Genomic DNA, 230,686 nt, shown 5'->3' with positions numbered 1-230,686 from the left:
AGGGGGTATCACTCTTAGTTTCATCCTCGCCATCGTTTGCAATGTAATAGAGTTGACTTGCGTAATAACGGTAATCTTCAATTTCATATTCAAGCTGTTTAGTGATGTTACTGAGCGCATTTTGACTATTATTGATCCAATTATGAAAGTAATTGTAGGCAAAGAGAAATAACAATAACTCAAGCGAGCTGATAAACATTATAAAAAAGCGAGTTAGCGATGAAAGTTGTAAAGTTAGTTGTTTATAATCCATTGGTAGAAGAGGCGCCTTTTTATTAAACATGAAGAAAAAATTAGTGTGTTGATTACTATTTAAACAATTTCGTCTTATTATTTTAACAGGTAATTTCGGATAGTATAATTTTTAATGCTCAAACTTTGAGCAAATGATGAAAAAAATAGTATTTTTTATATTAAGCTCTAGACAAGGTCATCACATTTCGCCATAATTCCGCGCGATGGAAGGATGGCCAAGCGGTCGAAGGCAGCGGTCTTGAAAACCGCCGATGGGAAAACATCCTAGAGTTCGAATCTCTATCTTTCTTTACGCCAAATTCGCCGGCTTAGCCCAGTTGGTAGAGCAACTGACTTGTAATCAGTAGGTCACCAGTTCGACTCGGGTAGCCGGCACCAATTAAGTCAAAGGCTACTCAGTTTATCCCATAGCGCCTTTTAGGTAAGTGGGATATTTCTGGGGTGCTTTTATAGCATAAGTTCCTATTTATTACCGCTGCTCTATTGAGTAAACCAGTATATCTTTGAAATATTTGGTTTAATTTCAATATAATCCACATTAGTAAAAATAGTGTTTGCTGCCTAAAATAGCTGCTCAATCGCTTAAAATCTTGTAAATGAAATTTTTTAATATTTTAATTTGATTTTAGAAAGCATATTAAACAATTCTTATTTTTAACCTTATCGTAAAAGAAGAAGCGGTATAAACAAAAGTGATGTAAGTAATATTGTTATGATCATTTGTGGTAATTTCACTGTTTGTTTTGGTGCGTAGCTTTGATATTTATATCCCCGTAATCGACAAGACTATTTTCATCAAAGCATAATTTTTCTTCAATTTTGTCATCATAATGACATACCGTAACCAGGCCATTTTGGTTATAAATATATTCATCCGCGACTTTATCATTAGTGGTCACACTAGCAAAAGAATATAATTGAATAAGAGAGAAATAATGGATAACATTTTCACGCAATTTTTCCTTTTTTTTCCTTTTTTTTTAACCTAACAATAAACAAAATATCTCTATCAACAATAAATTATGCATATCGATTAATTTTAGATTATTTTATTGCTCTTATATATAAGATAGTTTACGTTGATTATTTGCTTGTAATTTAAATATTTGACAGAGTCAGATTAATCAAGTTTTATATTTAATGTAGTTGATATTGTCAGCGTAAATATTATTAAATAAATTCATGGTAATATACGGTATAGCATTAGAAGTGGTAGCTTAATTTAGAAATTTAATGTGGATTTTTATCGATAAAGGTAAAAGATTAACATAATTAAATAATTGTATATTTCTAATTGGATTGATTTAAATAAAATAATTTCTTATGTTTGTTAATAACAAAATAGCTATAAAATATATTTTAGCTTATTCAAAATAATTTAATTTTTTAGAAAAATTTTTAAAAAATGAATTTATTTTTCTAATGCTGATAGTTTATAGTATCACTAGGCTAATTTTTTTATAATATTACAATTTATGATGCTGGTCTTTACTATAAAGATCAGCTATTCATACGATGTTTTATATTTTTGCTATTCATTTTATAATTAATTTAATAATCTGCTTACCCGACAAAATAGACACTATCAAGCCTAATATTTTAATTAGTTTTGCTGTTTCTTTTTTTTCTTTTGCTGCCGAATTATTGACACTATTATAGAGTTTAAAATCAAACCAAGAGATATGAGATATTTCGTCAGTAGAAACAAGAATATTTAAATCTTTTATCTTGTTAGGATATACATTTGTAAATTCTAATAACATCGTATTCTTGTCTCGATAACCGGACATAAGGGGAAAGAAAGAGATATATTTATTTGGTTCTTCTTTTTCGCTTGGATCGGATAATCCGCTGATAATGCCAATATAAACTTTTTTTGAAGAGAGGTTTATTAATACTGGACGCTTAGGTGTTGACTCAAGAGCATCAAGTAACATTGTAGTCAATAGTATCATTCGATAATGTTTTTCTCAGTACTCTCGCATTTTTAGCTTGGCATATATTATTGTAAGTCGCTAAATGTTTTTTTACTGTAAAAATAGCCAAGTATATAGTTTTTTACCCAAACAAAAAAATGTATATCCATGAAAATAAAATTTATGTGACTGATAATAATGTTAACAATGCATAGATATGATCATTTTTTTATCACCAGTAAGGGTAAAATTTTTTACAATCAAATCTATCAGATGAAAGTTTAGCAAGAAGAATTTAATTAATACGCCAATTATCGTAGTGCAAAAAAGCAAAAAGTACCATAAGTAGCTACTTTTAAGTATAAAAGCTGTCCATCTTGCCTATGTAATCTAAAGTAGTGGTAGGGATTTAGCGCTATCATAATATAGCCGCTAACTAAAATGGGAATAAGTAGTAATGCTAACAAGCTATTTCCTTGTACTGGTTTTTTTCTGTTTTACAATCAAGCTAGCCATTTTTTGGATTTCTTTTACTTCGGGTAATGCGGCAATTTCATTAGAGGGGATATAAGCGGCACCGCTTTTGTCAACTCGTACAAATGCGGAAATTTTATCATTTTGTCTTTTACTCATTTTTTGATGATCACTCGGAAAGTATCTGGTAATCCAATTCCGTAATGTTGACCTAATAATCACCTATGAACACAGACTGTTTATCAGTTAATTGATTACTTGTTTGATGGTTTAAGCATTAAACAGTATTATATACTTTTTGCCGTTAATTTGTATACCGTCCAGTCATGACAATTAAATTTATAGCAACTTATTAACTTCTGCCGTATTAATAATGATTTGGTATATTAAATAAAATACTGCAAACAACATATATAATTTTATTGCTGATTGCATAGTAGGATAGGATACAGCTAGTAGTAATTGAGTAAAATACGTTGGATTGTTTTGCTTATTAAAATAGGTTGTTAAAACTATCAGATTTGGCAGGGCGCTGTTATAAAGCTTTTTCAGCCATAATTTTTCATTTAGCTATTAGTAGGGCGATGATGTTTTTAGTAGTTAATTTATTGCCTTAGCGTTGTTTAATCTTGAAATGAGAGTTTGGTTGGCTAAATGGTTAAATGAATAATTTGCTTATGTCATTAGCTAAATGTTTTGGTCCTGTAAGTTACTGAAAAGGCCAGAAAATTATTTTCTATATCCATTTTTCATTTGTTATTTATTATTTGTTATTAGATCAGATCAATTACATTTTTGTAATTTAGAGTATTAAGCCTGTGATGGATATCATATTAATTAGTTTTCAGATCAATATTTAAGCAAATTTGTGTTATGTTTCGTTTCCCGCAGCAATTGATTGACGTTATATTTTATATATTTGTCTTACATCATTATTTTTTCCTGTGTATTTTGGCCAGCTTAGCTGGTTTTTTTTCTTTCTGTCCTGCAATGGTGGTAAGTTCATTTATGGCAATGAAATAAAATAGACAATAAATTAAAACGATTATTCAGCTGGTTATTGACCACTCAGCAGGATTGTCTGAATCAAAATTATTGGTCATTCATTAGCAAGTGAATTTTGTGTCAATTTTATCCTAATTTTACCCTACGTAAATTTTAGGCACAAAAAAACTAATCATAACTGATAGGTTTTCTTGGTAAATCCTGGTCGGCATGAGAGGATTTAAACCTCCGAATAAATCCTCCACACAGGTTATATACCATGCTTGTTTAAAATTATTTTTATAGAAATTAAGGTCTGCTAGCGTGTATTATACATTCAGTAAGTTTTTGAGGATTACTGAATAATACTTCATGGCTTCCTGGTAATTCAGTAAAACGATAAATATTTAGATGATTGCTAAATTTAGGGTGCCAGCCATATTCACCAACAGGAAGAGCATTATCTGTTGACGCATATATTATGCTGCGAGGAATTGATAGTAATTCAAATGTTTTTAGCGGTACTTTATCGTAATGACTTGCAGCCTAACATGGGGACCAAAAATTATCATAAACTTCCTTTGTTTTTTCTAATTCAACATCACCAATAAATAACTCTCTAAAAATATCAAAAGGGAGCATTATTTTATTATCAATGGTTATTTTTTCCCATATTTCGTAAAAAATAGGTGGGTACATGTCATAAAGTGATTCTCCATCACGTAAAACAAATGCATTATGAAAGATCAAACGCTTTATACGAGATGATTCTATTTCTGCTAGTCGTTGTACAATAGTTCCACCAAAATTGTGTCCTAAGAGACAACTAAATTTTTTAAATTGTGCCGTCTTACATATTCAACAATAGAATGGACACAATCAGCATGGCTTGCTCTATAATTAGCGTGTGGTCCATGTCCTGCTATGGTTGGAGTATGAACATCTAAACCTTGATTACGTAATATTTTTGCAATATCATTCCACGCACGCCCATCATGCCAAGAACCGTGTATTAAAAGATAAGTATATTGCATAATTCATTACTCCTACGACTTAAAGTCGAATGTGATTAATAATTTTAAATTCAAAATAGAAAATTAACTAACAAACAGCATCTTTATTTCTGTGCATTACTCCACACGGTTATTAGTGCCTGCTTTTAGCCACATTAGGTGAGGTGGTTCTTTAGTTACCACTGCTAAATGAAAAGGATTTATCAATGACTGATAAAAAAGTTGTGACAGAAAGTGTTTCAGAGCAAAAGTATATGTCTGCAAAGGTTGTTAGGCCAACAGAACAAAATGAATTGTCCACATCAAAAAACTCAGAGAGTGATAATAAAAGTAAGGATTAATAGCGATGAAGCGAGGAGAAATTACAGATAGAATTCCTTATAGTAATTTTCGGTTCAGCCATTGTGATAGAATGTAATCTTTTCTTCTTTGGTGTATTGGTAACTGTTCTTTCCGCTATTCAGGTTCAGTGTCTAAATTGTTTTTCCATACATGAAAGTCAGATACTACTAATGAACAACAGGGAGCAACAATTTAATTGAACACTGAAGAGAAATAGGTAACTTGGACATAACTAGTTGTCCCGTTAGCTTTGGTAATTCCCCTTATATCAGTTTTTAATTAGCTGAATAAGAAAACAAAGAAGCCACCATAAGGAAAATGTTATCTTTTTCATTTTATTCTCAAATTAAGCGGTATTAATTTAAACGCTATTTTAATTAATTAAAAATTTTGAGAATTGATTTATATGAAGTCTTTGATGCGATCGACTCATGAAAAAGCAGAAAATCACGAATAATTATCGGTCATTTTACCACTGATAAATTTCAGGGACAAAAAAACGGATCATAACTCATTGGTTTTCTTAGTAAATATTGGTAGGCATGAGAGGATTTGAACCTCCGACACCCCATGACGGTGCGCTACCAGGTTGCGCGCTACATGCCGATATAGGCTCCGACTATACTACCGTTTTTTTGGTTAAAATCAATAGCAAGTACTACGACCGCTTGATTTTTAAGCATTAATTAGTATTAAAACGGGTAGATTCGGCAAAAGCTCTTAGCAGTTGAGTTAAATCAGGTTTTTCATCTGTTATTTTATTGCCTTTATCATCAAAAATATAAACCTCCCCATTTTGATTAAGGTAAAGCGTTTTATCAGTAAAGTTAATAATCAGTACTTGTTCATCACCTGATAGAACCCAGGGTTGGTTGCGTTTAGGGGTAAAAAGATCTTCGCCTTGAGAATAGTCTTCTGGTGAATTATCAACATAAAGTAAACGCTGCATTAAGGTGGTCATAATATCTTGATGACTGGTTAGCTTATTAATTTGCTGTGGCGGGGTATTAGGCCAATATACCCATAAAGGCACCTTCATTTGTTTAAGATTAAATTTACCGTTAGTGAGCCATTTTGTTGTTTCATGAGTTTCTGTATTGCTACTATGATTTGCCATAATGACGACAACGGTATTGTTTAACATATTTTTTTGTTTTAGCGCATCAAGTATGCGTTTAATCTCATGATCTAATTGTAACTTATTGTCACTTTGCGATTTATGATTATCAAAACCATTAAGATTAAGAAAAGAAAACCACCGATTCTGGTTTTCTATGCTATCTAGCCATTTTAGCCATTCATTGGTAGTTTGATAATCATTACCGGCAGTATTTTCGGGTAACGAATAATCTGCCAGAATTGCATGACGGAATAATGGTGAGCTAAAACCATTCGATGAAAACAGACCAAATTGGTAGTTTTGATATTTTAATGCTCCAATTAGGGCGGAAGGTTTTCTGCTATTAAGTATACTATCCAAATAACTAGGCGATAAACCGTAGAATAGGCTAAATAGCGCGCGTTGATTTTGGATACCGGTACTGATATGTTGATTAAATTGCGTACTGATTGATTTTACAGTATTCAAGGCTGGCATACCTTCAGTGGTATCTTGATAGTTAAGATTATTAACGACCAGTAGTAATAAATTATACTTTGGTGCTTGTTTTTGATAGCTAAGTGGTTTGAGTGGATATTCAATAGAGAGTGCTGAAGGGTTGCCTTCTTGTTGTATCTTGCGTTGATATTCCACTTGATCAAGATAACCATAGCGTTCAAGAAATTTTCTCGCTGTCATTGGATGAGATAGGGGATAATTAGCTCGTTGCATAGTTATTGGGCGATAAAAATTTGCATCAGCCCAAATATACATTAAATGTGAAGCAACAAATGCTGTGATGAAGATACCTGCCAAGGGTTTAGTGAATCGTTGACGGTTTAGGCTGCGTAATTTTTGCCAACTCCAGGTAGCAAATAACATCTCAATTAAAAAAATGAGTGGCACACAAATAAACATCAACTGCCATTCTCGTGCCATTTCGCCGTTTTTAGGATTTATTAATAATTCCCACAGTAGTGGTGTTAAGTGGAGGTTATAGCGCGAAAAAAACGCAATATCAAAAATGAGAAGAGTCAGTATGGTTGTGGTAAGGATGGTGTATAGAAATCTTAGTAGTCGCTGTGAACCAATAATGAAAGTAATAGGAAAGATGATTAGAAGATAACAGGCAAAAATAACAAAGCTAAAATGCCCAAGCCAGCTAACAATAGCATAAATACGGCCGAATAGCGTAGCCGGCCAATCAAAAACAAACAGATATCGGCTACTTAATACTAAATTGAGTACTATATTGAATAACGTAAACCAGTGTCCCCAGCTTATCATTTGGGAGACTTTTTCACGATAGTTTCGAGAGTTGGTCACCATGTAATATTTTATCTGCTAAATTAGTGAATTTTTTCTTCATTAACAGAAGCAAGTAACGCTTGAGCTAAAGATTCTGCAATAGTTTTATGTTGAGTCAGTGTAACAGTTGTATTAATTAAGTTTGCCACCATATTACCTAATACTATCAATGATAGATCAGTTGGAGCTTTATATTTTTCTAATACCTTGACTAATTCTAGGAGTAGATGTTCAATTTGCTCATCACTATAACGGGATGATTGTGGCATAATAAAAATCCTGAATGAATAAAGCTTTATATTTTAGCGTATTATTGTGTTTTTTGCTGTAGCTGTTTTGTATAATTTAACTGGATAATTTCATTTAGTAACATTTTAAATTGACCGGTTTCCATAAGTTACAAATCTTATTATATGCCCATAATACAAAAATGTTATATCAATAGATATCAATTTAGCCGCCGGAAAAAGTTATCGATGTTTGAATACAATTGATCTTTATGCCATAAAGAAAATAAGGAGTAAATGATGAGTCTGGATATTTGCCAGATTGCTTTACATCAGTTGATCAAACGTGATGAACAAACACTAGAAGTTATGCTGCGTGATTCTTTATTAGGCACAGATAATATAGTGCAAGAAATGATGGCAGAATTGCATCGAATTTATGGCGCTAAAAATAAAGCTTTTGCCACTTTTAATCAAGCGAGTGAATTAGCTGAATCATTAGTGGCTTTGAGAAAAGGAGATGAAAACTTTTTGGGATTTAGCCGTGCGGCTACTATTCATTTGCGGGATGAATTGGCAAAATATCCGTTTGCATGAAGGTGGGGTGGTACTGTTTTGTCAATATCGTTATTTGGCGGTAGAATTACTTATTGATAGCTGTATTAAATAGCTGTAATAGTATGTTTGTTAATGATAATCTGGAATTGAATACTATTCATTATCTTGATATTCCGCATGTTGATATTGTTGCTCGCATAGACTTGACAGAATGGGAAAGAAATCCTGCTTCTGAACGTTATTTAACTTTTTTAAAGGGCCGCGTCGGGCGTAAAGTATCTGATTTTTTTTATGGATTTCCTGTCAGCTAGCGAAGGCATGAATGCTAAAATACAGAATAAAGGATTGCTGCAAGCCGTGAATGATTATTGTGATTCGTCTGAGTTAAACCAGGCAGCCACACAAGAATATCGCTAGCAAGTTTATCGCTATTGTAATGAGCAGCAACAGGCCGGAGAAGAAATTGAATTAAAGTGTTTATAAAAGAGTTACCTGCTTTAGGAGAGCAGAATTTTGCTGAATTTACGCAACAAAATGGTTATCAATTGGCAGAAAGTTTTCCACCAGATCGTACGACTCTCAAACAATTAACCAAATATTCAGGTAGTGGTGGTGGCTTGACCATTAACTTTCATGCTTTGTTACTTGATGAGCGTATTTTTGGGGATCCGGCAACAGATACGTTAACAATTAAAGGTACACCACCAAACTAGAGCGTGGCAAGAAAAGCCGTTGATGATGGTAAAACAAATAACGCCGCATAAGCGGCGTTATTGATAATTGGCTTGGTAAAAAAGTGCAATTTTGCGTAATTAAACCCGCAAGAAATCGATATGGGTTAGTTTAGGCTTAAACGGATGACGTTGAACCGCTTGTACTTTAACTTTGGTTTTTTCCCCACCAACCACCAGTGTTAATACTTCATAAAACTCTGGCTTGCTTTCTTGGTTGATAATTTCATCATGGCTGAGTTCAATAGAAACGGGTTCCTGATGACCACCATAGACGATAGCCGGTAATTTGTTATCTTTACGTAGGCGGCGGCTCGCACCCTTACCCTGCTCTTTACGGATTTCTGCATTAATCGTTAGCATGATTTGTTCTCATAATATAAAAAGATTCTGCGACAGGCGACCCAGTGGCAGATCCGATAATAAAAACTTGTTAGTGATTGCTAATCAAGCGGGTAGCATTTTAGCGAAAAAAATGCTCTACAGCAATGAAAAAGATGTCCTAATTTTAGGGCATTGATATTCATTTCAGTAAAAACAGCGATATAGTAAATACAAATGGAAATCATGTTGTTAATAGAGGTCGTCAGCCAGACGATACTTTCCTTGGTAGTCAAAAATTTTTTCTCTTATTTGCCAAAACTGGCTTTTTTACGTGCGATAACAAAGTTAGGATGACGTAATGATCTCTTTTGACTAGAATATCGGCTGCAGTTTGCCATTGGAAAGGAAGGCCTGGAGCTCGCTGGTGTAGCAATAGAAAACGTTGTTCAAATACTTTGCGCTGAGCTGGGGTTGTTAATCGAAACAGTTTTGAGACGCTGCTACCATCTTCATCATAGTAAGCGGCTTTTAACCATTCTCCTTTCTTATAACATCCGGTAGTCAGTTGCATGCCACCGCAACGAAGGATCAGGGAATTTTTCAATTTTAACGCCGCTTTTAACATATCATCTGGATCAACTAAAATTGCCTGACATTGATGATAACGTCATGCTGCAATGTAATTTTCAGCATTGCAGTTGGGACATTGTTTAAAACGAAAGCGAAATTCACACTGTTTTTTTGCCCATTATGCTTTTCTTCCCAGCCTTGGCATCGACGGCCGTAATGTTCAATGATTTGACCGTCTGGATCGCTTTTCCCCCAAAATAGATTAGCAAAATGACAAAGTGGGCAAAAAACCTGAACTGGTATGTTTTGTGGATCACTTTTAGGGCTGCCAACTTCTGGCATATAAAGATCATGGGGATTTCCTGCATAATCAAGAATCGTACACTGGCTTTTGTTAGGAAATAATATTAATCCGCGACCAATTATTTGTTGATAGAGACCAACTGAGTCAGTTGGGAGTAAAATCGCAATCAGATCGACATGAGGAGCGTCAAAACCTGTGGTTAAGACAGAAACATTAACTAAATAGCGAATTTTTTGCGCTTTAAAGGCATCAATAGTTTTTTCACGGACCATTGTCGTCGTTTCTGCGCATATTAATGCAGCATCATCATTAGGTAATAATGTCAAAATTTCTTTGGCATGTTCAACGGTAGCGGCGAAGATCATACAGCCCTGACAGGAATGTGCATATTTGATAATTTGCTGAATAATCAGGGGAGTGACTCTATGCTTACGTTTAATTGTCTGATCCAAATCAGCGTGATTAAAAATACCCGTTTGGCTTATCTGCAATTGACTAAAATCGTATTGAATAACCGGCATATCTAGACGTTTAGGTGGTACAAGATAATGGTTTTTTATCATATACCTTAACGGTAGTTCATAAATACAATCACGAAAAAAACAGTTATCCATCACCTTTTATCATACCATGGTAGTGATACTGATATATCCAGTCTTCAGACAGACGATAAGGTGTTGATGTTAATCCCAAAACACATAAATTAGGATTATTGTGTTGTAATTTTTGAATGATTTGTTGATCTTGACCATCGTTATTTAAACTGATACGATAACATTCATCGATAATTAACAGTGAAAAAGAAGTATTAAAATCAGCTAAATTTTTTGCCACAGATTGTACGCTAGCAAAAATAACTTTATTTTCATTTTGTTTTTTATTAAGTCCGGCGGCATAAATGTCGGCGGTTAACCCGTGTGCTTGATATTTATTATGGTTCTGTTCAACTAATTCTTTTACATGGGCTAATCGGGCTAATTCAGCAATAACTAGACTTTTTCCTGCGCCAGTAGGTAACACAATAACCGCAGGTTGTTTATGGCGACGAAAATAATTTATCGCTGCATTAACGACCTTTTGTTGATATGGTCTTAGAGTAACTATCATGATTATTAACTTAAATATTAAAAATAAATAACAAATAGAGTGGTAATTTTTGTTAATTTATATTGAAGTAATCTATATTAAAAATAAAATCTACTGTATCAAGCTATATCTTCTCTAACAAGTTGTTGGTATAATTAATTGCGTTATAGTTATCTGCGTTATTTATTATCTGCGTTATTTATTATCTGCGTTATTTATTATCTGCGTTATTTATTATCTGCGTTATTTATTATCTGCGTTATTTATTATCTGCGTTATTTATTATCTGCGTTATTTATTATCTAGATTATTCTAAAAGCAATTATTGTAATTATCCAATGATTTAACATAGTAATACATATGCATTCTAACCCTTTCATATACATTTAAAAATCATGATATGACTTGATAAGTTTTTATCTCAACAACTAACAATTAGCCGTGACTTGGTTATACGAGAATTACGGGCAGGAAAAGTTATGGTTAATAATGAAGTAATAAGAACAGGTTCTCATCAAATTACGCCTGAAATGGTAGTTAGTTATGAAGATATAGTATTACAACATATTATTGGCCCACGTTATTTTATGTTGAATAAACCGCAAGGTTATGTTTGTTCGACGGCAGATAATGTTAACCCAACAATTTTATCTTTTATTGATGAGCCAGTTATAACAAAATTACATATTGCCGGGAGATTAGACATAGATACAACCGGCTTAGTAATTATAACTGATGATGGTAAATGGACATATAAAATTATCTCGCCAAAGCATCATTGTGAGAAAACTTATCTTGTCACATTGACACAACCGATTTCGACTGAGGTAGCAGATAAGTTTTTAGCAGGTATATGGCTTAAAGGTGAAAAATTACCCACAAAGCCAGCCAAATTAGCGATAGTTTCATCAATGCAGGTGCGTTTGACAATTAGCGAAGGCCGGTATCACTAAGTCATAAGAATGTTTGCCGCGGTGGGTAATCACGTTTGCTCGCCTCACCATGAGCGTGTTGGTGGTATTTATCTTGATCCGGCATTAGGGGCTGGTGAATATCGTTCTTTAACGAAAGAAGAAATAAAAACTATTTAAATTATATTTTTACTTGCTCGATTTGGGAGTATGTTAGTATGCAACTTCAGGGTTCATCTTATTTCAGCCTAATTCTGATTTTAGGCCTTATATCCATGTTGATGCCATTAGCCATTGACATGGATTTGCCTAGTCTGCCATCGATTGCAAAAAGTTTTAATGTTGATACCGGCCAAGTTCAGATGACCTTAAATAGTTATATTTTTGGCTTTGCAATAGGTCAACTGTTTTATGGCCCAATGGCTGATAGTATAGGTCGTAAGCCAGTGATATTAGGCGGCGTAATTATTTTTGCGATTACTTCAGCAATTTGTGCTTTAGCCAATAATATTGAGCAATTTATTTTTGTTCGTTTTTTACAAGGATTATCGGCAGTGGCAGCCAGTGTTGTCATCACTGCTTTGATGAGAGGTATGTTTAGTAGCGATGAATTTTCACGAAGCATGTCTTTTGTTTTGCTAGTTATGACGATCGTGCCATTATTAGCGCCGATCTTAGGTGGTATGTCGATGATTTGGTTTTCCTGGCACGCCATCTTTTGGATTATTTCCATAGCTGCAATCATAGGGGTAGGGGCGTTATTAGTTACTTTTTTATTCAAGAAACGTTGTCTAAGGAAAAAAGAAAAAAATTTCATTTACGTAATACGATAAAACAACTTTTTACCTTTTTTCGTGCTAGACAAGTCTTCTGTTATATGCTCGCTAGTGGATTTTCCTTTGCTGGGTTGTTTTCATTTTTAAATACCTGGCCGTCGTTTGTCTATATTGAATTAAATGGGGTTTCGCCGCAGCATTTTGGCTATTATTTTGGTTTAAATATTGTTTTTTATTTTTACTGACCACTTCTTAATAGCCGTTATGTACGCCATTTTGGCGCATTAAAAATGTTACATATGGGCTTAACATTGCAATTCATTATGGGAATGTGGCTGATCCTCAGTACTATATTGGACTTAGGTTTTATTCCTATGATATTTGGTGTTGCTGTTTATGTTGGTAGTATTGCTATGATCTCTTCTAATACAATGTCTGTCATTTTAGATAATTATCCTCATATTGCTTGCGGGCACAGTTTCATCTTTAGTTGACACAATACGTTTTGGTATCGGTGCATTTTTTGGTTATTTGCTTTCTTGTTTTAAAACAACCACAGCGTGGTCGATGGTAGGATTTATGGGGTTATGTGTTTGTCTTGCAATGGGGGGTTTGTGTTGCTGGCTAATTACAGTAAAGACTAATGTGATTAGGATTATTTATCTATTTAATAAAGAAATAAATTTCATTAGTGTTTTATCGTTATTTAAATACTTTATTAATATGAAATCAATGTAATTTCTTATCTTTTACTTCGATAACAATCACAATTTAGATAGGCTCAATTCATGAGCCAATCAATTTATTAATTATTTTATTTTATCTTTCATTACTGCTTAATTTTAGCTAATTATCTGATATATGGCTTTTTTATAAAGAATTAAATAAAATAATACAGTTTTACTATTGAAAGATAATATGCTTTATTGATTTTTAACAGATTTTATTTTGTTTAAGCTAAATTTTTATATTAGAATAACAAAAATATATAATATTTATATGATGTAAAATACCAGGGCAAGTATAAAATAGCTTGATAAGTTAGTATGTTAAGTTATTTTTACTTAAATAGAAAAATAATATAATTAATTACAATATAGGTTTTTTAGTGGGTAATTTAAAGTTATCTGTCATTCATCGTTTGCCACAAAATTATCGATGGTTAACAGGGCATACAGGTGAAAAAATCGAGGTAATGTCTGATAATATATCCAGCCCCGAGTCTAATATATTAATTGGCTTTAAGGTACTTTGCTATGATATTAGCGATAATTTGGCGGTATTAAAGTATTTAAGTTCAGCTTTAGATGAAATACAAATTGCTAATGATTTGCTTGAATGGCAAGGTCAAGTTTGCCTTTTTATTCGTTATGAAGATGAAAGTTTAGCGATTTGTCATTTTAAAACAGTGGGTGTGTTGCTATTGCGGAATCAATAACGCTACCATCTCGTTATTATTCTTATTAAATATTAATACGTATCAATGATTCGACGAGCTGCATAATAACGTTTACTCCAGTAATCATAATTTATTGCAGAAAGTGTTACACCGCTACTTGTTGGGACATGGACAAATTTATCATTACCAATATAAATACCGACATGCGGCTTAGTTGGGCCAGTTCTAAAAAAACCAGATCGCCTGGGCGTAAATTTTGTTGCCTGACCCAGTGGCCGGTATATTGTTGTTCATCTGTTGAGCGAGGTAAATCAACACAAAACTGCTCACTAAACATACGTTGAGTAAAGGCTGAACAGTCAATACCTTTTGTTGTACCATTAAAACGGTAAGCGACACCTCTCCAGTTTGCATACTACTCTAATATTTTTGTTTTAATTTCCACATTGCGTACTAATTGTTCAAACTCGGCTTGTGATACCTGATAAAGTGAGTTAGATTGTGTTTTATATAGCGGTGATTTTGGTGAATTACAAGCGGATAGTAATAAAGTAATGATTAGTGCCGGAGTAGGCTTCATACAGTATCTCAGTAACGGTTGAAGTTTGACCATTATTGATTTATCGCTTGTTATCTTTATGTGGATATTCGATATAATGTAAATTTGACGATATTTTATTTTGTTAGCTAAAGGTTAAAATATCATCACTCTTGTTCGTTATATAAATGTATATGACTGAGTACCTATTTCAAATACATTGATATGTTAAATATAAATAAGTTTATACAAAGAAATAAAAAATGGCCAGTTTTCTTGTATTAATTTACAAAAAATCAAAATTTTTTGATTAAATAACTAGTGTCGATGTAAATAAGCTTATTGAATGAAAGGTTTAATATTTTGGTTAAATATACTATTTAAAAAATCAGTGTATCGATGATTAGCAATTAAAATTAGCTAATTAATAAAAAATTAAGCTAAATTTGTTAGCAATATTTTATTAATTAATTGTTGGCTTTTCGTTAAATTTTAATAAAATTTAGTCTGTTTTTCAGTAGCAGAAAATTATTCAATTTTGTATAAATATAGGAACTGTTATTTTAAAATTTTGCTCCAATACGTTGTTTTACTTTACTAAATTATTTTTGACTTTATCAGTTAGATATTTGTGATATTTATTATAATAAAGTTATATTAAAGAAATAATCGTGATGAGGATAGCGCCATAAATTTAAATAGCGGTTAAATTAAAATATTAGTAAATGACAAAATATTTTAATAAAGATGAGTAATGAGTTGTTATATTTAAACGATAAAATAGAAACTATCTTATGTGGAATTTTGCGGTTAGCTATATTTCATGATTCAACAAGATATTGAGTTATAGTAGTAAATGTTATTTTAATAAATCATTAGCAATTTCGCACTAATTATTTAATAAAAATATTTAATAGTAATTTTATTTATTGACTAGGATTAAACTTTTTATGATTTTATATAAAAAATATCGCAATGCCCAGCCTAAGATACCCTATTATTTAAATAAGAATTTTTTTATGTCTCTACTGGCATTAACTTTATCATCTCAAGTTTATAGTGAATTAGATACTGGTAGTGTAATTCATTTTTATGATGCTATAATTGTATCTGCCTGTCAAAATATTGTAAATGATAATATGCTAGAAACGAATTGTTGGGATAATGTTGGAAAAGTAGCAACCCAGAAGATAAGTATGAATTTATTAACCAATCAGCAATAAAAATCACTAATTAAATAGGGTAAAACCCGTTTTTTGTGGATCAATAAAACCGAAAAGCAGAGCATGTTGGAAATTAGCTATCATTGATTTTATTTTTAAGTTAGTCACTTTTATTTTTTTAATATAACTGCTCTATAAGTAAGAGCAGCTATTGTTTAATTTATGTCGATTTTAGTCACAACGGCCCATATAACGGCGTTCTGCAATGTGAATGCGAATTTTTTCGCCAATTGATAAGTATTCTGGAACTTGTATTATTAGCCCAGTTGCCATCATAGCTGGTTTTGTTCTTGCATTGGTTGATGCTCCTTTGAGATTTGCTGCTGTCTCTACAATTACCATATCTACAGTTTGCGGAAGTTCTAACGCGATAGCCTGGTTATTAATTACTAAAATTTGTAGGCCAGGTGTTCCTGAGGTAGTAAAGAATAAAAGCTCTTCTTCTATATCTGTTTTTTTGAAACTATAGGGAGTATAATCTTCATTATCCATGAATACATATTCATCAGCCTCAACATAAGAAAAACTTACCACCCGATGAGTTAAATGGATTGTTTCTAGATTGTCATCGCCCTTAAAATGCTCTTCAACTTTTTGTCCGGTTCTAATATCAGTAAAACGCATTTTGTAGAGTGCGCTAGCGCTTCGCGCACTTGGTGTCTGAATATCAATATCTTTTATAATAGCAACTTACCATTTAAGCTTACCGCATAGCCTCGTTTTATTTCATTGGCTCTAGCCATATGAGTTCCTTTCATTAAGTAATTATAATCCCAATTTTATAATAAAATTACCGGCAATTAGAATACAAAGTGATGCTTACTAAGAATTTGCCTCATGACAACTATCGGCACGAAGTATGAGGCATTGAAATTAATCTTGGCAATCGAAAGGCTACTTATAAACAGGCAAAATATTGAATAGCGCTAATATATGGATAACTGCATTAATCAAGCCAAAAAATATAACAAAATAAATTAATAGATTACCGCCAGGTGCATGATAAACTGCATGGGGAAATTTTTTCCGACTAGCTTTAGCCATCATTGCCGGCACAATTACTGCCCATATAGTTGCCGCTAGGCCAGCAAAACCAATAGCATGAATAAAACCATCAGGGTAGTATAAAGCTAAAAGGGTAGGGGAAATGAAGGTTATCAAAGCGGATTTTAAACGGCCTAAATTATTATCTTTAAATTTGAAAAAATCGGCAATGAAATCAAACAGCCCAAGTGTCACACCTAAAAATGAACTAGCAAGTGCCATATAAGAAAACAGATTTAAACACTGTTTTATAATATTGTTATTAGTGCTGTGATCCATTTGTTTTAATAGCGAATCAATATTACCACCTTCAGTAATGATTTGTTTAAAGGCAGTGCGAGGTATATTACCTTGAATAGCATATTGCCATAAGATATAAATGATTAAAGCAATAAAAGTACCATATAACAAACTAAGAACAATTGCTTTACTTTCCTTATGATAATATTTTACTAAGCCAGGCACATTACCATGATAGCCAAAAGAGGTCAGTAAATAAGGTAGAGCAATAAATGCATAAGGTAAATAATCTGTATCCAGACTATTTTTGTTGAATAAGATGGTGGATGAAGCACTATTAAACATGCGACTGACAGACATGATAAAAGTAATAACCATTCCGCCAATCAAAATTGTACTTAGACGATCAACTGCTTTAGTCGATAGCCAAACAACAAAAGCGATTAATAAGCTAAATAATAAACCGGCCATAGGGTGATTTATGGGGATGATCTTATTAAGATTATGTGTAATGATCGATCCACTAGCTGAAATATAAGCATAAGTTAAGATATAAAGAACAAATGCAATTGAAATGCTATTTAGCAAATTCCAGCGTGTGCCAAGTAAATCTTTAACCATGGTATGAAAGCTTGCACCGGAAGGGTAATTCATATTGGCTTCTAAGATCATTAAACCAGAAGAAAACATACATGCCCAAGTATAAACTAATAAAATGATTGAACCGGTAAACCAGACGCCAGAAGTGACAATAGGAATGGATAACATACCGGCACCGACGGCAGTGCCAGCGATGATCATAGCACCACCAAATATGGAAGGGCGTTTAAGATTTTGTATTACTTCGTTAGCCATTACTATAACTGCCTCTTTTATTATTGATTTTGTGTACTAGCTTGATGATACATTAGGTATGATATTTAAGTAAATTAATATTTTTGCCAATTAGTTAAAATTGGTTTTAACCCTATTGTTTGGATGCTGTATTTGATCGAGGGTTGATTTTGATAAATTAACAAAAAAGTGTCTGCTAATTTATTGATCTAATTTTGTTTTCAGCTTTATAAATAATTGCCTAGTGAGATGACAATTAAATAGACAATAATGCAATATTGATCTATTTTATTACATCATAAAATAACAATAATAGTTATATATTACAGCTATTTACCAATAAAAATAGTCGTACTAGATCAATTTTCATCTATTGTAAGAACGATAAATTTGCTGAAGATTGGTTATTGTTGCGACTTTAACCAAGCGATTTCTTGAGACCAGAGCTCAGGATTTATGGTTTCTAGGATCAAAGGTATATTATCGAAGCGGTTATCTTTCATAATATAGCTGAAAGCTGTGTAACCAATATTACCTGTTCCTAGGCTTTGGTGGCGATCAACATGGCTAGCAAATTGGCTTTTGGCATCATTTAAATGCATTGCTCGTAGGTATTGAAAACCGATAATTTTATTAAATTGGGCAAAAGTATTATCGCAAGCTTCTTTTGTTCGTAAGTCGTAACCCGCAGCAAAAGCATGACAAGTATCCAAACAAACACCAACTCGCTGTTTATCTTCGATATCTTCAATTATCGCTGCCAAATGCTCAAATTTAAATCCTAAATTAGAGCCTTGACCGGCAGTATTTTCAATCACAGCAATAACATTTTTAGTTTGCGCTAAAGTAGTATTGATTGACTCAGCAATACGGGCGAGGCATACATCAAGGCTAATTTTATTCAGATGACTACCTGGGTGAAAATTGAGCAAAGTAATACCTAATTGCTCACAGCGTTGCATTTCATCCAGAAAAGCGGCGCGTGATTTTTTCAGTGCCTCAGTTTCAGGGTGGCCTAAATTAATAAGGTAGCTGTCATGTGGCAGAATTTGCTGTTGGTCAAAACCATATTTTTGACAATTTAGTTTGAATTGTTCAACTGTTTCCGGTTTTAGTGGCGGAGCTCGCCATTGACGCTGATTTTTTGTGAAAAGAGCAAAGGCTGTGGCATTGATTTCGTGGGCACGGAGTATGGCTTGATCAACACCACCAGCAGCGCTGACGTGGGCTCCAACAAATTTCATTTTTTTCTCCTAATTTTATTTTAATTATGACACTATTGGCTTAAAAAATGAAATGTATAGCTTAAATCACATTTAGGCATTAATAATGTCTGTTTGCTAACGACAGGACAGGGGAGATAAAAACAAAATTTTATAGGATGTTATTGAAAAATAGATTGCATCGATGAATTTATAAATAACCCACTAGTAGTTAGCCAGCCAAAAAGACACATGGCCATCACCAGTGGTTTGATCCCGGCTTGTCGAATTGCACTTATATGTGTAGTTAATCCAAGTGCAGCCATCGCCATAGATAATAGAATAGTATCAAGGGTAATAATGGATTGAACTAAAATTTGTGGCAATAAATGAAAAGAGTTTATGTATGCAATGATAATAAAAATTATTGCAAACCAAGGGATCACAATAGTGGGCTTTGATTGCGATAAATTGCTAGTTATCATTTTGCGATTTAGATAACCTGATAATATCAATAAAAATGGTGCTAACATCATAACGCGGATCATTTTACTGATCACCCCACTGTTTTCTGCCTTAGGGCTGATCGCATGGCCAACAGCAACCACTTGAGCAACTTCATGGACGCTAGAACCAACAAAAATACCAAACTGAGCTGGATCAAGTGAAAACCAGTGATGTATTTGATCTAGATGATAAAACCACGGATAGAGAAAAATAGCTAAGGTACCAAAAATAACGACGGTTGCTACCGCAATGGCAAATTTATCTGCCGATGTTTTGATGACAGACTCTGTTGCTAAAATCGTAGCTGCTCCGCAAATGCTACTACTGGCTCCAATCCAAAATGGTAGTTTGATTGACTATCCAACTTCAAAAAATATTTGCCTATTAACAGCGCAATTAAGAATGTAGAAATTAGCATAATTAAATCGGTCATACTACCAATCGTGCCTACATCCATAATTTGTTGAAATGTCAAACGAAAACCGTACAAAATAATCCCTGTTCTTAATAAATAATGTTTAGCGAATTTGATCCCTTCATCACAAATGGGTTTTACGGCAAAATAAACGGTGTTTCTAATCACAATGCCCAATAAAATCGCCAGGCTTAGAGCACTTAGTCCAATATTGGCAAACCATTTGTTATTGCCAAGATAAACGGCAATAGTAGTTACAAAACCCGTTAACAATAAGCAAGGTATAAATTTAAAAGTTTTATGCTTATAGGTGTTACCATAACTGCTTTAACCATAGGTTTATGCAATATGTATTATCTCATTGTGTGATAAGCATATATCATTAGTATCTATCTTGAAAATGGATTATTTTTATATTATCTATTAATAAAAGTGGTAGGTTGATGGTTGGCTAGATTATTATGATAGCTTGATTTATATGATTAATTAATAAAGTGAGCATTGATATGTGAATAACTCTTAGACAACTTGAAGTTTTTATTGAAATTTTACAATGTGGCTCAACAACACAGGCCGCTGAATCATTGGCATTATCACAATCAGCTGTAAGTGCTGCTTTAACAGATTTGGAGTCCCAACTTGAGGTGCAGTTATTTGATAGAGTTGCTAAACGTTTAGTTACTAATGAATATGGTAGGCTATTATATCCAAAAGTATTCGCGTTACTTGAACAGGTAACAGAAGTTGAACAGATTTCAAAAAAAGGCTTAGGCGCCGTAAAATTAGCAGCAAGTACGAAAATTGGTAACTATATGTTGCCAGGGAAATTGATACATTATCGTCGTGATAATCCGACTATTCCTTTTGAATTATTAATAAATAATACTACGGAAGTGATTAAAACGGTACAAGAATTCAGGGTTGACTTAGGATTAATTGAAGGCGGCTGTTATGAATCAGAATTGATCACTATACCATGGAAAAAAATCAGCTGGTGGTATTTTGTGCGCCAAATAACCCACTGGCGGCAGGTCGTCAATTAAAGCAACATGAGCTAGAAAATGTGGGCTAGATTTTGCTTGAAAGCGGTTCAGGAACCCGCAATATTGTTGATCAACTGTTATTAAGTAAACTAACTCAGTGCAATATTTTAATTGAATTTAATAATTCTGAAGCCATCAAGCATGCTGTTATGAATAGCATGGGAATAAGTTGTTTATCTTCACTCACGATTGAAGAGCAATTAAAAAATGGCTCATTGGTTGCATTAAATATCGATGAACTCGAACTTTCGTGTACATTATATTTAATTCATCATCAAAATAAGCATTTATCTAAGGCGTTATTACTTTTGTTGGAATATTGTCAGTGAAATTTTAATATCAAGATCCTGCGCAACGCTAATAATTTTTAGTCAATTATGAAGGTATCTTATAACTGAGAATAAGATGCTTATTTATAGTAACACTGTCTGTTACAATCACTGGCGTTAAAATCCACGTTGAATAAAAGGTCATTAATGTCAGAACAATCAACACATACATCACAGGGCGCTACAACAAAATTGCGTCGAGAACTAAAAGCTCGTCATTTGATGATGATAGCTATTGGCGGCTCTATTGGTACCGGATTATTTATTGCTTCCGGCGCAACGGTAGCGCAAGCGGGGCCAGGTGGTGCTTTATTATCTTATATTATTATTGGTTTAATGGTTTATTTTTTGATGACCAGTTTAGGCGAGCTTGCGGCTTATTTACCCGTTTCTGGCTCGTTTTCTACTTATGGTTCTCGATACGTTGATGAAGGCTTTGGTTTCGCTCTTGGCTGGAATTATTGGTATAACTGGGCGGTCACCATCGCTGTTGACTTAGTTGCCGCGCAGTTAGTTATGGGATATTGGTTTCCTGAGATTGATGGCTGGATTTGGAGTGCGATTTTTCTGTTCATCATTTTTATGCTTAATTATACTTCTGTCAAAGGATTTGGTGAGGCAGAGTATTGGTTTTCTTTAATTAAAGTCATTACCGTCATTATTTTTATTGTGGTTGGCGGATTAATGATTATTGGCATTTTTCGTGGAGCAGAAAATGCTGGCTGGTATAACTGGCAAATTGGTGAAGCGCCTTTTGTAGGAGGCTTTTCGGCAATGATTGGGGTTGCTATGATCGTCGGTTTTTCTTTTCAGGGTACGGAATTAATTGGTATTGCTGCTGGTGAATCTAAAGATCCAGGTAAAAATATTCCTAAAGCGGTGCGCCAAGTATTTTGGCGGATTTTGTTATTTTATGTTTTTGCTATCTTGGTGATCAGTTTAATTATCCCATATACGGATCCACGTTTGCTGCGTAATGAGGTAGTTGATATTAGTGTTAGTCCTTTTACCTTGGTTTTTGAAAACGCCGGATTATTATCCGCGGCTGCCGTCATGAACGCGGTTATTTTAACGGCAGTATTATCCGCTGGTAATTCAGGGATGTATGCTTCTACCCGAATGCTATTTACCTTGGCTAAAGAAGGAAAAGCACCAAAAATATTTTCACGCTTATCACCGGGTGGGGTTCCTCGCTATGCCTTGATTGCAACTACTTTTGTGGCAGCACTCTGTTTTTTAAGTTCAATGTTTGGCAACCAGGTTGTTTACTTATGGTTACTGAATACTTCAGGTATGACCGGATTTATTGCCTGGTTAGGGATTGCTATTAGCCATTATCGTTTTCGTAAAGGTTATATGTTGCAAGGCTATGATTTAAATAAGTTACCCTATCGCTCAGGCTTTTTTCCTATTGGCCCTATTTTTGCTTTTGTTATCTGTTTAGTCATTACATTAGGCCAAAATTATCAGGCATTTTTAGCGGACAAGATTGACTGGTATGGTGTTATTGCCACCTATATTGGTATCCCTTTATTCCTGATTATATGGTTTGGTTATAAACTCGTCAAGAAAACCCATTTTGTTCATTATCGGCAGATGGATTTTCCTGAATATGATGAAAATCTAAACAGATAATTGTCAAAAATCCTATTAATTTTTTGTTCAGGCACACGCATTTTATGGGCGTGCCGAGCGTTATTTTTTTACTTAGCTCAAAGAATAAATAAAAAAAGTAACGTTAGCAATAATCGTATTGATAATAATTGTTATTTACTTTATTGTTACGTGCAAATCGGATCAGTTGAATGGAGAGGAAATCAAGTGAAGTTTGCGTGTAGTTTTATTACCAAGGGCCGTTAATGGTTGTTTATTAAAGGACGCTTATTTCATACGATTGCTTTACTGGAAGGAAATAAACCTTTAGCGCGCATTGTTGGCTGGCAAGGTGATTTTCGTAAACTTGATCCACAATCATATGCGGTTTACAAAGCTAAGTTTCCAGAAATTGACAAAATTCCTTTAATTGCTAATACCAGAGCTGAAAGTGTTAGTGTGGAAAAAGTAGTAACCTTAAATCCTGATATTGCTATTTTTGGCCTATCCGGGCACACGGCCCAGGCAAAAATAGTGAATTGGTCATGCAACTCGAAAAGGCCGGTGTGCCAGTTATTTTTGTTGATTTTCGTAGTGAGCCACTAAAGAATACTTTACCGAGTATTCGCTTATTAGGTCAGGCTGTGCATCGGGAGCAACAGGCTGAAAAATACGCCAATTTCTATGAAAAAAAATCTTAAGTTAGTAACGGATATTACCAATAAAATTGCTAACGATAAAAAACCCACTGTTTTTATTGAATTAAGAGCGGGCTCGTCCGAAGACTGCTATGGTACGGCAGGAAACGGTAATATAGGCAATTTTATTGATTTAGCCGATCGGATCAATATTGCCAAAAATGCGTTATCAGGGCCATTAGGAATGATGAACCTTGAGAAGGTCATTACTGATGATCCTGTAATTTATATTGCCAGTGGAGCTAAGATGCCTGGCAGCAAAGAGCTATGAGTACAATTAGGTGCTTTATCGTCAGAGCAAGCAGCCATAACCAGTGTAAGCAAAATAACCGAGCGTAAAGGTATTAATACTCTTACAGCCGTTAAAGATGGTCGCAATTATGCTATTTGGCACAATTATTATAATTCACCCTATAACGTTGTCGTGACACAAGTTTTTGCTAAATGGTTCTATCCAGATAAATTTGCCCGATCTGGATCCGCAAACTACGATGAAAGAGTTATATCGTCAATTTTTAGCGATAGAGCCAACGGGTATCTACTGGGTTAGGCAAGACTTATTAAAAAGCAGGTAATTATTTTCAATGAGTATGACAACTGAACCCATGTCAGCTATTAGGCAGAAAGCCAGTCATGATGGCATAAATATTAAGGCTCATTATCAATATATATTGAAACGCCGTATTATATTGATGATGGCAATTATTATGTTAATTGTATTGTCATTAGTGATTGATTTTACCTTAAGGCCATCAGGTCTTTCATTAGCCAAGTTATGGCAAACATTGATCTCACCAGCGAGTGTTGATATTGGTACTCAGGTGATTGTTTGGGATATTCGCTTACCCTATGCATTAATGGCTGTCATTGTTGGTATGTCACTCGGACTGGCAGGTGCTGAAATCCAGACTATCTTAAATAATCCGCTAGCCAGTCCTTTCACATTAGGTATTTCTAGTGCCGCGTCTTTTGGCACCGCATTAGCGATCGTTTCTGGCATTGGCCATTGCCGGGATCCCTGAACAATGGTTTATTTCGGTTAATGCTTTTATTTTTGCTTTACTAGCGGTCTTAATGCTAGATGCGATCACCGGTTGGACCCGTATTGCAACTTTCGGCTTGGTACTATTTGGTATTGCATTAGTATTTATCTTTAATGCATTAGTTTCAATGATGCAATTTATTGCCACGGAAGATACCTTACAGGGACTAGTCTTCTGGACAATGGGCAATTTGGCGAAGGCAAGCTGGACTAAGCTGGCAATGATGGCCGCCATTTTTGCGGTCATTTTTCCCATTTCCATCATGAGTGCCTGGAAGTTAACTGCACTACGTTTAGGCGAAGATCGAGCAATCAGTTTTGGTATCGATGTCCGTCGGTTGCGTTTGGCGACATTATTAAGAATTAGTATGTTGGCAGCTTTATCCGTTGCTTTTGTCGGCCCTATTGCTTTTACTGGTTTAGTTGCCCCCACATTGCTCGCATGATGTTTGTCGAAGATCATCGACTTTATTTACCGGCCAGTGCCTTAATTGGTGCTTTAGTGTTATCGCTAGCTTCGATTGCATCAAAGAACATTATTCTAGGCTTCATTATACCTGTTGGTATTGTCACTTCTTTGGTTGGTGTTCCCTTTTTCTTAAGTATGATCTTGTGACATAGAGGTAATATTTAATGATAAAAGGATTACGAATAAATCAATTTAATGCAGGTTATCCTAAATGTCCGGTGATCCAAAATTTATTCGCCGATATTTTACCAACTGGAAAAATTACCGTTTTACTTGGGCCAAATGGTAGTGGTAAATCTACGCTATTACGTTCTTTAGCTGGATTAAATAGCGCTGCTGGCCAGTTATGGTTGAATGGGCAGGATCTAATGGCGATGAATTTTGCCCAACGTGCTGCCGGCGGAAATTGCGATCAAATTTGCCAACTAGAGGTTATGAAACTACTACGGCAATTAGGCATAGAGCATCTGGCCTGTGTTATTTAGATCAGCTATCGGGTGGACAAAAGCAGTTAGTGGGTTTAGCACAATCACTTATTCGGCAACCGAAGCTATTGTTACTCGATGAACCATTAAGTGCGCTGGATTTAAATTATCAATTTCATGTTATGGATTTAATAGGTAAAGAAACTAAGCGCAGAGATATTATTACTATCGTTGTTGTGCACGATAGTAATATTGCCTTAAGACACGGTGAACACATATTAATGTTAAAATAAGGTCGTTTGGTTGCAGAAGGTGCGGCTCGAGAGGTTATTATACCTGAAATTCTGGCTGATGTTTATGGTGTAGTTGGACGTCTTGAGCACTGTTCGCAAGGGGTTCCTCAAGTATTAATCGATGGATTAGTCGCTAATTTATCCTAATTAAAAATATTAAATTAATTAGGCTGTGCTTTTCGAGTGAAATAAAAAATTAATAAAAAGACAGGGGAAATTAATTTCACTGGGATTTGAGTGTATGTCGATTATCTGAATAATAAATAATCCTGGTATTTCTTGGAGAATACGGAATGAATTTTTTAATAAAAATAAATTAACGTTAATTATTATTATCACGTTTATTTCTGCTGCCGGTTATGCTACTGAAGATAGTAATACCATTATTGTCACTACCGCAGCTGGTTTTCAGCAAAAAATTGAAGATGCGCCTGCATCTATTTCAGTCATAGAAAGAAAACAATTAGAAGATAAGGCTTATCGTGATGTGACCTATGGATTAAAGGATCTGCGTGGTGTTCATGTGATAGGGGGTGCAAGTAGCACTGATATAAGTATTCGAGGTATGCCAGCAAAATACACCATGATTTTAGTTGATAGCAAACGGGTGAACACACGCAATACCCGACCCAATAGTGATGGCTCTGGCATAGAACAAGGTTGGTTGCCGCCCTTGGTTGTGATTGAACGTATCGAAGTTGTACGAGGTTTGATGTCTTCACTTTATGGCTCAGATGCTATGGGGGAGTGATCAACATCATTACTCGCAAAGTAGGTAAAACCTGGCACGGTAGTTTGCGAGCGGATACAACTATCGCTGAACGTAGTAATTTGGGTAATGCAGGTCAGGGTAGTTTTTATCTGGCCGGCCCATTAATTGACGGTGTGTTGGGGGTGAAAGCGAATGGTCTTTATTCCCATCGTAATGAAGATAAATTTGTTGGTGGTTATAAGAAACAGTCAATGGGTAATGCTGGGGTAACATTCTCATTTATTCCCGATGAGCAGAATAATTTTGATTTGGATTTAAAGTACGATGAACAGCAACGTGACTTGACGATTGGTAAAACCGTGCTTGCACTAAATGGTCATGTGAAGATGATAATACCACTTATCGACGTAACAACTATGTATTGACGCATAACGGTCATTATCAATGTGGTTCAATGGATTCATTTATTCAACGTGATGAATCAGAGAACCCAAGTAGAAAGATGAAATATAATGATACCTTGCTTAAAAACCAGACAGTATTTGACTTAGATTTGCATAAGCTCAGTATTGGTGTTCAGTATCGTTATGAAGATTTACATGATCAAGACAATCAATTACCGACTGCGGCCAATGTTAATAAATTAACTCGTTGGAGCTGGGCATTATTTACCGAAGATGAATGGACGATCACCAATGATTTCAGTTTAACTGCTGGTATTAGAATAGATAAAGATGAGAATTTTGGCGCACATTGGACGCCTCGCTTATATGGTGTTTGGCATATCAATGATCAATTGATACTTAAAGACGGCGTTTCGACTAGATATCGTTCACCTGATTTACGCCAAGTGGCACCTAACTGGAGACAAATAACTGGCGGCCAAACAAGTAAATGGATCATTCTCGGTAATCCAAATTTAAAATCGAAAAAAAGTATTGGTCAGGAAATTGGTTTATTGTGGAATAATCAGGATGACCTGAATATCGGTGTAACAGTTTTTAATACCGATTTTAAAGATAAAATTATGGAATATCGTCTCTGTGGCGATAAATTAGCCGCTTGTAGTAATGTGATTATTCCCAATGGCAGTCAATATGATTTTATAAGTACACGTGATAATGTTGATAAGGCAAACTTGCGTGGTATTGAGGCGACATTTGATTGGCAAATCATGGATAATCTATCAATGGCAGCCAATTACACCTACTCAGATTCTGAGCAACTAAGCGGCAATTTTAAGGGCCAAGCCTTTAGTCAAACACCTAAGCATATGACGAATGCATCGTTAAGCTGGCAGGCAACCAAAGAATTAGAAGCTTGAACACGGGTAAATTTCCGTGGTAGAACCAATCAATATCTTTCTCGCTCATCGATGGCGAATGAATTACCCTCTTATACCTTTGTTGATCTGGGAATAAATTACGCGCTGAGCAAAAATCTTTTTTATTCACAGGGGTTTATAATATTTTAGATAGGCGTTTAGTGGATAATGATAATAAAGCCTTATTAGATGGCCGCCGTTACAATTTAGGATTAAGTTATAACTTTTAAAATCATTTTGAATTAAAAAGTTAGCTAGCTATACTCATGGTAACAGCTAGCTAATTTTTTATTAAAAATTAAAAAAATATTGCTATTTCATAGGATGAAGTGCAGAATGCGCCATCAGAAATAACTGATGCTCATTAATTGCATCAGTTATTTTTTTATTTGTAAGCTAACTTGTTTAATTTTATATGAAGCCGTAAACCTGGCCGGAGTTGATACAACTGTTAGAAAAAACGTGTAGTCAAACCAAAGCAGACTACCGTAGTGAGGAATGCTATTATGGCGCAATTATCTATTTTTTCACCTGTGCCAATTGGTCATGGTTGCTGTATTATTGATGACTACGGAGCGTTCAGCTTCGAAGATAACTTATTCTCTCATTTCTCTTTTTTCTCAGCATATAGGCGTGAGCGAAGTCTTCCTTATAACTATCGATGTAGGCAAAATAGCCAGGCGAAATCCGAAGTTGTAGGAGGTTTTGGCCATGTTTTATAATATCCAATTAGCTTTCAGTAAAGAATCTACCGAGATAAATAATCGTGCGCAACTGGTTAAGACATTAACTTTAATCCAAGTTGTTATGATGGGGCTGGCTTATTTGCAGCCAATGACGGTTTTTGACACTTTTGGTTTAGTGTCATTAAAAACTGATGGGCATGTTCCTTCTTCTTATATCATTGCTTTGATTGCTATTTTTTTTACTGCATTGAGTTATGGTAAATTGGTAAAACGATTTCCTTCGGCGGGATCGGCTTATACCTATGCACAAAAATCGATGAGCCCACATATAGGTTTCATGGTGGGATGGTCATCTTTGCTTGATTATTTATTCATGCCGATGATTAATATATTGTTAGCGAAAATTTATCTGGAAGCTATTTTTCCGACTGTTGCGCCCTGGATTTTTGTGGTCGGATTAGTGATTTTGATGACTATTTTTAATTTACGCGGTATTAATTTAGTCGCTAACTTAAATACCATTATTGTGATTATTCAAATCGCTGTTATGCTAGTTTTTTTAGCTGTTTTGATCCATGGATTATCTAAAGGCGAAGGTTCTGGCCAGATTTGGTCATGGCGATCTTTTACCTCTGAACAGGTGCATTTAATTCCGATGATCACCGGGTCGACGATTTTATGTTTTTCGTTTCTCGGCTTTGATGGCATAAGTTCATTATCGGAAGAAACACCAAATGCAGGAAAAGTAATACCAAATGCGATTTTCTTGACGGCCTTGATTGGTGGTTTGATTTTTATTGGTGTTTCTTATTTTTGACAGCAGTATTTTCCTGATGTTTCGCATTTTAAAAAACCTGATGAATCGCAACCTGAAATTATGCTATATGTTACTGGTGCTCTTTTTCAGTCTATTATTTTGGTTTTTTCTTGTGCAACTGTATTAGCCTCAGGTATGGCTGCGCATGTAGGAGTTTCTCGTCTCATGTATGTGATGGGAAGAGATGGTGTGTTTCCTGAGCGTTTTTTTGGTTATGTTCATCCAACATGGCGAACCCCAGCTTTTAATGTCATTTTAGTTAGCATGCTGGCGTTAACGGCAATTTGGTTTGATATGGAAATTGCCACAGCATTGATTAATTTTGGTGCATTAATTGCTTTTACCTTTGTTAATCTTTCGGTTATTTCGCAATTTTATTTTAGAGAGCGTCGCTGTCATACTTGGCGAGATAAATTTAATTACTTAATTCTACCTATTATGGGCGCTTTAACCGTATCAGTGCTTTGGATCAATTTAGAGAAAACTTCCATGCTATTAGGGATGGTATGGGCAGCGGTTGGGATTTTTTATATGGCAATTATCACCCGCCGTTTTCATCGGCCATTACCACAAATGAATGACGCTTAGTGATCGCAAATTTTAACACTATCGAAGGTTTCACCACAGCAAAGGCCAATTATTTGGCCTTTTGTTATATTAGCTAACCCGTTTTGTATAGTATGGCGAAACCCAATTAACTGGCTATCTGATTGGCATAATCTACCAGTGCTTTTAGTTGCAGACACTTCTCTTTATCTTCTTGATGTTCAATAAATAATTGCTCGATAGTTTGCAGATATTCGGTTATTTTCTCGCTGGTCAATCTATCCCGTCGGTGATGTAACCAGGCAAGCTGTTCTTGTTCTGTCAGTGTGGCCGGATAGTTCCTTGCACGGTAGCGAAAAAATAGTTGCTTCATGCGCGGATCGTCAAATTTGAGATCCAATGCAGGTAAATTTTGCGGTAAAATTTGACGGATAATGGCCATTGTTGAACGATCATGATCACCAAAAAAACCGGCATAAAGCTTAGTATCTACATCAGTTGCTTCAGGAAAGGGTTGCAGATCGGTAAAAAGCTGAATAACTTTATCACACACTTCACTATGTTGTCGCAATATGGCTAAATTATTCAGACAGACATCGAGATTTAGTGCTATGCGTTGTGCATCTGCTGCCCGCAGTGTGTTGGCCGGAGCCAGAATTGGACATTTATTAATATGTATCAGTTTAATAGGAATGGCTAATTCACCGGCTAACTCTGCTTTGGGTGTGTATAAACGTTGCCTTAGAGTATCACTATCTAATGTTAACAGTGGGCTAATGTCTGTCGCCAGATCACAGGCAATAATGGCATTACGGTTTTCGGGATGCCAGGCCAGTGGTGCAATTAGACTGGTATTGGCTCGTATTGCGCCCAACATGCCGGAAACATGCACTAACGGGGTCATGGCAATAATATCAATCAATTGGCGAATTTCATTTTTATTTCTTAATTGAAAAAAGTAATCGAACATCCTGGGCTGTGCTTGCTTAACTAATTTTGCCATTTTGATAGTAGCAAAAACGTCGGCCATTGCATCATGAGCATTTGCATGCTCAATACCGTTTGCAGTGGTCAGATGTTCTAATTTGAAACTAGATAGTCCTTCATCATTGTTAGGCCAGTTAATGCCATCAGGTCGTAGCGCATAGCAAGCGCGTAACACATCAAGTAAATCCCAACGTGAATTACCTTGCTGCCAGCTATAAGCATAAGGATCATAAAAATTACGGTAGAAAATATGACGAGTGACTTCATCATCAAATCGAATATTGTTATAACCTACAATACAACTATTAGCTATGCTAAATATTCCATGAATACGTTTAGCAAATTCAGCTTCATTTATGCCATGAGTTATTGCATATTGGGGCGTAATACCCGTAATCATTACGGCTTGAGGTTGAGGGAGATAGTCATCGGCAGGGGTACAGTAAAAAATTTGTGGCTCTTCGATAATATTAAAATTTGAGTCGGTTCTGATGCTGGCAAATTGTGCGGGTCGATCGAGAGCAGGATGCTGCCCAAATGTTTCATAATCGTGAAACAGAAATGAGGGTTTTTGCTTATTGGCCAAAATATTTTCCCAATTTTTATGTAGTGCAATATGTTGTTTAATAATATTAAAATATTCTAATCTGACAATGAATGTTTTTTTACTCTCTGTGTTAACTTATTTTTAATGACTGATTGATGAGTCCAGCATAAATGAATTTTGTATTTTAAATTATCCGCAATCTCAATAATACGCCGTTAATGGATATTTAAGCTGAATATGATTATTATGTAATGAATTATCATAGTATTAGTGCTAACTTTGAAAGTTTCACTTATTTATCATTTTTTGTTTAACTAAATTTCGGTTATTAATAACACAAAATTAATAAAGATAGACCAAAAGCATCATTATCAGTGCAAAGATAATAAAACAGAGTAGAAATCTTAGAAATTGGCTTGTGTCATTAAGTTAATCTCCGTATTCGTGTAGTTTATTATTCATAATGCATATGTTTTATTGAAAGGTATAGAAATGACAAGTAAAAATAAGCAGTCATTCCAAAATGTACTGGAGTTTGTACGTATGTTTCGTCGTAAAAATAAGATCAAACGTGAATTAGCGGATAATGAAAAAAATTCGTGATAATCAGAAACGAGTTTTGCTGTTGGATAACTTAAGTGAATATATTAAAGAAGGCATGACTATTGAAGAGATCAGAACAATAATTGCTAATATGCGTAGTGATTATGAAGATCGGATCGATAATTATAATATCAAGAACGTAGAATTATCAAAAGAACGTCGGGAGTTTATCACAAAAATTGAAAACCACGGCTGATACTAACAGCTAATAGAATTTGCTTAGACTTATAAATTCCCTGTAACATTTTTTTATTACAGGGATTTTATTAATCGTTACTTCATATTAAAACTCAAATTTGGATCTATTACCGTATAGGTTTGTTGGTAAGTTAGCTTATTTTCAGTAATATTTGATAGCTCTATGGTAATATCTTGCCGAATAACTAATCCTATTTGAGGGAGTTGAATACGTTGGTGATTGCCGGTAGCAGGTAAATTAAGTAGTCCACCAGGCTGAAGGATAGTGTAATCTAATGAACTGGTTTTTAGGCAGCACTCAACCATTGATTTATGGCGAATTGACATACCAAATAGCGCCTTAGCTTTAGATGAGAGATATTTCCAACTATCACCGCAGCCAACAGAGGTCACCAATAATAAGCGTCGCATATTTAACGTTTCGGCCGATTTAATAATATTAAGATTACCAGTTAGATCAGCGCTCTTACCGCCTATAGTATTAAATGTAATGCTGTTATTAGAAATATCAGCTAATGTATTTTTTATGTCGTTATATTGGTAAGCATCTCCTTCAATAACTTGCGCGCCTATTTTGTGTTAGTCGCGTTTTATATTTTGCATTACGAATAAAAGCGATGACTTGATGACCTTGCCGAAGACCATATTGTACAAGATGATAACCAATTCCTTTACCTGCGCCAAAAACAATCCGTTGAGACATATTTATTCCTAATTTAATAATAAAGAATACATATTTTACTAAAAGTATTCTGATATTAAACGCCAATAAGTAAGTTTTAGTTAAAATTAAGAATAAAAAAATGCCCTAATTTGGGCATTTTTTTATTGATTATTATTTGGGTTTAAACATATTGGATGTAGCTATATTTGTGGCAATATGACCACCTGCACCATTTTTACCATGGAAAGTTATCGCAGGTCGTACGTAAGCTTTAATTTCCAAACCGCTTTCAATAATTTCTGGCGCCGGTGCTTTTGTGGTTGGCGCATGGGAATAGCCTATTTTTTTTACTAATTTTATCGCAGCAGTTTCTTTTTTTCGATGACTTGCCTTTTTTACAATGACATCGGTCACAGAAGATATATTTGGCTGAACATGGCTATAATTTTCATCCGATGAGTCTGATGTTTTTTCCTGACTGATTTCATCGCCTGAATATTCATCCTTTTTAATCTCATTGGCTATGAAAAGTTCATCATTAACCGGTTGCCCATTTTGTAGCTGATCGGTTGCTCCACTATCTATTAGCGTTTCTACAACCACATTATTGTTGTTTTCTGGCATTACTTTCGCTTCAATAAGTGGTTGACAAGCTTTTTCGTTTTGTTCAGTACCTTGAGACTTTATGGGAATAAGCAATACTTCTGCAGAGGGCAGTAAGCTTTTTTCCATCGTTGATTGAGCCGCTTCACTAATTGGTACTGTTTTTTCTTCTGCTTCAACTTTATCAATGATGTCATTACAGTCAATTGGATTGGCAGAAGATGCTATTTTTTCATTAAATGTCATCATATTTTTACTATTTGATGATATTTCATTCAATTCATTTAACTTAATCGGGTATTGAATCCAGACTTTACCTGAAGATAATTCAGGCGAAGCAACGGCCATTTTTAATGGTACTAATGATTTGCTTTGATTTTCATCACGATAACGACGACGGCGTTGCCCGCTAACGCGTAGGTGGCGAGGCGATCGTCTTGATCGCCGAGGAATGATCGTTTCTTGTCGTTCATTAGCATAATTAGTAGCTGCTTCTTGAGATTCAAACTGTTCGGTGACATGCGGCATATAGGTTTTTTGCTCCGCTAGCAGAATCGGTTCGGCAGTTAACAAACCAGGCTCATCATCTGCACTATTGGCAATAGGCAACTTAATATCCTGATATTCTTTATCAATAGATAGTTTTTGCTGCTCAGTTGCACTATTTACAACCCGTATAGATTGAACTAGTTGAAGCTGTTGACGGCGAGGAGAGGTAACGACCGTTCTTTCCGTTTCGGCCTCTTTCTTGTCAAGTGGTTGTGTTTTAGTTTCAAGTTGCAGCTGGAGTTTTTCTTCTTGACGACGACATTCAGCTCGCTGCTCGCGACGCTGCTGTTGAGTTTCACGTGCTGCGCTCTCTTGAGTATCATTAAAATGACTTTTCTGATTACGACTCTTACGTGATTGTTGCTCATCGGTATGCCCACGATTTTGACGGTTATCGATATTGTCATTCTGTTCACGGTGTTGAGTTGGCCGCCGATTATTACGTCGCTCACTATTACGTCGCTTATCATTACCACTTTTCGATTTTTTTTCTGCTTTTTCGATTGGTTGCGGTGATTCGGTAAATAATTTTTTCAAGAATGAGGTAATTTTATTAAACAGACTTGTCGAAGTTTGCTTGTTGGTTAATTTACTCTGTTTACTTGATTTGCCCTTAGCAACCCCGGCATTTTTTGTATCTGCTTGAGATTGAAGAGCAAAAGTAGAAATAGCCGGTTGTTCAGGTAACTTTTTCTCACTGGCGCCATCATCTATTAGATTATTGGTTTCAGCTTCGTGATACTGAGCGAGATAGTAACTTAATGCTGAAACTTCTTCACCCTTACGAATGCGGATCACATTAAAATGCGGTGATTGCATCTGATCGTTAGGAGCAATAATGACACGTATATTGTGTTGCCGACGTTCAATTTCATTGACAGATTGGCGTTTTTCATTCAATAGATAAGAAGCAATTGGTACCGGTACAATAGCATGTACTTCATGGGTATTTTCTTTTAATGCTTCTTCTTCGATCAAACGTAAAATAGAGAGTGAAAGTGATTCATTATCACGGATTGTTCCTGTGCCGCTACAACGAGGGCAAACGTGATGACTGGATTCACCGAGTGACGGACTCAAACGTTGGCGTGACATTTCTAGTAGACCAAATCGTGATATCCGAGCGATTTGGATACGTGCTCTGTCTTGGCGTACGGCTTCACGCAGACGATTTTCAACTTCACGCTGATGGCGGACGGGTATCATATCAATAAAATCGATAACAATCAGTCCACCTAAATCCCGTAACCGTAATTGACGGGCAATTTCATCAGCAGCTTCTAAATTGGTGTTGAATGCGGTTTCTTCAATATCGCCACCACGGGTTGAACGTGATGAATTAATATCGATAGCAGTTAATGCCTCAGTGGCATCGATAACCAGTGCACCACCCGACGGTAAACGAACCTCACGTTGAAAAGCCGACTCGATCTGTGATTCGATGTGATAGTGGCTAAAGAGTGGAACATCTCTACTGTAATATTTGATTTTACTTGCAAAATCACCACGACCAATCGCTTCAATATGATGACGAGCCATTTCGACAATTTTCGCATTATCAATCAGGATTTCACCAATATCAGGGCGCAGGTAATCACGAAACGCCCGCACAATGACGTTACTTTCTTGATGAATAAGGAAAGGCGCTGATCGATTTTCTGCGGCTTTTTTTATGGCTTGCCAATGTTTAAGACGATATTGTAGATCTCGCTGTAGCGCTTCCGCTGATTTACCTACACCAGCAGTACGGACAATTAATCCCATACCATCGGGTATTTCTAATGAGGGCAATGCCTCTTTCAGTTCTGTGCGATCTTCACCCTCAATACGTCGTGATATTCCACCTGCGCGAGGGTTATTTGGCATTAAAACAAGATAGCTACCAGCTAAACTAATAAAAGTCGTTAGCGCCGCCCCTTTATTTCCTCGCTCTTCTTTATCAACTTGGATAATAACTTCCTGGCCTTCTTTTAAAACATCCTTTATGTTTGGCCTACCGTGGGGTTGATAATGGCTAGGGAAGTATTCACGAGCAATTTCTTTAATCGGGAGAAAGCCGTGCCTTTCTGATCCATAGTCAACAAATACTGCTTCTAGACTAGGTTCTATACGGGTAATTTTGCCTTTGTAAATATTTGCTTTTTTTTGTTCGTGTCCGGGATTTTCAATATCTAGGTCATAAAGACGTTGCCCATCTACAAGAGCAACGCGCAACTCTTCTTGTTGAGTTGCGTTAATTAACATTCTTTTCATTATAAATACTCATGATTCTACTAAGTCAAAAAAGTTGCGACTAAAAATGGTTACTGTTGACCGATGGTTTCGTGACTTTTACAAAATCGTCAACCTCGAGGTTGACGGTTGTATTGAAACGCAATTTTTCGGCGAAGCTACGTTTAAATAAAATGCTGCATTCTTAAAGTTAGTACTGTTGCTGAATTTATCCGTTCAATGTACAGTTTAGCTAATCCAGTAAACCTTTGTTCACATTCAATAATTTATTTTGATTTTACACACCGTCTTACACCATTGCTGCGTTTATGTGTTATCAAAATAGATCGATCTCAAATTACGCCAACGCTTGTTTTTAATAAACATTATGGCAACTGTCAATTATTCCATTGCTTATGGGTAGATATCAAGATAACTTTTGCTCTTTATTGCGTTTTTATAGGGAAAAATGTGAAAAAAATGCATTTGACAACGGAATTGACAAAGTTTAAGAAAAAAAGGCTAAAACAAGGTATCATAATATTCGGTCGCAATATTTAACAAGTTTAAATGTTAACAAAATGTTATAATTAGATAATGAAAATACAGAATAAGGTCCAATTTGTTACTATCGATAATGATAAAGCAGGTCAACGTATTGATAATTTTTTATTGACACGTTTAAAAGGTGTTCCTAAGAGTATGATTTACCGTATTATTCGCAAGGGTGAAGTAAGAATAAATAGCGGTAGAATCAAACCTGAATATAAAATTCAAGCAGGCGATTTAATCAGGATCCCACCCGTTCGGCTGGCAGAAAAGCCACAGAATGTTATTTCGGCTAAATTGGATAAGGTAGCCGTACTCACTGACTATATACTTTACGAAGATGAGCATCTGCTGGTTTTGAATAAACCTTCTGGTATGGCTGTTCATGGTGGCAGTGGGGTAAATTTTGGTGTTATTGAAGCTTTACGCGCATTACGTCCTGAAGCACGTTTTTTGGAACTTGTTCATAGGTTAGATCGCGAAACATCGGGTGTTTTACTAATAGCGAAAAAACGTTCGGCTCTTAGGCTATTACACCAACAGTTACGTCTGAAAAAAATGCAAAAACAGTATATTGCGTTAGTGAAGGGGCAATGGCCGCTGCATATTAAAGTTATTCAGGCACCTTTATTAAAAAATATTTTACAAAGCGGCGAACAGATAGTGAAAGTCAGCGCTGATGGTAAACATTCAGAAACCCATTTTAAAATTGAAGAGCGTTTTTCTAATGCTACGTTAGTCAATGCTAGTCCAATAACAGGGCGAACACATCAGATCAGGGTACATGCACAATATGCAAAGCATCCTATAGCATTTGATAACCGTTATGGTGATCGCGATTTTGATCAACAGTTAACGATTACTGGTTTGAAACGACTTTTTTTACATGCAACTTTATTAATGTTTATCCATCCGGCAAGTGGGGAAAAATTAACTTTCAACGCCCCTTTAGATCAACAACTTAAGAACTGTTTAGCAAGATTACGTAAGCAATAATGCATCGCTAATCAAATTAGCAAACCAGTTTGCGTTATAAACTGGTTTGCTTTTTGTATGTTGTGAGATAGTTAATTGAGAGGATTGATGCCATTAGCGCGTAACATATTGATTAAACTAATTAAAGGTAAGCCGATTAAAGTATTAGGATCCCGTCCAACAAGTTTTTCAAATAATGTGATGCCTAATCCTTCTGACATAAAAGCCCCGGCGCATTGATAAGGCTGTTCTTTTGTAAGATAGTTTTCAATTTCTGTATCTGTTAAATGGCGAAAATAAACAGTGAAAAGTTCACATCTAGCATTGTATTTTCTGGTTTCACTATCAAATAAACAGAGTCCGGTATAAAAGATAATTTTTTTGCCAGAGGCTTGCTTCAGTTGCTTGGTTGCTTTGCTATGAGTTAGTGGTTTTCCTATTATTTGATTTTCTTAGGATACAGACTTGATCCGCACCTATTATTAAATGTGTAGGGTATTTAGTTACTAGTGATTTTGCTTTTTCAATGGCTAAGCGAGTGACGAGAAAAGTTGCCGATTCATTGATTAATGGGGTTTCACCTATATTAGGTGCATCTGTAATACAATAAAAGGTAGGCCTAACTTTTGTAGTAGCTGATAGTGTGAAGATGACATTGACGCCAATACAGTTGATTTCATAAAACATCTAAAATTAATAGCCAAATGAGGTGAGACATTTTAAACTAAATAGAGCTTAAATAGCGAATATTTGGTGGAAAAATAAGCAAAAGCAGCCTTTTCGTTTGACTATGTCTCATTACAAAGATAATATGCGCGCCTTATGCAAAAGGTAAAATTACCCTTAACGATTGATGCGCATCGCGCAGCACAAAAAACTCGATTATTCAGGATTATTATTCACCTGAACAGGTTTTGCGTGTCGTAGAATCAGTAGTAAGTATAGATAGCGATGTAACTAGTGAGCTATCGTTTCCAATAGATAATCAACATTTAGTTGTCACAAAAGGCGATTCTAATGTTAATGTTACGTTAAAATGTGAGCGTTGTGGTAAAAATTTCAACCACCCCATGTTCATGTAACTTATTGTTTTAGTCCTGTCATTGATGATGAGAGGATTGTGTTATTACCAGAAGAGTATGAGCCAATACATTATTGATCAATTTGGTGAAATAGATTTGCTAGCAATGATTTAAGATGAAATAATTCTCTCTTTGCCGGTGATCCCGGTTCATAACTCTGAACGCTGTGAAGTGTCCGACGCGGATATGCTTTTTGGTAAGTTGCCTGATGAGGCAGAGAAACCAAATCCCTTTACCGTATTAGCTAGTTTAAAAAAGTACTTAAGGAGTAAAGTCAATGGTCGTACAACAAAATAAACCCACTCGTTCTAAACGTGGTATGCGTCGCTCACATGATGTATTGACAACTGCCGAAGTGTCGGTAGATAAAACTTCTGGTGAAACTCATTTGCGTCATCATGTGACTGCTGATGGTTATTACCGTGGTCGCAAGGTTATTAATAAATAGTTTTTGTGTTAATTATTAAACGATTAATGCCTTGGCTAATTTAACCTTAGTATTAGATGCGATGTGTGGGGATAATGGTCCTCGCATTATTGTGCCAGCTGCATTGCAGGCACTCGTTTCTAATCCACAGTTAAGATTATTACTGGTCGGTATTCCCGAAATTTTAAACCCATTGCTTCCAGATCAGCGCGCTGATCTGCGTGATCGGTTGCAAATTATTCCTGCTGAATATGCTATTGCTAATGATATTAAGCCATTACAAGCAATTAGGCAAAGTAAAGGCTCGTCAATGCGGATTGCTCTAGAATTAGTGAAGTCTGGTCAGGCGCAAGCGTGTATTAGTGCTGGAAATACTGGTGTACTTATGGGGTTAGCAAAACTCATATTAAAAACAATAAATGGTATTGAAAGGCCAGCGTTGACAACGATTTTGCCAAATCAAGAACATGGTAAAACCGTTATTACTTGATTTAGGCGCTAATGTTAACTGCGATAGTCAAATGCTAGTACAATTTGCCGTGATGGGAGCAGTAATGGCTGAAGAGGTTGCTAATATAAGCAATCCACGAGTAGCATTATTAAATATTGGTGAAGAAGAAAATAAGGGTTTAGATAATATCCGCGAAGCCGCCTCAATATTAAAAGCAACACCTTCTATTAATTATATTGGTTATCTAGAAGGTAATGAGTTATTGACGGGTAAAACTGATGTATTCGTTTGTGACGGCTTCGCAGGTAATGTAACGTTGAAAACAATGGAAGGTGTGATACGCGTTATTTTATCTTTAGTAAAATCTTCAACTACAGAAAATAAGATCTCATCTTGGCTGATGAAGTTGATTAAACCGTGGTTACAGAAACGTATCTCAAAACGTTTTGGTCACCTGGATCCTGATCAATATAATGGCGCTTCACTTTTAGGATTACACGGCATTGTAATTAAAAGTCATGGAGCGGCAAACCAAAAAGCATTTAAAGCTGCAATTGAACAGGCGATTCAGGCGGTAGAAAAGCAAATTCCTGATAGAATTGCGACTCGCTTGAATACTTTACTACCCAATAGTGATTAAAGCAAAATGTATACAAAAATCTTAGGTACAGGCAGTTATTTGCCCGTACAGATTCGTACGAATGCTGATTTAGAAAAAATGGTAGATACTTCTGATGAATGGATAACTACCCGAACAGGAATTAAAGAACGTCGCATCGCAACAGCAGAAGATAATGTATCTACAATGGGTGCTAATGCTGCGCAAAAAGCGTTAGAAATGGCTGGCATCGCAGCTAATGAAATTGATTTAATCATTGTAGCAACGACTTCTTCGACCCATGCTTTTCCAAGTGCGGCATGCCAAATCCAACAAATATTAGGCATTAAAGATTGTGCTGCATTTGATGTTGCTGCTGCATGTGCTGGCTTCACTTATGCACTGAGTATTAGTGATCAGTTCATTAGAACAGGGATGGCGAAGAAGGCATTAGTTATTGGTTCTGATGTATTATCTAGAGTATTAGATTCGAATGATCGTAGTACACTTATTTTATTTGGTGATGCAGCAGGTGCAATCGTTGTCGGCGGTTCACCAGAGCCAGGGATTTTGTCAACCCATTTACATGCCGATGGTAATTATGGTGATTTATTAACTTTACGCCATCAAGAGCATAGTAAATGCTTAGAGCCAACTTACGTCACAATGGCGGGTAATGAGGTTTTTAAGATCGCGGTGAGTGAGTTAGCTAATGTAGTGGGTGAAACATTAGAAAAAAATGCACTGGATAAATCAAAATTGGATTGGTTAGTCCCGCATCAAGCTAATTTACGGATTATTCAAGCAACAGCAAAAAAGCTGGCTATGCCAATGGATAAAATCGTTATTACGCTGGATAGACACGGTAATACTTCAGCAGCATCAGTACCGACAGCGTTTGATGAAGCAATCAGAGATGGCCGCATACAGCGAGGGCAAATGGTATTACTTGAAGCATTTGGTGGTGGTTTTACTTGGGGCTCAGCGCTGATCCGTTTTTAAATTATACAGGAAAATAAAAAATGTCTAATTTTGCAATGATCTTTCCTGGCCAAGGTTCTCAACCCCTTGGCATGTTAGCTGATCTAGCAAAAGAGTTTGCAGTAGTAGAGGAAACGTTTGCTGAGTCTTCTAATGTATTAGGATATGATTTATGGGATTTGGTCCAAAGTGGCTTAGAAGAAGAATTAAATAAAACTTGGAAAACACAGCCAGCACTTTTATCTGCATCTGTGGCAATTTTTCGAGTATGGCAGGAAAAAAAAGGCAAAATGCCTACACTAATGGCAGGCCATAGTTTAGGTGAATATTCTGCATTGGTCTGTGCCGATGTCATCGATTTTAAATCCGCCGTCAAATTGGTAGAATTACGCGGGCAATTGATGCAAGAGTCTGTGCCGGCAGGGATGGGAGCTATGTATGCAATTATTGGTTTGGATAATGAATCAGTATTAGCATCGTGTCAGCAAGCTGAACAAGGCCAAGTGGTTTCTGCAGTTAATTTTAATTCGCCAGGTCAGGTTGTTATTGCCGGTGAGAAAAGCGCTGTTGAGAGAGCGGCTGCCTTATGTAAAGCTGCTGGTGCAAAACGTACTTTACCGTTGGCTGTCAGTGTACCTTCACATTGTGCATTGATGCAGCTTGCTGCAAAAAAATTAGCGCAAGCATTAGAAGAAGTTGTATTTAATAAACCTAATATCGCTGTTGTAAATAATGTCGATGTCAAAATCGAAAATTCGGTAGAGGGTATTCGACAGGCTTTAGTCAGGCAGCTGTATAATCCTGTACGCTGGGTTGAAACCATCGAATTCATGGCTGAGCAAGGAATCGTGCAACTATTAGAAATGGGGCCAGGTAAAGTATTGACTGGTTTAACTAAGCGCATTGTGAGTACGATTAATTCGGTAGCGATTAATGATACGGCATCATTAATCGCTGCGTTGATAAATAATTGAGGAAAACATGATTTTTGATGGAAAAATAGCCTTGGTAACTGGGGCAAGTCGTGGTATCGGGCGATCAATAGCTGAACTGCTAGCTGAACGTGGTGCGAAAGTAGTTGGTACTGCTACAAGCAAAGAAGGTGCCGAGGCGATTAGTAGCTATCTTGGTGATAAAGGTAAAGGTTATGTCTTGAATGTGACAGACACTGAATCTATTGATAGTACTCTATCCAAAATTCGTGCAGAATTTGGTGAAATTGATATTTTAGTTAATAATGCAGGTATTACCAGTGATAATCTATTGCTGCGAATGAAAAAAGAAGAGTGGGACAGAGTTATTGATACAAACTTAACTTCGATCTTTAGTCTAGCCAAAGCTATAATGCGTTCAATGATGAAAAAACGTTATGGTCGCATTATCTCTGTTGGCTCAGTGATTGGCACATTAGGTAATGTTGGACAGGCAAACTATGCAGCGGCTAAAGCAGGTGTTATCGCTTTTAGTAAATCATTAGCACGTGAAGTAGCTACCCGCGGTATTACGGTGAATGTTGTTTCACCTGGTTTCATAGAAACCGATATGACTCGAGCATTGACAGATGAACAGCAAGTAGGCATTTTAGCTAATGTTCCTGTGGGGCGGCTCGGTGATGCAAAAGAAATTGCCAGTGCTGTAGCATTTTTAGCTTCTGATGAAGCAGCTTACATTACGGGTGAAACATTACATGTCAATGGTGGCATGTGTATGATTTAAAAACCAATGAATCATTTGCATGGTTAACGCTAAAATAGCATATAATAATGCGAAATCAGGTTCGAATAGCCAGGATTGGGTTGTGCCTTTCCTGTATCTAAACTACGAAAACCATCGTGAAAGCGAGTTTTAATAGGAATTTAAATAGTATGAGCATTAAAGACCAACGTGTTGACAACGACAATGATATTGAAAAGCGTGTTAAAAAAATAATTGCTGAACAGTTAGGTGTTAAAGAAGATGAAGTTGCAAATAATTCTTCATTTGTTGAGGATTTAGGTGCGGATTCTCTTGACACTGTTGAATTAGTCATGGCATTAGAAGAAGAGTTTGATACCGAAATTCCTGATGAAGAAGCGGAAAAAATCACGACAGTGCAAGCAGCTATTGATTATATTAATAGCCATAGCTCATAAGCCGTAAATTTAATTATAGAGAGCTTTTATGCACATATATAGGCGGTCGATCGACCGCCTATATTTTCACCAAAACTTATTCCTTTTTCTGGAGGGATATACGTGTCTAAACGTCGAGTAGTTGTGACTGGACTCGGCATGTTATCTCCCTGTCGGCAACACAGTTGAGTCATCTTGGAATGCTGTATGTGCTGGACAGAGTGGCATCAGCCTTATCGAGCATTTTAACACTGAAAACCATACAACCAAGTTCGCCGGTCTAGTTAAAAATTTTAATCATGACGATTATGGTATTTCGGCTAAAGATGCGCGCAAGATTGATCTTTTTATTCAATATGGGCTTGCTGCGGGTAAACAAGCTATTGAAGATGCAGGTATAGAAATCACAGAAAAAAAATGCGCATCGTATTGGCGTAGCAATTGGTTCTGGTATTGGCGGATTAGGACTAATCCAGGAAAACTGTGATGTTTTACTGACTAATGGTCCACGCAAAGTAAGTCCTTTTTTTGTTCCTTCAACTATTATCAATATGGTGGCTGGACACTTAAGTATTATTTATGGTTTTAAAGGCCCAACTATCTCTAGTGCTACCGCTTGTACTTCGGGGGTGCATAACATTGGTCATGCAGCGCATATTATTGCTTATGGTGACGCGGATATCATGCTGGCAGGTGGCGCAGAAAAAGCAAGTACTTCTTTAGGTATTGCTGGATTTGGCCGCCCTCAAAGCCCTATCAAGACGTAATGATGAACCTGAGCGAGCAAGCCGCCCTTGGGATTAGGAGCGGTATGGCTTTGTATTAGGCGATGGAGCGGGTATTTTGGTGCTGGAAGAGTATGAACATACTAAAGCTCGAGGCGCTAAAATTTATGCTGAATTTGCGGGTTTCGGTATGAGTAGTGATGCCTATCATATGACGTCACCACCAGAGAATGGTGAAGGTGCGGCACTGGCCATGAAAAATGCGTTACATGATGCAGGGATAAACACAGAAGAAATAGGTTACATTAATGCTCATGGTACATCAACGCCGGCAGGAGATATTGCTGAGGCGCGGGCAGTTGCATCGATTTACTCACAGCAGAGTAAAATATTAATTAGCTCGACTAAATCGATGACCGGTCATTTATTAGGTGCAGCAGGTGCAATTGAATCTATTTTTACGATTCTGTCGTTAAGAGATCAACTTATTCCTCCAACAATTAACCTTGAAAATCTCGATAGTGAATTAGACGAATTAGTGAAGACAGGGCGGCTAGATTTTATACCAGATAAGAAGCGTAAAGTTGAAGATATGCAGTATGCATTATGCAATTCTTTTGGTTTTGGCGGTACAAATGGTTCGATTATTTTTCGTAAAGTTAATTAATTGATATTTTTTTATAAAGAGGTCTCAATCTAAATTAAGTTGAGGCTTTTTTATTGATATAAATGATGGATTTACAGTAAACTGTAGCGATAAATAGCAGGTATTTAGTTTGATTAAGAAGTTAACGCAATGATATGTTGGATTAATGGTAAACAGCGAAATAATATTTCGGCAATGGATAAGCTGTTCAATTTGGTGATGGCTGTTTTACAACAATTCGTGTGGTTGGACATCAACCAGCCTTATTGTCACACCACATTTATCGATTGCAAAAAGGTGTTACACAACTACTTTTACCTACACCAGATTGGCAAAAATTGGCTGCTGATATAAATAAGATAGCACAATTGAATAAAAAGGATTTAGCGGTGATTAAAGTTATCATTAGTCGTGGTGAAGGTGGGCGAGGATATAGCATAGCAGGCCTCAACGAAGCAACAGTCATTATTTTGTTAACTGATTATCCCGCTATTTATTTAAATCAACAGCAAACAGGTATTAATTTAGCATTGAGTAAAATACCAGTAAATAGTAACTGTTATTTGGCCGGCATTAAACATTTAAATCGATTAGAACAAATATTAATAAAACAGCAAATTGAATTATTGAATGTTGATGAAGCTATTGTGACGGATACTAATGGCATATTGATTGGATGTTGCGCAGCAAATATTTTTTTACGGAAAGGAAAACAAATTTACACGCCCAATTTAAATCATGCTGGTGTTGAAGGTGTAATGCGCAAACAGGTTATTGCGAGTTTATCTGATACTGATTATGAACTTTTTTATATCAGCGACTATCCTAATATATTGGTACAGAGCGATGAGGTAATCATTACTAATGCTTTAATGCCCATATTATCGGTTAAACGTATTATAACGCAGCCTAAGCAACCCGTATGGCACTATTATTCTCGTGAATTATTCAATTTTCTTATGCCATATTGTTTGAGGTTAACTTAATTTTGTGATTAATATTAGATTAATTTTCATAGTGTAATATTAGGAAATGAATATTAAATGAAGTATGCAAGAAGAATATTGTGGTTGATTATTTTTTTATTAATATTGAGTGGCTGTATTCTTTATACATTTTACCGTCAGATACAAAATTACGCTGATACAGCGATTAATATTCATGAAACAACTATTTTTACTTTGCCAGCAGTTACAGGGCGAGCAGGATTAGAATCATTGTTAGTAGAGCAGAAAATAATAAATTCGGCGAATAATTTTCAATCGTTACTAAGATTAGAGCCACAATTGGCACGATTTAAAGCGGGAACCTATCGATTAAATCCTGGCATGTCTTTGCGGGCAATGTTAGAAATGTTTTATGCTGGTAAAGAAGCGCAATTTAGCTTGCTGTTTATTGAAGGCTCTTGTTTTGAAGACTGGAAAAAAGCATTACACCAAGCGCCTTATTTAAAGCAGACTATTGAAAGTCAGTCTGCTGATAAACTAGCGCAGCAATTAGGGTTACCGCCAAGTCAATCATTAGAGGGGTGGTTTTATCCAGATACTTACTATTACACAGCAGAAATGAATGATATTGACATATTAAAGCGTGCGCATCAGAGAATGTTAACGGCTGTTGAATATGAATGGCAAGGCCGAGCGTCAAATTTGCCGTATAAAACGCCATATGAAATGTTAATTATGGCTTCAATTATTGAAAAAGAAACCGGCATTGATATAGAGAGAACTAAAGTGGCATCGGTATTTATTAATCGATTAAAGAAAAAAATGCGGTTGCAAACAGATCCTACTGTTATATATGGTTTAGGTGATAAATACCGTGGGGTACTTTATCGTAGTAACTTAGATAAGCCTAGCCCTTATAACACTTATTTGATTGTTGGATTGCCGCCTTCGCCAATAGCTATGCCTGGTAGTGCTTCAATTAAAGCAGCGGCTGATCCGGATGAAACCAATTATTTATATTTTGTTGCAACAGGTAATGGTGGGCATACTTTTACTACAAATATTAATGATCATAATCAGGCAGTTAAACATTATCGTCAGACAAAAGATAAAAATGAATGAAAAGTCGTTATATAGTTATTGAAGGTCTCGAAGGTGCAGGAAAAACTACCGCGATAAAAACAGTTGTAAAAACACTTGCTAAGGTAGGAATAACTGAAATTGATTTTACCCGTGAGCCGGGAGGAACGCCGTTAGCAGAAAAATTGCGACAATTAATTAAGCATGGTATTGCCGAGGAAAAAGTCACCGATAAAGCGGAGTTACTCATGCTTTATGCCGCGCGTATACAATTAATTGAAAATGTTATCAAGCCTGCTCTAGTAGAGGGAAGGTGGGTCATTGGTGATCGCCATGATCTCTCATCACAAGCATATCAAGGTGGAGGACGTGGGCTTTCTGCTGAATTAATGCAAGTATTGCGCAATACTATATTGGATGATTTTCGACCTGATCTAACACTATATCTTGATATAGAACCGACTCTTGGCTTGCAGCGAGCTCGGGATCGTGGTGAACTAGATCGGATAGAAAAAGAGTCATTGGACTTTTTTAAACGAACCCGTCAGCGCTATCTTGAATTAGCTGAGGAAGATGACACAATCATCACGATTGATGCTAACAAATCACTAGAAGAGGTGCAAAAAAATATTCGCCAGACATTATCGAATTGGTTGACAGCGCAAGGCAAGTAGAATGAACTGGTATCCATGGTTAAATCATGCATATAGACAGATAATTGCTTTCCATCAGACAAAGCAAGGACATCATGCATTGCTATTACATGCTAATGCTGGGATGGGAAGTGATTCACTCATTTATGCTATTAGCCGCTGGCTGATGTGCCAACAACCAGCGGGCATGAAAAGCTGTGGTAGTTGTCATAGCTGTCAACTGATGTTAGCAGGGACACATCCTGACTGGCATAAAATTACCGCTGACAAAGGTAAAAATACGATAGGTATTGAAAGTATTCGTTGTTTAACTGAGTCTTTAGTTAGCCATGCACAGCAAGGTGGCGCCAAAATTATTTGGTTTCCTGCGGCGGAAGCGCTAACAGAAGCGGCTAGCAACGCATTATTGAAAACTTTAGAGGAGCCGACAGACAATACCTATTTTTTTTTAGAGTGTCAAGATCCAGCTTTATTGCTAGCCACATTACGTAGTCGATGTTTTTATTATTACCTTTCAGTACCTGAGTGTAAAACCGCGATTTCTTGGTTACAAAAACAAAAAATATCGTTAGCGCAAGTTGATATTGAAACGGCAATAAAACTGAATGCAGGTGCGCCTCTTGCCGCTTTAACACTGCTACAACCTGATAATTGGCTGAAAAGAAAGCAATTTTACCAATCATTAATGCAACATTTATCAATAAAGACACTTTTAAACTGGTTACCTGAATTGGATCAGCCAGACGCTACCTGTCGGATCAGTTGGCTGATAAGCCTATTGTTGGATGCAGTAAAATATCAACAGCATGCAGGTAATTATTGTGTCAATCAAGATCAGTCATCGTTAATTACTAAATTGGCTGGCATCAACTCTATAGATATCTTATTAAAGAGCGCTACTGAATGGCAAAATTGTCGCCATCAATTAATGTCAGTGATGGGATTGAATCAGGAACTACGATTGACATCTCAGTTAATCAACTGGCAAAACACACTTCATTATCATAATTAAAAGAGTTTATTATGTTTTTAGTGGATTCACATTGTCATCTAGATTGTTTAGATTATAAGAATAAACATAAAGATATCGATGACGTTATCGCAAAAGCATCGGCTAATGAGGTAAAATATATTTTGGCTGTTGCAACAACCCTGCCAGGCTTTATTAACATGAAAAAGCAGATTGGTCAGCGTGACAATGTGGCCTTTTCTTGTGGTATACATCCGCTTGATCTCAATCAAGGTAATGATTTTGATGAGCTGGCACGTTTAGCGTCAGGTGATGAAGTTGTTGCGTTAGGTGAAACCGGTTTGGATTATCACTACCAAAGTGAAAATGCTAAATTGCAACAAACATCTTTTCGTCAACATATTCGTATAGGTTGTCAATTAAACAAACCTGTTATTGTCCATACACGAGCAGCCCAGCAAGACACATTAGCGATATTGAAAGAAGAACAGATGGGTAATTGCGGTGGGGTTTTACACTGTTTCACGGAAGATGAGCAGATGGCTAAAGCATTATTAGATTTAGGGCTTTATATCTCATTTTCCGGTATAGTGACATTTCGTAATGCAGAACAGATCCGCCAGGCTGCGCGTATGGTGCCTTTAGAGCGTATTTTAATTGAAACTGATGCTCCTTACCTGGCGCCTGTTCCCCATCGCGGCCAAGAAAATCAACCCGCTTATGTAAGAGATGTAGCACAGTTTTTAGCCCAATTAAAAGGCGTAGATATTGAAGAAATTGCGCGAGCTACTACACAAAATTTTTGGGATCTTTTTCATTTAACCATTAGACGTGATTGAAACACTTACATCTTCATAAAAATTTAAAGGATGAAATTATGGCAGCGGAAACGATTTTTAGTAAAATTATTCGCCGCGAAATCCCCACTGATATTGTTTATCAAGATGATTTAGTGACGGCGTTTAGGGATATAGAACCACATGCACCGGTCCATATTTTAATTATTCCTAATATTTTGATCGCCACTATCAATGATGTGAAACCTGAGCATGAACAAACGTTGGGCCACATGATTACGGTTGCGGCAAAGATTGCTAAGCAGGAAAATATTGCCGATGATGGTTACCGTTTAATTATGAATTGTAACCAACATTCAGGCCAGGAAGTTTTCCATATTCACATGCATTTAGTGGGAGGTCATCCTTTAGGGCCGTTGTTAACAAAAAAGATAGATAAATAAATTTTGTACCGTTATTTTGTTGATTTGTTATTGGAAAGACAAAAGTAATTTTTTGGTTAATATTTAATTATAAAGCAATTTAAATTGGTATTTTGGCGCAGGCTTTGTTATTCAGTTTACCTTGCAATTTAAGGTACATAGGAGAAGAGTAAATGAGACGTATTTTTCAACTTATGGTTGTTACATTCATATTAGTTGGTTGTTCATCGATAACGAATAAAAAACCAGCACTTGTTATTACAATCGAACCTACTGAGCCTACCGAACAACCAACAACACCAACGTCTCCAGATACTGTACCGCAGCTACCAAAGGTAAAAACAGTAGATTGGTCAACAGTAGTGATTCCTTTAGCCCATCAATTGGTACAAGCTCAAGGGGTTGAGTCAGGCAAGGTGTTATTAATTGATTCAATAAAAAATAATACCAATATGTCAATTCAATCAATGCAAGCAACCGATGCGATTATTGAGGCGGTTAATAACCAAAATGTATTCAAATTAGTTCCACAAGATGTGGTGGCAAATACACGCAAAGCACTAGGCTTATCTCAGGAAGACAGTTTAGTTACGCGGAGTAAGGCCATCGGATTAGCGCGTTATGTGCAAGCTGACTATGTGCTTTATTCGGTCATTTCGGGCAATCAACAGCAAAGTGAAATTGAAATGCAGCTAATGGCAGCACAAACGGGTGAGATCCTCTGGTCGGGTTCAAATCGCATTGAATAAAAAAAACACTTATTAACTTGTTATTACAAAAATATCCGGCAATAACGAGTGATAAGTGGCGAATTAAGGCGTTATCAGGAGCGAGCGGTGGAAGTTTTTACGCTGAAACAACTGCCAATATTAAATTGATTGTGCGTTTTGCCTGAAAAGATCAGCGCTTATTAGGTATTAACCGGCAAAAAGAGTGTAAAATATTACACCATCTTACTCAATTTGTTGCTGCTCCGAAGGCACTAGGAGCTAATAATGACTGGTTACTATTAGAATGGATGGAAGGTAAGGTAGTTACTGATACCTCCTATTCTTTACTAGAATTATATCAACCTTTAAGTCGGATACTCGCATCATTACATTCATCTCCATTATCTGGTTATTCACTGCATTTAAAACAACATTTAGCCAGTTACTGGCATCAAATTGATCGGCGCAGGCTATCAGCTAATTGGTTAAATTTACATCATTTTTTTCAGCATGCCTGCCAACCTAAAACCAGTAAAAAAGTACTTGCCCATCTTGATATTCATAGTGGAAAAGTTTTATTAGCTGATAATGGAACTTTAAGACTTTTGGATTGGGAGTATGCCGCTGATTGTGATTTGGCATTTGCGCTGGCAACGTTATTCGCGACAAATAGTTGGGATGAAAATGTACAAAGTCAGTTTTTGCAACACTATTGTCAGCAATTGCATGCTTATAATGATTTTTATAAATTAAACCAGCAAGTGCTGTTATGGCAGTCTTGGGTTAATTATATGAGAATGATGTGGTATGAAGTCCGATGGATGCAGACAAAAGATCCGCAATACATAGCGCTGGCTCAACCTATTAGAATATGGTTTGATCTGATAATAAATAGTGATTCAAGAAATGTATTAAGAGGATAATTTATGGGGCTAATTATATTAGATCTACAGGGATTTGAATTAGATGCTGAGAACGTGAAATTCTACAGCATCCGCTGGTTGGCGGTATTATTCTCTTTACGCGCAATTATCATGATCCTGAGCAACTCAGAGAGCTAGTCAGACAAATTCGCAATGCGACAGATAACCGTTTAATTATTGCTGTAGATCAAGAAGGTGGCCGTATGCAGCGATTTCGAGACGAATTTACTGCGCTACCTGCGGCCCAATCTTTTGCCATGCTTAATGATCAGTATACGGCGGCTAATTTAGCGGAAGAAGCTGGTTGCTTGATGGCGGCAGAAATGATCGGGATGGATATTGATATTAGTTTCGGCCCTGTGCTTGATATTGGACATAATTGTATAGTATCGGTGATCGATCTTTTCATCAACAACTGGATATGGCTGAGCGTTTTATTAAAGGCATGCATACAGCTGGAATGAAAACAACAGGTAAACATTTTACCGGCCATGGTGCGGTTAGTAGTGATTCACATAAAGAAACACCGATTGATGATCGCCCGTTAACCACTATCCGCGCACATGATATGAAAATCTTTAGTTATTTTATTCAACGTTGTTTACTTGATGCCATTATGCCAGCTCATATCATCTATACTCAAATTGACAAACGACCAGCGAGTGCTTCGGCTTATTGGTTAAAATCAGTTTTACGCCAACAGCTAGGATTTAGCGGGACAATATTTTCTGATGATCTCTCGATGGAGGGAGCGGCGATGATGGGAGCATATCCTGAACGGGCACAGGCAGCCCTTAATGCCGGCTGTGATAAGCTACTTATTTGCAATAATCGTATGGGTGCGATTAGTGTATTAGATAGTTTACCAAACGCAAAATATAACCAAACGGTAGAGCTTTATCATCATGCGTATCGATACACGTTCGCAGAATACAAAAAACATCATGCTGGCAAGCGGCGAATCTAGCATTAACGTCCTTGAGTGAAAAATGGCAGAGGCAATTATGATTATTTATTTACATGGTTTTGATTCAAATAGCCTAGGAAACCATGAAAAAATCATGCAATTACAATTTATTGATCCGGATGTGCGTCCCATCAGTTACAGTACACTATATCCACGGCATGATATGCAACCAACACTTACTTAAGGGGGTCGATAAAAATATTCAAAGTATTAATCAAACACCAATTTTAATTTGTGGTGTTGGCTTGGGTGGTTTTTGGGCTGAACGGATAAGATTTTTGTGTAATATAACACAATTGATGATGAACTACAATCTATTTCCTTATGAAAATATAATAGGAAAAATTACCCGACTGGAAGAGTATTTAGACATCATGACAAAATGTGTGGATAATTTTCGCCAAAAGAACAAACATAACTGTATGCTAATATTATCTCGCCATGATGAACTTATTGATAGCCAAATAAGCGCTAATATTTTAAAGGATTATTATCCTATAATTTGGGATGAAAAACAAAATCATAAATTTAAAGATTTGTCATGTCATCTAACCAAAATTAAATTATTTTATTATTATATTTTATGTTCTAATAACGTCATTTCTTTATTTAAAAAATATAATTTATTATCATTTAAAATGATTGTTGTTATAAAAATAACAGCATGAAAACATATTCCTTAATTAACTCTATTTTGTATATATTCATAATTCCACATCAAATTTTTATAATTTATAACAAATGATTACCCGCTTTTATTTTAGCCAAGAGTTTGTTATTAACAATGACTAAAATTTAAATAAAAATAATGATATATAAGGTTATTTATTATGCAAAATATTATGAAGTATTTTTTGATATAAGTTTTTAGCAAGATGATTATATTTATAATGAATTTGAAGATAAATTATTATTTATTTTTAATAAATTTGTTTCGACTAATGATAGCAATGTTACTGAAGGGATCACTGGATTATGTGTAGCACTTAGTGCTGAATATTTAACTCATGTACGTCAAGGGGGGTTAGAACAAGGTAAACATTATTTGGAGAGTATCAAAATTTTGACAAAAATCTTAGATGAAGAGATATATTCTTATACTTTCCCTTATTTGAAGGCCAATTTACAAGCGAAAAAACTTCATGCCCAAGAAAAAATTAATCGTTTATTAATCGATTTAGCAAATCGACAACGGGCATCATTTGATATATTAGATATTGCTAATTATGAGCCAGCCTATTGGTATTGGCCAAAAAAAGAATCTACGGAAACATTAGCTAATTATATTAAAAGAGTCACTGAATATAAAAAATAATATTCAAATTTTATATAAAAATAGATTCTGGTTTAAAGAATTTTTTATTGAAACAGCACTCCAGGTTGATAATCAAAATTATACTACCGAAGAAATTAAATTTTTTGCTAATAATGCTCTTATCACGCTTAAGAAAAAATATCTTGAAAAATATATTAATTTATTACAATCAGCGAGGATTAAAGACCATAAATAATAGTCAAAAATATATTTTAAATGAGATTAATATTGATAAGTTTATTAAAACAAATATAGACATTGAAGATATAAATAAAAGTAAATATTTTTAATTTTGCTCAGAAGATCACATGATGGCGATTGTGATAGAGAAAAATAGTGAAACGAGAAAATTAACCTATGCATTTTTTGATCGAAATTATGGTGTCATACAAACAGATAGTAAATATATTTTTACTCAATTTTTAAATTATATTGTAAAAATAAGAGATGACATTTATAAATTTCCTGGTTTACAAAATGATACGGTTAATATATTTATTTATGAAATGGAACATGATGATATAATAACAGAGTATGCTATTTTACCAGTGATAGATGAAAATTTAGTTAATATTACGACAAATAAAATTCTTTGTGAAAATAGGAATAATTTTACTTTGGATAATAAAGTGAAAATTATTATTAAACAATTTACTGATAATAATAGAATCACAACTATCCAATTAATCAGTGAAAAAAATAAACTAAAAAATATTAATATTGTGCTAGATACATTGTCAGCAGATAAAATATTATCATTATTTACAAATCAATATGAAAATATTCTGCAATTGTCAGAGAATAATATTCATATACGTATCAATAATGAAAATTATAAGATACGAAAAATTACTAATGCTAGTGATATTATTTACCAAATAGCAGAGAATTATTAGAGTTTTATCTTACTGATTCTATGGCTAATTTTCCTTGTGAGCAATTACCTGTAGAATTATTTGAATTAGATAAAAATAAAGTTTTAGGTGATAAAGAGCATGAACCAATTGAACAGTGGTGGAACCCGAAAAATAGTCCAGAACTTATTTTTCAGCAAAATCAAACAGAATTAACTGAATCATAGTTAGATGGTTCTAGTTACTCGTATAATATTATTATCCAGCTGGAAGATGAGGAGATTGTTAATCAAGCGGTGGGAAACTTAATTGGTAAACATCCGACTAATACATTGCTGATACAGTATGATTTTGCAATTGATTAGTATTGAGTTATCTATGGTGATATGGATAAAGTGGCTGGCAAAAAAACGCGTTGGTTACTCGTCGGTCATGGCCGTTTAGATAAGCAGAGCAACCAACGACTGTTTGCTAATCAGCATGCTTATGACATTGTTGATAAATTAAAAGAAACGTTATTAGTTAGCAATGAGTCAGAAAGAATTGTTTTGTTAGGTTGTAAACTAGGTCAGGATAATTTTGCTTTAAATATAAGTCAGGAATTTTGGCACAAAGGTTTTAGCGCAACTGTAGTGGCCTATACCAAATATTTATACATTAATGATAGTGGCTGTAAACAAGTTTATTTGGATAGTGAACAACATAAACAGCCGGCTAAATATTATAAGAATCGATATATAAAAGATAGTGCTAGTAGTGAAATAACGATTAATGGCGAAGCTTTAATATTATCTCTTTTACGGGAAATAAATTTAGCTGATATTTCTTTGCCCAAGGTTGTAAATCGTTATCGTGACTACCTTAATCAATATTTTATTATCCTAATGGCGAGCTGAATTTAGATTTGCTCAAAACGGTTACTTACTATGGTGAAGCTTATCAAATTTTTATTGATAATTTTTCCAGCGATGAAAGAGTAAGCAATAATTACGATATTGGTGTATTAATTGATAATTTATATAAAAAATATTTACAATGTTCCTTTATGGTCAAAAGTTAATGCTGCTAATATAACAGCAGGATCATCACAAATATTAAATGAAAATGGCGTACAAATAATATTTCGTTTTTTAGGCGATAAAATATTTCGCCAGCAAGCTGAATTATTACCTGAACAGTTACCAGAAAATACGTTTATTTTTCAGATTGATAAATATTCAAATACAGCGATTATAGAGTATGGTGAATTAAATAAATTAAATAAATTAAATAAATTAAATAAAACTGAAATTAAAAAATGGATCTTATTAGGTGATATTGTTAACTACGATGAGCAATTTTTATTTGAAGGGTTATTATCAGCTAAATTAGTTGATGTTCTTGGCGAAATAAAGCTATTTTTGGGTTTAAATATTCCGGCAGAAGTCTGTTTTTTCTCTCAACAAGGGCTAGGTAAATTGGCTAACCCTTATGATCCAAGTGGTATTGCAAGTGAAACCGTAATCAATTTGGCAGGAAAAGCCATAAATAGTACAGTAACCACCTACCAAAATGAAAGTAGTAGCTTACCGTCATTATCGTCGGATGAGTTGCATCAATATAATTTATCAATACCCAACTGGCAAGAATTAAGTCGATTTGATTATAATATTGATACTAAGCAGCTTTATTTTAATAATATACCTATTGAACAATATTTGTTAATGGATATAGTCACAGATAAAATAGATCTAAATAAAAATAGCCATAAATATAGCTATTATTTATAGGGTTATTTAATGAATAAAAATGATCAATTAGATATTAATAAAATAAATCAGATTAAATATGATTCTATTATAAATAGAAAAGTAAATAGTTATTTTGAACAGAGTAAATATATCGATGTTAATACGTTAATTGAAAGGCGTAATTTATTTTTTAATAATCAGTTGCCGACGATACAACCGCAGGCATACGATATCTAAATATTATTATTATAGAATATTTCTTATCGACCAAATATTATTCATTATTTAAGTAATTATTAAAATTATTTATTATCACAATTATTTTTCTACTCTAATGTAACTAGCCAGTATAGATAGGCGTAGTAGCCTCAGTCAATTAACTTTAAAACAGGCATTAGTTAAAAGACAATAATGGCATAATCACTATTTAAGTAATATAATAAGTTTAGCAAATAGAATTGATAAAAAATAGATTCCAACTTTTGATATAACCACAAATCCGATATCGTATGCTTTTTATTATGAAAAAAGTAATCGATTAGAGAAAAACTTATCATTATTTTATGCTTATAATGAAAATAATACTGCAAGATTAAGTGAATTATTACAATATCATCATAGTTTATTATCATTTCCTAACCAGCGGTTATTAACCGACCAAGAGCAGTAGTTTTTAGCAGCTTTGAATAATTTATTTAATAGTTTTTACTTTATTATTTCACAAAAAATAGTTGAGAAAAAAGATATCAATGAATTAGCAAATTTACCAATTTGCCGATATCAACTGGTTATTGACAATTATATTTTTACTATTTTAATTGAAAGTAAAATTAATGATTACTATCAAGCTAAAATATTTTATCCAAGAATAGTAGGAATAAAATTAAATATAGTCAGTAAAGAAGATGCCTATAAAGATATTAAAGCTTTTATAACTGTGTATCTTGATGATAAAATTATTATTGATAATGAAAAACTTTATCGTTACGAAATATTAGGCATCAAAAAAATAACTATAATAATTATGATATAAAACTATATGAAATAAAAAATGATGCAATATTAAATTATAAATTAGAAAAATTAATAGATTATTTACCAATAAAAGAACATCAACCTGATGGGCATATTTTAGTCCAGATAGATGGTATTGATATTCCACTTGCTATATTGCAACAAACTGGAGCTTATGTAGAAGATAAAAAACTCTCCTTATTCACAATTAGAAATGTTCCAGATTGGCAGAAAAAAAATACGATTTGATGTGGTAGCATTGAATGATTATCTTAGTTTTTACCATGGAATAGCAAATGATATAAACATTATCAAGCTGTTAAAAGAAAGAATTAATTCAGTCAGTAATTATACAGAACTATTTATTAATAGTGATAATTTAAATGATTTGGCTGTTCTTATACAACGTTTAGCTTATATTGATCGGTATCATAGCCAACCATTCCTAACAAGAAATTTACCGCAAAAATTATAGCTGGGTATCTCTCAGTTACCACGTTATACCCCCTTAATTAATAAGCTTTTTCATTCCTTGAAGTTAGTTGCTGTAACACAGTTAGTCTCTGCAACTCAATCCATAGTTATGCAATTAAATAACCCTAATTTAGCTGACAACGAAAGAAAAATATTGGAAGACAATCTGATTGTTACTTGGGCGGCAGGACTAACCAATTTCAGTTCTCAGGTTTTACAACTGCTACTATTAAAAGCCGCTTATCGAATGGAAGGCAAGCCAAGCCAAGCGAGTTAGGAGTATTTGCTAACCGGGTAAATGCAGGGATCACCCTGGCGACAGCCGGTTTTGATCTCTATTATGCCTATGAGAATTTTAGTCAGTTAAATAATGAACATAATCCGGCAATTAGACAAGATTTAATTGTTAATGGCACATTATCATTGATTAATGCGGGTGTGACCGGTTTCTACTGCTTTGGCTATTTTAGTTGGTTCATCAACTGCTGGGCCATTAGGGCTGGTGATCGGCAATGGATTAATGTTAGGTAGTATGTTTTATAATGCTTATCGGGTTGTTGAACGAGTAGAGGAAAAAGTCGAACTAACAACACCTGAAAAGTTACAGCTAGGCATCAGTACAATCCTAGGACTGCATCCAACCTATTCGATACAAAATAAATTATTGCAACAGCAAACTGAAAGTCAATTAAAGCTTTATCACCGACAAAGTGAAGAGAATTTTTTTAAGCAAGTACTACAACCAGCTGGTTATAATTTAAGCATCATCAGCGAGGAACAAGAAAATATTGCCAAGTTACCTTTGTATCATCTGTTTGATAACAAAAATAATTATTATTTAGTAGAGTAAAAATATAAAAAATTTGAATATGATCTGGAATTTTTAAAACATGATTTAATATTGTGATACTGCCTATTAATTTATGGAAGCAACAACAAATTGATGAAGCTCAACAGGTAATAGAACAGAAATTCACGAAAAAAGAAGTTGAGAAAATTATAGTGCAATACCCTAATCGTTATCAGGTAGAATTTGCTAAAGTAGAAACTTATATTCCAGTTTCCTCAGAATCAATAAATGAAATGATATTGTTGAGTAGCAAATTTAATAATGTTGTTAAGCAAATGATTAATCAGCTACATATACGACACAACTTATCAAATATAAAGCAAGTTAACGCGATTTATTCCTTACAATTAAATAATCAAAGCGAATATTTAAATGAAAGTTTGAGCAGTTATTTATCAAAAGAGAGTATAAAAAATTACATAACGGGCATTAGTTTTAATTTAGCTAATGGTGACGATACTATCGTTGGATCTCAGACCGTTAAGAATCAGTTTATTTGTGCTAATAGAAAAAAATATTCATTGGTGGTGAATTAGATGATGTATTTATTTTATTATTTGGCAAGCTTAAAATGGATGAAAATAAGTTTTTTGACGGTAATAGTGGAAATGATACCTTATATGTTGAGCAATTACCATATTATCAAATAGTTATAACTGATAATGACCGACAGCAAACTGATGAGCTAATAAAAACTGTAGGAACATTTATTAATTTACAACAAGGAGAATTGAGGTATTTAACCAACAATTATATTGATAATTTTGCCAGTATATCCTCACTGATAAGAAAAAAATATGCAACAGATGTCTGTGTTGATTTTATTAGTATAGAAAATGTAATAGCTAGTAAAAATAGCCAAGATTTAATTTTAGGTGATGAAAAAGATAACATACTAAATGGTAATGGTGGGGAAGATATTATTTATGGTATGGCCGGTAAAGATACCTTGATATTAAATAATGGTTATGCCAATGGTGGTGAAGGACAAGATACTTATGTTATCGGACGTTATAATAGGTATTCTAATCAAGATGCACTCCCATGGCTCGAACAGAACTATTCTTGGGATGCGGATAATGAACAATGGAAAATATTGAATACGATAAAAACTGAACTCAAATCAGACTATGATTTTGCTATCAATATTGTTATTGATGAGGTAGAAAAAAAAGTAGAAGTATTGTCAATCTAAATTATCAACTTGATGAAATTAAAGAGGTTAAATTAATTGATGGTGATATTTATCTACAAATATTATTAGACAACGAGCTAACCGATAGTGAAATTAAATCAGATAAAGTGAATTTAAAGTTAAAAAATGTTTATATCAGTTTAGCTAATGATGAGTATGGGCTTAATCATCAATACCTATTGCAAACAATGGATGGTTTTTTATTATCAATGTGCTTACCACAAAAATTTAAAAAACACACTACACCAGAAAAAATATTTGAAACAATATATTTTGAAAAATTAGATAAAGTTAATAAAGATGTACCTATTAACGAAATTGAAATTGATTTTAGTAAAAATAGAATAAAAACTACCCGAAAAAATTATTGATTATCCGATATGATAAAACCTATGATCAGTTTTAATAATAATCCACATACAGTTTTTTATAGTGATAACTATAATAATCATCTTACTTCGATTAAGAAGAACAGTTATATCTATTTTTCTCATGGTATCGATATTTATTTACTTGATGATTTAATTATCACAGATAATATTAATGATAGCATTACATTTGATTTTAAAGAAATTACCGCTTCATATACTAATGAAGATATATTTATTATTGTACTAAAAGATTATAGTGGTTATGATTTCACTTTTAATCAAGATAGTTTTTTATCAGGGATCAACAAAATTAGCTGAAATTGAATTTATTAATAATGTTGTTGATTTTTACCGCAAAATTTATTTACTGGATAAAAAATGAATATTTTACTATAGAATATCAAGAAAATAGTTACCAAATTACGCCTTGTATAACAGTAGCACAACCGTCAGAATTTGATGATATTATTTTTTATCCTAAAGGCTATTCGCAAATTATAAAAGTTAATTTATCAGCAGGTAATTATATATTAACGGATATGAGTAAAACAGGAAAAATTATTTTAGCTGGTAAAGATAATAATGTTGTTGTGGTAAATTATGGTACTGGTAATATAGAAATTTTTCTGCAGTCAGGAAATAATAAAATTTTTACTCATGAATTTACAAGTAATGCTATATTTGATTACTCAGATAATAATTTAATTTTATCATCAAAAGATAATAATAACAAAATTATTATTTATGATTATGAAAAATATAAAGATAATGTGGAAATTAACAGCTCATTGAATAATGGTTTATTGTTAACTAATAAAAATATTGAATTATTAATTAATGCCGCATCAACTTTTCAACAGGAAAATGTTAACTCGTTACTTTCTAATTTATCTGTAGATGAAAAGAGTCTAATCAAGTAAATATATCATTATAATAAATTAAGTTAATTTTAATAATTTGGTAATATTTAGTTAATATAATGATAAAAGTAATTAACGGTTAAATTAATAACATCCTAAGTTTTTATCATCTATAAAGTTATTTATTTAATATAATTTTTTTATAAAAATTTATCCACAAGGAAAATTATTATTCCTAAACTTAAAAAATACTATTTCAAACCAGGGTTTTCTTAGCATAAATATATATTTTTAGCCTCTAAAGAACGTTTCGAACATATTGCTAATAAATTTATTTAATATAACGATTCTAGTGTAGCAAAAGAAGTAACAGGTATATGTTTGGCATTATCTGCCTCTTATTTAACACAGGTACGGGAAGGTGGACTAGAGCAGGAAAAAAATATATTAAAGGTATCCAGAGTTTAGTTAAAATAATTGATTCTGAAACAGAAAGTAATGATCAACCTTATGTTAAGGCAATTGCATGCTAAACAGAAGGTGAACTTGTTATTTATTGATTTAATTGGCAGACAAATACTATCATTTGATTTATATGAGATGGTAAATTATCAACCTAGTTACTCAATGTGCCCACTAATACAACAAAATGAAAATATACAAGATTATTTTACTAAGATAATAAAATTTGAAGCTAACCAAAACAATCAATTTATTGAAAGATTTTGTTTTAACGACTTAATGATAGAAATTCAACGTAGAATTAATATATATGATAACGATATTATTAATTTAAAATTAATTGTACAAAAAACTTATCTTGATTTAAAAAAGTATCTCTCTACATATGTTGACTATTATAATGATAGAGGGATAAAGATAAATAGAAAATATGAAAAGTCTATAGCTAATGATATAAAATTTTAAGATTTTTTGATAAAGATGACATCAATTGTAATCATTATTTTGAGTTATCATCTAAAAATCATATGATGGCAATTGTAATAGAAAAAGATAATAATACTGGATTGTTAAAATATGCTTTTTTTGATCCAAATTATTGAATTCTTTATTTTTATGAGCGATAGTAATTTAAACATTTTCTAGCTTATGTGGTAAAAAAACGGCAAGATATTTATGATTTTCTGACATTGATAATAATAATTATATTATAAAATTATAAAATTATAAAATTATAAAATTATAAAATTATAAAATTATAAAATTATAAAATTATAAAATTATAAAATTATAAAATTATAAAATTATAAAATTATAAAAATTATAAAATTATAAAATTATAAAATAGTAATTTATTTAATAAAAAGAATGTTTTTACAGCTATTGAACGTGATTTAGTAAATATAAAAATCACTAAAATACTTTGTAAAGAACAAAGTATTTTTTATCTTACTAATAATATTAAATTGCTATTTAAATAATTTAATGCAACAGTTGGAATAACAAAAATAGTCTTAATTGATGAAAATGTAAATTCAAAAATAATTGATTTAACTGTTAATTCTGTTGATTACGATATAATTTTGGAAACTATAACAGAACTATATAAAAACTTCTTGGTATTAGACAATAACAAACTCTATCTAAATATAGACAATGATAAATGTATTGTTTCAAAAGTTAATTATACTAGAGACTCAGAAATTATTATTAAATTTTTACTAGAAAAATTTTTAAAGGATACACTGGAAATACATAAAAATGAATCTTTAGGTGACGATATCACAGTTGTTCTTGATGCATGGTGGAATCCTAAAGTTAACCCAGAAAGAATTCCATTTCATACTGATATCGAAATAGAAAGGTTAGCAGAAACCAATTATCGCCATAATTTAGTTATTCAATTTGAAGGTGACGAAATTGTTAGTAAATCAGTTGCCAAATTAATTAGTTAAGCATCCAGATATGACCACAATAATTCAGTATGATCTTGATCTCGATCGTTATAGAGTGGCTTATGGTGATATTAATAAAGTGTCAGGCGACCGAACAAGATGGTTTCTTATTGCACATGGTAGAATTGATAGTGCAACTAAAAAAAGAAGCTTTGCCGGAAAAACTGCGCAAGATATTGTCGCTAAATTAAAATATTTAAAACAGACTGAATTTAAGAATAGTGATCCTAATAAAATAGTTTTATTGGGTTGCAAATTAGGTGAAGTAAGAATAGAAGATAATTTTGCTTTAGATATTAGCCAACAACTTTGGCATTAATGGATTAATTCAATAATAACTGCTTATACTCAAGATTTACATATTTGTCATAATGGGAGAAAAGTAGTTTATTTAAATGAATATGAAAGTAGCCGTAAAGATGCCAGATATTAAAAAACTATTTTTAATAAAGAAATTTCTCTGGTTGGAATACAAATTAATCATGAAATATTAATTAATTATATTTTAATAAAAATTAATTTTGGCAATATTTCATTGGATCGCGATTTTATTAAAAATAGTGATTATGTAAAGAAATATTTCTATCTTCCAAATGGTAAGTTAGATATCAATTTATTAAAATTGGTTGTTTTAGATAATCGAGCATATAATTTATTTGTTGATTATATTTATGAAACCAGAGCGGTTTATGGTTATTTTAATATAAATAGTTTTCTAGAGAAATTATATGATGAAAAAATTTTTGGTACTCCGTTATGGAAAACAGTCAATAATGAAGCAATACAAAATAATTTATATCTAGCAGATAAAAATAACAAAAGAAAAATTATTTTTTGTTTTACTGATGAGAAAAAATATCATCAACAACCTGAGTTAATAGCTAGTGAAAATCCGGAAAATACATTCATTTTTTAGGTAGATAAAAATTTAAGTACTATAATCTTAGAATATGGAAAATTAGATAATTTACAAAAAACCACAATTGATAAATGGATATTGTTGGGAGATGTTCAACTGCAAGATGCTGTTTTTTTATTTGAAGGAATGACGATAGAAAATTTAGTCGATGTAATGAATAATATCCATAAACAACATTTATTGGCTATACCTGGTGAAATTAGTTTCTTTAATAAAAGAGCATTAGGCCGATTGTCAAACCCATATGATACTTCAGCAATTGCCTATCAGCTGGCAATAAAATTAGCGCAGAAAAATATAACAACCAATATAATTAGTTACAAGACAAACATTGATCCTTTTCCATTACCATCATTAGATGGAGTGGCTGAATATTTTGATTTGATTAAAAATAATAAATTTAGTAAATTTAGATATGATCAAGCCACTGAACAACTATTCTATAATTATTTTAATATTTCTCATGCTTTATTTATGGATATAGCTAAAGTAAATATTGATCTTGATATAGAATTTCAAAGTTATCCTTATTATTTAAATCAATACCTATTTAGCCAAGATGGTAATTTAATAACTAATAAAATAAAAACCATTATTTATGATCTCATTATTAGTCGTAAAGTGAATAATTATTTTCTACTCAATATAAATCAATTACCAAATCCGCTTAAACAATGGCAAAGAATATTTTTACTGATAATAATTAAGCATTAAATATAAAAATAATAAATATTGATCTGTTATTGGAAAATATCAGTTATCGGCCAGAAATTATTTATTATCTTAGTGATTATTCAAAAAATTTACTCGCTGAACTATATTCACACTCAGATGGAACACTTGATGTGGCTAGTTTAATGATCTTAATTAATGAACCACAACAGTTAAATAAGTTACATATGTCTTTGACAGAGCTTACCGGGATAGATGAAAGAAGTGGACTTAGTGAATTGCCGTTACAAGAGTCATTATTTAGAAGTCAGCAATGGCATCAATATTATCTTAATAATATTATCACATTAACTAGAAAAGTTAATCAAGATCCTAACTTAACCATAAAACCATTGTCACATGCTTTTTATTTTGAAAAAATGTAAATTTAGCTAAGTATATAGGCCTCTTTTATGCGTTCAATTCTAATAATTCTAATAATTCTAATAATTCTAATAATTCTAATAATTCTAATAATTCTAATAATTCTAATAATTCTAATAATTCTAATAATTCTAATAATTCTAATAATTCTAATAATTCTAATAATTCTAATAATTCTAATAATTCTAATAATTCTAATAATTCTAATAATTCTAATAATTCTAATAATTCTAATAATTCTAATAATTCTAATAATTCTAATAATTCTAATAATTCTAATAATTCTAATAATTCTAATAATTCTAATAATTCTAATAATTCTAATAATTCTAATAATTCTAATAATTCTAATAATTCTAATAATTCTAATAATATAAATAGAATATGGCAATATCACCGTGATTTAATCGAAGTTTCCACCAGGAGAAAATTATCGACTAATGAGCAAAAGTTTTTAAATAACTTTAATGAAGTTGTCGATTGGATTGTCTATTTTGCTAATAGTGAATCGTTACTCTATGATCAGCAAAATTTAAATTTTGCTGAAAGTTTGGCTAGTGATCCTATTGTCAAATATCAATTAAGTATAAATCATATTGTTTTCACTGTTCTTATTGAAGATAAAGGATATGGTTATTATCAATGTAAAATCTTTGATCCAGGCATGGGTGAAATAAAAATAAATCAGATAGTAAAGTAAAATCTAGGTATAAAAGTTATTTTTTATATTAGGAATTATCTTAATAGTGATGTTGTTATTGATAATAATAGTTATAAGCTCTATCAATTGATGGGATTAGAAAAGGATCCGATTACAAATAATCAATTTAAGCTACAAAAAATTTATGATAATTTGATAATTAAAACCAGGGGAAAAGATTTAATTGATTAAATACCAATTAATGAAAATATATTCGAATCTAATGTAAATGTTAAGATAAGAGAACATAATATTTTGTTATTAGTCTTACAGCAAGCTGGTGCTCATATAGAGGATATTCCTATTTCATCATTTGCTATTATAAGCATTGCTAATTGGCAAACAAAAATAACATTTGATGCTGAAAAACTTAATAATTATTTAACTTTATTTTCAGGTACTAGAGAAAATATTAATATTATTAAATTAATTAAAAAAATAAAACTTTTACCTGATCATAAAATTTTTTTATTGGGAAATGGTAATTTAAATGATTATTCTGTAGCGATGGAGCGTTTAATAGATATTAATAACTATGTTGAACCACATTTAATAACCAGAAAATTATGGAAAAATTTACAACTTAATATGGCACAATTACCACGTTATGCACATATTCTGAATAAGATTTCTAATATTACTCAGTTAACAAGTCTTATACAATTGGTTTCATCAACCCAATTAAGCTTAAACTATTTAAATAATTCTGATATTTCGGTAAGTGAAGGATAGCAGATTGAAAAAAGTCTAGTTATAGCCTGGAGTGCTGGCATCGTAAATTGGGGCAATGAAATTTTACAACCTTTACTAGTAAAAGCTGCATATCACATAACAGGAACGAGATATAGTGCTGATTTGTTTGCTGCCAGATTATCTATTGGCATTAATATTGCTGCTAGTGGATTTGATCTTTATTATGCCTATGAAAACTTTAATCAACTAAACTATGAAACTGATCCGGTAATACGCCAGGATTTAATTGTTAATGGTACGTTATCTTTGTTAGGAGCAGGGGTAAGTATTACCAGTGCATTGACTATGTTAGCTGGTAGTTCGTCTGCTGGTCCTGTAGGTATTGCGGTCGGTATAAGTTTAATGGTAGCAGGAATGTTTTATAACGCCTATCGTACTGTTGAAAGAATTAAAAAAATGTACAATTAATAGCCATGGAAGAGTTTCAAACAGGTTTGAATGCTGCATTAGGGCTATCAGTTGGTTATTCAGTACGCAATAAGTTATTAAAGCAACAGACAGAAAATGCGGTTAAAGCTTATAGAATACAAAGTGAAAAAGATTTATTTACCAATGTGTTAAAATCAGCCGGCTATAATCTTAATATATTTGTTACAGAAGAAGAGAAAATTGTTGAATTACCGCGTTATCACTTATTTGATAAACAAACAAATTTTTACCTACTGAAGAATAAAAATTTCACCATTCAATATGATTATGAATATTTAAAAAATGATTTAAATATTCTTACGTTATCTTTCGATTTATGGAAACAACAACAACTTGACGAAGCAATTGAAGTGGCAAAACGCGAATTTACAGCTGAAGAGGTCAGAAAAATTATTGCACAATACCCAGAACGTTATCTAGTAGAACCGGAAAAAATTAAAACCTATATTCCGATTAATACTCAAGCTAAAAATGAAGTTATTATGTTTAAATGAGAGCAGGATAATATAATTAAAGTATTAACAAATCAACCTTACCTGGATAATTATCGATTTTCTAATGCATATGCTATTTATTCATTAGCAGGAAAAAATCAGCCAGAACTTATTTATGAAAATTTACATGATTATTTGATGAAAGGAAGTTTAAAGCGACAAATTACTGGTATTAGTTTTAATTTTAGCCATGGTGATGATGTTGCAGTTGGCTTAATAGCAGTAAAAAATTGTTTCCTGTCTTATAATGGCCATAAAATATTTATTGGTGGCGAACAGGATGATGTTTTTATTTTATCAGGTGAAATATTGGGTGCAACGGAATATAAATATTTTAATGGTAATAAAGGAAATGATATTTTGATCATTGCTCAATTACCTTGTTATGATAGTAATGTATCGTTAAGTAGTGATGGAATTATTTCTGATAATGTAACCCTTCCATTAGCAGGAACTTTTATTAATTTAGAACAAGGTTCATTAAGATTTCTTCATCAATTTATCTATACTAGTTTTGAAAATATTGAATTGTTAATTAATAGTAATAATAAAACTGACATTCATGCTGATTTAGTCATTTTTGAAAATATTATTGGAATAAAAAATAGTTAAGATGTTATTTTAGCAAATGAAAAAGATAATATTTTAAATGGTAATGGGGCTTAGATATTATTTATGGTAAGGGGGAAAAGATACTATTATACTAAATAATGGCTATGCTAATGGTGGTGAAGAGCAAGATATTTATATTATAGAGCGTTATAGCTGGAATGAGTATGTTGCAAGTTTAACTTGGCGAAGTGTAGATTATATCTGGAATGATGAAAATAAAACATGGATAAACATTGCCATTAATAGAGCAACAGATAATTTTGATGCGAAGATTATTATTGATGAATATGAATTTCAAACAAAAAGTATCGTAAATCTTGATTATTATTTAGATGAAATTAAATAATTAGCGATAACAGGTAATGATATTAGCATTAATATTTCTGCCTTTGATAATAAAAGAAATATTAGTGTTAAGCGTAGTCTAAATATAAATAATATTAATTTGGTTTTAAAAAATGCATATAGAAATTTTGATAGTAATAATTTAATGGTTAACCATGAACATATTTTACAAACAGCAGATGGTTTTTTGTTATCGATGAATTTAACTGATAAAATAAAAATACCACAAAACAAAATATTTGAAGCTATATACATTAGTGAACTAGATAAAAATAGCAGTGCTATGATTAATAATCAGATTGAGATTGATTTAAACCATAATAGCATAAAAAACTACCGAAAAAATTATTTATTACCCCCTATGATCAAACCATTATTGGCTACTCATAATGTAGAAAATTCTCTATTTTATGGTAATAATGTTAATAATAAATTTATATCAATTAAAAATAATTCATATGTTAATTTTTCCCATGATATAGATACTTATATTATTGATAATCTTGAGATTAAAGGCTTTAGTAATAATAAAAGTATTATTTTTTATTTTAAAGAAATTATAGCAGGTTATACACATAAATATGTTATTATTGCTATAAAAAATTATAGTGGTTATGATTTTTATTTTATGAGAATAAGTTATTATATAGTAAAAATAACAATACAGCTGAAATTATATTTATTAATAATACAAATTATTTTTTTGATAAAATCTATCTTGTTGATAAAAATAATGAAAGTTTTAATATTGAATATAGAAATAGTACTTATAGTATTAAACCTACAGTTGAAATGCTTATTGCTACTGAACATGATGATAATATTAATTATATCAAAAGTAATATACTCCAAAGAAAAATTAATACATTAGCTGGTAATGATATCATATACTGATATGACTGAGTTAGAAAACATTCTTATTGGTGGTAGTGGTAATGATATTATTACCGCTAAAGGAGGTCATAACATTATGATTGATGGTGATGATATTATTATATCAACCGATGGCAATAATATTATTTCAGCAGGTAAAGGTAATAATGTTATAGTGATAAATTATAATAATAATGAGACAAAAATTTTTCTTGATGAAGGTGAAACTAAAACTTATACACAAGGAATAGGAAATATCTATAAAAATGAGAGTGTTGATAATAATTTAGTTATTTCATCGCTAGATAGTAGAAAAGAAATAATTATTTATGATTATGAAAAATATAAAAACAATGTCGAAATCAGTACTTCATTAAATAATAAAAATATAAATTTACTAATAAGTGCAGCATCAGCTTTTCAGCACAATAATTATGAGACAGTCGTTGCTAATTTAGATAACGATAAAAGAGATTTTGTTAACAAAATATATCAATATAAGGAAATAAGTAACTTATAAAATCATTGAAAGGAAATGAAAATTAGAGGGAATGTTTATGCCTGATAATTATAATACTGATATTAATTTTTCTCAACTTACTTACTTATATTTAATGTCAAAAAACAAACTTGTTCATATTGCTGAAAATTTATATTACATGGTAATAATAATTTATTAAACAATATCCAAGGGAGTATTTGTCTCGGATTATCTAGCTATTATATGGCCAATATTCGTCAAGGAGGTAGACAACAAGGAGAAAGGTTCTTAGTTGAGTTAAAACAATTAATTCAAACGATTGAAATTCCAATTTCAGAAAGCTCTACCACTTTAGTAAAAGCCAAGTTGATGGCAGAAAAAGTTCATGCTAAAGAAAAATTGAATCGTATTCTTACTATTATGATTAATATACAAAAACGGTATTTTATTTATATAGACATTAATAGTTATGTACCAGATCCCTATATGTGGTTTGATATATTACCTGATAAGACAGCACGTCATTATATCCATAGAATGAAAAGTAACTCATTGGAATTAAATAGTAATTTAAAAGATTCAAGCTGGTTTGAAGAGCTTTATATTGATTTAAAAGCCTACTATCTTAATAACGATATTTATTTAATTGAAAATATAAAATCTAATTTTAATTAAGTTTTATTAGAAAAAATATAAATATTACACTGATAGTATTAAATTCACATTAGACAATGGTATGCAAACAGTTTTATTTAAATAAACTCATGATCGCCATTCTTATATTTTAGGGATTGATTCTTTTTTTTAATTATTTTAATCAATCTGTAAAATATGATTCTAAATATTTTGAGTTATTTACTGGCAATCATATGATGATATTTTCGATAGACAATAAACCTCAGAAAATTAATTATACTTTTTTTGATAGTAATATCGGTGTATTTAATTTTGATAATAAAGAAAAATTTAGATTATTTTTGCTGTCCTATTTAAAAGAAAATGAACAAGCTTATAATATAACTAAAAATGAAAATGGTAATTATAAATTAATGATAGCTGCTTATAAAGATAATGATGATATCAAACAGCAATTAATTGATTTAGATATTAAGTAACAAGATATAGAGATAACCGCAACAAAAATAATTTTTTAAAATCAACAAAAAATAACAAGATTATTTATTGTTAATGAAAATTTACTCTATAATGTTAATATAGAGTTTGCTAATATTGATTTTACTGCTCAATTAGTATTAGTTAAATTAAGTTACTTGCATAATAATGAATAAGTTATAAAAAATGTTATTATTAATAAATTATCCATTGATAAAATACTAAATATCATTCATGAAGAGTATCAAGAACTATTAACTTCAGATAAAATAACGACATTTATCGAATCTGAATACGATATTATTTCATATTATAATATTGATACTATTTCCTGATCATTTATCTGAAATCAAAAACCAGAAAAAATCACCTTATTTAATCAAAATAGTCGATGATTTTATTTTTGTTTAACATGGCAACGAGAATGACAAAAATAGCCATGTAGTTGTTGACAGTCAACTATTATCTGATTCAACGTTAAGTCGAAAATATACTATTATTATCCAAATTCAAAATGATGATATTGTAGCTGATGCGGTTGAAAAATTAAAAAATAAACACCCAACTAAAACGACTATTATTTATTTTGATATGGAAAGTAATCAGTATCGAATTAAGTATAATTCAGCTGAGTTGAGAAAACGAGGTAATGTACGTTGGCTGGTTGTTGCCCGTCGTTATTATTTTAACCGTTTAGAACCATCTGCTTTTGACAAGAGTTTAAAAAATTAAAACAAATTGTATTTGATCACCATGAACCAAAAAAAATGGTTTTTGTCGGCTGTAAGCTTGCAAGTGATAATATTATAGAAGATAACGCGCTTAAGCTAAGCCGTGCATTGTGGGGTCAGCAGTTTGATGCAACAACTTCTGCTTATACAAAAAATATTTATATTTCTGATTCAGGTCACAGAGTGACAAAAGTTGGATTTTTAGCAAGTAATATTCAACATATAGCATTATATAAGAAAAAATATCAATATCATCGGTTATCAAACACTATTTATATTAATGAAGAGGATTATATTTCTTCAATTTTAAATGACTTAGGAAATAACTATGATTTAGTAAATTCTATATTATCAGAAAATGAATTTTATTTAAAAAATATTTTTCAGATAATGAAGGTAATTTAAATATTGATTTAATAAAATTAGTCAGTTATGAAAATGAAGCTTATAATATTTTTAAAGTATATCATCATGAAGTTTTCAGTAATAATTTTGTTTTTAATAATCAAGTTCTGTTAGATAAAATAATTGCAAAATAGATAAATGAAATTCCTATCTGGCGCAAAGTCAATGTAAATTTTATTGTTGAAAGTAATAGCCATGTACCTATAGCGCCGATAAAAAATATTATATTTAGGGTTCTGGTGATGATAAGGCTCGTCAGCAAGCTGAATTGATTGTGATGTTAGATCCAAATAATACTTTAATTATTCAGATTGATGTCAAAAGTAAAAAATATTTTATTGAATATGGAGAATTAGCTGCATTTCAACAGCAAAATGAGAAACACTAGTTTTTATTAGGTCATGTTTCACCAACAGGAGAAAAATTTAGAGGCTTGAACTCACAATTGTTGGTAAAAACTTTATTAACCTTAAAAAAATATTTTCTGCTGGATAACCCACAGGAAGTCTGCGTTATTAGCACTACTAGAATGGGGCAAAATGCTAGTCCTTATAATATTAATTAGATTGCATCAGGGGTTGCAAAACAGCTTTCTATTACTGGTATTGATACAATAATTACATTTTATACCCAGCGTAAAAGGTTTTTTAGTTAATGAGAATTTATCAAATCATAATGCTAGTTTTATTAGCTGTCGTTATGACTCTGCCACAAAACAAATTTTGTTAAATAATATTCCTATTACTCAATCCTTATTAATGAGTATTACATTGAAAGAGGTACCTGTTTGGCAGGTAGTGTCAGAATATTCTTTTTATTTACAAAACTATTTTGCTAATGAGCAAAATAGTTTTGATATTAATAAACTAAAACAAGTGTTTTATGATCCTATTATTAGTAAAAAAGTGAATAATTATTTTGGACAAAATCAATATATTTACACTAATGCAATGGCTAATTGGCAGCTAATTTTTATTAAACAGGTACAATTACAGTTATGGCAACAAGCGCATGAATTATCCTCATTACTGGATGCAATAAATTGTGATCAAACTGTATTGCATAATTTAAGTGAACAGTCATGTTGGATATTAAAACAATATTTTCCTTTAGGCACAAATGAAGTGCATGAGGGCAAGATCTCGTCTTTAGTAACTAATTTTCCAGAATATATGCGTTTACAAACCTCATTAGGTGATTTGATAGAACTTTCTGCAGAAAGTGTGCTTGAAGGATTATCTTTATACTCTGCATTAGAGAAAAGTGATCACTGGCATCGTCGCTTATTTATCAATTTTAGCCAATTAAAACAGCAAATTAGTCGTAGTGCTGATATTGATGGACAAATGAGATTGTTTTCACATGTTTTTTGTTACATGACAGTAATATTTTTGCCGCTAATATCGAGGCGACTTTAGGCATAATGTATAGCAGCTTTCGGGTTGATGCTAATGATAATACTCACCAATTACTGGTATATCATCGTAAATTACATGAATAACGTTTGATAAATTTACTTTCCACCGAAGAACGCTATTTTTTGCAGCAATTCGAGCAGGTTTTCCAATATATTAAACGACAAGATATGGTTGGTAATATAACCCAACTGGTGATACGCAATCCCTTGGGCAGTGGTTACCGGTGGCAGAAATAGGTACTTACCAACTAAAAGCGGGTAATTCTGTATTCACTTTAGTAATCGCACGGCAAACTAATAGTTATCAATATGCGTTATTTGATGCAAAAGGTGGAGAAATTGTATTTAGTGGACAAAATAAGCTGGATCTTTCTGCTGCAATATATAGAGGATTAACTGATTATTTAACGGTAGATTTGCCTAAAAATTTTATTGTAAAAAATAAAACCACCAGAGCTGCTGAAATCGGCATAGAAAAAACCTCTGAAAGTCAATTTAAATTTGATATTTATCGTCTTAAGGTTACTCAAGAGATAAAAACTAAAATTAGTTCACTAATTACCCAATTGCCCGATAAATCTGCGGTCACTACGCAACCATTAATAGTAAAAACAGGCGCTACCCATATTCAACTAGCAACTTTACAACAAGCTGGCGCACAGATTGATAATCGGCCAGTGACAGTGCAATCAACCAGGCTATTAGCTAACAATAGCGATAAATTGACATTCGATGTTCAGCAACTTAATGATTATTTAACTTTTGCGAATAGTTCGCAGGAAAATTTAGAGCTGGTGAGGATAATTAACCAACAATTAAGTTGAGTCGCATCAAAGAGTCAATTGTTAACTAATGAACAGAATCTGGTTTCATCAGCACTATTATTAGAAAGATTATCTGCTATTGAACATAACCCAGATAAGACTCTTTGGCCACGTTTACAGCAAAGTAGTGTCAAATTGCCTCGTTATGCTCGCATGATGAATAAAATTAGTTATTGTACTCAGGCTATTGGCCTGTTTCAATTAATTAACTCTACCCACAAGATGTTAGCAAAGCAGCAGTCTACAGAATTGAAGGATCAGCAGCGGGCTGAAATAAGCAAAAATATCGCCATTGCATGGAGTGCAGCGGCAGCTAATTTTAGCACTGATATTTTGGCAGCCTCTGTTATTAAAAATCGCTTATAAAATCACTGGCTCTTATTGAGTAGCAGGTACATTTACTGGCCGGACGGTTATTTTTTTAAATGCGGCTGAGGCTGGATTTGATTTTTATTATGCTTATGATAGTTTTAGTCAACTAAAGACCGAACAAGATCCTGTTATACGTCAGGATCTAATTATCAATGGCATGTTATCTGTACTGGGAGTAGGTGTTGGAATTGGTACGGCATTAGCTATTTTTGCTGGTTCAGCAACAGCAGGCCCGATTGGTATTGCGTTTGGCGCAGGTTTAATGTTGGAGGGGGGGATGGCCTATAATGCGGTACGAACAGTAGCGAAAATTAAAGAAAAAATTGAATTAACTTCAGCGGAAGAATTTGAGACTGGTCTAAGAGCGGCTTTGGAACTGGATCTAACTTATGCGATGCAAAATCAATTACAGCGATTTCAGGTAGCAGATAGTTTTAAACAAGCGTTATTTGAAAAACAACGCAATCAATTTCAATTACAACCATTTGGTTATACTTTACATTTATATATTGAAGAAATGCAGCAAGCAGAAGAGTTACCTTATTTTCATTTAATAGATAAACAGACAAATAAATATCTAGTCTATCAAGATATTGAACATCATATGATAGCAAAATATATCAATATATTTTTAAACTCAGCTACTACCTTATGGATAAATGAGGCTATTGATCATGAGAAAGAGCAGAAAAAAAGGCGTTTTTCCGAACAGGATGTAAGGTTAATTTTACAGCAATTTCCAGATCGTTATGATATTCAACATGTTAAAATTAAAGAATATATTCCCCATTCACAAATAGGGACTAATGATACGATTTTATTAGAGGAAAATTCAGATAATATATTTTTAGATTTTGCTGACACTTATTCTAATAGGTATAAATTGTTTACATCGAATAGTCAAAAATCAATGGTCATTTATACAACATCATTGTGGCCTAGATTAACACACTCCTATGATTATGCTGAAAGTTTTTTTAGAAATACCTATAACAAGGCATATATTTCTGGCATAAGTTTTAATACAGGTAATGGCGATGATATTTTTATCTTTAATAATAAGCAATTTGAAACTAATGAAATAAAATATCTTTACGGTAAAAATAGTAATGATAGTATTATTAATACATTACCTATTCAACAAAATATTGGTCTTATAGAGCCAGATTTTTCTATTTATAACAAACATAACAATACCAGTTTTAGCGGTTGTTATATTGATTTAGAAAATAGTACCGTAAAATATTTAACGCGACCTTTCCGCACTTTTGACTATTCTCATCATAGAATGACAAGTTTTGTTAGTAATAGTAATAATACTTCACAACTTGTTGCATCTATTAATAATTTAGAAAATGCCAGTGGGCCGAATAAAGCACATAATATTTTAGCAGGTGTCAATGGGCATGTAATTTTGTATGGTAAGGACGGTAATGATACCCTTTTATTAACAAAGGGCTATGCTAACGGCGGTAATGGCGTTGATCGGTATGTTATTCAACGTTATAACTGGACCGATCATATAAAAATCTTACCTGACTATCGCTTTTTTAATCAGTGGCATCCAGAGCAGCAAATTTTTATCAATCCAAACCACCAAAAGCAGCGATTTAAATTTAATCGACTGTTTAATTATAATTCATATGTAGTAATAGATGAAATGAGTAACAGTGATGAATCTATTATCGGACTGGAGTATCAGTTAGATGAAATAAAATCATTTGAATTAATTAATAGTGATATTATTCTAAAATTGAAATGGATGCTTCATCTGAGCTGAATAAAACAGCAAAAAGTGTTATTCAAATAAAACTAAAAAATGCCTATAATTATCATGGTGATGGCAAACGTTTTTTAACTCATCAATATAATATACTTACTCAGGATGGGTTTTTATTAACCCCTTATTTATCTCAATTGTTGGAGTCCCCCTATTATTAAGATGTTTTATTTGAGATTATGTATGTTAGAAAGTTTGAACGTCATGTCAGCGCGGCCAGATCTTATTATATTGGTATTGATCTGCAAGAAAATACCCTTGAGACATATAAAAAAATATATTACTTACCAAATAATATTAGACCAATGAAAACCGCATTAGAGGGAGTGGAAGCAAAATTTTCTAACGATCAATTTGATAACCACTTTTATAATATAAAAAGTAATAGCTATTTTCATCTGACAAAAGGTATAGATAATTATTATATCAATAATATGTCAATTCCTAATTTAGTGGCTATTTATATTACTTTTGATTATGGCACAGTAAGTGAGTTTTATACTGAAAATGATAGATTAATTATTTATTTAGCTGAATATAGTGGGTATGATTTTTTGTTTGAAAATAATGAGCTGGTACATAAAGATAAAAAAAATGATATAGCCAGAATAAAATTTGTAAATTGGCAGCAGTTAACATCAATAAATATTCTAATTCAGAATAAAAATCAGCAAAAATTTAATATAATTTTGTCTGAACAGGGCAACTTTATTAAGCCATTTAATCCTATTTAAGTGATAACAGAACAAGATGATATTATTGTGTTGCCATTAGATTATCGTCTGAATGAAAAATTACTTGATGCCGGTGATGGTAATAATATTGTCACCGATATTAGTCAAAGGGGACATATTATTAAGGGAGGAAAAGGTAATGATATTATTACGGTTAAAGCGGGTAATAATATTCTGTTTGATGGTGAAGGCAATGATGCACTCTATGTTGGTGATGGCGCTGATATTCTTATCACGACCGGTGGAAATGTCACCTTAACGGTAGGAAAAGGTAACAATATTATTTTCATTAATCAGCTTAATGGCCATATTAAAATTATTAACAGTGGAGGCAAAGATACCATTATTTTGCAGGATAAAAAGATCGCTGATTATCAGATTGTTGATCACAACGGCAATCGATCATATTTCTCTTCGGATAGTTTATCTGGCATATTGATTGAAGATTATGAGCAACAAAATATTACTGTTAAAGCTAGAATTTGACGTAATGAACCGCTTAATAATGAACAACTTAATGGTTTAATTGATTTCATGGCTGCGTTTAATAATAAAATCGAAAATAGCAGTATCGATTTAATCACTTATCTATCTACCTTTAATGTTGAGGCAGATTTTAGTGTTGCGACAACCATATAAACACTATTATTGATAAATAGAAATTAGATAGTGAGTTTTGGTTATTGTAAATAGTCGCAGTATTTTGTTTCACTTATTATTGATAGTAATAATGTAAAAATAACCAGCTAAATTGATTTTAGTTAATTTAGGTATGAGCAAATAATCAACTATGTTATTCTGTTGGCAAAATAAAGTTTTTTTGAAAAATTAAGCCATTTTAAGCTAATTGTTAAATTTATTTAAATAACAAAAAAGTATTTTAGGATAGGGTAGTTATGATGACGCCAAAAACCAAGATGATTATTGTCGGTGGTGGGGCAGGAGGATTAGAACTAGCAACTAAGTTGGGGCATAAATTAGGACGCAAGAATAAAGCTGAGATTATATTAGTTGATCGCAATCAAAGCCATTTATGGAAACCTCTACTGCATGAAATTGCGACCGGCTCTTTAGATGATGGAGTAGATGCTCTGAGTTATTTGGCGCATGCCCGTAATCACTATTTTCATTTTCAATTAGGTTGCTTGACAAATATTAATCGTGAAAATAAAACCATTACGCTTGCAGCGATACATGATAAAGAAGGCCAATTATTAGTTCCTGAGCGGCAATTAGATTTTGATATTTTAATAATGGCGTTAGGCAGTGTGTCTAATGATTTTGGTACCGCCGGCGTAAAAGAGCATTGTATTTTCCTGGATAACCCTCAGCAAGCACATCGTTTTCATGACGAAATGTTAAATTTATTTCTCAGTTACTCGGTGCGACATAAACCGGATGATAAGATTAATATCGCTATTGTTGGGGGTGGCGCAAGTGGGGTGGAACTTTCTGCTGAATTGTATAATGCTATCGAGCAATTGACCAGTTATGGTTTTGAAGGCTTGGATAAGGGAGCGCTTAATGTAACCCTGGTTGAGGCGGGAGAACGTATTTTACCGGCATTACCGGTACGGATCTCAATAGCTGCACATCATGAATTAACCAAATTGGGTGTTCGTGTTTTAACACAGACCACGGTAACTAGTGCGGATAGAGATGGCCTTAACACTAAATCAGGAGAAAAAATTAACGCCGATCTTATGGTTTGGGCTGCGGGTATTAAAGCACCTGATTTTATGCCCCAAATTGGTGGCTTAGAAACTAATCGAATTAACCAATTAGTCGTTAAATCAACACTACAAACGACACTAGATAATGCTATTTTTGCTATTGGTGATTGCGCATCTTGCCCTAAAAAAGAGGGTGGATTTGTGCCTCCCCGCGCCCAAGCTGCACATCAAATGGCCACTTTGTGTTATAAAAATATCCTCGCATTACTCGAGCATAAAGCGTTGCAAGAGTATGTTTATAAAGATCATGGTTTTTTAGTCTCATTGTCTCGTTTTAGTACGGTTGGCAGCCTAATGGGAAATTTAGTGCGCGGTGATATGATGGTTGAAGGGAAAATCGCTCGTATCGTCTATATTTCACTTTATCGTATGCATCAAATAGCGTTACATGGTTATATTAAGACCGGATTGATGATGCTAGTGTGCAGTATTAATCGTATTATTCGACCTAGATTAAAATTACATTAATTTACGTCGATCACCATTAATAATAGCAAGTTTGATATTAACCATCGCTTCTTACTGTAATCAAAATAAGAAGCGATGAGTTAATTTATACTTGATGTGCCTGAAAATCAGTAATTAAACGTCTGACGAAAGTGAGCCTTTCAGCATAATTGATTATTGGTTTAACAAATTTCAATTTATTAGGCCCATCTAGCCGATAAATATCAGCTGAGTTTTGCAGTAACGCGATAAGAAAAGTTGCGTTTACTTTATTTTGTTCACTAAATTCAATGAATCCGCCTCTTTCATGAGCTTCTATTCGTTTAATACCTAATGCTTGTGCATGCATCCGCATGGCAGTAGATTGTAGTAACTGCTTGCCTGCATCAGGCAGGCTACCAAAACGATCAATAAGTTCAATTTTTAACTCATCCAGCTCATTGTCATTTTTGGCGCTAGCAATCCTTTTATAAAACGATAATCGGAGATTGACGTCGGGAATATAATCATCCGGCAGTAGTACCGGCATTCTTAACTCAATTTCAGTCTGTTGGCTGGTAAGTTCTTCTAAAGAAGGTTCCTTGCCTTGCTTTAAAGCCTCAACGGCGTTTTCTAGCAGTTCCATATAAAGTGTAAATCCGATGGTGGTCATCTGTCCGCTTTGTTCTTCACCAAGCAACTCGCCAGCACCACGAATTTCTAGATCATGGGTAGCCAATGCAAAGCCAGCGCCGAGATCTTCTAGTGCTGCGATCGCTTCAAGCCGTTTTTGCGCGTCCGCCGTCATAGCTTTCGGGTGTGGTGTTAAAAGATAAGCATAAGCTTGATGATAAGAGCGGCCAACCCTGCCACGCAATTGATGTAACTGCGCTAAACCAAAATGATCTGCACGTTCAATAATAATAGTATTAGCGGTAGGAATATCGATTCCGGTTTCAATAATGGTGGTGCAAATTAATACATTGAACCGTTGTCGATGGAAATCAGTCATTACCCGCTCTAGATCTCTTTCGCGCATTTGACCATGTCCAATTACAAAACGCGCTTCAGGTACCAGCGACGCCAAACTCTCTTTGGCTTTCTCAATATATTTTACATCATTAAACAGATAGTAAACTTGTCCACCCCGTAATATTTCACGCAAAATTGCTTCGCGCACAATTAAATTATCATATTGACGAACAAAGGTTTTAACCGATAATCGACGAGACGGCGGAGTGGCAATAATCGACAGATCACGCATGCCACTCATTGCCATATTAAGGGTTCGAGGAATAGGTGTGGCCGTTAATGTTAGAATATCAACATTAGCTCGTATCGATTTAATTAATTCTTTATGGCGAACACCGAAGCGATGCTCTTCATCAACAATTAATAACCCAAGTGTTTTCCAACGGATATCATTTTGCAGTAATTTATGGGTACCAATTAAGATATCCACTTTTCCTTCAGCTGCTGCGTTGATAATCTGTTGCTGCTCTTTGTTACTACGAAAGCGTGACAGCATTTCAATCCGTACTGGCCAGTTTGAAAAACGGTCGCGAAAATTATCGAAGTGTTGTTGCGCCAATAGCGTTGTAGGTACCAACACGGCAACTTGTTGATTATTGGTTATTGCCAGGAATGCTGCTCGCATTGCTACTTCGGTTTTACCAAAGCCGACATCACCACAAACTAAGCGATCCATGGCAATGGGTTGACACATATCACTTAAAACGGCGTTAATTGCCTGTTCTTGATCAACGGTTGTTTCGAAGGGAAAACCTTGGCAAAAAAGCTGATATTGCATTTTATCGTGCTTGAAAGCAAAACCTGGCTTTATGCTACGTTGAGCATGGAAATCTAACAGTTCGGCCGCCACATCACGAATTTTTTCAGCTGCTTTTTGTTTCGCTTTACTCCAAACATCACAACCTAACTTATGTAGTGGTGCACTTTCATCACTGCCGCCACTATAACGGCTAATTAAATTTAGCGATGAAACCGGAACATAAAGTTTATCATTGCCTGCATAAGTCAGCATTAAGTACTCAGCTTGAATACTGCCTGCGGCTAAAGTGGTTAAACCTTGATAACGTCCAACCCCATGTTCAAGGTGAACAACCGGTTGTCCGGGGCGTAACTCTGCCAGATTACGGATCAATAAATCGGTATTAATCGTTTTACGTTGTTCAGTATGACGTTGAATAACTCGTTTACCTAAAATATCGCTTTCACAAATAAGAGCGATTTGTTGATCCTGATTAGTAAAACCCTGTTCAGCAGCCCCAATGGTGATATAAAAGCCGGAATTATTGGCTTCACGCAGCATTTTAATCTTAATCGGGTTGATTTTTATCCGTGCTAATAGCTCTAGTACAGTTTCACTCCGTCCGACACTTTCTGCAGAAAAAATAATTCGGCCAGCAAAATTTTTGCTGAATTGCTCCAGTTTATCAATCGGGGCTTTATTTTGCTGGCTGATACTTAAATCAGGTAAAGCTAAGTAGGGCAGGTTAGTATTGCCTGCTTTTTGACCGACCGGCTCAACTGAAATTTTGATACGTGGCCAAGTTTTAAGGGCGTGATTAAGTTGTTCGCTATTCAGCCAAAGTGTATCAGGCGGTAGTAACGGACGCATGGAATCAACATTTCGGCTCTCATAGCGCTGACAAGTGTCAGCCCAAAATCTACTAGCTGCCGCGGCTAAATCTTGCGTGATCAATAAAGTATTAGCAGGGAAATAGTCAAATAAAGAAGATAGTGATTGATTGAAAAAAAGAGGCTGCCAATATTCAATTCCCGCTGGCATTATTTTTTTACTAATTTGTTGATAGATATGCTCAGGATCACGCCGTACGTCGAAATGTTCACGCCATTGGCTACGGAATAACTCAATAGCTTTATCATCTGTTGGGAATTCGTGAGTGGGCAGTAGATTTATCTGCTGAACTTCGCTGATAGTCAGTTGACTATCAACATCAAAAGTTCTTAAGCTATCAATTTCATCATCAAAAAAGTCAATCCGATATGGATTATCGCTGCCCATTGAAAAGAGATCAAGTAACGCTCCACGAGTAGCATATTCACCATGTTCGAGTACTTCTTCAACATGTCGGTAACCGACTTTATCAAGATTGTTACGCAAATTTTCACGTGAGAGCTTGTCGCCTTTATGCATGACCAGTGCATTGCTGATTAGAAAATCAGCAGGGCAAACTTTTTGCATTAATGTATTAACCGGAACAATTAACAAACCTTTTGTTAAGGTTGGTAATCGATAAAGATTGACTAAGCGCGCAGAAATAATTTCTTGATGTGGTGAAAAACTATCATAAGGTAGTGTTTCCCAATCCGAAAGCATTGTCACTGAATTTTGCGAAAATTGTTGTATTTCATCACATAATTTTAAGGCATTATGCGTATCTTGAGTGATCAAAACGACAAGACCCTGATGGCGTTCGACAATATCAGCACACTCAACAGCGGCTGCCGCTCCAATTAGACACCCCAAATGGCGTGTATCACCTTGCTTTTTGGGTAGTTGGTAATAATATTTTGCCGGCATAAGGATTAATTAATTCTCATTGATAGAAATTGTAATACTTGTTTTGTTGACACTAAAACAAACGAAAAATAGTCTAATCTGTTAAGTTAGATATAAAAAACCGTAAAACTTTGACTTAGGGTGGTTCCATTCAGTGACGCTACCCTTTATTATCGCCAAACATTTTGCTTTGGTAACAGAGGTATATCGGATTTCATGTCTCAGTCTGTTATCTTTTATATTGGTCTACGTTACATGCGTGGACGAACAGGCGACCGATCTTGGTCGGTTCGTATCGAGTTTATCTACGATTGGCATTGCATTAGGCGTCATGGCATTAATTACCGTCACTGTTGTTATGAATGGTTTTGAACGTTCATTGCAGCAGAGTATTTTAGCATATATGCCACAGGCTATTTTAACGACACCTAAAGGTAATCTCAATCCCAATCAATATCCAGCAAAAAATGTAACCTATCTAGAAGGAATCGAGAGCATTGCCCCAATTGTAGAAAGTGATGTTGTATTGCAAAGCAGCCAAAATGTGGGGGTTGCGGTCATGATTGGCGTTGATGAAAAATCAACCGAGCCTTTGTTAAATCATCTGCAACATGTTGATCCTTCAGTATTAACTGCCGGTGGTTACCACGTTATTTTAGGCGTAAAATTGGCTGAACAGCTAGCGCTAAAGAGGGGGGATCAATTGAGATTAATTGTTCCAGGTGTTAGTCAACTTACGCCAATGGGCAGAGTACCTAGTCAGCGTTTATTCACGGTAGCCGGCTTTTTTGCTACCGAAGGTGAAGCCGATAATAGCGAATTGTTAGTTAATCAACAGGACGCGGCAAGATTAATGCGTTATCCGATCGGTAATATTACGGGTTGGCGTCTTTATCTTAACGCACCTTTAACCGTTGATAGCTTGAGTCAACAGAAGTTACCAGTAGGTATGGTATGGCAGGATTGGCGCGAAAGAAAAGGTGAGTTTTTTCAGGCAGTAAGAATGGAAAAAAATATGATGGGATTATTATTGAGTCTCATTATTGCCGTGGCAGCCTTTAATATTGTTACTTCACTTTCATTATTGGTTATGGAAAAACAGTCTGAAGTGGCTATTTTGCAAACATTAGGTTTAAAGCGAGGCCAGATTATGGCTATTTTTATGTTACAGGGAGCAGGAGCAGGCATTATTGGTACCATCATTGGAGCATTATTAGGTCTATTTATTGCAAGCCAACTTAATATAATAATGCCTATGTTAGGTTTGTTGGCTAAAGGAATCGAATTACCGATATCTATTGATCCTGCTCGTATTATATTAATCGCTTTATCTTCAATCGCTATCTCATTATTGGCCACCCTTTATCCATCTTGGCGTGCAGCCACCGTTCAACCTGCAGAGGCTTTACGTTATGAATAATTCTCCGCTATTAGTTTGCCAGGACCTCTGTAAATGTTATCAAGATGGTAAAATTTCGACTAATGTACTTAAAAATATCTCCTTCTCAATCAATAAAAGTGAAATGATGGCAATTCTGGGTAGTTCAGGCTCTGGCAAGAGTACGCTACTGCATTTATTGGGTGGATTAGATACGCCAACTAGCGGTGATGTCATTTTTGATGGTAAAAAAATTAGCTCACTTTCTACCAATGGGAGAGCTGAACTACGCAATCAGAAGTTAGGGTTTATTTATCAATTTCATCACCTATTACTGGATTTTACTGCGTTGGAAAATGTAATGATGCCATTATTAATTGGCGGAATGACACGCGTGAAAGCGCAGCAAAAAGCGAATGAAATGTTAGCAGCAGTAGGTTTATCGCATCGAGTTAATCATCGCCCGGCTGCATTATCTGGCGGTGAGCGGCAGAGAGTTGCAATTGCTCGGGCAATTGTTAATGAACCTGCTTTAGTACTGGCGGATGAACCGACCGGTAATTTGGACTTACACAATGCAGATGTCATTTTTGAATTATTGATGGATCTTAATCGACAAAAAGGGACGGCATTTTTAGTTGTGACTCATGATTTGCGACTTGCCGGTCGTTTAACCCGTGAGCTAGAAATACGGGATGGTTATTTACAGGATGATCCGAGCTTAATGGGAGTGCAATGATCATGGCGGAATTACCCCGTGCGTTAAAAATTGCACTTCGTTTTAGTCGAGGCAAAAAAAGAGCTGGCTTAGTTTCATTGATCTCGATTATTTCTACACTGGGTATTGTGCTTGGCGTTGCAGTGTTGATTATTGGCTTAAGTGCAATGAATGGTTTTGAACGTGAATTAAAAAATCGCATACTTTCAGTTGTCCCTCATGGACAAATTGCGGCAGTCAATCAGCCTTATTTAAATTGGCAAGCTGATTTAGATAAGGTTCGACAAACACCAGGGGTTGTTGGTGTATCACCCTACATTAATTTTACTGGGTTGCATCGAAAAGAGGAGCGCATTGAAAGCGATCCAGGTGGCCGGTGTTGATTTATCGTCAGAGCGATCAGTTAGTTCGTTACCTGATTTTATCTTGAATGATGCCTGGCAAAAATTAAAACCAAGCAATAACCAAATTATTTTAGGTCAAGGTGTGGCAGAAACATTAAAAGTTTCGCCTGGGGATCATATTACCATTATGATCCCTAATCATGATGACAAATTACGTATTCAGCAACCGAATCGAATTAGTGTCACGGTTATTGGCGTATTCAAATTAAATGGTATGTTAGATCATCAGCTGGCAATTGTGCCATTGCAAGATGCGCAGCAATATTTAGCTTATGGTGATGGTGTTACTGGTTTTCAGATCAGTGTGAATGTTGTTTTTGCTGCCAATAAAGTAGTTTATGATGCCGGCATAAATACTGGCCATTATGTCACTATTAAAAGTTGGATAGCGGATTATGGTTACATGTATAACGATATTCAAATGGTGCGGGGCATCATGTATCTGGCCATGATTTTGGTGATTGGTGTCGCCTGTTTTAATATTGTCTCTACTTTGGTAATGGCAGTGAAAGATAAAAGCACCGATATTGCGGTGTTGAGAACACTCGGTGCTAAAGATAGTTTTATTCGTGCTATTTTTTTATGGTATGGATTAATAACGGGAATGATTGGTTGTTTTATTGGTATGTTAGTCGGAATTTTTATATCACTAAATTTAACGGCTATTATTAAATGTATAGAAAATATTGTTGGTCATCCTATTCTGTCAGGTGATGTTTATTTTATCGATTTTTTACCCTCTGAGCTCCATATTACCGATGTATTTTATGTCATGTTAACAACATTAATTTTAAGTTTACTCGCAAGTTGGTATCCAGCTAAACGGGCAACAAAAATAGATCCGGCGCGAATTTTAAATGGGCAATAACCGTTGTTGTTTTTGCTGTCATTATCTAAAAGAGGCGATTTTTTGATTGAAATTAATGGGTCGTTTAGCATGAAAAAGGATACTGTCCAATGATGCGGTTTTATTGTCGACTTAGAAAGTTACGTAAAAAGAAAAACTTACATCGACAAAGATTTCGTTGTTGCCTTTTTTACCGAGACAAACAGTTGATTGATAAGATGAAAACAAAAAAAGTTGTCGTATTAACCGGCGCTGGGATTTTAGCTGAGTCTGGAATTCGTACTTTTCGCGCAACGGATGGTTTATGGGAAGAACATCGGGTTGAAGATGTTGCAACACCTGAAGGTTTTGTTAGAGATCCAGAATTAGTACAACGTTTTTGCAATCAGCATCGTTATCGATTACAGCAAGCGGATATAAAACCCAACGCAGCCCATCATGCGTTAGCAAAATTAGAACATTTTCTGGGTGATAATTTTTTATTAGTTACGCAAAATATCGATAACTTGCATGAAAAGGCGGGTAATAGACGCATTGTTCATATGCATGGTGAATTATTAAAAGCTCGCTGCTGTCAATCAGGTCAGGTTATTGAATGGAAAGGAGATCTAACAACCGATGACCGTTGTCACTGTTGCCAATTTCCTCAACCTTTGCGTCCTCATATTGACTGGTTTGGTGAAATGCCACTAGGTATGGAGGTGATTTATCAGGCTTTATCATTAGCGGATATTTTTGTTGCAATTGGTACATCGGGACATGTTTATCCTGCTGCTGGGTTTGTACATGAAGCCAAACTTGCTGGTGCACATACTGTTGAATTGAATCTTGAACCCAGTCAGGTTGAAAGCCAGTTTGATGAAAAACATTATGGCGCTGCCACAAAAATTGTTGAAAAATATATTAGCGGGCTACTTGCAGAGATTAAAGTATGATTAACTAATAATGCATTTTATTAATATATCTGCTAAAACTGATTTGACGCAATAATTGTCATTAATTCCTTTCGCATAATGCGGTAATAGCTCATTGGGGGAAGAGAAATGGATAGGCCTTTAGAGCGTTTTGGGAATATACTGCGATTAATACTCAATCAAAGAGCTATACTAAATCTAAGCCTAGCAGTATAGGCCAGGCAAAATTAGCAAAGTTATTATTGACCGAACTGACAGAGCTAGGAGTTTCTACTAGCGAGTTGCTAGAAAACGGCTGTTTAATGGCTAAGCTACCCATCAATATTGAACATTCGGTTCCTGTGATTGGTTTTATTTCCCCATGTTGATACTTCACCCGATTTTGTTGGTAAAAATATTAAGCCACAACTGATTGAAAATTATCATGGCGTTGATATTGTATTGGGTATTGGCAATGCGGTGTTATCGCCAGTGATGTTTCCCATTTTGCATGAAATGATAGGTAAAACGATAATTACTAGTGATGGCAAAACATTATTAGGGACAGAAAATAAGGCTGATATTGCTGAAATTATGACGGCGATAACTCATCTAATACAGCAAAATATTCCCCATGGTGACATTTATATTGTGTTTACACCCGATGCCAAAATAGGTCATGGAGCAAATAACATCGATTTAAAAAAATTTAATGCTCAATGGGCTTATAATTTGGTTGGTAGGGGGATTGGTGGGCTTGAATATGAAAATTTTAATATCGCGAATGTGAGGATAAAAATTATCAGTAAAGGGATGCTAAAGGAGAGTTCCAAGGAGGGTATGGTAAATACTTTAACATTGGCTACCCGCATTCATAATCAGATCCCAAGCCAAGAAATAGCAACGTATTCAATAGTGGATAAAGGTTTTTATCATCTGAGTTGTATTAAAGGCACAGTAGAAAAGACTGAAATGAATTATATTATTTGTAATTTTGATGAACAAAACTTTGCCAAACGTAAGCGAGCTATGTTCCAAATTGCGGAAGAACAGGGAAAAGATCTCCATCCTGATTGTTACATTGAATTGACGGTTGATGACATTTGTTACAACATGAATAAAGTGGTTTGCAAGTATCCACATGTTATTGATATTGCCAAGCAAGCAATGATTGACTGCTATATAAAACCTAATGTGCAACTGAATCGAGATATCACCCATAGGGAATTGTTAGTCGATTATGGTATACCTTGTCCTAATATTTTTACTGGCGGATATAATTTTCATAGTAAATATGAATTTATCTGTTTAGAAGGTATGCAGCAGGCAGTTGATGTGATTGTTCGCATTGTTGCATTAACGGCGCAATATGTTAAATTTGATCGAATGGCTGCGAACTAATGATGATTAACCTGCAGAATAAAATTATCAACTAGTCAAACTAACATGTTTTATTATATATTATATACAGGTCAAACAATTTTAATCGTTAAAATACCAATATCCATCATTAATTAGTTTAGTGACTAATTGCATGAAATCCTTGTCATTCAATGCGTTGCCTAGCATATCAGCGTGTATTTCCTGTTTTTCGCAAAGTATATTGATGGCAGTTATGTTTATGTTTAATTTAGGCGATATTAATTGTTCACCATTAACAAAGTATTGATCCGCAACATTCAGGGTACGTAAGCCATTAAATTTGTAAAGAGTATTTCCTTGACAAAGAAGCTGGATAACTTGATCCGCACTATAGGATGGGTTCGGGCGGTGCGATATCTAACTCATGACGAGACTGAAAGATAAATGTGCCAAACCAATGATTAAAAATATGTGGTTGAGCAAGCAATTATTGCATTATATGTTGTATTTCAGTTAATTCTGTCGGCAAGATCATAGCAGGATTGTCACGTGTTGCTATATCTGGATCGCTATAATGATAATTACCTAAGTCATTAGCGATAAGATAATCGGCAAAACTACTAAATAATTCACGGCTAGTCAGTGATCTAAAACCGACTGAATAATTAAGTGAAGTCTCAATGGAATAGCCTTCATGGGGAAAGCCTGGTGGAATATAAAGGATATCCCCTGGTTCAAGTTGTTCATCAATAATGGCCGCAAAATGTTCAACCTGGAGTAGATCTGGATGTGGACAATGTTGCTTTAGTGCAATTTTTTCACCTACTCGCCAATGACGGCGACCAAGACCTTGAATAATAAAAACATCATATTGATCAATATGAAGGCCAACGGCCAACTGCTGGAACAGAATAAGAAACCATTAAATCATCAATTCGCCAATCAGATAAAACACGAAAGGGCGCTATTAAAGCAGTCGATGGATAATGCCAATGGTTAACGGCTTGTACTAACAGTGACCATCCTGTTTTAGCCAATTGATCATAACTATCAAAAGGGCCATGAGTGACCTGCCAACTTCCATCCTGGTAGCTAACTAATCGACTATCCACTTCATCTTCCATTGCTAATCCAGCTAAATCATTAGCTGAAATAGGATCAATAAAATTAGTAAATCCTTGTTTAATTAATAACGGCCGTTTTTGCCAATAATTTTTGATAAAATCTGGCCAATTAATATTAAGTTGATAGTTAATTATTTTATTTTGCATATTTATTTTGTCAGATTAAAAAATAAGAAAATGGTGTTAGTGCTATTAGCTATCTGTCATGGGCGATTGTTGTCTAAAAGTCACAATCACGCGTGCTCCACCTAATGGATTATGAGTAATAGCAATATCTTCTCATATTGTTCAATAATTTCAGCTGCAATAGAGAGCCCCAAACCTTGTCCTGGCCGGAGAGTATCAACACGTTGACCGCGTAAAAAAATCAAATCTCGTTTATCTTCAGCAACACCAGGACCATCATCATCGACGATAATGGTTAATGAATTTTCAGTGCTACTAGCGCTAACTTGAACAAATTCAAGGCAATATTTACATGCATTTTCAATAATATTACCCATAATCTCCATAAAATCTATCGGTTGACCTACCCAAGTGATTTCAGGCGAGACATCAAGGGTCAAGTTGACGCCTTTTTGTTGATATACTTTGGTTAAGCCACTGCATAGATTATCTAATAAGGCAGAGACAGAAGAAATTTCTCGGATCGCGAAATTATCTTCACTATGTATGCTTGCACGATGCAAATAATAGCCTATTTGTTGTGAAATTCGGCCAATTTGTTCCAGCATGATAGGCTCGGCTTGTTCAAGGGTCATTTGTTTGCTTGAGCGCAGAGAACGAAGGGTTGACTGTAATACCGCTAATGGGGTTTTTAGGCTGTGGCTTAAATCAGCACATGTAGTTCGATATTTGGTATAGCGTTTTTGTTCATTTACTTTACTAGTAACTTATTCAAGTTACGCACTAATCCGCTAAGTTCTAATGGCGGATTTTGATCTAGCGCTTCTCGCTCACCTTTTTCGATGCTACTTATTTGTGAACTTACTGATTCTATAGGGTATAAACTCCAAGAAGTTACTAGCCAAAGCATCGGAATAACCAGAATAAAATTGGCTAATATAACATACCAAAACTAATCCAGTTTTCTGTAGATCTAAAGGTAAAGTATCTATTACGACAATGGTAAGTTACGGCAGATTTTTAGTTGCCTGATAGTGGTTGACAGAAACTGAGTGAGTTAAAGAGGAATATTTATCTTTAATATCAGTAACTTTTTTCGCCGGTTTACTGCCGTTAGGTGAGACTTTAATTAATTCACGGGTGGTATTTAAATCGGTATCTAATTCGTATAATCCATCTTTTTTTAACCACTCTTTTTCGATGGCGTTGTCACCACAAAATTTCACCTTGTTGATTATAAATTAAAATAAAGGCTGGGGCATTTAAGGTAAAATCAGTTGGGACATGGATATCTAACTTATTATTACGCCATTGTGCCAAGCTATAAAATAGATTACTTTGACTACGTAGTAAGGGTATAGGTTGTTTTATCAAAACTAACTAAATAGCCAACGATTGCAACGGCACCAAATGACTCTTTACTCACTACCTTACTGTTATTACGCATTAAGGTTTCTAAAATAGTATATTCAAATGCGGTGAGTTTGATATTTTTATCTTTAATAGTGAATTCTTTACGTGACATGTCGATAATAAAATTACCTAGTTGAAGTATTTGCGAAGCAAGTCCGCTGTTCCGGCGCATTAATACTTGAATCCGTGCTAAAATTTCCTCCAGATGAAAAGGTTTTATCACATAATCATCGGCACCACTATTTAAGGCAACCACTTTTTTTTGCCAGCGTTCACGAGCGGTTAATATTAGAATAGGCAATTTAATGTTGTCCTGCCGCCAACGCCTGATCATACTTAATCCATCTTCATCCGGTAATCCTAAGTCGACGATTGCAATATCGGGATTACCCTCTTGTAAAAAATAATCAGCTTCTTTAGCATCTGCTGCTGCAACTTGATGACCAGTCTTTTTTAACTGGACAGTTAGATGGTGACGTAAAAGCGCATTATCTTCTACAATTAATATCCGTATAACAACATCAATTTCTGAATAAATCTACTAGAAAAAGTAGTAATAAATCCTATGTTAGAAGGATAGCTGGATGACGGCAAGATATTACTGAATGAAAAGAAAATAATTATGTGGTTTGAGTGGCTAATTAAACGAAAAAGTAGGGTGAGCAATCAATGTTGCTCACCTATTAACGTTATTTTAAATGGTCCACCAGATTGACTGAATAACCAATATAGTTAGCTGGGGTCATTGTTTTTAGACGATTTTTTTCTTCTTGTGGTAAATCTAAGCTATCAATAAACGCTTTGATATCGTCTGCTGTAGCGCGTTTGCCGCGGGTTAAAGCTTTTAGTTTTTCATAAGGCTTTTCAATTCCATAACGGCGCATAACAGTTTGAATAGCTTCAGCCAGCACTTCCCAATTAGCATCTAATTCAGTTTGTAAATTCTGCTCATTAACTTCTAATTTACTCAAGCCTTTCAATGTCGCTTGATAGGCTACCAATGCATAACCAATACCGACCCCTAAATTACGTAATACCGTTGAATCAGTGAGATCACGTTGCCAACGTGAAATCGGTAACTTATTTGCCAGGTGATTTAATAAGGCATTGGCTAGTCCAAGATTGCCTTCGGAATTTTCAAAATCAATCGGGTTAACTTTATGTGGCATGGTCGATGAACCAATTTCACCAGCGACTGTTTTTTGTCTGAAATGATTAAGAGCAATATAACACCAGATATCCCGAGCAAAATCGATCAATATGGTATTAAAACGAGCAATACAATTAAAGAGTTCAGCAATATAGTCGTGGGGTTCAATTTGGGTTGTGAACGGATTCCATTTAATACCTAACGAAGTAACAAACTGTTCGCTAAACAGATGCCAATTTATATCAGGATAAGCGGATAAATGAGCATTATAATTACCCACCGTACCATTAATTTTGCCTAAAATTTCGATTTGCTCAAGTTGCTGATATTGCCGCTCCATACGATAAGCCACATTAGCAAACTCTTTACCTATCGTCGTCGGCGTCGCGGGTTGACCATGGGTTCTTGATAGTAGCGGTAATACGCGATAAAGACGCGCCATCTCTTTTAGGCTATTAATGATTTTTTGCCATTGGGGGAGAACCACTTGGTCACGGGCGATTTTTAGCATTAATGCATGGGAAAGGTTATTAATATCTTCAGAGGTACAGGCAAAATGAATAAATTCAGCCACTTTTTCAAGTTCAGGCATGGCTGCCATTTTTTCTTTTAGAAAATATTCAACTGCTTTTACATCATGGTTAGTTGTTTGTTCAATTTGTTTGATCTGAATTGCGTCATTTTCATTGAAGTTAGCGACAATTTGCTTAAGATAAGCCGTTGCTTCGGCACTAAATGCGGGGACTTCTTTAATGTCAGCACATGCTGCTAATTTTTGTAGCCAGCGTACCTCTACTTGTATACGATATTTCAGTAAACCAAATTCACTGAAGATTGGACGTAATAGACTGACTTTATCACTGTAGCGGCCATCAATTGGCGATACAGCAGTCAGTGAAGATAATTCCATTGGTAGTGACTCCCAAATTTATTAACAATGAGCAAGAATTTCTTTTGCTTGAGTGATCAAACGTTGTCGCGAAAACATTAATTGTAGGCGGCTTCCACCGACTTGTTGCCAGAGAACGGCGCTACGAATGCCAGTAAAAAGTAATGCGCGTACTTTAGCTTGTATCGAGCTATTTTGCAGCATGTCAGGAGAACCCGTTACCTGAATACGTGGGCCAATAGGGCTAATAACATCTACATAAATCCCTGCCAGCGCATTAAAAATACCGCTGGACATAGGTTCAAAATAATTTTTTTGCTGTTGAAGTAATTCAATACGTCGTTTAAGTTCATCACTAGCCGATAGATTTTTTCTTAGTCGGCGTTCTAAGCCAATTAGACTTAATAAGTAACGGGTTAAATCGGAGGAAAGCGTATTATTTGAAGCGGTAAGTATAGTAAGTAAAGTATTTAAACCAACACGAAGATTTGCCTCGCTATTGCCATAAACCTCTAATGTGGATGTTGGATTAATATTTAGTGTGCTATTAATCATCACTTCTGCCGTATTATCGTCAATTTCACCTTCATGAGCCAATTGTTGAACTAGACGGCATGCTTGGCAAATACCGGCAAATGCAAGAGTAATATCATAAAAATTTTTGCTCACATTGACTCCTGAATACGTGTTTCAATGACGCCACCGCCTAAACAAATTTCACCTTGGTAAAAAACTGCTGATTGGCCAGGTGTAACGGCTGCAATAGGGTAGTCAAATTGCACAGCGATTTTATTATCACTAAGTGGCTTAATTGTGCAGGGGATATCTGGTTGTCGATAACGGGTTTTAACTGTACATTGATTGGTTTCGTTTAACGCTGGTGGATTAATCGAATGGATTTGTTGAACGATAAGTCCTGTTGACATCAAACGTGGGTGATTATGGCCTTGGGCAACAATTAGCTGATTATTTTTAATATCTTTATCGACAACATACCACGGATCGTCGTTTGCTTCTTTTACACCACCAATACCTAATCCTTTACGTTGACCTAACGTATGATACATTAAACCTGTATGTTCACCTAAAATTTTGCCATCAACTGTGATAATTACACCTGGTTTAGCCGGCAGATAGCGAGCGAGGAAGTCGCGAAACTTTCGTTCACCAATAAAACAAATTCCTGTTGAGTCTTTCTTTCTGGCGGTAATTAAACCAACGTCCTCAGCGATACGGCGAACTGCTGATTTTTCCAGTTCACCGATTGGAAAAAGACTTTGTGCTAGTTGAGCTTGATCCAACGCATAAAGAAAATAGCTCTGATCTTTGTTGTTATCCAAACCACGCAATAATTGATGGCGACCATTAACGGTTTTGCGTCGAGCGTAGTGGCCGGTGGCAATATAGTCTGCTGCCAGATCTTGCGCTGCGAATTCTAGAAATGCTTTAAATTTAATTTCTTTATTACATAGAATATCGGGATTCGGTGTGCGGCCAGCTTTATACTCAGCAAGAAAATGGGCAAAAACATTGTCCCAATATTCGGCAGAAAAATTAACAGTATGCAGTTCTATATCGAGTTTATCGCATACCGATTGCGCGTCAGCAAGATCGGTAGCTGTTGAGCAATACTCATCATTATCGTCTTCTTCCCAGTTTTTCATGAATAAACCGGCAACCTGATAACCTTGTTGTTTCAATAGGTAAGCGGATATGGATGAGTCAACGCCACCGGACATACCAACGATGACTTTTTTTAACTGGCTATCTGACATGAATAAATCTCAATTGCGGGTAAACATAAACACAAATATTTTAACATGCAGTGGCAAGTTTCACCATAGTAGCATAAGGATTAATCTCTATTAGCGGGTATGAAATTGATAAGCGTCGATTAATGTTAACGGAAAAATTTTCGACTGATAAAGCTAACGGAGGCATGGATTGGACAATATTTTATCAGCAGTAAGCCATAAACATTGGTGGATATCATTATCTTGTGGTGAGGTTTTTTTAGGCATCTTATCCAGTTCAATCAAGAAAAGAAACCGCAGGAAAGCACAGCCATCAGGGGCTATCCATTGATGAATTTTTATTAATTGCTGGGGAAGTGCATTAATACCGGTTTCCTCATATAGCTCGCGGCTCCCGGCAGCAAAAATAGTTTCGTTAGCTTTTAAATGTCCAGCTGGTTGATTCCAGACTGATTTATTATTGATAATTTCTTCTACAATTAAAAACCTACCTTTAACGTGAACGACGTTAGCAACCGTAACGTGTGGTTTAAACAAGATCGACCTCCTTCCACTCACCTGGCGGTAAGTTACCTAATTGAAAATTAGCCATACTATAGCGAATCAATCGTAAGGTTGGAAACTCTATGTTGGCGGTCATACGACGTATTTGTCGATTGCGGCCTTCTGATAAGGTGATTTTTAGCCAACAGGTTGGAATATTTTTTCTTATACGTATGGGGGGTGGCGTGGCCAAAGCTAGTCGGGTTCAGCCACAAGTTCAGCTTTTGCCGGCTTGGTCATACCATCTTTTAATAGTAAACCGTGACAAAATTTTTGTAATGAGGTTGATTCAGGTATACCTTCAACTTGCACATAGTAAATTTTTTTCATTTTATTGTTTGGTTGGGTCAATTTGGCTTGTAATTTGCCATCATTAGTGAGTATTAACAGACCCTCGCTATCGCGATCTAAACGTCCTGTAGCATAGACATTGGTGATAGGAATATAATTTTTTAATGTCTGCCGACCAATTTGGTCAGTAAATTGTGACAATACATCGAACGGTTTATTAAAGAGTAATATTTTACGTGAACTAATCGTATGTTTGACAAAATTTGCGCTATTTTTGTCATGATATTGTTTTGATTTGGTCTTTTTATGCTGCAGATTTGTCATAACAATGATTAATAAAAAATGAGATCCCTATTATACCTTAAATTAGCAAACATTGGCGTAGAAAAATTATTCAAGTACCATGCAATATTCTTACCATAAGTTAACAGATATTGCGCTAAGATAATAAAAGGAGAGATTGATGGAAAGCAAAGTAGTTGTTCCTCAACAAGGTGAAAAAATTACACTTGCAGCAGGTAAGCTTAATGTCCCTAATAATCCAATAATTCCTTATATTGAAGGGGATGGTATTGGTGCTGATATTACTCCGGTGATGTTAAAAGTGGTTGATACAGCAGTAAAAAAAGCCTACCACGGTGATAAAAAGATTTCTTGGATGGAGATTTATACTGGTGAAAAATCAACTCAAATTTATGGTAAGGATGTGTGGTTACCCGCTGAAACACTCGATTTGATCCAACAATATCATGTGTCTATTAAAGGACCATTAACGACACCTGCTGGCGGCGGGATCCGTTCCTTAAATGTTGCTTTACGACAGCAACTCGATCTCTATATTTGTTTACGACCGGTGCGCTATTATCAAGGTACTCCTAGCCCAGTAAAACAGCCAGAATTAACTGATATGGTGATTTTTCGCGAAAATTCTGAAGATATTTATGCAGGTATTGAATGGAAAGCCTGTAGCTCTGAGGCAGATAAAGTAATTAAATTTCTGCAAGATGAGATGGGAGTAAATAAAATTCGTTTTCCAACCAATTGTGGTATCGGTATAAAGCCCTGTTCAGAAGAAGGAACTAAGCGGCTAGTACGAGCCGCAATTGAGTATGCTATCCAAAATAATCGTAAATCGGTCACTTTAGTGCATAAAGGTAATATAATGAAATTCACTGAAGGTGCCTTTAAAGATTGGGGATACCAGTTAGCACAACAAGAATTTGGTGGTGAATTACTTGATGGTGGCACATGGATGAAAATTAAGCATCCAGAGACAGGTAAAGATATTATTATCAAAGATGTGATTGCTGATGCGTTTTTACAGCAAATTTTGTTGCGGCCAGCTGAATATGACGTTATTGCTTGTATGAACCTCAATGGCGATTATATTTCTGACGCATTAGCGGCCCAAGTTGGGGGCATCGGTATCGCCCCAGGCGCCAATATAGGCGATAGTTGTGCACTATTTGAAGCAACCCATGGAACAGCACCGAAATACGCAGGTCAAGATAAAGTCAATCCAGTCTCAATTATCCTCTCCGCTGAAATGATGTTACGCCATATGGGCTGGACAGAGGCGGCCGACTTAATCATTAAAGGTATGCAAGGGGCGATTGCCGCCAAAACCGTGACTTATGATTTTGAGCGCTTAATGCCAGGCGCTAAGCTGTTGAAATGTAGTGAGTTTGGTGATAAAGTGATCAGTCATATGTGATTTTAGGTTTTGCTTAATTGATAACGGGAACTTAATGGTTTCCGTTTTTTATTATTCACTTTGTAATGGTTATCAAAACTTTATCAAAATAATTTATCAAAATTAGCTAAAAAATATTCAATTAAATAATAACTTTTATCCATTCTTTACCTCGATCATCATTGTATTTATCAGTTTGTAATTGACTTTTGTGGCCTAGTAAATCTTTGGTGTTGATTCCTTGTTCTCTGTAAAGGCGCTCTGATAATAAATGTTGCTCATGAAATGATTGCGGTTGTTCCTTCTCCCCAATCAATATCAGTTTTATTTCTTGCTTTTTTTAAATTAGTGGTTAGAGTGTTGGGTTTTACTTTTTCGCCACGTTTGGCTTGTGACGTTGTATAAAAATAATGAATTAGGTATGGACTAATTACATTATCACGGCAACGCTCTATTACTTCTCTTAGGGATATATTTATTGCCTCACATCGTAGAGAAAGTGGTATTGCCAATTTCGCGTTAGTTTTTTTCTAGATGACGTGCAAATCATTATCCCAAATATCGCTAAATTTCATTTTAGAAATATCACTCAAACGTTGCCCAGTAACCAATGCTAGTAGCATTGCGTTTCCCATGTAATGATGAGTCATGTCAGCAATTTCAAAAAATTTTTTCCATTCATCCAAATTAAGCCGTTATCTGGTTATTTTTCTTCTAGGTTGTTTTGTTGCTAACGCAGGATTATAGCCAGGAGGAACTTCTCCTGCATATTGTGCTTTCTTGAATACATCAATTAAAACAGAACGAATAACTTGAGCCATTCGATATTGATCATTTATTTTATATTTATCTAATATCTGAGCGATATCTCTGGCATTGACTAACGTTAGTGGTTTTATCGATAATGCTTTTGCATTAATTCAATGGGTTTTCTTTTTTGTTTGTAAGTGTTTAGCTTTATATCGCCTTCTTTTAAACGTTCTTCTTGAATTTTCCAATATTTCTCTAACCAGGTGTTAACCGTAATCTCTTTTCCTTTAATACGCGCAACACGGTCACTAATAGCTAAAATCTGTCTGCTACGTTGATCAGCAAACCGATTATTTGCTTCAATAGCAATTTGTTTTGCTTCAGCCTAATTACTACCAAGAGCATGATACTTCCCTGTTATTGTGGATGACGATAACGCCAATAAATCTTGTTCGATTTACGACTGTATAACTGTATAATGGATACAAATTTGGAATACTAACATTATTTTTACGAGGTCTAGCAGCCATCATTTAAAATCCTTTGTAAGGTAGGGTTATCATTTTTATCAATAAATGGTTTTGTTAAATCTCCGACCAATTCAGCATCTTCCCTTACACGCCAAATACCACCTTCTTTTCGTGCTGGTGGATAAAAATGACTATTACGGGTATAACGTTGTAATGTATTTAATTTCGGATGATGACTTTTATATCGCTTATTAGCCCATTCTTCCAAGGTTAGCATTTGCATAGTTGATTCTTCGTGCGTATTTTTATAAAAATAGATCACTAATTACATTCAAAAACTCACACTATTCTCGGGCGCTTCATTGCCCCATAGATCCCAGCCCTACACTTTGTCACGAGCAAAAAGTTCGATACGTTTCATATCACCGTAAAGCTTCTCTAATCGGTAATGGACTTCTTTAGGCTTTTGGCTATGTTCACCGAGACAGGCGTAGATAACTTGTTTGATGGATACGTCCTTACGTTCTAGTCCTTTCCCCTTGATGGCAATTAAACAATCTTCTGAATTACTGCGGGTGTAATTACCGCTATTCATGCCTGTTTCAGCATTGAGTAATACCAGAAAATCATCAGCATCAGACAGCGCAGCTTTTTTGATAGCTTTGGATATCCGCTCTTTGGCTAACTTATTGGGCTTGACCCAGGTAAATCCCTTCATGGTTTTGACTTTAAATCCCCATGCTTCCGCTAACCGGATAGCTTCCAGCGCAAAGTTCCCCGTGTACCAACATGCAGAGTACAGAGTTATCATTAACGATGGTTTCTATGGGTAATCGGGTGAGGGAGTAAAAGTCAGTGGTGTTGTAGTGATTGTGTGCTGCGCCGGTTGATACTTTGTTTTGATATTGCCAGGGTGGGTTTGCGAGTATCATGTCATACTTCACTTCATTTTCTAAACATACCAGCTTTTACTTTTATGCAAGTCGTCTATTTTTTTATACAGTGATTTTATTACCGCTATTTCCGGTTAATGTTTTACTTTCTCCATCGGTATAAAATTGATATATCAACCCTTTGTTTGTTAATTTTATCTCCTTCAATCCAATTATTTTCATCATCTCAACATGATAAATAACCTGCTTCCCTGCTTTAACATGATGTAACGTTATTCGGTATCCATGTGTGTTATTCATAGGATTTCTCCGATTATTGATTAAATAAATATGATGAAGATCAATAATTGAACATCTGTGAATTATTTGTGGTAGGATTGTTTCCGTTGTGTGTTGGTTAACAGCAACATTTTCCTTGGTGTTGGCCAGCCTTGTGCTGGTCTTTTTTTAGTGATACTGAAATATCGAATAGCTGTTAATTTCTAGTGAATACGTTGACTATTAGCAAATAACGATTTTAGATTGATGTCATATACCTGTAGCCATGATTCAGTAGGCCATGACTTAACCTGACCATAACGAATATCAGGCACTTCGGTTTCTTCTACCTGGTTCTCACGGCACCATAGACGAAGTGGGGCGAATTTATATTCTTTCCCTGCGGCATTCTTTACTGCTGTGATAGCAGCATGTTTAACATTTTCTCCTAATCGTTCTGTCAGTTCCCGATTTTTACGGGTAGCAACGCTGAGTTTACCCATTGCTGAAGCTTCACGAGTGCGACTGATTTGTGATTTTGTCCTAATAGCTTCATCTACGCTCACTGCTTATTTTTTCCACTTGCTCGGTATAGCTAATCAGCATTTTTCGTAATTGTGATGGGTTATCTAACCAGTCTGTTGTTGGGTGACATGGGCTAATCTTCCTGTTTTGTAATCCAGGAAGGTTTGATTAACCATTAACCTGAACTTTGGCGCAATCCATCCTGCATACGCTAACAGCTCATGAGCAAAAGTGCCTGGTGGTGAACCACCATTAACGGCATTGACCACTTTATGAGCAGAGCCAGAATTAGGGCTTTGATTGTTTTTCAATAAGTTAGCTTCTAATTCTGCAATTAATTCTTTAGCCTGAATCGTAGCAAGCCATTTGGAAGGACGTTTATGTTCACCTTCACCACTGGCTTTATGTAACGCATTCAGGTTGAAACGACCTTCTGAGTCTGTCGTGATTTCTACACCCGCAATAATGGGATAATTTTCATTTGTTAAATTTCGCATAGAGTAATTCCTCAAAGTTAATTGATGAATGAGTATTGATGTTGATTAAATGGAATAAGCTAGGTGGGGTAATGATTTCTTAATTTGTGACTATTTCTTCAAGGTATCGAGAAATACCCCCAAATAAACCATAAGAGCAGGCACTATCATAATGCCGATAACCAGTAGCTCTTGTCCGCTAAATAGATATTGCCTAATTCGCCACGTTTAAACCTGATTTGCGGGTCAATGACGGGATCGGCATGGGCAAGATGTCCTACTAGCATTTCAAAAGCAAATGCGGCGCTGATAAACAATAATGTCGTGATTAATAATTTGATGATATTAAGTTTCATGGTTGGCCTCCAGATAAGCCCTTACGAATTCTTCCGCAACCGGTGCAACGATCGCATTTCCGTAGGCGCGCAATCGTCCCACTCTATCGGTAATCCCATCAACCAGCGGGAATGTGCCGGGTTCAACTGGCCGCCGTTTTCCATCCTTGCAGAAGAGCCAGTCAGTATTTTGCCAGAAGCTGTTAAGCTCACTGTCGTTGTCAGCCACACCACACGTACTAGCAGGGATTTGATCGCTGCATTGCATTCCCTGCCATCCTTCCAGTCCCGAGCGGTAGGAGTCGGGCCAACCAATACAGTCTTTGTCTGATGCGCGGCGTACCGAAGCCCGCAGCGCATAAATCAAGTGCTGCTGTGGTGTAGTTCTCTGCTTCCAGATCAGTTTGTACAAGGTCGAGCCAGTCGAGGCCGTCTTTGCTTGCAACCTGTTCACCAAAGATAACGTCAGGTTTTCACTGCTGGATGAGGTGAAAGAACGCGGGCCACAAGTGCCGCTCGTCAGCAAATCCTTTTCCTTTGCCTGCCGTGCTGAAAGGCTGACAAGGGTAGCTTCCTGTCCAGACTGGCTTGTTATCAGGCCATCCTGCATTACGCAATGCGTATGCCTAGACACCAATTCCGGCGAAGAAATGGCATTGCGTGTATTGTTTAAGGTCATCAGGTTTAACATCCTTAATTGAACGCTCGTCTACATCACCATCGGTGATATGACCCGCAGTGATTAAATTACTCAGCCATTGCGCCGCGTAAGTGTCAATTTCGTTGTAATAAGCAGGCAAAATAACTCCTTTACTTGAAGTTTTATTTGTGGAAAACATCAGGAGAAGGGAATTACTTTTTGACGCAAATCGCTTTAGCGTTAATATCCTTGAAAGTCTCAAATTCCTGAGTATAAACACTCGCAAAGTCATTTGACGTGTAAGGGCTGACATACATGGCCAAGATTAAAATCCACATGGTGGTTCTCCTGTGACTAAAAGCGGATAGAATCATCAAAATCGGGCTCGATAATTGTGTTACTGTTTGGCTAGTTAGTAGTTGGCATATTCGGTTCAGCCTGGCTTTCCTGCGAATTTTTCTCTTTCCGGTTGCACCATATTTCAACGTCATTGTCTAAAAATTCCGGTGTTATCCTTTGCTGACCGGATTTATTCGTCCATTTGTTCTCTTGATAGGTAGTGGTAACACGAACAAAAGTACCCTTTTGTCTATGATTATTGATATATTCCGCTATTTGTTTAAATGCCTTGCAATTTATCCATGTTGTGTCATCAATCCATTGACAGCTGTTGTCTTTTCTTGATTTGCTAATAGCTATTGAGAATGCTGTGATGGGAATTTTATCCTGGGTATAGCGAATTTCTAATTTGCCGATGTGTCCGGTAAAGTTACACTGATTCTGGTTTGCAATGTTGCCTCCGCTTTTTGATTAATTTTGTTGATTTCTGATTTCAGTTTTTCGATAAATGCTTAAACAGCCTGTTCAATTTCGTTAACTAAATCATCATCCTTGATAATTCGGGTTTTATAGTAAGCAAGGTTAGGGGGAAGTCTGTCATCATAGCTGACAAAATCGCACCAGTTTCTCCCTGTGCACATCATTTGTCCGTGCATTTGCAACAGGTATTTGTATTTAGGTTTTCCTGTGTCAATGGTTTCAATGTGGGTAGTGGTGTTGGGGCATTTGATTTCGATAAGTCCGTCATCATTAACCAGTCCGTCAGGACTCGCGCCAAATAGCGCAATAGTCGGGTGGAAAATGAAGCCCACTTCGGTGACCGTGGACATCAAACTCATTAAGGCAATATCGTGCTCTGGCTTGAGGCTCGAGGTTAATCCCTCGTTCAATGGACTGATTGGTTTTAATTTCTTCTCGTCGTCTCCGGTAAGGGTTTCATAGACTAACTGCATGAGGTAGTTTCGTTGTGTTGTTCCCTTGCCTTTGGATAACACCTTGTGTAAATTACTGGCGGTGACTTTCCCAAGTCTCACCTGAAACCATTCGCCCGTTTTCTGCTTCATTATTAGCCTCATTTTTCATTGCGATGTTGCGATAAATAGCCATTCTATTTTCTTCGCCAATGATACCCGTTTCTTCTGGTGTTAATTTTAGCCAATGGATTTCATTGATTCAATACCGCCTTTTGCTGCGGTTTTTAAATCACAAATTAATTGGTCGTAACGCGCTTTTTGTTGTGCTTGTTCTTGCTGTATCACGACTTTTTCTTGCTCAGGTAAATCTTCTCCGGCATAGATATAAAATCCTAATCCAAACATCGAAATAGCTTTAGTGAGACAGCGCATCAGCGCTTTGTTGATATCAACAGCGTTAGGAGTGGAAATAGCCTGATTCCGGTAATCCATGACAAGTAACCACATTTTGTAGGGAAATTCATTATCGCCTTGTTTAACAGTGAGCGTTAATGACACTATGGCATTGTCATCATTGTTATAGCTAACGGTATCCACGGCATAGTAAGATTTAGGGTAGTGGTGCACCATTAATACACCCCATGCCCACGCCCATGAAAGATAAGAAAGGCCGTTTTTCTTTTCTATCTTTTCGTTAACATTAATGACAGAAAGCGTTTCCCAAACCTGTTGTTGAAAACTTTTTTCTTTTTCGGTATGTTGTATTTCGCTCATAGGTATTTCCTCTTGGGCGCCCGAATTGCTTTGTATCGATGAATGTTCTCATTTTTGAAATGGTCAAACAGCGCCTTCCAGATATCATCAAAATCCTCATTACTGAGTTTTCTCATGACGGATGAAGGTAGGAAGTTATAAACAGGCTGTACAAGTTCGCTAATTTCTTCGTCCAGTCTGTCTTCCCAATAAGCAATTTCTTGCTGTTGTTCGTACCAGTAATCTTGCATGGCGTAAGGGTTCATTTGACCTCCTTGAGCTAGAATAGCATCCTGTTTTTTCTGGCTTTAATCTCTTCGAGTAATAACTCGATTTCATTTTGTGAAAAGGATGAATCCACTAGTAGGATGGTAATTTTTTCTTTAAGATGGCATTTCTTCACCGTTTCTGATTTAAGTGGCATGATGATTTTTCCCATAAGCTTATAGTTGCAGTGATAAAGCGATTAGCCATATATCTTGTCGTTGGGTATCAATCGCTAACTTTGCTGCCTGTCTTGCCAGTACTAGCAGGATGTTGTCTTTGTACATGGTTACCCCTTATGCCACCCGACTATATTTGTTGTGGGTGAATTCACCGTTACAGTCTTTCTTCATCGGTAGTTTGTTTTTTAGGTATTGGTTATATAGCCATGCAGCCCCCTTTTTAGCAGAACGATTTTGTAACACTGACGTTGCCCGTAATCGTTTGTCATGATGAAGGGGGATTCGGTTAGATACGTATCTCTCGCATAGGAATGAACACGCCAGATATGAGACTTGCTGATATCCTTTTCTGCATCGTAGAGAAAATGACGCGATTCTAGAAAAAGGTTGACCTGGTTAATGTTTACGCCATTAAGCCTGTTTACAGAATTGAACAGGTGATATACCAACCTGGAACAGGTTTTTAAGACTATCTATTTCGGTTTCAAGTCGTTGAACCTGTATGTCTAACAGTTGAACTTTTTTATACTGCTCAGCCCATGCAATCGCGGATTCAGCAGGGTCAAGAAAATTAGGCAAACCTAAAGTTGTTGGGTTATTGGGTAATTGTGGTTGTAAAATTCGTCTTTCGCATTCAATAAAGTATTGTCTGGCCTGTTTCCCTTTTTCGTTGCGTTCAACCATTGATAGCTCTTTCGCCATATCGAGGGAGATGTAGTATTCCTTTGCTGGACGGCCTCCGAAGGGGTTTTCCACAGAATTATGGAAAACTACATAGTCTATATTTTCAACGAATCCATAATCTGAAATTCGTTTTTTTTTATCCATGTAGAAAAATCTTGCTTACTTTCCAAAAAAGCATACAAATCACGCGCATTGACCGTCTGGATTAATTCACCATTAATGTTTTTTGTTTCGATGTTGATTAAATTTGACATAAAGGCATCTCTCAAAGTTAATTGATGAATGAATATTGGTATTTATTAATGTGGTGCACGCTTCCGTTTGAAACGGAGACGTGCTCGAGGAAAATTAAGCTATTCTGATAGTTTTTTGATTAATTCATCTTTGTGAATAATCATATAACCAGCTAGACGATCAATTTCGAACAATGACTCAAGAGAAGCGACATATTCATTATCATGAATCACTCTTGCGCTATCTACTTTGCTATTGGGTAGTAGAGTGAGCAGAACTTTATTCGTTGCTCCTATTACAGCGATTGAGTTGTGTAGTTCAGCTTCCATGCGATTGAATTCGCCAATATAGGCTTCGTTAAACTGAGCAGCTTTTTTGCCAGTGAATCCCATCACCAAGAATACGAAACCGTCTTTGGTCATTTCGTACATGGGAAGTTTTCTACCTGTGCTATCAGTGTATTCACTCAACACAAAATTGTGTCCAGTAAATTCTGTTGAGCAATCTAAGTTACGAATTCTGTCTAGCACTCGTTCGTGGCGTTTATCAAAATAATCAGCTACATTCTTAGAGGTGGTTAATATTTTACCATTATGAATATAGACGTTTGGACTTGCAGTGGAAGTGCTAACAGATAATTTTGAGGTGGTTATTTTTATGTTCCTATATTTGTTCATAAAACCCATTATTCAGATGGGCGGTCGGGTACTTGAACACCACATAGGACGGCCAACAGTTTTCCCCAAAAGGGTATTGTATATTCCGTTCGCTACCCGACCATAACAAATTTCGGACATAAAAAAGCCGCTTAATTCAGTCGCGGTAACTGCCTATGGTGTGTTCAGCACCTGATGGAAACTATAGCGCATGATTTCTTCTTTCGTCAATGTTTTATTATGCTGCAATCCCGTTCATCATGACACCTAACAATCTAGGAAACTGGTTATCGTAGAAGTGAGGTTGTGTTTGACGTGGATTATTCGGGTCAGTCAGATTTTTACCAAACTGTAGTCCCTTTTCTGTCAGTGACCACAATAGTTTTTCTTTGTTAGGATGTTTAGTACCTGGGCGCGATTTACGTTCAGCGAGTCCGAGCAGTTGTAGCCACCGATAACCAGATTGTGCTGTATAGGGTTTCCCATGCAGTAATAAAAGCTCAGTAAAAGAGTGCGTTACTTCGCTTGAACCCGTTAAGTTCCCCTCTCTGGTGCGTCAACAGCGTAAGCGGCTAGTATATCCGGCGGCATACCAAGGGAAGATTGGAGTTTTTTCATCACTCCCAACATGGCGGAAGGCGCAATACGTAGCTCTTGCTTATAAAAAGCGATCATGGCTAAACCAACCTATACTTTTTTGACAAGTACTCCGTTATTGCTTTTTACCGAATCACGAAATCGCTCATAAACCTGAACTTCAAAAGCGGGGTCTATCCATGCTGCATATCGAATGGCGATAATTTCAACTGCCCAGCTGCCAGATTCAAGTCCACCTTTGATGATATTGACCGAAGCATTCTACGATGCTTCGCTTACTTTTTGCACAAAAGCGCTGATACCCCCCGCTTCTGAGAAACACAGATGGCCGCTGAGATTCAGTTGCTTTACCTTGCGCAACAGCTGCCCTGTGTAAATCATTCAGACAGTAACGCCCGAAAGCATCTTGACGGACAACGGTATTTTTCAATAACCACTAATTTAGACATAAAAATATTTCTCCGTAATGAAACGAATTAAGCTGTAACATGAAAGATTTTGCAGATTGCACCCTAAAACCGTTATACTTACCAAAAGGAGGATTCCCTATGGGTCAGGTTGCATTTGATACACTACAGGCATCAGAAGAGCTTCAAACGGCTGGGCTTACTAGTCAGCAAGCTAAGGCTATTTCACTTGTTGTACGTAGATCGCATGAAGTTGCGGATGTAGCGACTAAAGCTGATATTGTTGAGGTAAATCGCAATATTGCTGATGTTCGTAAAGACTTATCTGCTGAGATTGCTGATATCCGTAAAGACTTATCTGCTGAAATCGCTGATGTTCGCAAAGACTTATCTGCTGAGATGAATTTACGTTTTGAGAAAACAGATGGTCAAATAGCGTTGATTCGTAAAGATGTTGAAACTATTGCTACTGGACTACTTTTAAAACTTGGTGGTGTAATCGTTGTGACTATTAGTGCCGCAACAGCAATACTCAAATTTTTTTAATTTTTTGGTTGCAGGTTCAAATCCTGCACAGCCCGCCAATTTCACGGTATATCTTCATGAGTCTGCGGTTTTCTCTTTTTAGATAATCATTTTCTCTTGTTAAACACTGCATAATTATTTTAAAAGTGCGTGTTTCCATGTCGTCATCATTCCATATATCAATACTACTTAAGTATCTTGAATCGTTTAAATGACGACTGCCATTAGTCACGCCAACCAGATTTCCCATATTGGGGTGCTTTGACGTGACAATGCGTGGATTGTCTAGTCTCATCATGTGTACTCCTTGTTAACATTTACTGAAAAGTTAGGATGTGTGCCCAAGTGCCTCTTGGTGTCCGATTACAGTCATGATGGACGGGTAAACGCAATCAAACTATATTTAGCTATTTGAAAGATAATTTATAGTGTATTGACTGTCCCAGGAGCGCAGAGCCGCATTCACACATCCTGAAATTGATTAATTGCCTGAATGTTTAACCACCTCAGGCGGCAGTGGTTTCTCTTGTACCCCTACAGAGAGAAATAAGCTAAAATAATCTCGCCCCTTACAGAGTAAGAGAATTAAGCCTATGAACAACACTTGGTGGCAGGAATTTATTCGATTTTCCTGCAAGGAATAACCCTAAATCGGTTGATTTATATGCTTATTATTTTTGTGTTATTAATCTTCATCACTCCCTCACCAGTAAAAGATTGGATTAATTCCAGTAGTCCAGAGATTTTTTCATCTTACTGGCTTTATTTTGTTTTCTTTCTTGTGAGTTATATTATTGCGTAATTAATTAGTTTTCTGACAATGTTTACTAAACGAAGGCTCAGGAATTTGATTGAATACCCAGCCAGGGCTGCAGTATTAAATACGTTAACGCACTATGAGATTAATTTACTTAAGCATATTGTGAGGTATAGCGAAATCGTTGAATTGCCGACGCAAGACGAGACTGTCAAAGCGCTAATAAGAAAAGGCATAATAGCTTATTATGATTATCCTGATGCGCCGATGGTTTTTGTTGGGGATGAAAAACAGCTTTTCAAACTAACTAACTATTACAAAAATATTTTAAAGTTTGTAGATATTTAAGTTATTTTATTGTGGGAAAAGTCCACCATTCAATCCCCATGAAGCAGATGAGCACTAACTAAAAACACATCGCTAACCGATTCTCTATCAAAAAACCTGATTGATAGGTGCTTATTTTTATCAACCATTAGCGGTGCCTCCGAAGTTGGATTTAGGCTTATTGTTAAACCGTTTAGAAGTGTACAAAGCTGCTATAGGCAAACAGTAATTATTGAATGCGTCATAAGCTTTAGTAAGACGAACTGAAATTGCTTTTTCTACACGATGCATCACCTTTCTTTTCAGAGAAAGAATAGTGTGTTTAGTGCTCGGAGTTGTTTGTTGCTGAGAGGGTTTGCTTGGATTTAACGCTGCTTTTAATGCCATATTAAGTGCCTTGTTATAGTGATAGGCTGCCTCTTCTACGCTCATGTCTACGACGGCGAGCATTATCATAACCATGAAAGTTACACATATTACCTCCTACAATGGAATGGGTTTTGGTGGTGTGTGCCCAGAGGTAACCGGATTATATTTACAGTCATATTGGTAGTTTCCTGGAGTTATTTTTTGACTTAATGACTGTATTTTGGTTATTTCACACACCCCAAAACCGACTGTTTGGGCGTTTTATGGTTCGCTTTTTCAGCGAAATAGTGTTAAAGAGCGGTACTACTTAACTGTCGTCACTTGCCTTCATGTTCATACGCCTCAGGCTGGCTACTTAGCAACATCTGGTAAAGTTTCAGATAACTCGAAGTATTGTCTGGCTTTTGCCTGTTGCAGTGAGTGAGGCTGTGTGCCTTTGATAGTTAAATGATTAATCATTAGTTAATTAATGTCAGTAATTTTTGGTTAATTTAGTTAATTTTTGAGTGATTCTATTTGGATTAGTCATAAAATGAGCAATAAAAAAATACCGTCCAAGGACGGTATATTACGAAAAGGAGACAATTATCTATTAGTTTTTTGTCTAGACTTCTAACATACGTAGTCACCACCCCATCACTGACCAGTTAAAAACACGACCTATAATCTTTATATCATCTAGATTAGCTTCTTCATCTGGATAATCAATTGAATTATAACTCTTTATAATAACTTTGCTGTTCGGTAATCTATGAAGGATCTTTACTTTCAACAGATCTGCTTGTTTAATAGCATAGATTGCTCCATCTACGATTTTCTTATGTCCTGTACTAATGGTAACAACAGCCCCACCGGGGATAACAGGGGACATACTATCGCCATGAACAGGAAATGACATAGCCTCACTAGGTAGTATTCCATAGTTATTGAGGATAGATCTTGAAAACTTCAATGTTCGACAAAAATCAGTTTCAGTTTGATTGGCGTAGCTTCCATATCCTGCTGCTAACTCTATCGATTTATAGTAAGGTATTTCAACTTCATCATCAACCGATGAAACCGCATCTGCACAATATGCATAGCTGGCTTCATTTAATAGAGTTCCATCTATATTTTTATTTTTAGCTCCTCTTCCATACTCAAGCCATTCCGGCCTAACGTTCAACCAGTCACTAAGAGCAAGTATATTTGTTGAATCAGGCATTGATTCAGCATTAAGCCATTTCCAAACAGCGGGGCCACTGACTCTTATACCTTGTTTGGCAAGAGAGTCTATTATTTTTCCCCCAATCCGCGACCTGCAACACCTGTATCTAAACAAGCTTCTTGAAGTCTTTTTGTGAACTGAGTCTTATTATTTTCTTTAACCATATGTTAATTATCTACGAAACTTGACTTAACTTTCAGTTAAAATATATTATTAACTTTGAGTTAATTAAATTAATAAATAAGTTAACCTATGAACTCAGTTGAATTCGCAGTTAATGCCGTAGGAGCGCAATCCTCAGCGGTAAAAATTTGCGGTAAAAGCAACGTTGCTGTCTGGAAATGGGTACGCAACGGTTGTTTACCTAGCACTGAATACACAGGTAAAACAGAATATTCGAAATTATTAGCTCAATATTCAAACGGTGCATTTACAGCAGAGTGGCTAGTCCAAGCTGCAAATCCAGACGCTAATTGATATAGATATAACCGCTCTTTAACAACCTGGTCTCCCTGAAATTAGGAGATTTATAAATTCCCAGCCCATCGGGAGGGATAACTATTATCTAAAACTTATGGATTAAGTGTAGGATAAGATTGCTGTAAAGACTATCAAATCATTTTGTATATATGAAATTTGATTTGCGGGTTTTTGAGTATTTTCTTATAGAATAGAGATAAGTATTCGGTAAGCAACAGTTATCAAACGAAGGTAATAAAACCCTCGAAGGAGGGTTTACACAAAAAATTTTACAGGCTCTAGGTTGCAGCGCAAAATCTTACGAAGGTTATCAAGGTTTAATTGGTAAAACAGCATTAACTTCTTTGGGATGAATTGTATACATTCCACCATTAAATGGATCAACGACTAACCAACCAATTAATCCACCCAATATTATATTACCTCCAATATACCATCCATTGTCACTATTTTTTAATGGTAGAGTAACTGGTTTGAATCCATCTTTTGTTAAAGTTATTTCATAGCTTTTTTTTCCAAAATAACTACCGTCAGATTTTTCTAAAGTTACTCCTTGAGGAGTTTTGCCATGAGAAATTATAGCTCCTCTTTCGTCTTTAATAGTAAATTCAGCATCAGTCGGATTGCTTTCAATTTGTATTCTTTGCGTTTTTTCACCTACTATAGTTTCACAACCGCTAAGGAATGTTATGTAAATCAATGAGAGTACTATAGCTAGTTTATGCATTAAATAATCACCTTGTTTTATTTTCCGAGTTAAAAAGGTTAGGTGTATTATACATTATCAAACTTTTGCTATTAAGTTTTTTGATTCCAGAATAGGATATCGATATCTATTTTTGACTGAATACAAAGCTGATTTAGGTAAGCAACAATTATCAAATGAAGGCTGAGGCTTTTTGTCTTTTAGATTGAAAGTGAGTGATGCGATGGCATTAACGGTATCATCTTGCTTGTTGAATATGGAATCAATGATTTGCTCTGTAGTGCGTGGTTTAGGTTTCGCTTCGTATTTAGCACGTTTTCTATCCCAGAATGCCATTTGTTTTGCCCGGCGACGAGATTTAGCATTGTCTTTTTTAGGTTTAAAGATAATGGTTGCCATTTTGTTCCTCCTAAATAAGTTTTAGTGGTGTATGCCGGATACTTCTGGTTTGTACTTACAGTCTTTTTATTCCCTGGTGTAAAAATAAAGTTCGACTGTTTGTTTAGTTATATTCACACACCCAAAAACTCACTTGGTGGTGCTCTAAAGCTTATTCAGAGCGGTGATTCCAATATGTTAAAGAGCGAATAACTTAGTTACTGATGACTTCACTTGCCTTCATGTTCATACGCCTCAGGCTGGCTACTTAGCAACGTCTGGCAAAGTTTCAGATAACTCGAAGTATTGTCTGGCGTTTGCCTGTTGCAGTGAGTTGATATGATAAATGTTACCCAAAGGTAATAAAAATCAAGTACCTAAAGATATTTATTTTTTATATCTTCGGTACTACATTGAATTAAAAGATAAAAAATATTCTTAATATGTTTTATTAATAAATGTTCTACATATTTAGAATTGAAAAAATAGGGAAGGGTTATAAAAAGATAAATTAAAAGTTAATTTGAGTAATACATAATTTTGGATAGATTATATTAACTAGCCCTTTTGGTGTTACGGTGAAGTTCTTTTATCTCGGCTATAAGATTATCAATTTCATCTTTTTCTTCAGCCAATTCTTTTATAAATTTATTTTTTTTTGCTTTTTGGTAAGCTATCAAATAAATCGAGCAAAATTTCATGCTGCTTAGTTAATATTCTTTCTTTTTTAATATCCAGTCCGTTATTTATACCATCTAGCCATCCTTTAGGAAGATTAAATGCATCCTCAATAATATCAACCATATCGTCTGCTATGCGTTTTTTCCATTTTTTTCCTTCAGGATAAAGCATTTGAGATACATAAGATTGTTCACGATCAATACGGCGAGCGAGATCGACGATCTTACTACCGTATAAGGTATCTTTAATATTAATAAGACATAAACGTCTTTTTTCATATTTATTCATATATAAAATTTTATGTAAATTTACCTAAGAGTAAATTGTCTATAGGTGTTAATTAAAAATTACTTATAGGTAATATAAATAGAACTTATTTAAGGGCAACCTAATGGAAGAACTAAGAATTTATCTGAACGCTTTATCGTTAGAACAACAGCATATTTTTGCTAAAGCGTGTGGAACCAGCTTAGGGTACTTACGTAAAGCTATCAGCAAAGATCAAAAACTTGGAGCTGAATTATGTGTTTGTATTGAACTAATAAGTGATAAAGCAATATCTAGAAAACACTTACGTCCATATGATTGGAAGAATATTTGGCTTGAATTGATGCCGGATTAATTCAAGCCAAACCAACTCTAATCATATAATTACAAGTATCGTTCTTTAACATTTTGACTCGCTCTGAATATGCGTTAGAGCCACCACAGCCTTATAGGAATATAGAGGTAGGGAATTTTATTACTTAAGGATTATAACTATGGAATATTCAAATACTATCAAAATCACCTGCAAACCTGAGCATTTAGAATTTTACTTCTACCAGAAAATGGCATCAGAAGGTGGTAATAACGGGTTTGCCAAATCACTTGGAATTCACCTATCAACAGCGAGTCGGGATAAAACTAGAATTTTTAAATTAGCCTGTCAGGTTGTCTCAGAATACGGCTTGCCTAGGCATGTGGTAAGTGTGCCTGATTCATCGACACAAGAGGTTGTCATTACAAATATATCAGTCGAAGAAATACGAAAGCTGATTGACATGCTAGAATATTTGAGGCTATCAAAAAAGAAGCCCCAAAGTTAAAAAACGATGAAGCTTTAGAATGTCAGATAGAGTGTTGTATTTGATTAGAGATTTCAGGGAGTTTAATGAAAACGGAAACGGTAAATTTCCCTTTTTTCTTTCAATTTCAGCGAGGTTATTATGCCAAAAAATTACTGATTCATCAATAAAAACCATGAAGAAAAAGCCCATCTAGATAGTCCAGATGTGCTATTGGTTGCTGCATCAAAAAATAAAGATTATGCCCGTCGGTTTTAATACTGGAGTCCTGAAAAAGTTACAAATTCACTAAAAGAGATAACGTTATGGTAAGAGCAAGAAATATCAAACCTGGTTTTTTCAGCAATGATGATTTAGCTGAGTGTGAAGCATTAGCAAGACTTTTGTTCGCGGGATTATGGACGATTGCCGATAGAGAAGGTCGTCTTGAAGATAAGCACCGTAAAATAAAAGTAATGGTATTACCTATGATGAAGCGGATTGTGAAAAGTTATTATCCCAGTTACACAGTAAAAATTTTATCACTCGGTATTCAGTTGATGGGAATGACTACATCCAAATTAATAATTGGAAGAAACCTCAAAATCCTCATTGTAAAGAGTCACCCAGTGAAATCCCTGAACGGATTACTCAATTTATTAATAATAAAGCGGTATCAGAAAAGCACCATACTAATACAGTGCAATAATCTGAAAAGCACTTAAAACCTAAAACCCAACAAACGAACGAACAAAATTTAAACACTTCTCATTTTGGTTATAATCAATCGACATTGACTTATAAACAGGATGAACAGCCAAACAATTTGTCGCCGACTGTTGTTCAGAAACATGATAGATTATTTCAACCTACTGAAAAAAAGAGGAAAAAGAAGAGTACCGTGCAAGCACCATACAAGCACAGTTTTAATCCTGCTGATTCCCTTAAACTGATTCCCTATAACACCCAAGCCGAAAAAATGGTTTGTGAGAATGAAGTGGAAGAAATATCTGCTGATGTTCATTCGATGTCAGAAAAATATGCGTTTAAGGGAAAAGGTGATACACCTGAATCACAAAGACTTCGCTGATTGGCAAAAACTTTACCCCAATCTCGATCTGCCCAGTGAATTACTGAGGCTGGATATTGAGTATCAACACGACAAACCGAAGAAATGGTGTATCACCACGAGTCAGAAACTAAATTACCAGAACAAACAGGCTGTAAGAAATTCTGTTCGAAAGGCTTCAGGTATGGTGACTAATTTTTCACATTTTGATTATGGTCAAACCGAAATTCCATCATGGGTGGAGGTGTAATATAGGTTATCGAACAAAAATCGAATCATTGAAAGCTCGGTTGGAAGAAACACTTCAAGAACCGAAAGTAATAGAAAATACTGTCGTGCAGAAGATAACTGCCACTTGTGAAAAACACGGTGAATATCAAACCTACAAGCGAAAATTATTGAGCCTGAGAGGGATAGAAACACAAGGTGAATGCCTGAGAGAAAAAATAATAGCGCTAGAGCGGGAGTATCAGGTGGCTGAGCGTAAGCGCGCTCATCAAGAAAAACTTGATTTACTAAGATTTTCAATGTTCCTAAACGTTTTGATATGGCTTCTTTGGATAACTATGAACCCGTCAACAGTTACGCAAGGCAGTGTTTATCTGTTTGTAAGTCCTATACTGCAAAATGGCCTGAAAGGTTGAAACAAGGCGGAGGATTGGTTATGTGTGGTAAGCCAGGGACAGGAAAAAACCATTTGGCAATTGGAATAGGGAAATTGATTATTGAAAACTTCATGGCTTCGGTCAGGCTGACATCAGCTATTAAAATTGCCCGAAACTTTAAGGCAACATGGGCGAAGGATTCAGAAGAACGTGAGTCAGATGTAATCGAAATGTACGCTTCACTAGACCTGCTTATCATCGACGAGGTGTGTGTCCAATTTGGTAATGATGTGGAAAAAATGATTCTATTTGAAATTATTAACTGTCGTTATGAAAACTTAAAGCCAACGATATTAATTAGTAATTTGCCCAAGGAAGAATTAGCAACCTTTGTTGGCGAGCGAGTTATCAACAGGATGAATGACGGAGGGGGGTTGTACACTAAAGTTCACTTGGGAAAGCTACCGTTCACGCAAAAAAGCCGCTTATTCTTACTCTTAAATTATTCGTATCAGGGCAACCCCAATGAAATACCAAATTGAAGCAACCATTATTAAGGATGGTTAAATATCTGTACATTTTAACTTTAATGAAACATTAGTTAAATGGAAATTAATTAACAAAATTCAGTTGATTATTTTTATTTTGATGTAAATATAAAGACCTGTGAGTATAAATAATTTTTACTCAACTGGTTAGATTAGAGGTTAAATCATGTTAACACCGTTTGGCAAAATTGTAAGAATAATGCGTATGGATTTAGGTATTAACTTGAAATGTATGGCTGAATCTATTGGTATGACATCTTCTTATCTTTCCTCTATCGAAACGGGCAAAAGAGCGATTACGCCGCAAATTTTAGATAATATTGTCTCATACCTTGCTAAAAATGATGAAGAATCGATCAGATTGAGAGAGGCAGCGAGAGATTCCCAGTAATCGGTGTAGATAAGTTTGTCTGGCAAAAGTACCAATGCAAGAAAGGCCGCTATGTCTTTCGCTAGAAAGTTTGATGACTTAAACGAAGATGATTTTGCTAGACTTTTAAATTTACTTAATAGGAATAAACACAAGTAACTCAGGAGATTCAAACTTTGAGTGGTTCTGTATTTAAAGTACCGATCTTGAGCCGAATGGAAATTCGTAACTTCACAGATACAATTAAACAAAAAGTAAGAATTTCAGGTTTGTATTTTCCTGTTATGGAAATATTAGAGTTTGCCATGCCTAAAATTGAAGAGGGCTTTATTCTTGAAATTAGAACTATATTTGAAATGAAAAATAACCATGGGCTAATAATTCCTTCTGAGAAAAAAACATTCTTCGGGAAGATGTTTATAATGGAGCGTTAAATGAAACAGGAAGAGACAGAATGATAGTAGCGCATGAATTAGGCTATTATTTTGCATAAAGATATATCTTTTGCCAGGTCCTATGATGTAGCAACGTTAAAGTCTTATGAAAGCAGCGAATGGCCAGCTAATTGCTTTTGTGGTGAGCTGTTGGTTCCGGCATCGCATGCCAGGCAATTGTTTGAAATGACAATTGAAGAGATTGCCTTTGAATGTGGTGTATCAGCCACTGCAGCAAATATACAGATGAATGAGATAAGAAAAAGCTATGATAATCAAAAGGACACTTTAGGCGGTTACCTCTAGGGTCTTTTTAGTGATGGCTCCAGGAGACATCACACCTTAAGAATATATTTCAAACATACAAACTGAAAATAGCGCTTTCAGTTAAGGAGTTCAAGGTAAAAATCTTTCCTGTTAAGGAGGTGTTTATGTATGGAACTTCGTTGTATTACGAAAAAAGTTGCGCCAAAAGGTTTTCGTTGGCAGTTTTGTCGATACCGTAAAGTTCAGGGCAAGTTAGAGAAAATTCTTGATGCTTACGAGTATGGTTATCGGTCTTGGGCCTTTTTAGTTCGTTGTTAGTAAATCAAAGAGAGGCGTTATGCCTCTCTTTTTGTAACACTCTATTTAATTAATTATGACAGTCAGTAATCAGGTCAAACGTTTATTTATAACAAACAACACACCGCGTTTAAAATATCAATTCAAACATATGAATTAAACAAACAATTATGAAATACCAAATCGAAGCAACCATTGTTAAAGATGGTGGCGGAGCCTGTCTATTGGCAGCACTATAGTAACAAAGCACTATCAGAACTGGATTGCCTGAAAATGTTATCGCAGCCGTCCATGTTCAAAATGCAATTTAGCGAGATAGGGTTACTACTGGACTGTTGGCAGTGGCAAAGCTGGAAAGCGTGGCAAATTGCCAACAGTGTCAATAGAAAATTTTATCTATAATCCACTAAACCTACCTAAATAAAAATTAAATAGGCAACAATATGAAAATGCAAAGCATGGTAAATCGGTGTGAGGGATGCCTTTGTGTTCAAAGTGAGGACTGAGATATATCTAATCACCAGAGCAAGCCGACCTACAAAAAAGTGGAGGTCACTACGAAAATTTTGCAGTTCAAAAAACAAACAATATGGGTGTGCAAGCTATTAGAGATTTACGCACAAAAGAAATCATTAAAAACAATAGGCTAATGTAATTTGTGCAGTACGAAAAGCAACCTAATATAGCTAGGCAATTGTTATGTCAACTTAATGATTTGATATATAAAGATAATTATCCATTTGTGCAGTATATAAAACAACTAATAGGTAGCGATGAGGGAGGTTAAGCCATGAATGAAAACTTATAACATCACTGTTCCTTTCCCCCTTCAGTCAATCACTACTGGTATCACGCCAAACACAAACACTTCATCACCGCAAAAGGCAAATTATATCGCCAGTAGGTAGTCGCTGAAATCCTGTATCAAAAGCTCTGTAAGCGATTATCTCAACGTTTAGGGGCTGAGTAGGTGTTTATCCACCTGACCGTCGTAAGCGAGATTTAGATAACCTGATGAAAGCACCGATTGATGCACTCTATCATTGGGGTTTGATAGTTGATGATTCTCAGATAGATGTGTTGCACGTTGAGCGAAGGGAAATCGTTAAGGGCGGTAAGTTAATTATCACCATTTTGGGAAATCACATAATCAAGAAACCATCATTAAACATTCAACGCAGGGCATTGAGATCATGCTCCTATTCTTATTTTTTGCCGGAGGGGAGATGAGTAGGCACGTAAAAGATTTACTCGAAGGATGGGGAAACTGGAGCATGAGCCGCATTGGAACCGAATACAAAGGTATGTCTACCATTGCTCCTGTTAAAGACGATGACAGACCCTGGTTAAGTGACGAGGAGGGTGAAATTGTTGATAAAGCGGTGGCTGGATTAAAGAAATATGACATCAATGGGTACAATATTATTTGTTTACATTATCAGCATCATATTTCATTTAGAGCAATTGCTAAAAATATACACAAGCGTCACCAATATATTTCTGATTATTGTGAATGGGCAGAAGCTTACATAGCGGGTACTGTTCACACACTTCTTAAAGCAACAAATTGACAACACCGTATAGACTATCGTATGCTGCCCGCACTAGAACCAATAAGCGGTCATCCGCACACCCGATAGCCATGCGGCTTTTTTATGCCCATAAAACGACGCAAGCACATCCAAAGGCCGGGTGGAGAGGCGTAATAAAATACCTGAAAGGGGAATATGCCCGGAGCTTCTTATTGGGCTCTAGTTGACACCTGACTACCAGCTACTTAATGGTGACCGTGACTAAAACCAATAAGGAGGGCCAAGTATGGCTAACCATATCTCTATAGAATCCTTGTCCGTAGTTTTATTTCAGAATATTCCAGTTGTTACTACGGAATTAATAGCACAATTGTATGGCACAGATCCAGATTACATCCGTAAAGATTACAATCGAAACGCGAAGCGCTTTATTGTTTGTAGACACTATTACATGCTAGAGGGACAGGAGTTACGAGAGTTCAAACACAGCATGTCTTTAAGACCTTCGGTGAAAATTGCACCTGATGTTCGTAGCCTTATACTTTGGACGGAACGTGGAGCGGCCAGCCACGCTAAAATGCTAGGGACAGATCAGGCATAGGAGGTCTTCGAGCAATTAGAAGATTACTATTTTCATGCAGAAAGAACATTTAATACGCCTAAACACACCATCCAGAAGCGAGAGAGCTATTAACCGCAGAAAATGACCCTCACATCTTTCCCGTTTAATCTGGACAATGGCTAACGGCTTCCGATTTGAGCGTTCATGGGCACAAGGTATCTGGTATGCGCTCCGTCATGCAACAGGCGTAGACTCCCCTCAAAATTTTGAGGTCAACCAATACCCATCATCGCAAAAGAATGCGAAAAAATTTATAACTTCACCAATGGCATTAAAGAAGCGATCTATGAGGCAGAGAAACAGGCAGTAAGGAGAGTACTGCGTAAACGTGAGGATGCAGATAAAGGTATTAGCTGAAATGAAACAATTGCTTGAAGAGAGTAATCAGGAGCATACTCTTGTTCTGGCAGATACACTAACACGCTGGCAACAAACCGAAATCCAGCAATTTCTACAGCGACGTTAAACACTGATCAAATCCTCAGTAAAAAGCTTGACTGGTCGACCATATAATTGTGGTATAGTAGTGCATAGCTATTGAGTTAGCGTTTAAATATATATTAAAACCTCGCTTTATGCGGGGTTTTTTATTGTTTTATTAACCCAATAATTATACATTGTTAACGCACTACTAATTATAAGCTCGTAGGGTACATATAGGTAAATAAGGCAGTAGTGCATAGCCCCACGTGAAAACGTGGGGGTTTTTCGTTTATGCCACCGCAAAACTGACAGATCAAATAGTCTAAATGAGTAAGGTGGTTAGCTCCCTTTTTAATTTAAAGGAATGGAACCCTCAACTAGAGGGTATATGCGCATGTCTGAAAAATACTCAACACCCACCGCCTACCTTTGGGGGCATTATGACAACCATCTTAGGTTTTTTCACCCTTGAGGCAGTGGGTTGCGGTGATGGGTATCATCTGCACGATAGGGACGTTTTTAATCAACGTGTACTACCGCAAAAAGGAGTACAAACTCAAGGAGCGTCAGTATGAAAATACCGAAAAAAATATTGATGGCAACAGGCGGTAGTGTGTTGTTTTTGGCCTCAAGCATGATAACGCATTTCGAAGGGTTGAGACTTAAGCCCTATTTTGACGGAGGTGGTGTATTTTCCGTTTGCTATGGTCATACGGGTAATGATATTGATCGTAATCGGACTACACTAAAGACGAATGTGATAAGTGGCTTGATGACGATTTGAAAGCGGTTAAGCGTTACGTTAACGCGTTAACTAAAGTCAGTATTAATACGTTGGCCCAAGCTGCCCTTTATTCATTTTGCTTATAACGTTGGTGTTGGTAATTTTGCCAAATCAACCTTGCTCAAAAAGCTCAACGCCAATGACCAACAAGGCGCATGTGGCGAGATGAAAAGTGGATTTATGTTGATGACAGAAAGTGGAAGGGATTAATGACCCGTTGAGAAATAGAGAGCGTAATATGTTATGGCGGCCTTACACATTTGTCGTAGTTATTATTGCTGCATTGATTTTATCACTCGTTTTCATCAACTCTCGATATCAAACCGTCAAGCAAAACTACCTATCATTAAAGCAACGGTATCACATTCAACTCGAAGCCGTGAAATTACAGCAACAAAAGATAGATGCTTTACATCAACTCGTATACAACACCCCGAGGAACTGAGTTATGCCAAAGCTGAACTTGATAAGCTTAATGATGCTGTTCGTGCTGACACTAAGTGGTTGCGCGTCAACGCCGTGTGTCGTGCATCCAAAACTGCTCCCCCAAGAGCCGATATGATGAAGCCACCCCACAACTTGGTGAGGCAGCTCGAGAAGATTATTTCCGTCTCAGAGAGATGATAGTTGAGAACGAAAAGCAGACGGAATATTTACAGCAGTACATCAAAACACAGTGTCAATGAATTAAGAACTTAACTATCCGGAATTTCCGGATAGATCCCGCGCCCTTACCGCGCATTTAAATAAACCCGAGACAATTCACAAAATAGACCTCAGGGAACGTCAGTCAATCATGATGCGTTCGGGGTCTGTATGTTCTGTGTGAGCTGATGTCTCTTTTTTGAAAGGTTAGTATCATGAAATATCCAAAAGTAAATATTTATGGCATTCCTGTTAGAGTCGATGAAGAAGGAAGCTTTAGTTTCAATGATTTGCATGCGGCAGCAGTAATAAAAGGTGAAGCTACAGAATCTCAAAAGCCAAGCAAATTTATGAGAAGTTCTCAGATTAAAAAATTTGTTCAAGTATTAAGCGCGGGACAAAATTGTCCTGCGGTGGTTATAAATAATGGTGGATGTTTCCATGGTGTATGGGGGCTGGAACTTGTTGTTATTAGATATGCCGCATGGATAAAACCGGAATTTGAAATACAGGTTTATAATACATTTCGTCACATGGTGATGAATGGATTTGATGCAATGTATAGACTTAATCAACTTGATTTAACAATTAATTCAGAAAGCAAAGAGATTAGTCAATGCGCGAGTAAAATCGGAAGGTGGGGAGCTAGAGGAAGAAAAAGGTTGTTAATGACAGCAAGAGAAAAAATGATTGAAGAAGTTCAGCCATTTTTACCTGGAGTAGAGGTAATGAAACATTCACTATTAACTCATGAATTCTTTTGCTGGCGAGTGGCTGAAGCTTATATGTATTACCTTATGGCAACGAATCGTCGCCCCGTCTACCGCTATGAAACGGGGGGATATCGAAGTCAGTCGTTATTTTTTAATGCCTTTGCTTGATGGTTATCTCGAGGGGACAGAAAACCGACAGAATCGAGAGCCAGGTTTTATATGAAATTGATGACACCATTTAGCGAAAAAGTAGATCCACGAGCAATAATTTGCGCTGGCAAAGTTCCATAGTTAAACCGCCTTGGTATAAAGTATATGAACGCAATGCTTCATGAGTTTGGCAATATAGTCTCGGAAATTGGTGTTAAAGATAATAGTGGAATGCTTATTCTTCCACGATAAAGAGAATGTACAAACCTATAATTTAGCGATATCTCATTTGAATAACGTAGAGCGTTATCATGAACCACGAACAATTCATCGAAGCCAATGTCAAGGCCGAGTTAATCAAGTTCGGCTTTTCTCCCTCTGTCGCTAGCTTAGCCACAAGTGAAGTTATCCGGTACTACTGCAAACAGCCCGCAAGCAGACGAGGCAAGATGATAGCGTATTGTCTCAATCAGGCTAGACGATGGGCGAAGAGTGCGACTAAACATAAACATTAATTTGAAATAGGTTAATTATGTCTGAAAAGAATGCCCAAGAAATTATAGTAAAAATAAAGGTTGATGATAGTGATCTCATTAAATTAGAAAATCGCTTGCAACGTATTGCTAATTTGATGAAACAAATGGGGTCAATTAGCGAAGAGAAAACCTATCCAGCCAGTTTGCGAATTGCAGTAGAAGAAGCTTGTAATATTGGCGCTCGAGAAGGGGTTAAAAAAGCGAGAGATAAACAAATAAATGATGAAAAAGAGAGACGATAAAATTATCAAAACTGTTTATTGGCAGTGTGTTTAAAGGCTATGCGCTTACCGTTAAGGGAAAGATACTCTCTAATCTGGAATCAACGGTTGTAGAGAGTAAACTACAGGAAACTCGACGTGTTAAGGCATCTTTCATTGTGACTGATGAGATGATAGTTGATGCGCCTGATATATATTTAAAATCAGCAGAAGAAGTGAATGCTTAAGGAGGACTATGCCCCACGTATTCCTCGCGCCTGTCGTAAACCCGGTTGTGCCAAGACAACAACTGAACACAGTGGTTACTGTGACGCCCATCGAAACCAAGGATGGGAAAATCATCAGCAAGATAAAAGCCGTCATCAACGGGGCTATGGCACAACGTGGGATAAATTACGTGAAACCATATTTCAACGGGATAAATACCTTTGTCAGATATGTTTAAGAAACAGGCTGGCGACCGCAGCAAAAACCGTTGACCATATCATTGCGAAAGCGCATGGCGGAAGTGATGCAGAAAGCAATTTGCAAAGTCTTTGCTGGTCATGCCATCGACAGAAAACGGCAACAGAAATAAGCACTTAAACAACGGGAGGGGCGGATAAAAAGTCTCCCTCTCTCGCTTTTAGGACTGCCGCTTCCGTCAAATTTTTATCACCGCGAAAAATAAAATGGGGTTTCTCTTTGGTCAATTGTGTTAAGTGTTTATCTGGATTAGGAGGAGAGCGTTATGGCAGGGATAGCAGGTAAATCCGGCCGTGTCTTCCAAAGCCGGTAGGCCAGAAAAGCCTTAGCGGGTAATCCCGGTAAGCGTCGATTAAATGCGAGGCATCCGCTTTTACACCACTAAAAAAAGTTAATCCGCCTGACTGGTTTATCGAAAACGAGATGAGACTCGCTGTCATTATGCGGGAAATGACGGTAAAGGAGCTATGTGGTTAGGGGATTATTTTGACGGTACGCGTTTAACGGGGGCAGCAGGTGGTCCAATAAAAAATCCGGATTTAATAGCAAAAAAAGAACAGGAAACGGAAATTGATCGAACAGGCGCGATGTTAGGTTTAGATCCGAGTAGCCGCCAACACTTAATTGGCCTGGCAGGACAAAAAAAACAAGAGAACCCTTTTTTGAAGATTATTTCCTCATGAGTAATAAATCGTATCTGAATGTCAATGCGGCTAATCAATATGCCAGAGACGTTGTAAAAGGAAACATTTCATCTTGTCAATATGTGAAAGATGCTTGCCAACGCCATATTGATGATTTGATGATTTAGTAAAGTTGACAGAACGAAAATTTAGTTACCGATTCAATAAAGATCTGGCAGAGCAAGCCGCAAGATTCATCCAGCTACTTCCTCACACAAAAGGTGAGTGGGCGTTTAAACGGATGCCAATAACACTTGAACCTTGGCAACTTTTTATTATTTGCAGTGTGTTTGGTTGGGTGCATAAAAGCGGTCAATTACGCCGTTTTCGTGAAGTTTATACCGAAATCCCCCGTAAAAATGTTAAATCCGCCCTATCTGCCGGTGTCGCCCTGTATTGTTTTACGCGCGATAGCGAATTTGGGGCGGAAGTTTACTCGGGAGCAATCACTGAGAAGCAAGCCTGGGAAGTTTTTAGACCGGCTAAATTAATGTGTAAACGAACTCCCTTACTCACGCAGGCCTTTGGGATTGAAGTGAATGCTCAAAATATGAATCGGCTTGCTGATGGTGCTCACTTTGAACCGATTATAGGTAATCCTGGCGATGGTCAGTCGCTGCATTGTGCCATTGTTGATGAATATCACGAACACGCTACTAATGCGCTATACACGACGATGCTAACCGGTATGGGCGCTCGACGTCAACCGCTGATGTGGGCGATCACGACAGCAGGCGATAATATTGAAGGTCCCTGTTATGACAAACGCAGAGAAGTTATAGAGATATTAAACGGTACAGTCCCTAATGATGAACTGTTCGGCATTATTTATACGGTTGATGAAGGCGATGATTGGACAGATCCGGCGGTATTGAGAAAGGCGAATCCCAATATCGGGGTATCCATTTATCCTGATTTTCTGATCAGCCAACAGAATCGCGGAAAAAATAACCTCCGTCTGGTCGGCATATTTAAAACTAAGCATTTAAATATTTGGGTGTCTGCCCGTTCAGCCTACTTCAATATGATTGAGTGGCGTAAATGCGAAGATAAGACCTTAACCTTAGTGCAATTTGAAGGCCATTCCTGTATTCAGGCGCTTGATTTAGCCCGTAAGCTTGATATGAACTCACAGGTTAAGTTGTTCACGCGAGAAATTGAAAGCAAACGTCATTATTACTGTATTTCTCCGGATTTTTATGTGCCGTATGATGCTGTATTTGGTGTCGATGTTGAAAATCGCCGAATCGCTGAGCGTTTTAGAAAGTGGGTCGAAACGGGGCATTTAAAAGTGACAGAGGGTACGGAAATTGATTATAGGGAAATACTGGAAGACGCAAAAGTTGATAATCTCAATCATCCTATTGATGAAACCGCGATTGATCCGCATGGCGCAACAAATATTTCTCATCATCTGGCGGATGAAGGCATTAACCCGATCACAATCGTACAAAATTACACCAATATGTCTGATCCGATGAAAGAATTAGAAGCGGCAATAGCGGCTGGCCGTTTTCATCACGATGGCAATCCAATTATGACCTGGTGCATGAGTAACGTAGTAGGAAAATACTTGCCGGGTAACGATGACATTGTGCGTCCAATTAAAGAAAGAAATGAAAATAAAATCGATGGGACGGTTTTGCTTATCATGACAATTGGTAGAGCGATGTTACATAAACCGGATCTTTCTGGTTTTTTCGATGATCCAATCATAGTAGGTGTGGAATGAAAGAAAGGAATAACCCCGGTAGGTTTAAAAGTGCTTTGCTTAATTGGCGGGGTATCCCAATTTCGCTGACCACAGCAGGGTTCTGGCAGGATTGGATAGGAAGGAGTAGCAGCGGCAAAGTGGTCACCGTTGACAATGCGATGCAGATTTCCACGGTTTGGGCCTGTGTTCGACTGCTAAGTGAATCTATTTCAACGCTTTCTTTAAAAATTTATCAAACGCAAAGCGATGAGACACGCAGACTTGCATTACACCATCCGGTTTACCCGTTACTTTGTAAACAACCTAATAGTGAGATGACGCCTTCACGCTTTATGTTGATGATTGTTGTCAGCCTGTGTTTACGCGGTAATGCGTTGGTGGAAAAAATATATTGGCAACAAGTTAGTCTCGCTCAGCCCTTTACTCCCGCAAAATATGGTGGTGAGTCGTGAAGCGAATGGACGATTGAAATATACCTATACGGATCCCTTATCGAACGGTCAGTATGTTGATCCCCCTGAAGTCCATGATGCATATCCGGGGATTTGGGCTTGATGGCGTTTGCGGTATGATCCCAGTGCAAATTGGGAGAGAGGTTATTGGTGCGGCCATGTCAGTCGAAGAATCGGCGGCAAAAATCTTTGAAAATGGATTACAGAGTTCTGGGTTTATTTCATCGGATGCCGCATTAAATGATTCTCAGCGAGAACGTATCAGACGCTATTTAAAAGATTTCGTCGGTTCTCGCAATGCCAGAAAAATCATGGTGATTGAAGGCGGCATGAAATATAACAATGTGACGATGAACCCAGAAGCGGCGCAGATGCTAGAGAGTCGAACCTTTAGTATCAAAGAAATTTGCTGCTGGTTTCGTGTTCCTCCTTTCATAGTAGGGCATGTAACAAAGCAAAGTAGCTGGGCATCAAGCGTTGAAGGGATGAATATGCAATTCCTGACAAATACATTACGCTCGTTATTAGTCAATATTGAACAGGAAATCAGCCGTTGCCTGTTACAGGATGAAAATTATGTGGTGGAATTTTCGGTTGAGGGGTTACTGCGTGCCGCTAGCGCAGGCAGATCGGCTTATTACACCACGGCATTATAAAATGATTGGATGAGTCGTAACGATGTACGCCGATTAGAAAATTTACCGCCAATAGCGGTGTGAGATATTTATACCGTTCAATTAAACCTGACCCAGCTTGATCGATTAGGATTAGGTGAAAAAGTCGATAGGCCAGAAAGCAAAGATAAAAACAAAAAAGAAGTTCTCCGTTCACATTAAGAAACCTTCCACGCTTACAATTTGAGAAATCATGATTATGGATAAAAAAATTTGCCGTTAGCGCCCTTGCGCTGACATTTCTTATGAAATCAAGCCAAAAATTTTTGACCATTGGCACAGTGGTATTAAAGCGCATAGCACCTCGAATACCATTTCAATCGTTGATGTTATTGGTGAAGATTATTGGGGGGAAGGTGTCACGGTAAAACGGATTTCAGCGGCATTAAGCGCGATAGGTGATCAGGACGTGATTGTTAATCTCAACAGCGCAGGGGGCGATATGTTTGCGGGGCTGGCTATTTATAACCTGCTTCGCGCGCATTCGGCAAAGGTGACTGTTAACGTCTTAGGGATTGCGGCTTCTGTGGCCTCAATTATTGCCATGGCGGGGGATGAAGTGCGAATGGGGACAGGGACTTTTTTGATGATCCATAACTGTTGGGTAGTTGGTATGGGGAATCGCCATGATTTTGCACGGCTATCTGAAGAGATGCGTCCTTTTGATAAAGCTATGGCTGATATTTATGCGGCTCGAAGTGGTCTCAACCAGGCGGATATTGAAAAAATCATGGATAACGAAACCTATTTAGGTGCTGAAGAAGCAATAACACAGGGATTTACCGATGAATTAATGTCAACTGACCGTCTTGAAACCGAAGAAGAGACGCCTCAGGCTGCACTACGAAAAATTGATGCCTTGTTGGCAAAATCCAATACCCCGCGCTCAGAACGACGAAAACTGATTAAGTCATTAACCGGTAGTAAGCCGTGCGCTACCGCTATTTCAACCGGTATGCCAAGCGCTACTGTTGATATAAACCCTGAATATTTAACCAAATTGCAAAATGCAATCAATGCATTTGCATCGACAACCCGATAGTGGAGACAATCAATGTCGAGTACCAATGAATTATTAAAAGATCTGTCCGCCAAACTCGAAGCGGCGAATAGTCAATTTAATGCCAAAGCGGAAGAAGAGCTTAACGAAGCCAAAAAAGTTGGTGGCCTGAGTGCAGAAACAAAAGCGTCAGTCGATAAACTGGCCGTGGAATTAAACGCGCTACGTGAATCTAAAAAAAAATAAAAGCCGCATTAGGCGAACTGGAACAACATGTTGCCCAGATGCCATTACAAAATGCGGTCCAAACAATCCAAACGGTTGGCCAACAGGGTGGTGTCAACATGAAAATATTAAGGCTATTAATACCAGTATCGAAGGCAATAAATGTTTCTCCGTGAGTGTTAATGCGGTATTAACGACGCACAATATTACGGGAAATATTATTGCGTCTGACAGATTGCCGGGTATTGATGTTAAGCCTAAGCAATGTTTGTTCATTAGAGATCTGATAGCGCCTGGAAAAACGGTTTCAAACACTATCTACTGGGTACAACAAACTGGTTTTACCAATAACGCGGCGGCTGTCGCTGAAAACACCACTAAACCCTATAGTGATATTGCGTTTGCTGAAAAAGTGACCCCTGTGCGTACGCTTGCCCATATGTTTAAAGCGTCCAAACAAATATTAGCCGATTTTTCACAGTTGCAATCAATGATTGATGCTGAAATGCGCTACGGATTAAAGTACGTCGAAGAGCAGGAAATATTATTTGGTGATGGCACGGGCGCCCATTTACGCGGGATTATTCCACAGGAGTCTAAATTCAAAGCTGAATTTAAAGTTGACAAACAAAATGGTATTGATGATTTACGTCTGGCGATGTTACAAGCCCAACTGGCTCGATTCCCTACCTCCGGCCATGTCCTGCATTTTATTGACTGGGCAAAAATTGAGTTAAGCAAGGATACGTTAGGGCGTTATATTCTGGCTAATCCGTCAGCGTTAACAGGTCCGACATTATGGGGATTACCCATCGTGGCCACAGAGACGGCGGCTTTTAAAGGCAAATTCCTGACAGGGGCATTTAACGCCGGTGCACAACTTTTTGATCGTGAAGAAACCAATGTCGTCATTTCTTCAGAGAACGTCGACGATTTCGAGAAAAACATGATCTCCATTTGTTGTGAAGAGCGGGTTGGCGCTAGCCGTGAAACGTCCAGAAGCTTTTTTCTACGGGGATTTCACGGTTCCGAAAGAACCTGGTAAACAACCAGGAGAATAGTTTAGCCTGCCAAGACGGTTTGAAAAGATCGTCTTTTTTTCGAAGGAAAATCATTCATAAAATTAAAGATCGTTCGTGCCATCTATTTTAACCACATTGTCGTGCAGGAAGGTTAACAGATTGAAACTGTCGAGCAGCACGGGCGCGAGCTTGTTAATAAAGGTTATGTAATAACAGTCAAAGAGGATGAAGCTATTGCGGAGCCAAAAAAATCAGCGAAAAAGCGGGCGGAATAATGTTAGCACTTGAAAAAGTCAAGGGGCAGTGTCGCATTGATTCAGATTATCACGGTGAGGATGATTTATTAACCAGTTATATCCGGGCGTCATACCGTTTTGTTGAAAATTTTACCCGAAGAAAACTGATGGAAACGTTACCTGCCGATACCAATCCGCATGATTTTTGTGAGGGGGCGCCCTTGCTGTTTGATGCCGATATTGAAACGGCCATGTTGTTATTGATTGTGCACTGGTATGCAAATCGAGAGGCGGTTGTCATTGGAGAGTCAGCAACCAAAATGCCGTTGGCTGTTGAAGAGTTATTACAACCTTATAAGGTTTACGGCTTATGAAATCGCTGCGATCAGGCAAGCTTAATAAACGTATTACCTTGTTTCGAACCATCACAAAATATCGTCCTTTAGGCGATCCATATACGGAAATGGAAGAAGTGACCACCGTTTTTGCCCATGCGGAGTCGATTTCGGAAAATTCGGACGGCTGATCAAGAACAGGTCATCGAAACCTTGCGTTTTACCTTAAGGCCAAGAAACGATATTGATTGGCCGGTTGACTATCAACAACGTCGATTCACCGTTAGGGCATTAGATCGTAATCAACCTGATCGACTCATTATTACCACAGAAGCGAATATCCACCATGATAGAAAATGATATAAAAAAGCATTAAGCCGTATTACGGGATTAGAAGTTTTCCCTCTTCAACTCCCTTCAAAACAGCTTGAAGGGGTTATTTATCAGCGTATCAGTGATCCTGAAATGTTTACGGGTTTGGCAAAAACAACGCTCGTACAGGCGAGATATCAGATAACGGTTCAGCTACTCAATGATTATGAAAAAGCCCTGTAGCTAAGAGAAAAAATCAATGAAGAATGGGAGAATATTGAGCACGGTTATCTGGGTGACTATCCAGTACAACATGTTGAACGCGGTAACTTAATTCAGGACAGGGAAGAGCTGACAGAAAACCGAACAGGCTATCGGATCACGCGGGATTTTATTTTGACCTATGCGGAGGATGCAAAGTGACAACACGAGTCGAAGTGAAAGGATTAAGCGATCTTGAATCGGTTTTAAAAAAATTGGGCGATGAAGTGGCCATTAACATTCTGCGCAAAGCAGGTAAAGCAGTGATGAAACCGGTGCTCGCCGATATAAAAGCCCATGCAGGGTTTGATGTAAGTAACCCCGGCGAGCATATGCGAGAGAGTATCAAAATACGAACGACAGACAAAATGAAGGATAGCCACACCCAAACCGTGATGAGCGTTAGAGTCTGACCTTCAAAAAACAGGTGATGAAAGCGCTTGCGCAAGAGTTTGGTACGGTTAAACAAATAGCGCTCCCTTTTATCCGACCCGCATTGGATTATCACCGTGAATTTATCCTTAATACCTTAACATCAGAAATTCGCAACATCGTTAACTAATAGGAGTTATTATGACTGAAAATAAAACCTCGCCGGAATATACCACGCTCCCCACAGGTACGGTAGTTAAATTTGGCAAACCGAGTGATAGCGTTGAAACGATGAAGCCACTCATTAATTGTAAAGCCTTAGGTGCTACAGGCTTAAGTGGTAGTTTTATCGATTGCCCGACACTTATAGATAAAAACAAGCAATTTTTAGCTGATTTACCTGAAGGCCCTGAAAAATCTATCGGATTTATTGATGATCCAGAAAATGAAAATTTTACGGCATTTTTAAATGCAGCACAAAAGAGAGAAACAGTTCAGCTTTATGTTGAGTTGCCAAACAAGCGGACAGCGACAATGGTTCTGTCATTATCAGGTTGGGAGATGAATGACATCAATGCGCCCGCCAGTGAAGTCATTCAAATTACTGTGAAAGGCAAACAGAATAATCTCACCTGGGGAACAGTACCCCAAAAGCCTTAATCGCCGATACGACGAAATTTACGGCGGATAATACAAAGTTAACAACTGACAGCACAAAGAATAAGAACACATAAAGGGTAGGAAATAGTATGTCATCACTTAAATCCCGTTTGCTGGCACCGGATGTCTATGTGGAAAAACATCCCCTCTTTGGTACTGAGGTTTATCTACGTCGTTTAACAATTGCGGAGCTTGATAGGTATGAACAGACTTTAAAAAAGGCGCAGGACAGCGGTTCGAATACGCAGGCAAGTATTGCAGGGGCTAACCTGATTTTGCAAACGATTTGTGATAAAGCAGGGCAACACTTACCCAAAGAAGAATTACCCACGGCTAAAGAACTCATTGCGACAAAATCTACCCCCACATTGATTGAAGCCCTCAAGTTTGTTCAGCAATTTAGCTGTGGCAGTGTCTGGATAGCGCTAAAAAAACTAACTGACTCCGCTCGCTTACGCTTTCTTTTTCAACTTGCTGATAGATGGGGGTGAACCCTGACCCGCGCAAAATCGCGGCTTTACCGACGGAGATATTGACGCACTGGCAAGCGTTTTTTCTGCTGGAAAGTGAACCAGAAGGGGCGGATAAGGCGGGAAATGAAGTCATTGCACATGATGATGTTAATCAGCAATGTAATACGATTATGAGGATTTTAAATGGCTGATGTCGCAAGTTTGGCGGTGGCATTGCATCTGAATGCCGCCAGTTTCAAGTCACAGCTCACGGATGCTTACAGTACCACGGCGAATAAATCCCGTCAATTCACCCGTCAGGTTGAAAGTAGCTCCAATGTAAGCGCCCGAGTGGCCAAGCTGCACAAGGATTTGGTCAACTTCACCATGTGTTAACGGAACTGGTTTCTGGTAGCAATGTTGCCGCCAGTACGATTTCAAATACATTGGTGCCCGCTTTCGAACGGTTGTTCGATTCAACGCGTGGCGCCACTTTCGATACTCAACAGTAGATGGCGAAAGAAGCCGCGCAAAGTGCAGTAGTAGATTATGCGCAGTCTACTGTTGAAGCTGCCAAAGCAGATGCCACCAGAGCGCAGCAGGGATTAAAAACCGCGCAAGCAATGAAAGCACAGGCCATCGCGCAACGTGAACAGGCTTTTGCATCTGATGAATATCTTGAAAAAATGCACGCGGGGTCAACGCCCAAAATGGACTGAATACGGCTGAAATTGAAAAGGCGTATGCGGCGCAAAATGCGGCAAACGCCAGAGCGATAGCGGAAGCGAATCTGGCTGAAATCAGCGCAAGTCAAAAAGCGGCTGGGCTTTAGCGCAATTAACGACGGCACAGGCAGCGGAAACCACGGGTACCCGACAATTAGCTTTAGCTAAGCAGCAACTTGCCGCTGCAAATACCGAGTTGAATATGTTACAATGCGTAACAGGCAGGATTTCAGCTGCTTTCAGTAACCTTGTTAATCTGATAGGTGGGCCACTCAATGTGGGTTTAATGGCAACGGCGGGGTCAGTATTTTATTTGTATTCGCAGTTTAAGGAAGCGGAAGAAAGGTAAAAGTCTTTTTATGCGGCACTTTAAAAAGGCGGATTATTTTTATCAACAACAACGGATAAGTTGAATCTGTTAGCAGACCGACTAGGCGGGACAGCCGAAGCCTATAAAGCGGTTACTTCTGCCGCCAGTGCCGGGTTTACGGGCAAGCTACTGGAAGATGTGGCGGAGTTTGGGGCTAAACTTGAGGAGTCTGGCGGTAGCGTCGATATGTTGGTCAGCAAGCTGTCCGCTATTGGCGCACAACCGTTAAAGGCCTTGCTAAATTATGCAGCAGAAGGTGTGGTATTAACGCAATCGATTTACGAGCAAATTGCCGCATTAGAAAGACGCGGGCAGATTGAAGAAGCAAAGGAACTTGCAAGAACCGCCTACTAAAAACAGTATCAGGAAAATATTAAAGAAAGTGATCGATTAACTCAGGCGCATAAAAAATCACTCGATAACCTGACAGGCAGTTTTAAAGTGTTGATGGCAGCATCAACACAAAGTCTGACACTCTATAATCAGGTGTTGCAAAAAGAAAAGGATAAGCAAGAGGCAATTTATGCCAAGCAACGCGTTGAGCGGGAAGCACAAACGAAAACCGAAAGATAGCTAGCCATTCATGCCATCGAAACCGCGGCACAAATTAATGCAGCCGTAAATGCAGGTAAAGATCGGCTGAAAGAAAGAGCGAGAATTCAGCAGGAAATTAACCAGCGCTATAAAGATGGCAGTTTAACATTAAATGAATACACTCAGGCGCTAAAAGAACTGGACAAACTGTATGCATCTCCGCAAAAAAGTTCCGGGGTAACTCTGGATACGGGACGGCAGTGAATTGAACAACTGCAACACCAAACGGCGACTTTACAAGCGCAGTTAATGGAAAATGAAAAACTGCTCGATTCAGAAAGGAAACTGGCCGCCTTTGAGCAAAAACTCACTCGATTTAAAGAGCAAACGCTGAATGCATCGCAGAAGAGCGTGTTAGTTCATGCGGATGAAATCCGTACGCAGTTGCAAATCAATGCCGGATTAGAGCGTGAATTACAGTTAAAAGCCTTAAGGCAACGCTTTTTGCTGACCAGAATTTTGAAATTACAAAACGTACCGCACAGCTGCAGCAGGAAGCCCAAAATCAAATTCTGCAAATGACCCTGCTTAAAGTGGGTTATGATTTGATGCTTGAAGAACAACGTGTCAGGGATGACTTTCGCAATCGGCCATATCAGCTTGATAAGGAAGTTTCAGATAAGACCTCCCTACTTTATGCAGAACAGACGCAGTTTTTAACGCAATAAGAATAAAAACAAATTGAAATAGTGAGAGCTGCTGCATTAAGTAAGGCGAAGATTGCGCAAGATGGTAGTCAAGGTTTAGCCGAAGGCTGGCAGGATTTTGGTGTGGAAACAGAAAACGTGTTTGATAATATGCGAAACATTACTAAAAACGCTTTCGATGGCATGTCAAATACGTTGGCTGACTTTGTGACGACGGGTAAATTTAATTTTTCTGATTTTGCGCAATCGGTGGTCAATGATATTATGAGAATGATTACAAAAATGTTGGTTTTTAAAGCGCTGGAATCTAGCTTAGGTGGCTCTGGGTTGGGCAATTTTCTTGGTATAAAAGCTAATGCACTTGGCAGTGTTTATTGTTCGTCTGGGTTAAGCGCCTATAGTAATAGTGTTGTGGATTCGCTTACGTTATTCCCGCTTGCTAATGAGTGAAGCAGGGCCGAAAGCCATTATACCACTGACCCGATGGCGTGATGGTGCGCTGGGGGTCAGAGCCGTCGGTGGTGAGTCAGAGAAACAAGGGGTTAATGATATTCACATCCATCAGGTGATCAATGTGACCGGTAATGGCGATAAAGCACTTACTGAGGCGATGAAACAGGCAACCTGCGCGGGGGTGCACAAAAAGGTGCAGATGATGCCACTGCACGCATTCAGCGGGATTTCGCCACTAATGGTCGAACACGAAGACTATTGGGAGGTTGATGATGGCAGTCATTGAATGGCCGGAAAATAAAATATCGCCCCTTCTTCGATGAACTGGCAGTTGATAAGTAATAACAAGACATTTACTTTAACATTTACAGGGAGTGTTCAGACGGTGCGTTTTCCTGGTAGCCGCTGGCGGTGTAGCTTAACTTTTAATAACCTGACTGAGACTAAGTCGCGTGAACTCGAAGCACTGGCTGCTGAGCTCGACGGGGAAAGTGGGCGGATAAAAATTTACAACTGGATACGTAAAGGATTAACAGACAGGGGCAAGCTCATAGTCAGCGTTGCGAACCAAACGAGCAGAATACTGCAAACCAGGGACTGGTTACCGAGTTCAATTGTTATGCGAAAAGGAGATTATCTGACCGTGAATAACGAACTCAAAATGGTGACGGATAATGTAACCAGTGATGCTAAGGGTAATGCTGCCATACTCATTTCCCCCATGTTACGATATACGCCAAAAATAAACGATAAAATAGAAACCCGTTCACCGTTTGGTGTTTTTAAGCTAACAACCAATGACCAACGAAATTTCCAGTATCGGCCAGGCGTGTTTTCAACGGTGACACTGGCGTTTGAGGAGGCGCTTTACTAATGCTCTATCATCCGTTTTCAAATAATATGTTAAAAGCGATAAATGAGAGTTACGAACTTGTTATTGCCGCTCGATTAGATTTAAAGTCTAGCGTGCCGCGCGCGTATACCGGTGTGGGGGATTTGGTCATCGCAGGGGAAACTTATCAAGGCGTGGGTCAGTTTGGTAAAGTGGAGCAGGTTAAGGAACAAAACACTACCAGCCCATAACAACTCATCTTGTCACTGTCAGGATTTGACTCGCTTGCTGATTGGCGATGTCATGAATGAGCGCAGTCGGGGCCAGAATGTACGATTAATGCTGGTTGCTATCAACAGGAAAGGGAAGCCCGAAATTGCCTAGGTGATATTTGCCGGTCAAATCTCAACGATTGGCGTAACGACCGGTGAAGAGAATGCGGTGGCGGTGACAATATCGAATCGCTTTGAACGTTGGTCAATGGGATTGCCGGACAAATTCACGGATGCGTCGTGGCGTAAACGGAAAAGTGATGGCCGTATTTTTCGGTATGTGGCGCAAATGGCTGAGCGGGCTATCTATTGGGGCAGTAAAAAAGATGCGCCCACTTTTGTGTATAAGTGAGATTTGAGCGAAGATTAATTCACACTATACTCGTGAAATATTTTTACCTAATCATAGGACAAACAATGAAAAAAATATTGTTACTAGTTATCCCGACACTATTTTCTGACGCGGTAATGGCAAAGGCTGGTGAGAGTACGCTCTCTTTTGGGTATTTGAATGTAAAATCCGGTGGAGTTAAAAACCAGGTTAATTTACTCAACGATAACGCTAAAAAAGCGAAAGATGAAATTAATAGTCATTTTGGTAAACCGGCAATCCTTTCCTCAGACAGTTACCATGATTTAGGTGGTGCTTTTATGCATTATCGGTATGATCAATGACGAATGGGGTGTAATTGGTTCAATTGCCTATTCTACCAAAGATTATAATGCTACTGCAAAGGCGGATAAAAATGATAAAAAAGATAGAATACATGCTAGAGGTAAAGTAACCGGTGATTATGTTTCTTTGATGGTAGGTCCCACTTATCGCGTTAATGAATATGTCAGCCTTTATGGATTAATCGGCGGCGCCTATAAGAAATCTTCTTATGAATCAAGTTCACAAGAGTTTAGAGATAATGAGTTAATTAATAGTGCTAAACATTCAAATTCAGATAACAAAACCGAGTTGGCTTACGGCTTACGGTGTAGGAATGCAAGTCAACTTCTGGCAAGGAGCTACTTTAGATGTGGGCTATGAACGTTTAGGCAATGGTGATTGGAAAACAGACGCTTTTACCATTGTTTTAGGATATAAATTTTAATGCGACATCCAGACTGGGCAACCAGACTACCAAATACCCTAAGGGCGGCGATGAGTCGCCCTTTTTCATGGGGTGAACACGACTGCTGTTTGTTTGCTGCCGACTGTGTGATAGCCGTTTGCGATTTTGACCCGTGTTTGGAAATTCGCGGACGTTATCACTCAAAAGCGGGCGCATTACGGGTATTAAGCAATGAATTTGGTGATTTACAGCAGGGTGTAAGCCGTTTTTTCAACACGGTTCCTGTTGAACGGGCAGGACGTGGCGATGTGGGTAATGTTTGATGGGGATGAAGGCTTAACACTGTGTGTTTTATGGACCAACAAGATTTGGGTGGTGACTGATATTGGCGCAAGACCGGTTCATAAAATTCCTATCATGGCATGGAGAATTGAGTAATGGGCAAGACCGTCACAAGCATAATTTGTGCAGGGTTGATGGTGGCTGGCGTTGATGGCAGCGGGTTTGGCTGTCCAAACCGCAGGTTCATTGTTATTTCAAGACAAAATGCCAAGCGGTGGCTATCGAGAACAAGCTGAGCGCAAGCAGATTTTACGCTCGTCGACGGCGTCAGAAACGGTGATTGTGGGTAAAAGGGTTTGCTCTGGGTTACTTTTTTTGCAGAAGAAGAGAAAGGCGAACAGGATAAAAACGAAAAACTTTTCTTAGCAATCACGCTGGCCGGTCATAAAATAAGTCGCATTGGTCAAATTTGGCTGAACGACGATACGATTGACTCTTTTGGTGATAAAGCCGATTACGAATTACATAACGATAGAAAAAGCGTTAATCCTTATCTGCTGAAAAATGCACCAAGCTGGAAAAACGACATGATAGGCCGCGGTTTAGCCTGGATTAGGTTAACGCTATGCTATGATGCTGAAAAATACCCCTACAGTGTACCTAACGTTAAGGCGGAAGTCTGGGGCAAAGAATTGTTTGCCCCAAGATCGAACATAACCACTTGGAGTAATAACGGGGCACTGGTTATTTTAGACTATTATCGTAGTTACCTAAAAGTCCCCGATAGTGATATTGATTTCAATGCTTTTAAGATTGCAGCGGATTTATGTGATGAGTCAGTGAGGATCACAGAGGGTAAGTCGGAGCCGCGCTATACCTTAAACGGTGCTTATGAGTTATCGGAATCCCCTGCTTCTATCATTGAACATATGCACCGTTGTATTGGTGCAGAACCGACATACATTGCGGGTAAATATGGCATCATTATGTGGGCGTACCATGGCCCTGCTACGCTCAAAATTGAGCCTCATCCAAATTATTGGTACGGTGAGCATTACGCCTGAACTGCCCTTAAGTGAGGCGACCAATGCTATTTATGGTACTTTTGTTGATGCGAAGCAGAAATACACTAAAACGGACTTTAGCCCCATTGTAATGGATAAATGGGTAGAAGAAGATGGACTTGAGATTAAAGAAAATATCGATTATCGCTTTGTTAGTAGTCCTTATCAAGCTCAGTGTTTAGCCAACCTCTATTTACGCCAGAAACGGGCGGGTAGACGCGTTCAGTTAACCTTAAACTTAGATGGGTACGCTTACCGTCCTGGTGATGTGGTATTGCTCGATTTACTGAATTTAGGCATTAAATCGCTTGAATTTCGCGTGGCTGAATGGAAATTTCATCCGCAGGAAGGCGTAGAAATGCTGTTAGAAGAAGACGGCGCTTGTATTTACGAAGATATTATCGGTAAGCCATTTGAAAGGCCGCCATTTACTGAACTACCAACAGGTGGCATTGCGCCCCCGATAAATCTTACCTTTATGCCTGTCAATATCGGTGATGTGGTTCAAGGTTACTTAATCTGGCAAAATGCTGTGGCCGATGTGCGTCACAGTACGGTCAATATCATTGAACAAGGAAAAGTCATTCAAATGATTCAAGTGCCAGGTGAACGTTTTGATATTGCTGGATTACCGAGAGGAACCTATCGCGTTGAAGTCAGAGCCGTTAACGCAGCAGGAGCGGATATCACAACCCACCATTCGTGATTTTTCAATCGTAGCCCCACCTCCTCCAATCAATGTTAATATTACGGTAAGCATGTTTTCATTAACTGCTGCTCCTAGGTTAGGCGATTCAGCCGCCTATGGCAGTACATTTGAATTTTGGTTTAGCGATATAAAATTGCCAGACGTATCAGAACATGAAGTCATTAATCATGACACTAAAGTCGAACAAGGTCAGTTCTAGACACAGGAGAACCTTAACGTTGGTTACGAGTATTTTTTCTATATTCGCACGATAAATAGTTATGGAAAATCACTTTTTGTTGAAGTATCAGGCAAACCAGATAGTTTACCCGGTGACATTCTTGATGAAATTGATAAAAAAATTAACGATACGGAAGCCATTAAACAGTTAAAGAAAGGAATAGACAGTAGCACGGAAGCCATACTGGAAAACGCAAAAGGGCTCAACGGCAATACACAGTATTTCATGTATCAAAACGGTAAGATGAAAGCTGAAATTGTCAGGGTTGACGATTATGTGGTAACAGAGACCAAAGCCTTAGCAAAATCTATCAATCAGGTCAGGGCAACAGCAGATAAATCCTGGGTAGCCACTCAGAATTCATTACAAGCTAAATACGACATGAAAAAGGGTGAGGCTTCTGCACATGGAGATCGTTAGTCAAGATTCACTATGACGGCGTGGATTATGACGCTGGCATGGTGATTGGGGCTGAATTAAAGAACGGTAAAGTCAGTACACAAATTGGCTTTAGCGTGCAGACTTTCATTGTCTACAATCCGGCTAATGGCAAGATGGAGCTGATGTTTATTATCAAAAACGGTCAGGTATTTTTGCGCACAATATTTATTGACAAAGGAACGATTGAAGAATTATTAATCGGCTCTGTTATTCAATCAAAAAATTATCAGGCTGGGAATACCGGTTTCAAGATAGATGGTGAAACAGGTATCGCAGAATTTAATCGCTTAGTAATTAATAAAGACTTTAAAATCATAGGAGATGCCTCAAAAATTGTCTTAGATAACACAGGTCTTGCCGTTTATTCCACTTCTGGTGGCGTAATAAAACTAAGCAGGAGGCCATAATGTCAGATTACGGTTTGTTTGTTGATTTAAATGATGGCTTTAAACAGTTTGAAATAACTAACAAAAGTCAAATACTAACAAAGCTTTTAAGTACAACAAATCATGATTTAAGAAAAAGAGATCATAGCTTCACAATTCCTGAGGCAGATAAATATAATAATCGTCCCTAAAGTCATATCTAGACTTTATCATGTATACAGAAGTTATGCTGTACGTTAACTGAGACTTGAAAATATACGAGTTGAAGGAAATCAATTAAAGTGCAATTGGGATCGTTGGGGTATATACTGGTTTTGGGGTGGCACAGGAGGAGGAGTGTCAGACCGAGGGACATTTTTGTACGGTGAACAGTACGAAAATGTGTATAAAATAGAGGTTTATGGCTACCCAAAACAAGCAGCTAGCAGTGACTATAGGTTATTCATTGGTGGTTTAGGTAACGCAGTAGAAATAACTCAGTAATCAAAGTTGGGATATTGTGTTTTTAGAAAGAAAATATCAATAAGTGCAAATGGTACTTATACTATATCTAATACTGTTCCTAGTATTGATAAAAGTTTAGTTTTCATTCGTCCAACAAATCAAAATGCGGTTGTTTCTATTTCTAGAGACAATAAAGTTATTTATAGCAATGCAAAAACCGATGTTTACGTACTGGTATTTACTACTGATTTTACGCTAGTACCAGCAGATTACGGTCTTAATGTTTACAATCAAAAAGTAACATTGAGTTACTCATCTAATTATGTACCTTTTCTGGTTGGCGCTAATATCACCCTGACTCAACAGGGTGTAACAGCCCCATTTGCCAGGCCCATGTTTTACAAGCAAATGAATGCGTAGAAATGATAGATCGCGTTTATCAGAATTGAACATATTGCAGAGCTGGAGGCTACCGCTTCCAAGGTAACAAAATAACAATTCAACCTGGCAGAAATTTGGAGTGGGTATTTGTAGATACTTCAGCAATTGATTATATAACTTACAGCACGCCCTCTTATGTAATCGACTTCGACCTTTATTTCTAGAGATAATAAACAATGATATACAACACCGGCACAGTCACAATAGTGTCAGGCTCTTCTATTGTTAAAGGCACTGACACAAAATGGAATAGCAATAATCCATTAGTATCCTCCGGCATGTTAATGCTCATTAAAAACGGTGATATTAACTATTCTTACATGATTAAAGCGGTTAACAGTGATACGGAATTAGTGCTTGCTGAAAATACAACATTTTCAGCTATCGACACAACCTACACAATTAATCTCACTGAGCCAAACAACAATAGTGATGCAGCGAGAGCATTGGTTGCAGCGAATACTTACATCCTCTATTTTTTACAAAACATGGATACCTGGATGGGGGAAAACGGTGTTGTTCAGCTTACGCTACCGAGCGGTAAAACGGTTAAACTTGAATCGATTAAAGCCTTACAGGAGTTAGTTGAAGGTAAAGCAGATACAAGTGATATCGATAAAATCAAGGAAACCGTAAAAGGTAAAGCCGATACAAGTAGTGTCGAAGAAATTAACAAAATTGTTGCTGATAAATTTGATAAAACCAATGTTGTGCAAACGACAGGCAACTCAACAAGGGATGTCATCAGCCAAAAAGCCTGTAACGACAATTATGCCAAGAAAGACTCTCAAGAATCACTAACCGCAGGTGACTTAACCATCAAGGGTGACGACAATTACGCCACCCTGGCCCTTATCAAAAGCAATGGGAATAGAATGTTGCTTGAAACTGCGCCTGGCAATTCCTATTTCGTGTATAGAGATGCCGCCAGTCACTATAAAGCCGTCCTCACCATTCCATCCAATAAAAATGGTCAAATAATGTGACGGCGAATTATTATGTTGACGGTAATGGTTTTGTCAAAAAAGCATCGCCCATTATCAAAATTTTTTCTAATGGAAGTTTTGAAACGAATGATGAGTCAGAAGGTGCAACTGTTCAACGAATTGAAACAGGGAAATATTTAATTAATGGTGTGTTGGGTTATAACCCGGACGGTGCATGGGGTATACACAATGGGGTATCTGTGCCGAAAAATAGCAATGGATTAGAGATTATCTATATCAAAGATAAAGTATTATCTGACGGCAGCATTGAAATTCAAACATTTCATCGACAACACACCAACCTGCCAGAAGATTTCCAAAACTGGCGAGTTAAAGAGATTATTGACGAAAAACCGATTTACTATAACGACAGTGAACAGTGTAACATTCCACCCTCGACATGGCTAGATATCAGTGTAGAAATGCCAGCTGATTCAATCTGGAATCAACAACAAGCGCAAAAAAGAATAGGCCCCATCACAGTGGCATGATATTAGCAGCGTTGGAGGAAGTGGGTCAATTCCGCTTTATGCCAGTTTGAGAGTGCACCATTTAGCATTAACTGGTTATCTTGTGTAGCCTGAGATAACAAAATTTCTATCTCAGCGATAACTTTGTCAGCATTTTCATGTTTTCGGATAATTCGTTTAATCGCTGTTTTTTCTGCATCAGCTATTTTATCTTAAAGCTCTTCCGTTACATGCCATATACGCTCACATTCTGAGGCGATAGAAGAGACGAGTCTGACCTCCATTGGGTAGGGTGAAGGAATGCCTGTGACTTCTTTTAATGCATACCAGATAGCATTATTCCATGCATCTCTGAAACGAAAGTTTTGCGTCATGAGGGCAATGATACGAGCGAGATTTTGGGTATCTTTGCTGCTGAACTTTTTGTGAGCTTCAGGTTGGCATTTGGGATTACTAACTTCCTTATCTAATATATCTAGTACCCATTTTCTGAATTCTTTTGCTACTGGAGTACGAGCAAACATAGCAACAAGATGAGCTCCACGTAGAGAGAAAATGCAGGTCTTTTTACGATAATTCCCTGAGGTCGTCGATTCAACGACCTGAGACATGCCCTGTGAAAATTCCTCGGAATTTTTGTTGAAAGATCTGTGACAGATTTACTACTGGAGTATTGTAATGCTTTGGCTAGCATAGCAGAAGTAAACCAAATTTCTTTATTATGGAAAACAGTTTCTAAAACAGTATTACGGAATATTAAAGTATTCATAGTGGTGATTTCCTTTGAATTTTAGGATAATCACCGCCGAAGCTGTGAAACTTACTGGTGGTGAACTGAACAGGGTTCACAGTACCGGCGTCAAAAGAGGTCTCCGGCGAGCCTTTCGGCTCCCCCATCCAGCCCACCATATTTTGATGTGCAGGATTTTACGCATAAAAAACACGTTTCTGGCGTGCTATGCGCCTTTTACTGTTACCGAGCTCTGAAACCCGACACCTGATTTATCATATTCAAATAAACTATAGCGCATGATTTCTTCTTTCGTCAATGGGTATTTTGTGGTTATCAAAACTAAATAAAATAAATGTATATTCAATTAGTTAGATATTGTCTGTTTTTAATGTTTTAAATTATTGAAAACAATAAAACAATAAAACAATAAAACAATAAAACAATAAAACAATAAAACAATAAAACAATAAAACAATAAAACAATAAAACAATAAAACAATAAAACAATAAAACAATAAAACAATAAAACAATAAAACAATAAAACAATAAAACAATAAAACAATAAAACAATAAAACAATAAAACAATAAAACAATAAAACAATAAAACAATAAAACAATAAAACAATAAAACAATAAAATAAATCAATATGTTATTTGGTTTTCACCTATCTACTGTTACGCCATATGGGTTGGACAGAAGCCGCTGACTTAATCATCAAAGGCATGCAAGGGGCGATTGCCGCCAAAACCGTCACCTATGATTTTGAGCGTTTAATGCCAAGTGCCAAGTTATTGAAATGCAGTGAGTTTGGTGATGCAGTGATTAATCATATGTAGTTTTATGCTTTGCTGAATTAATCACGGAAGCATAACTGTTCCCGTTTAATTTGCGAGCTATTGTTTTGTTCCCTAAAACTGAACAATTAAACGGCAATGATTTGCCATTTTTTTCCACGATATTCTTGTTTATTCCTTCGGTAAAAAATAATAGCTAATCTACCATTATTAGATTTTTGCAACGACGCGCAAAAAAATGATCGGTTTTTTTGAGCAGCACGCACTCTTATTGTTGAATTTTTAATTATTAGTTATTAACAATTTTTCCAACATGCTAAATTTTAATTTTGACTTAATATTACTTATGTAATTTAAATTTTGTCGATAAATCGCGAAAATATTCAATGACATTTAATTCAGACATTAAACATAATTTTAGTAATTTTACCTTATCAGGTAGAGCAAATAATAAACGACATATTCGATAGTTGTATAGAAGATCATATGAGAGCTATTATTAATAATAGAGAAGCTGGTGCCATTTGTACTTTAAGAAATGATGAGATATTAGGTGACGAAGGAAATGTTGTCATTTCTGGTACTGAAAAAAGAGAAACCATTTATGGTGGAAAAGGAAATGATAACATATCAGGTGATGAAGAAGACGATAGAATATATGGTAGTGATGGAAATGATGTTTTTCATTATTATCAAATAGATGATTCGATGTTTGATTCGCCAGATAAAATAATCGATTTTGAGACTGGTAGTAGCGATACAATTGATATTTCTGCCCTTAGTCAAATTAAAGGTAATACTATCGAAATTAAGCAAGTAAATCATTTTTCTAACCATAAAAATGAAATGATAGTTCATTATAATCAATCAGAAAATTTAACCAGCCTAATGCTTGATTATGATGGAAATGGAAAAGCGGATTTTCTAATCGAAATTATTGGTGAAGTCAATCCTATCGAGGATATCGTGACTTAAGGAACTTCTTAAATATTACAACCAGAATTTTATACGAAGTTATAAAATTTACAGTTTAATATGAGAAATTAAAATAGGGTAACAAGATTATCCCAATCATTATGGGTGGCAATAAGCCGCCCTTTTTTATGGGGCGAATATGACGGCTGTTTTTGCTGCTGGCTATTTGATAACAGTTTGTGACTTTGGACTGTGTTCGGCTATTCGTGGTCGCTCTAACAATTAAAGCAGAAGCTTCGCGGCTATTTTTAAACAACGATTATTATATTTAAAATAATAAATATTATAAGAAATAAATTAAATATTTTTTTTAATTTTAATTAAATTTAATTTTCTAAAAAGAAAAATAATCATTTGTTATCTTTTTTATTTTGATTTTTCATTTTAAATTAGCGACAGTTAGGTTGTGTTTAAACTTAATCTAAATTTGTATTTTCATTGATAGTTAATGGTTTATTGATTAATAAATCGAATAATAAAAACCGCTTTTATTGGTAAGGAACACGATAGTTAACATACGAGGAAACGTTTGAAAAAACGTCTTTTATTATGAATATTAAATTCTATCATAATAATTATAGCAACTTTAATATTCGCTATATTTGCGGTGGTTTATAACAATTACACTCATCTAAGGTATCAATACAAAAAACTTAAAGATGAATTACAACAACAAATAGAACTTAAAAATAATTATTTATACGAAATTAAGTCGCTGCAACAAATTGATGTTAAACGTACTCAGGAACTTAACAATGCGAAAATGGAAATACATAAGCTTAGTGATGATTTGCGTAATAACCATAAGCGCTTGTTCGTTAAAGCAGTGTGTCCCCCAGATTAAAAGATTGCCACCAACACCGGCTTGGATGCTATCAGAACCACCGAATTGGCGCCAGACGCTGGACGCTAAATTATCTTCGTCTCAGACGTCAACTTGAAACATTAGAAGCCCAATTTTTGGGATTGCGGGCAAGAGTGTGGGAAATTTATAAACAGTGATAAATTTGTGATTCATGTTCTCAATCTTGATTTCATAGTTTGTGATTAGTATTACTTTGAAATTAATTATTACATTTTAAATAAGGAGTTAAAAAACCGTTTCATTTATTGTTGAAAATAGTTAAACGAACAGAGGAAAAAACATGTACTTCATCGATTATAACTCATATCGTTCAGTCAAAAGTTTTAACCGTAGGATTCGTTTTCTTGTCATTATACGGCTTTAAATTTTCAAGCTTCAATTACTGCATTAACGGGTAATAGTGTTAGTGCGCATTATTTAGTACCAGATCCAACTGATAAAACTTATCAGGCTGCTGGTTTTAATGATGTCAGAATTTTAATTTGGTGGATGAAAATGAGCGAGCTGGGCATACGGGTGTTAGCTTATGGGCTGGACGAACAAATTTAAATGATACTGCGATAGGGATCGAAATCGTCAATAAAGCGGGTTATGCTAATGGAAAAATGATTTTTCCGCTATTTAATGATAATCAAGTTGATGCAGTAAAAGAATTAGCATTAAATATTATTCAACGTTATCCAGATATGTCACCAACAAATATTGTTGGACACTCAGACATTGCCATTGGCCGTAAAAGTGATCCAGGTGCTGCCTTTCCATGGAAAAAACTTTATGACACCGGAATTGGTGCTTGGTATGAAGAAGAAATAAAACAGAAGTATATGGAGCAATTCAAAAATAAAATACCGGCAAAGACGGAGATTGTCAAAAAACTAAAGTCCTATGGTTATGATGTATCTCAGGCAGCCAATAATAGTGACTATACAAAATTGATCAGAGCTTTTCAGTTACATTTTCGGCAATCAAATTATGATGGCATAATAGACGTTGAGACCGTGGCCATTCTTTATGCTTTAGTAGAAAAGTATTTTTCTTAATCGTTTATTAAGATTTAGCTTATAAAAAACTATCATTTAATTCTGATGGTTTTTTATATTTAAACATAACAACCCATTGAAAATAAGTACGAAATATTTGTTAAAGCAGATGCTATATTAATTTTGAGAGTTTGAAAATATGGCTAAATTGATATAGGTCAGTTAAGTTTTGATTGGATTTTAATATAAATATTCTTTTACTATAATAATTATTTTTTTAGAACTAACTATTAATATTTTATCTGTAAAATACCGTTTATTAAATTATATTTCCGGTAAATTGATGAAACTTTCATTCATGTACTTAATAAAATGTATGATTTAAGTTGTTACTTTATTTTGATAACCAGCCATTGCGGCTGGTTTTTTGTATTATGATTATGCTTTTGGTTACCAAATCGGCTCAATTATTACTTTGTATTATGGATAATCTCTATTTAAATCGGTCAGATGTTCATCATGAATTTCTAAGTTGGTATCATTATCGCTATAAACTGGACTGCCTGAATTATAGGTTTTGGTGGTAATGTCAGTGTTAGGTATAGTCGTAGGATCAGTTAGGTTGGAACCATTATGGACATTCGTTGCGCCATAGGTTTCCAAACTTTTTTTGATTGCCATATTTGTTGATTTGTAAGTCTCGTTGCTACTAATTTGGGTAGTAGTCAAAATTTTATCAATGTTAGCCACCCCCGTTTCTAAGGTTTTATTGGTTATATTATTAGAAAATTCCAGGGTGGGTGTTAGCAATTGCTCATTATGTGTTATTGTACTGCCATTAAGAGCGCTATGCGCAAGTTTAAAACTTTCTTTGACAGTATATTTCATTAAATCCATATTTTCGTTAAAAGCGTATTTAGCGAAGTCAATATTTTGTTGTGCCATAACATAACATTGAAAATAATTTTTGTCGAGAATCGCGTTTATCTCATCGTAACTATGATCTTGATTGCTATTATGTCTATAGGTGTCAGTGATTGTTGATGTGGGAGATATATGAGTATTGTCGGCTATTGCTGACATCAAATGACAACTCAATAAGACAATAACAATGAATGCTTTATATAATAATTTCATAAATTATCTCCTCACAATAGAAATTATTATTAAGTATGGTTTATTTTAACATATATTTAATATTTTGAGGCTGTTATTCAAAAAACAGTCTGGATACTTGATTTTTACCCTGAATAGAAAAATGTAACCAATTAATAGACAAATAATTTTGTAACAAATTTTGGCTATTGACCGTTATAATTAATAAAACACTTTATTTTAATAGAGTTCGCTAACTAAAGATAACCATATTCATAATAATATCTCACGTTCATAACCAGCAATATGAAAGAGAGATATGATGCACATTTGTCATAAATCGATAAATAGTGCTTAATAATAATGGCTATCCTTGGTATTTATTTGCAATTTCATCTTTTGTAACACTATCAATATCACGATTATTATTGGTGGAAGTTGTACCTGCGCTATTGTTAATAATAGCTCCAGCATTATTGGCTGGATCAGCAATTGTAAGAGCGCGGTTAGTTACAGAATTTGCCAAATTAACACCTTGATTAGTAGTAGAATTAACAAGTTCTGAACTGGCATTGGCAGTATTACTAGCCATATTTATACCATGATTAACAGTATCTTTAACCGCATCTATCGCTGTTTGCGAAATAGTTTTGTTTGAATCAAAAGTCTCGTTGAGCACTGTGTCCGCTGCCTAAAATATTGTGTCGAGAATACGATTAGCCGTATTTAAGCTACCGTCAGCGGTATCCTTAACCACTCCTAAGGTTTTATCTATTGTTTTATTGGAGAATTTAACCTCGCGTCAATGGCATTGATAGCCACGGTTAACCCTTGAGGATGTGAGTTATTTCCATATTTTATTAGTGAAACTTTAGCGGAGAATGCGGTTGTTTTATCAAGAACATCACTGGCAGATTTTAAACCGCCACTAGCAGCAGCACCTACCATATCAAGCGTTTTATTGGTAATATCTGCCGCGATTTTTAGCCCTTTTTGCGTAGTGTTATGGCCCAAATTCAAACCACTTTCGGTTGTTGTTTGATTAGCACTTAAACCTGAATTAACAATTTTGTCTATAAGTCTGGTGCGATTATTGACGACATTTGAACCGGTTTGAAGAACTGAGTTTACAAGATGCTCATTGTTGTTAGGGTTAGGAGCTGGGTTTCTTTGTGAGGTAACGTCAGCTATAGTAGAGATAGAATTAAGTCCGATTAGTATTGTGATAATAGTAGATGTTTTTAATAATGATTTCATAGTTTATATCCTCGAGAATGAACATCACTATCAAGTATAGCTTGTTTTTAACAACTAATTAATATTCGATTGGTTTTATAAATTTAATCTGCATCCACCATTAAAATTGAGTGATTATTTTTTACTAACATGGTTAATAATAATTAACAAATGAGACTGACAATAAATGAAAGAATTAATGGTTAAGTCAATCATGTAATATTATGTTTATTACCTTCAACATCATGTGTTAAACAATGGCGTTTGCCATCTTCAACTCCCACGACAATTTTCTCGCATACATATATGGCAGTAGGGCTGGTCATCGCATGGCAAATATTAACTAGGTTAAATTTTAAAACAGATATAATAGTTAAAATTTTAAATAAATATTTCATGATTATTTTTAGCAGATATAAAACCTAAATTTTAAATTAACCAAATGATATTAAAATATATTTTATGAAATAATGATCAATTTATTTATTGAGTTGTATTATTAGAGTTTTATATCATTTTTTACTATATATGATTGTCAAAATACTTAAAGTTTATCTAATTAAAATCGCATAGTGAGTATCCTATAATGCAAAATATGATAATGTCTTTGGCTGATAAAAAAACATGGCTAATTTTGAAGTAGCTAACGTGTACAAGGTTGATATTTAAGCTGTAAAACTGTTTGCGATAGCTGGAGTTGATTTATTGCAGCAAATAATTTCGCCACAATACAACTTAATGATAAATCCTTCCATGACAAGAAATATACCTACAGGATCAGGTAATTTATTGGTTATGCATAGTAAAAATATAAGATAAAATAATTTTTAATATAAATTTAGTAAATAGCGATATAATGAAATTTTTAACATAAAAATTTTGATTATTAGCTAATTATGACGAGAATAAATGTAATCCCGCCGAGTGAATTATGCTATCAGCACTTGTTAGCTGAACATAGAGAATTAACTCGTATACCAAATTATATTGTTAAAAAAGAAGGCAATGTTACATTGTCTACGTTAACTTCATATATCTTAGGAAAGGGACATGTCATATTTTTTAGGGATAAATTGCTATTTTTGCATTTGCGATATACATCACTACATCAGGAATGTCTTAAGCGAGGATTTTCTGTTATCAATAAATGGCCTGAAGAGGTGAAAAACTATTCTCATTTATGGAAAAATTATCAAATTACTGAGCTAGACATTATGATCAATAAAACCCGGATAAATAAAGAATACCATTAAAACCACGATTCATGTCTTATAAAAAATGATTTTATTGACAAAAAATTGAATTAGGTTTGATATTAATTTTTTTATAAATATTGAAATAATAGATGTTTGGTTTGAATAAAATTAGATTTTTTGGATTGAGAATTTTATAGAATATTTTAAATTTGATTTTTAGATATAAAATAACGCCCCTTTTCAGATGATAATCTAATAAAGGGGCGTATTACTCGGTGGATACTCTTCAGTATTCATTTAATCATCCCATTTGGGGCTCATCATTGCGGCGAAAATGCCAGATGCGCAAATCAGGCTGAGAATTAGTAAAAACATGATATTCTCCTTATTTTTAGTTAATGCATTTCGATAGAAATACCTTGCTAGAATGAAAGTTAAATGCCATTATTTGGCCGAGTAATTCTAGTCAATATAGTGACAAGATAAAAAGTAGTATTGTACCTAAAACATAAGTTATTTGATTTTGTTGATGTTTCATTTAATTTTTTTCGTTTTAACAAACAATTTGGTGGTACAAAAGATCTGAGTCACGTTCTTTATGTGATTAATTAGATGCTTTTAGTGATAAATACTGTTTATTCCTGTTATCGAGGTAGTGTCAGATTGTGGGGATTTAACTAAATTGTGCTAGAAATAATAGTTACAATAGATAAAACTATTTCATAAAAGATTATCAAAAGGATTATATCTTTTCCTGATATTATAGAAATTTATTACTAATGCTAAAATAATATTAAATAAATAATGTATTGATAATATAAATTAAAAACTTATTAATAAAATAATAAATATTTAACGACTTTTCTATGAAAAAATACATTAATAACTTAATAAAGTTATCATAATAAATTTAAATATATAACTAATAGTTTTATACTTATAAATATAAAAACACATTTAGAAAATAAAAGTATAAAAATAAACTTGAAGCAGAAATTGCGAAAAGTGATATTTGGATTATAGTTATTTTAGCTAATATATCAAGTTATATTAGTAATTATAATTAATTGATTATTCTATATGAATCCTCTTTAACTAAAATTTAGGGTAAATGATTTCTATAATTATAAAGTTAATATTAAATATAACGACTATCATCTATCAAAATATGAAGATAATTTGATTATTAGTGGTTATAATTGTTAAGGTTTACTGGATACTGACATAATTGAGCATGTGCATTAAAACTCAGTGAATTGATAAATATCTTTTTATCTCTTTGCTATATTGCAGTTTATAGCTAATCATAATTCTCACTTTTAAAATAAAAAGGTTACCTAAACAGGATGTCTATGTTACATTTTAAGGAGTTTTGCTGCTTTGCTTAGTAATGTTATTATTTTTTAGTAAAAGAGTGAAATTCATACAAATAAAAGGGTTGTTTTTAAAAAAGGTTTAGTATTATTTATTAGTGTATTTGATTTATTGGACAGTTTTTATTAATACAGATAAGGGGAAATGTTTTGACGGAACTGATAGACAATTTTAATAATATTCTCTGGAGTGGTGTATTAATCTATTTATTGCTTGGAGTAGGTATCTATTTTACGTTAGGCACTGGTCTTATTCAATTCCGCTATTTTGGGCATATGTTTACTATACTGAAGAATAGTAATAAATCAGATAGTTCAGGTATATCTTCCTTTCAAGCTTTATGCACAAGTTTAGCAGCCAGAGTTGGAACTGGAAATCTAACGGGTGTTGCTATTGCATTAACTGCTGGAGGACCAGGTGCTATTTTTTGGATGTGGCTTGTTGCTTTAATTGGTATGGCAACCTCTTGTGCTGAGAGCACCTTAGCACAATTATATAAGACAAAAGATGATCAAGGGAATTATCGTGGCGGCCCCGCTTACTATATGGAAAAGGGCCTTAAAATGCGTTGGATGGGGGTACTTTTTTCTATCTTTCTTATTATCGCTTTTGGCCTAGTTTTCAATTCCGTTCAAGCTAATTCAATTGCTCAGGCAACAGCAGTAGCTTTTGGTTTTAACCCTCTTTACGTAGGAATTGTGCTTGCAATAATTTGTGGCATTATTATTTTTGGTGGTTTACGTTCAATTTCTCGGGTGGCAGAATTCGTTGTTCCTATAATGGCAATCGCTTATTTGATATTAGCATTTTGGGTAATGAGCAATAATATTGAACGTTTACCAGATGTTTTTTTACTAATTATTAAACATGCTTTTGGTTTACAGGAAGCTGTTGGCGGCGTAGTTGGTTATGGAGTTACGCAAGCGATGACACAAGGGATACAGCGCGGCCTATTTTCAAATGAGGCAGGCATGGGCTCAGCGCCGAATGCTGCAGCTGCTGCTTCACCTTATCCGCCTCATCCGTCATCGCAAGGATATGTACAGATGCTAGGTGTTTTTATGGACACTTTAGTGATCTGTAGCGCAACAGCAATTATTATTATCTCTTCTGGCGCATTAGATAGCGCTGATGCCACTATTAGCGGAATTGAATTAACACAGCGAGCCCTTTCTTCAGCTGTTGGCGATTGGGGTGCAATTTTCATTGCAATAGCTATTTTCTTCTTTGCTTTTACTTCAATTATTGCAAATTATGCATATGCAGAAAGTAATATGGTCTTTTTAGAAAATAATCATACTGCTGGATTGTATATTCTCAGACTTGCTACTTTGGGAATGGTTATTTTTGGCTCAATGGCAGAAATGCCCTTAGTTTGGAAATTAGCTGATCTCTCGATGGGGTTGATGGCGTTAACAAATCTAATTGCAATATTGATGCTCTCAGGTATCGCGTTTAAACTTACTAAAGATTACAATCAACAACGCAAAGCTGGCAAATTACCCATATTTGATATAGATGCTTATCCTGATATTAAAAAACAGGTAGAGGATGGTATTTGGGAAAAGGACAATTTAAAACAATCGAATGAATGAGAAATTAACAGTTAGTTAATATAATAAAAACCTTCGTATAAGAAGGTTTTTATCGCTACATCTATCTAAACTTTTATTTATTTTTTTATTAAAAAATTTATTTGAGTCAAAATTAAATGATCTAATTCGGTAGTTTTATAAAATAAAATAGTATGTTTTTTATAAATCATTATCTGTCAAACGCTGGTTTATTACGTATTGTATTATAGTTAATTTTTATAATATTAGTCTCGATTTATTATTGTCCAAGGATTGGTATATTTTTGTTAGAATTTTATATATTTATAGTTTATTACATATTTATTATTATAAATAGTATGTTAATTATTCGTACTTAAGAGAGAGCTCATATTGAACATTAATAAAAGATGCTAAATTAAAAATAAAGTAGCTGTAGATTTATGTCATTTTACCTTAGCATCTAAAATTACCATCCTTTTTAATGGATTATTGATTACAGTCTTGGTTAGTTATTACTAGTGTGATTAACATATTATTTCCCTTGGTTAAATATTTGATGACTTTTGGTAAATTAAATGCAGTGGTTCCTTGATTTCTAATTTAATATTAGGGTTTTGCCGAAAATCGTAAGGTGTGATACCAAATTCTTTACGAAACATATAGGTAAAATGTGATTGCGAGCCAAAGCCAAAATCCAACGCAATATCAAAAATGGCTTTGGAACTATTTCTCAAAAGATTAACAGTTTTGGCAAGTCGACGTTGCCGAATGTATTTACCAAGTGAAATTCCGGTGATCTCTTTAAAAATTTTTTGCATATGCCAAAGAGAATAACCTGAGTAGGCGGCAAGCTCTTCCAGGTAGATTATTCTTCCTATGTGTTCTTCGATCCATTTACTTAATTCGTAAACAAGTGCTAAGTGGGTATCTTGCAGCATTGTGATATCATACTAGTTATTGGTTAAAGAAGTATACACAACTTTTTTTAGGGATGATAAAGTCCTAAAGCTTAATGTTTAAATAATTTATATAAAAATTTATGTTAATCTTTAAAAAAGATCAGTTTATCTCTTTATAAGCGGGTGTTTAAGCCATTTTTTATCTATAATAATTTTTTTTAACTTTTGCAGCTAACTCACAAACAGTATGTACCATAAATTAATAAAAAGGATTTTATTGTTTTCAGCAATGACGCTATGGTTACTTTAGTAAGTGACTTGATTTTTATACAATGACATATTAATTGTTTTTTATCATGTGGTATTAAAAATACGAAAAGGGTTAGATATTGAAAATAAAAAAATAGTAATTGCGACACTGATTGGTTTTACTCTGCTTATTTTTATATTTAGTCGCATTAGACAGTTTTTGTGACCAAGATCAAAACCAAAACGGTGGGGAAATTTTACCATTGGTATCTGTAAAGTAACTGGTTATTTGCCATTTTAACTAAAATTAATAGGGTTTTAATCTTATTAAATGATTTAATATAGGCTTAAAGAAAAATTAATGTTTTAATTAAGAGTTTTGATATGCGCTTTAGTTAAGGCTTGCATCGATAAAAATATTAGGAAATTAGAATAAAATGAAGGTTTAATTATGGCGGAAGAAGTTGGGCAAACGCTTAAGCGCGGGTTAAAAAACAGACATATTCAATTGATTGCACTTGGTGGGGCTGTTGGAACAGGCCTTTTTTTAGGAATTGCACAAACTATAAACATGGCAGGGCCATCTGTTTTATTAGGTTATGCAATTGGTGGATTTATTGCTTTCCTGATTATGCGTCAATTAGGAGAGATGATTGTTGAAGAACCTGTTGCTGGTTCTTTTAGTAACTTTGCTTATAAATATTGGGGCCCTTTTGCTGGTTTCTTATCTGGCTGGAACTATTGGGTAATGTTTATTTTGGTTGGTATGGCCGAGCTGACTGCTGCAGGTATTTATGTGCAATATTGGTGGGATATCCCAACCTGGATTTCAGCTGCAATCTTTTTTATCGCTATCAATCTTATCAATCTGACGAATGTACGTTTATATGGCGAAACAGAATTTTGGGTTGCAATAATCAAAGTGTTCGCAATTATTGCGATGATTATTTTTGGGTGCTATCTGTTAATTAGTGGAAAAGGTGGCCCACAAGCATCGGTATCAAATCTTTGGCAATATGGAGGATTCTTTCCTAATGGGATTACTCGATTGGTAATGGCGATGGCAGTTATTATGTTTTCTTTTGGTGGATTAGAGCTCGTTGGCATAACAGCGGCGGAAGCGGAAAATCCAACACAAAGTATTCCTAAAGCGACTAATCAAGTTGTTTATCGTATTTTAATTTTTTATATTGGTTCTTTATTTGTATTGCTCTCACTGTATCCTTGGATAAATGTAGTTAGTGGCGAAAGCCCGTTTGTGCTTATTTTTCATGACATAGGCGATAAATTTGTTTCTAATTCTTTGAATATTGTCGTTTTAATTGCAGCATTATCAGTTTATAACAGTGGAGTATATAGTAATAGTCGTATGCTTTATGGTTTAGCAAAACAAGGTAACGCCCCGCATCTTTTGAATATCGTGACTAAGCGTGGTGTGCCTATTGTCTCAATTGCTATTTCAGCTTTAGCAACATCAGGTGGTATTTTAATTAATTATTTATTAGATGGTAAAGCGCTTGAATTACTAATGTCATTGGTTGTGACAACCTTAGTAATTAATTGGATTATGATTTGTATATCTAATTTGAAATTTAGAGCGGTAAAAATAAAAGAAGGTATTGAGCCTAAATTCAAAGCATTATGGTATCCATTTGGTAATTATCTCTGTTTAATTTTTTTGTTTCTTATTTTGGTTATTATTTTACTGACTGATGGAATTCGTATTTCAGTTATTCTTATGCCATTTTGGGTTTTGTTTTTATGGATAGGATTTTTATTCACAAAGTTTAGAAAAAAAAACAGAGCGAATTGATAAAATAGTAACTAATTATCCTGGTTTAAACCAGGGTATAGGTATGAAACTTAAAAATTTATTGCCATTGCCAGCGTATCTAAGCAAAAAATACATTACCGTTATTATATGTTCCAGGAATATATGTTGCTTGAATTAAGAATTGTTTCTACTCAATAGAAGCAATCGGAAGTGGTAATGCAATCGGTATATACCAATATTCATTTCTGGCCGTGACGCTTAGTGTGAAAGCTGCTCATATACGAAATTCATCAAGCTCACTTGGTCGCCAAATTTTTTAAAATCCATATCCGACTATGGGTTGTACTTTATTATGGGAATCAGTAAAAGCCATAGCATAGATAGAATGCCAATTTTTATTTTGATCAAAGCGGTATTTTCCAATACCAAATCCCCAAGGAGTTTTATTATATCCGGAAATTTTTTTATTATCATAAGTTAATCGATTATGATAAATTAAAAAAGGTAGATAAATTTCGTACTGATGAGAATTCCAAGTTTTATTGATATTATAAGTGAATTTTTCGCTAAGAGAGAAAGGTTTATTACTTTTTGTATCAATGGGGTTAGAAGAATTAGATATTGCTATTGTATAAGCTGTAAATATGCAGCTGGAAACTAATATATTAACTTTGATAATATTAATAAATAGTTTTTGATTCATTCTAAAATGAAAAATTCAGGTATTGTCTAACAATATCTATATTCCTCTAATATGGTTAAAAATGTAGAATTAATTAAATATAATTAAATTTTTTTATTTTAGTATTGTAACTGATAATAAAGTGAAATTGAAAATAGTAAAGTAATTTACTCAATATTAAAAATAGAACTAATTATTACCGATTGATATAGGAAGTTTATAGATATAATTTTATATCAAGCTATTTTAGAATGGATAATCTTTAAGCTATTAAAATTATTGAATTAGTAATTGATATGAATAAGAGTGCCTATATATTTTTATTGTAATCTTTTTACTTTCTTGATAGAAAATAGAGGAAAATGTTTTTCGCTGTTAAATTTTTTAAAGTGACTAATAGCACTAGGATATAAAATAGTTTGTTATTGTAAATAAAGTATGTAATAGCATAAATATAAGCAGTAATAATATATTGCTTAATATCTATTTGCATTATTAAAAAATCAATTTATGGTCTCAAAGGAAAAAAATGGAAAAGATCACAGGTACGGTAAAATGGTTTAGTGAAAAAAGGGTTACACCTGAAGGTGGTGGTAACGATGTTTTTGTTCGTTATACTGCTACTTTTGGTAATGGTTATAAAACATTGATAGCAGGTCAGATGGTAGAATTTGATATTCAAGAAAGTTGTAAGGGTTCCGCTGCTAATAATGTAATAATTATTTGATTATTGCTAAGATGATAATTTATGAGCTACTCAATTGTAAAATAATTTATTTGATTGGCTATATTGATATTTTATTGACCTTGAATATAGCATGATGAGAGTTATCGCTAATAATAAATTTAATTTTTGCTACTTTGTATATTCTATGTATTATTTATTGTTATTAATAAATTTTTTGTATTATATTATTATTGTTTGCAAAATGTAAATTTTAATAAAAATACTAGTCATGTTAAATAAAAAAAATTTAATCGTCATTCATTATTTAATACTTATTGATTTAGAATTCATAATTTTCTATTTTTTCGTCATGTTGGTTTTTTGATAATATGTTACAAAAAGGAAATGTAAAACCATAATCAATAGTAAATAAGATAAAAAATTGTTATTATACATAAGATAAAGTCAATTTGATATCGAGTGTTTACTATAACGTATATGATTAAAATGCACTTAAGTAAAAAAAGAACTAATGTTTGTTAGTTAACTATAAAAATAGCACTAGCGTTAAAATAAAATTGGAGTTTTAACTATTTATAGTTAAAAAATATGGTATGAATAAGTTTATATAATTAGATAAACAATTAAGGGATAATAGTTATAGTCCCCCAGAAGTCGAGCAAGATATGGCAAGTATTGCTTGTCAGAATTAAAGGAAAGTACACATTAATTTTATATCTTAGCGCTGTTAATATCATTTTGATTAATCAGCGATTTTATAAAAATTAATGACATTAAATTTGTTTTAGTTATTTTTAAAATTCTATATTATTTTCTATTGTTAATTTCAAAATTTTTGCAAATATTGATTAGCAAAATTTTTTCTGCTAAATTTTGATAAATATTTCATATTATATAAATTGTTTTTGTTTTGTTAGTATTAATTTTAAAAAAGTACATCTATTTTTTTTGAAATAAAATTTTTAAAATTGAAATTTATAGCTTATGCTTATAATTAATAAATTAACTAAAGTGGATAATCATTGATAATGAAAATCTAGAACATACATTAGAGTCAATGGCTTATGATTTTGCTATTCAAATAGTTTCTAAAACATCTTATTCTTAGAATTCTAATGACTTATTAGCAGAATTGGCTTGAATATTACCAATGTGTATAGAAATAATTAAATTTCAGCAAGAAAGCGTAAAGCAGAAAAGTGATAAAATTTACAATGACAATAAATTTATTTTTTCATAAAGATGGTGTTATTATTTTTTAAATATAAATAAATTTAATGTTCTCTTCTTTGTAATAAAAATTTTTAACGCTAATAATTAATATTTTTCGTGCTGGCATTACCTTATTTCATTATTAATGAATATAATTTTTGTTACTAAAGTTTAAACTAATAATTTCACTTTATATGATATTTTTTATCTAATTTAGCATTTGTTTGAAATTCTATTTTTTATAAAATATCCAATCATTAAAATTAAATCTAGTATTTTGATTGATTCATCACTCTACTATACTTAGTCAGTAACACCTTTTTATAATTAATTTTCATATAATATTAAAAAATCATATAACGGGATTTTGGCATAGATTTGGGTAGTTTTGGAAAATAAGGTTTAACAACTAAGTTTGTTTTAAGTATAAGATATCCAATGTATGCTGATTTGTTTTTTTGAATCCGATATTTTCCATTCATTTTTATATTATGAAATATTTATTATAAATTTTTAGTAATTGCATTATTAGTTTATAACTTATTGGAAATAATTATGTTGATTTTTTTTGGTATTACATTACAATTGATTAATGTATTTTTTTAGATTAAATAACATTTTTACAAAATATGAAGTTATTATTACATAATATAGATTTTTTAACATTAAATTTTAATTTCAAATAGAAACTAAAATATCAGTTGATAGTCATATTTCTTCTAAATTTTTCCTGTTGTTATACTTTACTACTAATTAATTCTTTATTTTTTATGCATAAATGGCGTATATTGCTATATATGCTTCATTTACTTATGTAAAAGTTAGATGTTGAAAACAGAATATGAAATGTATTCAAAAATCTTAACTTATTGAATATATTTGCTATATTGGTTTTCATCCCGCGTTGTTATAAGCATGAAAACAACGTGTTATAAACGATGGTGATCACATGATTATGTCGTAATTGACAAACTAGTCGTGATCACTAGCTGGGGTTATTTAGCTTTTATTTGATATTTTAACTTATAACTATAAAGTAAACGGCAATGTTGCATGCATGTGCATATAAACATATTAGCTGTATAGAGGTAACTTGTGTCCACAATGAATAATACCAAAAATATCAGTTTGAATGCTTTCAAACAACCACGTTCTTTTTATTTCATTTTTTTAATTGAACTATGGGAAAGATTTGGCTTCAGTGGTTTGCAGGGGATTTTGACAATCTATCTAACTCAAATGTTAGGAATGTCTGAAGCTCAATCTTTTATATTATTTTCTGCTTTTACTGCACTGGTCTATGGTTTTGTTGCAATAGGTGGATGGTTAGGTGATAAGGTATTAGGTACAAAAAGGGTTATCATACTAGGTGCTATCGTACTTATTGTTGGTTATGCTTTTATTGCTTATTCTAGTCACGATGTTTTATTAGTGTATCTTGGATTAGCAACCATTGCTGTTGGTAATGGTTTATTTAAGGCAAATCCTTCTTCGTTACTTTCCACTTGTTATGATAAAAATGATCAGCGGCTCGATGGTGCATTTACAATGTACTACATGGCTGTCAACATCGGTTCATTATTTTCTATGTTGGCGACCCCCTGGCTGGCAAAGCACTATGGCTGGGATATTGCATTTTCATTGAGTGTAATTGGCCTGATTATTACTTTAGTTAATTTCTTAGTATGTAGAAATTGGGTTAAAAACTATGGCTCTAAACCTGATTTTCGATCAATCGAATTGTCTAAATATTTATTTACTATTATCGGTATAGTAGCACTTATTATACTATCTAATTGGTTATTGCATAATATGGCTGTGGCAAGAGCCGCCCTGGCAATTATTTCATGTTTTATTGTAATTATTTTTGTTAAGGAAACTATTGCATTAAAGGGTACCGCTCGCAGAAAAATGATTGTGGCTTTTATTTTAATGATAGAGGCAGTTGTATTTTTTGTACTATATAGTCAGATGCCAACATCATTAAATTTCTTTGCTATACACAATGTAGAGCATAATATTTTGGGTATTAGTATTGAGCCCGCGCAATACCAAGCTTTGAACCCACTTTGGATCATGCTTGCTAGTCCGATACTTGCATCGATATATAATAAAATGGGTGATAATTTACCTATGCCTTATAAATTTGCAATCGGCATGGTACTTTGTTCGACTGCATTTCTTATATTACCATTAGGCGCAAAGTTTGCGAATGAAGCAGGTATTGTTTCTGTTAAATGGTTAGTACTCTCTTATGGATTGCAAAGTATTGGTGAGTTGATGATTTCTGGCTTGGGACTAGCAATGGTTGCGCAGCTAGTACCTCAACGCTTGATGGGATTTATTATGGGTTCATGGTTTTTAACCAGCTCAGCTGCTGCTTTTATTGCAGGTTTTATTGCTTCTATGACGGCAACTCCTCAAGGTGAATCATTAAATCCTTTAGTATCATTGGGCATATATAGTGATGTTTTCATGAAGATAGGTATAGTAACAGCGGTTATTGCATTAATTATGTTACTTACGGCGCCATTACTTAATCGTATGACTCAAGTATAAATTAGATATCTTACACATAAGAAGCTATTGAAAATATGTTCAATAGCTTTTTTATTATCATAATTTCAAATAACTGAGTGCTTTTACTTTACCATGTCAATTTTAACAGAAATTTTTGGAAAGTCAGCATTGATTTGATTAAGCAATTTATTGTTAAAAATTATCGTTTTTGAGATAGTTAAATAGCATAATAACGAGCCGGATCACATATATATTACTCAAACCTTTTGGTTAAAAAATAGTTATTGATTTTAAAAAATTGCTATGTTTTTATTTGTTTTTTAATAATAAAAGGGCATGTTTATGTAGTATGAGGATCAATCTTTATATGAGCCAGTTACATTAAAAACAGAAAAACCTTGTTATGAAATCTCTGTCTGAAATTATATAATATGCCAAAAATGGAATGGTGATCTGTTTGACCTTTATTGTTGAAAATGGTTTGTCCATCGAAGGTAAGTACTATGTTAGTTATTGTCGCTATTCTATATGGCTAATGCGAATGTTTTGCCATGAATGTGGTACGCATCTTTTTTCTAAGATGTTTAAACCTGAAAGTTATTATGCCAATACTGTTTTATTTGAAAAGAGTAAAATCGTTTTTCTAGTTACTCAGTTTTATGTTGGTTGTAATCCTTTGCATTATAACCTTATTGAAAAAACGGCATTTTTTACAGAGCAACATATCCTTAATACTTAGAAATAAATTAAACCAGTTTTTGTTAGATTTATAATTCTATAATCATCAGTATCTTGGTAAAATTTTAGTTGATGGTGTTGAGGAGATTCAATGAAAATCACTGAATATAATATCAATATATCGAGGTTGTTACAGCCAACTTTGAATTTTACCCCTCTAATCTTAGTAATATTACTGGCGTTTTTTTTTAGCTAGTAAAACTTATCCGTTAGCATTATTATTATTTAGTATTAATTTAGCACAATCATCTTACTGTTTACTTGCAGCTATCTTTAGTTATTTTCTTTATTTTGTATTTATTTAGTTATTCATTAAATATTTCCAATCAGATTATTATTTTTATTTATGTTATTTTATTTATATTGGCACTATATTTATTGTCAGTTTGATTATTATTGTTCATAAATCTGCTGTCGATACTATTATTTATGTTGGAGTGCTGTTGTTATTGCTTTTAGCTTTATGTTTTGTAAATACTGAAAAAATAAAGTGCGAACAATAATATGAGTTTATATTTCAAATTATTTTATATTGATTATAAATAGTATCTTGAATAATTAATATTATTTTTTATTTTATTAACCTTCTGTTTTTAGTTATAAAATATAGTGATTGTCTAGCATAAATAAATTTATATATTAATGATAATAACATTTTCATTACTTATAAGAAGAGGGAGATTTCTTTGATCAGTGTGTTATTAGTGGAAGATAATGAGTTTATTAGATTGGGAATGCAGTCTATTTTTGATAAAACAAAAGGTATGAAAATAGCTGGGCATGTTGTCTCTTTGAATCAAGCTATACAATGGTGCCGAAAACATACGGCGGAAATTATTTTATTAAATGACAGAACAAGCGACTATGAATTAATTAAAAAATTACAAAGTTTAATTAGGATGATCCCTGATATAGGCATAATTATGCATTCTACTGAAAAGAAAAATATCTATTTAATGAAGGCGCTAGAAGCTGGAGCACGAGGTTTACTGAGTGTGAAGGCGAAAGAAAGCGATTTACTGCATGCCATTCGTGTCGTCAAATTAAAGCAAAAATATTTGCCGCCGGATATTGCACAATGGCTGGTATTGCATCAATTAGATACAGAAATGAGCAATCCTTTAAACCTTTTATCTGATCGTGAATTACAAATTATGCTTATGGTGACGCGTGGTATACCAGTTGACGAAATAGCAAAAAAGCTCAACTTAAACAAAAAACAATAAATAGCTATAGAATGTTTAGTAAACTAAAAGTGCGTAGTGATGCAGAATTAACTTATATAGCTATAACGAATGGATTGATTCAAACAGAGAGTTTTTATTATAGTGCCTGAACTATTTGAACCGAAAGTATTTTTGCAGACAGTAACCAATCAACCAGGTGTATATCGTATGTACGATACATCTGGGGTGGTTATTTATGTCGGCAAAGCTAAGGATTTAAAAAAACGGTTAGCGAGTTATTTTAGAGGACAAGTAACAAGCCGTAAAACCGAACAACTGGTTAAAAATATTGCTCAGATTGATATTACTGTAACACATACAGAAACCGAGGCTTTATTACTTGAACATAACTATATTAAACTTTATCAGCCTCGTTATAATGTTCTGCTAAGGGATGATAAATCCTATCCTTATATTTTTTTAAGTGCGTATAAACACCCACGTTTGGCTATGCATCGTGGTGCTATGAAGGCAAAGGGTGACTATTTTGGCCCATTTCCAAGTGTTCATGCTGTCAGAGAAACGCTGGCTTTATTGCAAAAGTTATTTCCATTGCGTCAGTGTGAAGACAGTGTCTATCGCAACCGATCCAGACCATGCCTCCAATATCATATTAATCGCTGTCTTGGACCATGTGTCAAGGGGATGGTTGCTGATGAAGAATATCATCAACAAGTAGAATATGTTCATTTATTCTTATCGGGTAAGGATCAGCAAGTTCTTAATCAATTAATCCAAAATATGGAGCAAGCTAGTCAAGCTCTTAAATTTGAAAATGCAGCGCGTTATCGCGATCAAATACAAGCCGTTAGAGCGGTTACAGAGCAACAATTTGTCACTGGTAATACACAAGATCTAGATGTAATTAGCGTTGCTTATTACTTAGGTATTGCTTGTGTTCAGGTGCTCTTTATTCGCCAAGGGAAAGTACTTGGTAGCCGTAGTTATTATCCAAAGATCCCTGCAAACACACAATTAAGTGAAGTTGTGCAAACATTTTTAGGTCAATTTTATTTACAGGGTAGTGAAATTCGCTCTTTACCGGCAGAAATATTATTGGATTTTTTATTACCGGAAAAAGCGCTATTTGCTAATTTATTGACTAAAATAGCGGGATGTAAAATTAATATTCAAGTGAAACCGCGAGGTATAAAAGCTAAATATTTAAAACTGGCTCGTACTAATGCAGCGACAGCATTGACAACAAAAGTTGCACAACAATCAACTATTCACCAAAGAATAGAGGTATTAGCTGACTTGCTAGGACTAGAAAAAATTTATCGCATGGAATGTTTTGACATTAGTCATACATCGGGGCAGCAAACTGTAGCATCTTGTGTTGTTTTTGATAGTAATGGGCCCTTACGTTCTGAATATCGTCGTTATAATATAATTGATATTACGCCTGGTGATGACTATGCTGCTATGTATCAGGTTTTAACGAGACGTTATGGTAAACATGTAGATGAAAATAAAGTACCGGATGTTATTTTTATTGATGGTGGCAAGGGACAACTGGCTCAAGCAATTGGTGTATTCCAGGCATTAAATGTTGATTGGGATATTACGCGACCCAAATTGATAGGGGTAGCTAAAGGACATGATCGCAAAGCTGGCTTAGAAACATTGTTTTTTAAACCTGATGGAGAAGGTCTTTCATTACCGCCTGATTCACCAGCGCTACACTTAATACAAAATATTAGTGATGAATCACATAATCACGCGATTACAGGACATCGTCAGCGTAGGGCGAAAGTTAGAAATACCAGCACCTTAGAGTCTATTAAAGGGGTCGGTCCTAAACGTCGGCAGATGCTACTTAAATATATAGGGGGCTTACAAGCTTTACGTAATGCTAGTCTTGATGAAATCGCAAAAGTGCCAACGATTTCATATGCACTAGCAGAAAAAATTCATAATGCGTTAAAGCAATAAGCGTAGTGGAATTGTAGATATATTTTATTTTGAGCAGACAATTATAGAGCATGATGCAATTAAATATTCCAACTTGGTTAACACTTTTTCGTATCATATTGATTCCGTTTTTTGTGTTATTTTTTTATTTTCCTTTTCACTGGGCGCCTTTTGTTTGTGCGTTTCTTTTTGTCATTGCTGCATTAACCGATTGGTTTGATGGTTTTCTTGCCAGATTGTGGCAGCAAACAACCAGATTTGGTGCATTTTTAGATCCGGTCGCTGATAAAATTATGGTAGTAACGGCATTAGTATTGGTGACCGAATATTATCATACTTGGTGGGTTACATTACCGACAGTGACTATGATAGCGCGTGAAATCATTATTTCCTCATTACGGGAATGGATGGCTGAGGTAGGAAAACGTAGTTGTGTAGCTGTATCTTGGATTGGAAAATTTAAAACAGCCGCCCAGATGCTCTCATTAGTTGGATTACTGTGGCATCCTAATATCAAAATTGAGGTAATTGCTATCGTAGCACTTTATTTTGCGGCTATTTTAACGTTTTGGTCTATGTTTCAATATTTATCTGGCGCCTGGAAGAATTTGAATGAAGCTTGATCGAAATGATTGAAAAACCAGCGAACGAACCGAATTAATTAATAATAGTATTGACTCAATACAGGAAACAAGTAGAATGCAGCCCATCAAAAGATGCTGGGTTTAACAAACTAACTAAGCATTGTGAGAATGCGGGAATAGCTCAGTTGGTAGAGCACGACCTTGCCAAGGTCGGGGTCGCGAGTTCGAGTCTCGTTTTCCGCTCCAATATCAGTCCTACATATAAGCTAGATTGAGTAGGGCGCGTTGGCAGAGTGGCCATGCAGCGGATTGCAAATCCGTCTACCTCGGTTCGACTCCGGGACGCGCCTCCAGAATTTAGCCCAGGTGGTGAAATAGGTAGACACAAGGGATTTAAAATCCCTCGGCTTTAAGGCTGTGCGGGTTCAATCCCCGCCCTGGGCACCATGAAATTTTCCATTGTTTATCAAAAAGTTAAGCGGTAAAAAGCTAATCACTTAAGAGTGAATTTTTGTGACTAAAATCACTTTTCAGAACACCTTCAGAAGATAAATTAAGTTAAACTGAATATTTATTCATTTTTTCTGATTACCTACGACCGGCACGACTTCTATTTTTCTATTATATCTGGCCGTCTGACCAATATTTTTATGGCCAGAAATGGCTTGCTTTTCTTGTAGTGTCCCTTCTAAATCAGATATACCTTTTGCTTTTAAATCATGAAAGGTAAAATTGAAATTCAATTCAGGGTATTTTTTAGCGGCTTCTTCTTTAGCTTTTAACCATCTACTATTAAAGCCATCTCGGGTATATAGTTTTCCATTTTCTTGATGTAAAACGTATAAACTATTAACACCTTCTTTTAACGGTAATTGTTTAGCTAATTTTATAGCTTTAGTTAATCTTTCAGACCAACCTTTTATCTGGCTTTTTCCTGTTTTCCCTTGTTTGATATAAATTCCTGCTTCCATGAGTTGATCTTTGCGTAATGCTAAAATATCTCCTTGTCGAGCACAGCAAAGATAGGCTAGTTCCATAGTGATCTGAACAATCAAAGGTGAAATAGAATATAATGAGTGATACTCTGTATCTGTAACATAACGGTCACGGACAACTTCTTTGTATTGTTTAATGCCTTTACACGGATTATGTTTTACTAATCCTCGTTCATAGCCCCATCGAAATACTCTGGACATAAAGGATTTTTCTCTGTTGGCTTGTGTTCTACTCTTTAATCCTCTTTTATCCATATATTTTCTAATATGTTCAGGTTTAATATTATCCGGATCCATTTTGCCAAAAACAGGAATAACTTTTCTGGAATATTTTTGATAATCATTCTGAGTGTCTTTCGATAATTCGATAAAATCTGCTGAATATAGAAACTGATTAATCAGCAATTCATAATTAAAAATATGTTTCTCGTCATTAACGTATTGTTCGTAATGACTCCAAACAACAGATTTATCTACATTTAGAGCACATAAACGAACTGTGCGACCATTTGGATGTTTAAACTCGTATGCAGATCTCCCACGAAATACGCGTGGAGGCATCCAATTATCATCAGGGTTTTTTCGCTTTCCAGACATAACTACATAGCTCCGAAATTTGGTTTCTCAGCAAAATTAATATCAAGTTTTTTTGAAGAGGGGTTATTGAAATGTTCCCATGTCGTTTTTGGACGACCATCAGGCCGCTTAATGAAAAAGATTCCCGCTTCTTCTAAAACTTTGCATTGTTTGGATGGTTTTTGGTAACCTGTTAGTTCTTTCATCTGTTCATCTGTAATAAACATAGAATTGTTATTCACGTTTATGTCCTCATTGAAAAACTCACAACGTAATTTTCCCTGGTGTTGGCCAGCCTTGCGCTGGTCTTTTTTAATAGCTAATCGCTTACCTTTTGGTATTACTAATTTGAGTGGGGTAAATTCAGATGGGATAATGACTATTCGCTCTAGACTACTTCTTCAATGTGTCAAGAAATACCCCAAAATACCCTAAAATAAACGATAAGTGCAGGCACTATTATAATGCCGATAACCAGTAGCTCGTGCCCACCTAAATGAATATCGCTTAATTCACCACGCTTAAATCTAATTTGCGGGTCAATGACGGCATCGGCATGGGCAAGATGTCCAACTTATCAGTTCGAAAGCAAAGGCGGCGCTGATAAAGAGTAATGTCGTGATTAATAGTTTGATGATGTCAAGTTTCATAGTTGAACCTTTGTAGAATTAGCTTACTTCTTAACGCAAATCGCTTTGGCGTTGATATCCTTGACAGTTTCAAATTCACGTTCAAACTGTTTAGCGGCGAAGTGACACATATTTTCGGTGTCAAATTCTTGGATATGAAAACTGACTACGCTACTTAATGTGTAAGGGCTGGCGTACATAGCCAAGATTAAAATCACATGCTGTTTTCTCCTTAACTAAGAAAATGCTGTTATTTCCTTTTAATTGCTTCCAGTAATAAATCCCGTATTGCCCGTTTTGAATTGCGCCTTTTCATGACCACTTCATCAAGCGTATCTTTAGCGACGATATGATGGATAAAGACAGGACGGTTATGCCCTGCTTGCGCTTGACTGTGGTGGGGCCGATACGTTCGATAATTTGCTAGTACTGCTCCAAGTCCCACCAGTGGGAGAAAAAGACCAGAATATTACCGCCGTCCTGTAAATTTAAGCCGTGTCCACAGCTTGCAGGGTGGGCAAAAAGTAACGGGACTTTGCCATTATTTCAGTCAATAAGAGGGTTTGTGGGTTGGCATCTAAATTTTTCCCTTTTGGAGACGCGTTTAAAAGTCTTTCAAGGTCATGTTTCCAGTGGTAAGCAACCAGCGCTGGCATCCCTCCTGATTCATTAACAATACTTTCCAGTGCCTGGATTTTGGCATCGTGTATCACTGTCCAGTTGTAATTGTCATCGCTATAGATAGCGCCACTGGCAATTTGAAGGTTTTTATTGTTTTTGCAGCGGCATTTAACGCTTCAATAGCGCTATCGCACAATTCAAGAAACAGTTCTTTTTCCATGGCCTGATAGTGTGCTCGCGCTTTTGCAGGTAGCGTAACGTTGATAACGTTGTGTATCGGTTCATCGATGTCAAACCAGTCAGCGGCATTAAGGGATAACGTGACATCGCTGAGTGCTAACTGAATTTGCTGATGTGCAAACCCTAAAGGCTCAAACCTGCTCCATTGTTGGCTAGGGAATTGTATACGGTTGAACCAGCAAGATGTGAACGCGTTATGGGTTCTGCCTAGCCGTTCGCCCTGGTCAATAAACCACGCTTGTCCCCATAAGTCCATCAAGCCATTAGGTGAAGGCGTACCAGTCAGATTTACCCAGCGATGAACAGATTTATGCGCTATTTTCGCGAGTGCTGCGGTGCGTTTACCGCCTTTACGTAACCGGAATGATTTTAACCGTGTGCTCTCATCGGCAATAATTGTGCCAAAAGGGGCCAACTGTCCCCAAGGATGTCAACCAGCCAGACGAGATTGTCATAGTTAACCGTAAATACGCTGGCATGGGCATTTTTGAGTGCTGCCATCCTTGCTTTGGCGTTGCCAATGATGGGTTGCACTTCGATATTGCGCAGATGGTTCCATTTAAGCGCTTCATCCAGCCAAGTGGATTGTGCGCTACCTGTAAAGGGGCTAACACCAATGTGGGTTTGGTTTCACTGCCTGATAAATAGAGATTTTCTAACGCCGTCAGCGTTGCTGCTGTTTTACCCATTCCCATCCCCACCTAAACATTTGAGCGTTTGATATCGAGCAGGTGATTGATAATAAGATTTTGGTAAAGTCGAGGTGTGAAGGTTTTTGCGATTGTCTTTTGTTCAGGCGACAATCTGGATAGTGTTGTCATGGGTATATAATCTGTTCCAGTTCTTTTTCATGGGTAGTTTGTCAGCCAAATACTGGTCATAAATTCGCTGTGCGCCTTTTCTAAGTAAAACAGGGCGATAACTAATGAAACTATTCGCACCATGTGGGCTTATTTCGTTTTGTTTTTCGGTTAAGTATTTATCCCGAGCGGTAGCGGCAACACGCCAGCGTAAATTGTTGCCGGATTTACTTTCGTTATAGAGCCAGTTTTTCGCTGCAAGATAATGATTTATCTGTTGACTGTTTACCCCGTTAAGCATTTTGCTAAATTGGGTAGGGGTCATGCCTTCTTTGAAGAGATTTTTAAGGCAATCGTTTTCGGTTTCAAGATGTTGAACCTGTACACCTAATAGTTGAACTTTTTTATGCTGCTCAGCCCATGCAATGGCGGATTCAGCAGGGTCAAGGAAATTAGGTAAGCCGAAATTTGTTGGGTCAATGGGAGCTAATTTACCCGTTCTGTAATCAATGAAAATCTGATTAACCATCAATCTGAATTTAGGCGAAATCCAGCCTGCATATTCAATCGCTAAAAGTTCATGAGCAAAAGTGCCTGGTGATGAACCACCATTAACGGCATGAATCACTTTATGAGTAGACTGCACATTTGCAGTTTGCTTACTTTTCAATAAGTTAGCCTCTAATTCTGAAATAAGTTTTTTTGCTTGTTTAGTTCGTAACCATTGGTTAGGTGCTTTGTGTTCACCTTCACCACTGGCTTTATGTAACGCGTTTATATTAAAACGGCTATTTTCGTCAGTGTAAATTTCAACACCAGCGATCATAGGAAAATTTTTATTTGGTATGTTCATTAAATTTGACATAAGGAGGATCCTTAATAATGAAATTGATGAAAGATTGCCCCCTATAGAAAGGGGCGTTAAGATTAATTAATGGCGTTCTAGGAAGTGGGTAAGCTCACCTTTGTACTAGTGGTGAGTGCGAGCGGTAATTATCCCGATTTGGTGATGATGGAATTGTTCAAAAAGCTGTTTGATTTCACTTAATACGGTATCGATATTCTCACGTTTATGTAGAAGTCGTTTAATCGTCTGCTTTTCAGCCTCATTAATAATCTGGCGTAATGACTCGGTGATGTAGTAAATCCGACTGCATTCGTCAGCCATTAAGGGGATATGCTCTACCTGAAAACGCTCTGGTGATGGCGTGCCGGTCACTTCACGTAACGCTAGCCACACCGCATTACTCCATGAACGCTCAAAACGAAAACTATTTGTTATACACCAGACTAAATGTGTTAAATTACGAATGTCTGAATGGCTAAAACGCTCTGCAGCTTTAGTTTGGGGTTGAGGAGTAGAGTTGGCGGTTTGATTAACTGTTTGTTTATCGAGGATATCCAGCACCCATTTTCTGAACTCTTTTGCTACTGGCGTATTCGCAAACATAGCGATCAGATGTGTGCCTCTTAGAGAGAAACTGCGGACATCCATGTTTATATTTCCGGTTTTTCTAACGGTCATCGATTTGATGACCGTTTTCATGTCCTGCCCAAATTCATCAAAATTACATTTGTAAAGATTACTTATCGATTTGGCATTGGAGTATTCTAATACCTTTGCGAGCACGGCAGAAGTGAACCAGATTTGCTCGTTATGGGAAATAGTTTCAAGAATAGTGTCGAATATTAAAGTATTCATAGTAATGATTTCCTTCTTAAATTAGGACAATCACCACCTTTGAGGTCAATCTTGGGTGGCGAACTGGACAAGGTTGACCTTACCGGCTAAGAAGGATCCCGGCGAGCCTTTCGGCTCCCCCATCCAGCCCACCATTGATTCTTGATATGGCAGACTGACGCATAAAAAAACACGCTGACGGCGTGCTATGCGCCTTCTTAGTTACGGCGTTACGGCGAGAAGGTCAATCCCGACATCTGATTTTGCAGATGGAAATAAACTATAGCGCATGATTTCTTCTTTCGTCAATGGGTATTTAAACAAGTTCACTTTTTGCTGCTTCCTGTTCAGCGGCAAGAATTTCTCTGAATTTCTTTATAGCTTTCTCGTTGTAGCGAAAGGACTCAACCTCTTTGTTACTGTAAGGCGATTTATCGGGGTATGTATCGCCATACGCTTTAACTTTCATTTTGTTGTCATTAGCGATCCTCCCAATCTTATTTGCGGAAACATTAAACATTTTACCAATCTCTGTGGCGGTATAGTGTTTTTCAGTGATAAGCGGCAAGGGGATCACTTCACTACCCGGAATCGGGTTTATCAATCCGGCTATAATGGTTTGTCTGGCGTTATCGGATAGATGCGTTGCCCATTCAAATATCTTCTTCACATTTTCCATTTGAATTTGTATGGCTTTCGCCTGAATTTCTATCGCCTTTGCTTTACGAAATTCAGGCAATCCGCTTCCTTCGTCTTTGTGATGCTTTTTAATGCTATAGCTTCCGTGTTGACGTAATGCGGGTAACACCTCTTCACATACCCAATCCTGAACACGTTCAACAGAGGGGAGTTTGCTTTTTAGTATCAGACGGTAGAGATCGGATTCTGGCGCGAGTATGATTCCTTTAGGGTAAAAAGCCTAAATTCAATTCCGTTGTTTCACCGGAATTAAGTTTAATCAATGATTTACAGTGATTATTCAGAGCATCATGCGGGTCGGCATATCCAAGCGCCTTTGCCAGTTCTACGGCAAAGAATACTGGTTTGTTTTGATAAATGGTTTCTTGTAACTTGACACCCAAATTATCAGTTTTAAACGTCATTAATTCGGTTTTGGTAATTTTAGACATAAAAATATTTCTCCGTAATGAAACGAATTAAGGTATTAACGTGAAAGATTTTGCAGATTGAACCCTAAACCCGTTATACTTACCAAAAAGGAGGATTCCCTATGGGTCAGGTTGCATTTGATACACTACAGGCATCAGAAGAGCTTCAAACGGCTGGACTTACTAGTCAGCAAGCTAAAGCTATTTCGCTTGTTGTACGTAAATCGCATGAGGTTGCTGATGTGGCGACCAAAGCTGATATTGCTGATGTTAAGCGTGATATATCTGATGTCAGAAAAGAAATAGCAGATGTTCGTAAAGACTTATCGGCTGAGATTGCTGATGTTTGTAAAGACTTATCGTCTGAAATAACATTGGTTCGTAAGGATGTTGAAGCCTTAACTAATAGTCTTCTGATAAAACTAAGCGGTGTCATGTTAGCTATTGTTGGTGCTGCAGCAACGATTGTAACCTTAATTATAAAACTGGTTTAAAAAGTAAGCTTTTAGTCTACAGCGGGTAAAATACTGCTTAGATCCTGACTGTCCAGTACGATGACCTGATGGCCCATTGCAAAAAGCCGTGCGTGTTCGCGCAATTGGTAGGGGGTGGGCTTTTCGCCTGATGCTTTGCACTCCTCAAAAATAATCTTGCCATTGGGGAGTGCAACTAATCAGTCAGGCACGCCTCGTCGCCCGGGTGAAACAAATTTATAGGCAATACCGCCGATTTTTTTCGCACTTCATGCACCAAATGTTTTTCAATGCTCTCTTCCCTAACTAACCGCATGAATACGTCCTTTTAATATTCTCCCGTTTGATTTGCATAATGCAAAAATCAGCGCGGTTCTCACTCCAGATACGGTTATTACGATTACGCGCCAGTCGGTTTGCCTGTGACCATGCGCGTGCGACTTTATGGTATCGCCCTGACTGCTCAAGGTGTACCGCATCGGGCGCCGCGTTAAAATAAAGTAGACTATCATTTTTTCTAAAGGCCATGATGTTTATTTTATCCTTTGTGTTATTTATTCCTTTCGATATCGATAAGTCTCAAAGCCAGCTGCACTAAGCGGTAAATCAAAAGCCCAGTCACGCTTAACACTTAAGAGTTTGCTTAATTCCTTGGCTGAGAACTGTGGGGTATCCGGCGCTTCGCTGATAATTTCATCATGGACGGTTAAGACAATCTCATAACCCGCCTTTTCAATAGGTGGCATGTTATAGGCTAAGATATCTCACGCGGCGGCTTGACAGATATTTTCGCAATTATGAACAATTAAGGGCCGATCGGGTGTTGCTATTACAAAACGGTTGCGAGCCCTCAATTGATCAGGTCGTAAACTTCCGCGATATGTTGGGTGTTCCACTAGTTGTACTGGACTTACCCCTTTTACCAGGCGGTAGTAAAGCGTGCTTGAAGCAATCCCTGTTAGGAGAGCTAATTCCTGTATATTCATTGTGCCGGGGGAGTCTGCACGTATCGTGCTCGTCGAGTATTTTGAGCTGGTTGACGCTATGTAGCCCAGTGGCATTTTTTGGGGTGGTAACCTGCATTGTTGTTGATGCGATCTAAAGATAAGCCGGGTTGGTATGTTTTGCCCATGTCTACCCAGAAATTGCTGAAACTTTTTTGCCACCGTTTGCAAACCGTTATTCCTCGACCGCCATAATTTGGCCATGCTTTGTGGGAAGGGCGAGTACATCTGGCTAACATGCTGCTCCATACAGTAAAAGTGGGGGGTGTTTTGACATTCCGTGCTTTTGGTTCTTGTATGATATTGTTTGTGCCTTTCGGCATCCGCAAGGAGGCAGTTATACTTTTTTTTCTTTGTTTTTGTAATTCTATTGCTGCTATGATTATTTCGTGTCCACAGGTGCAACGTGCTTTCCAGATCGATTTCTTTCCGTCTGAACCGTGGTAGTTCATAGCCGTCAGGTAGCCGACACGAAGACCTGTTATATCTTTTGCTCTGTGATGCACTTTTCCAACCCTTTTCCGTCAATACTTGGTGATCAGGGGTCATCCAAACTCCGTAAGCCTGAATAACTTCTTCATTACCATTAAAAACACTGCCATCTGTGCGTACCCATTCGATACCATCCCATACATAAGCATCTTGTGGAACGATTTCTATAGGCGTCCAACCCGTTATAGTCAACAAAAGTGTTCCTTTGGAGAGACATAATTTCCTCCCGTAGGTTTTTAATCTTTTACATTTTCGGCTGTAGGGATTAATACCCATATAGGTAATTTGTCGATTTTCTATTCGCGCAGAAGGGTAGCAAATACTCCGCCCTGACGGTAAATAAATCTTGTGCCAGCCTTTATCGCGAGGGACGGTAAGTTTACGGCACTTAAAAGGTATATTCGGCACCTGAATGGCCTATTTTACCGCATCTTCAATTTCGTACCAGAATGATACGGTTTGCGGATGTGGATTGCGCCACATGCGTTTAAGGGAATCGCAGGTAGCAAAGACCTTTTCGCTGAGGCCATAAGTTTTATCTGTTTCAACGGATTTTTGATACCAGCGCATCGCCTCTCGCTTAACGTTAGGCGGTATGTTAGGTAATGCGGCTTCCGCCAGTTCATCTAAATCCAGACCGTAGGCGAGGGCGAACGTCAGAAATGCAGCAACGTCACCGCCATAGCCCAAGCCCAGCTCCATCACCTTACCTATTTGTCGTTGGGCTTTAGTGACGTTTTCAGGTAAAAGATTAAATGCGCGCGCGTAGGCGAGTTTATATAAGTCATCGCCTTTGCCGCTATCAAATTCGCTAAAAGCGTTGACTTTCTAGTTTTCCCCCGCCAGCCATGCTAACATGCGTTCTTCAATGTTTGACAGGTCAGAAATAACCAGTTTTTTACCCGGTGGCGCGATAATACATCCTCTTAGCGCAGAACTGGTCAGTTGCATAATATTATCAAAAATGAGTTCGGCGCAACCGGCTTTTAACGCTTCAATCCCGTTATCAATCGTCTTTTGGTCAAGCCTGGGTCTTGGGAGATTATCGGGCTGAAAAATCCTCCCCGCCTAACGTCCGGTGCGTGAAGCGCCACAAAATTGCTTAGTCCCCCTAAGTCGTCCATCTGCGCTTACCGATTTTAACAGCACTTTGTATTTACTGGTGCTGGTTGTGCACGATTGCAGACGGACTGACAGCAGTTCGCGTTAAAGCCAGTGGAATATCAAGGTCATTAATGCGGCGCTGTAGCGTGCTGGCTTGCATATCCGGTAATGTGATGCCAAATGCCGAGACGATATGCTGTAGCAGAGCATCGCGTTGCGTTGCGGTCTGTACGGTGTTGTCTGTTAATTGTTGAGTGACGGTTGATAACCGTTTTTGCTTGTTTTCAACGGCAGTGAAGGCGCTTTTTGCCAATTCAACATCCATATACATCCTACGGCGATTAATTTTTTGGTCTAACTGTCATAAATCTATTTCATCAACATTCATATTCCAATGTGGTAAATGTTGATAAATTTCGCGCATGGCTAAAATATCAGAACCCGCGTATTGCTTAAGACGTTGCCATTCCGCTGGGTGGGTTAACGCCGGGGCGCGTTGTATTTTGTTGTTTTTAGGGCGCGATTTGCAAAATAGCTGTATGAGCGCTTTACCTTCTTTATCTTTGGCTTTATCGCTATTGACGTTGAATATATCACAAAACGAACCAAGCGCGCCGGGTAGTCCATGTGCTAGGGCTTGTACCAGGGTGTCGTGAACACGGGATAACGGTAAGTCAATATTTAACACCGTGTTTAAAATTACCGTATCAAACATGCCGCCGTTATGCCAGACGGTTAAAATCGCTGGGTCATCAAGATAGGTTTTTAAATCCGCGGGCATCGTTTTATCTTGCGTCACATCCCAGACGTTGACAGAGCCGTGATTGTACGCATAAGCGAAAAGTAAAATCTCCGCGTTTTCAGCGTAGCGGTGGGTACCACAATTAATTGGAATGTCACTATAGGTTTCTAAATCGCAAAACAATAAATATTGCATAATTTATTTTTTCGTCTATAGCCTATAAATGGTGCCATCATTTTTAAATACTTGAGCTGTTATCTGAACGGTAGAGCAAGTAAATATAATTTACTTATTGCCGGTTCAAGTCTTGCACAGCCCACCATATTAAGGATTTGATTTCGCCAGTCGCTTATTCTCTTTTCTCAGGTACTTGTTTTCTTCAGCCAGTAATTAGATCATATTGATTAATGTTCTGGTTTCCTCATCGACGTAAACGGGTGGCGATAAGTTAAGCAGATAATGACTGTTGTTATTGGGATGAGCGAGCGTAAGGACTTCAGTCATATTATCTAATTTCATTTTTAAGCCTCCTTATGTGCTAAATATTCCTGATTGTTTCACTACCTTAGGCCGCGGTAGTTCCCGGGTGTTAACTTGCCAATAATTCTTCTTCAGCCATGCTAAGATCGTCAAACTCTTCAACAGAAGAGGCCACACTTCCGCCTGCAAATGCATCACCATCACGGAAAAACTGAACGCCTCTTAATGACGCTGAAACGCCTTTACCATTATTGTCATAGGCATAAAACTCAATGGTGGCGTTAACGTAGCAGCCAACGTATGGGCGGCCGTCTTGTGTGGTTAACGGTGAGGTATTTCGGTCAATGACTAATGGGCGGGATTTATTGCTGGCGCTGATATATAGGTTTCCAGCATAGCCGTCGTATTCTTTATTGTTGCCATCGTGTAAGCAAAAACGGTTAGGATTATTGCAGATGTTGTTATAGATTTTTTTGATATCCTTGGTACCCCATTTTTCCCTAATCACACGTTTGATACCGGCTTTAATTTCTTCAATCAAATCAGTACGACTTTTGGCGATAAGGAAAGTGGCACGGTATTTGTATTCACTCTGACCATTAAACTGAGAAGATTTAAATAAATCAGGAAAAGCCAGACGTACGTTGTTCAATTTGATTTTCATAACGTTACCTTTTGATTAAATGGATTTGTCAGCGAGTGACGCTTCGGTCATATCGTCGAAGTCATTTAAGGGGTGAGTAATAATGGCATGGTGTGGGTCCGATTCCGGTGCAATGACGGGTTTACCGTCTGCCCGTTGAATAAGCGCTTCCAGTTTAGCCCAGCGATTAGGCTTGTCTTTCTTAAGTAATTTTTCAGCCTGGGACGGGTTGATAATTTTCTTGTGGTAGATTTACTCTTGCTTAAGTTTGGCGCATTTTAACAGCACTTCGGCTTCACGCTCATCACACCAAGTACGATTACCCTGTTTGCCAGTAACCAGTTTAAAGCCAGGTACTGATTTCCCAGTATGTAATGCCTCGCGGCGCCCCGATTTCGCAGGGCTTTACAAAAACTCTCTATCAAATCGACATGCTGGTAGAGTTTTGCCATTTGCTTGGTGGGTTAATAGCGTAGTGCGTTTTGTTGCCTCGCTTAGTTGGGGCGCTAAAGGTTGGGTTAAATCGATAAAATCGCCTTTGACTTCGTTATGCACAAACTGCGTCTGGGCAAAACACATCCCGCCTTTTGCTTTATAGAACTGGCATTGCTTGATACCGGGTGAAAAGGTACTATCCGGTAGCGCATCCAGACCACTACGCTCGGCAAGGGTTACCATCTCCATGGCTTTTTGCGCTCTCAATCTGGCTAAGTCACCAAAGTCTTTTAAGTCCTCAACCGATAGCGCCCATTCGGACAGATGATTAAGGCGCGGTTGATGGATAAAAAGCCACACAGTTTTGAAATCATAAACCAGGTCAAACTGATGTAACGCCCACAGCGCATAAAGCATGAGCTGTGCATTGTTCTGTGCCTCCACTTTAACGCCTTTGCCATATTTCAGGTCATGGATTTGTAGCTCATCATCGCTGACAATAATCATATCCGCGGTACCAAACGAATTCTCTACCCCAATGACCGCTGAAAAGTCAACACGTTTTTCAACCTGTAAGATTTTCCCGTCCGCCAGTTGCCAGACGGTATTAATATAGGTCTGGACGTGCTCAATCATCTCTTCATCCACTTGTGGCGAATTGGCTTTTAACAAGGGATACGTACCGATATAATCTTTTGCCTCAAAAAAGCCACACGTTCGCCTACACCCTTCATTATAGGGATTTTGGCGCATTTTTAAGATACTTTCTGCTAATGCATGCGCCGCACTACCTTCTTCAGCAAACGGTGATGTTTTATCGGATAAGGGGGCTTTCCAGTGCGAGACTGCCGTTATAATAAAGCCATCTATGGGCTGATGAGGGGGCAAGTTTTGCATGTTCAGCCATCGCTATCCTCGGATTTATCATTGGCTAAAACGCTTTGTGCTTTCTCGATAAACTGAACCAAATTGTCATCGGTAACGTCACCCATTTTTTTAGCATTGAACGATGCGAGGATGTCCAGCGCTTCATTGCGATATCCGCCTTTGACCAGTTGAGTAATGCAGGCTGAAGCCTCACTGCGAAGCGCAGTAAAATCAATCGGTTTGACTTCCGCTGGGGTAGGTAATTCCGTGAGTAATGACAAGGCAAATTCGCGTCGATCGGTGATACCTGAGATGTTATCCCAATTGGCCAGCGTTTTTAGGCATATAGTTAAGATCTTAGCTTTAGGAAATCTTTGTAATTGCGCTACCCCGTTTAAGGCACAATAAAGTGCATCAATTTGTCCGGTAATGCTATCTGCTTTTTCGGACGCAAAAGTCGCTTTGGCTTTAGTGACTTGCGTATTGTCAGGTTTAACCGCTTTGTCACCAAACAGAACCGACAGGGCGACCACGTGACGTAAATCAAGCGATTCAATATCAACTGGTTCGGTTTTAGGTTCAGGCTTAGGCATTTCAGCAATCGGTTCAACTGATTTAGTAGGTTTCGTTTCGGTCTTCGGGGCTTTAACCTTTTTCTCGGCGATAACCGGTGCTGGCTTGTCTTCGGCTTTAATTAGCACGTCGACAGTAGTCTCAGACTCAATTACTTCTTTATGCTCAGTGATAACCGATGGCGCAACGGGTTGTGGCTTAACATCCGGTGCAAAAGGTTTCGGTTTACTTGCTCTTGTCGGTTCGTTTGGGTCATTCGGGTCATTTTTAAATTGTCCGACCAGCTGGCTAATTAACATTTTATGGGCTTCGGTCAGTTGATTATGGGCGATAACCATTTGCGTGTGGTTTTCTGCCAGTCTTGCCAGCAGAGGGTTATTTGCGGTAAGCATTATGCGTTAACCTCAACGGTATACAGTGACAGGGAATGGGTGATTGGCATTGCGTTTTAGCGCTTCAAGTTTTTGTAAATAGCGTAAGCGCCGGACGTGGTTATTCATCGGAAATCGCTCCGATGACAGGATTTTTACTTTTGCATGGTGGTTTTTCCGATGTAATGCGTTAGATAGGGGATGCTTGGTTATTTAGCCACTTCAAGCGTCGGTGGTTTCCTGGTGTTTTCTTACAAACAAAATTTATAAAAATAAGTTTTAATATTGTTTGCGTTTGCATTTCGTTTTCTGTCAGTGTTGCCCTTTCACGACCGTTATTTTTTACGAAACGGTGCTAATCTTCTCGCCAATCTGATCGTGTTTGGCGGTACATCGCATTTTATGCGTAGGGGTCTAAACAGAAAAATCTGTGCTATTCCGACTTTCTAAATTGTTAAAGAGCAAGGTTGTTTACTTAAATTAATTATTCTAAATCGCATAAATAGTATTATGCGATAAATGCACTTAGTCAATTACTTTTCGCATTTATTTTGATGGGCGTTAAATAAAATTGCGATTTTAGAATAGGCCTTACTTATTCTCTATAGTAAAGCGAATCTTTAACAATACCGGCTACATAGATAATTTTTTCAATAGTTGACGCGGCGAGACGTATTGGCGGATGGTTAGAGTTAATCGAAAGCAGATGAACAACATCATCTCTTTGATACAGAAATGTTTTTACCATAACCTGGCCGTGATCGTCTTGAACGAGAACCTCATCACCAGGTTTATATTTATAGTTGGGTTCCATAACCACGAATTCTCCATGTTGAATTCGTGGCATCATTGATTCACCTTGACAACGAAGGGCAAAAGCATCATTATCTTCAGTCGGCCAAATAATATAACCATAGTCATGTCCAACTGACGATTCTTTAGAATTCCAATATCCACCTCCCCCCAATTGCGTTGTTCCTAATACTGGCACCTTACAAAAGTCGAATGGAATAGTATTGACTTCGACTTTTTTGTATAATTTTGGCTCATTTTGTGCGGAAATATTGGGGGGCATTAAATCTTTATAGAGTAATTCATTAGCCTCCACCCTAAAAAAATTAGCAATTTTTTGGACGATTTCTAATCGTGGACTTTTTACTTCCCCGCTTAACATTCTATGTAGTGTGGGTTGAGGCATCCCAATTCGGCGTGATAGTTCAGCTACGCTTTTGACGCCTTTTTCATCCATTAATTTCTTGATATTCTTATTTAGTTTAGCCGTTACCATTCCCATTATTTTACTCCCCTTTTATTATGTATAAAATTCAAAATATACTTTTACGCATATTATAATTAAATTTAAATAAATTTTTCGCATTGCAAATTTTTATGCGAATTGGTATTTTTAAATACTTAAATGAAATGAGCAATTGGAGAAATATCGTGAATAAGAAATCACCTATAGAAATTGTCAAGGCATTATTAGAACTGGGATTAACTCAATTAGAAATAGAAGCTAATACGGGTATTAAACAGCCTTCAATAAGCCGAATACTGACAGGAAAAAATAAAGATCCACGTATATCTACGATGGTTGCCTTAGAAAAATTTTATTTGGAGCTAATAACTCACTCTTCTTCTACATCAAGGTTAAATAAGTCAAAGGTTAACTAACCTATGCAAATAAACTATTCCGTAGGGCGTAGTGTGAGTGATCAGCGCCCGAGGCCTGCTGTTGCTGGCTCTTTTGCCGAGTATCAGCAGGCGATAAAAAAATTAACCAAGCATATTCATATTAGTCCAACCGATACAAAAGCCATTTTCGATAAAAAGAAAAAAGCCCTTAATTATATCTGGGGCGCAATGAAAAATGCCAAGAAAGGGCGTAATGCACTGAATGCGGGTAACCGCAGCGTGCTATGGCTCGACATGGACGGTTGTACCTTAGAGGCATGGGACACGCTTACTGGCATTCTCCGTTTCTATCAATGTTTCCCTTATACCACTGTTAGCCATGAACATCCTGTTGCTCAGGGTGAACAACGCTGGCGTATTGGTTTTTTGTTATCCCGTGAAGTGACTGCATCTGAGTACAAAACACTAGGCCCACGCATTGAGCAGGAGTTGATGGATTGTTTCGAATTACTCAGTGATTTGGCGATTAAATGGGACCGCTCTGTCTATGAGTCTTCGCATATGATTTTTGCGCCGCATGAAGGTGCAAAATATGAAAGTTTTGAAGGTACCGTGGTTGATGTTGATACGCTATTAGCCTCGGATAATATGCCTGTTATTGAGCATATCGACGTGCATAAGACTGATAATGACGATTTAACTCGTTTAGTCGATTTGCAAAATATCAATGAACAGACGTTTGAATATTTACGTTCCGCATTATGGTATCCGAAAATGTTAAACCAGGCCGAGAACTACCCTTCATGGGTGGATATGGGTAATCGCATTGCCTGGTTTAAAGATACTAACTTTGAAGAGAAAGCTAAAAAGATGTGGCTTGATTGGTCTTCTGTGGCCGCTAAAGGAAACTTATCCGCTGCAGAAGACAAATGGCCTGAACTACGTGCCGATAGAACGGGCTATCAAGCGATATTCAGTTTAGCGCAAAAAGCCGGGTGGGTAAATCCTGGTGCCGAGCGATTGAAAACGGCAGTTGCTACGGTAGATGAGTTCGATGACCTGACCAATACTGAAAATTCAAAATGGCCTACGTTTAAACACAATAAAACGTCAGGCCAAATAGAAGCCACCATTGATAATGCGGCTAAAGCCGTCATGTGCCCTGATTTTGTTGGTGTAGAAATTCGGTTTGATACTTTCCGTGATGAGATCATGTTTACGCCTGTTGGCACTAAAGAGTGGCAAACCTTTACTGATGCTGATTATTCACGACTGCGTATCACAATGGAAAAGCAAGGTTTTAAAGCGGTTGGGCGAGAGTTAATTCGCGATGTGGTATTACTGGCTGCGGATGAAAACCCCTTTGATTCCGCCATGGAATGGATAAAAAGCCTCGAATGGGATGGCTTACCGCGTATCGAAAAGTTTTACCATACCCATTTTGGTACTGAGGATAGCGCTTATACGCGTGCGGTATCGCGCTACATGTGGACAGCCCTTGCGGGACGGGTGTTAAAGCCCGGTATCAAAGCGGATATGGTGCCAATTTTGGTGGGTGCACAAGGTTCTGGAAAATCTTCAGGTGTGGCGGCGTTATCCCCTGATCCGGCTTTTTTTACTGAAATTTCCTTTGCTGAGAAAGATGATGATCTGGCGCGTAAGATGCGAGGCTGTCTGGTGGCAGAAATTAGCGAATTACGCGGACTTAATACTAAAGAGCTTGAGTCAATTAAAGCCTTTGTCACGCGGACACATGAAAAGTGGATCCCCAAGTTTAAAGAATTCGCCACACAATTTCCTAGACGCTCATTGAGTATTGGTACTACGAATGAAGATGAATTTTTAGGCGATAAAACCGGTAATCGGCGTTGGTTACCTGTTGAAGTTGGAAAAATGGATGTAGAGGCTATCAAAAAGGATGTGATTCAGCTTTGGGCAGAAGCACGAGAACTCTTTAACGAAACGGGTATTCAATTTCAAGAAGCAGAGCAATTGGCCAATCAGGTACATGAAAAATATTTTATCAAAGATGCGTGGCAAGAAATTATTGAACGTTGGTTAGATGAACCGGATTTAATGACAGGACAAAAACCACGGGCACGGCAATTTTTACGGTCAGCGGATATTTTGCGTGAAGCATTGAATTTGGAACCGAAAAATATATCGCGACGTGAACAAATGCGCATTGGCAATGTTTTGCAAAATTGCAATTTTAAACAAGTTCTGTGTCGTGTTGATGGAAAAGTTTGTCGGGTTTGGGAGAGGTGTAACAACCAGCAACAACCTAAACCTATTAGGTTGTTACACTATTAAATATATTAATATCAATGAGTTAAATTTAGTGTAACAACCTTTTTGCTATTAATAGCTTTAGTAAGTATAGGGCACATAAAAGCATTATAGGGAAGGTTATAGATATCTTACTATATATATTTTTAATAGGAAAAAGGTTGTTACGGTCGTTATGGTTGTAACATTCATTTAAAATCAATAGGTTAATATGTAAAACCTAGTGCTTATACGTTGTTGCAGGTTGTTACGCCTATGAACAGTAAAAATATTCCCGTTCACAACAGGAGTGAAGAAACCATGAGCAGAGAAATCGAAAAAATACTTCTCCACTGGAGTGTGTGTTATGCAGGTAATCTTGTGTAAGCGGTTTACCCCTATGGTGGAATGGATACCCGCACACTCCAAAACATTTCGAATAAAGCAATTAAAGTACTACAGAGGGTAAAATACGATGCGCAGAAATATTCAACAAGTGCTAGAACGATGGGGAACCTGGGCCCGGGATAACAACACCGGGATAGACTGGTCGCCGATAGCCGCGGGTTTTACGGGAGTACTCCCCTTACGTCCATCTCTGCGCCCTTCGTGCTCAGATGATGATGGGCTGATTATCGATAATTGCGTTTTACAACTGCAAAAAGTGCGGCAGCCGGAAGAGCTCAGTCTGATTATTGCATATTACGTTAACGGCTATTCGAAGCGGGCCATCGCTCGCCGACGTCGAGTGGATGAACGGCTGATACGGGCAAAATTACAGATTGCCGAGGGGTTTATTGACGGTTGCTTATCCCTGCTGGCCGTGCGATTAGACATGGACCCCGAGGTTAAAATTTATGCGCCAAAAAACAGTAAAAAAAGGATTAGTGCGGTCCGCAAAAAGTTTGTTAATGTGGTACGAATGGGTGATTTAGTCTAATAGAATAAACCAAAATGATGAGCTGATAGCACCATCGTAGGGTATAAATTATTCACTAGTTTTTGCACGCTCGCGCTCCACTTCATAGAAATATCTGTTTGATAAAATTTAAATATAAAAACATAAACTAATATTGAAATTACCTCGCTGATACATGTGTACCGCGCAATAACCCTTTTCAAAAAAATTATCTTTTAATAAACTTATTATCGAGAAATAAAAATGACTGAAACAACTAAAACCGAGTCTATTACTCCCCTTAAAATTGAATTAGGTGTCGCCGCTAATCTAGTGAAAGGATATTCGCCCGGCTGGAACCCTACGAGTGGAAAACTGGATATTCTTAATAGACCAAAAGAGCAACCCATGAAGCCGCAAACGCCAGAACCGTCTGGAAAGAAAGGTGATTGGGGATACCCTGTAATAAGCTTACATGAAACTGCAGAAAGTTTAATAACAGAATTGCTCGGATACAAGATAGATGCACCGGCTATCGATGACGCAGCCCCATCTCTTCCCGCCGGTTCATTGCTTCTATCCGCGCCAACAGGGCAACAGGCAAAGGAAGCGCTGAAGGAAACTTTAGGTGTCTCTCTGGAAGATACCACTCTTCGTTATGCCCTTGTCAAGTTGACACGATTTGACGAAACACTGCTTCACACCACGAAAGAACATGGCATCCTCACAACAGTCCATGCCTTGAAACCTAACTCCCGCATTGGGGTTAATACTGATTTTATGCGTTCAATGGCTCGCCTAAGACATTTTCCCGTATCGGGTGGTGACGATGTCTTTGATGAATTAACACCCGTAGACGCTAATGACTATCTGGCTCAATTCGCTCAATACGGTACCCATTTTGTTTCGTCAATATCTGTTGGTGACCAAGTTGTTCAGGTATTTACATACGAAGAAGAGCGTTTTAAAAAAGTGAAAGAAGGATTTGAAAAAAATGATTTCACAGGCCCTAATTCAGTGAATTTCACAAATTATACAACGGATGTCAATAAAGGGAAATTCGCTTACGTAAAAGAGTACGGAAAAATTCTTTGCTTCAGCAATAACAAACAATTTCAAGAAAGTTTGAATAAAGGACTATGGAACGAAAAATTTTGGGCTAAACATGACAGTGTATTCCAAATTTTTAGCGAAGATACGGAGGTATCACGTATATGGTTGAATAAAAATCTTACCGAGCAAGCACCTATCGAACTCACGCTTGCCCCTCTAACAACATTTACCGAGTACAAGAGAACCACTGTATGGCGCCGGATTTTCAAAGCAGCGATGTCAACCGTTTTCGGTGATACCATTAATCCTAATTTTAAGCCGCAAGACGACCCTGACTTCTCGAAAATAATTCTGGAAGACCAGCCTGGTGTTATTTCCATCATCGCGACGCCGACTATCAACATCTATAAAGCGCGACTTGATTTAGATGGCATGCAGTTTAAAATGCAGGAAGAGGTACAAACGTTTATCTCTTACGGTTATGTTGTCAGCGGCCCGTCAAGGAATGTAGTGAGTTTGCCTGGTGAAAATGTTCGACTATTCGGCTACACATTGGACATGCGGGCAACCGGAAAACCCAACATAATCTCACTAACTCCAAAAGGGTTCGATGGTTTACAGCTCGGTTGTGAGCATTTCTTTGGCGTAGCACGCTTCCAAACTTCCGATGGAAGTAAACATTTTCTGGTAAGCGATGGATTACGCTACGATTTGGATGGAAACGGTTGGCCGTCCATTACCCACGACGTCAGACAGCCACCGAGTGCCGCCTATTTATCTGACTTAAAAGATAGTATCGAATTTTCGCTGGCCTTTGGCGAGTCGGTCCTTGGTATACAAAGCGGCACAAAAGGGGATAGTCCAACGCAACAGCTAGCGCGTGGTTACCTAAAGTGGGTAGGTAAGGTCATTCCAGCCGATACCCAAAATCAGGATTTGCTGACGATGCGTTTCCGAGCACTTGACTTGAGTAACTATTCACCTAACAGCGGATATGGGGCATTTGTGCCAATTTTACCCGCCACTGAGTACGAAAACTCAGTCAAGAAAATTATGGATTATCTTCAAGAAATCCAGCGTGAAATTAGTGAAAACACCAGCCAAATTAATCAACGCAAATTAGCTGAATTAACCAACGTTACAGCAAAAACATTGAATGAGAATATTGTTCAATCTGGAGAATTACTCACCGGTCTCATCAAAGCGAATGCGCAATCATCAAAAGACTTGTCTGGTTACTATGATTCGGTCATTAAAACAAATAAGAAGGAAGCCAAAGACCAGCAGAACAAAATTAACGTATTATCCAATGCTGTTTTCGAGCAACAAGCTGAAGTTGATCAAGCAGGGCAGAAATACAAAGCGGCTGTTGAAAAATGGGAAACGATGCAAGCCATTATATCTGGCTTAGACGTCGTGACCAATACATTCAGCTTCGGTACTGCCATTCTCATCCCGGAAAATACGCTTACAGTAGTAAAAGAACTGTGCACAATAGCACAACGTATTCAGAAACTATTGAATGTATTGAATGCTGTAATGAAAGTCTATAATTCATTAGATGCCCCAATGAATGATATTACTCATGCCAACAAAACGCTAGATGGTCTTGATAAAATCGGCTATGGCGATATAACGGCATTGAATTGGGAAGAGCTCATTTTAAATTTGGATACAGTCATGGCTTATGGGCCTGATATTCCTGAAAAAAACGAACTCGTAAACTCTTTTAAAATTCTGGCGGCCCGAGGCAAAGCGTTAGCCAGTGCACAATCAAATCTACTCCAGATCCAACGCGACATTTATACCAGGCAGTGTCAAAAAGCGTTGAGTAAACGTGAGACTGAGCGTCTAAACAAGTTAGTTGACACGTTACATCCTGCAAAAATTGAGGAATTGGATAAAGAGGCTATTGATTTAGTAGGATTGACCCGCAGTCTAGACTATCTACACCAACAAATGCTCACAACATTAGCCAAATCTTTTCTGCTTCAAGATCAAGCGTTGCAGTATGCGTGGCTCCAAAATCCAACGCCAATCGCGAGTTATAGTCTGTTAACTTTCATGCGCTCTCGCATCACACAAAGCCAAGAGACAGAAAGAGCTAAATCCTTACTTTTGCAGTGTCAAGCCTCAACGACCAAACCTATCAGTCTGGACATTAAAGGGGTAATAGCGGAAAACATGAGTAACGGGAACACGTTTGAAATCATTATCGATCCTAATCATCCCAAATTTAAAGAATACGTCAATCTGCGCGTTCAATCCGTAGTTGCTGAAGTTATAGGTGTAAAATCAACCGAAAGTGGAAAATTTCTTGTTAACTTGACGTTTGAAAATAAGCCCTTCATTGACCGCAATATTGAGCGCGAAAACCTTCGTTTCAACACTCCATGGCGTGAGCGGACTTATGAGTATGACGTCGCAACAGGAAAGCCAAATTTTACCGATGAAGGAAAATCGTGGTCAGAGGGAGTCAATTGTGTAACGCCTTTTGGCGCTTGGTTGGTATCATTGCCTAAAACACAGACTAATCGCGGATTGGTTTTCAAAAACGGCGTAACCGTCGACATCCGTCTGACATTCATTGTGAAAGCGAGGATCGTTGATGCGTCTAGAAGGGTCATGAATAAGGATAGTACTCAACTCGATAACCGTGCTTTAAAAGCCGAAGAACTGCACAAAAAGATTATGGCCGCAGCAGGTATTAGGGGGTCTAAGGAAAGCTTAATTAAAACGCTATATGATGCTAACGACGCAACCAACGGCTGGGATGTTGTGTTTAATATGGAGAAAAAGGCTATCAACGAGGCCTTAAAATTACAATACGACGATCTCAAAAGTAGCACCACATACAAAAATACTATTGATGTAAGAACAGAAAATAATATAGGAGGTGGAGTCACTGCAATCAAAAAATTCCATATAGAATATGGTTACCCATTGTTAAATTTTGAGGAAAATAACGAAACAGATGTTAGGCTAGAGATGCGGATAGAGAAGGGAGCGTTAATAAAGTGCGCGAAAATTCGAGAAAATCCGGAAAATTGTGATCCAGAGATAAGTATAGAAGGAAAGACACTCACCGCTTACGTTGAACTGTCGAAAGTGTCAGGAACCACTTCCGAAGGTAATAAAATATTAGATGTTAAGCTAAATATGGCCAAGGGCGCTTTCAGCATAGAAAACATTGACATAAGTGATGAGGAGAAAGTCGAGTTAAATAAAGCAATCAAGGCGTATTTTGTCAACAATAAAGTGGAGTATCTTATTAACAGGTTAGACCTGACTCATGTACCAACCCTTGAAGCGATGAAGCCAAATGGTTTTCGATTCAAAGTCCTAAAAACTGAAGCTAATGTAGACATACTACAGCTATTTATTCAGACTGGAGATCGAACTAAATTTCCAAATGAAATGCATCTCAATAATGTGTCCGAACCATTGCCAGAAGGTAGTGAAACGTCTTTACTGGTTCGTAGTGGTTTATTCTTCTCTGAAGTACTACCAGAAAGCTTGGATAAATCTAAAGGTTGGAGTTTGATAGGAAAAGAACCTGCAGACAATAATAAATGGCATGCTGAGTTTAATAGTGCACCTGTTTCGGCTATGAATATAGATCTTAGTAAGCTAACAAGAGAATCGGCAAGTAAGTATGGAAGTCAAAAAGATGAGTACTACTTTGAGAAAAACATGATTGAGTGGAATTTATCAGGGATGAGCATAACGCCTCTAGAGAATGGAGAAACTAGGCTATCTGGTTCAAAGGAACAGAAGATTAATATTAAAACCCATACGACAATTCATAGTTACAGAACTGGTAAGAAGACACACCAATATGGATCTTTTGATAACAACGCTCAGTCTAATGTTAATGGTATAATTTCGATTAAGATCGGTGGTACTGGACGCCAACAAAATATTACCACTACAATGGAAAATAACTTAACAGTTACTGGTAAAGTAGCTGGAGGTGGTCCGTCTGGTTCTGATGATCTACAAGCCCAAGTAAATCAACAAATTCGGGAGAAAGTGCCTCCACAAATTAAGATTCAGCTGAATAATATCAGATTTTCTCCGGTCTCGTTGTTCGCAATTAAGAATTTACTTTTCCCAAAAGATAATTACATTAATTTTGAAAAAGTAGCAGTGCCGGGAGATATGCTTGTTTTGGGTAATTTTAATAAGGATAAAAAAACTAATTGATGGGACTAACAGTATCGCGAAAGAGACATGCCTTAAAGTTTCTATATTTTAAGAAAACAGAGTATATCGTGCGCTTGTTCTTACTATATACAATCGTAATTTTTTTATAATTTAAATTTCCTCATCGGAGCCAGTATTTCCTGGGTAAAAAGAAGCCTTTTAATATTTCATAGAAAAATACACCACCGGCTCCTCTTACAGCTAGAGCTTTGCCACTTGTCTATTGGGCGTATTTTCGCTCAGTGACTGGGCGCTGATTACCGGTATCGTTTGTACGCTATTGACCTGTGGAGTGAATTGGTACTACCGACATAAAGAATACCGTTTTCGGGTGAGAAAAGAGAATGAGTCCTGACCTTAAACGACGACTGGTGACTGCAATGGCAGGAAGCGCCGTTGCTATTGCGGCGGTATTAGTGCAATGGCACGAAGGCATGATGCACAAACCCTATAAAGATGGGGGTGACGTGCTAACCGTGTGCTACGGGCATACCGGGAAAGAGGTTACTCCCAGTAAGCGCTACACAGACGCGGAATGCCAAGCGCTGCTGGAGCGTGACCTGAAAGCGGCGATGGTCGTGGTTGAGACTCACGTTACCGTGCCGCTGACTGAAATGCAGAAAGCTGCGCTAACCTCATTTATCTATAATGTGGGTAGCGGAGCTTTTGCACGCTCAACGTTACTGAAAAAACTGAATGCCGGTGATATGCGCGGCGCCTGTGATGAAATGCGGCGCTGGAAATATGACGAAGGCAAGGTATCAAAAGGGCTGGTTAATCGCCGGGCGGTAGAGCGTGAGCTTTGTCTACCGGATTAACGGCATGCATTGGAAACTCCTTTTCTCAGCTGGATTACTTGCCACGATAACCGCCCTTTCCATCGTAGTCAGGCTTCAGTATATCAAGAATGGCCGCCTGAAACTGGCTAACCAGTCGGTGAGTGCTGAGCGTGACGTAGCCCGTGCTTAGTTTACCCATTATGCGCAGGCAGTTGATATTTTTAACACGATAGCGGGAGGCCCCACCCAGGATGCCCACCAACAGGCCGTACACCAATCACAGCTTCAAATTATTGAGATACAGCAAGCGATACAGCAAGCGATTACGCCTGAACGCTTTGCTCATCTGCATGTGCCTACTGCCGCTGTTAACCGGTTGCGTGCGCACGCCGATAAAATATCTTCCCGTGCGGCCAGCACCCATCCCTAGCACACTACTCGATGATTGCGCTTTGCCAGTTATTTCTAAACAGATGACTTGGATTGATAGCCTGATACTCAATGTGTAACTGCTACTGGCGCTGGAGATGTATAACCAGGATAAGGCGGCCATCAGGCAGATTGAAAATAAGCGAAAATAATTTCCAATGCTAACGCTTATAATCCTGCGAGCGTGCGGCTAAACATAAACATTAATTTGAAATAGGTGAATGATGTCTGAAAACAATTCTCCAGAAATAACAGTAAAAATAAAGACTGATAATAGAGATATGTTAAAAACTTTAATGATAAAACAATATGAATGAAAGGGTTAAACAGCAGTTTGACTATCATTAATTTTGTCATTGTTGCCTACTGCGGTTGGATAGTAACCAGTATTATTGATTTAATGAGCATTATCATAGTTAAAATCAGCATTTTGTTCGTTAAAGTGAAAATAAAATGAAACTTAAAATGTTGAAGCTAAGATTAATGATATTCAATAACACCGCTATTAAACCCTATTATGTTAGCAATCGACATATTACTGGATACCAACTACAAAAGCGTCGTCTTGAGGTGTGGAAAGATAACCCGTACTGCGTGGTGTGTGGTCGCCTGGTCCATTACCCGTCAGGATTTGAGCTTGATCATATCATCCCGCTGTTTAAAGGGGGTGCTGATACTATTGAGAACTGTCAAATCTTTTATATAGGCGAAGACAGCTGCCATCAACGAAAGACAAAAAGCGATTTGACAAGCCCTTATTTTTAAATACAAAACAGGGGGGTCAAAAAAAGTAACCGCCCTACTTTAAAAAACCGCCCGTCCTCTCATTCACAGAAAAAATTCCCATTTTAAAGAGATCAACATTTGTGAAAAAACGATACGCTAACAATAAAAAAAGAAATTTGCTGAAGCTTTGCACGCCGGTAAAAATCAGCGAGAAGCCGCTATTGACGCTGGTTACAGCGAAAAAAGCGTAATATCAAAAGGCAGCCATTTAGTTAAAGACAAAGACGTTGTTAAATATTTGAAAATGTTGATCGCAAGTATGAAAATTAATCAGCCTGTTGACGAAAAAGATAACCTGTCAGATGAAGAACTGAAAGATTCGATTAGGGTGATGACGTTAATCATGGTTAGCAACATAACTACCGTTCCAAAACTGGCATTAGACGCAGCAGCTAAATTAGCGCCGTATGTTCACAGAAAGCTAGATGATCCGGGAAAAAAAGAGTTAAAAGCAGAGAGAGCGCAAGCAGTTAATCGATTTACAGCGTTACCTATACCATCCTTTAAACATTAAATAACCACTGCTAACTTAAACAAAAACAAGGGCCAGATTATGGAACAGTGGTCAACCGCTTGTCCAGATTGGACTGAGCGTATAAAACAGGGAATATCAATCATTCCTAAGCCTATTTACCGTGAACAGGCCGAGTAAGCACTCAATATTTTCAAACAGCTTAAGATTGTTGATGCACCGAATAGCCCTACATTTGGCGAATCGTGCGTTCAATGAGTATTTATTTAGTTGCGACACTTTTTGGCTCCTACAATGTTAAAACGGGCAGAAGACATATCACTGAAGTTTTTATATTGATACCTAAGAAAAATAGTAAATCAACGTTAGCGGCTGGCTATACCATTATCGCCCCGACAGTTGAAGTGGCGAACAATGCGTTTAATCCCGCTAGGGATATGGCCAGAGATGAGGATGATTTAAATGATCTGCTTCAAGTACAAACACATATCAGAACAATTACACATTGCAACACAAACACAACGTGAAAGGTTGTGGTTGCTGACCCGAATACGGTATCTGGTATCAAATCTGTAGGCACGCTGATTGATGAATTATGGCTATTTGGAAAACAGGATAAAGCCGAAGACATGTTACGTGAGGCGATTGGTGGGCTAGCTTCACGCCCTGAAGGATTTGTCATTTATATCACCACGCAATCAAATAAACCGCCATCAGGGGTGTTTAAACAGAAATTGCAGTATGCACGTGATGTTCGTGACGGCAAAATACACGACCCACATTTTTTACCCGTTATTTTTGAACACCCTACTGAGATGGTAGAAAAGGGTGAGCATCTGTTGCTTGAGAATATTGCAATGGTTAATCCTAATTTAGGTTATTCTGTTGATAAGGCTTTTTAAAATCGAGAATATCAAAAGGCAAAAGAAAGTGGTGAAGCGTCCCTTAGGGGATTTTTAGCCAAGCATGCGAATGTGGAAATTGGATTAGCTCTACGTTCTGATCGCTGGGCAGGCGCTGATTTTTGGTCACAACAATCTGATAGCAAATTGACATTGGAGACGTTACTTAATCGTTATGAGGTTATGACGATGGGTATCGACGGCGGTGGGCTTGATGACCTTCTTGGATTGTCTATTGTTGGTCGCTGCAACGACACGCGAAAATGGCTGTCATGGCATATGCCTGGGGACACACCTCTGTTCTTGAGTGGCGAAAAAGTGAAGCGATAAAGTTGCTTGATTTTGAAAAAGAAGGGGATTTCACTTTAGTGAAATAGGTAGGCGATGACACGCGCGCACTGGCAAATATTGTTGAACATATTTATCAATATGGATTACTCGATAAAATCGGTGTCGATCCAGCAAGAATTGGTGGAATTTTAGATGAAATTGTTCAGCGAGGAATACCACAGGAAAGTATTGTCGGTATATCGCAGGGATGGCGATTAGGTGGCGCCATTCAAACTGCAGAACGCAAATTAGCAGAAGAAGCGTTAATCCACGCAGAACAGTCGATGATGAACAGGTGCGTGAGTAACGCTCGTATTGAGCCAAAAGGTAATGCCATATTAATCACAAAACAAGCCAGCGGTAGGGCAAAAATTGACCCGCTAATGGCGCTCTTTAATGCCATTTCGCTGATGGCGTTAAATCCAGAACCCGCAAAAAAAGAATATAAAGTCTTCTTAGTTTAATCAATATCTTATTTTAATGAAAACCTCGTGTTAACATGGTTTTTCTGGAGTCGTTATGCAAGATAAACGTTCCTATAGTCTTCTGACGATAAAATCCGTCAATGAAGATAAAAGGGAAATAACAGGTGTTGCAACCACACCCTCGACAGATTTTTACGGCGATATTGTTAATCCAGATGGTGGAGTATTTACGTTGCTTATCCCTCTGCTATGGCAACACAATCAGGACGAACCGATAGGTGAAGTGCTAGAGGCCAAAGTTACAAAAGCTGGCATTGAAGTCAAAGCAAAAATTAGCCAGAGTAGCATCACCCTCAAGGTTATCAGCAAGGCTTGAAGAAGCCTGGGAATTAATAAATCTGGGCTTGTAAAAGGGCTTTCTATCGGTTTTAGACCGCTTGAGTATAGCTTCATTGATGAAGGCGGCATTCACTTTACAAAATGGCAATGGAATGAACTTTCCGCTTTCACTATTCCTGCTAACGCAGAATGTAATATTCAAACCATAAAATCATTATTCACCCCGTCTGCCGCGTCCGGCACTAGGCAAAAAAATAAATTATCAAATTCAAAAGCTGGCGTTTCAGCATCAATCAATAAAAAGGAAAGTCAGATGACTATCGCTGAACAAATAAAATCATTTGAATCTAAGCGCTCTGCTAACGATGCTGCTCGTTTAGACATCATGAATAAAGCTGCCGAAGAAGCCCACACACTTGACCAAGAAGAGTCAGAAAACTACGACAACCTAACGGCAGAAATCAAATCGGTTGATGCACATTTATCACGATTGCGTGAAATACAAGATACGCAGATTAAAACTGCAAAACCCGTTGATAACACTCAAAAATCAATCTTAGACGCAGCGCGTAGTCGTTCCGGCATTGTTAATGGCAAAGGCTGGTGAGAGTAGGCTCTCTTTTGAGTATTTGAATGTAAAATCCGGTGGAGTCAAAAACCAGGTTAATTTACTCAACGATAACGCTAAAAAAGCGAAAGATGAAATTAATAGTCATTTTGGTAAACCGGCAATCCTTTCCTCAGACAGTTACCATGATTTAGGTGGTGCTTTTATGCATTATCGATATTAAATCAATGACGAATGGGGTGTAATCGGTTTAATTGCCTATTCTACCAAAGATTATAATGCTACTGCAAAGGAGGATAAAAATGATAAAAAAGATAGAATACATGCTACAGGTAAAGTAACCGGTAATTATGTTTCTTTGATGGTAGGTTCCACTTATCACGTTAATGAATATGTCAGCCTTTATGGATTAATCGGCGGCGCTTATAAGAAATCTTCTTATGAATCAAGTTCACAAGAGTTTAGAGATAATGAATTAATTAATAGCGCTAAACATTCAAATTCAGATAACAAAACCGAGTTGGCTTACGATGTAAGAATGCAAGTCAACTTCTGGCAAGGAGCTACTTTAGATGTGGGCTATGAACGTTCAGGCAGTGGTGATTGGAAAAGAGACGCTTTTACCATTGGTTTAGGATATAAATTTTAATGCGACATCCAGACTGGGCAACCAGACTACCAAATACCCTAAGGGCGGTGATGAGTCGCCCTTTTTCATGGGGTGAACACGATTGCTGTTTGTTTACTGCCGACTGTGTGATAGCCGTTTGCGATTTTAACCCGTGTTTGGAAATTCGCGGACGTTATCACTCAAAGGCGGGCGCATTACGGGTATTAAGCAATAAATTTGGTGATTTACAGCAGGGTGTAAGCCGTTTTTTCAACACGGTTCCTGTTCAACAGGCAGGACATGGCGATGTGGTAATGTTTGATGGGGATGAAGGCTTAATACTGGGTGTTTTATGGACCAACAAGATTTGGGCGGTGACTAATATTGGCGCAAGACCGGTTGATAAAATTCCTATCATGGCATAGAGAATTGAGTAATGGGCAAGACCGTCACAAGCATAATTGGTGTAGGGTTGATGGTGACTGGCGTACTGGCAACCGGCGGTTTGGGGCTGGCGTTGATGGCAGCGGGTTTGGCTGTCCAAACCGCAGGTTCATTGTTATTTCAAGACAAAATGCCAAGCGGGGGCTATCGAGAATAAGCTGAGCGCAAGCAGATTTTACGCTTGTCGACGGCGTCATAAGCGGTGATTGTAGGTAAAACGGTTTGCTCTGGGTTATTTTTTTTGCAGAAGAAGAGAAAGGCGAACAGGATAAAAACGAAAAACTTTTCTTAGCAATCACGCTGGCCGGTCATAAAATTAGTCGCATTGGTCAAATTTGGCTTAACGACGATACGATTGACTCTTTTGGTGATAAAGCCGATTACGAATTACATAACGATAGAAAAAGCGTTGATCCTTATTTGCTGAAAAATGCACCAAGCTGGAAAAACGACATGATAGGCAGCATTTTAGCCTGGATTAGGTTAACGCTACGCTATGATGCTGAAAAATACCCCTACGGTGTACCTAACGTTAAAACGGAAGTCTGGGGCAAAGAATTGTTTGACCCAAGATCGAACATAACCACTTGGAGTAATAACGGGGCACTGGTTATTTTAGACTATTATCGTAGTTACCTAAAAGTCCCCGATAGTGATATTGATTTCAATGCTTTAAGATTGCAGCGGATTTATGTGATGAGTCAGTGACGATCCCAGAGGGTAAGTCGGAGCCGCGTTATACCTTAAACGGTGCTTATGAGTTATCGGAATCCCCTGCTTCTATCATTGAACATATGCACCGTTGTATTGGTGCAGAACCGACATACATTGCGGGTAAACATGGCATCATTATGTGGGCGCGTACCATGTCCCAGCTACGCTCAAAATTGAGCCTCATCAAATTATTGATACGGTGAGCATTACGCCTGAACTGCCCTTAAGTGAGGCGACTAATGCTATTTATGGTACTTTTGTTGATGCGAAGCAGAAATACACTAAAACGGACTTTAGCCCCATTGTAATGGATAAATGGGTAGAAGAAGATGGACTTGAGATTAAAGAAAATATCGATTATCGCTTTGTTAGTAGTCCTTATCAAGCTCAACGTTTAGCCAACCTCTATTTACGCAAGAAACGGGCGGGTAGACGCGTTCAGTTAACCTTAAACTTAGACGGGTACGCTTATCGTCCTGGTGATGTGGTATTGCTCGATTTACCGAATTTAGGCATTAAATCGCTTGAATTTCGCGTGGCTGAATGGAAATTTCATCCGCAGGAAGGCGTAGAAATGCTGTTAGAAGAAGACGGTGCTTATATTTACGAAGATATTATCGGTAAGCAATTTGAAAGGCCGCCATTTACTGAACTACCAACAGGTGGCATTGCGCCCCCGATAAATCTTACCTTTAGCCTGTCAATATCGGTGATGTGGTTCAAGGTTACTTAATCTGGCAAAATGCCGTGGCCGATGTGTGTTACAGTACAGTCAATATCATTGAACAAGGAAAAGTCATTCAAACGCGGTTCAAGTGCCAGGTGAACGTGTTGATATTGCTGGATTACCGAGAGGAACCTATCGCGTTGAAGTCAGAGCCGTTAACGCAGCAGGAGCGATATCACAACCCACCATTCGTGATTTTTCAATGTAGCCCCACCTCCTCCAATCAATGTTGATATTACGGAGGCATGTTTTCATTAACCGCTGCTCCTAGGTTAGGCGATTCAGCCGCCTATGGCAGTACATTTGAATTTTGGTTTAGCGTTACAAAATTGCCAGACGCATCAGAACATGAAGTCATTAATCATGCCACTAAAGTCGGACAAGGTCAGTTCTGTACACAGGAGAATCTTAACGCTGGTCACGAGTATTTTTTCTATATTCGCACGATAAATAGTTATGGAAAATCACCTTTTGTTGAAGCATCAGGTAAACCAGATAGTTTACCCGGTGACATTCTTGATGAAATTGATAAAAAATTAACGATACGGAAGCCATTAAACAGTTAAAGAAAGAAATAGACAGTAGCACATAAGCCATACTGGAAAACGCAAAAGGGCTCAACGACAATACACAGTATTTCATGCATCAAAACGGTAAGATGAAAGCTGAAATTGTCAGGGTTGACAATTATGTGGTAACAGAGACCAAAGCCTTAGCAGAATCTATCCATCATGTCAGGGTAATAGTAGATAAATCCTGGGCAGCCGCTCAGAATTCATTACAAGCTAAATACGACATGAAAAAGGGTGAGGCTTCTGCGCAACATGGACATCGTTAGTCAAGATTCACTATGACGGCGTGGATTATGACGCTGGCATGGTGATTGGGGCTGAATTAAAGAACGGTAAAGTCAGTACACAAATTGGCTTTAGCGCGCAGACTTTCATTGTCTACAATCCGGCTAATGGCAAGATGGAACCGATGTTTGTTATCAAAAACGGTCAGGTATTTTTGCGCACAATATTTATTGACAAAGGAACGATTGAAGAATTATTAATCGGCTCTGTTATTCAGTCAAAAAATTATCAGGCTGGGAATACCGGTTTCAAGATAGATGGTGAAACAGGTGTCGCAGAATTTAATCGCTTAGTAATTAATAAAGACTTTAAAATCATGGGAGATGCCTCAAAAATTGTGTTAGATAACATAGGTCTTGCCGTTTATTCCACTTCTGGTGGCGTAATAAAACTAGGCAGGAGGCCATAATGTCAGATTACGGTTTGTTTGTTGATTTAAATGATGGCTTTAAACAGTTTGAAATAACTAATAAAAGTCAAATACTAACAAAGCTTTTAAGTACAACAAATCATGATTTAAGAAAAAGAGATCATAGCTTCACAATTCCTGAGGCAGATAAATATAATATAATAATCGTCCTTAAAGTTATATCTAGACTTTATCATGTATCCAGAAGTTATGCTGTACGTCAACTGAGACTTGAAAATATACGAGTTGAAGGAAATTAATTAAAGTGCAATTGGGATCGTTGGGATATCTACTGGTTTTGGGGTGGCACAGGAGGAGGAGTGTCAGACGGAGGGACATTTTTGTACGGTGAACAGTACGAAAATGGGTATAAAATAGAGGTTTATGGCTACCCAAAACAAGCAGCTAGCAGTGACTATGGGTTATTCATTGGTGGTTTAGGTAACGCAGTAGAAATAACTCACCAATCAAAGTTGGGATATTGTGTTTTTAGAAAGAAAATATCAATAAGTGCAAATGATACTTATACTATACTTAATACTGTTCCTAGTATTGATAAAAGTTTAGTTTTCATTCGTCCAACAAATCAAAATGCGGTTGTTTCTATTTCTAGAGACAATAAAGTTATTTATAGCAATGCACAAACCGATGTTTACGTACTGGTATTTACTACTGATTTTACGCTAGTACCAACAGATTACGGTCTTAATATTTACAATCAAAAAGTAACATTGAGTTACTCATCTAATTATTTACCTTTTCTGGTTGGCGCTAATATCACCCTGACTCAACAGGGTGTAACAGCCAAATTTGCTAGGCCCATGTTACAAGCAAATGAATGCGCAGAAATGATAGATCGCGTTTATCAGAATTGGACATATTGCAGAGCTGGAGGCTACCGCTTCCAAGGTAACAAAATAACAATTCAACCTGGCAGAAATTTGGAGTGGGTATTTGTAGATACTTCAGCAATTGATTATATAACTTACAGCACGCCCTCTTATGTAATCGACTTCGACCTTTATTTCTAGAGATAATAAACAATGATATACAACACCGGCACAGTCACAATAGTGTCAGGTTCTTCTATTGTTAAAGGCACTGACACAAAATGGAATAGCAATAATCCATTAGTATCCTCCGGCATGTTAATGCTCATTAAAAACGGTGATATTAATTATTCTTACATGATTAAAGCGGTTAACAGTGATACGGAATTAGTGCTTGCTGAAAATACAACATTTTCAGCTACCGACACAACCTACACAATTAATCTCACTGAACCAAACAACAATAGTGATGCAGCGAGAGCATTGGTTGCAGCGAATACTTACATCCTCTATTTTTTATAAAACATGGATACCTGGATGGGGGAAACTAGTGTCGTTGAGCTTACGTTACCCAGTGGTAAAACCATTAAACTCGAATCGATTAAGGCATTACAGGAATTAGTAAAAGGTAAAGCAGATATAAAAAGTGTTGAAGGAATAAACAAAAAATTAGATACAAAATATGATAAAGCTGGCGGCGAGATAACCGGAGATGTGCAATTAAGCACCGGAAAAATAAGAGCAAAAAATGCAAACAATGTTACTAATCATGCCTTTCAAGATAAGAATGGTACTTTGATGCATGTCGGCGATTTTGGGATCAAAATTGTTAATCCAGCTGCTCTTGGCGATATAAATGTAACGCTAAAAGGTGGGTTTTATAACGCAAAAGGAGATGCTGCTGGTGTACCGAGCGGAGCTGGTGGAACAAATTTTATACAGTCCAATGGTGGAGATTATTGTTTTCAAATAGGAAAGGAAAATTTAACTGATGATGTAAAATTTAGAGTTAAAAGAGCAAATCAATATTCTGCATGGCAAACATTTTATTCAACAAGAAATGTAAAAGTAGACTCAAACGGATTTTTAAAAAGAGCTTCTCCGATAATTGAAATTCATCCAGACGGCAGCTTTGAAACCAACGATCAATCGGCGGGAGTCAATGTTCGTCGAACAAGAGTAGGAACCTATTTCATCTCAGGCGTCATGGGTTATAACTCTGATGGTGGATGGGGTATAAACGCCGGCATATCTGTGCCTAAAAATAGCAACGGATTAGAGTTAGTTTATATCAAAGACAAAATTCTATCTAATGGTAGAATTGAGATTCAAACTTTTCACCGACAACACGCTCATTTACTGGAAGACTTCCAAAACTGGCGCATCAAAAACTTTAACGATAATAATCCGGTTATTACACCGATGGTGAGCGGTGTAATATTCCACCCTCGACATGGCTATATATTCGTGTAGAAATGCCCATTAATCCAATCTGGAATCAACAACAAGCGTAAACAAATTAGCTACATCACAGGAACATCATATTAGCAGCGTTGGAGGAAGTTGTTAACCATTAGTGTTGGGTTGCGTGTTAGTGGATTTGTGAAAGTCAGACCAAACAGGTAATTGATTATTTTGAATTGTGATTAATTTTAGACATAAAATTTTCTCCGTAGATAAACGAATGGTAGGGTGTTTTGGTTGGATAAATTAAATGGGTGACAAATAAATCTTCTTACCAAGGGATAAAAGTAACTTAAAATTTATTGACTATTTCTTTCAGAATATAAATCAAATTGTCTACCTATTTAATTGTTTTTATTACTACTTATATTGGCGTTATGTTCTGAAAATAAATGTAATATATTGATTTATAAATAAAAATATACTGATTTAAAATCCCTCGGCCTTAAGGCTGTGCGGGTTCAAGTCCCGCCCTGGGCGCCATATTAAAGACTTGTTTATTATCAGTAAGTTAGCAACAAAAAAGATCAACCTTTAGGGTTGCTCTTTTTGTATTTGAAATTCGTCATCAAAAACAACAAGTGGCCGCAAAGAGGACATTTCAGCATGATAACCTTACCTTACCTTACCTTACCTTACCTTACCTTACCTTACCTTACCTTACCTTACCTTACCTTGGCAGCAGGCAATTTATGAAATTAAATACCTTGCCATTTTTTATCGCCATATTGGCTTCTACGTCGCTTGTGATTTTATATAATTAAACATCAATATAACCAGCTGGTGGATGAACTCGATAAGCAGACAGAGCTTAAGAATAGCTATTTAAAAGAGGTGAAATTACTGCATCAACTGGATACTAAACGTAAACGGACACAGGAACTTAATCATGCCAAAGCTGACATTAGTAAGCTTACTGACGATCTACACAATGGTACTAAGCGGTTGTATGTCAAAGCGCGGTGTGTGCAAAGGCCGACAGTATTACCACCTCCACCACCAGCGTGGATGATGCAAGATCCACCCAACTGGCGTCTGACGCTTGGCGAAATTATCTCCGTCTCAGATGCCAACTTGAAACCCTAGAGGCGCAGTATTTTGGATTGAGGGAGAGAGCTAGTGAGGTTTATAAGTATAAAAAATAATTTTTATACTTAATGGATCATTTTATTTTGGTGGTAATTTCAATGGCTCATATTTCAAATGTCTTGTAGGTTGTTCTTCTAATTGGCAACCTACATAGACTTTTGTTTCTTCAGTTTCGTATCTCTTGTCACTTTCATAAGGTCCCCTAGTTGGTTCAGTTGCAATTGATAGAAGATGGTATCCACTAAGAGAGATTATTGTTAAAATTTTACACATTGTTTTCATAATTTATCCTTTAAATATAAATAAAAAACATTATTAAGAATAGCTGGGATTTTTAATAATCATTAAACATTTGTGTAAATAAAACAAAATATCAAAAATAGATTTTTTTAATTTTTTATATAAGTTTTCACACATTTGACGTTAAAAGCCATTTCGTAAATATCAAACAAAAATTTTCTTAAAAATAAATAATTACAACCGCAGTTTTTGGTTTGAGGAAGTAGGTACGTGAGACATCCAAGTAAACAATAAATAATCATTACGTATTGTTGTTATTTTGATTGCAGCAGTGTTAATTAATTTTGAATCTAAAAATTTTGATGTGATAGCGATCACCAAAATCGTCTTACAGAAACTTAATCATAATAAGCTAATTATATAGTCTGAACTATTGGGTGTTAGATTAGTAAATTAAAAGGTGCGGTTTTATGCTTAATATGATTTTTTCAATAATAAAACAAATTGTTATGCCTATAATCACACCTTTTGTATCTGCATTTATAGGATATTTTGTCGCAATAAAGATATTCGAAAAACAAGAAAAAACAAAATGAGCAATTAATAAAGTTAATAATGCCAATGAATTGTTTATTAAAGCAATGTTTATTCATATTAAGTTAGTTGCAGTAAGACAGAATTATTATGAAAATGTTAATAAAAACCGGGATCCTAGATACAGATGGATGAAGGTGATTTAAAACCTATCAAAGAATGGCCAAAAGTCTGGCGCACTACATTAAACGGTTTAGATATTATGGCAATTTCATCGGCGGAAGATATAACTGAGGCGTTGTTTAAAAAAATTAGGTGGCCAGCCAAAATTAAAAACCTTGAGTTACTCGGTAAGCATGGCTCAGTCATGGCATTTAAAGAACAAATAGCGCAAAAAATAGAAGCTAGCTGTAACCATTATGCCAGTCCCGGCATGTGACAGTGTTGATGATTGAGAAAAAGTTGCTCAGCAGCAACAAAGTGAGGCACTAGGTGGATGAATTACAACCTAGTGTTGAAACTATTTTCGGGTTCTCAATCGTTATCGCTAAGTTTTCCTTGCAACGAGATACTGTATGAAGGCACGCGAGGCCCCGGTAAGACCGCGGCCCAGTTAGCGCCATTTAGACGTAATATCGGTATCAGTTACGGTACATTCTGGCGAGGAATTATATTCGATACTGAATATAAAAATCTGGCCGATATTATTCTCAGTCAAAGCGTATATACCGCCTCTTTAAAGATGGTGCGCGGTTTCTGGCCTCAGCTTCTGAATTAAAATGGGTATGGACAACGGGTGAAGAATTACTTTTTCGGTTTAGCAAAGAAGCCGAAGATTATTGAAATTATCATGGGCAAGAATTCCCCTTTATTGGTTCTAATGAATAATAGCCACAGTAAATAATCTATTATGGATAATTGCAAGTTATTAAATATATTACTGGTTCGTGTGATAATAATTTTTTAGTGGGTAGTAGATAAGTTTATGTTTAGTTATTTATCGGAGTAAAGGAATACTTCAACAAAAATATTGTTGTATAAAATTAAGAATATTGAGTTGTGGGTATTTCCCTAAATTATATACAAAATAATAAATAGATGATTTTTGTTTTATTAAAAGTCATTAGATCAAAAAAATTAGAGATTTATATCACTATTAATGAACAATCTAACATAAAAATTCGTTAAAAATGAAATAGTAAAAAGCCGTACAGCTTTTGTATGACTTTTATGAGACGTTGCTATTTTCAACCTATTTATATATTTTGGCATCAAACCATGAAACTTGTGTTATTTCTTTTAATGGCAGGATAATACTGGTATCTGCATTATTCAGGTCAACATATTCATTTTTTAAAACTATATTGAGATCATCTTTATGCCTGTATCTTGAGAGAATAGGTAAAATAGAAATATATTGATTAGGACCTTCTTTTTCGTTAGGTTCTCCTAATGCATTGATAATCGCTATGTATATTTTTTTGTTTTGTAATGTAATCATGATCTGGCGTCTATCAACTAGGGAGTCGAAGAACATTTCCTCCATAGGATTATCTTTGGTTAGTTCTTGGTGCATTCTTAATATTACTATGTTTTCGTAGTCGATATCAGATTCATCTATTTTTATATGCAGAAAATAATTATAAATTTTTGCCCTGTATATAACTATTTTTTTGCAGCTTTAGCCCAAACATAGGCCACAATTATTGATCTTATTGATAAAAGAATAATCCAAGCAATGATTTTTTCACTTCCAGCTTTTTTAATATTTAAATTCAATTGTTCTTTTATAAACATTACAGGATGGATGAAACGATGGATATATCCATTTAATTAAATAAGCAAAGAATATTGTCCAAGTAAAGCACCATAAGCCTAGTGTAGCTGCTTTCATGTAAAGTAATTGACCATCATGACGATGAAGTCTATAGTAATTGGTAGGGTGTTGAGTTAAAACAATATACCCACTCAGTAATAAAGGAATAATTAGTAAGGCAAGCATCTATGTTCCTATTTTATTTTCATTAGAGATAATTTCATGGGTGTCTGCACGCATCGATTTTACTTTGTCAGAGGAGGCTAAATCTTGTTTTGAAACAATAATAGCACCATTATGACCAATGACCTCAACACTTTTGGTTTGAGAGGTTCTTAGTCTTTCAGATAACTTCCTTTCTTTTTCGATAGCATCTTTGCCTAACAATTTTACAAATATATTAGTCATAGTCGTCCTTCCTTCATTGCAAATAATCTTGCATACTCCTTTAATATCAGCATATTTGATGATTGAGTATCTTTCAAGCACTAATAATGCGTTTACGTTACCAGCTAATCCAGTAATTTTTCTTAAAAATAAATTATAAATCATGAAAAGTAATATATGGTATCAAATTTTTATTCAATTTAGAGAGGATATTGTGAATATTTGCTATAATGGCATTAATTAAGTTTATCATTTTACTTCAATATATTGATAAAATTGATTTTTTGCTAATTATGTTGTGTTTTTGTTATGCATTATCTTGTTACAATTGGCTATCTTATCATCATTACTAATGGTATTTTTTGTTTTTATAAGGCTATATTTTATATTTACCCCAGCTCTCTCCTCTCCCATGTCGCCCCCATTTCTACAGTTATTGCCAGAACTCCGAGGCACGCCGATGACACTTTTTAAAAGCTCTTCGTCCTCGCTATCAGCGACTTTCTTTATTAGTCGATATTTTCGGCAACGGGTTTTAGTTATATCGGCGGAGGGGTTAAGTTGGACATAAATGTCGACCACTTTTTGCACTTCTTCATCGTAAGTGTTTAGCTGATCGTTGGTTTGGTAGGCAACGTGTAGGGTTTGTTGATTGCGGCGGGGTACAGGGGGCCCACCTTGGGCTTGAATATAAGCGGAAAAATCGCCTTCATCGGCCGCTTCGTTCCGCGATTTCACCTAACGTGTCGGCAACGGATATGCTTCTTAAACGACGACATTCGCGTAAACGCCTTTGGACGGCAGTTTATAAAACTGAAATTGTGGAATACGCCAGGTTGATGACCAGGTGGTCACGGCGGTGACCATCTCAGTCAGTGGTTTGCCGGTTTCAAAGTCAACATCACCGTCCAGCGAGTAACCATCAATATTTTTAGCGATATATTTGGCAATATAACCGACTGCAACGTCTTCCATCGGCAGCACAACTATTTACCAGAAGATTTTCAGCGCTGTCGAGTTAAAGAGATTATTAACCGAAAACCAATTTATTATACTGTTGGTGAGTAGGGTGATATTCCGATGTCGACTTGGCTAGATGTTAGGGTGGCGATGCCACCGGTTACGGTGTGGCATCAGAGGCAGAATTGAGGTTAGAAATAATTGGATAATAAATTTTAATATTCTGGCAATCTTAATTTTTAAGATTAGTTTAATTAAACATTATTGATATAAATAAATTATTATATGATTATAACTATATTATTTTTCATAAATAATAATGAGTATATATAAAATATTTATTTTTGTTTATGCTTGCATGTAATCAATTTTTTAATTTAAATTATATAAATATAATAAAAAATATATTTATTTGAGTAGTTATAGTATGCCATTGTTAATACTTTGTTATAGAACTTAAAATAAAAATAGGATAATTATTATACAAATATCATATATTCAACCAAAAATAAAAACTAATTTTGAATTCAACCATTATAATGTTGGTGTGGTTATTTATGACTATGCTTTAAATATTTGGCAAGGTTTTACGATATTCATAGAATAAGAATCTACTCCATATTATAATGATAGGTTAGTTTAACCAGCAAAAGATAGCAACCCACACGGTGTTTTATTTACGATTCTGGATCAAAATAAACCACAAAAATTCAATTTTTCTATTAGTACAGAATATAACCCAAATGGTAAGGATTTAATTAAGGGTAGTTTTTTATCTATTAAAAATAAAGATACAGGTGAAGTCGAAATTATTGATTTAAAATATGATACAGATAGTAGACTTAAATTTGACATTTCACTTTATTGGCCAGGTGACGAAAATGATACTGTCTGGATTTTTCTACTAAAAATAACTGAGTGTGAAAATAAATAATATAATTATTATAAATAAAAATTTTAAATGTCTTTTGTAAATAGAATAACTTTATAGTAACTATTTGTTTTGATTATTTTATTTAAAATTAATTAGTAATTAAATGTTACTATTTATAGTAATTTATTTATATTGTTTACTCTCAAATAAAAAATTATTTTTATATAACCACGGCTTAGCCTGGGGATCAATTTAATTGACTTAGATTTTTAATAATTTCATCCGAATGAATATATAGCCTACTTTATTTCGCTGAATTTTATTAAATCTATGGTTATTACTAATTCATTATCATTTAATTCTTTAACGCTTACAACATTGTCGTCCTCAATCAAAACTATTGCTTTAAGGTTAAGGCTGTTTTGTGGTTTGTTGTTGAGTTCTGTTTCCATTTTATTGAACGAATTGATGTAATTCTTCCATTGCAGAGCTTTTTTCTTGTAAACCTCATAGCAATTAACACAAAGCCATCTCGGGTAAGTACAAACATAGGCATTTTTCTAACAGCTTCAGCACCAGTAGAGGTGTCACTGGCTTCGATGTGGCATCTAAAAACAGTATTCATTGAAATAAGATTAAATTTTTATCGGTAAATTTAATTAAAATAATAGAATTACTTTTGTGAAAATTAGTTTAAATAAAATACAGGATAGTTAAATGTAATATTCATTTATTTTAAGTAAAAACTAACAAGTCTATCTATCTAAAATTTGATATTTTTTATTGCATAGGCAGCAAAGTATATTAATAATAGCGTATAAGGAAACATATTATGACCGTGTGGGATGATTTTGGTAAATTGGAATTACTTTGGATAAATATTCTTAATTATGACAACGATGGATATAATAACCATAAGTATGCGACTATTTTTGGTAATGGTAAAAATCAGGCCATTATTTATATTAGAATATTTGATAAGAATAAAAAATATTGATTATTCTAGATGATGAATTACTTAAAGCCGTACATCTTGTACATTATACAGAGGGTAAGCGATTAAATAGACAGGGAGATAATTCTAATTACAAGCCATGGGTTTATACCAATGAAGATTTTGGTTATGCCAAAGTAATATCGACTTCAAATACAATGAAATCTGAAGTCAGTACCTATGGAAAATATGGGCAAGTAATCAAGCTTTACCTACATGCAACAGAACCTAATGAAGGCTTCAAGATCAGTGCGGGCATAGATATTCCGGGGGTAGGTGATTTTAATACCAGTGAGATGGGTACGATCAATCGAAATGGGCCAGAAGGAAAGACGGGTTCAGCATTTAAATATCCACACTTTGTTCATATTAAAGCGTTTACGCCAATTGATTATCGTTCAAAATATAATGTCTTAGTAAATAAAGGTAGCAGTGAAATTTCTAATAAAATAAAGATATCTAAAGTGGGAAATGAAAGGCAGTATTTAAAGGATATTTTTTATTTTAATGGTATTAGTAAACTAGAACAAATATCTATTAGGCTCAAAGAAATGAAATCAAACGATAATAATACTTTTAAGTTAATTAATGTTATAAGAGATAAAAAAGCTAATTTGGATACTGTTAAATTTCTAAATAATAATCTTCCTGACATTATTGTAGGAATGGGTGGAGGATCATTTTCATCATATTTTGTTTTTGTTGTTCCTCAAAACTTAGTGGGTTTGATGCTTGGTAGTTGTATTTATGGGGTCGAAGAGTTTACTAATATTGTTTATAAGTATCAGCTGTAACAAAAGGTTACCAATTACGGTGGCTCTGATAGTCCAAATTTAAGTTCTGTTAATCCAAGTACAAAAATCTCCATTTTTTAATGTAATATTCCATTAAGGAATGTTGGAATATTCAATTGGTGTAATCAAAACGAAAATGCGATTGTTAAAATAGAAGTCATAGATAGTTATGGTAATAGTGGGATTATTACAATCAAATCGCATTATGGTGATTATTCAATAATTAATATAATTATCAATGAGAATAAGCTTTAAAACAGATATTGAAAGGTAATTAATATTATAATTAATGCTTACTTTAGTTATATTTCATCAAAAATATAAAACCCCTGCTAGACAGGGGCATAATTATAGTCAATTGTTTGTTTTTTTTTAAGTATTTTTTCCTTTTTTTTAAATTAGGTTGGGTATATATTTGCTTTAACTAACTTTTCTATAATTTCATAACATAATTTAATTAGCATTTATTTTAGCAATATTTTTTCTCGGGTAAAACCGATCACCAAGATTTAAAAGATAAACTTCTTGGTGAAAGTTGGTAATCTTTTATAACCATATTTTATTAATAAATAACCGCCGTTGACTCTAGGTTACTTTACCTCTTTAAGCCTTATTTTGATCATTAGTTATACTTTTTTATTTCATTATAGAATGATAATTTGTGTATCGTTTAAACAGGAAAAAGCTATTAAATTTACAAAATTAACTTTATTAAAGTAAAAGTCCTATATTTATTTGTAATAACTAAAAGTATACACATAATTTTTTAATTATTTTTATAATAATAGATTTTATGTAAAATAAAAAATTAAAGAAATTGTCATTAAAGCCATTTTTGACCAAAAAATATCAATGTATTTTAGTTATATGTCTGATTATTTTTGTGTTAGATATATTTAACTAAATTAAAAGTATTATTAATAACAGAGAATACTTAAATACATCATTACCATACTCACTATTTAATATAAAAAATTACTTAAATTTCTTTTATAAAGAATAAGGAAAATAAGTAAAGGGTTACTGTATTTTACTATGTTTATTATTGTTTTCACATTATTCACTAGCCGATAATTCAGAAAAAGTCTATCGTGCAGCAATGGGATCACCAGAAGATGTAAAAAGAGCCGTAGGATTTTATCCCAGAGGAATGGATGGAACTAGGCCCAATCAGCCACCACCAAATATAAATTTATGGGATCATGTCCATGGTGCCGATATAGGTATGGCTCGACATGATTCTGGCTATGTATCGAGCACGACTGCACGAGGATTTGCAATAAACTGGCTTAACTACCATTTAAATCATAACGGTTACGTCTATCATATTAGAGCAACACCAAATTTTATTGATGTTAATAGAACATTAAGAAATTACTCTCCCCATGCAGAGGAACTTGAAACTGCTGCTTTAGGTATTGTCAAATTATTGGTTGGGAACGAGTCAGAGGTGGTGTCGTTGGCGCTTTCATCACTAACACAGACTACAGAGAACGTTTATACAGCAATTTAGCATCATTAGGTGCTCAACCGCAGTTAGCAAGTTTTCCTGATGGTCACCTGCATGGGGGATCCAACCTTGGTTTCCTTTTGCTAACTGTGAGTTAAAAACTGCCCCTATGTCTTCATGTTACCCTAAGAAAACTGCACAGGGGTATGGAGAAGCTATGTTCTGGGACTCTTTTAGACAAAAAATTGCCAAATGGTTTGTGGTGATTTAGCAGTAATGGATGAGATATATCATAAGGTAGTAGTAATTTATAGAGCAACCATATTCAGATGATTATATTCTTATATGGAATAAAACATTAATTAATAGATAGCAACACTTAAGTAAATACAAGCTATAAATATAAAAAAAATATATAAACAGTAGATTTTTATTTATTAACATGTAACAAAAAATGAGTTTATTAGACAGGCGTATAATAACTAAATTTAAATTATTACTACGATAGACAAAATTTTATTGCAATAAATATTTATTATTTACTAACAATAATTAAAAAATAAATCTAGGGGGCGAAAGGAATATTCTTTATAAAAATTAAAAAATCATCAAATTTTTTGTAAAAATTATTATTTAATAAAGGAGTTTTTAATGACAAATTTTAAATGTTTTCTGTTTTTTCTTTTTATATTATCTAGTATATCATTTACCACTTATGCTGAGGTAAGTACACAGATATAATATCAGCTTCAGGGAACAATTGTCGGTTATACTGCGGCACAAACTACTAATAATGTTTTATGTTATATCGCAGTAAAAACAGATAATCCTTATTATAGCAGCTATTATCACGCATCTTATAGTAAAGATATTTACGATGCTGCCAGAGCCGCTTTTTACCTCAAACAAGATGTTGTGTTATGGGCTTTTACGGATTCAGGAGTAAATGTTGCGCAAATGCTAGAAGTTAATAATGGTGCTGTTAAATGGTGGCAATAATTACAAAATAACAATTATTACGACTTTGTAAAAATGCATACTAAATATTTTTAATCTTAGCGGTTTTTTAAATAATACAGAGCTTATATGACTCTGTATTATCGTCTTTTATGTCACTCAAAGTTTGATAGCAACGAAAATTTGTACGTTTGATTAATATAATATTGAATACTGGCTGCTCACCACTGTCAGTATAATAAATTAGTTTTTGACAGATAAAATTTAGTAGCCAGCTTTGGGTGTTAACATAGCTCATATTGATTGCCTGATATGTTGATGATTCTATGTTTGTAGATTGTAAAATACTTACTCCGCCTGACAGTGATGATTTTTTCTGCTTTATTTGCGTTAAGAGGTCGGCTGATATGCCTATCTCTTATCCAGTTATCACTCTCTTGAGGTGATGGGTAGTGCAGAGCCTCACCCAATTGACGCCTAGCGCTAGGTGAAATTATCTCCGTATCAGACGTCAACTCGAAGGCTTAGAGGTGTAGTATTTAGCGCAAAGAGAAAGGGGGGGTATAAGTAAAAATAATGCAATATATGAGTATATTAACAATTATTTTAATATCAATAAAACAAAATAGAAATCTATTTCTTATATGTGTGCCAGGCACTGAATCCTTATCTGGCACAATCTTACAACTATTCATACTTTGTTGTTGGCAATATTTGTCTCCATTGGGATTATTCCAACATTTATGAGGGCATCCTGCGTCGTCAAAGTTAGATAGCGTGTCTAATTCTCCTCCAGAGAAATCACGCTGATCTGTAAAAGAGATAGATCCCAAAATAGCTCCTAAAATAGTAATTAGAAAAAAAAGTGATTTCATAAGTTCTCCTTGTTGATGATAAAAAAGCTATTAAATAATAGTTTTAATTAACAATTTTGCAATAAATGGAGGTTGAAATAATAAAACTCATATATTTTAATTAATTCAAATCGTTAAATTCATTGAGCAACGCACCCGCAATCAATAAACACAAAACCTTATAGAAAGTGTGCTTGAGAATTATTGCCAATGCTGGCGAGCAATCTATGGATGGTTTTTCTATGCGTATAGGTTCATTTTCTATAAGGATACATAATGAAAAGAATTCATTAAAAAAGTAAGAAATATTGTTATTGTTGCAACCTAAGTTATTTTAGGATGAGTTTGAACATGATTAATTCAGGTAATGAATTTGAAATAAAAAATAAAATTATTCTTGTAATGATTTTAGTTAAATTTAAAAGGTAACTACTAAGAATTTTTGACTTTAATAATATACCAAATAGGAAATGGGAGTATGAAATAGACAAAGAAGAAAAGTTATATCTTGAGGATAATGATTGCAGTGCGGCATTTAAAGCATCAAGTGCATCAAAAAGTAGCAAGTTGGTATCAGCAAAAGCCATATCAATGAACTTCTGTACTATAGAGGCGGATTGTTACTATCATAAAATACCAGGAGATCCTGGAAATGCTATAAAAAGATCATCAATAACGTTGAAGTATGATGATGTACCTTCACTTAGTAATTGCAATGGAGAATTGAAAAAAGGTAATTGTTAGTTATTGATGATTTATTTTAATGTAGTAAAGAATATTACCATTAATTGGCAATCTTTCAGTGTATTCCAGAAATATCGATGGTGGCTGTATTGATTACAATCACATGATCAGTACAGCTTATTTTTGTGGGTCAGTAAACATAAAACTTATAAACGGCGTTGACGAGAGGATTCAGTGCAACAGTCAATCTCATATAAATAATCTTAATATGAATGAACCTAAGGTGGCAAGATGATGGCTAACTAATTGCAGTGGTTATTGTGGGCTACAAGGAAATCAGGGATTGGAAATCAACAACAAAATTAATTTGACTACATACTAAAATTTGGTCGAAAAACACATTATTAATTTAAAAAAATTATTAATAGTAGTAACCAGAAGGGCAATTTAATTACAGATTTTTTATAGATTAGAGTCAATCATTAAAGCAGTGCTGAAATTAAATTGCCACCTATTAGGTGTTGAGTTAGAAATTAGCTATTTTAATAAGGTAAGATCGTTAACTGTACACCATTAATTAACTTGGTTTAATTACATATAAATCTATTACTTTTTGTAATAAAAAAATCATTAAATAATAAATTTCGTATGCGCAGTATTTGATTTATTATTGAAAATATCCTCAATTTGTATAATTGCGTAGTATTTTGCTGGCGAAAGTGCTCCAGTTTTTAGTACTATTTTTCTCTCTTCTGGCGAAATACCTTGCTGTTGTGCAATTAATTTTCCATTAATACTAGATTTGTAGATTGTAACTGAGTTATGGTGGAGTTTTATCTAAATTTTGCCACTCAACAATAACGGAATAATTATTTATCTGATTGTAAGATGCAGATATATTCTCAATTACAGCAGGAATAACAGGTTTAGGTTTAGTATCAAATTGGTCCGGATAAAATTTTATACTGTTTTGGGTATTATGATATATTCCACCCGCAATTAATTTAATATTAGTATTCTGATAAAGTTCTGCTTTCTAATAGTTAGGATTACCGCCTGCGTTTGCTTCATAAAAAATTGGTTTTTGCCAAGAGTCATCTTTATTCATGCGAAAATGTTGACCATAAATGCCATAGTATCCTAATGCTTTACCAGCAAATCGTTCCAGAAAACCTGTATAGGAATTGCCTGTTAATGGAATATCGATGCCCGGTACTGCTGCTGACATGTAGTATGTCCATTTTTGCTCGTAATAAGAGTACATAAACATTGCCATGCGGGTAACTTTTTCTCCTGGAATATACCAGCGTCTGATCACAGTGGCATACCATTGATCTGTATACCAAGGCATAGGATGTGAAGTATGTAAACCGGTACCTTCACCACCAAAATGGCTCCAATGTAATCCTTTATGACCATAGGTCAATTTTACTTCAGTAGGAAGTTCAGGCTCTAACTCTTTTAGATCCCAGATAGAACAAATATTGTTATAAGTAAAAGGAACACCCTCAATGACCTTATCTGCCTGGTGTTGAATACCAGTATGGGCACCACGTTCGCAAAGAAAAAATTACATCCTGACCAGTAAATATGCTCTCTATCGCCTTCAATAGGTACTTTTTGCTCTATATAAAACAATTCAGCACTATTACTAGAAAAATAATAGGTAACGGAGGGGCCACTTGTGGGAACGTTATTTTTATCGGCATCAAGCATCGTGATTATTTTTTCGCGTAGATGATTTATATTTTCCCACCTACTTTGATCATAAATTTTATCAACATCATAATGAGCTTGTCCCTGGGTAGTCGAATCTCCGTCAGGGATGTCATTTTCATATTTATGAGCCATTATTTTTTCTGCCTGTATATTATTAATTCTTGTTTTTTGCTATCTAAGGCGCTTTTTTTGAGTTCAGCGGTTAGTACAGCTAATGAAGGTAATAAAAGATCATGACTGTATTCGTCATATATCTTAGAATTAGCAAAATTCCAGCCTTCAAAAATGATTTTATCATGACAAATTTTTATCAACCATCCAGTTCCTTTATCTCCCAAGCCATTTTCATTTTGCATTTTAGTCAATGAAGGGGCTTCAATCAGTGTACCAAATTGGCGTTGAATAAATTCAATAACACCAAAACCTTTATGGATATGTCCGTTAATTAAAATGGCTTGTGGGTGATGAGAAAGAATTTCTTTTATTTCTTGATCTTGCGCTCCAAATCCACCATATAATCCAGCCAGCCAATGTGTATTGTTCAGAGGTTGATTACTAATAATAAAAATAGGTTTATCAATATCTGCATCGACCGCTAATGTTTCTTCAAGCCATTGTAGTGTCTTATCGGATAACTCGCACATATCGTTCAAACCCTGATCAGAGTTTAAGCTAATAAAGTGATATCCATTAATCCAATGATCAAAATAATGCGTTTCAGGGTAAACGGTAGGAGAAAATTTATTATTACGTTTTTTATAGTTTATTAGGATGTTAGGATCTATATCGTTCGCTTCATTATACCAACGGATATCATAGTTCCCTAATATAATGGCTACATTGGAAAAATATTTTTTAGGAAACTCCTGTTCAATAATATTAAAACATTGATTGCGTTTATCAATATAATCAGCGATATTTCCAGGGATAAGTAAAGCATTTACTTGATCTATTTTTGCTATGTTTTGTAGACTTAGTTGTAAAGTATTAAGACTATCTTCATCCTCAGCATGCAAGTCACTAATTAATGCAACCGTTAAGATAGCATTGTTGTTATTTATCATAGACATTAGTATTTCCTTTTGTATACATATAATACTTACTGGTTAAATTACATACCGAAAATACTTAATGTTTTTATATTTTTAAATTTAAATTACATTATTTTTTCTTAAAATGGGTGTCGTTGTTTTTATTATTTTTTAAAATAACAATATTCTTAATGAATATTTTTTAATCTTTTTTCAGCTAATTTGCTCTCATTTAATCATATTAACCTATTTTGCTATCGTTTTTTGACGGTTGTAATTGCCGTCAAAAATCCCAAGGATCCCTGTGATAGCTTAACTCCGTTAGCTTATCAAATGCTAACTTTTTAAGTAAATTATATGGTGTATTAAGTTATTAACTATCATTTGAAATGATAAAAATAAGTAAAATTCGCCCTACATACTTTTCATCATATAAAGAAAAATCTTTAATGATACTGTTGATTGTTATTTAAATGTGAGATTTAACTGATATGTATTAATTTATTTTTATCGGCTAGTTTATTAAAGAGAATGCAGATTAAGAATGGGATATCGATAGCGATATATTGCTAGCCAAAAATAGTAGTGGCTTGGTGTTATTTATATAAAAAATCAGTTCTAGCTAAGTGGGAATTAAAATTTAAATCCTTTATGGATATACCAGCGCTTACTGGAAGATTTCAGCATTGCTGAGTTACAGAAATTTGTACTGTTCTTTATTATCACCACTTTACAATTCATTATTTTTTATTTTGTCATTTCTCGATTAATAAAATTCATTAAACTTAATAATCTTTCTCTCCGTCACTTAACCAAATCAGCGCTATTATTGGTAAAACAAGTATTATTTGGATTAAAGTGCTGATATTAAATTGCATGGCAAAATAAATGTTAAATATATTTTGCAATGATAGGGTTTTGTTTGTTCATCACGCTAATCCTTTAACATGTAAGAAGAGAAAATATGAATAACACATTTACCACGCAGTCCGGCAATTTTGTCAGTGCCGTGCAAACAGGGGTTGACCCGCGCACCGGGTAGTTTCAGGTCAATTTTCCCCTCGTCCAGCTTACTACTAACCGACTCCTTGGCCCCGAGTTATCATTGTCATTAAATTATTCAACTTTAACTGATGATAATTGGGGATTTGGAAAGGGATTCTCTTTAGGCTTAACCCAGTATGATAGTACCAGTAATCTGTGGTAACTTAGCAGCGGGGAAAAATATCGGCTGGCGCGGGGCAGTGATGTCATTCGTCATCAGAAACTAAAACACCTTCGCTTTACGTTTACTAATGGTTGTGATGATAGCCAGGGTTACCAGCTGGCCTGGAAGGATGGAAAGGTCGAGGATTTAACGTTAGTCGGTCACGGTTTTTTTACCGTTAGCCGAATTGTTTCCCCGTTTGGCCGCAGACGACGGCACGCTATCAGCTAGATTTTGTACTCACCGATAGTCGCTGGTTAGATAATGTGATGCGTCGCAGTCAGCATGCATCTCCTTTAAGCTGGCAGATGCATTACAGTCAGGTCGGTAGAGGGCAAGACACGCGTTTATTGTCTGCGGTGGATTACCCGACCGGCATGCGTGATGAGGTGATTTATCAGGATGAGGGGCTGCGTTTTCCGGCTGCCTCGGGTCAAAACAATTATTTACCGGTTGTATTAAAGCATCACCACCTGCCGGGCGGGGAAGGCAGCGCGCGTGCCCGGCTGAGCCAAATGGTTTTGTGCGCTTTATTAAACAAAAAGTGGTCACCCCCAGACGTAGTGATTATCCCGATACGCCGATGATGAAAACGCAGTATACCTATAAAGTATTGGGTGATAGTCGAGGTGTTGTGCAGGCCACGGTTACGTAATATAGCGGCCAGCAGTTACTGCTGATGAAGGAAACGGATTATCAACCCAGAGGCAACGAACTGGGGCGGATTACGGCGATAACGGAAACGCGCTATCAGGACGACCAAGCTTATCGCAGTCGGCAACAATTTAGTAACCAACTATCTGGTGACCAGTTGGTGCAGACAATCTCCTTTACTGACCATGATGGGTTAATCATCAGCGCGCAACCGGTGCAACAAGTGAATAACGGTCAACTGTTACAGGAAACGGATGTGTAGGGCATTATCACGGCATATCGTTATAATGATTTGGGTCGCATCATCAGTAAAACCCATGCGGTAGGCAGCGGCTATGAAAGTACCACCATTTGGTTGTATCGTCTGGAGGCAAACGGCCCGGTGACTATCGAAACGGATGTTAAAGGACAGGTGAAAATCTGCTTTCATGGCACTGGCCGCCAGATAGTTCAATACCGTTATGAGTCGGATCAGTGGCATGAGATAACCACTCAACGTTATAACGCTTTAGGGGAGCAGCAGCAAGGCAGTGGTCGGGATTGGTTATTGGCTAATAATGGTCAATCGGCGCAGGCTGCTAGTTTAAAAATAGCGTGTGAGATGGATTATGATGGCTGGGGCTTACAAAGGGCGTCGCGTTTTTCCGATGGTTATCAGCAACATCAGGAGAATAATCCGGTTGAATTAAATTAGACGACGTATAGCACCGGAGGAGGGTTACGCAGTGGTAAATACTGGTCACAACAGGAGCGCCAAAGTCAGTTACTGCAACAGGAGATTTGGTATGATAATCATGGCACGGTGCAGGCCAGTAGACAGTATCGTTGGGATGGATTAGGACGGTTACGCCACGAAACAGATGCGCTGAATCAGGTTACCAGCCCAGTTACGATGTCTATGGGCGGGTGTTAACGCAAACGCTGCCCGATGGTACGATTTTAAGCCGGACGTATGTGCCACATTTAGCGGGTGAGCAAATCGCGAGTATCAGTGTGAGCGGGTTAGATAGTCAAGGTCAACGGCGCCAGTGGCAATTAGGTGAACAGCAGTTTGACAGTCTGGGGCGGATAACGTACCGGAAAAGCTGTGGCCGGGTGACGCAATATCAATATGATGGCGTGTCACCGTTGCCCAGCCGGATTATCAGACCGTCAGGCCAGGTAGTGAGTTATGATTATCTGCCGGCACTGGGCAATTCGGTCAGAAAAATCACCGCACCGGGTATAGAGCAAACCTTTCATTATGACAACCAGACCGGCGCGATGCTATCGGCACATGTGAATGGTCAGACCATCAATTACCAGCGGCGGGCTGATGGTGAGGTGATAGCGGAGGTGTTCCAACAGGCGGGTCAGGCGAGCACGGCCAACTATCAACGCAGCTTATTAAGTTTATTGACCGGGGTGACGGATGTTAGCGGTCAACAAACGCGTTATCAATATGATGAATACGGTCGTCTGATAAAGATAGCTGATAGCACACTGCAAACCGAGTTGGATTACGATGGTTTAAATCGGCTGGTACAATAAACCACGCGTAATGCCCGTGGTAATAATCAAGTGACGACCCGGTTAAACTATGATGATTTAGGGCGTGAGATAAGCCGGCAGATAGAGACGGCATCAGGCGAAGTGCTGACGATAAGCCAAAGCTGGCAGCTGGCTGGCCAACGGCTTACTGGCGTCACGGCAGATGAGGCAAAACCAGCAATTATTACAGTAGGCGCAGTATGGTGATGATAACCGTAACCGGTTGATAGATTACCAGATAAGCGGCAGTGAATTGCCACAAGACGGTTATGGTCAGGCGATGAAGGGACAGGGTTACCAGTATGATGCGCTGAATAACCTGCTAAAAGTCACCACTACCTTAGCGGATGGTAGTCGCAATGAAAGCCACTATTTTTATACTAACCGAGAAGACCCGACCCAGTTAACCGGTTTGACACACATAGCCATCCGGCCTATCCGCCTCAGATAACACTGGATTATGACAGCGAAGGTCGGTTGATAAAAGATGAGGTCGGCCGGCAGTTGCGTTATAACGCCTTGGGGCAACGGGTGCAAATCATTGGTCAGCAAGGTCACAGCCAATATGATTATGATGCCCTTAATCGGTTAATCAGCTAACAGCTCAATGATGAGCCAACGTGTGCTTTATATTATCAGGGGCAAGAGCTGGTTAATGAAGTGACGAGTCAGCAGGAGCGGCGCCTTATCAAGAGTGGGCATCAATGTTTAGGGGTCAGTGATGGTCTCGGCGTGACGCTAACGGCAACCGATAGTCACGCCAGTGTGTTGTGGTCACAAGGTGGCGAGCATCCGACGGGGAAACAGCACCATTGGTCGGCGTATGGCAGTGGTGAGTCAAATGAAGGGTTATTGGGCTTTAATGGTGAACGACGTGACCCCTACAGTGGCGTTTATCATTTAGGAAATGGTTATCGAACCTACAGTCCAGTTCTGATGCGCTTTCGCTGCCCGGATGATTTAAGCCCATTTGGTACCGGCGGTATCAACGCTTATGCTTACTGTGCTGGTGACCCGATAAATCATACCGACCCGTCAGGCCATATCAGCTGGCAGGGAATTTTTGGCATCATCATGGGTATCGTCGGGGTGGCCGTAACGGTAATGACGGCGGATGCAGCGCTGCCAGGTGTGATAGCCGGTGAGACAGCGATAACGGCCAGTACGGCGACCAGTATAGCGATAGGTGGCATAGGATTAGTGGCTGATGCGACCGCGATTGCCAGTGGGGCACTGGAGGACAGTCATCCCGAAGCCTCCTCTACCTTAGGTTGGGTCTCTTTTTCCACTGGTTTGATTGGTGCGGGTATTGATATCGGGCAGGGGATCTGGCGAGCAATGAAAAATAGGGGAAGTTATAATGTAAGTTCTGTTGCGATGAGAAATAAGAAAGGCGGTGTAATCGGTCGTATGGCAAGTTCTTCCCAAAATGCCCATGGGGTTCCTGAAGGAGCTATAGAGCTTGGTGATAATTACCATCTGTTTATAGATCCTAAAAAATATCATGAACGATTATTGGTAACTGCACATGGAGAACAAAGTTTAGTACCTAAATATTTTGATTTACCAAAAGGGACGTCTCTTAGCTATTATGTAGAAGACGGTTTTAAGTTGGTTGATCCAGGACTAAGTCGGGTGGCAGTGGAAACAGTGATCCCAAACGAAATTCATTTCGGTGGCAGTATGGGGAGAAATTACAACATAGCAAGATATGCAGCAGATTCAGATGAACTAGCTCGATCTATAGTGAAAGCATATAATGTTGATGTGTTAACTATACCTAGCAATATAAAATCAAAGTTATATCCTGCTGATTTAAGAAATTTATTCCAAGTTTTAAAGAAGAACAATATTACTTACAAAAGGGTTGATGCAATCATATGTCGTGCTCCATGGCTACCATTTAAGAATATAGAAGGAAAGCATGCACTGTCAAAATTATAAAAAAGTAAATTAAAGGGTGCTGTTGTAAAAAATAGGTTGCTAGCAATCTTCCTAACGATTTTATCAATGGTGCCCAACATAAATATTTTTACAAGCCATTACTTTACCAGCGACATCAGCCTTTGGGCGGTATGCTGGTATTGTAAATAGTGCATCAGTTAGCGCAAACTTTGAGAGATACTATCCGAACGTGGTGTAAATGTCGATCATACTACCCTTATTTAATACTAACTAAATAATAAATAAATTATTACTATTTCGCTAACAAAAATAAAATGTCACTTTTTTTATTAATTTATAAAATTAATAAAAATGATTCTTATTAATTAAATTAAAATAATTCTTTTTAAATAAAATTAATCTGATTTTATATTGACGAATTATTTTATTGATGCAAACCTCGGGCTTCAGTAGCAATGAAAGTAAATAATTAAAAGGAGGATAATTATAACTAACGTTTATTAAATTAATTTTAGTTTAGTAAAATTAAGTTTATCAATTTAATAAAAAAACCAGGGAAACATAAATATCGATATTAACAACAATATTTGATTACTGCAGCATTTGTAAAAAAATATCTCAATTCTAATTAATAAAATTAAGAGAGGTAAATAATGCCTTCCGTATCGACAAGTAGATGGGATGTTGTCAATGTCATTGATATTGACACATTAAATAAAATAGCGGGTAACAATTATCCTTATCCGGCTGAATTCGAACAGACAACTAAAATTATCGGCCAACAACTGAAAATCGAGGGGCGGTGGGGAGAATGGCCGATAGCCAGTGAAGCAAGCGGTAAAAATATTTATCTGCAATACCTTATCCAAAATGGTAGCGCAACTATTTTTGATCAAAATTATCCTCTCAATGCTAATGATCAATTATCTTCAGTCACTATTCAAATTTCGCTGGCCGGACTTGAAACTGCGCCAGAAAAATGGCTTAGTCAGGATGATGACACCTCTGCTATTACTGACGAAACTCAATGCTTTGAATTAATACTTAATAACCAAGAAGCCATCGTCGTAAGTCAATCAAATTTTACCAATCAAGAATTATATTCGGAAAATGTTGGTTTAGCTATTCCGATAGAAAGTGCATTTAAACGTTGGTTTAACAACAATATTGACGAGTTCAAGCAAATTTTTTCCGTAATACTAATTGGATTAAGGGCCAATAAAGGGGATTTTCAATGGTTAAAGCCTGCAGCTTATAGCTATTCGGCTAATAGCTCGATCGATAAGCAAACAGTGGCGTTTGGAGCATTAACGCTAATTGATGGTAAAACAGAAATTGGTCATTTACAGCAAACTGTAGATGTTACCGCCTTGCAGTTGGTTAAACCATTTTGGGCCAATGCGGCCTTAATTGTCAGTAAGGAAATGTTTGTTAAACATATTCTGCTGCCTGCGGCTATTACCATGGTTAAAGGCTCAACCACAGAGGATTTTGAAATCAATGAAACCGGATTTTCTCTTACTAATAAAAGAGAAATGGTTTGGCAAGAGTTTGCTGGGCCTAATAATGAAAAAATGTCGCTAATTTTACCTAAGGAAAGTTTCATTTTAACTCTGCAATCCGATTATATTCATATTTCTATTGTGGGAGCTCATTATCACCCACAACCGGGTACTACTGTTGTAATGGGAATGGAACAAGATTTTAAATACAAAGTTGAAAAAAATGCTCAGGGAGAGCCTGTTTTTGTACCCAATGAAAAAGGGTTAGGTGATGCAATAGTCAGTTGTTCTGTGGTTTTTGATGAATGGATTGATGTAGTTAATATAGTATTATCAATTGTTACTTCGATTGCCAGCTTACTTGCGTTTGGTAGTTTTATAGTTAGTGCGGTTGCGAAGGCGGCTATAGCCTCAATCACGGTTAACAGGGCAGCTCAAGCGGTTAATTTTGCCTATCAATTAGGGCGTTTCGAGATCAGCATAGCCAATATTGCTCAGATAGCTCTTAGCATTGCAAAAGGCGTTGTTGCTAATCCGTCTGTTTTTAATTTTATTAGAATTTCCTCAACAGTTCTGGCTGCAACAACTGGTATTGGCTTGGCAGCCATTACGATAACAGATGCAATTTACAAACAAATTTATAATGATGTTCCCTCTTTTCGAGCCTTTTCCGACAACTTTGTTTCTGCCGTGAAATGGCCAGCAGTCGATAATATTGAATTAAAGCCAGCCTCATTAGTCGACAGCTTTGTTATTGGCATTAATTTAACTTAATAAAAAAATATAAGGATCTATTTATGGATATGTATAATTGGGATCTGGTCTGTGCTGCTTCTTGTACATCGATTAATAATAAACTAAAAACTTCGCAAGATTCGTTAATTAAAACTTTTTCTTAACCAGTAACAATAATAGCGCTATTAACGGTGAATTTGCGAGTTGGCAAATTGTACCTGGTGGCTGTTCACAGCGGATTCATTTTATTACGCCTATAAAATCAGGCCGATTATCAACTACCATTGCCGGCAAAAAAATAGAGGTTGCCGTGGATGGTATCTGTCCGAAAATTGAAGTTGAATTACAATTTGTTGGTAGCAACGATAACAACAAGACACAATTAAAATTCAATTGTCAGCAAGTTACCCGCGCAAAAATGGATATTTTCTCTCGTGGGGGTAGTATTGTTATATTAGATAATGATATTAATAATATTTTTCCAGAAGATGAAAAATTTATCTCAGAAATGTTCAGCGCATTGATGGCTGAAATGATTGTGGCTAATAAGCAACAATTACAATTTGCTTTTTCAGATTTGGTTAGTTTACCGGAAGATAAAAATGGCTGGTTGCAAACCCATATTATCTAATATTCTTATAATGAATATATTAATGGTGAATTGGGTGCATTAGCTTTGCTTGCTATTTTAGCTTGTAATCCCAATCCGCCTAATTTATCTGATCTTCAATTACAATTTGATCCGGCTCTGATCAGAAATACAGATTCAGTTGGGTTTGCTATGGCCAAATGGGTCTTTGTCAAACATGTGATCTTGGCAGTATTACCGAAAATATTTGAGGATGCCAGTACTAATCATTTTAAAATAGATGAAAATAATGTGATTCGTAATAATGGTGATATTTCCATAAATCCAATCAGCGGCGATACCCCACTGCTTTGGAAATATATCAATTAAAATTATTGATAACAAAATAATTATTGATGATACCAGTGGGCGCTCAGTTAGTTTCTCCGGGATATATTCTGTTTCGTTACAACATCAAAATAACCGCTTTAAAGTCAGCTTAAATCCAGTTTTTACCCCTTTATTTAGCGCTGAGGTTTACCATTGCCTTGAGTTAGATGTTTTCCCCATCCATGTGAATGTTACAAAAGAATATAAAGAGTGCGGATTAGCAGAAAATTTCTTTATACGCGGATAGCAGTTCTAATTTTTAACAGGAAATAAATGATGAGCGAGATAACAACCTATGGTTGGGATGTGGTTTATGCCATGCAATACAATATGATTAATAAATCCATCCAGGCAAATCATAGTTATCCTAAACAATTTTTGGCAAAAATTAAAATAGTCGGTAATTTATATATTATTAGTGGAAGCTGGGCTAATTGGGCATTAAAAAATGGCGGCAGTGGTAAAATGTTTGGCTGGAATGTCTTGTATCAGTGGGCAGTTTATTTAACGAACATAATGAAGTTATTCACGATCTCACAGATACTCGTTTGACGATACAAGTTAATTTAGCCAAGTTTCAGGATCAAACGAAAAGCATTAAGGATCCGACCGCGATCAATGAAGGCAAAGCCTGGGTGTTAAGGGTTAATAGTGAGGCGACAGAACGTCAAAAGCGGTTGTTATCGTGGCGAGTAAATACAGAAATATTTCAGCAGAAGATAGTGCAATTATCAATCAACTGTTTGATAACTATTTCAATAACAACATACAGCAATTTGACCAAATTTTCACCATCGTGATGCTTGAACTGGAAGCTAAAGATAGAGGTTTGCAATGGATCAAACCTGCAGCTTTTAGTTACGCTGTCGGGCATGTACCGGATGAAAAATTACCTGATTTGTTTGGCTGTTTAAATCAGATTGATGGCAAGACCTCCATCGATCATTTGCAACAATCTTCAGATGTAATAGCCAGCCATTATTTTTCCTCTGAGGTCAATGGGTTAATCATCGTCAGTAAAGAAATCTATACTAAACATTTTCTTTTGTCCGCGGCGTTGAATTTACTGAAAGGAAGTAAAGCAGAGGATTTTGCCATCAGCGAGCAAGGTCTATCTATTCACAATAAAGTGCCATTAAGCTGGGGAAATTTTGTCATTGGGTCAGAAGCAAATCCTGAAACTTTCGCACCCTTAATTCCGGCCAATGGATTGCAAATCAATTTACAAGGGGAAAATATCAATCTTAATGTTAGCGGTGCAACTTTCAGACCAAAAAGTGGCGGGGTAACGACAGCAATAAATATTAATCAATCAATGGGATTTGAGACGGGCAGAAAAAATGCCCATGAAATTATATTTATTCCAGATTTAAATAATATCAAACAAACCAGTATCAATATCAGCAATAAAGTGGATAAAGGTACCATTATTGGCGAGATAATAGGCGGTATTCTGATCCTGATTGCATCCATTATAGCCGGTATATCTACATGGCGTGATCTCCGTATTATTAGATATGTGGTTGCAGCTAGCGAAAATGGTTATATTTGATCGAGAACTCAGTCAGGTTAATTTATTGCGTAGAGAAAGCGTATTGTCTACCGCTAGTGTTATGGATAGTGGTGAAATGCTGCCTGTTTCTTTGCCAATGTATACTTTTTTGGCTGTCGGGCAACCAGTCGTGTCTAATTTTTCATTAGAAACGGTTAGTGCAACCTACTTAGCAAAAGCCTCTTTAGATGAAGAGTATGCCGCTATTAGTATTTTTGAACAATTTATTCACAATTTTAGCAACACCCATTCATTGCCAAATAGCAAAATAGATAAAATAGCATCAGCATAATTTGCAGATAGTTTAGTAATAGGCGTTAAATTAGCAGATGGGTAATATTCAATACAATATAAATTATATTATTTGATAAATAATATAATTTATTATCTCATAAAATAAATAAAGTAAAATAAATTATGATTTATTCAATTAATGAAGTAACCGGGTTTGGTCGAATTGAAATGCTTGAGGAAAATTTGAACCCTTTTCTTATCGTGATAAACAGAACTATGCCACCAAATTTTATCTATTTTTTACTGCGTTCGACAGAAATAATAATTATATAAAATTTAATGAAGCAATATTAGGAAACGCAATATATAACGGATAAATTAAACTGGTACATTTTCTCACTGGAACAGAATATACATTGGGTGCTTCAAATGCCGATAATCAGGATTTTTTTGCTAGCCGCTTTTTTATTAAAAATGATGTTTATGCTATTGAAATGACAGCACGAAATTTTTATGGCTATGCGCCAATTAGTGTCGTTTTTACCATAAATAATAATATAAAAATTTCAACCGAGTTTATGTCCCTTTCCGGCTTTGAAAGTCGGCTACTAATATCAAGAAATAAATAATCTTTTTATTTAAAAATATTCTGCACACTTTTTTATCTAATAGTCACTATTTTATTTCACATTTTACTCAGGTGAAAATATGGAAGCAATGTACCACTCACAGGCATTTGATTTTACCAGTGCAGTTACTGGGCAGGTTGATCCGCGCACTGGTATCTTTGGTGTTAATATACCGATTGCCAATATTATTGGCAATAATCATATGGGACCCGAATTACCGCTTATCCTTTCTTATTCCCCGCTAGATAATAATGATGCTACTTATGGTTTGGGATTTTCTGATAATTTAATCTGTTATAATATAGAATCAAAAATTTTAACCCTTTCTACCGGCCAGTCATATCACGTTAAAGAAGAAAAGTCAGAATGTACATTTAGTTATGCTGCACCGAAAAATTTTAAATTTTTAAAAAGAGGTAATGAATTATGGGTTGTTTATAATACCGGTGTCAGTGAAAAATTAACGGCTTATGATACAGTAGATAGTATTAAAGTTGGCCACGAAATATGTAGCCCGGCGGGTAATAAGTTAGCTTTAAATTGGGAAGATTTTGCAGAATTTCCAAGACTTAACTCAGTCAGTGATCAAAGTAATATTTTATTATCAGTCAGTTATTCTTCAGCAAGAGAAAGCATTAGTTTTGATATTTGACCTAACTCCGAAGAGAATTATCGTATTCATCTTGTGCAAAAAGGGATATTTTTAGCAACAGTAACCATAGATACTCAGCAACAGCCGCTGAAATGGTCACTATCATATTCTAAATATGGCAGAAGCAGTTTGCGTCATAAATTTTTGACAAAAATAACGACCACGACCAGGTTGGTTGAACGGGTTGAATATAAGCGTAATGGCCATCGATTACCTGAAAATAATCCGATTGATCAGAGCGGACCACATAATCCGATTATAATGGTTGACCTGCTCCTTTGCCTTATGTAAAAAGCATATCATTGAACCAGATTTTGGCGTACCGAAACAAATTACCAGCTATGAATATTCAGTAAAAAATTTTCTTGGCTATGGTGGGCAAATCAATGAGCTAACTTTATATGGTTAAGATTATTTATATAATGTAACAAATAGCTATCAGTATTACTCGATAGAAACACAGAAAAATTGGGCTGAAAATGAATCTTATTTAACAATTCGTACTTATGATAGCTTTCACTTAATGATTGAAGAAAAGGAGCAAACCGTAGTAGACAATCGATATATCCTGTGCGAAAAAGTGAATCAAATAAAATATTTGCTGATGTAACAAAATCTTTTGCGGAGCAAGTTCCGCAATATCAAATGCCAAAAGAGCATACTGTGATTTGGAAAGAGGGTGATAATTTTAGGGTTGAAAAAAGCCTGTCAGAATATGACGAATATTGTAATATCACTTTGCAGCAAGACTTTGATGAAACGAAAACGATATTTACTTATTATAATGCCAATCGCGAAGCCGGCGCATGTCCGGTAGCACCACATGGTTTTAAACAATTTATAAAAGAGCAAACACTCTATCCGTCAGTAAGTGATTTGCAAACCCCAATCAGAAAACACTGTATAAATATGACAGTTATCCCGTCAGAAATAGTCATTCATTAGTGGCTAATAAAATGGTGCTATTGCGTGCTGAAAATTATTTTTCTGATAATGTGCAAATAAAAAGAAAAGAGATACGATATTACAATGATGTCACATCAACCAATCATGGTCGGGTATTAGAAAAAAAGTATGGGTAAGCGAAAACTGCAATGAAACAGCCTCTTTTAAAGAGGAATATCAATGGGCAATATTAAATAATAACAACCATATCCGCTGCATTACGAAACTAACGGGATTAAAAGATAATTTATCGGTAAGCAAAGAACAATGCTGGACTTCACGTGCATATCGCTTAATTATGGAAAAAGATACTCAAAATAATATTACTCGATATGGATCTAATAAACTCAGACAAATTATTTCCAACACGCTAAATTTTAATACTCAATATGAAAATCGAATGGAATATAGTTGGTCTTTTTTGCAATCAGGTATACCAATAAGCGTAATAATGACAGATACGGTTGGTAACAAATATCGGATAAACATGGATGGGCAAGGGCGATTAGTTGAAAAATACTATTTTACGCAGCAAGTACCCCCAATGGTTTTTAAATAGAATCACGCCAATATAATTTATTTGGCCAATTAAATAGTATTACGCATTATGATTTATTAAATCCCGGCGAAGCGAGTCAATATATCTGCAAAACCACCATCTCTTTTAAATATAATCATTGGCGAGAGAATGTCAGTCAAGAGCATAGTAATGGAACTTCAATCAACGATATTTATGAGCCAATCAGAAACCAAAGTAGGCAGCAAATAGTATCATACAAAAATAATATAATACTCGTGGCCAATTAGTTAAGCTGGTGCAATTAAAAACTGATACTATTACATAATATACGGTACGGCAATTTTTTATTGATGGACTTGGGCGGATCTATAAAACAATTGATGAGTCAAACCATATAACACTGTTTGAATATGATGAATTTGATCGCGTTGATATGCAGATATTAGCTGATGGTACGACAATTAAAAAGTTGTATAAAGATGGCTTAGCGCCTCAAATTTCGTTAACTGCTAAAGATGGCATAGAAAAAATACTAGGCACCTGGCAATTTGATAGCCTTGGGCGATTAACAAATAGCCAAACTGGCGGGCGCAATACTACATTAGATTATCAAGGCCGCCTCACCGGCACCTTACCAAGTCACTAATCCTGACGGTAGCGTCGTAAATTATCAGTATATTTCAGCGCTAAATAATGCTATTGCAGAAATTCGTTGTGGTGAAATAATGCGTACATTAGAATATGAAACTGTTACCGGACGTTTGAATAAAATTAGTGAAAACAATGGCATGTCATACACTTTTATTTATAACGATGCTGGTCAACTTAATCAAGAACGACTTATACTACCCAATCAGCAGCAAAAAACAAATTATTACCACTACTCTCTAGCCAATTAGTTAATTTCTTATAGCAGTGCTGACAATTAAACCACTATCTATAGTTATGATGCCAATGGCGGACTGAATAGCATCTTTGATCGAGGGATAAGGGTTAACCTAAATTATGACATATTAGGCCGCTATATCGGTCAATTGGTTCATTATCAAGCAGGCGGAAATAGTGTTGAAACCAAGCTCAGTTTGGATGAATTTGGACGAGAATTTAAACGGGAACTTATTGAAAACAATAAAATAAAAATAACGACGTTTGAAATTGAACAAGATATTTCTGTTAATAATAAAATTGCCAGTAAAAAATTATATCTGAATAAACGTTTACTGCGTGAAGAAAATTATTCTTATGATTTATTCGGCCGAGTAACGGATTACCAATGTTTCAGCGATATTTACCCTGAAACGCCAGAGGGGGAAAAAATACAACAGCAAAATTATCATTGGGATGCGTTTAGTAATTTAATACGTTGCGAAACCACAGCAGACAATATCAATTAAACAGTAGAATATAAATATCTAAATAGTAGTGATCCCTATCAGTTAACCGATATTAAATATTTCGATAAACAGCAATCTATATCATTGCAGTATGATGCCAATGGCAGAATGACAGTAGATGAAGTTCAACGTTCCCTGAATTATGATGTTATGGGACGGCTTAAAACCGTCACCAAAAATCAGAATACCACTTTTTATGGTTATGATGGCTTGGATAGGGTATTAATGAAACAATCTAATGATGATTTTAGAGAGTTTTATTATCTGTCAGATAGATTAATCAATGAGTTTTATACTGGTGTACAGATAATATACAACATATTAGATAATGACAGTTTGGGATTTCGTCAGGAATTTCATGAAAATAATAAACCAGTCAAATATACTGCAACGGCTACCGATAATATGGGAAGTGTGTATTCGCCTTATTTGAGAATGGACAAGAAACAATTATTAAATCTTACAGTCCTTGGGGGGATGGCGCCGGACAAGGAACTGTTGGACCACGATTTAATGGTGAACACTGGGATGAAGCTAGTGGCAGCTATTTGTTGGGAAATGGCTATCGTGCTTATAGTAGCCGGCTAGTGCGCTTTACTGCACCCGATAGCTGGAGCCCATTTGGTGCTGGTGGTATTAACGCTTATGCATATTGCGATGGTGATCCGATAAATTTCAGCGATCCAAGTGGTCATATCAGTGGTTGGGGATGGGCGAGTATTATTGTGGGTGGTATCGGTCTTCTGCTGGCACCACTTACATTTAGCTTATCACTAAAATTTGGTGTAGGTGTGGCATTAGTATTAACGGCTTTAGAAGCAGCCAGTGTGGCAACTGCCATTATTTCTGGTGCTTTGGAAGAAAAAAATCTACAAGCATCAGAACAGTATGGCTGGGTCTCATTAGGGTTAGGTGCACCTTCTGCAGTAATGGGAATATTTTCATTAGGCAAAGCAGTTGCCAAAGGTATTGGTGCATTAAAAAGCGCACCAATTAAATTGAGTGGCAAAATGAGGGAACTGGATCTGCTAATCGATGGTTTATATACCTTTGAAGACACCTATAAAAAAGGTATCCGTTTTAATATTGTTGCTCATGGTTTACAACTGGTTATCAAGACGGCAGGCGGCTTCCGCAATATGGATGTTGATGAATTAGTTAGTATTCTAAAGTCTGAATGTTATAATTTTGACAATTATAGTAATATCAGAATATTATCCTACTATTCAGGGGTAGACGAAGAAAATTATTTTGGTTATAGGCTTGGTCAACAGATGAAAAAAGTTATATTAGACCGATGACCGGTAATTTTACGCCAGAAGGGGTGTCTGATATTTTTAAAGATGCGGAAAGAATAAAATCTTATGATGCAATGCAGAAAATATATAAAGAAAATCCATACAGCATCTTTCTTAATCCAATAGATTATCTTGTATGGAAATATGAACCGATCAAATTTAAATACTAGATATAATCAAAAATATTAATAAGCAGTTATAACAAAATTTTATTTCAAAAAATAATATTACTGATTAACTGCAACCTATTTGGTTCTATTGTATCATAACAGAACCAGAATGTTATAAGGTGGGTAATATTTATTATTAGCTATGCTATATTTATATTGCATAAAAAGAGTGAAATATTGCTAAAACTTATTTGACTAGAAGAAAGGATCTATTTTATGTATCAGCTGGATCTAAG

The 230,686-nt window shown here is 36.1% G+C and carries 253 protein-coding genes, 6 tRNA genes and 57 pseudogenes (1 of these 316 cut by a window edge); 226 read left to right on the top strand and 90 right to left on the bottom strand.

What is annotated here, in order from left to right; all coding sequences use genetic code 11:
• On the bottom strand, positions 1 to 253 hold the 5' portion of the coding sequence (locus ARADI_RS05375; protein WP_119711377.1) for a hypothetical protein. It extends 44 nt beyond the left edge of the window; only the first 253 of its 297 coding nucleotides appear in the window; the start codon lies at positions 251 to 253; its stop codon lies beyond the left edge, outside the window.
• 207 nt (positions 254 to 460) lie between these two features.
• On the opposite strand from ARADI_RS05375, the gene ARADI_RS05370 reads away from it, so the two are divergent.
• A tRNA-Ser gene (locus ARADI_RS05370) sits at positions 461 to 545 on the top strand.
• A gap of 12 nt (positions 546 to 557) precedes the next feature.
• Positions 558 to 633 (top strand) — tRNA-Thr (locus ARADI_RS05365).
• A 353-nt stretch (positions 634 to 986) separates the two neighbouring features.
• Here the strand turns inward: ARADI_RS05365 and ARADI_RS05360 are convergent.
• From ARADI_RS05360 to ARADI_RS05345, 4 genes are all read right to left on the bottom strand, one after another.
• Positions 987 to 1,211 carry a hypothetical protein gene (locus ARADI_RS05360; protein WP_119711376.1) on the bottom strand — a complete coding sequence of 75 codons (225 nt, stop codon included), beginning with the start codon at positions 1,209 to 1,211 and terminating at the stop codon, positions 987 to 989.
• A 579-nt stretch (positions 1,212 to 1,790) separates the two neighbouring features.
• Positions 1,791 to 2,192: a hypothetical protein gene (locus tag ARADI_RS05355; protein WP_147392366.1), complete on the bottom strand. Its 402-nt coding sequence runs from the start codon at positions 2,190 to 2,192 to the stop codon at positions 1,791 to 1,793.
• A 447-nt stretch (positions 2,193 to 2,639) separates the two neighbouring features.
• Positions 2,640 to 2,804, bottom strand: coding sequence for a hypothetical protein (locus ARADI_RS05350; RefSeq protein WP_182853100.1), 165 nt, complete (start codon positions 2,802 to 2,804; stop codon positions 2,640 to 2,642).
• A gap of 1,640 nt (positions 2,805 to 4,444) precedes the next feature.
• Entirely contained in the window at positions 4,445 to 4,663 is a 219-nt protein-coding gene (locus ARADI_RS05345) for an alpha/beta fold hydrolase (protein WP_202864181.1), read from the bottom strand.
• A gap of 185 nt (positions 4,664 to 4,848) precedes the next feature.
• On the opposite strand from ARADI_RS05345, the gene ARADI_RS19485 reads away from it, so the two are divergent.
• Positions 4,849 to 4,983, top strand: coding sequence for a hypothetical protein (locus tag ARADI_RS19485; RefSeq protein ID WP_255420612.1), 135 nt, complete (start codon positions 4,849 to 4,851; stop codon positions 4,981 to 4,983).
• 535 nt (positions 4,984 to 5,518) lie between these two features.
• On the opposite strand, the gene ARADI_RS05340 is transcribed toward ARADI_RS19485, so the two are convergent.
• From ARADI_RS05340 to ARADI_RS05330, 3 genes are all read right to left on the bottom strand, one after another.
• Positions 5,519 to 5,590, bottom strand: a tRNA-OTHER gene (locus ARADI_RS05340).
• A gap of 76 nt (positions 5,591 to 5,666) precedes the next feature.
• Positions 5,667 to 7,412 (bottom strand): LPS biosynthesis-modulating metalloenzyme YejM, encoded by a 1,746-nt coding sequence (gene yejM, locus ARADI_RS05335; protein ID WP_119711374.1) that lies wholly within the window; start codon positions 7,410 to 7,412, stop codon positions 5,667 to 5,669.
• Between the two features lie 20 nt (positions 7,413 to 7,432).
• Positions 7,433 to 7,660, bottom strand: a complete 228-nt coding sequence (locus tag ARADI_RS05330; RefSeq protein ID WP_119711373.1) for a DUF1414 domain-containing protein — start codon at positions 7,658 to 7,660, stop codon at positions 7,433 to 7,435.
• A gap of 258 nt (positions 7,661 to 7,918) precedes the next feature.
• On the opposite strand from ARADI_RS05330, the pseudogene yejK reads away from it, so the two are divergent.
• A pseudogene (gene yejK / locus ARADI_RS05325) lies at positions 7,919 to 8,889 on the top strand (nucleoid-associated protein YejK).
• 99 nt (positions 8,890 to 8,988) lie between these two features.
• On the opposite strand, the gene rplY reads toward yejK, so the two are convergent.
• Positions 8,989 to 9,270, bottom strand: coding sequence for a 50S ribosomal protein L25 (gene rplY, locus ARADI_RS05320; protein WP_119711372.1), 282 nt, complete (start codon positions 9,268 to 9,270; stop codon positions 8,989 to 8,991).
• Positions 9,271 to 9,480: 210 nt separating this feature from the next.
• Positions 9,481 to 11,212 (bottom strand): annotated as a pseudogene (gene radD, locus ARADI_RS05315) (DNA repair helicase RadD).
• 383 nt (positions 11,213 to 11,595) lie between these two features.
• On the opposite strand from radD, the pseudogene rsuA reads away from it, so the two are divergent.
• The 3 genes and pseudogenes from rsuA to ARADI_RS05300 form a co-directional block, all read left to right on the top strand.
• Positions 11,596 to 12,282: pseudogene (rsuA, locus tag ARADI_RS05310) on the top strand (16S rRNA pseudouridine(516) synthase RsuA); the annotation flags it as partial.
• A 38-nt stretch (positions 12,283 to 12,320) separates the two neighbouring features.
• Positions 12,321 to 13,484: pseudogene (locus tag ARADI_RS05305) on the top strand (Bcr/CflA family multidrug efflux MFS transporter); the annotation flags it as partial.
• Between the two features lie 502 nt (positions 13,485 to 13,986).
• On the top strand, positions 13,987 to 14,316 hold the full coding sequence (locus tag ARADI_RS05300) for a YejG family protein (RefSeq protein ID WP_182853099.1): 330 nt from the start codon (positions 13,987 to 13,989) through the stop codon (positions 14,314 to 14,316).
• Between the two features lie 32 nt (positions 14,317 to 14,348).
• Here ARADI_RS05300 and mepS read toward each other — a convergent pair.
• A pseudogene (mepS, locus tag ARADI_RS05295) lies at positions 14,349 to 14,890 on the bottom strand (bifunctional murein DD-endopeptidase/murein LD-carboxypeptidase).
• 944 nt (positions 14,891 to 15,834) lie between these two features.
• On the opposite strand from mepS, the gene ARADI_RS05290 reads away from it, so the two are divergent.
• Complete coding sequence (locus ARADI_RS05290; RefSeq protein ID WP_238149146.1) at positions 15,835 to 16,038, top strand: YmdA family protein; 204 nt, start codon at positions 15,835 to 15,837, stop codon at positions 16,036 to 16,038.
• A 171-nt stretch (positions 16,039 to 16,209) separates the two neighbouring features.
• Here ARADI_RS05290 and yeiP read toward each other — a convergent pair.
• The 4 genes and pseudogenes from yeiP to ARADI_RS05270 all read right to left on the bottom strand — a co-directional run bounded on the left by yeiP (position 16,210) and on the right by ARADI_RS05270 (position 20,565).
• Positions 16,210 to 16,781, bottom strand: a pseudogene (yeiP, locus tag ARADI_RS05285) (elongation factor P-like protein YeiP).
• Between the two features lie 151 nt (positions 16,782 to 16,932).
• Positions 16,933 to 18,177, bottom strand: a complete 1,245-nt coding sequence (mtr, locus tag ARADI_RS05280) for a tryptophan permease (RefSeq protein WP_119711369.1) — start codon at positions 18,175 to 18,177, stop codon at positions 16,933 to 16,935.
• A 383-nt stretch (positions 18,178 to 18,560) separates the two neighbouring features.
• Positions 18,561 to 19,400: a deoxyribonuclease IV gene (gene nfo / locus ARADI_RS05275; RefSeq protein ID WP_119711368.1), complete on the bottom strand. Its 840-nt coding sequence runs from the start codon at positions 19,398 to 19,400 to the stop codon at positions 18,561 to 18,563.
• A gap of 140 nt (positions 19,401 to 19,540) precedes the next feature.
• Positions 19,541 to 20,565: pseudogene (locus ARADI_RS05270) on the bottom strand (YeiH family protein).
• A gap of 227 nt (positions 20,566 to 20,792) precedes the next feature.
• Between ARADI_RS05270 and ARADI_RS05265 the strand changes: the two are divergent.
• The 8 genes and pseudogenes from ARADI_RS05265 to ARADI_RS05230 all read left to right on the top strand — a co-directional run bounded on the left by ARADI_RS05265 (position 20,793) and on the right by ARADI_RS05230 (position 30,299).
• A pseudogene (locus ARADI_RS05265) lies at positions 20,793 to 21,652 on the top strand (LysR family transcriptional regulator).
• A 147-nt stretch (positions 21,653 to 21,799) separates the two neighbouring features.
• Positions 21,800 to 23,287 (top strand): amino acid permease, encoded by a 1,488-nt coding sequence (locus ARADI_RS05260; RefSeq protein ID WP_119711367.1) that lies wholly within the window; start codon positions 21,800 to 21,802, stop codon positions 23,285 to 23,287.
• A 237-nt stretch (positions 23,288 to 23,524) separates the two neighbouring features.
• Positions 23,525 to 24,518 (top strand): annotated as a pseudogene (locus tag ARADI_RS05255) (ABC transporter substrate-binding protein); the annotation flags it as partial.
• Between the two features lie 117 nt (positions 24,519 to 24,635).
• A pseudogene (locus tag ARADI_RS05250) lies at positions 24,636 to 25,601 on the top strand (FecCD family ABC transporter permease).
• Positions 25,602 to 25,618: 17 nt separating this feature from the next.
• Positions 25,619 to 26,319, top strand: a pseudogene (locus tag ARADI_RS05245) (ABC transporter ATP-binding protein).
• A 139-nt stretch (positions 26,320 to 26,458) separates the two neighbouring features.
• Positions 26,459 to 28,438, top strand: a pseudogene (locus ARADI_RS05240) (ligand-gated channel protein).
• Positions 28,439 to 28,699: 261 nt separating this feature from the next.
• Positions 28,700 to 28,930 carry a hypothetical protein gene (locus ARADI_RS05235; RefSeq protein ID WP_238149145.1) on the top strand — a complete coding sequence of 77 codons (231 nt, stop codon included), beginning with the start codon at positions 28,700 to 28,702 and terminating at the stop codon, positions 28,928 to 28,930.
• Positions 28,920 to 30,299, top strand: a pseudogene (locus ARADI_RS05230) (APC family permease). The gene ARADI_RS05235 and the pseudogene ARADI_RS05230 overlap by 11 nt, the downstream one beginning before the upstream one ends.
• A 106-nt stretch (positions 30,300 to 30,405) precedes the next feature.
• Here ARADI_RS05230 and sbcB read toward each other — a convergent pair.
• Complete coding sequence (gene sbcB / locus ARADI_RS05225) at positions 30,406 to 31,833, bottom strand: exodeoxyribonuclease I (RefSeq protein WP_119711363.1); 1,428 nt, start codon at positions 31,831 to 31,833, stop codon at positions 30,406 to 30,408.
• A gap of 450 nt (positions 31,834 to 32,283) precedes the next feature.
• Between sbcB and ARADI_RS05220 the strand changes: the two are divergent.
• Positions 32,284 to 32,590: pseudogene (locus ARADI_RS05220) on the top strand (DUF496 family protein).
• A 77-nt stretch (positions 32,591 to 32,667) separates the two neighbouring features.
• On the opposite strand, the gene ARADI_RS05215 reads toward ARADI_RS05220, so the two are convergent.
• The 3 genes from ARADI_RS05215 to rne form a co-directional block, all read right to left on the bottom strand.
• Positions 32,668 to 33,120, bottom strand: coding sequence for an NAD(P)H-binding protein (locus tag ARADI_RS05215; protein ID WP_238149251.1), 453 nt, complete (start codon positions 33,118 to 33,120; stop codon positions 32,668 to 32,670).
• A gap of 25 nt (positions 33,121 to 33,145) precedes the next feature.
• Positions 33,146 to 33,295 (bottom strand): hypothetical protein, encoded by a 150-nt coding sequence (locus ARADI_RS05210; protein ID WP_182853098.1) that lies wholly within the window; start codon positions 33,293 to 33,295, stop codon positions 33,146 to 33,148.
• 132 nt (positions 33,296 to 33,427) lie between these two features.
• The gene (gene rne, locus ARADI_RS05205) at positions 33,428 to 36,661 is read right to left on the bottom strand and encodes a ribonuclease E (RefSeq protein WP_119711361.1); all 3,234 of its coding nucleotides are present in this window, start codon (positions 36,659 to 36,661) and stop codon (positions 33,428 to 33,430) included.
• Positions 36,662 to 37,216: 555 nt separating this feature from the next.
• Here rne and rluC point away from each other — a divergent pair.
• Complete coding sequence (rluC, locus tag ARADI_RS05200; RefSeq protein ID WP_119711360.1) at positions 37,217 to 38,164, top strand: 23S rRNA pseudouridine(955/2504/2580) synthase RluC; 948 nt, start codon at positions 37,217 to 37,219, stop codon at positions 38,162 to 38,164.
• 71 nt (positions 38,165 to 38,235) lie between these two features.
• Here the strand turns inward: rluC and ARADI_RS05195 are convergent.
• Positions 38,236 to 38,823: pseudogene (locus ARADI_RS05195) on the bottom strand (Maf family protein).
• A gap of 142 nt (positions 38,824 to 38,965) precedes the next feature.
• Between ARADI_RS05195 and yceD the strand changes: the two are divergent.
• From yceD to ARADI_RS04900, 59 genes and pseudogenes are all read left to right on the top strand, one after another.
• Positions 38,966 to 39,522 (top strand): annotated as a pseudogene (gene yceD / locus ARADI_RS05190) (23S rRNA accumulation protein YceD).
• Positions 39,503 to 39,673, top strand: coding sequence for a 50S ribosomal protein L32 (gene rpmF / locus ARADI_RS05185; protein WP_119711359.1), 171 nt, complete (start codon positions 39,503 to 39,505; stop codon positions 39,671 to 39,673). Before yceD ends, rpmF begins: the two are co-directional and overlap by 20 nt.
• 31 nt (positions 39,674 to 39,704) lie before the next feature.
• A pseudogene (gene plsX / locus ARADI_RS05180) lies at positions 39,705 to 40,743 on the top strand (phosphate acyltransferase PlsX).
• A gap of 6 nt (positions 40,744 to 40,749) precedes the next feature.
• On the top strand, positions 40,750 to 41,703 hold the full coding sequence (locus ARADI_RS05175) for a beta-ketoacyl-ACP synthase III (protein WP_119711358.1): 954 nt from the start codon (positions 40,750 to 40,752) through the stop codon (positions 41,701 to 41,703).
• A gap of 20 nt (positions 41,704 to 41,723) precedes the next feature.
• Positions 41,724 to 42,656, top strand: a complete 933-nt coding sequence (fabD, locus tag ARADI_RS05170) for an ACP S-malonyltransferase (protein ID WP_119711357.1) — start codon at positions 41,724 to 41,726, stop codon at positions 42,654 to 42,656.
• A gap of 7 nt (positions 42,657 to 42,663) precedes the next feature.
• Complete coding sequence (fabG, locus tag ARADI_RS05165) at positions 42,664 to 43,398, top strand: 3-oxoacyl-ACP reductase FabG (RefSeq protein WP_119711356.1); 735 nt, start codon at positions 42,664 to 42,666, stop codon at positions 43,396 to 43,398.
• A gap of 149 nt (positions 43,399 to 43,547) precedes the next feature.
• Entirely contained in the window at positions 43,548 to 43,814 is a 267-nt protein-coding gene (gene acpP, locus ARADI_RS05160) for an acyl carrier protein (RefSeq protein ID WP_119711355.1), read from the top strand.
• Between the two features lie 102 nt (positions 43,815 to 43,916).
• Positions 43,917 to 45,185: pseudogene (gene fabF / locus ARADI_RS05155) on the top strand (beta-ketoacyl-ACP synthase II).
• Positions 45,186 to 45,406: 221 nt separating this feature from the next.
• Complete coding sequence (gene pabC, locus ARADI_RS05150) at positions 45,407 to 46,150, top strand: aminodeoxychorismate lyase (RefSeq protein WP_305000187.1); 744 nt, start codon at positions 45,407 to 45,409, stop codon at positions 46,148 to 46,150.
• Between the two features lie 57 nt (positions 46,151 to 46,207).
• Positions 46,208 to 47,233: an endolytic transglycosylase MltG gene (gene mltG, locus ARADI_RS05145; RefSeq protein WP_119711354.1), complete on the top strand. Its 1,026-nt coding sequence runs from the start codon at positions 46,208 to 46,210 to the stop codon at positions 47,231 to 47,233.
• Positions 47,230 to 47,865: a dTMP kinase gene (gene tmk / locus ARADI_RS05140; RefSeq protein WP_119711353.1), complete on the top strand. Its 636-nt coding sequence runs from the start codon at positions 47,230 to 47,232 to the stop codon at positions 47,863 to 47,865. Before mltG ends, tmk begins: the two co-directional genes overlap by 4 nt.
• Position 47,866: 1 nt before the next feature.
• Entirely contained in the window at positions 47,867 to 48,856 is a 990-nt protein-coding gene (gene holB, locus ARADI_RS05135; protein ID WP_119711352.1) for a DNA polymerase III subunit delta', read from the top strand.
• Between the two features lie 11 nt (positions 48,857 to 48,867).
• A complete protein-coding gene (locus ARADI_RS05130; protein WP_119711351.1) occupies positions 48,868 to 49,653 on the top strand; it encodes a metal-dependent hydrolase in 786 nt (261 codons plus the stop codon).
• A gap of 38 nt (positions 49,654 to 49,691) precedes the next feature.
• Complete coding sequence (gene hinT, locus ARADI_RS05125) at positions 49,692 to 50,054, top strand: purine nucleoside phosphoramidase (protein WP_119711629.1); 363 nt, start codon at positions 49,692 to 49,694, stop codon at positions 50,052 to 50,054.
• A 152-nt stretch (positions 50,055 to 50,206) separates the two neighbouring features.
• On the top strand, positions 50,207 to 50,782 hold the full coding sequence (gene lpoB / locus ARADI_RS05120) for a penicillin-binding protein activator LpoB (protein ID WP_119711350.1): 576 nt from the start codon (positions 50,207 to 50,209) through the stop codon (positions 50,780 to 50,782).
• A gap of 17 nt (positions 50,783 to 50,799) precedes the next feature.
• Positions 50,800 to 50,928 carry a hypothetical protein gene (locus ARADI_RS19480; protein WP_255420611.1) on the top strand — a complete coding sequence of 43 codons (129 nt, stop codon included), beginning with the start codon at positions 50,800 to 50,802 and terminating at the stop codon, positions 50,926 to 50,928.
• Positions 50,929 to 50,949: 21 nt separating this feature from the next.
• Positions 50,950 to 51,666 (top strand): phosphotransferase, encoded by a 717-nt coding sequence (locus ARADI_RS05115; protein ID WP_119711349.1) that lies wholly within the window; start codon positions 50,950 to 50,952, stop codon positions 51,664 to 51,666.
• A 3-nt stretch (positions 51,667 to 51,669) separates the two neighbouring features.
• Positions 51,670 to 52,674: pseudogene (gene nagZ, locus ARADI_RS05110) on the top strand (beta-N-acetylhexosaminidase).
• Positions 52,671 to 53,202 (top strand): annotated as a pseudogene (ycfP, locus tag ARADI_RS05105) (alpha/beta hydrolase YcfP); the annotation flags it as partial. The pseudogenes nagZ and ycfP, both read left to right, overlap by 4 nt.
• A gap of 494 nt (positions 53,203 to 53,696) precedes the next feature.
• Positions 53,697 to 53,948, top strand: a complete 252-nt coding sequence (locus tag ARADI_RS05100; RefSeq protein ID WP_238149143.1) for a hypothetical protein — start codon at positions 53,697 to 53,699, stop codon at positions 53,946 to 53,948.
• Positions 53,949 to 54,256: 308 nt separating this feature from the next.
• Positions 54,257 to 54,844 carry a hypothetical protein gene (locus ARADI_RS05095; RefSeq protein WP_119711347.1) on the top strand — a complete coding sequence of 196 codons (588 nt, stop codon included), beginning with the start codon at positions 54,257 to 54,259 and terminating at the stop codon, positions 54,842 to 54,844.
• Between the two features lie 20 nt (positions 54,845 to 54,864).
• Positions 54,865 to 55,029 (top strand): hypothetical protein, encoded by a 165-nt coding sequence (locus ARADI_RS05090; RefSeq protein ID WP_182853097.1) that lies wholly within the window; start codon positions 54,865 to 54,867, stop codon positions 55,027 to 55,029.
• A gap of 27 nt (positions 55,030 to 55,056) precedes the next feature.
• Positions 55,057 to 55,698 (top strand): annotated as a pseudogene (locus tag ARADI_RS05080) (C80 family cysteine peptidase).
• Positions 55,699 to 55,809: 111 nt separating this feature from the next.
• Positions 55,810 to 56,571, top strand: a complete 762-nt coding sequence (locus ARADI_RS05075) for a hypothetical protein (RefSeq protein WP_119711345.1) — start codon at positions 55,810 to 55,812, stop codon at positions 56,569 to 56,571.
• A 643-nt stretch (positions 56,572 to 57,214) separates the two neighbouring features.
• Positions 57,215 to 57,565, top strand: coding sequence for a hypothetical protein (locus tag ARADI_RS05070; RefSeq protein WP_119711343.1), 351 nt, complete (start codon positions 57,215 to 57,217; stop codon positions 57,563 to 57,565).
• 195 nt (positions 57,566 to 57,760) lie between these two features.
• On the top strand, positions 57,761 to 58,021 hold the full coding sequence (locus ARADI_RS05065; protein WP_119711342.1) for a hypothetical protein: 261 nt from the start codon (positions 57,761 to 57,763) through the stop codon (positions 58,019 to 58,021).
• A gap of 57 nt (positions 58,022 to 58,078) precedes the next feature.
• The gene (locus tag ARADI_RS05060; RefSeq protein ID WP_147392365.1) at positions 58,079 to 58,297 is read left to right on the top strand and encodes a hypothetical protein; all 219 of its coding nucleotides are present in this window, start codon (positions 58,079 to 58,081) and stop codon (positions 58,295 to 58,297) included.
• 180 nt (positions 58,298 to 58,477) lie between these two features.
• Entirely contained in the window at positions 58,478 to 58,870 is a 393-nt protein-coding gene (locus ARADI_RS05055) for a hypothetical protein (protein ID WP_147392364.1), read from the top strand.
• Between the two features lie 53 nt (positions 58,871 to 58,923).
• Positions 58,924 to 59,406: a hypothetical protein gene (locus ARADI_RS05050; RefSeq protein ID WP_119711339.1), complete on the top strand. Its 483-nt coding sequence runs from the start codon at positions 58,924 to 58,926 to the stop codon at positions 59,404 to 59,406.
• A 35-nt stretch (positions 59,407 to 59,441) separates the two neighbouring features.
• The gene (locus ARADI_RS05045) at positions 59,442 to 60,065 is read left to right on the top strand and encodes a calcium-binding protein (RefSeq protein WP_119711338.1); all 624 of its coding nucleotides are present in this window, start codon (positions 59,442 to 59,444) and stop codon (positions 60,063 to 60,065) included.
• Between the two features lie 107 nt (positions 60,066 to 60,172).
• A complete protein-coding gene (locus tag ARADI_RS05040; RefSeq protein WP_119711337.1) occupies positions 60,173 to 60,436 on the top strand; it encodes a hypothetical protein in 264 nt (87 codons plus the stop codon).
• Between the two features lie 21 nt (positions 60,437 to 60,457).
• The gene (locus ARADI_RS05035; RefSeq protein WP_238149142.1) at positions 60,458 to 60,754 is read left to right on the top strand and encodes a hypothetical protein; all 297 of its coding nucleotides are present in this window, start codon (positions 60,458 to 60,460) and stop codon (positions 60,752 to 60,754) included.
• 2 nt (positions 60,755 to 60,756) lie between these two features.
• Positions 60,757 to 61,356 (top strand): hypothetical protein, encoded by a 600-nt coding sequence (locus ARADI_RS05030; protein WP_119711335.1) that lies wholly within the window; start codon positions 60,757 to 60,759, stop codon positions 61,354 to 61,356.
• A gap of 486 nt (positions 61,357 to 61,842) precedes the next feature.
• Entirely contained in the window at positions 61,843 to 62,223 is a 381-nt protein-coding gene (locus ARADI_RS05025) for a hypothetical protein (protein WP_147392363.1), read from the top strand.
• Positions 62,224 to 62,840: 617 nt separating this feature from the next.
• The gene (locus tag ARADI_RS05020) at positions 62,841 to 63,212 is read left to right on the top strand and encodes a hypothetical protein (protein WP_147392362.1); all 372 of its coding nucleotides are present in this window, start codon (positions 62,841 to 62,843) and stop codon (positions 63,210 to 63,212) included.
• 10 nt (positions 63,213 to 63,222) lie between these two features.
• Positions 63,223 to 63,531 carry a C80 family cysteine peptidase gene (locus ARADI_RS05015; protein ID WP_119711332.1) on the top strand — a complete coding sequence of 103 codons (309 nt, stop codon included), beginning with the start codon at positions 63,223 to 63,225 and terminating at the stop codon, positions 63,529 to 63,531.
• A gap of 216 nt (positions 63,532 to 63,747) precedes the next feature.
• Complete coding sequence (locus ARADI_RS05010; protein ID WP_119711331.1) at positions 63,748 to 64,128, top strand: hypothetical protein; 381 nt, start codon at positions 63,748 to 63,750, stop codon at positions 64,126 to 64,128.
• A gap of 129 nt (positions 64,129 to 64,257) precedes the next feature.
• Complete coding sequence (locus tag ARADI_RS05005; RefSeq protein ID WP_147392361.1) at positions 64,258 to 64,845, top strand: hypothetical protein; 588 nt, start codon at positions 64,258 to 64,260, stop codon at positions 64,843 to 64,845.
• Positions 64,846 to 64,874: 29 nt separating this feature from the next.
• Positions 64,875 to 65,228 (top strand): hypothetical protein, encoded by a 354-nt coding sequence (locus tag ARADI_RS05000; protein ID WP_119711329.1) that lies wholly within the window; start codon positions 64,875 to 64,877, stop codon positions 65,226 to 65,228.
• Positions 65,229 to 65,776: 548 nt separating this feature from the next.
• On the top strand, positions 65,777 to 65,926 hold the full coding sequence (locus tag ARADI_RS04995; RefSeq protein ID WP_182853096.1) for a hypothetical protein: 150 nt from the start codon (positions 65,777 to 65,779) through the stop codon (positions 65,924 to 65,926).
• A gap of 255 nt (positions 65,927 to 66,181) precedes the next feature.
• Positions 66,182 to 66,658 carry a hypothetical protein gene (locus ARADI_RS04990; RefSeq protein ID WP_119711328.1) on the top strand — a complete coding sequence of 159 codons (477 nt, stop codon included), beginning with the start codon at positions 66,182 to 66,184 and terminating at the stop codon, positions 66,656 to 66,658.
• A 123-nt stretch (positions 66,659 to 66,781) separates the two neighbouring features.
• Positions 66,782 to 67,087 (top strand): hypothetical protein, encoded by a 306-nt coding sequence (locus ARADI_RS04985; protein WP_119711327.1) that lies wholly within the window; start codon positions 66,782 to 66,784, stop codon positions 67,085 to 67,087.
• Between the two features lie 5 nt (positions 67,088 to 67,092).
• The gene (locus ARADI_RS04980; RefSeq protein ID WP_119711326.1) at positions 67,093 to 67,602 is read left to right on the top strand and encodes a hypothetical protein; all 510 of its coding nucleotides are present in this window, start codon (positions 67,093 to 67,095) and stop codon (positions 67,600 to 67,602) included.
• A 135-nt stretch (positions 67,603 to 67,737) separates the two neighbouring features.
• A complete protein-coding gene (locus ARADI_RS04975; protein WP_182853095.1) occupies positions 67,738 to 68,214 on the top strand; it encodes a hypothetical protein in 477 nt (158 codons plus the stop codon).
• Positions 68,215 to 68,659: 445 nt separating this feature from the next.
• Positions 68,660 to 69,430: a hypothetical protein gene (locus tag ARADI_RS04970; protein ID WP_119711324.1), complete on the top strand. Its 771-nt coding sequence runs from the start codon at positions 68,660 to 68,662 to the stop codon at positions 69,428 to 69,430.
• A gap of 24 nt (positions 69,431 to 69,454) precedes the next feature.
• Positions 69,455 to 69,952: a hypothetical protein gene (locus ARADI_RS04965; protein ID WP_147392360.1), complete on the top strand. Its 498-nt coding sequence runs from the start codon at positions 69,455 to 69,457 to the stop codon at positions 69,950 to 69,952.
• Positions 69,953 to 70,156: 204 nt separating this feature from the next.
• Positions 70,157 to 70,588, top strand: a complete 432-nt coding sequence (locus tag ARADI_RS04960; protein ID WP_119711322.1) for a hypothetical protein — start codon at positions 70,157 to 70,159, stop codon at positions 70,586 to 70,588.
• Between the two features lie 116 nt (positions 70,589 to 70,704).
• On the top strand, positions 70,705 to 71,028 hold the full coding sequence (locus ARADI_RS04955; protein WP_119711321.1) for an Mcf1 protease effector domain-containing protein: 324 nt from the start codon (positions 70,705 to 70,707) through the stop codon (positions 71,026 to 71,028).
• Positions 71,029 to 71,521: 493 nt separating this feature from the next.
• Entirely contained in the window at positions 71,522 to 71,758 is a 237-nt protein-coding gene (locus tag ARADI_RS20685; protein WP_119711320.1) for a C80 family cysteine peptidase, read from the top strand.
• Between the two features lie 35 nt (positions 71,759 to 71,793).
• Positions 71,794 to 72,162, top strand: coding sequence for a hypothetical protein (locus ARADI_RS04945; RefSeq protein ID WP_119711319.1), 369 nt, complete (start codon positions 71,794 to 71,796; stop codon positions 72,160 to 72,162).
• Positions 72,163 to 72,884: 722 nt separating this feature from the next.
• The gene (locus ARADI_RS04940) at positions 72,885 to 73,580 is read left to right on the top strand and encodes a hypothetical protein (RefSeq protein ID WP_119711318.1); all 696 of its coding nucleotides are present in this window, start codon (positions 72,885 to 72,887) and stop codon (positions 73,578 to 73,580) included.
• An 86-nt stretch (positions 73,581 to 73,666) separates the two neighbouring features.
• Positions 73,667 to 73,816 carry a hypothetical protein gene (locus ARADI_RS04935; RefSeq protein ID WP_182853094.1) on the top strand — a complete coding sequence of 50 codons (150 nt, stop codon included), beginning with the start codon at positions 73,667 to 73,669 and terminating at the stop codon, positions 73,814 to 73,816.
• Entirely contained in the window at positions 73,804 to 74,403 is a 600-nt protein-coding gene (locus ARADI_RS04930; protein ID WP_119711317.1) for a hypothetical protein, read from the top strand. Before ARADI_RS04935 ends, ARADI_RS04930 begins: the two co-directional genes overlap by 13 nt.
• Before the next feature lie 18 nt (positions 74,404 to 74,421).
• Positions 74,422 to 74,769 (top strand): hypothetical protein, encoded by a 348-nt coding sequence (locus ARADI_RS04925; protein ID WP_119711316.1) that lies wholly within the window; start codon positions 74,422 to 74,424, stop codon positions 74,767 to 74,769.
• A 163-nt stretch (positions 74,770 to 74,932) separates the two neighbouring features.
• Positions 74,933 to 76,555, top strand: a complete 1,623-nt coding sequence (locus tag ARADI_RS04920) for a hypothetical protein (protein WP_119711315.1) — start codon at positions 74,933 to 74,935, stop codon at positions 76,553 to 76,555.
• Positions 76,534 to 76,716, top strand: a complete 183-nt coding sequence (locus ARADI_RS04915) for a hypothetical protein (protein WP_119711314.1) — start codon at positions 76,534 to 76,536, stop codon at positions 76,714 to 76,716. Before ARADI_RS04920 ends, ARADI_RS04915 begins: the two co-directional genes overlap by 22 nt.
• Positions 76,717 to 76,860: 144 nt before the next feature.
• Entirely contained in the window at positions 76,861 to 77,289 is a 429-nt protein-coding gene (locus tag ARADI_RS04910) for a hypothetical protein (RefSeq protein ID WP_147392358.1), read from the top strand.
• On the top strand, positions 77,290 to 77,775 hold the full coding sequence (locus tag ARADI_RS04905; protein WP_119711312.1) for a calcium-binding protein: 486 nt from the start codon (positions 77,290 to 77,292) through the stop codon (positions 77,773 to 77,775).
• Between the two features lie 410 nt (positions 77,776 to 78,185).
• Positions 78,186 to 79,490 (top strand): NAD(P)/FAD-dependent oxidoreductase, encoded by a 1,305-nt coding sequence (locus tag ARADI_RS04900; RefSeq protein ID WP_119711311.1) that lies wholly within the window; start codon positions 78,186 to 78,188, stop codon positions 79,488 to 79,490.
• A gap of 85 nt (positions 79,491 to 79,575) precedes the next feature.
• On the opposite strand, the gene mfd is transcribed toward ARADI_RS04900, so the two are convergent.
• Positions 79,576 to 83,016 carry a transcription-repair coupling factor gene (gene mfd, locus ARADI_RS04895; RefSeq protein WP_119711310.1) on the bottom strand — a complete coding sequence of 1,147 codons (3,441 nt, stop codon included), beginning with the start codon at positions 83,014 to 83,016 and terminating at the stop codon, positions 79,576 to 79,578.
• Positions 83,017 to 83,211: 195 nt separating this feature from the next.
• On the opposite strand from mfd, the pseudogene lolC reads away from it, so the two are divergent.
• The 5 genes and pseudogenes from lolC to pepT all read left to right on the top strand — a co-directional run bounded on the left by lolC (position 83,212) and on the right by pepT (position 88,636).
• Positions 83,212 to 84,415, top strand: a pseudogene (lolC, locus tag ARADI_RS04890) (lipoprotein-releasing ABC transporter permease subunit LolC).
• Positions 84,408 to 85,112, top strand: a complete 705-nt coding sequence (gene lolD, locus ARADI_RS04885; RefSeq protein ID WP_119711309.1) for a lipoprotein-releasing ABC transporter ATP-binding protein LolD — start codon at positions 84,408 to 84,410, stop codon at positions 85,110 to 85,112. Before lolC ends, lolD begins: the two are co-directional and overlap by 8 nt.
• A 2-nt stretch (positions 85,113 to 85,114) precedes the next feature.
• Positions 85,115 to 86,363, top strand: a pseudogene (gene lolE, locus ARADI_RS04880) (lipoprotein-releasing ABC transporter permease subunit LolE).
• Positions 86,364 to 86,455: 92 nt separating this feature from the next.
• Positions 86,456 to 87,277 (top strand): Sir2 family NAD+-dependent deacetylase, encoded by an 822-nt coding sequence (gene cobB / locus ARADI_RS04875; protein ID WP_119711626.1) that lies wholly within the window; start codon positions 86,456 to 86,458, stop codon positions 87,275 to 87,277.
• Between the two features lie 108 nt (positions 87,278 to 87,385).
• Positions 87,386 to 88,636 (top strand): annotated as a pseudogene (pepT, locus tag ARADI_RS04870) (peptidase T).
• An 81-nt stretch (positions 88,637 to 88,717) separates the two neighbouring features.
• Here the strand turns inward: pepT and ARADI_RS04865 are convergent.
• From ARADI_RS04865 to ARADI_RS04820, 8 genes and pseudogenes are all read right to left on the bottom strand, one after another.
• A pseudogene (locus ARADI_RS04865) lies at positions 88,718 to 89,853 on the bottom strand (ribosomal protein uL16 3-hydroxylase).
• A 60-nt stretch (positions 89,854 to 89,913) separates the two neighbouring features.
• Positions 89,914 to 91,273 (bottom strand): annotated as a pseudogene (gene phoQ / locus ARADI_RS17440) (two-component system sensor histidine kinase PhoQ).
• Positions 91,259 to 91,774, bottom strand: a pseudogene (locus tag ARADI_RS04845) (response regulator); the annotation flags it as partial. The pseudogenes phoQ and ARADI_RS04845, both read right to left, overlap by 15 nt.
• 175 nt (positions 91,775 to 91,949) lie before the next feature.
• Positions 91,950 to 93,320, bottom strand: coding sequence for an adenylosuccinate lyase (purB, locus tag ARADI_RS04840; protein ID WP_119711303.1), 1,371 nt, complete (start codon positions 93,318 to 93,320; stop codon positions 91,950 to 91,952).
• A 21-nt stretch (positions 93,321 to 93,341) separates the two neighbouring features.
• Positions 93,342 to 93,968 (bottom strand): high frequency lysogenization protein HflD, encoded by a 627-nt coding sequence (hflD, locus tag ARADI_RS04835; RefSeq protein ID WP_119711302.1) that lies wholly within the window; start codon positions 93,966 to 93,968, stop codon positions 93,342 to 93,344.
• Positions 93,965 to 95,074: a tRNA 2-thiouridine(34) synthase MnmA gene (gene mnmA / locus ARADI_RS04830; protein ID WP_119711301.1), complete on the bottom strand. Its 1,110-nt coding sequence runs from the start codon at positions 95,072 to 95,074 to the stop codon at positions 93,965 to 93,967. The genes hflD and mnmA overlap by 4 nt, the downstream gene beginning before the upstream one ends.
• Positions 95,075 to 95,230: 156 nt before the next feature.
• A pseudogene (locus ARADI_RS04825) lies at positions 95,231 to 95,590 on the bottom strand (NUDIX domain-containing protein); the annotation flags it as partial.
• A pseudogene (locus ARADI_RS04820) lies at positions 95,583 to 96,211 on the bottom strand (pseudouridine synthase). The pseudogenes ARADI_RS04820 and ARADI_RS04825, both read right to left, overlap by 8 nt.
• Before the next feature lie 139 nt (positions 96,212 to 96,350).
• Between ARADI_RS04820 and icd the strand changes: the two are divergent.
• On the top strand, positions 96,351 to 97,601 hold the full coding sequence (gene icd / locus ARADI_RS04815) for an NADP-dependent isocitrate dehydrogenase (RefSeq protein WP_119711299.1): 1,251 nt from the start codon (positions 96,351 to 96,353) through the stop codon (positions 97,599 to 97,601).
• Positions 97,602 to 97,722: 121 nt separating this feature from the next.
• On the opposite strand, the pseudogene ARADI_RS04810 reads toward icd, so the two are convergent.
• From ARADI_RS04810 to ARADI_RS17420, 20 genes and pseudogenes are all read right to left on the bottom strand, one after another.
• Positions 97,723 to 98,860 (bottom strand): annotated as a pseudogene (locus ARADI_RS04810) (phage integrase Arm DNA-binding domain-containing protein).
• Positions 98,850 to 99,083 (bottom strand): excisionase, encoded by a 234-nt coding sequence (locus ARADI_RS04805; RefSeq protein ID WP_119711625.1) that lies wholly within the window; start codon positions 99,081 to 99,083, stop codon positions 98,850 to 98,852. The pseudogene ARADI_RS04810 and the gene ARADI_RS04805 overlap by 11 nt, the downstream one beginning before the upstream one ends.
• A 99-nt stretch (positions 99,084 to 99,182) precedes the next feature.
• Entirely contained in the window at positions 99,183 to 99,611 is a 429-nt protein-coding gene (locus tag ARADI_RS04800) for an MT-A70 family methyltransferase (RefSeq protein ID WP_369406936.1), read from the bottom strand.
• Between the two features lie 184 nt (positions 99,612 to 99,795).
• A complete protein-coding gene (locus ARADI_RS04795) occupies positions 99,796 to 99,993 on the bottom strand; it encodes a hypothetical protein (RefSeq protein WP_119711298.1) in 198 nt (65 codons plus the stop codon).
• 182 nt (positions 99,994 to 100,175) lie between these two features.
• Complete coding sequence (locus ARADI_RS04790; RefSeq protein ID WP_119711297.1) at positions 100,176 to 100,517, bottom strand: hypothetical protein; 342 nt, start codon at positions 100,515 to 100,517, stop codon at positions 100,176 to 100,178.
• 93 nt (positions 100,518 to 100,610) lie between these two features.
• Positions 100,611 to 100,973 (bottom strand): annotated as a pseudogene (locus ARADI_RS04785) (KilA-N domain-containing protein); the annotation flags it as partial.
• Between the two features lie 146 nt (positions 100,974 to 101,119).
• The gene (locus tag ARADI_RS04780) at positions 101,120 to 101,308 is read right to left on the bottom strand and encodes a hypothetical protein (RefSeq protein ID WP_119711295.1); all 189 of its coding nucleotides are present in this window, start codon (positions 101,306 to 101,308) and stop codon (positions 101,120 to 101,122) included.
• Positions 101,298 to 102,126, bottom strand: a pseudogene (locus ARADI_RS04775) (DNA cytosine methyltransferase). The gene ARADI_RS04780 and the pseudogene ARADI_RS04775 overlap by 11 nt, the downstream one beginning before the upstream one ends.
• A 209-nt stretch (positions 102,127 to 102,335) precedes the next feature.
• On the bottom strand, positions 102,336 to 102,719 hold the full coding sequence (locus tag ARADI_RS20680; protein ID WP_119711624.1) for a single-stranded DNA-binding protein: 384 nt from the start codon (positions 102,717 to 102,719) through the stop codon (positions 102,336 to 102,338).
• Between the two features lie 59 nt (positions 102,720 to 102,778).
• Positions 102,779 to 103,261, bottom strand: a complete 483-nt coding sequence (locus tag ARADI_RS04765; protein ID WP_238149249.1) for a lambda exonuclease family protein — start codon at positions 103,259 to 103,261, stop codon at positions 102,779 to 102,781.
• 156 nt (positions 103,262 to 103,417) lie between these two features.
• Positions 103,418 to 103,954 (bottom strand): Sak single strand annealing protein, encoded by a 537-nt coding sequence (locus ARADI_RS04760; RefSeq protein ID WP_119711293.1) that lies wholly within the window; start codon positions 103,952 to 103,954, stop codon positions 103,418 to 103,420.
• Positions 103,951 to 104,199 (bottom strand): hypothetical protein, encoded by a 249-nt coding sequence (locus ARADI_RS04755; RefSeq protein ID WP_119711292.1) that lies wholly within the window; start codon positions 104,197 to 104,199, stop codon positions 103,951 to 103,953. The genes ARADI_RS04760 and ARADI_RS04755 overlap by 4 nt, the downstream gene beginning before the upstream one ends.
• Before the next feature lie 14 nt (positions 104,200 to 104,213).
• Positions 104,214 to 104,357: a hypothetical protein gene (locus ARADI_RS04750; RefSeq protein ID WP_182853091.1), complete on the bottom strand. Its 144-nt coding sequence runs from the start codon at positions 104,355 to 104,357 to the stop codon at positions 104,214 to 104,216.
• A 136-nt stretch (positions 104,358 to 104,493) separates the two neighbouring features.
• Positions 104,494 to 104,622 carry a hypothetical protein gene (locus ARADI_RS19475; RefSeq protein ID WP_255420610.1) on the bottom strand — a complete coding sequence of 43 codons (129 nt, stop codon included), beginning with the start codon at positions 104,620 to 104,622 and terminating at the stop codon, positions 104,494 to 104,496.
• Between the two features lie 168 nt (positions 104,623 to 104,790).
• The gene (locus ARADI_RS17435; protein ID WP_238149141.1) at positions 104,791 to 105,207 is read right to left on the bottom strand and encodes an antA/AntB antirepressor family protein; all 417 of its coding nucleotides are present in this window, start codon (positions 105,205 to 105,207) and stop codon (positions 104,791 to 104,793) included.
• Complete coding sequence (locus tag ARADI_RS17430) at positions 105,159 to 105,317, bottom strand: antA/AntB antirepressor family protein (protein ID WP_238149262.1); 159 nt, start codon at positions 105,315 to 105,317, stop codon at positions 105,159 to 105,161. Before ARADI_RS17430 ends, ARADI_RS17435 begins: the two co-directional genes overlap by 49 nt.
• A 291-nt stretch (positions 105,318 to 105,608) precedes the next feature.
• Positions 105,609 to 105,908 (bottom strand): annotated as a pseudogene (locus ARADI_RS17425) (Rha family transcriptional regulator); the annotation flags it as partial.
• A 283-nt stretch (positions 105,909 to 106,191) separates the two neighbouring features.
• The gene (locus ARADI_RS04735) at positions 106,192 to 106,332 is read right to left on the bottom strand and encodes a hypothetical protein (RefSeq protein ID WP_182853090.1); all 141 of its coding nucleotides are present in this window, start codon (positions 106,330 to 106,332) and stop codon (positions 106,192 to 106,194) included.
• A 155-nt stretch (positions 106,333 to 106,487) separates the two neighbouring features.
• Positions 106,488 to 106,628, bottom strand: coding sequence for a hypothetical protein (locus tag ARADI_RS04730; protein WP_182853089.1), 141 nt, complete (start codon positions 106,626 to 106,628; stop codon positions 106,488 to 106,490).
• A 12-nt stretch (positions 106,629 to 106,640) separates the two neighbouring features.
• Positions 106,641 to 106,745 (bottom strand): hypothetical protein, encoded by a 105-nt coding sequence (locus tag ARADI_RS17420; protein WP_238149248.1) that lies wholly within the window; start codon positions 106,743 to 106,745, stop codon positions 106,641 to 106,643.
• A gap of 353 nt (positions 106,746 to 107,098) precedes the next feature.
• On the opposite strand from ARADI_RS17420, the gene ARADI_RS04720 reads away from it, so the two are divergent.
• A complete protein-coding gene (locus ARADI_RS04720; RefSeq protein WP_119711290.1) occupies positions 107,099 to 107,503 on the top strand; it encodes a hypothetical protein in 405 nt (134 codons plus the stop codon).
• A 16-nt stretch (positions 107,504 to 107,519) separates the two neighbouring features.
• Here ARADI_RS04720 and ARADI_RS04715 read toward each other — a convergent pair whose 3' ends face one another.
• Positions 107,520 to 107,780 (bottom strand): hypothetical protein, encoded by a 261-nt coding sequence (locus ARADI_RS04715; RefSeq protein ID WP_147392356.1) that lies wholly within the window; start codon positions 107,778 to 107,780, stop codon positions 107,520 to 107,522.
• A 507-nt stretch (positions 107,781 to 108,287) separates the two neighbouring features.
• On the opposite strand from ARADI_RS04715, the gene ARADI_RS04710 reads away from it, so the two are divergent.
• Positions 108,288 to 108,587: a super-infection exclusion protein B gene (locus ARADI_RS04710; protein ID WP_369406975.1), complete on the top strand. Its 300-nt coding sequence runs from the start codon at positions 108,288 to 108,290 to the stop codon at positions 108,585 to 108,587.
• A gap of 120 nt (positions 108,588 to 108,707) precedes the next feature.
• Here ARADI_RS04710 and ARADI_RS04705 read toward each other — a convergent pair whose 3' ends face one another.
• Together ARADI_RS04705 and ARADI_RS04695 are read right to left on the bottom strand one after the other, a co-directional pair.
• On the bottom strand, positions 108,708 to 109,016 hold the full coding sequence (locus ARADI_RS04705) for a hypothetical protein (protein WP_238149140.1): 309 nt from the start codon (positions 109,014 to 109,016) through the stop codon (positions 108,708 to 108,710).
• Between the two features lie 544 nt (positions 109,017 to 109,560).
• Positions 109,561 to 110,256: a S24 family peptidase gene (locus ARADI_RS04695; RefSeq protein WP_238149139.1), complete on the bottom strand. Its 696-nt coding sequence runs from the start codon at positions 110,254 to 110,256 to the stop codon at positions 109,561 to 109,563.
• A gap of 138 nt (positions 110,257 to 110,394) precedes the next feature.
• Here ARADI_RS04695 and ARADI_RS04690 point away from each other — a divergent pair, with 138 nt between their 5' ends.
• The gene (locus ARADI_RS04690) at positions 110,395 to 110,619 is read left to right on the top strand and encodes a helix-turn-helix domain-containing protein (RefSeq protein ID WP_119711287.1); all 225 of its coding nucleotides are present in this window, start codon (positions 110,395 to 110,397) and stop codon (positions 110,617 to 110,619) included.
• 313 nt (positions 110,620 to 110,932) lie between these two features.
• On the opposite strand, the gene ARADI_RS04685 is transcribed toward ARADI_RS04690, so the two are convergent.
• From ARADI_RS04685 to ARADI_RS04675, 3 genes are all read right to left on the bottom strand, one after another.
• Positions 110,933 to 111,349, bottom strand: a complete 417-nt coding sequence (locus ARADI_RS04685; protein WP_119711286.1) for a hypothetical protein — start codon at positions 111,347 to 111,349, stop codon at positions 110,933 to 110,935.
• Positions 111,350 to 111,406: 57 nt separating this feature from the next.
• Positions 111,407 to 111,727 carry a hypothetical protein gene (locus ARADI_RS04680; protein WP_119711285.1) on the bottom strand — a complete coding sequence of 107 codons (321 nt, stop codon included), beginning with the start codon at positions 111,725 to 111,727 and terminating at the stop codon, positions 111,407 to 111,409.
• A gap of 627 nt (positions 111,728 to 112,354) precedes the next feature.
• Positions 112,355 to 112,675, bottom strand: coding sequence for a hypothetical protein (locus ARADI_RS04675; RefSeq protein ID WP_238149138.1), 321 nt, complete (start codon positions 112,673 to 112,675; stop codon positions 112,355 to 112,357).
• A 103-nt stretch (positions 112,676 to 112,778) separates the two neighbouring features.
• On the opposite strand from ARADI_RS04675, the gene ARADI_RS04670 reads away from it, so the two are divergent.
• The 67 genes and pseudogenes from ARADI_RS04670 to ARADI_RS04415 all read left to right on the top strand — a co-directional run bounded on the left by ARADI_RS04670 (position 112,779) and on the right by ARADI_RS04415 (position 141,930).
• Positions 112,779 to 113,009: a helix-turn-helix domain-containing protein gene (locus ARADI_RS04670; protein WP_119711284.1), complete on the top strand. Its 231-nt coding sequence runs from the start codon at positions 112,779 to 112,781 to the stop codon at positions 113,007 to 113,009.
• Between the two features lie 139 nt (positions 113,010 to 113,148).
• Positions 113,149 to 113,475 carry a hypothetical protein gene (locus tag ARADI_RS04665; RefSeq protein WP_119711283.1) on the top strand — a complete coding sequence of 109 codons (327 nt, stop codon included), beginning with the start codon at positions 113,149 to 113,151 and terminating at the stop codon, positions 113,473 to 113,475.
• 284 nt (positions 113,476 to 113,759) lie between these two features.
• Positions 113,760 to 114,158 (top strand): hypothetical protein, encoded by a 399-nt coding sequence (locus tag ARADI_RS17415; RefSeq protein ID WP_238149137.1) that lies wholly within the window; start codon positions 113,760 to 113,762, stop codon positions 114,156 to 114,158.
• A gap of 176 nt (positions 114,159 to 114,334) precedes the next feature.
• Positions 114,335 to 114,523 (top strand): hypothetical protein, encoded by a 189-nt coding sequence (locus tag ARADI_RS17410; protein ID WP_238149136.1) that lies wholly within the window; start codon positions 114,335 to 114,337, stop codon positions 114,521 to 114,523.
• A complete protein-coding gene (locus ARADI_RS17405) occupies positions 114,492 to 114,752 on the top strand; it encodes a hypothetical protein (protein ID WP_238149135.1) in 261 nt (86 codons plus the stop codon). Before ARADI_RS17410 ends, ARADI_RS17405 begins: the two co-directional genes overlap by 32 nt.
• 28 nt (positions 114,753 to 114,780) lie before the next feature.
• Positions 114,781 to 115,146: a hypothetical protein gene (locus ARADI_RS17400; protein WP_238149134.1), complete on the top strand. Its 366-nt coding sequence runs from the start codon at positions 114,781 to 114,783 to the stop codon at positions 115,144 to 115,146.
• Positions 115,143 to 115,649, top strand: a complete 507-nt coding sequence (locus ARADI_RS17395) for an ATP-binding protein (RefSeq protein ID WP_238149133.1) — start codon at positions 115,143 to 115,145, stop codon at positions 115,647 to 115,649. Before ARADI_RS17400 ends, ARADI_RS17395 begins: the two co-directional genes overlap by 4 nt.
• Before the next feature lie 172 nt (positions 115,650 to 115,821).
• On the top strand, positions 115,822 to 116,046 hold the full coding sequence (locus tag ARADI_RS17390; protein ID WP_238149132.1) for a helix-turn-helix domain-containing protein: 225 nt from the start codon (positions 115,822 to 115,824) through the stop codon (positions 116,044 to 116,046).
• Between the two features lie 155 nt (positions 116,047 to 116,201).
• On the top strand, positions 116,202 to 116,459 hold the full coding sequence (locus ARADI_RS17385; RefSeq protein ID WP_238149131.1) for a hypothetical protein: 258 nt from the start codon (positions 116,202 to 116,204) through the stop codon (positions 116,457 to 116,459).
• Positions 116,460 to 116,510: 51 nt separating this feature from the next.
• The gene (locus ARADI_RS17380) at positions 116,511 to 116,765 is read left to right on the top strand and encodes an ImmA/IrrE family metallo-endopeptidase (RefSeq protein WP_238149130.1); all 255 of its coding nucleotides are present in this window, start codon (positions 116,511 to 116,513) and stop codon (positions 116,763 to 116,765) included.
• Positions 116,766 to 116,894: 129 nt separating this feature from the next.
• On the top strand, positions 116,895 to 117,044 hold the full coding sequence (locus ARADI_RS04640; RefSeq protein WP_182853087.1) for a hypothetical protein: 150 nt from the start codon (positions 116,895 to 116,897) through the stop codon (positions 117,042 to 117,044).
• Between the two features lie 183 nt (positions 117,045 to 117,227).
• Positions 117,228 to 117,425 (top strand): hypothetical protein, encoded by a 198-nt coding sequence (locus ARADI_RS04635; RefSeq protein ID WP_119711282.1) that lies wholly within the window; start codon positions 117,228 to 117,230, stop codon positions 117,423 to 117,425.
• Positions 117,426 to 118,037: 612 nt separating this feature from the next.
• Entirely contained in the window at positions 118,038 to 118,253 is a 216-nt protein-coding gene (locus ARADI_RS17375; protein ID WP_238149129.1) for a RusA family crossover junction endodeoxyribonuclease, read from the top strand.
• Positions 118,217 to 118,594: an antiterminator Q family protein gene (locus ARADI_RS04625; protein ID WP_119711281.1), complete on the top strand. Its 378-nt coding sequence runs from the start codon at positions 118,217 to 118,219 to the stop codon at positions 118,592 to 118,594. Before ARADI_RS17375 ends, ARADI_RS04625 begins: the two co-directional genes overlap by 37 nt.
• Positions 118,595 to 118,841: 247 nt before the next feature.
• Positions 118,842 to 119,153 (top strand): annotated as a pseudogene (locus ARADI_RS04620) (ORF6N domain-containing protein); the annotation flags it as partial.
• A gap of 139 nt (positions 119,154 to 119,292) precedes the next feature.
• Positions 119,293 to 119,487: a hypothetical protein gene (locus ARADI_RS04615; RefSeq protein ID WP_182853086.1), complete on the top strand. Its 195-nt coding sequence runs from the start codon at positions 119,293 to 119,295 to the stop codon at positions 119,485 to 119,487.
• Positions 119,488 to 119,505: 18 nt separating this feature from the next.
• Entirely contained in the window at positions 119,506 to 119,643 is a 138-nt protein-coding gene (locus ARADI_RS04610; protein WP_182853085.1) for a hypothetical protein, read from the top strand.
• Between the two features lie 446 nt (positions 119,644 to 120,089).
• Positions 120,090 to 120,212: an HP1 family phage holin gene (locus tag ARADI_RS17370; RefSeq protein WP_238149128.1), complete on the top strand. Its 123-nt coding sequence runs from the start codon at positions 120,090 to 120,092 to the stop codon at positions 120,210 to 120,212.
• Positions 120,172 to 120,470: pseudogene (locus ARADI_RS17365) on the top strand (glycoside hydrolase family protein). The gene ARADI_RS17370 and the pseudogene ARADI_RS17365 overlap by 41 nt, the downstream one beginning before the upstream one ends.
• Before the next feature lie 31 nt (positions 120,471 to 120,501).
• Positions 120,502 to 120,594: a hypothetical protein gene (locus ARADI_RS21570; RefSeq protein WP_439647075.1), complete on the top strand. Its 93-nt coding sequence runs from the start codon at positions 120,502 to 120,504 to the stop codon at positions 120,592 to 120,594.
• Between the two features lie 33 nt (positions 120,595 to 120,627).
• Positions 120,628 to 120,915 (top strand): annotated as a pseudogene (locus ARADI_RS17355) (lysis system i-spanin subunit Rz); the annotation flags it as partial.
• The gene (locus tag ARADI_RS04595) at positions 120,885 to 121,070 is read left to right on the top strand and encodes a lysis system i-spanin subunit Rz (protein WP_369406935.1); all 186 of its coding nucleotides are present in this window, start codon (positions 120,885 to 120,887) and stop codon (positions 121,068 to 121,070) included. The pseudogene ARADI_RS17355 and the gene ARADI_RS04595, both read left to right, overlap by 31 nt.
• A 174-nt stretch (positions 121,071 to 121,244) precedes the next feature.
• Positions 121,245 to 121,754, top strand: a pseudogene (locus ARADI_RS04590) (KilA-N domain-containing protein); the annotation flags it as partial.
• A gap of 670 nt (positions 121,755 to 122,424) precedes the next feature.
• Entirely contained in the window at positions 122,425 to 122,670 is a 246-nt protein-coding gene (locus tag ARADI_RS04580) for a hypothetical protein (RefSeq protein WP_119711276.1), read from the top strand.
• A 26-nt stretch (positions 122,671 to 122,696) separates the two neighbouring features.
• The gene (locus ARADI_RS04575) at positions 122,697 to 122,876 is read left to right on the top strand and encodes a hypothetical protein (RefSeq protein ID WP_119711275.1); all 180 of its coding nucleotides are present in this window, start codon (positions 122,697 to 122,699) and stop codon (positions 122,874 to 122,876) included.
• Positions 122,869 to 123,234 (top strand): HNH endonuclease, encoded by a 366-nt coding sequence (locus tag ARADI_RS04570; protein WP_119711274.1) that lies wholly within the window; start codon positions 122,869 to 122,871, stop codon positions 123,232 to 123,234. The genes ARADI_RS04575 and ARADI_RS04570 overlap by 8 nt, the downstream gene beginning before the upstream one ends.
• 145 nt (positions 123,235 to 123,379) lie before the next feature.
• Positions 123,380 to 123,797: pseudogene (locus ARADI_RS04565) on the top strand (phage terminase small subunit P27 family).
• Positions 123,794 to 125,529: pseudogene (locus ARADI_RS04560) on the top strand (terminase large subunit). Before ARADI_RS04565 ends, ARADI_RS04560 begins: the two co-directional pseudogenes overlap by 4 nt.
• Positions 125,526 to 126,679: pseudogene (locus ARADI_RS04555) on the top strand (phage portal protein); the annotation flags it as partial. The pseudogenes ARADI_RS04560 and ARADI_RS04555, both read left to right, overlap by 4 nt.
• 196 nt (positions 126,680 to 126,875) lie before the next feature.
• A complete protein-coding gene (locus ARADI_RS04550) occupies positions 126,876 to 127,679 on the top strand; it encodes a head maturation protease, ClpP-related (RefSeq protein WP_119711273.1) in 804 nt (267 codons plus the stop codon).
• 12 nt (positions 127,680 to 127,691) lie between these two features.
• A pseudogene (locus tag ARADI_RS04545) lies at positions 127,692 to 128,923 on the top strand (phage major capsid protein).
• A 235-nt stretch (positions 128,924 to 129,158) separates the two neighbouring features.
• Positions 129,159 to 129,494 carry a head-tail connector protein gene (locus tag ARADI_RS04540; protein ID WP_119711272.1) on the top strand — a complete coding sequence of 112 codons (336 nt, stop codon included), beginning with the start codon at positions 129,159 to 129,161 and terminating at the stop codon, positions 129,492 to 129,494.
• A pseudogene (locus ARADI_RS21565) lies at positions 129,491 to 129,815 on the top strand (phage head closure protein). The gene ARADI_RS04540 and the pseudogene ARADI_RS21565 overlap by 4 nt, the downstream one beginning before the upstream one ends.
• Before the next feature lie 371 nt (positions 129,816 to 130,186).
• Complete coding sequence (locus ARADI_RS20670) at positions 130,187 to 130,441, top strand: HK97 gp10 family phage protein (protein WP_369406933.1); 255 nt, start codon at positions 130,187 to 130,189, stop codon at positions 130,439 to 130,441.
• 17 nt (positions 130,442 to 130,458) lie between these two features.
• Positions 130,459 to 130,590 (top strand): HK97-gp10 family putative phage morphogenesis protein, encoded by a 132-nt coding sequence (locus ARADI_RS20665; RefSeq protein ID WP_369406932.1) that lies wholly within the window; start codon positions 130,459 to 130,461, stop codon positions 130,588 to 130,590.
• Between the two features lie 11 nt (positions 130,591 to 130,601).
• A complete protein-coding gene (locus ARADI_RS04525; protein WP_119711271.1) occupies positions 130,602 to 131,060 on the top strand; it encodes a phage tail protein in 459 nt (152 codons plus the stop codon).
• An 89-nt stretch (positions 131,061 to 131,149) separates the two neighbouring features.
• Positions 131,150 to 131,551, top strand: coding sequence for a hypothetical protein (locus ARADI_RS04520; protein WP_238149125.1), 402 nt, complete (start codon positions 131,150 to 131,152; stop codon positions 131,549 to 131,551).
• Positions 131,542 to 131,724 (top strand): hypothetical protein, encoded by a 183-nt coding sequence (locus ARADI_RS04515; protein WP_238149124.1) that lies wholly within the window; start codon positions 131,542 to 131,544, stop codon positions 131,722 to 131,724. Before ARADI_RS04520 ends, ARADI_RS04515 begins: the two co-directional genes overlap by 10 nt.
• Positions 131,717 to 131,908: a hypothetical protein gene (locus tag ARADI_RS04510; RefSeq protein WP_119711270.1), complete on the top strand. Its 192-nt coding sequence runs from the start codon at positions 131,717 to 131,719 to the stop codon at positions 131,906 to 131,908. The genes ARADI_RS04515 and ARADI_RS04510 overlap by 8 nt, the downstream gene beginning before the upstream one ends.
• On the top strand, positions 131,902 to 132,024 hold the full coding sequence (locus ARADI_RS19470) for a hypothetical protein (RefSeq protein WP_255420608.1): 123 nt from the start codon (positions 131,902 to 131,904) through the stop codon (positions 132,022 to 132,024). The genes ARADI_RS04510 and ARADI_RS19470 overlap by 7 nt, the downstream gene beginning before the upstream one ends.
• The gene (locus ARADI_RS04505; RefSeq protein WP_119711269.1) at positions 132,025 to 132,231 is read left to right on the top strand and encodes a hypothetical protein; all 207 of its coding nucleotides are present in this window, start codon (positions 132,025 to 132,027) and stop codon (positions 132,229 to 132,231) included. It abuts the gene before it with no gap.
• A gap of 208 nt (positions 132,232 to 132,439) precedes the next feature.
• Positions 132,440 to 132,586, top strand: a complete 147-nt coding sequence (locus tag ARADI_RS04500; RefSeq protein WP_182853084.1) for a hypothetical protein — start codon at positions 132,440 to 132,442, stop codon at positions 132,584 to 132,586.
• Between the two features lie 60 nt (positions 132,587 to 132,646).
• Complete coding sequence (locus tag ARADI_RS04495; RefSeq protein WP_119711267.1) at positions 132,647 to 132,961, top strand: hypothetical protein; 315 nt, start codon at positions 132,647 to 132,649, stop codon at positions 132,959 to 132,961.
• 93 nt (positions 132,962 to 133,054) lie between these two features.
• Positions 133,055 to 133,180, top strand: coding sequence for a hypothetical protein (locus ARADI_RS19465; protein ID WP_255420607.1), 126 nt, complete (start codon positions 133,055 to 133,057; stop codon positions 133,178 to 133,180).
• A gap of 225 nt (positions 133,181 to 133,405) precedes the next feature.
• On the top strand, positions 133,406 to 133,723 hold the full coding sequence (locus ARADI_RS04490; RefSeq protein WP_439647089.1) for a hypothetical protein: 318 nt from the start codon (positions 133,406 to 133,408) through the stop codon (positions 133,721 to 133,723).
• Positions 133,720 to 133,869: a hypothetical protein gene (locus ARADI_RS04485; RefSeq protein ID WP_182853083.1), complete on the top strand. Its 150-nt coding sequence runs from the start codon at positions 133,720 to 133,722 to the stop codon at positions 133,867 to 133,869. Before ARADI_RS04490 ends, ARADI_RS04485 begins: the two co-directional genes overlap by 4 nt.
• A gap of 21 nt (positions 133,870 to 133,890) precedes the next feature.
• A complete protein-coding gene (locus ARADI_RS04480; RefSeq protein ID WP_182853082.1) occupies positions 133,891 to 134,298 on the top strand; it encodes a phage tail tape measure C-terminal domain-containing protein in 408 nt (135 codons plus the stop codon).
• A complete protein-coding gene (locus ARADI_RS04475) occupies positions 134,258 to 134,587 on the top strand; it encodes a phage tail tape measure protein (RefSeq protein ID WP_238149123.1) in 330 nt (109 codons plus the stop codon). The genes ARADI_RS04480 and ARADI_RS04475 overlap by 41 nt, the downstream gene beginning before the upstream one ends.
• Positions 134,588 to 134,686: 99 nt before the next feature.
• Complete coding sequence (locus ARADI_RS04470) at positions 134,687 to 135,175, top strand: hypothetical protein (RefSeq protein WP_238149122.1); 489 nt, start codon at positions 134,687 to 134,689, stop codon at positions 135,173 to 135,175.
• A complete protein-coding gene (locus ARADI_RS17350) occupies positions 135,175 to 135,384 on the top strand; it encodes a hypothetical protein (RefSeq protein ID WP_238149121.1) in 210 nt (69 codons plus the stop codon). Before ARADI_RS04470 ends, ARADI_RS17350 begins: the two co-directional genes overlap by 1 nt.
• 133 nt (positions 135,385 to 135,517) lie before the next feature.
• A complete protein-coding gene (locus ARADI_RS17345; RefSeq protein ID WP_238149120.1) occupies positions 135,518 to 135,757 on the top strand; it encodes a hypothetical protein in 240 nt (79 codons plus the stop codon).
• Positions 135,758 to 135,822: 65 nt separating this feature from the next.
• Positions 135,823 to 136,080, top strand: a complete 258-nt coding sequence (locus ARADI_RS04460) for a hypothetical protein (protein WP_147392352.1) — start codon at positions 135,823 to 135,825, stop codon at positions 136,078 to 136,080.
• Positions 136,070 to 136,441: an Ail/Lom family outer membrane beta-barrel protein gene (locus tag ARADI_RS04455; protein ID WP_119711262.1), complete on the top strand. Its 372-nt coding sequence runs from the start codon at positions 136,070 to 136,072 to the stop codon at positions 136,439 to 136,441. Before ARADI_RS04460 ends, ARADI_RS04455 begins: the two co-directional genes overlap by 11 nt.
• On the top strand, positions 136,395 to 136,505 hold the full coding sequence (locus ARADI_RS20660; protein ID WP_119711261.1) for an Ail/Lom family outer membrane beta-barrel protein: 111 nt from the start codon (positions 136,395 to 136,397) through the stop codon (positions 136,503 to 136,505). Before ARADI_RS04455 ends, ARADI_RS20660 begins: the two co-directional genes overlap by 47 nt.
• Positions 136,505 to 136,789, top strand: a complete 285-nt coding sequence (locus ARADI_RS04450; RefSeq protein WP_238149119.1) for a DUF6950 family protein — start codon at positions 136,505 to 136,507, stop codon at positions 136,787 to 136,789. The genes ARADI_RS20660 and ARADI_RS04450 overlap by 1 nt, the downstream gene beginning before the upstream one ends.
• A complete protein-coding gene (locus ARADI_RS19460; protein WP_255420606.1) occupies positions 136,773 to 136,904 on the top strand; it encodes a hypothetical protein in 132 nt (43 codons plus the stop codon). Before ARADI_RS04450 ends, ARADI_RS19460 begins: the two co-directional genes overlap by 17 nt.
• A 54-nt stretch (positions 136,905 to 136,958) precedes the next feature.
• Positions 136,959 to 137,174, top strand: coding sequence for a hypothetical protein (locus tag ARADI_RS17340; RefSeq protein ID WP_238149118.1), 216 nt, complete (start codon positions 136,959 to 136,961; stop codon positions 137,172 to 137,174).
• On the top strand, positions 137,105 to 137,812 hold the full coding sequence (locus ARADI_RS17335; protein ID WP_238149117.1) for a hypothetical protein: 708 nt from the start codon (positions 137,105 to 137,107) through the stop codon (positions 137,810 to 137,812). The genes ARADI_RS17340 and ARADI_RS17335 overlap by 70 nt, the downstream gene beginning before the upstream one ends.
• The gene (locus tag ARADI_RS17330; RefSeq protein ID WP_238149116.1) at positions 137,724 to 138,518 is read left to right on the top strand and encodes a phage tail protein; all 795 of its coding nucleotides are present in this window, start codon (positions 137,724 to 137,726) and stop codon (positions 138,516 to 138,518) included. Before ARADI_RS17335 ends, ARADI_RS17330 begins: the two co-directional genes overlap by 89 nt.
• Before the next feature lie 52 nt (positions 138,519 to 138,570).
• Positions 138,571 to 138,795, top strand: a pseudogene (locus ARADI_RS21560) (phage tail tip protein J-related protein); the annotation flags it as partial.
• Positions 138,796 to 138,966: 171 nt separating this feature from the next.
• On the top strand, positions 138,967 to 139,161 hold the full coding sequence (locus ARADI_RS17320; RefSeq protein WP_238149114.1) for a hypothetical protein: 195 nt from the start codon (positions 138,967 to 138,969) through the stop codon (positions 139,159 to 139,161).
• 5 nt (positions 139,162 to 139,166) lie between these two features.
• Entirely contained in the window at positions 139,167 to 139,589 is a 423-nt protein-coding gene (locus tag ARADI_RS04440) for a phage tail tip fiber protein (protein ID WP_255420640.1), read from the top strand.
• Positions 139,589 to 139,759, top strand: a complete 171-nt coding sequence (locus tag ARADI_RS04435) for a hypothetical protein (protein WP_182853081.1) — start codon at positions 139,589 to 139,591, stop codon at positions 139,757 to 139,759. Before ARADI_RS04440 ends, ARADI_RS04435 begins: the two co-directional genes overlap by 1 nt.
• Positions 139,760 to 139,904: 145 nt before the next feature.
• Positions 139,905 to 140,051 carry a hypothetical protein gene (locus tag ARADI_RS04430; RefSeq protein WP_182853080.1) on the top strand — a complete coding sequence of 49 codons (147 nt, stop codon included), beginning with the start codon at positions 139,905 to 139,907 and terminating at the stop codon, positions 140,049 to 140,051.
• A 6-nt stretch (positions 140,052 to 140,057) separates the two neighbouring features.
• The gene (locus ARADI_RS04425; protein ID WP_119711259.1) at positions 140,058 to 140,432 is read left to right on the top strand and encodes a DUF6453 family protein; all 375 of its coding nucleotides are present in this window, start codon (positions 140,058 to 140,060) and stop codon (positions 140,430 to 140,432) included.
• 197 nt (positions 140,433 to 140,629) lie between these two features.
• Complete coding sequence (locus ARADI_RS17315) at positions 140,630 to 141,439, top strand: hypothetical protein (protein WP_238149113.1); 810 nt, start codon at positions 140,630 to 140,632, stop codon at positions 141,437 to 141,439.
• A complete protein-coding gene (locus tag ARADI_RS04415; protein ID WP_119711258.1) occupies positions 141,436 to 141,930 on the top strand; it encodes a phage tail fiber protein in 495 nt (164 codons plus the stop codon). Before ARADI_RS17315 ends, ARADI_RS04415 begins: the two co-directional genes overlap by 4 nt.
• A gap of 2 nt (positions 141,931 to 141,932) precedes the next feature.
• Here the strand turns inward: ARADI_RS04415 and ARADI_RS21555 are convergent.
• Together ARADI_RS21555 and ARADI_RS21550 are read right to left on the bottom strand one after the other, a co-directional pair.
• A pseudogene (locus tag ARADI_RS21555) lies at positions 141,933 to 142,678 on the bottom strand (BRO-N domain-containing protein).
• A 23-nt stretch (positions 142,679 to 142,701) separates the two neighbouring features.
• Positions 142,702 to 142,824 (bottom strand): annotated as a pseudogene (locus tag ARADI_RS21550) (ash family protein); the annotation flags it as partial.
• A gap of 465 nt (positions 142,825 to 143,289) precedes the next feature.
• Between ARADI_RS21550 and ARADI_RS04400 the strand changes: the two are divergent.
• The 5 genes and pseudogenes from ARADI_RS04400 (at position 143,290) to ARADI_RS04385 (ending at position 146,319) form a co-directional block, all read left to right on the top strand.
• On the top strand, positions 143,290 to 143,481 hold the full coding sequence (locus ARADI_RS04400) for an isocitrate/isopropylmalate family dehydrogenase (protein ID WP_500782307.1): 192 nt from the start codon (positions 143,290 to 143,292) through the stop codon (positions 143,479 to 143,481).
• Positions 143,482 to 143,925: 444 nt separating this feature from the next.
• Complete coding sequence (locus ARADI_RS04395; protein ID WP_119711255.1) at positions 143,926 to 144,414, top strand: M10 family metallopeptidase C-terminal domain-containing protein; 489 nt, start codon at positions 143,926 to 143,928, stop codon at positions 144,412 to 144,414.
• 607 nt (positions 144,415 to 145,021) lie between these two features.
• Positions 145,022 to 145,258, top strand: a complete 237-nt coding sequence (locus ARADI_RS20655) for a lysis system i-spanin subunit Rz (protein ID WP_369406931.1) — start codon at positions 145,022 to 145,024, stop codon at positions 145,256 to 145,258.
• Positions 145,170 to 145,355, top strand: a complete 186-nt coding sequence (locus ARADI_RS20650) for an Rz1 family lipoprotein (RefSeq protein WP_369406930.1) — start codon at positions 145,170 to 145,172, stop codon at positions 145,353 to 145,355. Before ARADI_RS20655 ends, ARADI_RS20650 begins: the two co-directional genes overlap by 89 nt.
• 204 nt (positions 145,356 to 145,559) lie before the next feature.
• Positions 145,560 to 146,319, top strand: a pseudogene (locus ARADI_RS04385) (N-acetylmuramoyl-L-alanine amidase).
• A 420-nt stretch (positions 146,320 to 146,739) separates the two neighbouring features.
• Here ARADI_RS04385 and ARADI_RS04380 read toward each other — a convergent pair.
• The 3 genes from ARADI_RS04380 to ARADI_RS04370 all read right to left on the bottom strand — a co-directional run bounded on the left by ARADI_RS04380 (position 146,740) and on the right by ARADI_RS04370 (position 148,611).
• A complete protein-coding gene (locus ARADI_RS04380) occupies positions 146,740 to 147,396 on the bottom strand; it encodes a hypothetical protein (protein WP_119711252.1) in 657 nt (218 codons plus the stop codon).
• Positions 147,397 to 147,721: 325 nt separating this feature from the next.
• Positions 147,722 to 148,033, bottom strand: a complete 312-nt coding sequence (locus tag ARADI_RS04375; protein ID WP_119711251.1) for a hypothetical protein — start codon at positions 148,031 to 148,033, stop codon at positions 147,722 to 147,724.
• A 92-nt stretch (positions 148,034 to 148,125) separates the two neighbouring features.
• Positions 148,126 to 148,611, bottom strand: a complete 486-nt coding sequence (locus ARADI_RS04370) for a hypothetical protein (protein WP_119711250.1) — start codon at positions 148,609 to 148,611, stop codon at positions 148,126 to 148,128.
• Positions 148,612 to 149,486: 875 nt separating this feature from the next.
• Between ARADI_RS04370 and ARADI_RS04365 the strand changes: the two genes are divergently transcribed.
• A complete protein-coding gene (locus tag ARADI_RS04365; RefSeq protein WP_119711248.1) occupies positions 149,487 to 149,843 on the top strand; it encodes a pyrimidine dimer DNA glycosylase/endonuclease V in 357 nt (118 codons plus the stop codon).
• 240 nt (positions 149,844 to 150,083) lie between these two features.
• On the opposite strand, the gene mgtS is transcribed toward ARADI_RS04365, so the two are convergent.
• Positions 150,084 to 150,161, bottom strand: a complete 78-nt coding sequence (mgtS, locus tag ARADI_RS22105; RefSeq protein ID WP_500782305.1) for a protein MgtS — start codon at positions 150,159 to 150,161, stop codon at positions 150,084 to 150,086.
• Positions 150,162 to 151,309: 1,148 nt separating this feature from the next.
• Here mgtS and ARADI_RS04360 point away from each other — a divergent pair.
• The gene (locus tag ARADI_RS04360) at positions 151,310 to 152,755 is read left to right on the top strand and encodes an alanine/glycine:cation symporter family protein (RefSeq protein ID WP_119711247.1); all 1,446 of its coding nucleotides are present in this window, start codon (positions 151,310 to 151,312) and stop codon (positions 152,753 to 152,755) included.
• A 506-nt stretch (positions 152,756 to 153,261) separates the two neighbouring features.
• Here ARADI_RS04360 and ARADI_RS04355 read toward each other — a convergent pair.
• Positions 153,262 to 153,654 carry a helix-turn-helix domain-containing protein gene (locus ARADI_RS04355; RefSeq protein WP_119711246.1) on the bottom strand — a complete coding sequence of 131 codons (393 nt, stop codon included), beginning with the start codon at positions 153,652 to 153,654 and terminating at the stop codon, positions 153,262 to 153,264.
• Between the two features lie 661 nt (positions 153,655 to 154,315).
• Here ARADI_RS04355 and ARADI_RS04350 point away from each other — a divergent pair.
• Positions 154,316 to 155,677, top strand: a complete 1,362-nt coding sequence (locus tag ARADI_RS04350; RefSeq protein ID WP_119711245.1) for an amino acid permease — start codon at positions 154,316 to 154,318, stop codon at positions 155,675 to 155,677.
• A 79-nt stretch (positions 155,678 to 155,756) separates the two neighbouring features.
• Here the strand turns inward: ARADI_RS04350 and pagP are convergent.
• A pseudogene (pagP, locus tag ARADI_RS04345) lies at positions 155,757 to 156,341 on the bottom strand (lipid IV(A) palmitoyltransferase PagP).
• Positions 156,342 to 156,849: 508 nt separating this feature from the next.
• On the opposite strand from pagP, the gene ARADI_RS04340 reads away from it, so the two are divergent.
• From ARADI_RS04340 to ARADI_RS04300, 9 genes are all read left to right on the top strand, one after another.
• A complete protein-coding gene (locus ARADI_RS04340) occupies positions 156,850 to 157,047 on the top strand; it encodes a cold shock domain-containing protein (RefSeq protein ID WP_119711244.1) in 198 nt (65 codons plus the stop codon).
• Between the two features lie 2,268 nt (positions 157,048 to 159,315).
• Positions 159,316 to 160,779 (top strand): dipeptide/tripeptide permease DtpA, encoded by a 1,464-nt coding sequence (gene dtpA, locus ARADI_RS04335; RefSeq protein ID WP_439647074.1) that lies wholly within the window; start codon positions 159,316 to 159,318, stop codon positions 160,777 to 160,779.
• Between the two features lie 406 nt (positions 160,780 to 161,185).
• Positions 161,186 to 161,479 (top strand): GFA family protein, encoded by a 294-nt coding sequence (locus ARADI_RS04330; protein WP_147392351.1) that lies wholly within the window; start codon positions 161,186 to 161,188, stop codon positions 161,477 to 161,479.
• Positions 161,480 to 162,173: 694 nt separating this feature from the next.
• Positions 162,174 to 162,704, top strand: coding sequence for a response regulator (locus ARADI_RS04325; protein WP_238149247.1), 531 nt, complete (start codon positions 162,174 to 162,176; stop codon positions 162,702 to 162,704).
• A gap of 102 nt (positions 162,705 to 162,806) precedes the next feature.
• Complete coding sequence (uvrC, locus tag ARADI_RS04320; RefSeq protein ID WP_119711240.1) at positions 162,807 to 164,639, top strand: excinuclease ABC subunit UvrC; 1,833 nt, start codon at positions 162,807 to 162,809, stop codon at positions 164,637 to 164,639.
• A 53-nt stretch (positions 164,640 to 164,692) separates the two neighbouring features.
• On the top strand, positions 164,693 to 165,241 hold the full coding sequence (pgsA, locus tag ARADI_RS04315; protein ID WP_119711622.1) for a CDP-diacylglycerol--glycerol-3-phosphate 3-phosphatidyltransferase: 549 nt from the start codon (positions 164,693 to 164,695) through the stop codon (positions 165,239 to 165,241).
• Between the two features lie 131 nt (positions 165,242 to 165,372).
• Positions 165,373 to 165,448: transfer RNA gene (locus ARADI_RS04310), tRNA-Gly, on the top strand.
• Positions 165,449 to 165,481: 33 nt separating this feature from the next.
• Positions 165,482 to 165,555: transfer RNA gene (locus ARADI_RS04305), tRNA-Cys, on the top strand.
• 7 nt (positions 165,556 to 165,562) lie between these two features.
• Positions 165,563 to 165,649, top strand: a tRNA-Leu gene (locus tag ARADI_RS04300).
• A 128-nt stretch (positions 165,650 to 165,777) separates the two neighbouring features.
• On the opposite strand, the gene ARADI_RS04295 is transcribed toward ARADI_RS04300, so the two are convergent.
• The 8 genes and pseudogenes from ARADI_RS04295 to ARADI_RS17295 form a co-directional block, all read right to left on the bottom strand.
• Positions 165,778 to 166,794, bottom strand: coding sequence for a tyrosine-type recombinase/integrase (locus ARADI_RS04295; protein ID WP_119711239.1), 1,017 nt, complete (start codon positions 166,792 to 166,794; stop codon positions 165,778 to 165,780).
• A gap of 2 nt (positions 166,795 to 166,796) precedes the next feature.
• Positions 166,797 to 167,015 carry a DUF4224 domain-containing protein gene (locus ARADI_RS04290; RefSeq protein ID WP_439647073.1) on the bottom strand — a complete coding sequence of 73 codons (219 nt, stop codon included), beginning with the start codon at positions 167,013 to 167,015 and terminating at the stop codon, positions 166,797 to 166,799.
• Positions 167,016 to 167,446: 431 nt separating this feature from the next.
• The gene (locus ARADI_RS04285) at positions 167,447 to 167,620 is read right to left on the bottom strand and encodes a hypothetical protein (protein ID WP_182853146.1); all 174 of its coding nucleotides are present in this window, start codon (positions 167,618 to 167,620) and stop codon (positions 167,447 to 167,449) included.
• 32 nt (positions 167,621 to 167,652) lie between these two features.
• Positions 167,653 to 169,084: pseudogene (locus tag ARADI_RS04280) on the bottom strand (SNF2-related protein).
• The gene (locus tag ARADI_RS04275) at positions 169,056 to 169,928 is read right to left on the bottom strand and encodes a KilA-N domain-containing protein (protein WP_182853077.1); all 873 of its coding nucleotides are present in this window, start codon (positions 169,926 to 169,928) and stop codon (positions 169,056 to 169,058) included. The pseudogene ARADI_RS04280 and the gene ARADI_RS04275 overlap by 29 nt, the downstream one beginning before the upstream one ends.
• 105 nt (positions 169,929 to 170,033) lie before the next feature.
• Entirely contained in the window at positions 170,034 to 170,765 is a 732-nt protein-coding gene (locus ARADI_RS04270; RefSeq protein ID WP_119711237.1) for a BRO-N domain-containing protein, read from the bottom strand.
• A gap of 295 nt (positions 170,766 to 171,060) precedes the next feature.
• The gene (locus ARADI_RS17305) at positions 171,061 to 171,552 is read right to left on the bottom strand and encodes a hypothetical protein (RefSeq protein WP_238149112.1); all 492 of its coding nucleotides are present in this window, start codon (positions 171,550 to 171,552) and stop codon (positions 171,061 to 171,063) included.
• Between the two features lie 97 nt (positions 171,553 to 171,649).
• Positions 171,650 to 171,874: a BRO family protein gene (locus tag ARADI_RS17295; RefSeq protein ID WP_238149111.1), complete on the bottom strand. Its 225-nt coding sequence runs from the start codon at positions 171,872 to 171,874 to the stop codon at positions 171,650 to 171,652.
• 101 nt (positions 171,875 to 171,975) lie between these two features.
• Here ARADI_RS17295 and ARADI_RS04255 point away from each other — a divergent pair, with 101 nt between their 5' ends.
• The gene (locus tag ARADI_RS04255; RefSeq protein ID WP_119711236.1) at positions 171,976 to 172,347 is read left to right on the top strand and encodes a CCDC90 family protein; all 372 of its coding nucleotides are present in this window, start codon (positions 171,976 to 171,978) and stop codon (positions 172,345 to 172,347) included.
• An 11-nt stretch (positions 172,348 to 172,358) separates the two neighbouring features.
• Here ARADI_RS04255 and ARADI_RS17290 read toward each other — a convergent pair.
• The 8 genes and pseudogenes from ARADI_RS17290 to ARADI_RS04220 form a co-directional block, all read right to left on the bottom strand.
• Positions 172,359 to 172,642, bottom strand: a pseudogene (locus tag ARADI_RS17290) (PDDEXK family nuclease).
• Complete coding sequence (locus tag ARADI_RS04250) at positions 172,633 to 172,854, bottom strand: ANR family transcriptional regulator (RefSeq protein WP_119711235.1); 222 nt, start codon at positions 172,852 to 172,854, stop codon at positions 172,633 to 172,635. The pseudogene ARADI_RS17290 and the gene ARADI_RS04250 overlap by 10 nt, the downstream one beginning before the upstream one ends.
• A 26-nt stretch (positions 172,855 to 172,880) precedes the next feature.
• Positions 172,881 to 175,863, bottom strand: a pseudogene (locus tag ARADI_RS04245) (DNA polymerase).
• A gap of 129 nt (positions 175,864 to 175,992) precedes the next feature.
• Positions 175,993 to 176,187, bottom strand: a pseudogene (locus ARADI_RS19455) (hypothetical protein).
• Between the two features lie 70 nt (positions 176,188 to 176,257).
• Positions 176,258 to 176,812, bottom strand: a complete 555-nt coding sequence (locus tag ARADI_RS04240; RefSeq protein ID WP_119711234.1) for a DUF2815 family protein — start codon at positions 176,810 to 176,812, stop codon at positions 176,258 to 176,260.
• 15 nt (positions 176,813 to 176,827) lie between these two features.
• Positions 176,828 to 178,123: pseudogene (locus tag ARADI_RS04235) on the bottom strand (DUF2800 domain-containing protein).
• Positions 178,124 to 178,125: 2 nt separating this feature from the next.
• Positions 178,126 to 179,058 (bottom strand): hypothetical protein, encoded by a 933-nt coding sequence (locus ARADI_RS04230; protein WP_119711233.1) that lies wholly within the window; start codon positions 179,056 to 179,058, stop codon positions 178,126 to 178,128.
• Positions 179,059 to 179,632: 574 nt separating this feature from the next.
• Entirely contained in the window at positions 179,633 to 180,331 is a 699-nt protein-coding gene (locus ARADI_RS04220; protein WP_238149110.1) for a S24 family peptidase, read from the bottom strand.
• 95 nt (positions 180,332 to 180,426) lie between these two features.
• Here ARADI_RS04220 and ARADI_RS04215 point away from each other — a divergent pair, with 95 nt between their 5' ends.
• From ARADI_RS04215 to ARADI_RS04190, 6 genes and pseudogenes are all read left to right on the top strand, one after another.
• The gene (locus tag ARADI_RS04215; protein WP_119711232.1) at positions 180,427 to 180,711 is read left to right on the top strand and encodes a helix-turn-helix transcriptional regulator; all 285 of its coding nucleotides are present in this window, start codon (positions 180,427 to 180,429) and stop codon (positions 180,709 to 180,711) included.
• Positions 180,712 to 180,714: 3 nt separating this feature from the next.
• The gene (locus tag ARADI_RS04210) at positions 180,715 to 182,985 is read left to right on the top strand and encodes a virulence-associated E family protein (RefSeq protein WP_119711231.1); all 2,271 of its coding nucleotides are present in this window, start codon (positions 180,715 to 180,717) and stop codon (positions 182,983 to 182,985) included.
• Positions 182,986 to 183,415: 430 nt separating this feature from the next.
• Complete coding sequence (locus tag ARADI_RS04205) at positions 183,416 to 183,880, top strand: antiterminator Q family protein (RefSeq protein WP_119711230.1); 465 nt, start codon at positions 183,416 to 183,418, stop codon at positions 183,878 to 183,880.
• A 222-nt stretch (positions 183,881 to 184,102) separates the two neighbouring features.
• On the top strand, positions 184,103 to 189,097 hold the full coding sequence (locus tag ARADI_RS04200) for an MAC/perforin domain-containing protein (protein ID WP_119711229.1): 4,995 nt from the start codon (positions 184,103 to 184,105) through the stop codon (positions 189,095 to 189,097).
• A 220-nt stretch (positions 189,098 to 189,317) separates the two neighbouring features.
• Positions 189,318 to 189,452 (top strand): annotated as a pseudogene (locus ARADI_RS04195) (HP1 family phage holin); the annotation flags it as partial.
• Positions 189,442 to 189,915 (top strand): lysozyme, encoded by a 474-nt coding sequence (locus ARADI_RS04190; protein ID WP_119711227.1) that lies wholly within the window; start codon positions 189,442 to 189,444, stop codon positions 189,913 to 189,915. The pseudogene ARADI_RS04195 and the gene ARADI_RS04190, both read left to right, overlap by 11 nt.
• A 34-nt stretch (positions 189,916 to 189,949) precedes the next feature.
• Here ARADI_RS04190 and ARADI_RS20645 read toward each other — a convergent pair whose 3' ends face one another.
• Entirely contained in the window at positions 189,950 to 190,150 is a 201-nt protein-coding gene (locus ARADI_RS20645; protein WP_182853074.1) for a hypothetical protein, read from the bottom strand.
• A gap of 76 nt (positions 190,151 to 190,226) precedes the next feature.
• Between ARADI_RS20645 and ARADI_RS20640 the strand changes: the two genes are divergently transcribed.
• The 21 genes and pseudogenes from ARADI_RS20640 (at position 190,227) to ARADI_RS17240 (ending at position 201,268) form a co-directional block, all read left to right on the top strand.
• Complete coding sequence (locus ARADI_RS20640) at positions 190,227 to 190,385, top strand: hypothetical protein (RefSeq protein WP_182853073.1); 159 nt, start codon at positions 190,227 to 190,229, stop codon at positions 190,383 to 190,385.
• Positions 190,386 to 190,758: 373 nt separating this feature from the next.
• Positions 190,759 to 191,070, top strand: coding sequence for an HNH endonuclease (locus ARADI_RS04175; RefSeq protein ID WP_119711226.1), 312 nt, complete (start codon positions 190,759 to 190,761; stop codon positions 191,068 to 191,070).
• 142 nt (positions 191,071 to 191,212) lie between these two features.
• Positions 191,213 to 191,605: pseudogene (locus tag ARADI_RS04170) on the top strand (terminase small subunit); the annotation flags it as partial.
• A 39-nt stretch (positions 191,606 to 191,644) separates the two neighbouring features.
• A pseudogene (locus tag ARADI_RS17280) lies at positions 191,645 to 193,259 on the top strand (terminase large subunit).
• A 55-nt stretch (positions 193,260 to 193,314) separates the two neighbouring features.
• Positions 193,315 to 193,596, top strand: a complete 282-nt coding sequence (locus tag ARADI_RS17275; protein ID WP_119711224.1) for an HK97 family phage prohead protease — start codon at positions 193,315 to 193,317, stop codon at positions 193,594 to 193,596.
• Positions 193,597 to 193,872: 276 nt separating this feature from the next.
• Complete coding sequence (locus tag ARADI_RS17270) at positions 193,873 to 194,166, top strand: hypothetical protein (RefSeq protein ID WP_119711223.1); 294 nt, start codon at positions 193,873 to 193,875, stop codon at positions 194,164 to 194,166.
• A complete protein-coding gene (locus ARADI_RS04150) occupies positions 194,150 to 194,350 on the top strand; it encodes a hypothetical protein (protein WP_147392350.1) in 201 nt (66 codons plus the stop codon). Before ARADI_RS17270 ends, ARADI_RS04150 begins: the two co-directional genes overlap by 17 nt.
• Positions 194,351 to 194,776, top strand: coding sequence for an Ail/Lom family outer membrane beta-barrel protein (locus ARADI_RS04145; RefSeq protein ID WP_119711222.1), 426 nt, complete (start codon positions 194,351 to 194,353; stop codon positions 194,774 to 194,776).
• Positions 194,776 to 195,162: a DUF6950 family protein gene (locus tag ARADI_RS04140; RefSeq protein ID WP_119711221.1), complete on the top strand. Its 387-nt coding sequence runs from the start codon at positions 194,776 to 194,778 to the stop codon at positions 195,160 to 195,162. The genes ARADI_RS04145 and ARADI_RS04140 overlap by 1 nt, the downstream gene beginning before the upstream one ends.
• An 11-nt stretch (positions 195,163 to 195,173) precedes the next feature.
• Complete coding sequence (locus ARADI_RS17265; protein WP_238149108.1) at positions 195,174 to 195,338, top strand: hypothetical protein; 165 nt, start codon at positions 195,174 to 195,176, stop codon at positions 195,336 to 195,338.
• Positions 195,339 to 195,403: 65 nt separating this feature from the next.
• Positions 195,404 to 195,889: a hypothetical protein gene (locus ARADI_RS17260; RefSeq protein WP_238149107.1), complete on the top strand. Its 486-nt coding sequence runs from the start codon at positions 195,404 to 195,406 to the stop codon at positions 195,887 to 195,889.
• Positions 195,886 to 196,098 carry a hypothetical protein gene (locus tag ARADI_RS17255; protein WP_238149106.1) on the top strand — a complete coding sequence of 71 codons (213 nt, stop codon included), beginning with the start codon at positions 195,886 to 195,888 and terminating at the stop codon, positions 196,096 to 196,098. Before ARADI_RS17260 ends, ARADI_RS17255 begins: the two co-directional genes overlap by 4 nt.
• Positions 196,095 to 196,628: a phage tail protein gene (locus ARADI_RS17250; protein WP_238149105.1), complete on the top strand. Its 534-nt coding sequence runs from the start codon at positions 196,095 to 196,097 to the stop codon at positions 196,626 to 196,628. The genes ARADI_RS17255 and ARADI_RS17250 overlap by 4 nt, the downstream gene beginning before the upstream one ends.
• A 239-nt stretch (positions 196,629 to 196,867) precedes the next feature.
• Positions 196,868 to 197,188, top strand: coding sequence for a phage tail tip protein J-related protein (locus tag ARADI_RS17245; RefSeq protein WP_238149104.1), 321 nt, complete (start codon positions 196,868 to 196,870; stop codon positions 197,186 to 197,188).
• Between the two features lie 74 nt (positions 197,189 to 197,262).
• Positions 197,263 to 197,460 (top strand): hypothetical protein, encoded by a 198-nt coding sequence (locus tag ARADI_RS04130; RefSeq protein ID WP_119711220.1) that lies wholly within the window; start codon positions 197,263 to 197,265, stop codon positions 197,458 to 197,460.
• A 20-nt stretch (positions 197,461 to 197,480) separates the two neighbouring features.
• Entirely contained in the window at positions 197,481 to 197,888 is a 408-nt protein-coding gene (locus ARADI_RS04125; RefSeq protein WP_182853072.1) for a phage tail tip fiber protein, read from the top strand.
• Complete coding sequence (locus tag ARADI_RS04120) at positions 197,888 to 198,148, top strand: hypothetical protein (protein ID WP_119711218.1); 261 nt, start codon at positions 197,888 to 197,890, stop codon at positions 198,146 to 198,148. Before ARADI_RS04125 ends, ARADI_RS04120 begins: the two co-directional genes overlap by 1 nt.
• A gap of 81 nt (positions 198,149 to 198,229) precedes the next feature.
• Positions 198,230 to 198,919 (top strand): DUF6453 family protein, encoded by a 690-nt coding sequence (locus ARADI_RS04115; protein WP_147392348.1) that lies wholly within the window; start codon positions 198,230 to 198,232, stop codon positions 198,917 to 198,919.
• A 12-nt stretch (positions 198,920 to 198,931) separates the two neighbouring features.
• Entirely contained in the window at positions 198,932 to 199,240 is a 309-nt protein-coding gene (locus ARADI_RS04110) for a hypothetical protein (RefSeq protein WP_119711216.1), read from the top strand.
• Between the two features lie 15 nt (positions 199,241 to 199,255).
• Positions 199,256 to 200,191 (top strand): phage tail fiber protein, encoded by a 936-nt coding sequence (locus ARADI_RS04105; RefSeq protein ID WP_147392347.1) that lies wholly within the window; start codon positions 199,256 to 199,258, stop codon positions 200,189 to 200,191.
• A gap of 774 nt (positions 200,192 to 200,965) precedes the next feature.
• The gene (locus ARADI_RS17240; RefSeq protein ID WP_119711214.1) at positions 200,966 to 201,268 is read left to right on the top strand and encodes a lysis system i-spanin subunit Rz; all 303 of its coding nucleotides are present in this window, start codon (positions 200,966 to 200,968) and stop codon (positions 201,266 to 201,268) included.
• A gap of 81 nt (positions 201,269 to 201,349) precedes the next feature.
• Here the strand turns inward: ARADI_RS17240 and ARADI_RS04095 are convergent, their stop codons facing one another.
• Complete coding sequence (locus tag ARADI_RS04095; RefSeq protein ID WP_119711213.1) at positions 201,350 to 201,553, bottom strand: hypothetical protein; 204 nt, start codon at positions 201,551 to 201,553, stop codon at positions 201,350 to 201,352.
• Between the two features lie 679 nt (positions 201,554 to 202,232).
• Here ARADI_RS04095 and ARADI_RS04090 point away from each other — a divergent pair.
• Entirely contained in the window at positions 202,233 to 202,484 is a 252-nt protein-coding gene (locus ARADI_RS04090) for a hypothetical protein (RefSeq protein ID WP_119711212.1), read from the top strand.
• A gap of 57 nt (positions 202,485 to 202,541) precedes the next feature.
• Positions 202,542 to 202,885: pseudogene (locus tag ARADI_RS17235) on the top strand (terminase); the annotation flags it as partial.
• Between the two features lie 412 nt (positions 202,886 to 203,297).
• On the opposite strand, the gene ARADI_RS17230 reads toward ARADI_RS17235, so the two are convergent.
• The 5 genes from ARADI_RS17230 to ARADI_RS04070 all read right to left on the bottom strand — a co-directional run bounded on the left by ARADI_RS17230 (position 203,298) and on the right by ARADI_RS04070 (position 205,223).
• Positions 203,298 to 203,591, bottom strand: a complete 294-nt coding sequence (locus tag ARADI_RS17230; protein WP_238149103.1) for a hypothetical protein — start codon at positions 203,589 to 203,591, stop codon at positions 203,298 to 203,300.
• A 119-nt stretch (positions 203,592 to 203,710) separates the two neighbouring features.
• Positions 203,711 to 203,842, bottom strand: coding sequence for a hypothetical protein (locus tag ARADI_RS19450; protein ID WP_255420604.1), 132 nt, complete (start codon positions 203,840 to 203,842; stop codon positions 203,711 to 203,713).
• Between the two features lie 205 nt (positions 203,843 to 204,047).
• Positions 204,048 to 204,413 carry a hypothetical protein gene (locus ARADI_RS04080; protein WP_119711211.1) on the bottom strand — a complete coding sequence of 122 codons (366 nt, stop codon included), beginning with the start codon at positions 204,411 to 204,413 and terminating at the stop codon, positions 204,048 to 204,050.
• 126 nt (positions 204,414 to 204,539) lie between these two features.
• A complete protein-coding gene (locus ARADI_RS04075) occupies positions 204,540 to 204,986 on the bottom strand; it encodes a hypothetical protein (protein ID WP_182853071.1) in 447 nt (148 codons plus the stop codon).
• Positions 204,987 to 205,013: 27 nt separating this feature from the next.
• Positions 205,014 to 205,223 carry a hypothetical protein gene (locus tag ARADI_RS04070; protein WP_182853070.1) on the bottom strand — a complete coding sequence of 70 codons (210 nt, stop codon included), beginning with the start codon at positions 205,221 to 205,223 and terminating at the stop codon, positions 205,014 to 205,016.
• A 1,691-nt stretch (positions 205,224 to 206,914) separates the two neighbouring features.
• On the opposite strand from ARADI_RS04070, the gene ARADI_RS04065 reads away from it, so the two are divergent.
• From ARADI_RS04065 to ARADI_RS04055, 3 genes and pseudogenes are all read left to right on the top strand, one after another.
• Positions 206,915 to 207,079, top strand: a complete 165-nt coding sequence (locus ARADI_RS04065) for a hypothetical protein (RefSeq protein WP_182853069.1) — start codon at positions 206,915 to 206,917, stop codon at positions 207,077 to 207,079.
• Positions 207,076 to 207,870 carry a hypothetical protein gene (locus tag ARADI_RS04060; RefSeq protein WP_119711210.1) on the top strand — a complete coding sequence of 265 codons (795 nt, stop codon included), beginning with the start codon at positions 207,076 to 207,078 and terminating at the stop codon, positions 207,868 to 207,870. The genes ARADI_RS04065 and ARADI_RS04060 overlap by 4 nt, the downstream gene beginning before the upstream one ends.
• A gap of 1,099 nt (positions 207,871 to 208,969) precedes the next feature.
• Positions 208,970 to 209,478: pseudogene (locus ARADI_RS04055) on the top strand (enterotoxin A family protein).
• 1,338 nt (positions 209,479 to 210,816) lie between these two features.
• On the opposite strand, the gene ARADI_RS04045 reads toward ARADI_RS04055, so the two are convergent.
• The 4 genes from ARADI_RS04045 to ARADI_RS04030 form a co-directional block, all read right to left on the bottom strand.
• Positions 210,817 to 211,152 carry a hypothetical protein gene (locus ARADI_RS04045; protein WP_119711207.1) on the bottom strand — a complete coding sequence of 112 codons (336 nt, stop codon included), beginning with the start codon at positions 211,150 to 211,152 and terminating at the stop codon, positions 210,817 to 210,819.
• Between the two features lie 1,699 nt (positions 211,153 to 212,851).
• Positions 212,852 to 213,328 (bottom strand): DUF3472 domain-containing protein, encoded by a 477-nt coding sequence (locus ARADI_RS04040; protein WP_439647088.1) that lies wholly within the window; start codon positions 213,326 to 213,328, stop codon positions 212,852 to 212,854.
• Positions 213,277 to 213,666, bottom strand: coding sequence for a hypothetical protein (locus ARADI_RS04035; protein ID WP_119711205.1), 390 nt, complete (start codon positions 213,664 to 213,666; stop codon positions 213,277 to 213,279). Before ARADI_RS04035 ends, ARADI_RS04040 begins: the two co-directional genes overlap by 52 nt.
• On the bottom strand, positions 213,666 to 214,604 hold the full coding sequence (locus ARADI_RS04030; RefSeq protein WP_119711204.1) for a metallophosphoesterase family protein: 939 nt from the start codon (positions 214,602 to 214,604) through the stop codon (positions 213,666 to 213,668). The genes ARADI_RS04035 and ARADI_RS04030 overlap by 1 nt, the downstream gene beginning before the upstream one ends.
• Before the next feature lie 1,691 nt (positions 214,605 to 216,295).
• Here ARADI_RS04030 and ARADI_RS19445 point away from each other — a divergent pair.
• The 23 genes from ARADI_RS19445 to ARADI_RS03930 all read left to right on the top strand — a co-directional run bounded on the left by ARADI_RS19445 (position 216,296) and on the right by ARADI_RS03930 (position 230,283).
• Positions 216,296 to 216,427: a hypothetical protein gene (locus ARADI_RS19445; protein WP_255420603.1), complete on the top strand. Its 132-nt coding sequence runs from the start codon at positions 216,296 to 216,298 to the stop codon at positions 216,425 to 216,427.
• 24 nt (positions 216,428 to 216,451) lie between these two features.
• Complete coding sequence (locus tag ARADI_RS04025; RefSeq protein WP_119711202.1) at positions 216,452 to 216,688, top strand: hypothetical protein; 237 nt, start codon at positions 216,452 to 216,454, stop codon at positions 216,686 to 216,688.
• A gap of 30 nt (positions 216,689 to 216,718) precedes the next feature.
• Positions 216,719 to 217,120 (top strand): hypothetical protein, encoded by a 402-nt coding sequence (locus ARADI_RS04020; protein ID WP_119711201.1) that lies wholly within the window; start codon positions 216,719 to 216,721, stop codon positions 217,118 to 217,120.
• A gap of 212 nt (positions 217,121 to 217,332) precedes the next feature.
• The gene (locus tag ARADI_RS04015; RefSeq protein WP_119711199.1) at positions 217,333 to 217,956 is read left to right on the top strand and encodes an RHS repeat domain-containing protein; all 624 of its coding nucleotides are present in this window, start codon (positions 217,333 to 217,335) and stop codon (positions 217,954 to 217,956) included.
• 30 nt (positions 217,957 to 217,986) lie between these two features.
• Positions 217,987 to 218,163 (top strand): hypothetical protein, encoded by a 177-nt coding sequence (locus ARADI_RS04010; protein ID WP_182853067.1) that lies wholly within the window; start codon positions 217,987 to 217,989, stop codon positions 218,161 to 218,163.
• Between the two features lie 16 nt (positions 218,164 to 218,179).
• On the top strand, positions 218,180 to 218,407 hold the full coding sequence (locus tag ARADI_RS04005; protein WP_119711198.1) for a hypothetical protein: 228 nt from the start codon (positions 218,180 to 218,182) through the stop codon (positions 218,405 to 218,407).
• A gap of 26 nt (positions 218,408 to 218,433) precedes the next feature.
• Positions 218,434 to 218,556, top strand: coding sequence for a hypothetical protein (locus ARADI_RS19440; protein WP_255420602.1), 123 nt, complete (start codon positions 218,434 to 218,436; stop codon positions 218,554 to 218,556).
• Between the two features lie 60 nt (positions 218,557 to 218,616).
• Positions 218,617 to 219,900 (top strand): RHS repeat-associated core domain-containing protein, encoded by a 1,284-nt coding sequence (locus ARADI_RS04000; protein ID WP_119711197.1) that lies wholly within the window; start codon positions 218,617 to 218,619, stop codon positions 219,898 to 219,900.
• A gap of 614 nt (positions 219,901 to 220,514) precedes the next feature.
• Positions 220,515 to 222,137 (top strand): TULIP family P47-like protein, encoded by a 1,623-nt coding sequence (locus ARADI_RS03995; protein ID WP_119711196.1) that lies wholly within the window; start codon positions 220,515 to 220,517, stop codon positions 222,135 to 222,137.
• Positions 222,138 to 222,282: 145 nt separating this feature from the next.
• On the top strand, positions 222,283 to 222,729 hold the full coding sequence (locus ARADI_RS03990) for a TULIP family P47-like protein (protein ID WP_119711195.1): 447 nt from the start codon (positions 222,283 to 222,285) through the stop codon (positions 222,727 to 222,729).
• Positions 222,730 to 222,759: 30 nt separating this feature from the next.
• Positions 222,760 to 223,056 (top strand): TULIP family P47-like protein, encoded by a 297-nt coding sequence (locus ARADI_RS03985; protein ID WP_182853066.1) that lies wholly within the window; start codon positions 222,760 to 222,762, stop codon positions 223,054 to 223,056.
• 273 nt (positions 223,057 to 223,329) lie between these two features.
• Positions 223,330 to 223,608 carry a TULIP family P47-like protein gene (locus tag ARADI_RS03980; RefSeq protein WP_119711193.1) on the top strand — a complete coding sequence of 93 codons (279 nt, stop codon included), beginning with the start codon at positions 223,330 to 223,332 and terminating at the stop codon, positions 223,606 to 223,608.
• 133 nt (positions 223,609 to 223,741) lie between these two features.
• Complete coding sequence (locus ARADI_RS03975) at positions 223,742 to 224,608, top strand: TULIP family P47-like protein (RefSeq protein WP_182853065.1); 867 nt, start codon at positions 223,742 to 223,744, stop codon at positions 224,606 to 224,608.
• Positions 224,595 to 224,900 (top strand): hypothetical protein, encoded by a 306-nt coding sequence (locus tag ARADI_RS03970; protein WP_119711191.1) that lies wholly within the window; start codon positions 224,595 to 224,597, stop codon positions 224,898 to 224,900. The genes ARADI_RS03975 and ARADI_RS03970 overlap by 14 nt, the downstream gene beginning before the upstream one ends.
• 358 nt (positions 224,901 to 225,258) lie before the next feature.
• Positions 225,259 to 225,471, top strand: coding sequence for a hypothetical protein (locus ARADI_RS03965; RefSeq protein WP_119711190.1), 213 nt, complete (start codon positions 225,259 to 225,261; stop codon positions 225,469 to 225,471).
• A gap of 79 nt (positions 225,472 to 225,550) precedes the next feature.
• The gene (locus tag ARADI_RS03960) at positions 225,551 to 226,123 is read left to right on the top strand and encodes a hypothetical protein (RefSeq protein WP_119711189.1); all 573 of its coding nucleotides are present in this window, start codon (positions 225,551 to 225,553) and stop codon (positions 226,121 to 226,123) included.
• Positions 226,124 to 226,156: 33 nt separating this feature from the next.
• Positions 226,157 to 226,414: a hypothetical protein gene (locus ARADI_RS17225; protein WP_119711188.1), complete on the top strand. Its 258-nt coding sequence runs from the start codon at positions 226,157 to 226,159 to the stop codon at positions 226,412 to 226,414.
• A 279-nt stretch (positions 226,415 to 226,693) separates the two neighbouring features.
• Complete coding sequence (locus ARADI_RS03955; protein WP_119711187.1) at positions 226,694 to 227,068, top strand: hypothetical protein; 375 nt, start codon at positions 226,694 to 226,696, stop codon at positions 227,066 to 227,068.
• Positions 227,069 to 227,366: 298 nt separating this feature from the next.
• Complete coding sequence (locus ARADI_RS03950) at positions 227,367 to 227,627, top strand: hypothetical protein (RefSeq protein WP_119711186.1); 261 nt, start codon at positions 227,367 to 227,369, stop codon at positions 227,625 to 227,627.
• Positions 227,628 to 228,021: 394 nt separating this feature from the next.
• On the top strand, positions 228,022 to 228,234 hold the full coding sequence (locus ARADI_RS03945) for a hypothetical protein (RefSeq protein WP_119711185.1): 213 nt from the start codon (positions 228,022 to 228,024) through the stop codon (positions 228,232 to 228,234).
• Positions 228,235 to 228,313: 79 nt separating this feature from the next.
• The gene (locus tag ARADI_RS03940) at positions 228,314 to 228,487 is read left to right on the top strand and encodes a hypothetical protein (protein ID WP_182853064.1); all 174 of its coding nucleotides are present in this window, start codon (positions 228,314 to 228,316) and stop codon (positions 228,485 to 228,487) included.
• A gap of 135 nt (positions 228,488 to 228,622) precedes the next feature.
• Positions 228,623 to 228,982 (top strand): hypothetical protein, encoded by a 360-nt coding sequence (locus tag ARADI_RS03935; protein ID WP_119711184.1) that lies wholly within the window; start codon positions 228,623 to 228,625, stop codon positions 228,980 to 228,982.
• A 449-nt stretch (positions 228,983 to 229,431) separates the two neighbouring features.
• Positions 229,432 to 230,283 carry an RHS repeat-associated core domain-containing protein gene (locus ARADI_RS03930; protein WP_119711183.1) on the top strand — a complete coding sequence of 284 codons (852 nt, stop codon included), beginning with the start codon at positions 229,432 to 229,434 and terminating at the stop codon, positions 230,281 to 230,283.
• Positions 230,284 to 230,686: the final 403 nt, after the last annotated feature.

Origin of the sequence: Arsenophonus endosymbiont of Aleurodicus floccissimus (assembly GCF_900343025.1) — a bacterium.
In the GTDB taxonomy this organism is placed as follows: Bacteria; Pseudomonadota; Gammaproteobacteria; order Enterobacterales; family Enterobacteriaceae; genus Arsenophonus.
This window is presented reverse-complemented; position numbering and strand designations above follow the sequence as displayed.

Coding starts and splice junctions, on each gene's coding strand:
- ARADI_RS04800 (WP_369406936.1), bottom strand. CDS start 99,611: ATGATAACTCTGTACTCTGCATGTTGGTACACGGGGAACTTTGCGCTG.
- ARADI_RS04675 (WP_238149138.1), bottom strand. CDS start 112,675: ATGAATAAATATGAAAAAAGACGTTTATGTCTTATTAATATTAAAGAT.
- fabD (WP_119711357.1), top strand. CDS start 41,724: ATGTCTAATTTTGCAATGATCTTTCCTGGCCAAGGTTCTCAACCCCTT.
- ARADI_RS17295 (WP_238149111.1), bottom strand. CDS start 171,874: ATGTCTAAAATTACCAAAACCGAATTAATGACGTTTAAAACTGATAAT.
- purB (WP_119711303.1), bottom strand. CDS start 93,320: ATGGAATTATCTTCACTGACTGCTGTATCGCCAATTGATGGCCGCTAC.
- ARADI_RS04635 (WP_119711282.1), top strand. CDS start 117,228: ATGGTGGCGGAGCCTGTCTATTGGCAGCACTATAGTAACAAAGCACTA.
- ARADI_RS17245 (WP_238149104.1), top strand. CDS start 196,868: ATGTTTTCATTAACCGCTGCTCCTAGGTTAGGCGATTCAGCCGCCTAT.
- ARADI_RS04520 (WP_238149125.1), top strand. CDS start 131,150: ATGTCATCACTTAAATCCCGTTTGCTGGCACCGGATGTCTATGTGGAA.
- ARADI_RS17265 (WP_238149108.1), top strand. CDS start 195,174: ATGGGCAAGACCGTCACAAGCATAATTGGTGTAGGGTTGATGGTGACT.
- ARADI_RS04205 (WP_119711230.1), top strand. CDS start 183,416: ATGCGCAGAAATATTCAACAAGTGCTAGAACGATGGGGAACCTGGGCC.
- acpP (WP_119711355.1), top strand. CDS start 43,548: ATGAGCATTAAAGACCAACGTGTTGACAACGACAATGATATTGAAAAG.
- ARADI_RS04500 (WP_182853084.1), top strand. CDS start 132,440: ATGTTACAATGCGTAACAGGCAGGATTTCAGCTGCTTTCAGTAACCTT.
- ARADI_RS20640 (WP_182853073.1), top strand. CDS start 190,227: ATGTGCCTACTGCCGCTGTTAACCGGTTGCGTGCGCACGCCGATAAAA.
- ARADI_RS05350 (WP_182853100.1), bottom strand. CDS start 2,804: ATGAGTAAAAGACAAAATGATAAAATTTCCGCATTTGTACGAGTTGAC.
- ARADI_RS04250 (WP_119711235.1), bottom strand. CDS start 172,854: ATGGCCTTTAGAAAAAATGATAGTCTACTTTATTTTAACGCGGCGCCC.
- ARADI_RS04150 (WP_147392350.1), top strand. CDS start 194,150: ATGGCAAAGGCTGGTGAGAGTAGGCTCTCTTTTGAGTATTTGAATGTA.
- ARADI_RS05130 (WP_119711351.1), top strand. CDS start 48,868: ATGTTTTTAGTGGATTCACATTGTCATCTAGATTGTTTAGATTATAAG.
- ARADI_RS04780 (WP_119711295.1), bottom strand. CDS start 101,308: ATGAAACTTAATATCATCAAATTATTAATCACGACATTATTGTTTATC.
- ARADI_RS04275 (WP_182853077.1), bottom strand. CDS start 169,928: ATGTCAAATTTAATGAACATACCAAATAAAAATTTTCCTATGATCGCT.
- ARADI_RS04395 (WP_119711255.1), top strand. CDS start 143,926: ATGAGAGCTATTATTAATAATAGAGAAGCTGGTGCCATTTGTACTTTA.
- fabG (WP_119711356.1), top strand. CDS start 42,664: ATGATTTTTGATGGAAAAATAGCCTTGGTAACTGGGGCAAGTCGTGGT.
- ARADI_RS04105 (WP_147392347.1), top strand. CDS start 199,256: ATGGGGGAAACTAGTGTCGTTGAGCTTACGTTACCCAGTGGTAAAACC.
- ARADI_RS04030 (WP_119711204.1), bottom strand. CDS start 214,604: ATGTCTATGATAAATAACAACAATGCTATCTTAACGGTTGCATTAATT.
- mgtS (WP_500782305.1), bottom strand. CDS start 150,161: ATGTTTTTACTAATTCTCAGCCTGATTTGCGCATCTGGCATTTTCGCC.
- ARADI_RS04920 (WP_119711315.1), top strand. CDS start 74,933: ATGTTATCTGTACTGGGAGTAGGTGTTGGAATTGGTACGGCATTAGCT.
- ARADI_RS04715 (WP_147392356.1), bottom strand. CDS start 107,780: ATGATGAGACTAGACAATCCACGCATTGTCACGTCAAAGCACCCCAAT.
- ARADI_RS17340 (WP_238149118.1), top strand. CDS start 136,959: ATGGCAGCGGGTTTGGCTGTCCAAACCGCAGGTTCATTGTTATTTCAA.
- ARADI_RS05210 (WP_182853098.1), bottom strand. CDS start 33,295: ATGTCTCAACGGATTGTTTTTGGCGCAGGTAAAGGAATTGGTTATCAT.
- ARADI_RS04580 (WP_119711276.1), top strand. CDS start 122,425: ATGTCTGAAAAGAATGCCCAAGAAATTATAGTAAAAATAAAGGTTGAT.
- ARADI_RS17270 (WP_119711223.1), top strand. CDS start 193,873: ATGACTATCGCTGAACAAATAAAATCATTTGAATCTAAGCGCTCTGCT.
- ARADI_RS05045 (WP_119711338.1), top strand. CDS start 59,442: ATGGATGAAAATAAGTTTTTTGACGGTAATAGTGGAAATGATACCTTA.
- ARADI_RS04070 (WP_182853070.1), bottom strand. CDS start 205,223: ATGGAAGACGTTGCAGTCGGTTATATTGCCAAATATATCGCTAAAAAT.
- mfd (WP_119711310.1), bottom strand. CDS start 83,016: ATGCCGGCAAAATATTATTACCAACTACCCAAAAAGCAAGGTGATACA.
- ARADI_RS04340 (WP_119711244.1), top strand. CDS start 156,850: ATGGAAAAGATCACAGGTACGGTAAAATGGTTTAGTGAAAAAAGGGTT.
- ARADI_RS04295 (WP_119711239.1), bottom strand. CDS start 166,794: ATGTCTGGAAAGCGAAAAAACCCTGATGATAATTGGATGCCTCCACGC.
- ARADI_RS05090 (WP_182853097.1), top strand. CDS start 54,865: ATGGCTAATTTTCCTTGTGAGCAATTACCTGTAGAATTATTTGAATTA.
- icd (WP_119711299.1), top strand. CDS start 96,351: ATGGAAAGCAAAGTAGTTGTTCCTCAACAAGGTGAAAAAATTACACTT.
- ARADI_RS17330 (WP_238149116.1), top strand. CDS start 137,724: ATGGCATCATTATGTGGGCGTACCATGGCCCTGCTACGCTCAAAATTG.
- ARADI_RS04615 (WP_182853086.1), top strand. CDS start 119,293: ATGGCTAACGGCTTCCGATTTGAGCGTTCATGGGCACAAGGTATCTGG.
- ARADI_RS04900 (WP_119711311.1), top strand. CDS start 78,186: ATGATGACGCCAAAAACCAAGATGATTATTGTCGGTGGTGGGGCAGGA.
- ARADI_RS17390 (WP_238149132.1), top strand. CDS start 115,822: ATGTTAACACCGTTTGGCAAAATTGTAAGAATAATGCGTATGGATTTA.
- ARADI_RS04515 (WP_238149124.1), top strand. CDS start 131,542: ATGGGGGTGAACCCTGACCCGCGCAAAATCGCGGCTTTACCGACGGAG.
- ARADI_RS04450 (WP_238149119.1), top strand. CDS start 136,505: ATGCGACATCCAGACTGGGCAACCAGACTACCAAATACCCTAAGGGCG.
- ARADI_RS17370 (WP_238149128.1), top strand. CDS start 120,090: ATGGGTATCATCTGCACGATAGGGACGTTTTTAATCAACGTGTACTAC.
- ARADI_RS04365 (WP_119711248.1), top strand. CDS start 149,487: ATGACGAGAATAAATGTAATCCCGCCGAGTGAATTATGCTATCAGCAC.
- ARADI_RS19465 (WP_255420607.1), top strand. CDS start 133,055: ATGGCAGCATCAACACAAAGTCTGACACTCTATAATCAGGTGTTGCAA.
- rne (WP_119711361.1), bottom strand. CDS start 36,661: ATGAAAAGAATGTTAATTAACGCAACTCAACAAGAAGAGTTGCGCGTT.
- ARADI_RS04460 (WP_147392352.1), top strand. CDS start 135,823: ATGAAAAAAATATTGTTACTAGTTATCCCGACACTATTTTCTGACGCG.
- ARADI_RS04980 (WP_119711326.1), top strand. CDS start 67,093: ATGGAAGAGTTTCAAACAGGTTTGAATGCTGCATTAGGGCTATCAGTT.
- ARADI_RS04455 (WP_119711262.1), top strand. CDS start 136,070: ATGATCAATGACGAATGGGGTGTAATTGGTTCAATTGCCTATTCTACC.
- ARADI_RS04485 (WP_182853083.1), top strand. CDS start 133,720: ATGACCCTGCTTAAAGTGGGTTATGATTTGATGCTTGAAGAACAACGT.
- ARADI_RS04435 (WP_182853081.1), top strand. CDS start 139,589: ATGTCAGATTACGGTTTGTTTGTTGATTTAAATGATGGCTTTAAACAG.
- ARADI_RS03995 (WP_119711196.1), top strand. CDS start 220,515: ATGCCTTCCGTATCGACAAGTAGATGGGATGTTGTCAATGTCATTGAT.
- ARADI_RS03970 (WP_119711191.1), top strand. CDS start 224,595: ATGGTTATATTTGATCGAGAACTCAGTCAGGTTAATTTATTGCGTAGA.
- ARADI_RS04215 (WP_119711232.1), top strand. CDS start 180,427: ATGCGAATTGGTATTTTTAAATACTTAAATGAAATGAGCAATTGGAGA.
- ARADI_RS04230 (WP_119711233.1), bottom strand. CDS start 179,058: ATGCTTACCGCAAATAACCCTCTGCTGGCAAGACTGGCAGAAAACCAC.
- tmk (WP_119711353.1), top strand. CDS start 47,230: ATGAAAAGTCGTTATATAGTTATTGAAGGTCTCGAAGGTGCAGGAAAA.
- ARADI_RS20665 (WP_369406932.1), top strand. CDS start 130,459: ATGAAAGCGCTTGCGCAAGAGTTTGGTACGGTTAAACAAATAGCGCTC.
- lolD (WP_119711309.1), top strand. CDS start 84,408: ATGAATAATTCTCCGCTATTAGTTTGCCAGGACCTCTGTAAATGTTAT.
- cobB (WP_119711626.1), top strand. CDS start 86,456: ATGCGGTTTTATTGTCGACTTAGAAAGTTACGTAAAAAGAAAAACTTA.
- ARADI_RS04175 (WP_119711226.1), top strand. CDS start 190,759: ATGAAACTTAAAATGTTGAAGCTAAGATTAATGATATTCAATAACACC.
- ARADI_RS05175 (WP_119711358.1), top strand. CDS start 40,750: ATGTATACAAAAATCTTAGGTACAGGCAGTTATTTGCCCGTACAGATT.
- ARADI_RS17415 (WP_238149137.1), top strand. CDS start 113,760: ATGGTAAGAGCAAGAAATATCAAACCTGGTTTTTTCAGCAATGATGAT.
- ARADI_RS04110 (WP_119711216.1), top strand. CDS start 198,932: ATGATATACAACACCGGCACAGTCACAATAGTGTCAGGTTCTTCTATT.
- ARADI_RS04625 (WP_119711281.1), top strand. CDS start 118,217: ATGCTCCTATTCTTATTTTTTGCCGGAGGGGAGATGAGTAGGCACGTA.
- ARADI_RS04095 (WP_119711213.1), bottom strand. CDS start 201,553: ATGAAAACAATGTGTAAAATTTTAACAATAATCTCTCTTAGTGGATAC.
- ARADI_RS05290 (WP_238149146.1), top strand. CDS start 15,835: ATGTCTCTACTGGCATTAACTTTATCATCTCAAGTTTATAGTGAATTA.
- rplY (WP_119711372.1), bottom strand. CDS start 9,270: ATGCTAACGATTAATGCAGAAATCCGTAAAGAGCAGGGTAAGGGTGCG.
- ARADI_RS04080 (WP_119711211.1), bottom strand. CDS start 204,413: ATGATTTATAATTTATTTTTAAGAAAAATTACTGGATTAGCTGGTAAC.
- ARADI_RS05035 (WP_238149142.1), top strand. CDS start 60,458: ATGATCAGTTTTAATAATAATCCACATACAGTTTTTTATAGTGATAAC.
- ARADI_RS05260 (WP_119711367.1), top strand. CDS start 21,800: ATGTCAGAACAATCAACACATACATCACAGGGCGCTACAACAAAATTG.
- ARADI_RS03950 (WP_119711186.1), top strand. CDS start 227,367: ATGGAAAAAGATACTCAAAATAATATTACTCGATATGGATCTAATAAA.
- ARADI_RS04755 (WP_119711292.1), bottom strand. CDS start 104,199: ATGAACCCTTACGCCATGCAAGATTACTGGTACGAACAACAGCAAGAA.
- ARADI_RS03980 (WP_119711193.1), top strand. CDS start 223,330: ATGATGAGCGAGATAACAACCTATGGTTGGGATGTGGTTTATGCCATG.
- ARADI_RS17315 (WP_238149113.1), top strand. CDS start 140,630: ATGATATACAACACCGGCACAGTCACAATAGTGTCAGGCTCTTCTATT.
- ARADI_RS04685 (WP_119711286.1), bottom strand. CDS start 111,349: ATGCATAAACTAGCTATAGTACTCTCATTGATTTACATAACATTCCTT.
- ARADI_RS04035 (WP_119711205.1), bottom strand. CDS start 213,666: ATGGCTCATAAATATGAAAATGACATCCCTGACGGAGATTCGACTACC.
- ARADI_RS04065 (WP_182853069.1), top strand. CDS start 206,915: ATGACCGTGTGGGATGATTTTGGTAAATTGGAATTACTTTGGATAAAT.
- ARADI_RS17350 (WP_238149121.1), top strand. CDS start 135,175: ATGCTCTATCATCCGTTTTCAAATAATATGTTAAAAGCGATAAATGAG.
- ARADI_RS04210 (WP_119711231.1), top strand. CDS start 180,715: ATGCAAATAAACTATTCCGTAGGGCGTAGTGTGAGTGATCAGCGCCCG.
- ARADI_RS04220 (WP_238149110.1), bottom strand. CDS start 180,331: ATGGGAATGGTAACGGCTAAACTAAATAAGAATATCAAGAAATTAATG.
- ARADI_RS17435 (WP_238149141.1), bottom strand. CDS start 105,207: ATGGATAAAAAAAAACGAATTTCAGATTATGGATTCGTTGAAAATATA.
- rluC (WP_119711360.1), top strand. CDS start 37,217: ATGAAAATACAGAATAAGGTCCAATTTGTTACTATCGATAATGATAAA.
- ARADI_RS17320 (WP_238149114.1), top strand. CDS start 138,967: ATGTATCAAAACGGTAAGATGAAAGCTGAAATTGTCAGGGTTGACGAT.
- ARADI_RS19450 (WP_255420604.1), bottom strand. CDS start 203,842: ATGTTTATAAAAGAACAATTGAATTTAAATATTAAAAAAGCTGGAAGT.
- ARADI_RS04680 (WP_119711285.1), bottom strand. CDS start 111,727: ATGGCAACCATTATCTTTAAACCTAAAAAAGACAATGCTAAATCTCGT.
- ARADI_RS04910 (WP_147392358.1), top strand. CDS start 76,861: ATGAAAACCGCATTAGAGGGAGTGGAAGCAAAATTTTCTAACGATCAA.
- ARADI_RS04255 (WP_119711236.1), top strand. CDS start 171,976: ATGGGTCAGGTTGCATTTGATACACTACAGGCATCAGAAGAGCTTCAA.
- ARADI_RS20660 (WP_119711261.1), top strand. CDS start 136,395: ATGCAAGTCAACTTCTGGCAAGGAGCTACTTTAGATGTGGGCTATGAA.
- ARADI_RS04640 (WP_182853087.1), top strand. CDS start 116,895: ATGGAACTTCGTTGTATTACGAAAAAAGTTGCGCCAAAAGGTTTTCGT.
- ARADI_RS04960 (WP_119711322.1), top strand. CDS start 70,157: ATGGCCAATATTCGTCAAGGAGGTAGACAACAAGGAGAAAGGTTCTTA.
- ARADI_RS04540 (WP_119711272.1), top strand. CDS start 129,159: ATGTTAGCACTTGAAAAAGTCAAGGGGCAGTGTCGCATTGATTCAGAT.
- ARADI_RS04760 (WP_119711293.1), bottom strand. CDS start 103,954: ATGAGCGAAATACAACATACCGAAAAAGAAAAAAGTTTTCAACAACAG.
- ARADI_RS05095 (WP_119711347.1), top strand. CDS start 54,257: ATGATGGCGATTGTGATAGAGAAAAATAGTGAAACGAGAAAATTAACC.
- ARADI_RS17230 (WP_238149103.1), bottom strand. CDS start 203,591: ATGGAGGAAATGTTCTTCGACTCCCTAGTTGATAGACGCCAGATCATG.
- rpmF (WP_119711359.1), top strand. CDS start 39,503: ATGGTCGTACAACAAAATAAACCCACTCGTTCTAAACGTGGTATGCGT.
- lpoB (WP_119711350.1), top strand. CDS start 50,207: ATGAGACGTATTTTTCAACTTATGGTTGTTACATTCATATTAGTTGGT.
- ARADI_RS04730 (WP_182853089.1), bottom strand. CDS start 106,628: ATGATCGCTTTTTATAAGCAAGAGCTACGTATTGCGCCTTCCGCCATG.
- ARADI_RS17275 (WP_119711224.1), top strand. CDS start 193,315: ATGCAAGATAAACGTTCCTATAGTCTTCTGACGATAAAATCCGTCAAT.
- ARADI_RS05330 (WP_119711373.1), bottom strand. CDS start 7,660: ATGCCACAATCATCCCGTTATAGTGATGAGCAAATTGAACATCTACTC.
- hinT (WP_119711629.1), top strand. CDS start 49,692: ATGGCAGCGGAAACGATTTTTAGTAAAATTATTCGCCGCGAAATCCCC.
- ARADI_RS05005 (WP_147392361.1), top strand. CDS start 64,258: ATGACGATAGAAAATTTAGTCGATGTAATGAATAATATCCATAAACAA.
- ARADI_RS05065 (WP_119711342.1), top strand. CDS start 57,761: ATGTTCCAGATTGGCAGAAAAAAAATACGATTTGATGTGGTAGCATTG.
- ARADI_RS04795 (WP_119711298.1), bottom strand. CDS start 99,993: ATGAATAACACACATGGATACCGAATAACGTTACATCATGTTAAAGCA.
- ARADI_RS19485 (WP_255420612.1), top strand. CDS start 4,849: ATGACTGATAAAAAAGTTGTGACAGAAAGTGTTTCAGAGCAAAAGTAT.
- ARADI_RS03940 (WP_182853064.1), top strand. CDS start 228,314: ATGCGTACATTAGAATATGAAACTGTTACCGGACGTTTGAATAAAATT.
- ARADI_RS19460 (WP_255420606.1), top strand. CDS start 136,773: ATGTGGGTAATGTTTGATGGGGATGAAGGCTTAACACTGTGTGTTTTA.
- ARADI_RS04670 (WP_119711284.1), top strand. CDS start 112,779: ATGGAAGAACTAAGAATTTATCTGAACGCTTTATCGTTAGAACAACAG.
- ARADI_RS04045 (WP_119711207.1), bottom strand. CDS start 211,152: ATGAAATCACTTTTTTTTCTAATTACTATTTTAGGAGCTATTTTGGGA.
- ARADI_RS05015 (WP_119711332.1), top strand. CDS start 63,223: ATGACCACAATAATTCAGTATGATCTTGATCTCGATCGTTATAGAGTG.
- pgsA (WP_119711622.1), top strand. CDS start 164,693: ATGCAATTAAATATTCCAACTTGGTTAACACTTTTTCGTATCATATTG.
- ARADI_RS04510 (WP_119711270.1), top strand. CDS start 131,717: ATGGCTGATGTCGCAAGTTTGGCGGTGGCATTGCATCTGAATGCCGCC.
- ARADI_RS04120 (WP_119711218.1), top strand. CDS start 197,888: ATGTCAGATTACGGTTTGTTTGTTGATTTAAATGATGGCTTTAAACAG.
- ARADI_RS04750 (WP_182853091.1), bottom strand. CDS start 104,357: ATGCCACTTAAATCAGAAACGGTGAAGAAATGCCATCTTAAAGAAAAA.
- ARADI_RS04025 (WP_119711202.1), top strand. CDS start 216,452: ATGAAGGAAACGGATTATCAACCCAGAGGCAACGAACTGGGGCGGATT.
- ARADI_RS04380 (WP_119711252.1), bottom strand. CDS start 147,396: ATGAAATTATTATATAAAGCATTCATTGTTATTGTCTTATTGAGTTGT.
- ARADI_RS04090 (WP_119711212.1), top strand. CDS start 202,233: ATGGATGAAGGTGATTTAAAACCTATCAAAGAATGGCCAAAAGTCTGG.
- ARADI_RS04915 (WP_119711314.1), top strand. CDS start 76,534: ATGGATGCTTCATCTGAGCTGAATAAAACAGCAAAAAGTGTTATTCAA.
- yejM (WP_119711374.1), bottom strand. CDS start 7,412: ATGGTGACCAACTCTCGAAACTATCGTGAAAAAGTCTCCCAAATGATA.
- ARADI_RS04525 (WP_119711271.1), top strand. CDS start 130,602: ATGACTGAAAATAAAACCTCGCCGGAATATACCACGCTCCCCACAGGT.
- ARADI_RS04965 (WP_147392360.1), top strand. CDS start 69,455: ATGACTGAGTTAGAAAACATTCTTATTGGTGGTAGTGGTAATGATATT.
- ARADI_RS04130 (WP_119711220.1), top strand. CDS start 197,263: ATGCATCAAAACGGTAAGATGAAAGCTGAAATTGTCAGGGTTGACAAT.
- ARADI_RS04140 (WP_119711221.1), top strand. CDS start 194,776: ATGCGACATCCAGACTGGGCAACCAGACTACCAAATACCCTAAGGGCG.
- mltG (WP_119711354.1), top strand. CDS start 46,208: ATGAAGTATGCAAGAAGAATATTGTGGTTGATTATTTTTTTATTAATA.
- ARADI_RS04200 (WP_119711229.1), top strand. CDS start 184,103: ATGACTGAAACAACTAAAACCGAGTCTATTACTCCCCTTAAAATTGAA.
- ARADI_RS20650 (WP_369406930.1), top strand. CDS start 145,170: ATGCGAAAATGGAAATACATAAGCTTAGTGATGATTTGCGTAATAACC.
- holB (WP_119711352.1), top strand. CDS start 47,867: ATGAACTGGTATCCATGGTTAAATCATGCATATAGACAGATAATTGCT.
- ARADI_RS03945 (WP_119711185.1), top strand. CDS start 228,022: ATGCAGATATTAGCTGATGGTACGACAATTAAAAAGTTGTATAAAGAT.
- ARADI_RS04505 (WP_119711269.1), top strand. CDS start 132,025: ATGGCGAAAGAAGCCGCGCAAAGTGCAGTAGTAGATTATGCGCAGTCT.
- ARADI_RS04270 (WP_119711237.1), bottom strand. CDS start 170,765: ATGAATACTTTAATATTCGACACTATTCTTGAAACTATTTCCCATAAC.
- ARADI_RS04570 (WP_119711274.1), top strand. CDS start 122,869: ATGCTTAAGGAGGACTATGCCCCACGTATTCCTCGCGCCTGTCGTAAA.
- ARADI_RS04240 (WP_119711234.1), bottom strand. CDS start 176,812: ATGAAAATCAAATTGAACAACGTACGTCTGGCTTTTCCTGATTTATTT.
- ARADI_RS04705 (WP_238149140.1), bottom strand. CDS start 109,016: ATGCTCGCCGTCGTAGACATGAGCGTAGAAGAGGCAGCCTATCACTAT.
- ARADI_RS04945 (WP_119711319.1), top strand. CDS start 71,794: ATGGTTTTTGTCGGCTGTAAGCTTGCAAGTGATAATATTATAGAAGAT.
- ARADI_RS04355 (WP_119711246.1), bottom strand. CDS start 153,654: ATGCTGCAAGATACCCACTTAGCACTTGTTTACGAATTAAGTAAATGG.
- mtr (WP_119711369.1), bottom strand. CDS start 18,177: ATGGCTAACGAAGTAATACAAAATCTTAAACGCCCTTCCATATTTGGT.
- ARADI_RS04190 (WP_119711227.1), top strand. CDS start 189,442: ATGAGTCCTGACCTTAAACGACGACTGGTGACTGCAATGGCAGGAAGC.
- nfo (WP_119711368.1), bottom strand. CDS start 19,400: ATGAAATTTGTTGGAGCCCACGTCAGCGCTGCTGGTGGTGTTGATCAA.
- ARADI_RS04350 (WP_119711245.1), top strand. CDS start 154,316: ATGGCGGAAGAAGTTGGGCAAACGCTTAAGCGCGGGTTAAAAAACAGA.
- ARADI_RS03960 (WP_119711189.1), top strand. CDS start 225,551: ATGGAAGCAATGTACCACTCACAGGCATTTGATTTTACCAGTGCAGTT.
- ARADI_RS04690 (WP_119711287.1), top strand. CDS start 110,395: ATGAACTCAGTTGAATTCGCAGTTAATGCCGTAGGAGCGCAATCCTCA.
- ARADI_RS04330 (WP_147392351.1), top strand. CDS start 161,186: ATGGTGATCTGTTTGACCTTTATTGTTGAAAATGGTTTGTCCATCGAA.
- ARADI_RS17375 (WP_238149129.1), top strand. CDS start 118,038: ATGAAAGCACCGATTGATGCACTCTATCATTGGGGTTTGATAGTTGAT.
- ARADI_RS04805 (WP_119711625.1), bottom strand. CDS start 99,083: ATGCAAATGCTAACCTTGGAAGAATGGGCTAATAAGCGATATAAAAGT.
- mnmA (WP_119711301.1), bottom strand. CDS start 95,074: ATGTCAGATAGCCAGTTAAAAAAAGTCATCGTTGGTATGTCCGGTGGC.
- ARADI_RS04720 (WP_119711290.1), top strand. CDS start 107,099: ATGGGTCAGGTTGCATTTGATACACTACAGGCATCAGAAGAGCTTCAA.
- ARADI_RS04370 (WP_119711250.1), bottom strand. CDS start 148,611: ATGAAATCATTATTAAAAACATCTACTATTATCACAATACTAATCGGA.
- ARADI_RS05345 (WP_202864181.1), bottom strand. CDS start 4,663: ATGCAATATACTTATCTTTTAATACACGGTTCTTGGCATGATGGGCGT.
- ARADI_RS17430 (WP_238149262.1), bottom strand. CDS start 105,317: ATGTCAAATTTAATCAACATCGAAACAAAAAACATTAATGGTGAATTA.
- ARADI_RS05355 (WP_147392366.1), bottom strand. CDS start 2,192: ATGTTACTTGATGCTCTTGAGTCAACACCTAAGCGTCCAGTATTAATA.
- ARADI_RS04665 (WP_119711283.1), top strand. CDS start 113,149: ATGGAATATTCAAATACTATCAAAATCACCTGCAAACCTGAGCATTTA.